This is a genomic window from Providencia sp. PROV255, from assembly GCF_028478065.1.
Classification (GTDB): Bacteria; Pseudomonadota; Gammaproteobacteria; order Enterobacterales; family Enterobacteriaceae; genus Providencia; species Providencia rettgeri.
In genome coordinates, this window is sequence record NZ_JAMPMI010000008.1 from 173,015 (window position 1) to 403,700 (window position 230,686).

Sequence of the window (230,686 nt, forward strand, 5' to 3'; positions counted from 1 at the left end):
TAGGTACGCATAAATACGCCCAATAGAAGGGGAATTGAGTTCTGGCGCAGCATCATATTTATTTAATGCCATCACCGCAATTTCTAAACGTGTTCTTGCTGTTTCATTTTTAACTGCAAGCACTTTCCCGCCAAAACGTGCCTCCTGCCCAATATACATTTCAGGAGCATTTTGTACGGATGTTAAGTTATCTGTTGGGTTTTGCACCGAACCTTGAATTGAAGCAGGTATCGAAACACACCCTGTCAGTGCTAATATGCTTGCAACAAAAAGGCCTTTAAGTGCATTACGGCAGTTTAATTCAATGTTCATAGACCACCTCCGATTAGCGACATTATAAATTCAGGTAATACAGTTTTAAATAGCATTTAGCAAACAAAACACGATATGTTAAAAGTAGCCATAAGAATTCTATTATACCCTAATAATATCCTAAATTATTGAATGATTCGATTCGTATTTTTATTATTCAATATTGGATTTATTTTCTGTTTAATATAAAAAATTGGCTATATCACGTGATATAGCCAATTCAAATCAATTAATTTCCCATGTATTATTCACGACCAGGCAATTTTTTCCATGTAACTTCATTACGTAGGTAAGTAGGTTCGACGTTTTGAACGGCAACCACTTTTCCCTGTTGCCATAATTGCGCAGCAATGGGTAACATATCTTGCGCATCAGGCAGCGTAATATGGCTATTCGACAATGAAGCTGAGTCATTCAGCAATGAAGGATACGCTTCCCATCCAGTTCCTGCATAACTCCAAGCCCCTGAAAGCCCAGTAAATTTATTTTTAAAATCATCGGGAAGTAGAACAGCTTCGGTTTCTTCACCTAACCAGTGACCTTCAGATGTTCGCTGATATTGGGCACAATAAATTTCTGACATCCGTGCATCAATAGCCACTAATACCTGTTTATGCCCCGCTATACGAAAGGCGCCTTCGGCAAGTGTCATTAAAGAGGAAACGCCAATCATGGGTAAATTAGCTCCTAATGCTAACCCTTGTGCGATACCAACACCAATACGAACCCCAGTGAAACTTCCTGGGCCTCGCCCGAAAGCTAATGCATCTAACTGATTTAACCCCATTCCGGCTTCCGCAAGAACGTCCTCAACCATGGGCAAGATTTTTTGCGTGTGCTCACGGGGAGAAACCGCAAAACGAGAAATAATATCACCTTCACACCAAAGTGCGACTGAACAGGCTTCTGTTGCTGTATCAACAGCAAGAATACGACTCGACATGCCTAAACTCCGGCAAATTAATAGTTTCTAATTGAAAGATGCCGATTATATTAACATAAACGGCCGTAGGAATAGCAGAAAAACAAGGTGGGATTTACCTCGTTCTATTAACTTCTTGTCTTTTCTCTTCAAGAAATGCAATTGCTTTTTGTATACTTCTTGTTCGCGGTGATGGTGGAAGGCTACGTAAAAAAACCTCACCATAAGGACGTGTCACTAAGCGGTTATCACAAATAACGATGACACCATAGTCACTGGTATCACGAATTAACCGCCCGACACCTTGTTTTAAAGTAATCACGGCATCTGGTAATTGAACATCAGAAAAAGGGTCTCCGCCTCGTAATTCACAATCTTCGATACGCGCTCTTAATAATGGGTCATCCGGCGCAGTAAATGGGAGTTTATCGATAATGACACAAGTCAGTTCATCACCTCGCACATCAACCCCTTCCCAAAAACTACTGGTAGCAACTAAAACGGCATTCCCTGCTGAAATGAATTGGGATAACAGTTTATTTTTACTGCTTTCCCCTTGCATTAAGACGGGTAATGTCAATGAGGATTTAAACTCTTCGGCCAATTCACGCATCATCAGGTGCGATGTACATAAAAAGAAACAGCGCCCCTGATTTTTTTCAATCATAGGTCGTAGCATTGTTGCTAATTTTTGTGCTAGACCTCGTTGATTGAGCTCGGGTAAAAAACGGGGAACACATAATAAGGTTTGGCTTTGATAATCAAATGGGCTGGCTAATAATAACGTTTTTGCACTGACTAAACCTAAACGGTCAGTGAAGTGACTTAATTTTTCATTTACCGACAAAGTTGCTGATGTGAAAACCCAACTGCCTGGCGTACTTGCAATCATTTCGCTGAATTTATCTGCAACCGTTAAGGGGGTTAGCGCCAGTAAAAAATGGCGACCATAACTTTCAAACCAATAACTGTAACCCGCAATCGTCACATCTTTTAAACGATTCAAACGATTTCGGTAAATAGTGACGCGCTCAAAAATTGAGTCTAAGCTCTGTGATCGGCCTAAAGTGGTTTTAATCACTTCGTAACAAAGTTCAAGAGAATCATCAAGTAATGTCAATGCTCTTTGCACTTCAGGGCGTTTTAGTAAATCACGTAAATTACCACGAAAACTGTTTTCCCCCAAATTGAGCCGGAAATCCAGTGTACTTTGCGTGAGCCTATCTGCACTTTTTTGTAGTTGCACTTGGTCTTTTAACTCAGTTCGATAGGCCATAATCATATCGCGTGCAAGATCAAGTAGTTGACGACTGCTAAGTTGCTGACCAAAATATTGGCTGGCGATATCTGGAATTTGGTGCGCTTCATCAAAAATCATGACTTCTGCTTGGGGAATTAGCTCACCAAAACCCGTGTCTTTCACGACTCTATCAGCCATAAATAAATGGTGATTTACAACAACAATATCCGCTTCTAAGGCTTTACGACGTGCTTTTAAGACAAAACAGTCTTGGTAACGTGGGCAGTCGCTGCCGAGACAATTATCATTGGTACTCGTCACTAACGGCCAAACTGGGCTGTCTTCAGCGATATCATGGCAGGTACTCGTATCACCTAACTCAGATTCAATTGACCAACTGCGTAGCCTCACTACCGCTGACAATATTTCAGGTTCAAGACTACCACCACCGAGGGACTGTTGGTCTAATCGCTCTAAGCATAAATAATTTGATCGCCCCTTTAACAAGGCTGTACGCCCAGTGTAACCCATGGCATCAATAATTGTCGGTAAGTCCCGGTGATACAGTTGATCTTGTAAGGCTTTTGACCCCGTAGAAACAATGACTTTTTTTCCACTACGCAATGCAGGAACTAAATAAGCATAAGTTTTTCCTGTTCCAGTACCGGCTTCCGCCACCAGCACATGCTGCTGCTCAATCGACCCAGTTACTGCGTTCGACATCGTAACTTGTGCTTCTCGAGGCTGAAAACCGGGAATTGTTCTGGCTAAAAAGCCATCCGCAGAAAAATCGTCGTGCACTACAAGACCTATTTATTAGTAATAATGAGGACACACTTTACCATGAGTTTATTAACCCTGCTGAGGTAATTATTATCCCCTTGAACAACTGATTTTCATCCAGCCTACAAACTGTTATTCTTGAGCCACATGTATAATAGGGAATAATTATGACTATCAAACGTATTGACCCGGATAATCGTTGGTCTGAAGCTGTTATTCACAATAATGTAATTTACTACACCAGTGTGCCTGAAAACCTTGACGCTGATATTGTTGCTCAAACAGCAAACACGCTCGCGGCAATTGATGTCATGCTTGAACGTGTTGGTTCAGACAAAAGTAAAATTCTTGATGCCACCATTTTTCTTGCTGATAAAGCCGATTTTGCTGGTATGAACCAAGCATGGGATGCTTGGGTTGTTGCTGGAAGTGCGCCTGTCCGCTGTACTGTCCAAGCATTGTTGATGAAGCCAGAATATAAAGTTGAAATTAAGATTGTTGCAGCAATTGATTGATTAGACAGGTTTTGCTTTGCATAAAAATGGGCGCCAATTATTAGCGCCCATCCATTCTCTAAATAGTTTGTGATGTCGCTAGGCGGCAAGTGAGTTAATCCCTTGGGGCATACAAAAGTATGTGACTAGGGTTAACGAATGCAGCCAACGACGCGACAACGCAAAATATGATGAGCATTATGACATCTTAATAAGTACCATCCCCAGCAACAGCAACACAATTCCCCCCCAGCCTTTATAATTTAGCCGTTGATTGAAAAGAATCCAACCTGCTGCTACTGTGGCGATAATACCGAATGCTCCCCATAATGCATAAGCAATTGAAAGTTCGATTCCTTTTACAGCTTGCGCTAATGCACTGAAGGCTCCGAGTACCGCAATTAGGGAGAGAATACCTATCCAATATCGTTTAAATCCATTCGACATTTTTAACAAAATGTTAGCTGCGATTTCTAATATTACGGCTAGGATCAAAAACGCAGCATGCCACCATTCAAAATGACTCGCCATATTACGCCTCCGACTTAGCTTCGCGTCCAACTAAAGCATTTGTTTTGGCAGCATTGACCGCGTTTTGTGTAACTTGTTTTACTTTCTGTGCAGATTGACGAACGGTGGCTTTTTTGGTGCCTGATTTAATCAACCCAATACCGGTGATCAGTAATACTAATCCACCTATTTTCATCGGTGATAGTGATTCTCCAAACCACATGACACTAAATGTTGTGATAAAAAGAATGCCAATACCTTCCCAGAGTGCATAGGCGACACCTAATGCCACTTTTTTAACTGCAATGGCAAGCAAAATGTATGATGTTGCTATCATGACATACATCACCACCATACCGGTGAAATCACCACTAACGCTGGCATGTTTCATTGATAATGTACCGATAACCTCGGCAACGATAGCTAATACTAAAAATATCCAGTAAATCATTATAATATCTCTCTATGTACAGCCACGTAATAGCCTGTTTTTTGTACAGAACAAATAGACAAATTACTATTGCGCGATTGTTGAAAATTCAAATAAATAACAAGGTGTTGCTGAGTTTATTCAGCGAAATGAATAATCGAGAGAGACGCTATAATGCACCACACCAGTAGTGTTCACTGGAAAGGATAGCTGAAAGGAAAAGCCTGTGTGTCGTTCTTTTTTGGGACTTGCTGATCTTGCCGCTAGTTGAGCTAAGCATGATATCTTATTCTTTTCATCAGGTAGACATCTACCCAATTTACTCCGAACCCTCATGTTGATAGTTAATTTCAGCTTATTTTTAGCATGCCAACTTTATTAAGTCAATGAATATAAACATTTTTTGCATTGAATAAAATATGAATAACTATTCATTTATATGCTAATCAACCCTTGAACTATCAACAATTATACGAATAAACAAGCGGCAACGATAAATTTTTCATTGGAATTATTTTATAAAAAAATCTCTTTATTCCACTTTTTATACTCTCATCACACCTAAAATATACTATTCGATTTTTAACATTGACAACCTGATTGAACAAGCTTCTTATAGTAGCCATATGATTGTAATATGCCGAAGAGAGTGCCATGAATACCTTTAGCCTTACCTCCAATAGTTTCCAAAATGCCGCAGATGCAACACCATTACCTTATGATGTCGTATCAATTCAGTCGCAAGTTATTTATGGCAGCGTTGGGAATAGCATTGCCGTTCCAGCGTTGACAAAACAAGGTTTACGAGTAGCTGCAGTCCCTACCGTAGTACTGAGTAATACTCCTCATTATACCACTTGCTATGGTGGGGAGTTACCTGGAGAGTGGTTTCGTGGTTATTTAAACGGTTTTGTTGAACGTGGTAGTTTAGATTCTGTAAGAGCTATTTTGACTGGTTATCTAGGCTCCCCAGAAAAAGCTCAAGACTTAGCTGACTGGTTAACCCTCGTCCGCAAAGAACGAGCCGCACTGCCGGTTATTGTTGACCCAGTCATGGGGGATGAGGACAGTGGTTTTTATATTCCCCCTGAAATTGCCGAGGTCTACCGTGATAAAGTCATACCTTTAGCAACAGGAATTATTCCAAACAAATTCGAGCTCATGACCTTAAGTGGCAAACAAGTTAATAATTTGGATGATGCAACAACTGCAGCCCGCAGCTTATTGAAAGGAAATACACAGTGGGTAATCATCACAAGTGCTTTCCAGCCTGATGATGATAATATCGAAGTGGTCTGTGTTACCAAAGATGACGTGGCCGTGATCCGCCACAAACGTTACCCTGTCACGCCAAAAGGAACGGGGGATTTATTTGGTGCAGAACTCACCGCACAATTATTAGCTGGGCTGTCCGTTCCTGATGCCGCTAAAATGGCGTGTTTACGCATTGAACAAGCGATTATTCACATGGCTGCTACAGGACGTAGTGAATTGATTCTTTAAACCACGATATAACACGATATAACACGATATAACAAGCATAGAGAAATGGCGGGATTATCCCGCCATTTTAGTCAATACACCGTCTAATATTTCAAGTATTGATAATTTTATTCGAACTCATTCCACGAACGACCATCACGAGCAATCATCGCTACAGATGCAATCGGCCCCCAAGTCCCTGCCTGGTATGGTTTAGGCGCTTCATTGTCCATTGCCCATGCATCTATAATAGAATCAACAAATTTCCATGCTTCTTCTACTTCATCACGGCGAACAAACAGTGCTTGAATGCCGCGCATTGCTTCAAGCAATAAACGTTCATAGGCGTCAGCAAGGTGAGTTTGGTTGAAAGTTTCGGAGAAACTTAAATCCAATTTAGTGGTTTGTAAACGGTGTTTATGATCAAGGCCTGGTGCCTTATTCATAATTTCAATATCAATCCCTTCGTCTGGCTGCAAACGAATAGTTAATTTATTCTGAGGTAGATCTTGATAACTTTCCGAGAAAATATTTAACGCGGGCTTTTTAAAATAAACCACAACTTCTGAACATTTAGCCGGTAGGCGTTTCCCTGTACGTAAATAGAAAGGCACGCCCGCCCAACGCCAGTCATCAATATCAACACGCAAAGCAACGAATGACTCAGTCATACTTTGCTTATTCGCCCCCTCTTCCTCTAGATATCCAGGGACTTTTTTGCCCTGAACAAAACCAGAGGTATATTGCCCACGTACAGCCTTTTCACGCACATTAGTATGGTCAATGCGACGTAAAGAACGTAAGACTTTCACTTTTTCATCACGAATACGGTCAGTAGTTAAATCTGCCGGTGGTGACATCGCAATCATCGTTAAGATTTGCAATAAGTGGTTTTGCACCATATCACGCATTTGGCCTGCTTGATCGAAATAACCCCAACGACCTTCGATTCCCACTTCTTCTGCAACTGTGATCTGGACATGATCGATAGTGCGGTTGTCCCAGTTATTGATAAATAACGAGTTTGCAAAACGCAGTGCGAGTAAATTTAAAACTGTTTCTTTACCAAGATAGTGGTCAATACGATAAACTTGGCTTTCATCAAAATACTTGGCCACTTCATTATTAATTTCTTGTGATGACGCTAAATCCGTTCCCAGTGGTTTTTCCATGACAACACGATTTGGCTTTTTATTTAATTTAGCATGACCCAGTCCTTGGCACATTGCACCAAAGGTGCTCGGTGGCATGGCAAAGTAATGGATAGCCGGTTGTGCATCTTGTTTTAACATTTCAGCTAAACGCACAAAACTTTCAGTCTGGTTAACGTCTAAGTTACAAAAATCCAAGCGAGAGCTCAATTTTTCCCACAATGCTGAATCGAGATCTTCTTTTAAGAACTTATCTAACGCTTCTTTGACAAAGTGGACATAATCATCTTGACTCCATTCAGCTCGACCGACACCAATAATACGCGTGTCTGGATGAATGTAACCTGCTTTCTCTAACTGATAAAGCGATGGCAACAGCTTACGACGAGCGAGGTCTCCCTTGGTGCCAAAAATAATTAAGTCACAAGCTTGAGCAGCATTATGTACCGCCATATTGGTTCTCCTCAATTTGCGGAATGTAAGACCTAACTAGGATAGGCCTTATTGTAATTTTGTTAAAATTAGCCCTAATTCCGCTAATGTACCCTGTTGCTAGTGCCCAGTAAATCTTCATGATACCGATCACAGTTTTTATGATGAAAAAAACAACATATTCCCTGTTTGCTCTTATGTTACACACTGAATAATTTTTAGTGTATTAAAAAGATGCGATTTAACTGAATGGAGACAGCTTCCGTAAAAAAATAACAAAATATGTAGGATGTTTACTAATCTGAAAATTAGATACGGGTCAAAGTTTCACAAAAAGCTGCTAGTTATCACCTGCATTCAGATAGCTTACATATCTTACATAGTATATTTTCAATCTCTATTACAGCATCACGACAAGAAATTAAAAATCAACAATAGGATAACGTGATGACTCACAAATTTCTCCTTTCGATGAAATAGGCGCTTTTGCTATATGAATATTTTAGAACAAATGAAAACAAGTCTCGATTTTTTAAGTAAATCAGAAAAAAAGGTGGCTGAGGTTATTTTAGGTATGCCACAAAATGCCATTCATCTTAGTATCGCCACTCTAGCGCAATTAGCAGATGTTAGCGAACCAACAGTAAACCGCTTTTGTCGGAAAATGGGCACGAAAGGATTCCCTGATTTTAAATTACGATTAGCACAAAACTTAGCCAATGGAACCCCTTACATCAATCGCCATATAGAAGAAACTGACACAGTAAATACCTATACTCACAAAATTTTCGAATCGGCTATGGCCGGGTTAGATAATGTGAAACACACGCTCGATATTAGTGCAATTAACCGTGCAGTTGATTTATTAACCCAAGCACGAAAAATCAGTTTTTTTGGCTTTGGTGCTTCTGCTGCCGTCGCCCACGACGCAATGAATAAATTTTTCCGCTTTAATATTCCTGTCATATACTTCGATGATATTGTCATGCAGCGTATGAGCTGTATCAATAGTACTGAAGGAGACGTTATTGTGCTCATTTCCCATACGGGAAGAACAAAAGCATTAGTTGATATGGCTCGTTTAGCAAGGGAAAACGATGCCACCGTCATAGCAATTACCTCAGAAAACTCTCCGCTATCCCAAGCCGCTACCCTACCTATCATTATTGATGTGCCTGAAGATACAGATATCTACATGCCGATGGTATCAAGAATGGCTCAGCTCGCAGTCATTGACGTATTAACAACGGGTTTTACGTTAAGAAGAGGTGAAAAATTTAGAGATAACTTGAAGCGCGTCAAAGAAGCATTACGTGATTCGCGGTTTGATAGCATCTAAAGGCAATAAACTGACAGTATAAATGCTTTTCTTTGCTTTTCAGGCTTTAATAGTTTTACAGACCTGATAGCATTAAGAAATTGGCTGTATATAATAGCTGTGCTCGTGTCAGCATCCCTATTTGCAGTAAACAGGTTTCGAAATGGGGTGAAATGGTTTCACTCTTTTATCAACACCATTACAGGTCAACGGAGTAATACATGTCTAGACGGCTTAGAAGAACTAAAATTGTTACAACTCTTGGTCCAGCTACCGATCGCGATAATAATCTTGAAAAAATTATCAATGCTGGCGCCAACGTTGTTCGCCTTAACTTCTCCCACGGAACTCCAGAAGACCATCTATTGCGTGCTAATAAAGTACGTGAGATTGCCGCTCGTTTAGGACGTCACGTTGCTATCCTCGGTGATTTACAAGGCCCTAAAATTCGTGTTTCTACGTTTAAAGATGGTAAAGTTTTCCTCAATATTGGTGATAAATTCATTCTTGATGCCAATTTAGGTAAAGGTGAAGGTTGCCAAGAAAAAGTGGGTATCGACTATAAAGGCTTACCTGCCGATGTCGTTCCAGGCGATATTTTACTTCTTGATGATGGGCGTGTTCAATTAAAAGTCCGAGAAGTCCAAGGATTACAAGTCCTTACAGAAGTTACTGTTGGTGGCCAATTATCTAACAATAAAGGTATTAATAAACTCGGTGGTGGTCTTTCTGCTGAAGCATTAACAGACAAAGACAAAGAAGATATAAAAACCGCAGCCAAAATTAATGTCGACTATTTAGCCGTTTCATTCCCTCGCTCTGGTGAAGATTTAGATTATGCGCGCCGACTAGCTCGTGATGCGGGTTGTGAATGTCAAATTGTTGCTAAAGTCGAGCGTGCTGAAGCCGTTGCCAATGATGAAGTCATGGATGAGGTTATTCTCGCTTCTGATGTCGTCATGGTTGCTCGTGGTGACCTCGGTGTAGAAATTGGCGATCCTGAGTTAGTTGCTGTTCAGAAAAAATTAATCCGTCGTTCACGTCAATTAAATCGCGTGGTTATCACTGCAACACAAATGATGGAATCGATGATCACTAACCCAATGCCAACGCGGGCCGAAGTCATGGACGTCGCGAATGCGGTGTTGGATGGTACCGATGCCGTTATGCTTTCCGCTGAAACTGCCGCAGGCCAGTACCCTGCAGAAACGGTAGCTGCAATGGCACAAGTTTGCTTTGGTGCAGAAAAAATGCCTGGCCTGAATGTATCTAAACACCGTTTAGATGCAGAATTTAGCAGCCCAGAAGAAGCAATTGCTATGTCAACAATGTATGCAGCTAACCACCTTAAAGGGGTTAAAGCTATCATTGCAATGACTGAGTCTGGTCGTACTGCTCGTATGATGTCTCGTATCAGTTCTGGCTTGCCTATTTTTGCAATGTCTCGTCATGAAAAAACGCTCAACCAATGTTCTCTATACCGTGGTGTTACCCCTGTTTTCTGTAGCACCCACACAGATGGTATTGCGGCTGCTAATGAAGCAGTGACGCGTTTACGTGATAACGGCTATTTAATGAGTGGTGACGTGGTTCTTGTCACTCAGGGTGACTTAATGGGCACCGTAGGTAGCACGAATACTTGTCGTATTCTAGAGGTCGAATAATCTTTTAGCCCTCGCCTATAGGTGGGGGCTGTCTTTTATATTAGTGCTCTATCTAACCTTGAGCTTGTTTCCATTTGGCATATGCTTCGCTAATTACAGGGGCAATTTTATCATAATTTTCCCATGAATTTTCTATATGGTAAGTTGTTGGTAAATGGCCTTTAAGGACACGTTCATAATCTTCAAAATAGCCCTTCTCTTCCGCTGCATAGTAAAACTGAGTAAAAGCATTACCTTCATCACTTAAATCTTCATCTATAAATTTTTCATCACACATTGTCATCAAAAATTCACGACCATCCAACTTTCGAGCTTTAACTAATGCGAGTTCTTCCCCTGATTCTTCAGTATGAAATTCTCCTACTAAATTATTATGAATAATCCATGTTAAATAAAAGCCAATATGGGTGCCTCCATTCTCATTTGGTAAGTCTGATGGATAATCACCACCGTAATGCCAATCCATACGATCAAATGCCATAGTCGTCCTCAACTTATTCATCAATAAAAGCTAACTATAACTTACTTCAGGTTAGTGATAAATTAAGATAAAGTGCAAAATGATGGCTAAATAATAAGTAATACAAAACAGTAAAACTCTGCAGTTCACTTCTGTTACGTGCAGAGCAAATAGAGCTTAGTGATATTGTAGATTAAATTGTAGCGTACCGTTTGCTTCCCCAGCAGTTGTTATAGATTGAGTTTGGATATAAGCAGCTTCCAACGGAATGTTATATTTGCCTACATTATTTTGTTCAACGATAGGCATTAACTGATTAAGCTTAATTGGTGCTCCGTTATATTTTACTTGGATTGCATAGCCCTTCGCTGTATTTTCATCAGTTAAATTATTGAGTGCAATTGCCCCCGGTGTTTGGCTTGTGTCTTGCGATCCAATAAACGTAATTTTTATCGGTGATATAGGGTCGCAGTCTAATTGAATTTGAAAGTTTCTTTTACTCACGGAGCTTGTTGAACCAACACCTGTAAACGACGATTTGCTGACTTTACCGAACGGCACATCTATTGACTTATTTTTAACTTCGCAACCACTCGAAATAATATTAATTGGCCCTATAGTCACTTTTGGTTCAATTCTTCCATATGAGTCTGAAGCAATAAAACTATTATTGAACAAAATTAACATCGCAGCATAAGTGGTTGGTAAAGTTTGGTTTTTAACATTATTACCAACTTTATAAAAATCTGCTCTTAACTTTACAGTATATCTTGCTGATGATGCATTAGAACCACAAATTAACCTATTACTAATATTTCCATCTTTCGTATTTACTCCATCAACATACGCAGAACCAGAGCAAGGGCTCATCACTGTTCCATGTAAAGCATAACCAACACCTGAACTATTAACTTCTCTCACATAGCCTACACCAGAAATGTACCTTGAATTCCCAGATACGTTTGGTAAATATATACCAACTTCTGTATTACCAGTTACATTCCACCACACCCAAGGGGAATGCGTACCTAAATCAACTGAACCAATAAAAGTACCTACCGGTAATGTGCGTGAGACATAAAGTGTTTTATTTGAATTAACAAGTTGGTTAGTAAATTCAGCCCTAAATTCTGCAACACCAAATTGTGAATATAAAAGTAACGGAATGCCGATTTTTAATCCTAAATTATTCATGACGACTCCTATTCACAAGTTCGTTCTATAAACTGAATTTTTTCATTTTCTAACGATAATGAAAGTGGAACTGTACATTGTTGATTATGACTATTACCCCATTTTACAATGACGATACTTTGCTCTGGAACACCACTTAAATACACTTCCCCATCATTTGCAACAATACCTCCAGTCACTTGCTCTTCATTTTCTATAACAGAAACTTGTGTGCCAAATGCAATTGGTTTGCCTGCATGCTGCAGTTTTAGTAATACTCTAGCGCCGCGTTTTGCTTGAAAATTAGCTAATACAATAGCTCCTTGAGTAGGAACGACAGTTGTTGTATTAATAGCAACATCATTATTACCACTTAATGTTGCAGTATCGACACTAATTTTATTTCGTTCATAGCGTGTAACCGTAGGAATTACAGCAAAGCCTGAAGAGTTAGTATAGAGCGACTGCGCATTATTCACTTTTAAATTATCAATATCTTCAGCTTTTACGAGCACTGCAGAATCATAAATAGTACGTGATGTCGTTAGCCCTCCAGAATGCAGTAATAATGCTCCTGTTGCACCTAGATAGACAGAATGATATTTAGGATCATAATTATAGCCTGCACTGTATTCCCCTGATGAAACTATATAGCTTGCACTAATGGAATTACTATATTCATCATGGCTATGGTGGTATCTTTGTGTGAGGTCATACTGCAAATTATTATCTTCTAATTGCGTACCATTAAAACTCAATGAGCTAATAGAGTCGCCTTTTTTACTGGTATTATAGCTATAATTGATCCAATTATTTCTCCACCCTAAATCAAAAGGAATACTTAAATTTAATGACAGCATTTCGTCATTGGTATTCGAATAATCTTGCTTTGTATAAGAATAAGCAACACTGTAATTCATCGAATTATAATTAGAACTAAAACTCATTGTTAGATTTTTATCTGAACCACTTTTATCCCAATAATATTGCTGGTAACCATTCACTGATAAATAACCTATTCCGTTAAGTGATTGGGATACTGATGCTTGAAACTGTTGTTTTTTCCGATCGATGTTATAAAAGTAATTATTCGAATCAGAGAAATCATAATAATTCTTTGTTGAATAGCGATATGATGCTAAAGAAAAAGAAGTGCCTGTATCTGGAATATATTTTGAATACTGAATTCGGTATGATTGCCCTTCTGCCTTCTTTTTATCAATCAATCGTGCCGATGCTTGTGTAATATCTGTCGATATCGCACCAATATTACCTAAGTTTACTCCAGTACCTATTGTGTAAGCTTGATAGCCTTGGGAAACTAAAAAACCTCCATAAGCGGATAAGTTATATGGTAACCCATAAATTGCTGATGCTTGCGCAAAATTTGGTTTACGCCGTGCACTATCAACATTATATTTACCAATATCTACACTATATTTTAATGCACCTGCCCTTTGCATCATTGGTACCGCTGAAAACGGCTGAATAAAAGATCGGATTGTTCCATTAGCTTCTTCAATGGAGACCTCAAGGTCACCACTGTATGAAGTTGGATATAAATCATTAATTGAAAACTCACCGGGGGGTACAGTTGTTTGATAAATCACATTACCATTTTGCCTAATAGTAACAATCGCATTTGATTGTGCAATTCCTGTGACTGTCGGTGCAAAACCTCTTTCACTTTGAGGCAACATACTTTCATCGGAAGCTAACCTTATCCCACGATAAGGGTTGCTTTCCATCACACCATTATCAGAGGATGTTTCACCAATCGTTAATCGACTTTTTAAACTTCTGATATCTCGCTCTATATAGGTTTGTAAGTTATTCCAATTTGTTTCATTGGTTGTATTACTATATGTGCTATAGCTACGCAAACGCCAAGCATTTATATTAATACCGCTTCTTAAACCTAAGAATGTATTATCTCTGTTATCTCTATTTTGGTACCAATGCTTATTAAATCTTGCAGTGTAATTAACAAATGCCACATTAATTCCATCGTCCCATTCTTTCGGTTCAACGTAACCTCGGCTAGTATTTTCTAAACCAATTTGAGGAATACTAACTTGTAGCTGTTGGATTTCGAATTTGTATTGATAATTAGCGCTAGGAATAATTTGAGCAATATCGTTCAAATATTCATCACTTTCAATTACTGAGAATTTTTCGCTTGCTGAGTTTTTTACCCCCCAATCTAGTAGCATTTTTTTTGTTATTTTAGGGAGTAGTTTTTTAGTTTTATCATCAAATAAAAATGTAATATTCTTATTGTCCACCCGTTGATCATTAATATAAATATCAACAAAATAGTCACCTGGTAATTGCCCACCTGTGGATGACAAGTAGCCCAAGCTATTCACATCGGCAACTTGACTTTCAATTCCAGTGTTGATGGCATTGATATCAAATATATCTTCAGCAATTGTATTATTGGCATACAATATCAAGCTGATCGTAGTAAAAACTTTAGAATACATAAGTCTATTTTTGGTATAGAGAATTGACATCTTAGATACTCTTACTTGGTTTTTTCTCTATGATAGCGCCATAATCATTAATAAACTGAACAACTATTGAATCACCATTATTTATTTTTTTCTTAAGAATGTAGTCATTTTTAAATGGGTATATTAAGCTAGCGCCATCAATAACCTTGTCATTGATAAGAATATTTTTGATTGATAAATGATATGGTGTTTGGTTATCAATCATAACTCCATCTGATTTTTCAACTAAATTAACCTTCTCAAAATCAAAAGGTTCAATATCTTTCGACCTTAAAAATAATTTAAATTGTGAGTTTATAATTATCTGTAGCTCATTTTCAATACTATTATTTTTCGGTGGTATTGATTTAATATTAAGCAAATAGATTTTTTCTTCATTTGAATTTATAGGTTCACCTATGTATGAAATTCTCGCTGAGCCATTTGTATCTGGTTCAATTCGGAATAATGGTGGCGTAGCAATAAATGGTGCTTTACCCTCACCATTAAATGGAGAAACCCAACTTTGGATTAAAAATGGTTTTTCTTTATCACTATTAAAAATCGGGATATCAATTTCACGTTTGTTTTCTTCATAGACAAAACGTGTTCCACCTACACTAATACCTGACGCTTGAGAGATGTTAGAAATAGAAAATAAACATATACAGATTGAAAAAAATATTTTTTTCATAAAACAGCCATGATATTGATGTGAGAAAGAGGGCAACCATTGTGCCCTCCAAATAATTAATGATATTGAATGCTATATACTGCACTACTATTAGCAGGACCTGCAGTTGCTGCGCCTGTAGCTTTATAACGAGCTACGTAATCTAAGTCTACAGTTGCACCATCGAATTCAATTTGTTTTGAGTCATCAAATAATTTGATTTGTGTTGTTGCGTCTTTTTCAAATAAAGCAATACCGACATTATTTGCAACACCTGCACCTTGGTTGATGGCAAGAATATCGCGGTCTGCAGTATCACGTGTACCACCAAAGCGTACAGTTACTTTCGAGTTTGCTGGACAATCAACAAGCTTAATCGTGAAGTCTTTCAATCCTGCAACTTCACCCTGTGCAGCTAAACTTTTAGCTGATACCTTTCCAAGATCAACATTTAAATTTTTTGAATTACTATCAACTGTACAAGCAATGTCAGTTATTTCCCCGGTAAAATTAATTGTACCTGAAGCAAAAACAGTTGGCGCAGATGTTACAGCTAAAGCAACCCCTATTACTGCTAGGGATTTTTTTAGAATACTCATAATAGTTCCTATAATAAAATTTTTAATTATTAATTACTATTATATGAATAAATAAATTACTCATATTAGATGTTCTAAAGGAATATACCATTTACCTTTAGTTAAGTTAACTAATGGATACATTGAATTTTTTAAAATGACATCTAAAATATTTATGTTTAATTTTGGTTATTCATTAATTGACTCATTAATTTAGCTTTTTCATTATCAATTAGGTGGTATCTTAAAATTTCATTAGCCATTGAATTTTTATTCAGATACATATAAAAATTATAGAATGATTTTTTATTTGCTGTTTTCAGCTCTTTTAATGAATTATTATTCAATTCCTTCTGGACTAAATTTTTTGGTAACCATAAATACCCAATCGAATTCTCTGTTAATTGAATTGCTAAATCCACATTAGGAACATGAATGGTTTGGATGCTTTTTATACTATCCATATCTGTAGTTCCCAAAGCAATCAATGTTGTTTTTTCCATTGATTTCAATACATTATCAGCCTGACAATGTTGAAGCTTATGATTTGGATTGGATACAAACACCGCCTCAACTTGCTCAAGAAATATAGGGTTTAGCGACTCAACATAATGGTGAGTAATTAATAAATCATAATTTTTAACTTCAAAAACATCTGTTTTTTTTAATAAAACACGTTTCAAATCAATATCATAATCCTTTCTAGAGCGACTTAACCCCCCAATTTTCTTCAGTATTTCATCACTTTGATATAGTGAATCAATAACAATATTAATTTTATTATTTCCTTCATAATTTAATGATTTAGCAACCTCTTCTAATGAAATTGCTTTATTTGTTACCTCTCTCGATAGCGCTAATAGCTGCTCTCCTTGTTTAGTTAATACTGCACGACGTTTTTCTAAAGAAAATATTTCAATTTCCAATGTTTGCTCTAATTTACTAATGGTGTAGCTAATTGATGATTGTGTCCTATGCAAAATTTCAGCTGCTTGAGCAAAACCACCGTAGTCAACCACTGCCTGTAGAGTTATCCATTGATCTAACGTTGTTCGAGTTTTTTCCATAGAGTCTCCAAGTATTAATCTGGGAGTCATTTTTATTATATAATTAAAATATAGCAATATATTTTATATATCGTTAATAAGTGATTATACATAATGCTTAGTATTTACTCATATGTTTAAAATTATTTATTCTCTTTTTTTTAGTATGTAAGGAATAATTTTTAATATAAAGATTGATTTTATATTTTAAATATAGCCTTACACTTATCATATAATTAACATAAATAACCAATAAATAACCAATAAATAATTTCAATTTTAAATTAAAAAAATAATAATTTCATAAAGATGAAAAAAATAATTTTAGAAGAAAAAACCAATACTCAATCATAATTATTGTAAAGCATACAAATAATAACCATAACTGGCTAGTCATTTAATGATAATTTTATAATGTTATCTACTACATGGTTGGCTTTACATTAGATAAATAAAAAGGAATATCACAATACAAACATTGAAATAAAGCTGCTTCAGTATATATACTAAGATCTAATTTCATGATTAATGTTACACTGGCTAATTACTGCCAGTGATAATATCATCAGCATAATAATTACTTAAAACGATACGGTTTGATATTTATTAGTTCTAGTTTATCTGATGTTAGGCAAGTAATAATATGAACCCTCGTTCATTCTATAAATACACACTTTTAAATAAAAAAAGCCATTACTTGAAAAGTAATGGCTTAAACACTATTCTGTAAAACTAAACACTAACGGTAGAGATCTTTACGCTGATAAGGTTCTATCTCCCCCTCTTTACGCGTTTTTAATAGCTTTAATATCCATGTGTATTGTTCTAAATTCGGAGAAACCAAATATTCCAGTTCCTCATTCATTCTTCGTGCGATGTACTTATCATCCTTACCATCGATATCATCCATTGGTTCACGGATATAAATATGCAATTGGTGCGTTTTATGGTCATAAACGGGAAATAGCGGTACAACTTTCGCTTTGCAAACTTTCATTAGCCTACCAATAGCAGGTAATGTCGCCTTATATGTACCAAAAAAATCAACAAATTCACTATGCTCTTCACCATGATCTTGGTCAGGAAGATAAAAGCCCCAATAACCTTGCCTAACAGAAGCGATAAAAGGCTTAATCCCCGCCTCTCTTGAGTGCAAACGCCCCCCAAAATGGTATCTCGCTTTATTCCATAAGTAATCGGCAACAGGGTTCTTTTGGTGATGAAACATTGCAGCCATTTGTTGGCCTTTTGCTGCTAATAACATGGCTGGCGCATCAACAGCCCAGCCATGAGGAACCATAAAAATAACATTACTTTGCTGCTGTTTTAAGCGCTCTATAATTTCTTGATTATGCCAATGTGTCCTCGCTAGCGTTTTACTCGCACCACGAAGACATAACTCTGCCAACATGACAAAAGACTGTGGTGCGGTTTCAAACATGCGATCAACTAACTCTTCTCGTTGATGTTCGGTCAATTCCGGAAAACAATAAAGTAAGTTAATTTTGGCACGACGACGGCCACTTTTAGCAAGCCGCCCAACCCATTTTCCTATTTTAGCAAGTAAAGGGTCACGGATCTTAACAGGAATGAAAGCCAATCCCGCTAAAACACCAGCCCCTAGCCACACCCCCCAATATTTAGGTAATAGGTAAGAACGGTGAAAAGTTGGCACATAGCCTTTTTTACTATCAGTGTCTTGATCTTTATTCATGCTGTACTCAAGTGAATAATAGCCATCTTTCTATAGCTTATAATAATAGTTTACGGGAGCATTACAAAGAAAACTGGCAGATACAAGTACCTGCCAGTGATAAAAATAGAAACTTAAATTACTGTAGCTTGAGTTGTGGTTTCGTTTCTTTCACAAGCGCTAAATATTCTTTACGCTCTTTTCCTGTTAAACCACCAGAACTCGGTAATTTTGCGGTGAGTGGATTTACCGCTTGTTGATTTACCCACATTTCAAAATGTAGATGAGGACCAGTCGAACGCCCTGTATTGCCTGATAACGCAATACGATCACCGCGCTTAACTTTCTGGCCTGGCTTAACTAATAATTGACGTAAGTGCATATAACGAGTTGTATATTGGCGGCCATGACGGATTGCAATAAAGTTACCTGCAGCGCCGCTGTATTTTGAAACAATCACTTCGCCATCGCCAACAGCAAGTACTGGTGTGCCAACAGGCATTGCGAAATCCACACCTTTATGCGGTGCTACGCGCCCAGTAACTGGGTTAACTCGCCGAGGGTTGAATTGTGAAGAGACTCTAAACTGCTTAGCAGTTGGAAAACGTAAAAAACCACGTTCTAAACCATTCCCTTCACTGTCATAATAACGCCCATCTTCAGCACGAAAAGCATAATAGCTTTTTCCATTCGTTTGTAGGCGAACACCAATAAGTTGGCTCTGTTCACTACGACCATTAAGCATTTCCCTGCTCATTAATACACTGAACTTATCGCCTTTTTTCAATTTTTTGAAATCAACCTGCCATTGTAAGGCTTTAATTACCTCGCGGCCTTCATTACGCGTTAAGCCCGCTTTATTTGTACTTTGCGCAAATGTGCCGTCAACCGTACCGTTTAAAACACTGTTAGTCCATTCACCTTCGCGAATCTGCTTAGCTTCTTCAAATTTGTTTGTCGTCCCAACACGGGTAAATACACGGGTCTCACGGCGAGAAACTTCCCATGTTAATGACTCTAACTCACCCTGATCAGTTAACGACCAATTTAATGACTGGCCTATCTTCAGATTTCTCAGTGATTTATGTTGGTTAGATAGTGTTGCAACGTCACCAGCTTCAATACCGAATTGAGTTAAAATAGTCGTTAAGTTATCACCACTTGCAACAACATATTCATGGACGAGAGGCGCAGCCACTCCTCCCGTCTCTACGGCTTCTGCTTCAGTATCAGCGAGGCCTTCATCTGGTAGCTGTTCACTACTGTCTTGAATTATATCGTCGGTAGCATCACTTGCAGGTAATAATGAAAGCGGAATGATGGTATCCGGTGTACCATCATATTCAGCTGTTGTTGGTACATGAACTGGCCGCCAAATTGCGACGGCCATAGTCGCTACAGTGAGCGTACTTAATACAATTTTGTGTGTTCTAGACAGGCTACCGTATACCTGAGCCAGACTTTTGGCCATTTGCTGCACTTAAACAATTCCTTCTATTTTTAATCCAGGCAGCTGGCGTATTGCTCTGATAATTGAGTCAAAAACTGCATGTAGCTATCCGGCCCTATTGCCAGCCCAATTCCTAGTGGGTCGAGAGTTCCCATTTTCACCCCCGTATTACGTGCTACACTTTCAATCACAGCAGGCCTGAATTGAGGCTCAGCAAAAACACATTGCGCTTTATGCTCAACCAATTGTGTTCGTATTTGATGTAATTTCTGCGCGCCAGGTTGTATTTCTGGGTTTATCGTAAAGTGCCCCAATGGAGCTAATTGATAGTGTTTTTCAAAGTAGCCATAAGCGTCGTGAAAAACAAAATAACCCTTGTTTTTAGCTGGCTGCAAAATACTAGCAATTTTCTGATCATTTTGCGTCATATTTTCTTTGAATTTACGAAGGTTTACGTCTAGCTTATCTTTTTGTTCAGGATAAAGCTCTACTAAACGCTCATAAATGTCTTGCGCAGCAAAATTTGCAATTTCTGGAGACAACCAGATGTGCATATTATACTCACCGTGGTGATGATGTTCGTGATCCTTGTCATGATTAGCTTCATCTCCATGTTCATGGTCGTGTTCATCTTCATGGGACTCTGCCATAAGAAGTGGCTTAATATTTTTCTGTTCAGCCAGTGCTAGGCGTTTATTCTGTGGTAATGTATTGATTGGCTTCTGTAAAAACATCTCCATATCAGGACCAACCCATACGAATAAATCAGCCTGTTTAATTTTTTTCAAATCAGAAGGTTTAAGTGCATAATCATGGGGCGAAGCACCGTCTGGTAATAAAACTTGTGTCTCAGTGACACCATCTGCAATTCCCGCGGCAATAAAGGCCAGTGGGCGTATTGAGGCCACAACATCAGCATTCGCAGCTGATACCATTGTTGCACTTAATACGGAGCTCGCCACTGCTCCAAAAAGAAATTTGCAGGCAATGTTTTTCGATTTATGTATCATAGCAGTCTTTTTCCGTGATTTTGATTTTGAAATGTTATAATATAACACAACATGAATTCTGCAAGATGTTTTTCACATGCAACCATTACTGACTTTAAATAAGATTTCTGTTTCATTTGGCGAAAAACAGGTTCTCAATGATGTTACCTTTGAACTGAATAAAGGTGATATCGTAACCCTTTTAGGCCCGAATGGAGCTGGAAAATCAACAATTGTACGTGTTGTACTCGGGCTACTTGCCCCTACATCAGGTACTATTACGCGTCCTTCTTCTCTCGCTATTGGCTATGTTCCACAAAAACTTCATTTGGATACGACGCTACCCCTTACTGTTAAACGTTTTATGTTATTAAAACTTGGTGTTCGTAAAGAGCATTTGTTACCTGCACTCGAAAGAGTCAAAGCAACGCATTTACTTGAACAACCGATGCAAAAGTTATCAGGCGGTGAAACACAACGTGTTTTACTGGCTCGTGCCCTACTCAATAAACCGGATCTCCTCGTACTTGATGAGCCAGCTCAAGGTGTTGATATCACAGGTCAAGTTGCACTATATGACTTAATCAACCAATTAAGAACTGAGCTTAACTGCGCTGTATTAATGGTTTCCCATGACTTGCATCTCGTGATGGCAAAAACAGATAAAGTACTTTGCATTAACGGCCATATTTGCTGTTCTGGTGCGCCCGATGTTGTTTCAAACCACCCAGAATTTGTCGCTATGTTTGGTTATCGCGGTGCACAACAACTTGGTGTATACCGCCATCAACATAATCATCAACATGATTTAGAAGGCAATATTATTGTTGGTCACCAGCACAGCAAGGACTGCAAACATGATTGAGTTACTATTACCTGGCTGGATAGCAGGCATGCTACTTGCCATTGCGGCAGGTCCTCTAGGCTCTTTTGTTGTATGGCGCCGAATGTCCTATTTTGGCGATACGCTAGCTCATGCTTCATTGTTAGGGGTCGCATTTGGGCTTCTATTAAATATCAACCCATTCTATGCCGTTATTGCTGTCACTTTACTATTAGCCTTAATTTTGGTTTGGCTAGAAAAACGCCCACAACTTGCTGTTGATACTTTACTGGGTATTATGGCACACAGTTCACTGTCTTTAGGTTTAGTCGTTGTTAGCTTAATGGCTAATGTCCGCGTTGACCTAATGGCTTACTTATTTGGTGACTTACTCTCAGTAAGCTATGAAGATATTATAACGATTTTTATTGGCGTTATTGTCGTTTGTGGGTTGCTTTTTTATCGTTGGCGGGCACTTTTGTCCATAACGGTTAGCCCTGAGCTTGCTTTTGTTGATGGGATTAATATTCAAAGACTGCGTTTATTACTGATGTTAGTTACCGCACTAACAATTGGTATCGCTATGAAATTTGTTGGGGCGTTAATTATTACGTCTTTATTGATTATACCTGCAGCAACGGCTCGGCGTTTTGCTCGAACACCTGAGCAAATGGCTTTCATCGCTGTCTTAATTGGTATGATTGCTGTAACCGGGGGGCTAACTTTCTCTGCTTTCTACGATACTCCTGCTGGGCCGTCAGTTGTGTTGGTGTCGGCTATACTATTTGTACTTAGCTTAGCAATAAAAGCGAAAAATTAATTTAAGCTTTAAGCTACATAATTTCAGTCATTACATACTATTTTTAATGCAAATGGCCCCAACATTGAAAACAATGTTGGGGCCATATTTATTCATTTAATATAATTAAATTTCTTTAGGCGTTAAGCCAAAGTGGTTATACGCATGAACCGTCGCCATTCGACCTCTAGGGGTACGCTGAATAAAACCTTGCTGGATAAGATAAGGCTCTAAAACATCCTCTATGGTTTCACGCTCCTCCCCAATGGCTGCTGCGAGGTTATCAACACCAACAGGACCACCCATAAATTTATCAATGATAGCAACTAGAAGCTTTCTATCTAAATAATCAAAACCTGCAGCATCGACATTTAACATGTCCAAAGCTTGGTTAGCAATTAGCCCATCAATCGAACCATCACCTTTCACTTGAGCAAAATCCCGCACACGACGTAACAAACGGTTAGTGATACGTGGAGTTCCCCTTGAACGCATCGCAACTTGTAGCGCACCTTCTTCGGTGATATCTAACCCCATATATTGGGCACTACGCTTGACAATATGTTGTAAATCATCAACTTGATAAAATTCTAGCCGTTGCACAATACCAAAGCGATCACGTAATGGTGATGTGAGCGACCCTGCCCGAGTCGTTGCACCAATTAATGTGAAAGGCGGGAGATCAATTTTAATCGAGCGCGCTGCAGGCCCTTCACCTATCATGATATCGAGTTGGTAATCTTCCATTGCGGGATAAAGTATTTCCTCAACAACTGGGGATAATCGATGGATTTCATCAATAAATAGGACATCATGGGGCTCTAAATTAGTTAGCATGGCAGCTAAATCGCCTGCTTTTTCTAATACGGGCCCTGAAGTTGTACGCAGATTAACACCGAGTTCATTTGCAACAATCCCTGCTAAAGTTGTTTTTCCTAACCCTGGAGGGCCAAAGATGAGCAGATGGTCAAGCGCATCGCCTCGCATTTTCGCTGCTTGAATAAATATTTCCATTTGGTCTTTAACCTGAGGCTGACCAATATACTCATTCAATAGCTTTGGCCTGATCGCACGGTCAATAGCTTCTTCATCTGACTGTAATACTTCAGCAGTTATTAGGCGATCAGCTTCAATCATATTAAAATTCTCTCAATCAAAGTGCGGCACGAAGGGCATCACGGATCAATGTTTCAGAATCGCTATCCGGTTTTGCAACTTTACTCACCATTCGACTTGCTTCTTGTGGTTTATACCCTAAAGCAATCAATGCGGCGGCAGCTTCTGCTTCGATATCCGCCATATTGGGAACTTTACTGTTTACATTTGGCAGATTAATGTCGCTATTTGGATTAAATAAATCCCCATTGAGGCCTTTGAAGCGGTCTTTCATTTCGACCACTAAACGTTCTGCGGTTTTCTTACCAATTCCAGGTAATTTAACCAGTGATGCAATAGCTTCTTGTTCGATAGCGGAAACAAATTGTTGAGCAGACATACCGGATAAAATCGCGAGGGCTAATTTGGGGCCAACACCATTTACTTTGATCAGCTCTTTAAATAATGCCCTTTCTTGCTTATCGTTAAAACCATAGAGTAACTGGGCATCTTCACGAACAACAAAGTGAGTAAAAACAATAGCTTCCTGACCAATATCGGGCAGTTCATAGAAACAAGTCATTGGCATATGGACTTCATAACCGACACCTTGTAGTTCTAATAATACGATTGGAGGTTGCTTTTCTAAAACAATACCACGTAAACGACCTATCACATTGAAGCCCTCTATTACTAACTAAACCTTGAGCAGGTTGGTTTATTATCATTAATACTGTTGTTTATACCACAAAAAATGCTGGATGCATATCCAGCCACACGCTATTTATTAATAAGCAATTCTGTTTAAGATAAACTCGCTATCTTAAACGTCCACGAGTTAAAACTAACCGTGGGTCGCCAACTTTTAAAAGATTTTGATTGAAATGGCAATGTGTAATCGCAATTGCCAAAGCATCTGCTGCGTCAGACTGTGGGCTCGCTGACAATTTTAGAATTGATTTAACCATATGCTGTACTTGGCTTTTTTCTGCGGCTCCCGTACCTACAACTGTTTGTTTGACCTGACGAGCTGCATATTCAAATACGGGTATATTCATGTTTGCAGCAGCAACAATGGCCACGCCTCTCGCTTGCCCAAGTTTTAATGCGGAGTCCGCATTCTTCGCCATAAAAACTTGTTCAATGGATAGTACATCCGGTTGATATTGTGTGATAATTTCCGAGACACCCGCGTAAATTCGTTGCAGACGACTTGGTAAATCATCAACTTGTGTACGAATACACCCACTACCTAAATACAGTAGTTGCCGGCCTTGCTGGCGAATAACACCGTATCCCGTAACACGAGAACCGGGGTCAATACCTAAAATAATCGCCATATAAATTTACTTATACCTCTTTATATTAATCATGTTGTTCTAATAAGCTTCATAATACTATCCATCTCATAATACTATCAATTTCAACTAAATAGCTATTTGAATAGCTGATAAAAACTAAAAGCGAGTTAGCTCGTTGATATAGAAGAAAGTATAGCGGATAAGGGAAAGGAAAGAGTAGAAGGCGTTAGAGAAAACAGACTGCGCCAGCCCGCTTTCTCTACGCGGATTATGCTAAATGACTATGCCGCCATTTAGTGCCTCACAAATTACAGTGTGGCAGCGACTTCGTCAGAAATATCACCATTGTGGTAAACTTCCTGTACATCGTCTGAATCTTCTAACATATCAATAAGACGTAACAATTTAGGCGCCGTTTCAGCATCCAGCTCTGCTTTGGTCGACGGGATCATTGATACTTCTGCAGCTTCACTGGTAAAACCCGCAGCATCTAATGCGTCTTTCACTTCACCAAAAGTTTCTGGCGTTGTGTAAACATCGATTGCACCATCATCATAAGTTTCAACATCATCAGCACCCGCTTCTAATGCCGCTTCCATTATGGCATCTTCATCAACGCCCGGTGCATAAGTGATCACGCCGCGTTTAGTAAATAAGTAAGAAACGGAGCCGTCTGTACCCAAGTTACCACCTGTTTTAGTGAATGCATGGCGCACTTCTGAAACAGTACGGTTACGGTTATCACTTAAGCATTCAACCATAACTGCTGTCCCGCCCGGGCCATAACCTTCATAAATGATGGTTTCCATATTATCGTTATCATCATTACCAACACCACGTGCGATAGCACGGTTTAAGGTGTCACGAGTCATGTTGTTCGATAATGCTTTATCCACCGCTGCACGTAAACGTGGGTTTGTTGCGGGATCACCACCACCTAAGCGGGCTGCTGTGACTAATTCACGGATAATTTTAGTGAAAATTTTACCGCGCTTAGCATCTTGTGCCGCTTTACGGTGTTTGGTGTTGGCCCATTTACTATGACCTGCCATGAAATATCTCCAAAAAACGTCAATAAATAATTAAACAGCAAATTCTAAAATAGCCTGACTATTGCTCCAGGATTTCGTTAAGCTCGCCGCTTCATCAGGGGCTAGCCAACGATATTCGCTGTGTTCCGTCAGTAATGGCATTTTTTCTTCACTTTGCACCATTTTAAACCAATGTTCTTTGCAATGCGTAACATCAGGTGCATAACGATGCCTGAAATGTGGGAAAATTTCAAAGATGATACTGTGCGACAAATCTTGCAGCTGGTTTTGTTCAACCTCAAAACCCGTTTCTTCTTTAATTTCACGACACGCCGTTTCATACGGCGTTTCATCAGGCTCCAAACTTCCGGTCACTGATTGCCAGAAGTCTGGGTCGTCTTTACGTCGTAACATAAGCACCCGTCCACTACTTTGAGCCACAATAATGACTAATATCGATTCCGGGCGCTTATATTTTTTCATTGAACTTACTCTTCGTCTTTCGCAACCACGGCGATAGCGAGCTCCGTCAATGCATCAGGATTCGCATGGCTTGGAGCATTCGTCATTAAACATGCTGCCGCTGTTGTTTTCGGGAAAGCAATAACATCACGAATATTATCGGTTCCTGTTAACAGCATCACTAAACGGTCAAGACCAAAGGCTAATCCTGCGTGTGGTGGCGTGCCATATTTCAATGCATCTAATAAGAAGCCAAATTTTTCGCGTTGGTCTTCTTCATTAATGCCTAAAATACTAAATACCGTTTGTTGCATTTCATTGCGGTGAATACGTACTGAACCACCGCCAACTTCGTAACCATTGATGACCATATCATACGCATTAGCAACGGCTTCTTCGGGTTTACTGGCCAATTCTTCAGGTGAGAAATCTTTAGGAGAAGTAAATGGATGGTGCATCGCAGTTAACCCGCCCTCACCATTATCTTCAAACATTGGGAAATCAATCACCCACAGTGGCTGCCAGCTATTTAAATCGGTTAATTCAAAGTCACGACCGACTTTCAAACGTAGCGCGCCCATTGAATCGGTTACGACATTTTTTGCACCCGCACCGAATAACAAGATATCGCCATCAACTGCGCCTGTGCGGTCTAGTAACTGGTTAATCACATCTTCATTCAAGAATTTTGCGACTGGGCTTTGAATACCTTCAAGGCCTTGAGCTCGTTCGTTAACTTTCATCCAAGCCAAGCCTTTCGCACCATAAATACCGACAAATTGACCATATTCGTCGATTTGCTTACGCGTCATAGCAGCGCCACCTGGGACTTTCAGAGCCGCAACACGGCCTTTCGGGTCGTTTGCTGGACCTGAGAACACCGCAAATTCAACACCTTTTACGATATCCGCGACGTCCACTAACTCCATTGGGTTACGTAGGTCTGGTTTATCTGAGCCATAACGACGCATAGCTTCTGCAAAGGTCATGATTGGGAAGTTACCTAAATCAACCCCTTTTACCTCTAACCATAAATTACGGATCATACGTTCCATAATTTCACGCACTTGCTCTGCGGTCATAAACGAGGTTTCAACATCGATTTGGGTAAATTCAGGTTGACGATCTGCTCGTAAGTCTTCATCACGGAAGCATTTTACGATTTGGTAATAACGGTCAATACCAGACATCATCAGCAATTGTTTAAACAACTGAGGTGATTGCGGTAATGCATAAAATTTACCTTTATGAACACGGCTTGGTACTAAATAGTCACGAGCACCTTCTGGTGTTGCTTTGGTTAACATTGGTGTCTCAACGTCCAAGAACCCTTCGTTATCCATAAAATTACGAACAAAGCTGGTGATTTTGGCGCGCGTGCGCAGACGCTCAGACATCTCTGGGCGGCGTAAATCTAAATAACGATATTTTAAACGACGCTCTTCTGTATTCGTTTGGTTGCTATCTAATGGCAACGGCTCTGACTTATTAAAAACATTCAGTTCTTCAGCAAATACTTCAATCTCGCCCGTTGCCATGTCTTTATTTTTTTGGCTATCTGGACGTGCGCGTACTGTCCCTGTGATTTGGATACAGAACTCATTACGCAGCTCTGACGCTTTTTCAAATATGTCTTTACGATCGGGATCGAAGAAAACTTGCACGATACCTTCACGGTCACGCATATCGATAAAAATCAAACCACCTAGATCGCGACGGCGGTTTACCCATCCACTAAGAGTGACCTTTTGGCCTTCGTGAGCGATGTTTAACTGCCCACAATAATTAGTACGCATACAATATCCTTTTACTCAGCTTGTTGTGCATTTGCTTGCTGCGGAAATTTGGCATTTTGCTGAACATTGAGCTGAAAATTCAGAATGTCAAAAAGGCAGACATTATACAGGAAATTCTGTTAGACAAATAGTTACGTATTCTACATAACACGTAAACCATTTTGTTTTTAATCATATTTTCATCAATTATTGTTGTGGCTAATCAACAATAACAAGATTGAATGGCGAGATAGACGCCTATCATGATGATCCTATCGATTTTAAGGGACTATCCGCACCATGTACATATTGCAGCAGAGGTTTATTTTGTTAGTTCGATGTCTTTTTGCGCAAAGTAACATCACTTAATGTTTTCCAATTCAACTATTGATTAATAAATACTTCTTTAATCATTAATCTTTCTATTTCAGAATCGTTACCTTTTTCAGTTTGCTATAATCACAACAGACAGATATAACGCTGAATTAATCACCATCTGCAGTTTAAGGATTGCCCATGAAAAAATTGTTACTTGCCACTTCCATGTTCGTACTACTCGCTGGATGCCAAAACATGAAACCCGCAGAGACTGATAATACAAAAACTTTTTACATCGATTCTTCACTTGCTGATTGTATGGGAGTTGCCCCAATGAAGTGCATGAAAGTGAAAGAAAATCCAAGTGATGACTGGCAACTTTTTTATAGTTCAATTCAAGGCTTCGAATACCAACCAGGCTTCTCTTATACCTTGCAAGTGAAGCAATTTGATGTGCCAAACCCACCCGCTGATGCGCCAAGTATCCGTTATGAATTGGTAAAAATCGTTGAGAAAAAATAATTTTTAAACAATATAATTTAAGTCATTAAGTAATTTTATCATTTTACTTAATGACTCACTTACAGCAATAATTCTCTTATCATCGTTAAATAACAGAGTGGCCATATTATGAGTGCTAAAATCATTGATAAGCTTGGGTTAATCACCTTATCAGATCACAAAATTGCGATGGTACGTTCCCATAATAAAAGTTTGTTTTACATCCCCGGCGGAAAACGCGAACAAGGCGAGACTGATGAACAAGCGCTCTGCCGTGAGATTAGCGAAGAATTAAAACTTGAGCTAGATGCCGCTTCTATCCGGTTTTATGGTGAGTTTATTGGCCCTGCTGATGGAAAAACAGATGGAACGCAAGTCCGTATTCGTTGCTACTTTGCAGACTATCAAGGCGAGCCACACCCTGCTGCTGAGATTGCTGAGCTAGATTGGTTCAGCATTGACGATTTACCGCGCTGCTCAACCACGGCGGTGACTATTTTAACTCGCTTAAAGAAAGAAGGTTTGATCAACTAGAGCATGAGGACTACCCAAAAAAAGTTGTGATTTCATTTGTCTAACGGCTTTTTAGGATTTACAATTCACAAAATATTGTTAATACCCATTACTATAACTTATATTTTTAGGTGTTTTCATAGTTTGATTCGTTTTATGGTGGAGTAAAAAATGGTCAGCTCTTTGTATGCTGTACTGGGTGCCTTACTGCTGCTTAGATTATCCTTAAATGTTGTGAAGCTGCGTAATCAATACCGTATAGCTTATGGTGATGGCGGTTTTTATGAGTTACAAACCGCAATCCGCGTTCATGGTAATGCCATCGAATACATTCCCATCTCATTAATTTTATTGCTTTTAATGGAAATGAATGGCGCACAAGTGTGGATGATTCATATTTGTGGCCTGATCTTAATTGCCGGTCGAATACTGCACTCTTATGGTTTGAAAAATCACGATTACTCATATCGCCGTTCAGGCATGGTAGCAACTTACCTTGCAATGGCACTGATGGTTATCGCCAATACTTATTACCTACCTTGGCTGCAAATCGTTTCATTTAATCTTTAGTTTTTACTCTCTGTAACGGCACAAGTTATTAATGTGCCGCTCATTATTTCATTGCTTATGGATTGATTTTCAGTAGACAGCCTTTCTGATACAATCCTTTACTACTTTTGTTTTTGCTTAATACAGAACTTATGTCAAACTCAGATCCAACCTCAAAAGATCGCCTTTTCTCTGCGCCTATCGCTAACCTTGGTGACTGGCAATTCGATGAAAAAGTGGCTGAAGTATTCCCTGATATGATTCAACGCTCCGTGCCAGGGTACTCTAATATTATTACGATGATTGGCATGCTTGCGGGTCGTTTTGTCAAACCCCACAGCCATGTTTACGATTTAGGCTGCTCTTTAGGTGCAGCAACCTTATCAATAAGGCGTAATATTACAGTAGAAAAAAGCAAAATTATTGCTGTTGATAACTCTCCGGCTATGGTTGAACGTTGCCGCCGCCATATTGATGCCTATCGAGCGGATACACCGGTTGACGTTATAGAAGGTGATATTCGTGATGTAAATATCGAAAATGCTTCCATGGTTGTGCTCAATTTTACTTTACAGTTTCTCAACCCAGAAGATCGCCAATTATTACTCAGTAAAATATATCAAGGGCTACAACCCGGCGGTATTTTAGTCCTTTCCGAGAAGTTTAACTTCGAAGACAAAGAAATCGGTGAGTTATTATTCAATATGCACCACGATTTCAAGCGGGCAAATGGCTATAGCGAATTAGAAATCAGCCAAAAACGTAGCATGCTAGAAAATGTGATGCTCACAGATTCTGTTGATGCACATAAAGCGCGTTTAAAAAATGCCGGTTTTACTCACTGTGAAGTTTGGTTCCAGTGCTTTAATTTTGGTTCACTGTTAGCCATCAAAGAGGTCTAGGCATGATTGATTTTGGTCGTTTTTACCAACAAATTGCCGTTGGCCCGCTAAGTCATTGGCTTGTAACGCTTCCAGCACAACTTTCAGAATGGAAAAAACAAGGGTTACACGGTGGTTTTTCTTCATGGGAAAAAATGCTAGATAACCTGCCAATCATGGTTCCTACTGATTTGGATTTACAGCATAGCGTGACAGCGACACGTGAACCCGAGCTCACTGCAGGCGAGACTCGCCGCCTAAATAATATTCTTCAACAATTAATGCCATGGCGCAAAGGCCCATTTTCTCTCTATGGTGTCAATATTGATACGGAATGGCGCTCCGATTGGAAATGGGATCGCGTATTACCCCATATTTCATCACTAAAAGACCGTTATGTCTTAGATGTCGGTTGCGGCAGCGGTTATCATATGTGGCGTATGTTAGGACAAGATGCCAAATTTGTCGTTGGGATTGACCCAACGGAATTATTTCTATGCCAATTTGAAGCAGTAAGAAAGCTATTAGGCGATGATCAACGCGCTCACTTGTTGCCTTTAGGTATTGAACAACTGCCTGAGTTGAAAGCATTTGATACTGTGTTCTCAATGGGTGTACTTTACCACCGCCGTTCACCACTCGACCATTTGTGGCAACTTAAGAATCAATTAGTCAGCGAAGGAGAGTTGGTTTTAGAGAGCCTGGTTATTGAGGGGGATGAGTTTCAGTGTTTAATCCCCGGTGAGCGCTATGCCCAAATGCGTAATGTCTATTTTATACCTTCCGCTAAAATGCTCAAAGTTTGGCTAGAGAAATGTGGTTTTGTCGATGTCCGAATTGTTGACCAAGAAGTAACCTCTTTGGAAGAGCAACGCCGCACACAATGGATGAAAACAGATTCACTGGCTGAATTTTTAGACCCCAATGATAAAACTAAAACTATCGAAGGTTACCCCGCACCACTACGTGCAATTTTAGTTGCCCGTAAGCCATAAAGATAAAATGCCTATGGCAATCAAGTCATAGGCATTTATTGTCATAGTGGTTAAGAAGCGATTACATTGTTATTTGCCATAGATTATAGAAGGCAATTCGGCCAGATAACTCTGCTAAAATAACCGCTAGCGCACATAGGCTTAATAGTACGGATGAATTTCTTCCGCGATATAACAGCGCCGGGTAAACAAATAACATCACCGCTAAGACGACTAACTGGAAGCTCCAAAAACCAGCTTGCTCGGCACTAATCTCTGGCCCTGTCTCGCCTAAAAATGACACATAAGCCGCGCGAGTAGCAAAAATAATAATTGAACCAATCAAAAATACCATCGCCCCTAACCGCTGAGCGCCAAATAGGATAGCTAACGCGCCACCAGCGACTAATAGTGTCATCCACATTTGTAATGTCGTGAAAACAGTAAACCAATTGGCTACTGTGGCAATATTATAAACTTGAGGAATTGACCATACGAATGCCAAACCAAAAATAACCGTGGCAATATTACACAGTTCACTTAGCGCTTTATTTTTAATCAATAAGGTGAATAATAAAGTTGCGGCCCCAAAAGCGACAAAAATACCACTGAGTAAAGCTTCATTACTCATTGGTGAGCGGCCTACGCCTAAAAGCATATTAAAGAAGCATAGAGGCTGCCCAACGTGTAATCCTCCAATGACTAGCGCAATGATCATGATGACAAATGCCGCTATATTGGCATGACGTAATTGGTTTTCGCCCAACATCCCCAGTTTTCGGCTCGCATACGCCAATAAATATAAACCTGCTGCCGACTGCCCCAATACGGTGAAAAAAACGAGTGGAAGTTCGTGCATGTTATACCTCTGCTGGGTTTTGTAATTTCCCGCTTTTGTCACCACAAGGTTTAGCATCTTTATGCGGCTTAATGACAATATTAGGATTAGTAAGAGATGGGTTTGGCATGGGGGCTACCCCACTAATATTGCCATGTCGCTCGCGAAGGATGTTGATATCATCAAAGTCCAATGCGCGTTGTGGGCAAGATTCAACACAAACAGGCTTCATCCCTTTTTCGACGCGTTCATAGCATCCATCGCATTTACTCATCAATTTTTTCTTTTCATCATACTGTGGTGCGCCGTATGGGCAACGTAACTCGCAGTAGCGACATCCAACACAAATTGTTTGGTCGACCACCACTAGTCCGTCTTGCTCACGTTTGTGCATAGCGCCAGTTGGACATCCTGCAACACAGGTTGGGTTAGAACAATGATTACAGGATATTGATAGATAGTAGCTATAAACATTCTGTTGCCATATCCCCTCTTGTTGCTGCCATGTTCCACCACCAAACTCGTATACCCGACGAAATTTAGGCCCTAAATCAAGGTCTTTTTCATCCTTACAACTCACCTGACACGTTTTACACCCAGTGCATTTTGTTGAGTCAAAATAAAAACCATACTGTTTCATTCATCGCTCCTTATGCACGTTTCACGTCAACTAAGTTAGTATGTTGTGGATTCCCTTTAACAAGGGCGGAAGGTTGTTGTGTCGTTAGTGTATTGATACAACCGCCAATATCGACCCCCTCCTCATTGACTTCTCGCCAAGCACCTTGCGGGACTGCAATCACACCGGGTAATACGCGCTCCGTCACTTTTGCTTTAATATGCATACGTCCACGGTCATTGAAAATTTCAGTAATATCACCATCCTGAATACCACGAGCTGATGCATCAATTGGGTTAATCCAATACTGGTGAGGAACGGCTTCGCGTAACATCGCAATATTAAAATATGAAGAATGCGCATGGCCTTTATCGTGATAGCCTGTCATTTGCAGCGGATATTTTTGTTTAGCTTGCTTGTTTTCAACGCCTTCAGCATTTACACAATATTCAGGTACAGCAGGTATTCGCTGGTCAGTTGGGTATTCCCACTCTTTCGCTATCTTAGCGAGCCTTTCTGAATAAATTTCAATTTTACCCGATGGTGTAGGTAATGGCGCGGTTTCAGGTGAGTCTCTGAATGGTTTTAATGCAATATAATCTGCACTGTTTGCCAATTTTCTATCCACGATCCCCATATCATTCGTTTCTTCGAACGTTGGCAAGTGTGGATTTTTTTCTCGCATCAGGTTATAGCAATGTTCTATCCACTGCTCATGAGTACGACCTTCAGTAAATTGGTCTTTAATACCCAGTTTTTCAGCAATATCAGTTAAAACATCATAAGATTGGCGACACTCCCATAATGGGGTAATCGCATTTTGTAGGCGAATAGCGTAGTGATAAGCACCGCTGGCATACGAGTTATTAATTAAATCATTTGATTCAACGCTGGTCACATCGGGTAAAATTAAATCCGCATATTTAGTCGATGGCGTCATATGCGTATCCCACACCAAAATAAATTCGCATAAAGACTCATCTGTTAGAATTTTGTGGGTTTTGTTTAAGTCAGAATGTTGATTACCCGTGACATTACTCGCATAGTGCCATAAAAATTTCACATTCGTTTCAAGACGCTCTTTACCAAGCAGTGTTGAATTTGTCGCCGTCATTTCGGTTCCGCGCGCAATCGCATCTGTCCACATAAAACACGGGATCTTGGTTTTAACTGGATTTGGGATAGCAAAACCTGGCACCGAATACGCCACGTTTCCTCCCCATCCTCCGGCATTCGTTCCTGGACGCCCAATATGCCCCGTGACAATCGGTAACATCATCACAGCCCGTGCTGCTTGTTCACCCGATGCCGTTCTTTGCAATCCCCAGCCTTGAGAAATCCACGCGGCTTTCGCATTACCTAACTCACGAGCCAGTTGAATAATACGAACCGGTGAGACGCCTGTAATTTGGCTAGCCCACTGCGGTGTTTTTTCAATACCATCATCACCGAGCCCTAAAATATAATCCTTATATGAGCCATTTTGGGGTGCAGACTCAGGAAGTGTCTGGCTATCCCAACCCACACAATATTTCGCTAGAAAGTCTTCATCCGTTAATTGTTCTTTAATCAATGTATGGATAATCGCAGCCACAAGTGCACCATCTGTCCCCGGATAAATTGGGATCCATTCAGCGCCTAGCGTTGTCACGCTATCGGTACGGCGCGGGTCAATAATAATGACTTTAGCTTGGCTTTTTTCTAATGCTTTTAGGGTTTCGTAGAATTGGCCGCCACCGGACATCCGTGTTTCCGCAATATTATGACCAAACATCACAACTAAATCGCTATTGGCTATTTCAGACAACAGTGAATCATCCAACTTGCCATAAACATACGGAATAACGCCGTTTATTTGTGCAGTTGAGTAGGTTCCATGTTGATCAAGAAACCCACCGAGTTGGCTTAGTAACCGCTTACAGGCATTACGCCCTTGTAAATTAGCACCAGTAGATCCTGAACCATACTGATAGTAAATCGCTTCATTGCCATATGTATCAATGGTTGAGCGCAATTTTTGCGCCACAATCGTCGTTGCTTCATCCCAACTGATCCGTTTAAATTTTCCTTCTCCCCGTTTACCTGTACGCAATAACGGGTATTTCAAGCGGTCTGGGTTATAGGTTTTCCAGCGAACAGAACGCCCTCTCAAGCAAGGACGTATTTGATGTAAACCAAATTGCATGTCGTCATACATGGTTTCATTCGATATACGAGTAATGACGTCATCTTTTACATGTACTTTGAGTGGGCAGCGACTGCCACAATTGACTAAGCATGCGCTGTATTTGATTTTTTCGCTGACTTCATCGGGTTGGATTGTGATGGTTGGTGTTGCTTGAGCGGAAAAAGGGAGAGAGATGGAGCTGATAATAGACGTTGTCGTAGCGACAGAGGCAGAGGCTTGAATAAACTGTCGCCGGCTCAGCGCTTTTTCCCTGATTTTATTGATCATTACATTGCTACCTTATTAATTATTATAAATTGAATTACTTAGTATTCTTATAGTAATTAGATAGTAGCCTTATAAAAATAAGGGTTAATTGACATGCATCAACACAAGCAATAATTAATCCATTAATGATAAATAAATCATATTTTTAGTCTTCTTATTGACTATTTTAATGACATTAAACTAGTTGATGACTAAAAAACAATAAGGAAAACCAACGAATTGATTTTCCTTAAAGAATAACAAGCTATGTAAAATTTCTATATCAAAGCTGTGTATTGAGTCCGGCAGCAATTAAACAGAAACTTTTTCTGTAATAGAAATAAAGTCCTTCATCGCTTCGACCGTAGGACCATCCACACAATAATGAGTAAATTCATCTGATTCACTATTAGAGGCCATTGTCACGCCCACTTTGCGGTAACTCATGGTTGATGGTACCGTTTTCCCCGCGGAACTGTGCACCTCAGATAAGCCGATTTCCATAAATTTACTTAAATTGGCCAAACGTACGCCCGCACCTGCCATTATTTGTGGGCCATTAATTTGCTGGCTTTTTTCATGTAACTCTTTCAATAGCGGTAAACCTAGCTCCGCGCTTTGTTGCTGCCCAGAGGTTAAAATGCGAGCTACGCCGAGTTCCTTTAATTGTTCTAAAGCTAACAATGGGTTAATACACATATCAAATGCACGGTGGAAGGTAATATTCATCCCCTGTGCTATTTCCATCAACGTGTGCATCCTGTTGATATCAATGCGCCCTTCGCTATCCAATATACCAATAACAGCGCCTGAAAAACCCATTTCCTTAATCATAATTAAATCTTCACGGATCACGTCAAATTCACTGATGTTATAGCAAAAATCACCACCACGAGGACGAATAATAGGATGAACTGGAATATGCAATTTTTCTTTTGCCAGTTTCAGGTAGCCATAACTGGGTGTTAAGCCACCATCAGCGGCGCCAGAGCAAAGCTCGATACGATCTGCACCATACTCTTGAGCCACTTGGGCGCATTCAATTCCAAAACAACAGATTTCCAGTTTTGCCATCACAACCTCCGAAATAGAGCAATAAAACACCTGCTTTATGTGCCCCAAAAATAATGAAAAGATTTAATGTTAAACGTTAACAATTCGGCTAATAATGCCATTTATTAAAAAATGTTATCGGATGGATATCACACCGCCAAAAGTTAATGAGAATTATTGATCAATAACGTTAATTACATCACTTATTTTTCACTTTCAATTATCTTTTTTAGCGGAAATGGATGGTATTTAACGGTTACTTCACCATTTGACACTGCTAATGTTGGATTTGGCAACCTTTCTTGCTGCCCTTTAGGCTGGCTCATCTTCATTCGGTACCCTTGGGGCAAAGGGTCAGGTAGCAACTGGAATGCCGAAGTTTCTAGCTCACTTGGCTCAACATCAATTACCATTTCAATATGTTCCCAGCTTTCTTTCGGGTAAATTTTGTCTTTTGGGAAAGGTAATTCAATCATAAATACATCTTGGCCTACGATGTTTAATGGCTCGCTTAGCTCATATAAACGAATCGGCCGACCATTAATTACATTGTCAGATAAAAGTTGCGCACATTGCAGTAACCCTTGGTGCCAACGTTCTGCAGTTGCAAGATGATGACAACGCACTGAAATGTGGTCTATCGGAAAGGATGACAATGATAGGTTTATCTCCTGCGCCATCTGTTGTAATTTACTAATAAATACAGGTAGGTCATCCCATAAATCTTGTAATTGCGAAATTTTGCTAAACTGTGGCACTTAAAGCCCCCCTTTACAAAAACTTATCTGCTAAACAATGGCGCAGACTGTAGCATGAGAGCCCCAAAATGTGGTATAAAACCTGCCGATTTTTCTCTTCCACCTTTTAGTTATGCGCATGTGATGGCACAATGCGGTAACTATGTTCGTAATTTAAGGTAATTCGGTGAATATTCAGGCGATTCTTTCAGATAAAATTAGTGCTGCGATGTTAGCAGCGGGTGCTCCAGAAGGCAGTGATGCACTTGTGCGTAAGTCCGCTAAAGCTCAGTTTGGTGACTACCAAGCTAATGGAGTGATGGGCGCGGCTAAAAAGATGGGGATGGCTCCGCGACAACTGGCTGAACAGCTTGTTAATCACTTAGATTTGGAAGGGATTGCCAGCAAAGTTGAAATTGCAGGTCCTGGCTTTATTAATATCTTCCTTGAGCCAACTTGGGTTGAAAAGCATGTTGAAGAAGCATTAGCTTCACAGCGCTTAGGTATCGCACCAGTCAAGTCTGAAACGATTGTTATTGACTATTCAGCGCCTAATGTCGCAAAACAGATGCACGTGGGTCACTTGCGTTCAACCATCATTGGTGATGCTGCGGCACGTACCCAGGAATTTATTGGTCATAAAGTCATTCGAGCCAATCACGTCGGTGATTGGGGTACGCAATTTGGTATGTTAATTGCCTATCTTGAAAAAGTACAAAATGAAGATGCCACGGATATGGCACTTGCAGACCTCGAAGAATTTTACCGTGAAGCCAAAAAGCACTACGACGAAGATGAAGAGTTCGCGGTACGCGCACGTGGTTATGTTGTGAAATTGCAATCCGGTGATGAGTATTGCCGCCAAATGTGGCGTAAATTGGTTGATATCACCATGCAACAAAACCAAGAAACCTACCGCCGCTTAAACGTCACCTTAACTGAAGATGACGTGATGGGTGAAAGCTTATATAACAGCATGCTACCGGGTATTGTTGCAGATTTAAAAGCTAAAGGTTTAGCGGTTGAGAGTGAAGGCGCAACGGTTGTTTTCCTTGATGAATTTAAAAATAAAGAAGGCGAACCTATGGGCGTGATCGTCCAGAAAAAAGATGGTGGCTTCTTGTATACAACAACCGATATTGCCTGTGCTAAATACCGTTATGAAACCCTGCATGCTGACCGCTCACTTTACTATATTGACTCACGCCAACATCAACATTTGATGCAAGCATGGACCATCGTCCGTAAAGCAGGTTATATCCCTGAATCAATGGCGCTTGAGCACCATATGTTCGGTATGATGCTAGGTAAAGATGGCAAACCGTTTAAGACTCGTACCGGTGGTACTGTTCGTTTATCAGACTTGCTTGATGAAGCGGTTGAACGCGCTCAAGCATTGATCCGTGAGAAAAACCCGGATATGCCTGAAGATGAATTACTTAACGTCGCAAATGTGGTCGGTATTGGTGCGGTTAAGTACGCTGATTTATCCAAAAACAGAACGACGGATTATATTTTTGATTGGGACAACATGTTAGCTTTCGAAGGAAATACCGCTCCGTATATGCAATATGCGTATACTCGTGTGGTTTCTATTTTCAAGAAAGCCAATTTAACCCATGCAGACTTAACTCTGCCTATTTCATTACAAGACCCTCGTGAAATTGCACTTGCGACACGTTTATTACAGTTTGAAGAAACCATTCTAACTGTCGCTCGTGATGGTACACCTCATGTTATGTGTGCTTATTTATATGAATTAGCAGGTTTGTTCTCTGGTTTCTATGAGCACTGCCCTATCTTGTCAGCTGATGACGAAGCCCAGCGCCAAAGCCGCTTGAAATTGGCTGCATTAACCCAAAGAACGTTAAAAACCGGCTTAGACACACTGGGTATTGAAACCGTTGAAAGAATGTAATTCAAATCTATAGGTTGTCTATTAACGGTTCACTTCGGTGAGCCGTTTTTGTTTGCGTTGTTTCGCTAGCTTTGTTGTTAGTTTTTGCAATTCATCGATATATTCATTCGCGCAATTACGGAGTACTAAGTTCCATTTACAAAGTATTTTTGCTTGTTCATAAAGTTCAGGGTTATGCGACAACCGGTTATTCTGTTGTAGCCAATCAGCAACACTCGCCCAGTCCCATAACGGAGATGCCCCTCTCAAACGTTGTACGGGCGCAGGGAAATGACCTTTACCTCGAGCCCCATCTTTCAGCAAAGCCACTGCTTGACGGGTTAGTCCTGTCAATTCTGCAATATCACTTAGCCCAACCAAAGCGGAATCAATAGATTCCACTTTTATACTCATTGATGTACTTTCAATATCTGTAATCGCAGTTTCAATTGCACGATCAAAAGATTCCGCTTCCCTATCAAATTCTAAATAAACCGATTTACCATAGAAGCACACCAATGCATCGCCACAGCCTGCGGCAAATATGGTATCAACTAAGCCTTCCGTATCAGCAGTCACACCCGATAGTGTTAATGTGAAAGTAAATACCGCCATAATTTCCCCATCTTACATAAATAAGCGGCCTAAGCCGCTTGGATTAACCTAAAAGAGCAATACAGTGGTTCACTTTACGTATTATCTGTTTAGCATGCACTTCCATAACTTTTGGCGTTGACCAGACACTCATCATATGTGTTTTGTGTTCACCCACTGCGTTACCACAACGTAACTTGCAAAAAGTATGTGATGAGTTTCCTGCTGTAACCCAGACCCAGCCATTTTCTATCGCATATTCAATAGCAGCCTGAACATGCTTATTTGGGTGTTTTTTCATCGACCTCCGTGATACATAACATAGCCATTGCGTTGACAATAGTCAACAAACAATATCCAATAAATTGAATATTTCCCTGAAATTAGTTGTTGTCACAACAACCCAGTAAATATACTCCAAAAATAGAGTTGGCTATTGCTTTTATCAATGAAAACAATTAATTGAAATTTCATGAAATGATTTTGAAATTAATAATTCAGTTATAAAGAGAATAAATTTGCGTAGATAATTAGAAATTGAAGGGAAAGAATCTATGCCTGCTGGCACCTTAACTACATAGATTGCAGAGATAAAAAAGCCCAATTTTATGAGATTTCCTCATTAAAATTGGGCTTTTAAGGTCATTGACCTTCTTATTAATTAGGCAATACTACGTTTCATAAAGTCACGAGGGCGGAACCCAAGCACGTATAAAGCAACGAAATAACTTCCCGCTCCAACAATTACGACGCCTATCAAACGTAGCATACGCATCAGCATATTACCTTCTTGCCAAGATGGCATGAAATGTAAGACACCAAATAGCACGGCTCCCATTACAATTAAGGCTATCAATAATTTAAATATAAACCCTTTCCAACCCGCTAAAGGCTGAAAAATATCTTGCTTGCGCAATTGCCAATAGAGAACCCCTGCATTAAAACAAGCTGCTAACCCAATGGATAAGGCTAAGCCTGCATGTTGCAATGGGCCAATAAAGGCTAAGTTCATCAATTGTGTTAATATTAAAGTGACAATCGCAATTTTTACTGGCGTACGAATATCTTGGCGTGAATAAAAGCCCGGTGCCAAAATTTTCACCAAAATCATCCCCGTTAAACCGACACAATAGGCAATTAAAGCATATTGCGTCATTAATGAGTCATGCGCGGTAAAATTACCGTATTGGAATAAAGACACCGTTAATGCTTCAGAGAGTATTGCCAACCCTAACGCACATGGCAAGGCTAATAACAAACAAAGGCGCAACCCCCAGTCCATCAATTGGCGATACTCATTTTGATTACCGCTCGTGAAGCTTTTCGCGAGAGAAGGCAATAAAATCGTTCCGAGAGCCACACCAAGTACTCCAGATGGCAATTCCATTAGCCTATCGGCGTAATACATCCATGACACTGAACCAGATTGCAAAAAAGAGGCAAATATCGTATTGATAATTAAAGAAATTTGAGCGACAGACACCCCAATAATGGCGGGTCCCATCATTTTCATTACACGCCAAACCCCGCTATCACGAAATGACAAGCGTGGTAACACTAACATGCCCACCTTTTTAAGATATGGGAGCTGATAGACTAGCTGTAAGACACCACCAACCAGCACCGCCCATGCCAATGACATAATGGGTGGATTAAAGTATGGGGCTGCGAAAGCGGCAAAAATGATCATACTGACATTGAGCAATGTCGGCGCGAATGCCGGAACCGAAAAACGGTTCCAAGTATTGAGAATTGCCCCAGCGAGGGAGACCAGTGAAATCAGAAAAATATAAGGGAATGTGACCCGTAAAAGGTCAGTAGTCAGCGCAAATTTATCAGCGTCATCGGTAAACCCAGGAGCGGTGACATAAATGATCCAAGGAGCGGCTATCATGCCAAGGATAGTCACAATCGCCAAAGCAAGGGTTAGCATCCCGGCAATATAAGCGACAAATGTACGAGTGGCTTCTTCTCCCTGTTGGTTTTTATATTCCGCCAGTATGGGAACAAACGCTTGTGAAAATGCCCCCTCGGCAAAAATTCGGCGTAAAAGATTCGGTAATTTAAATGCGACAAAAAAGGCGTCTGCAGCCGCTCCTGCACCAAAAACTCGAGCGATAATGGCGTCACGAATAAAGCCAAGCACACGAGACATCATGGTCATGGAGCTTACTGCCGCCAATGATTTTAATAAATTCATGATTGATAGACTAAAAGAATACAATCGCATCAGTTTAACAGTGTGCACTGCAACTGACTACGATTGAAAAGTAAATTAGGAATTTAGGCTTTATTCAGCGCCCAAGTGTTATCGGTCAGTGCCGTTAATACATGGTCACGCCACTCACCGTTGATTTGTAAGTATTGCTTTGCATAACCTTCCCGTTCAAAGCCAAGCTTAGTCAATAAATTACCACTACGCATATTATGAGGCATATAATTTGCCATAATTCGGTGCATTTTTTGGTGTTGCTGCATATAACGGATTGCTTGGGTTAACGCCTCATGCATTAGGCCTTGGCCTTGCCATTTTTGACCCAATGAATAACCTAGATAGCATGCATGAAATGAGCCACGTAATACATTACTAAAGTTCGCTACCCCCATGACTTCATTTTCTTCTTTGTCTAATAGTAAGAAATGGAAAGCGCTTCCTTCTCGATGCATTTCATTCATGACTTGTAACCGATTCTGCCAACCCGCAGGCTGGTAATGTGAGTTATCCCTGATGGGTTCCCACGGAATTAAAAAGTCTTTATTCAGGCTGTAATAATCAGCTAGTCGATAATTATCACGCTCATAAGTCAAACGAATAACCATTCTATCAGTGACAAGGCGCACTTTCGGTACATTTGAACGATAACCAAACATCGTTAACCCTTAATTAATAAAAAGCCAGATATTTTCTCTAGTTCCAAGCCAATAACTTAGAAAGTTAAAGTGTAGCTTACAATGCGCTGACGAAAAATATGTTCTGAAAATTAAAATACATCGTTAAGGCCAGCAAGCACAATCAACACCGTCACAGAGTGAAGTATGACCTCTATCAATTATCAATATTCTAAATAATTCGCGCTGTGACTAGGCGACCAGCGAGGATAGCTTGGGGAGCATACACTCGTATGTGACCCAATTAGCCGAACGCAGTCAACACCGTCACAGAGTGAAGTATGACGAATATTTATTGATAAAAATAAATCATCGATACCTCACGTTACTATGATAAAAAAATATCATCTATTGAACCCTATTATACTGATATTATTGGTAACTGATTTTAAGAAACTTTCCCCCTTTGCTATTTTTCTAATGGTGTCTCTCATGGCGCAAGTGTCACGGGCAAGAAGCCTTGGCAAGTATTTCCTTTTGCTTGACAACATGTTGGTTGTCCTAGGCTTTTTTGTCGTTTTTCCGCTTATTTCTATTCGTTTTGTTGATCAACTGGGCTGGGCCGCCGTGGTGGTTGGTTTTGCCTTAGGGCTTCGTCAGTTTGTTCAACAAGGTTTAGGTATCTTTGGCGGTGCTATCGCTGACCGGTTTGGCGCGAAGCCCATGATTGTCATTGGAATGCTATTACGTGCCAGTGGTTTTGCAGTCATGGCGGTGGCCCATGACCCTTGGGTTTTATGGCTATCTTGCATACTTTCTGCTCTGGGTGGAACCTTGTTTGATCCCCCACGAACCGCATTAGTTATTAAATTAACTCGCCCATATGAACGTGGCCGTTTTTATTCTTTGCTGTTAATGCAGGACAGTGCTGGTGCAGTTATCGGTGCTTTGATTGGTAGTTGGCTACTACAGTATGACTTCCATTATGTCTGCTGGGTTGGCGCTGCTGTGTTTATTATTGCTGCTATCTGCAATGCTTGGTTATTACCTGCTTATCGAATCTCAACAGTCAGAACCCCCATTAAAGAAGGCATGGGACGCGTACTGAAAGATAAACGCTTTGTAACTTATGTGGTCACATTGGCAGGTTATTTTATGTTGTCAGTTCAAGTAATGCTTATGTTTCCTATTGTTGTCAATGAATTAGCTGGCACACCCACTGCCGTCAAATGGATGTATGCGATTGAAGCAGCGATATCTTTAACATTGCTTTATCCCATTGCGCGTTGGAGCGAAAAACATTTTCGCCTTGAACAACGGCTCATGGCCGGGCTATTTTTAATGAGTCTCAGCATGTTTCCGATTGGCATGACAACCTCACTCAATACGCTATTCGCCCTTATTTGCCTATTTTATTTAGGTACGGTAACTGCAGACCCAGCGAGAGAAACATTAAGTGCATCTCTTGCTGACCCTCGAGCACGAGGCAGCTATATGGGTTTTAGTCGCTTAGGCCTTGCTTTAGGTGGAGCAGTCGGTTATACCGGTGGCGGCTGGATGTACGATATTGGTCACCAATGGAACCTGCCTCAACTTCCTTGGTTCTTATTAGGACTCATCGGTTTTATCACTTTATGGGCGCTGCATAAGCAATTTAACCGTAAAAAAATTGAAACAGTCATGTTGAGTGGGCAGTAATGCGCTAAACTAGCGGTATTACTGTAAAAGGAGTCTCTATGAAGAAGTTTTTAATCGCCGCTATGGTAGGCTTTCTCACTCTCTTATCGGGTTGTAATCAATTATCTGAGTTTAGTATTAGTGAGTCACAAATTAATAATTACCTTGCTAATAAAGTAAAATATGACCATAAGGTCGGTATTACGGGTTTTGCTGATGCGGATATTCAGCTCGCTAATTTAAAATCAGAAATTGGCCGCAGTGAACCAGGAAAAGTTGCTTTAACGGGGGATGCAACCGTTAAATTAGACTCGTTGATTGGTAAAGCAGAAGCGCAAATTAACCTGACACTCACTGCTCGCCCTTATTTTGATGCCAAAACAGGTTCAATTTACTTAAAAGAATTGAATATTAGCAGTTACAAAGTGATGCCAGAAAATATGGATACAGCGATGTCAGCGGTTATTCCTTACTTGAATAGTTCCCTTGAAACTTTCTTTGAAACCCAACCTGTTTATGTGTTAAATCCTGATAATGGCGCGGCTGAAGCAACCGCAAAAAAACTCGCTAAAGGGCTTGAAATCAAACCGGGTAAACTGGTCATTCCATTAGTTGATTAATTTTAACCATAAATAATTTCGATTGATAAAAGCATTAAAGGCAACAAGAAAATCTGTTGCCTTTTTTATTCAATCAAAATTATTAATCAATACCGCTAACTAAAACATCAGTAACATCACCACAAAAAAGTGACAACGTCACAATTATTCAGTTTCTGAGTCAAGTTCATCACGCAGAGCAATGACTGCATCACGCGTAATTTGGGCTAAAGTCCGGTAAAAGGTAGTGGTTGCATGCGCTTCAACTTTACCTAAAAAGCTGCCATACCAACTAAGGATATAGCTATCAAATAATTCTTCTTGAGCGGCAGTTTCATCTTCTGCCGCTTGGTCTTCTAACCAAGAAGCCGCGAGTAGCAATGCGCCAAAAGCGTCAGCAGACGCATTCGTCAGGGTCATTCCTCTAACGGTTAAAAATTCGCGAACTTCTGCTTCTGTAATTTCAGAATCGTAATCATTCGCTAACATTGAAACTGAAGGAGATTCCCCTGCAAATAGGGCTTGGTAATCCGCATTAACTGCATTGACGTCGAGGTCTTTTGCCATGCGTGACCACAACTCATCTTGTTCTAATGGCCATGATGCTTTTAATTTATCTTGAGCAATCATATCAATAAGCGGTTTTACGAGGCTATCAGAGGGACTACGTTGAAATAGTGTCCCTAAAATACGGCAGACGATTGAAAATTCGTTCATATATTATCCTATTTTACAGATTCAGTAGTCACACCTCGTGACTGAAGCAGTTACTTTCAGTATATCGAAAAAATAGGAAAGATATTAGGGGGAGATAATTACAAGTGGTCATAAAGACCACTTGCAACAAAGAAGTGACTAATAACCGCGTTGCATATCAACGACACCAACAGGCGCTTGCCCTGCTTCGATGCGTTGGATATTACTGACAATCATATCCATCGCCTCTTTCGGTTTTGTAAAGGCGGCAACATGGGGTGTGATAGCGATGCGGGGATGCGTCCAGAACGGGTGCATTTGCGACAACGGCTCACTCGCAAATACATCAAGTGCAGCACCTGTAACTTGTCCTGATTCAAGGGCTAAAAGCAAATCCTGTTCAATCAGATGGGCGCCACGTGCTAAGTTGATAACATATGCCCCTTGCTCTAACTGGCTAAATAGTTGCTGGTTTAAAATTCCCACCGTTTCTGGAGTACTTGGTAACAGATTAATAATTACACGAGTACCAGAAAGGAAATTAGCTAGTTGGTCATGGCCAAAATAACTTTTTACGTTATCAAGTTGTTTTTCAGAGCGACTCCATGTTCTTACATGAAAACCGAAACTTACTAAGCGCTTTGCAACTGCTTGTCCTAATGCCCCTGCGCCCATCACACCAATGACAAAATCTTCGTGTTGGTAGGCCGGTAACTGTTTCCATTGGCGCTGTGATTGTAATTGGCGATATTCATCCATACGACGAAAGTAACTTAACACTTTTGCACAAGCGTATTCTTCCATTTGAATCGCCATGCCCGTGTCTTCCAGACGCATTACGGGAACCCCTGCAGGCAGGGTCCCAGGTTTATCTTGTTCCTGTTTTAAAATAGCATCCACACCTGCGCCTAAAGCGAAAATTCCCTTTAAATCACTGCGACCAGCGAGACATTCATAAGGAGGTAACCAAACCATGGCGTAATCCGCACTTTGGTTATCCCCTTTTTCCCATTGGCGAATATTCACTTGTGGTAAGCGTGCTTTCATGCCGTCAATCCACTGTTTCGAATCAAAAAATGGATGGTAAAATAAAATATTCATGGCAACTCCTCTTTGGTTTCTAACAGAGTGTGCCGAATGGGATTTCTTTTCAAGTTAATCAAGCCGATACACTGTAAACAATCAGAATTTTGTTAACTAGCTAACGGTTTTTACTTCTGTTACTTGCCGTTTTAAATTAACATTAAAGGTATTATTTACCTTAGCCGATAACATTTGAGATTAGATAATAATCAAATTGTTTTTTATTTAGCTAAACAGCAACAAAAGTCGGAAAAAGGATAAATAGGGAGTTGACGTAAGACGCTATTTTCCCTATAGTAGCGCCCCGTTGCAGAGCAGGTTTTTATTCCCTACTCCACAACAGATTTAGAAAAACGGTGAGGTGTCCGAGAGGCTGAAGGAGCACGCCTGGAAAGTGTGTATACGGCAACGTATCGAGGGTTCGAATCCCTCCCTCACCGCCATTTTTCTTCTAGTTTTTACCTTCTTCTTCTTGATATACCATCCCTTTATTTTGTTTCTCTTTCGGTTCTATACCTATTCCTTGCGCATGGTATTCACGGCTAATATCTTCCCAAAGTTCTGCATTTTCTATTCCAGCCACTTTCGGGTCAAACACTGGATCAACACCTAATTTTTCCTGCCGTTCAAAGTCACGAAGTGCCCGTAGCGCCGGTTTTGATAAGAAGACAATGGCGATAAGATTAAGATAACTCATACTACCGAACCCAATATCGCCAAGGCTCCACATTAAACTGACAGACTGAACACTTCCCATAAAAACAATAATCAAAAATACAAACTTTAGTATCAGTTTTAGAATGGGGTAACGTAATTTTCTATCAAGGTAAACAATTGTGGTTTCTGCAATATAGTAATAGGCCATCAATGTTGTGAATGCGAATAAAAATACGGCGATTGAGACGAATCCCGACCCTGCGGAAGTAAAGACTGTTGATACCGCCATTTGTGTCCATGCGGTTCCCGCAGCAACCCCTGGAACGTACTCAACTAAGGCCGTTGCCGAACCGTCTGGAAAAACGTTATACATATTCGTGACAAGGATCATTAGACCTGATGCTGTACACACAACAACAGTATCAATGTAAATTGAAAATGCTTGAATTAACCCTTGTTTTACAGGATGGCTTACCTCGGCTGCCGCAGAGCTAAATGTAGCTTCACCCGCCCCTGCTACGTTGGAAAAAACCGCACGGCGTACACCCCATGAAACAGCCGTACCAACAATACCGCCGAATACGGCATCCATTCCCATCGCGCTGCGGAAAATTAAACTGAACATTCCCGGCACTTGTTCGTAATGGCTACCTAAGATGATCACCATCATGACGATATACGCTAACGCCATAATTGGCACGATTTTATCCGCAGCACTCGCAATACGTTTTACACCGCCAAAGATTAGCCATGCCATCAGCACTGTCACAATGCCGCCTGTCGCAATTGGGGGTAAGTTGAATGAAGTTTGAAAGGAGTCAGCTATGGTATTGGCTTGAATACCCGGAACTAGTACACCATAAGATAGGCAAATAACAGCAGCTACCATAATGGCAAATGGCTTCAATTTTAACCCTTTCTCGATATAGTAAGGCGAACCGCCACGGTATTGACCATCAGAGCGCTGCTTGTATATTTGAGCGAGTGTTGATTCGATAAACGCACTTGCTCCGCCTAATAACCCCATGACAACCATCCAGAAAATCGCCCCAGGACCACCCGCAGCAATGGCCGTCGCTACACCGGCGATATTACCCACCCCAACTCGCCCTGATAATGCTAAACAGAATGCTTGGAAGGAGGAAATTCCTTCTTTTGACGCTTTATTTTCCTTTAACAAACAGACCATTTTAATAAGATAGCGAAACTGCACACCACGAGTTGCTAATGTAAAATAGAGCCCAACACCTAGCGATAATACTACTAATGCATTACCCCAGATGTAACCAACGATTGTATTAACGATGGCTTCCATTTTGTACTCCTTCGTTATTGTAATTGTTTATTTGTATTTGCAGGGTAAAAAAAAAACCTGAGTCCACTAGGGGACTCAGGCCAACGTTTTACTGATGGATAAACCAGATAACCTTCGTTTGAGTATATTGTTCAAATGCCTCTAACCCGTTGTCTTTACCGCCAAAACCTGATTGACGAAAACCACCAAACGGCGTTGTAATATTGCCCTCACTAAAGCCATTGACTGAAACAGTACCCGCATTAATACGCTGTGCAATTTGCATGGCTCGGTGAATATTTTGGCTATAAAATGAAGCCGCTAAGCCATATTGAGTGTCATTAGCTAAAGCAACCGCTTCATCATCAGTTTTAAACGATGTGACGGCTAAAATAGGGCCAAAAACTTCATGCTTAAATAGCGACATTTCAGGCGTGACTTCATCAAAAATTGTCGGTTCGATATACCATCCCGCCCCCAATTCATGATGAATTTTTCCACCCGCAACTAATTTTCCTCCCTCTTTTAACGTGATATCTAAAAAGGATTTTACTTTCTCAAAATGAGCCTGTTCGACCATTGGCCCAATTGAAATATCTGCTTGCCTTGGGTCTCCGACTTTCCATTCTTTAATGGCGACGGCAAGCTTCTCTAATAGTATTTTTTTGATGCTTTCGTGCACAATTAAGCGAGAACCACAGCTACAGTTTTCACTCATATTCCAGAAAGCCGCCGCCATAATATGTGGAATTGCGGCTTCAATATTCGCATCTTCAAACACCACTTGCGGGCTTTTACCGCCACATTCGAGTACAATTTCTTTTAAGTTACTTTCGGCGGAATATTTTAAAAATAAGCGTCCGACATCTGTTGAGCCGGTAAATGACACCATATCAACATCATGATGGCGGCCAAGCGCTTCCCCGACTTTTTCACCTAATCCACAAACTAGACTTAATGCACCTTTAGGAATACCCGCCTCATAGGCCAGTTCCACCATACGATGCGCGCTTAATGAGGTTAGTTCGGCAGGTTTCACAATCACCGAATTGCCGACAGCAAGAGCTGGAGCTACTTTCCACGCAAACATTTGAGCAGGGAAATTCCACGGTAATACCGCCCCCACCACACCAATAGGCTCATGCACTATTAACCCCAACTCTTGATGACTGGTTGGTGCAATTTTGCCAAACAGTTTATCAATCGCTTCGGCATACCAATAAAAGGTGTCAATCGTTGCGGGCAAATCGGTATTTAAGCATTCGGTGATAGGCTTACCTGCATCAATACAGTCTAGCGCCGCAAGTTCTTCACTGTGTTTTTCAATCAGATTAGCCCATTTAAGCATGATAGCTTTACGTTCTTGCGGCGATAACCCGCGCCATTCACCTTGATTAAACGTGTCACGCGCCACCTGTACCGCGGCATTAATATCGCTCTCATCACCATCTGCAATAAAACCAATAATGCTGTTGTCGATTGGGGTCCGGTTTTCTAGTCTATTTTGCTGTTCTGGGTGCCCTGCAATTAAATTGCCCGCCCACAGTTTTCCTTGTTTTGCGCGTTCAAATACCTGCTGCTGGGTAAGAGTCATATTCCCCCCTAGCGCTTAATTAATTTAATAAAATCATCGCGTTCTTGAGACGCTAGATTTGACAAAGGCAAACGAACCGGGCCGACATGGAATGTGCCATTCAAGCAACCCGCTTTGGCTTTTTGGTTATAATCACCTGATTCCATTGAGTAAATCGCAGGGTAAATTTCATTCATAATCTGCTTGGCTTGTTGCCAGTCACCCGCTTGCGCGGCATTAAAAATAGCAACTTGCTCTGCTGGGTATACATTACCAGCTCCCGCAATCCAACTTTTGGACCCCCAAAAGAAGAAATCCACTGGTTGGTCATCACAACCACAAATGACCTCAAAATTTTTGAATGGTGTTTGTAATAAGTGCAGTGCTCGGCTAAAGTTTCCACTGCTTTCTTTGATAGCGACAATATTGTCAATTTCGGCTAGCTTAATAACCGTTTCAATGTCAATTTCAACGCCAATCCGAGCTGGAAAATTGTACATAATTATGGGTAATGATGTTGATTTTGCGACTTTTTCATAGTGGGCGAATACACCTTGCTGGTCCGGCAAACTATATGGCGGTGGAGACAGCATTAACCCTTCATAACCGAGTTCTTGAGCTTGTTTCGCACGTGCAATAGCCCCCTCAGTTGATAAATCATTAATACCCGCAATTAATGTCACTCGCCCTTTGGCAATTTTGCAAACGGTTGACAGCACGGTCTTACGTTCATCTTCGTTTAATGCGTAATACTCCCCAGTTGTCCCACAAACCACTAAACCCGTCACACCCCGCTCAATAAGTTTTTCAGTTAATTCAGCAAGCGCACTGACATTTAATGTTAAATCATCATGAAATGGGGTCACTAATGGAACAAGAATGCCATGGAAATTCATTTTGAATTCTCCTCAAAATTAAAGAAATCGTTCAATGGAAAAAGGGGCACAGTCGATACTTGTCGGCTGATGATGGATAAAACTATTCACAATATCTGCGGTGATCGCCGCTTGGGTTAGCCCCAAGTGTTGGTGACCGAATGCAAAAATATAGGGGCCTTTATGGTCTAAAATTGGTAATGAATCAGACGTAGATGGGCGAAACCCCATCCATGATGTAGATTGTTGGCTATTTAATGTTTCCTTTAGCATAGGTTGTGCTAACGGGAGAAAATGTTGAGCTCGCTGCATATTCGCAGGACGTTTTAACCCTGCGTATTCTACGGTTCCTGCGAGGCGTAGCCCTTGAGACATTGGCGTCATTATAAAACGCCTATCCATACTTGATACTGGTATCGATAATCGACCTAATTCATGGGGCAACATCAAATGATAACCACGCTCAGTTTCAAGTGGCACTTTGATACGACTCACCATTTTGACTAGCGATTTAGAGAATGCGCCCCCTGCAATCACTATTTTTTGTCCTGTAAACTGCCCTTGAGTGGTTGTCAATATCGCTTGTTGATTCGACGTTGATGTGATTTCTGTTACTTCACAGTGGGTTAATACCTGCCCACCCGCAGCGATAAAAGCTTCTGTCAGTTTTTGGTGTAATGCACATAAATTCACAACATGGCCTGTATCGGGATAAAAAATGCCACCGATTTGGCTTTCAGATAAAGCAGGTTCGCGCGTTAATAGCGTATCTTGATCAATCAATTGATTAGCCACACCAATACTTTGCAGGTACTCACTGTGCTGGCTTAGCTTATCGAGCGTCTCTTTTTTTTCTGCCACCAATAGTGAACCCTTCATTTTGACAAGGTCATTTAATTGCCATTTCTGAATAAATGCTTGCCATGAATCGAAAGCGGCACTATTTAGTGTCATCAATGTGTGATGAATATGGGTAAAAGGCTTATGGCGCATGTTACCCAATAATTTTATTAACCAAGGTGTTAGCGGTAATAAATAGCGCCAATCCAGACGCAAAGGGCCTAGTGGATCAAATAACATTTTCGGAATTGATTTTAAAACGCTCGGATCCGCAATCGGAAAAACTTGTTCTGTCGCTATATGCCCTGCGTTACCAAATGAAGCACCTTGACCAATTTCATGTTTATCAAGCAACAGCACTTGTGACCCATTAGCTTGCACTGTCAGTGCAATACTCAGACCAATAATGCCGCCACCCACTACAATCACTGGATATTTGCGTTCCATTTCATTCCCCTATGCCACTGAAATTCCAAAACGAAATGGATCTTGTTCATCTATCAATAAGGTATTTTTCCCACTGATATAGGCATGCCCGCGAATAGTCGGAATAATGCCGTTTTCATCAGCCTGTTGAAAACTGGCCTGAAATTGGCTGCCAATCACACTGGCTTGATGCCATATTTCACCAGCCGCCAGCATTTTATCCGCGGCTAAACAGGCAAGTTTGGCACTTGTTCCTGTTCCACAAGGGGAGCGGTCATAAGCGCCGCCTGGGCATAAAACAAAACTTTGGCTATTGGCTTCGGGGTGTGTACCGAATAATTCGATATGGTCAATTTCTTGGCCATCTTTACCATAAATACCTTGATCGGATAAGGCTTGTTTAATCTTTAAACTGACTTCTGTCAGTAATTTAATGTTTTCGTAATCAATAGCGACTGGTGACTTATCAACAAGAAAGAACCAATTTCCGCCCCAAGCAATATCCCCGGCAATGGTACCGAGTTCTGGAACATTAACTTGTACCGCTTTGCGATAACGATATGAATAAACATTCTGAATACTCACACTGCCATCTTGATGTAAATGAGCCGTGACATCCCCTACCGGGGTTTCGATAAGATGTTTACCGAAAGTGATATGACCGAGAAAATGCAATGAAGCCACTAAACCGATAGTGCCATGGCCACACATTCCCAAGTAACCTTGATTGTTAAAAAAAATCACACCGGCTGCTGCTGCTGGGTTTTGTGGTTTACACAATAGTGCCCCCACTAAAATATCATTACCTCGTGGCTCTAAAATGGTGGTTTTACGCCATACATCATGTTGATGGCGTAATATCTCCAGTCTTGATGCGATGCTTTGCTGCCCTAAATCAGGGAATCCGTCGATAACGAGCCGAGTTGGCTCACCTGCAGTATGGGAGTCGATAACTTCAATTTTAGTATATTGATATTGCATTGGTTAGCATCCTATCTATTATCATTGTTAATAGAATGCTTGATTTTTGTTAACAACTCTTGATATCTTTCTAACAAACTTATGCGCTTTTCTGCACAATCTAAAAATATTTAACAGAACTAGTAAAATTAATTTAATATTTCGGAGCGCAGCATGATCAATCTAAATAAATTGTTATTGATTAGTCAGGAAAATATGCTGTTTCCTGTTGATAATATTGATGTTCTATTAAATCATTTAGGCTTAGTGATGCCCCTCATTAATACCTTGCCGAATGTGACTTTCTTTGTGAAAGACCATAATGCAAAGTATGTGTTGGCCAATGATAATTTAGCCACCCGTTGTAAAATCGATAGCGTTAATCATCTGGTTGGTAAATGTGCTGAGGATATTTTTCATTCGGAACTAGGCCAAAGCTATAGTTCTCAAGATTATTTAGTGATGGAGAAGAAAATTAGCGTCATTAATAAACTTGAACTTCACCTGTATAAAGCGGGTTTGTTGGGATGGTGTTTAACAACTAAGGTTCCTATTTTTAATACACGTAACCAAGTTATTGGAGTTGCAGGTATTTCAGTGGATTTACAAGATGTTAAATCGGTCAGCCCTAAGCTAAACAACCAACTTAGCCGTATTGAACGCTATATTAGTGAGCATTTCGATACCGCAATAAAAATGACAACTCTTGCTGACATATCTGGCCTCTCGCTTTCTCAATTAAACCGCCAGTTTAAAGCTATTTTTTTGATAACCCCTCAACAATATATTCAAAAAATGCGCCTTGAACATGCGATTGAACTGCTCGAAGATGATTTTTCAATTACTGAAATTTCCAGTAAGTGTGCTTATGCTGATCACAGCGCTTTCTGCCGAAAATTCAAAGAAATGACCACCATGACACCTAGCCAATTTAAACGAATGCGTTCAAAAATCGATAAACAAAGGATATTGGCCTGACTGAGTATCATATTGGTTAACCCGTTTTTCCTTAATACCGATAAATTCATTCTCTTTAGATTTTATGAAGTGCTTTTTGGCCGTTTATTCAAATAATTACCGCAGTACCTTCGATATAATTACTAAATAACTTCCCTTGGTTATTTCCTAACTTAAGATAGCTCTTATTGCAGACATCCATCAATCGGGTATTGATATATCCCAATGCTGCATCTAAGTGCGGTGACGAGAAAGGAATACTCAATGACCATTTACGATCTGAAACCTAAATTTCAAGATCTTCTTCGTCCAATTGTTCGTAAGCTATTTAGTGCGGGTGTGACGGCTAATCAAGTCACTTTGGCAGCTTTACTTTTGTCTGTGATCTGCGGAATGCTATTACTGTTCATTCCAAACCCACACCTGTTTATTTTATTACCTTTCGTACTGTTTATTCGTATGGCACTCAATGCGATTGATGGCATGTTAGCAAGGGAGCACAACCAAAAAAGCCACCTTGGTGCAATCCTGAATGAGCTTGGTGATGTTATTTCAGATATCGCACTATACCTACCATTTGCGGTTATTTTCCCTCAAGTATTTTGGCTTATTTTATTCATTCTATTTCTTACGCTACTTACTGAATTTATTGGTGTTATCACTCAAGCAATTGGTGCGTCTCGTCGCTATGACGGCCCTATTGGTAAAAGTGATCGAGCCTTTATTTTCGGTGCGTTAGGGCTGCTTGTCAGTATTTTCCCGCAAATCATATTTTCTAGTTGGATAAGTTATCTGTTTATCCTTTTAACTTTGTTGCTGTTTTATACTTGCTATAACCGTATTCGTCGTGCACTTTGTGAATTATCTACATCGGCGAATAATAATTAAGGAAGAATTATGAACGCTCAGACAGATTATCTGACGCAACGTCCCGTTATTGAGTCCCAATTTACCACCAGTGACCATACTTCTCTTTTTTATCGACATTGGCCAACAGAGACTTCGACCAACAAAGCGATTATTTTATTTCATCGTGGCCATGAACATTCTGGCCGTGTCGCCCATTTAGTCGATGAACTCAATTTACCTGACTATGCGATGTTTGCATGGGATGCCCGTGGTCATGGTAAAAATGATGGCCCGCGAGGTTATAGCCCTTCACTAAGCACATCTGTCAATGATGTCGATGAATTCGTACGTCACATTTCCTCCCAATATAATATTCCCTTAGAAAATATCATTGTTATCGGACAAAGTGTTGGTGCCGTCCTTGTCTCCGCTTGGGTTCATGATTACGCCCCCAAAATTCGTGGGATGGTACTCGCCTCTCCTGCATTTAAGGTTAAATTGTATGTCCCATTTGCCCGGACAGGGCTTGCTTTAATGCAAAAGGCTCGCGGTTTGTTCTATGTGAATTCCTATGTCAAAGCTAAATTTCTGACTCATGATGAACAACGAATTGATTCGTTTAATCGCGATCCATTGATCACTCGCCCTATTGCCGTCAATATTTTACTTGAATTATATAAAACAGCTGAACGTGTAGTGGCTGATGCAGGTGCAATTACCTTACCAACTCAATTATTTATTTCAGGTAGTGACCACGTTGTCCACCATCGACCTCAACATCAGTTTTTTGAAAGATTAAATACCCCAATAAAAGAAAAACATATATTACCCGGTTTTTACCACGACACATTAGGTGAAAAAGAACGCCATATCCCAATTGAAAAAATTCGTGATTTTATTGGGAAATTATTCGCCTTACCGCGCTACCAACATAATTATCAATATGAAGATATCTGGAGTGTCAGTGCTGAAAAATATCGTTCGCTCATGACTCCTTTGCCTAAATGGTGCCCTAAAAATCTTGCTTATAAAATTATGAGCAAATCAATGAGTACACTAGGTAAAGCTTCTGAAGGTATTTGCATTGGTTATGACAAAGGGTTTGATTCAGGTTCAACTCTCGATTACGTATACCGCGACAAAGCCCAAGGTAAAGGCTTATTTGGCCGTGTGATTGATAGGCAGTATCTCAACAGCATAGGCTGGCAAGGAATACGCCAACGCAAAGTGAATATTGAAAATATTATTCGGCAAGCGATACGTGACCTCACGGAGACAGGTATCCCGGTTCGAATTATGGATATTGCCGCAGGCCAAGGTCGTTATATCTTTGATGCAATTAATGATTATAGCAAAGTTGAGTCTGTCCTATTAAGAGACTATAGCCCTATCAATGTTGAGCAAGGACAATTACATATTAAGGAACGTTACCTTGAAGATAAAATTCAATTTACTGAAGGTAATGCTTTTGACGCCGATGATTTAGCCGCGGTTTCACCCTCTCCAACAATTGGCATTGTCAGTGGTTTGTATGAACTGTTCCCCAGTAATGAAATGATAAACGCTTCATTAAATGGACTTTCTCGAGCTATCCCTCCTGGCGGGCTATTAATTTATACTTGCCAGCCATGGCACCCTCAAGTTGAAATGATTGCTCGGGTACTACCAAGCCACCAAGGTGGCCAAGCATGGGTTATGCGTTGTCGTAGCCAAGGCGAAATGGATACTTTAGTTGAAGAAGCGGGCTTTGAAAAACTAAACCAATTAATTGATAACTGGGGAATATTCAGCGTATCCATAGCTAGACGACGTTAGTCTATTTATCTCGCATTGTGATTGATGCCACATTGTTGGCATCAATCACTAACTTCAACTTTAGGTGATAGCCATTGTTTATTGCCCGCAAAGCACCTATGCTGCTTAGCGTTATTTGTTTCCCTAATCATTTACTGATATCACCGCCAGTTCGTTGCCATTTAAAGGAATAGGATAAAGGATGATAACCGCAACTCGCAAACCTCAACAGGCTGTATCTCGACGCCAAATAATACGCTCTGGTTTGCTATGGCTAGTTTTTCTAGCACCTTTTTTCTTCCTAACTTATGGCCAAGTCAATACGTATACCGCAACGTTAGGCCAGGTTCCTTCTATCGTTTTTTCTTGGGAAACCCATATTCCATTTCTCCCTTGGTCTATCATTCCCTATTGGAGCATTGACCTTTTTTATGGGTTATCTTTATTTATTTGCACAACCCGTAAAGAACAATCGATCCATGGCTTACGGCTCATCACGGCTTCGATTGTCGCTTGTATTGGTTTTTTACTATTTCCACTTAAGTTTAGTTTCCCTCGACCAAGCACTGATGGCCTATTTGGCTGGATGTTTGACAGCCTAGAATTATTTGATCTTCCCTTTAACCAAGCCCCTTCATTACATATTATTTTATTGTGGATCTTATGGTTACGTTTTCGAGCGCATACACCAACAAAATGGCGCTGGTTGCTTCATAGTTGGTCGATACTCATTCTCCTGTCCGTATTGACGACTTGGCAGCACCACTTTATTGATGTCGTCACCGGCTTTGCCGTTGGCATATTAATTAGTTATTTACTTCCTATACAAACTCACTGGCAATGGCATTACACTGGCTCACCTCGCAGTTTTAAAATGAGCAAAAACTATGGCATAGGCTCTCTTGCTTGCTTTATTCTTGCGTTTATCTTCCAAGGATTCGCTTGGTTACTATTATGGCCCGCTGTCGCCCTCTTTTTTATTACCCTTGGCTATTTAGGCGCTGGTGCTAGCGTTTTCCAAAAAACACCTGAAGGGAATATTTCCCCTTCTGCCGCTATTTTGTTACTACCATACCGGCTGATTGCTTGGGGAACCTATCATTACTTCGCTAAACACTGCGCACAACCCAGTATTGTTAATAAACACATTGTTTTGGGAGGGCGCCCACTTTACGCTTTGCAAACTCAAGCTGTGTTAGATATGACTTGCGAATGGCCTCGCAATTCTTACAGCAAAGAGCTGAAATATTGTAGCCAACCGCAAATTGATTTGTTACCACTAAGCGCGGAAGATATCGAAAAGTCAGTCCATACTATGGATACACTGGTAAAACATGGGGCGATATACATTCATTGCAAATTAGGTTATTCACGAAGTGCAACTGTTGCTGTTGCATGGTTGGTACATCATGGCGATGCAAAAAACATAGAAGAAGCCGTAGCATTAGTTGAACATGCTCGCCCACAAGTAATTTTAAATGCAGCAACGATACAACAACTGAATAATTGGTATGCCGATTACCATATAAGTCGAGTGAATAATGAATACATTGATGAATAAACAACAAGGTGACGTTATCACTATTTTAACGCATAGTTGGCGTTATTTTGCTACTGGGTCTGTATTGGCATTATTTTGTCAATTTGCTTTGTATTTCTATTCTAATTACCCTAAATATATTTTATTCACCAATATAATTATATTTATAGTTTGCCAGTATTATATATATCGCCTGTGGCTAGATAACCATTTTTTTAAAATTATCTACACACATAATGAAACAGAACATTTTGATAATGCATTAAATTTTTTATTTCCGAACAAAATCAAACACCGCACGATGCAGCAAAGGTGGTTTGGGACTAAACGTCTTTTCACCCATGCACTTGGGTTAGTACTACTGCAATGGATAGGGTTATTAGTCGCAATAATAACTAGTTAATTAATTAAGCATTAACCAGTACTATTATTTATATTTACAGTTCAAAAAATAAGATTGCTATTGCATATATGTATACCTAAAACTAAAAAGTAGCCATATAAAATGTATTCTAACTGTTTTTCTTTATAATATAACGGTTTTTTACTTTTGTTACTGAAAACGTTATGATAATTGCAGATTCATTGATACATAACAGATTTTTTTCAAGTTACTAAGCGTATCCTTATAGGTACATATTTCGTTTATTTTTCACCCTGTTATTTGGTAGGGTATAATGAGTACAAAAAAAATTAATAGGTTGCGCCCTTTTAGTGCGCTAATAGATTCTTGTTGGAAAGAAAAATATACGGCTACTCGCTTTATTAAGGATTTAATCGCGGGTATTACCGTGGGTATTATCGCTATTCCGCTCGCAATGGCTTTAGCTATTGCAAGTGGCGTTCCCCCCCAATATGGGCTATATACCGCGGCTATTGCAGGTATCGTCATTGCGATAACAGGTGGGTCTCGTTATAGCGTTTCTGGCCCCACCGCAGCTTTTGTGGTGATCCTCTACCCTGTTTCACAGCAATTTGGGTTGAGTGGGTTATTAGTCGCTACCCTAATGTCCGGTGTCATACTCCTTGCCATGGGGTTTGCCCGCTTTGGTAAGTTTATTGAATATATCCCTGTTTCAGTCACATTAGGCTTTACTTCGGGGATAGCTATTACCATTGCCACAATGCAAATTAAAGATTTTTTTGGCTTGCAAATGGTGCATGTCCCAGAAAACTATGTTGATAAGCTAATTGCTATTGGTAATACATTCCCCACGTTTCAATACAGCGACACACTAATTGGGCTTTCAACTCTTTTGGTGCTTATCTTCTGGCCTAAATTAAAATTAAGATTTCCCGGCCATTTACCAGCCCTTATTGTCGGGACTTTCGTCATGTGGGTGCTTTCATTATTTGGCATGGAAGTCGCGACTATTGGATCTGAATTTAGCTATTTATTGCCTGATGGCACTGAAGGTAATGGTATTCCCCCTATCCTACCGCAGTTTATTTTGCCATGGGAACTCCCTGGAAGTGCGCCAATTAATTGGGCGATGATCACCGCATTAATGCCCGCTGCATTTTCTATGGCAGTGCTTGGTGCGATTGAATCACTACTATGTGCCGTAGTATTGGACAACATGACAGGAACCAAACACCATTCCAATAGTGAACTTATTGGCCAAGGTGTGGGGAACATTGCGGCGCCTTTTTTTGGTGGGATCACAGCAACCGCTGCAATAGCCCGCTCTGCAGCTAACGTTCGCGCAGGTGCAACATCCCCCATTTCTGCGATTATTCACTCAATATTGGTGATACTTACATTATTAGTTCTTGCTCCAATGCTCTCTTATTTGCCATTAGCCGCCATGTCTGCATTATTATTGATTGTAGCTTGGAACATGAGTGCGGCGGGTAAAGTCGTTTACCTGATTAAACGCGCGCCAAAAGATGACATTATTGTATTAGTGCTATGTATGTCTCTAACTGTTCTATTTGATATGGTTATTGCTATTACTGTCGGGATTGTTCTCGCGTCATTATTGTTTATGCGACGTATTGCCAATATGACCCGTTCAACACAATTAGCAGAAACAGATGAAGAGCGAAGCCGTTTAGTCGTAAGAATAAACGGCCCATTATTTTTCGCTGCTGCCGAGCGTATTTTTGATGAATTACGTGTCAAAAGCGCAGGTTATGAAACCATCATTATGCAATGGGACGCTGTACCGGTCTTAGATGCGGGTGGCTTAGAAGCTTTCGAAAAATTCATCGATGCCGTACGCAAAGATACCCATGTCTTAGTTTGTGACATTCCGTTCCAGCCATTAAAAACTTTGGCAAGAGCGAAAGTGACACCGATTGAAGGCGTGTTAAGTTTTTATAATTCAATAGATCATGCACTTGAAGCTGTTAAGGCTATCGAACAGGCGAGTTCTATCGACACAGAAAAGGCAACAACAGCGTCTTAATTTAAGTCCCTTAACTAAACCGCCATGTTATTTTACATGGCGGTTTAACTGTTACTCATTGAAGCAAAACATTTCATTCCCTGCTTCTTTCCCTTTTTCGCAAGCTATTACCCTTAATTTTTTTGCTTTTGCTGGGTCGATAGCCACCGTTCCTGTGTTATCTTCAGAAAATCTAAATGCTGCCATCCATTCTGCATACCCTGGATAAGTCATCTCATTAGCCTTATCAAACCATTGTTGTGCTTGCTTTTCATCTTTTGCGACACCTTGGCCATCTAGGTAGATAACGCCAAGCAAAATTGGAGCAATAAAATAGTCTGGGTTATTTAGCGCGTTAACTTCATTGAGAAGTTCTATAGACTGTTGATAGTCCGTTTTACCTGCAATTGGGTTTATCAATGACTCTGCTAAACTGATTTTTCCACGTGTACTACCCATTTCAACCGCTTTAATCGCGTATTTACGTGCATCAACTAATTCCTGTGAAAAGTAACTATCACTTAATAGATTAATATCCGCTAATAACGCATAAGCATCTGCATTACCATTTTTTGCGGCTTCGTTTGCCCATAAACGCGCACTATTAAGATTTTGTAGAACACCTAAACCGGAAAAATACATTTGAGCCAGCTGATACTGAGCAAGGGTATCTTTCTTCGTTGCTTTTTGATGAGTTTGTACAAATTTTTGTTTATCTTCAGGGGTAATATCAAGTTGAGCGGTAGCTTGAAAAGAAAACGTAATGAGGGATGAAACGATAATAGCTTTATAAAAGTTTGATTTCATAATTATTCTCATTAAAGAAGTCAAAGCGCAGAGCCTTGGCCACCCCATTTTAAGAAGTATTGATATAAGTTATTCATTCCTACCCAATGGTTTTCACACCAGCTCGGGGCGAGTAACGTAGGTTTTCTTGCACTGGCACTAATACGGTGGTAGACAATGTCAGTTGGTGTATGACGCACCATTTCACCGGCAATTTGGGTATATTCATCAAGAGAAAGTGTTGCCAAGCGCCCTGCTCGCCAACTTTTTGCCATTACACTACCTTCAACAATATGTAACGGGTGAAGTTTGATGCCATCCGTTCCACACTCAAGTACTTTATCCAATGTTTGCATATTCATTTGGGCATTTTCACCGGGTAGCCCACAAATCAAATGCGTACAAACTTTTAATCCAAGACTACGCGCTTTTTGCGTTGTTTGTTGGTATGCATCAAAACCATGGCCGCGATTAATACGATGTAGCGTTTTATCATGAGCACTTTGTAAACCTAGCTCAAGCCATATTTCATAACCTTGTTGCTGATAACAACTCAATAAAGATAATACCGCGTCAGGAACACAATCAGGGCGCGTTCCAACACATAAACCAATAATATCAGCCTGTTGTAAAGCATCTTCATAGAGCTGTTTTAGCAGACTCACTTCTGCGTAAGTACTGGTATAGGCTTGGAAATAAGCTAAATAACGTTTTGCGCGGGAAATTCGGGTAATCTGTTGGTGAATTTGTTCACTGATGGTTTTAGAAGATTGGCTTTCATCGGCAAAAGAGGCCACATTACAAAAGGTGCAGCCGCCTCGCCCAAGGGTGCCATCACGGTTTGGGCAATTAAAACCACCATGTAAGGTAATTTTATAAATTTTTTCACCATATCGGCGCTGTAAATCAGCGCCGAACATAGAAACGACTTCGGTGAGCTGCATAAACCGTCTAACTTAGCGACTTGTATCTAACTCAGGGAAGCTTTTTACTACCTCGTCGATTGCTTTCATTTGCTTTAAGAATGGTTCTAGCTTATCTAATGGTAATGCTGATGGGCCATCGCAACGCGCGTTGTCTGGGTCTGGATGGGCTTCAAGAAATAACCCTGCGATCCCAACCGCCATTCCCGCTCTTGCCAGCTCAGCAACTTGACCACGACGGCCACCAGATGCGGCACCAAATGGGTCGCGGCATTGCAATGCGTGGGTTACGTCGAAAATGACAGGACAGCCTTTTGATGCTTGAACCATGACATTAAAGCCAAGCATATCAACAACTAGGTTGTCATAACCAAAGTTTGCGCCACGGTCGCAAAGAATAATTTTATCGTTACCACCTTCGATAAATTTCTCAACGATATTTCCCATTTGTCCTGGGCTGATAAACTGAGGTTTTTTGATATTAATTACCGCATCTGTTTTAGCCATTGCTGCAACTAAGTCCGTTTGACGGGCTAAGAACGCTGGTAATTGAATGACATCAACGACTTCGGCAACAGGGGCTGCTTGTGCTGGCTCATGAACATCCGTAATGATTTTTACGCCAAATGTTTGTTTCAACTCTTGGAATATTTTCATTCCTTCTTCAAGACCTGGACCACGGTAAGAGTGAATTGATGAGCGGTTAGCTTTATCAAATGACGCTTTAAATACGTAAGGAATCCCCAACTTTTGTGTCACTGTGACATAATGCTCACACACTTTCATCGCCATATCGCGAGATTCTAATACATTCATCCCACCAAATAACACAAACGGCAAGTCGTTCGCGACATTGATATCACCAATATTGACTACTTTCTGTTGCATACTCTTACCTTTAATATTGAAACAGGAAAATCGGCCTGTATGTTAATTAATGTAATACGACTGGATGGTTATCCAGCGAATAAATTTGTATTTTAATCATTTCAGAGACAGGGTCTTCTGGGCAATGTTCAATAAAATAATTGAGATCGCTCAATGCCACATGATTACAATCTAAGTGTGCAAGAATTAACCCTCTGTCACGAATTTCGTAAGGGTCTTCAGGATCAAGAGTCAAAAGCGTTTCACAAACCCGTAACGCTAACTCCATCTTTTTTTCTTCCATTAATGCAGCTTTGAGTGTGTCAAAAATTTTACGAATAACAATGCTGTTTTCTGCTGTCTCAAGTTGGTCGTAGTAAAATTCAGAAAAAGGATCAACGGTTCCTTTGAGCCACAAATTTAACGTGTGTAATGATAAAGACTCGCCATTTACAGGGTTAATAACCCATTGGCTGCCATCATTTCTTTCACTAATAAATAATAATTGAGTAGGGAAAATAGCGGGATAAATCGCAATATCAAGGCGTTCGGCAATATATAAAAAAATAGCACCGAGTGTCACTGGCGTACCTTGCTTAGATGACAATACTTTGTCTAGCCACAGCATATCCGATAACAAATAGATCCCTTCAGCTGGGCCAAATGACCACTCTTGGTAAAAAAGTGAGGCCAATTGCTGAATTTTTGTTTCGTTATCAGCGGTTAAATCGATACGAGACTTGGCTGATGAGACTAAGCTATCTAACTGAGCTTGCACTTTCATCAGCGGGAAATCATGACGGATACATTGTGAAACAGTCATGATCCCTTCACTTAAAGGGAGTTGATTAAATTCTATATTCGCTATGGTTTTCATTACATTCCCACTGCTATGCCACTTAACCATTCCATTGACCGAGTGAAATTCGCTCTCTTCCACCATAATCAAGACAGGTCTCAATTTTGGTGTACCCATGTACTTCAAATAAATCACGCACTGCAAGACCTTGTGTCCAGCCATGCTCAAGAAGCAACCACCCTTGATTTTTAAGATATTTTTTAGATTCTTGAATGATATGCATTAAATCAGCTAAGCCTTCATTCTTAGCCACTAGAGCGGTTAATGGCTCAAATCGCACATCACCTTCGCTGAGATGCGTATCATTTTCATCAATATAGGGTGGATTACTGATAATCATATCAAATTGTTGAATTGATAGTGAAGCAAACCAATTACTTTGTATAAAATTGACATTTGAAATATTCAAGCGCTGCTGATTTCGTTGTGCTAAAACAACTGCATCAGGGTTAAAATCAACACCGATAACCTGGCTTTGCGGCATTTCAGATGCCAAGGCTAGTGCAATTGCCCCAGTCCCAGTACCTAAATCTAAAATTTGATTTTTTTGCTCTGTTAACCTGGATAAGGCTTGTTCAACAATGCATTCGGTATCTGGCCGAGGTATTAATGTCGCAGGAGAGACGTAAAGAGGAAGGGACCAGAACTCACGTTCACCGATAATATAGGCAATAGGCTCACCTTTCTCACGGCGTTGCAAAAGACATTCAGCTTGTTGGCATTCTTCAGCGTTGAGTTCTGTCTCACCAAATGCAAAAAGATAGGTACGGCTGCGACCTGTGACATGCTCCAGTAAAATTTCAGCATCTCGCTTCGCGCTGTCACTTGCAGACAGCCGATTGACTGCCTGCTTGACCCATTCGATATACTGCATTATTCCTGCTCAGACAACGCAGAAAGTTGGTCTGCCTGGTATTCATTGATGATAGGTTGGATAAGTGAATCCAATTTTCCTTCCATCACTTCATCCAAACGGTATAACGTTAAGTTAATACGGTGGTCAGTCACTCGGCCTTGCGGAAAATTATAGGTACGAATACGGTCAGAACGGTCACCAGAACCTAGCAGATTACGACGTTCAGATGCTTCTGCAGCTTGGCGTTTATCCATTTCGGCTTGGCGAATACGCGCACCTAATACAGACATCGCTTTCGCTTTGTTTTTATGCTGTGAACGTTCATCTTGGCACTCAACAACAATGCCTGTCGGAATATGGGTAATACGTATTGCGGAATCGGTGGTGTTAACGTGCTGCCCACCCGCACCCGATGAGCGGAAAGTATCAATACGTAAATCCGCAGGGCTGATTTCAGGTAATTCAGCTTCTGGCAGCTCAGGTAAAATCGCTACAGTACAAGCGGATGTATGAATACGGCCTTGAGATTCCGTTTCGGGAACACGTTGAACACGATGACCACCTGACTCAAATTTTAAGCGACCATAAACGCTATCACCGGAAATTTTCGCGATGACTTCTTTAAAACCGCCATGTTCGCCATCGCTCGTGCTCATTAATTCAACGCGCCAGCGGTTGTTTTCTGCATAACGGCTATACATACGGAATAAATCACCCGCAAAAATTGCCGCTTCGTCTCCCCCAGCACCCGCACGGATTTCAACGAAACAGTTATATTCATCATCAGGATCTTTCGGAAGCAGCAACAATTGTAATTGCTGTTCGAGCTCTTCATTGCGCCCTTTGGCTTCTTTAAGCTCTTCTTGAGCCATTTCTTTCATTTCAGGATCGTCTAACAACATTTCAGCTGTTTCTATGTCATCCTGTACTGTGCGCCATGCACTAAAGCATTTAGCGACATCAGATAATTGGGCATATTCTTTTGATAAAGCACGAAAACGGTCTTGATCGGCAATTACACCTGCATCAGCAAGGTGCGCTTCAATTTCTTCGTAGCGTTCTTGTAATGCTTCTAGTTTTGCGACAATAGAAGGCTTCATTCGTTATATAAGACCTATGATTAAAATGTGGTTATTGATGGTCCAGCCCTAGGCTGTCCCTAAGTAGATTTAGACGCTCGACATCCCCATTACCTGCAGCTTGCTGCAAAGATTTGGTTGGAGCGTGAATAAGGCGGTTGGTTAATTGTTGCGATAATTGCATGATCACTTGCTCAGGGTCTGCGCCTTGACGGATAGCGGTCAACGCTTTTTCAGTCATGTTTGCCCGAATGGCCTCAGCTTGTTCTCTATAATCGCAAATTGTAGACACTGCCGCTTGTGAGCGCAACCAATCCATAAAGTGGCTACTTTCTTGCTCAACAATATATTCAGCTTCAACGGCTGCGGCTTTTCGCTGAGCAAGGTTCTGTGCAATGATAGATTCCAAATCATCCACAGTATAGAGATAAACATCTCTTAATTTTTCAACATCTTGTTCGATATCTCGAGGAACGGCAATATCAATTAATAACATCGGCTTACTACGACGTATTTTCATTGCACGTTCGACCATCCCTTTCCCTATAATAGGTAAAGGACTCGCCGTTGAACTAATGACAATATCAGCTTCCGCTAAGCGGTTATCAATATCTGATAACGAAATGACTTGTGCATTGACCTCATTGGCCAATAACTCCGCCCGTTCACGTGTTCGGTTAGCTATCATCATTTTTTGTACGCCATGTTCACGTAAATGACGCGCCACAAGTTCAATTGTTTCCCCTGCACCCACTAACAAGATGTTTAAATGTTTGAGTGATTCAAATATTTGGCGGGCAAGTGTACAAGCTGCAAATGCGACAGAAACTGCATTCGCGCCAATATCGGTTTCTGTGCGCACACGTTTTGCAACAGAAAACGATTTCTGGAAAAGACGCTCAAGTTCGCTCGATAACGAGTGGTTACCTTGTGAAAGCGCAAACGCCTTTTTTACTTGCCCTAATATTTGTGGTTCACCCAAAACAAGTGAGTCCAAGCCACTAGCGACACGCATTAGGTGACTCACCGCGCGGTCGTCTTGGTGCCAATAGAGACTCGGTTGTAAATCTTTTTGGGTTATACCATGAAAATCACACAGCCATTTTACTAGCTGTTCTTGAGCTTGTTCTTGCGATTCAAGGCTCAAATAAAGCTCAGTTCTATTACAGGTAGACAGCACAACACCACCATTCACTTGAGGCTGTTTGAGAAGTTCCTCAAGTGCATGGTCAATTTTTTCAGGACCAAACGTTACCCGCTCACGCAGGGCTACTGGTGCTGTTTTATGGTTGATACCTAAGGCTAATAAGGTCATTGTGCTTTACGACTTGCTCACATTGCTTACAGTGCTAATTATTTTCAGTTATGCTCGATGGGTATTTCCTACCAATTTAGCAATACTGTTATTTATATTGTTCTATTGTAGATGATCCGCGTCTCTCTTTCTACGGTTTGCATAAGCCTATCCTTCAGAAAGATGACCCATGCCAAAAAATAAACCGAAATAACAGACGTAATGGCGATTTTATCAGTCAAAACTGATCGTAATTTTATCGTTTATTTATACTATATAAAACTGATTATCAGCCATATCATTATTAACAATGATAAATTAACTGCGATAAGATGCATAGAGGATGCAATTATTTCGCACAGAAAGCAAATGGTGACAAGTTAGATTGGTCTAATAATCACTTTAGAAAACCATTCCCGCTGTCAATGCACTATGTTATTTGTATACAAACAGTAAATCACTTACAGATTTTTATCGGTTAGGTATATCATCGAGTGCAATAGATGACTCAGATAGCCATATCGCGCTAAACTAAACCTCTTTAAATGCAAGTAACTCAATAGAGACTGCTATCAGCGCCCAATACAACTTTGAGATTTGATATGCAATTAACTCAAGCTTTACCGTTTATGCACATAAATAAGCACTTTTTTCGCCTCTTACCACTTTCATGCGTCTTGCTAACTGCTTGCGTGACAACGTCACAAACAACCACGAAAGGAACCAGCTCCGCATCGGATGCTAAGTGGAAAGCACATCAACAAGAATTAAGTCAGTTACGTGACTACCAAACACGGGGCTCCTTTGCCTATAACGGAGGAGAAACAAAAACGTACGCTAAGTTTTTCTGGCAACAATATACACCGGAAAAATACCGTTTATTGTTAACCAACCCATTAGGTAGCCGCGAACTTGAACTTACCGTTGAACCTGATTTAGCTCGATTAACTACCAAAGATGGTCAAACCCATATGAGTGACGTGCCGAGCGAGTTAATTTATCAGCTCACTGGTATGGAAATCCCAATTGATGACCTAACCGCTTGGTTAACTGGCTCGCCCGGACGTGCAACAGATTTCACCTTAGATGAAAACCACTTGCTAAAAAGTGTTACGTTTAAAAGCAATGGTGAAACATGGCAGCTCAACTATATTTCCTATGACAGCAAAACAACACCAATGCTGCCAAACTATCTCGAGTTACGCCAAGGGGATAGACTTATCAAATTGAAAATGGATAGTTGGACACTGAAAAAATGACGTTAACATGGCCTTCTCCGGCAAAATTAAATCTTTTTTTGTACATCACCGGCCAACGCCCTGATGGCTATCACGAGTTACAAACTCTATTTCAATTTGTCGATTATGGCGATGAAATCACTATCACAACACGTGATGACGACCAGTTGAATTTATTGACGGATATGCAAGGGGTTCCCCCCGAAAAAAACCTAATTTTACGGGCTGCTAGATTATTACAATCCTATTGCCGCGATACGTTGCAACACAGTGGCCCACTAGGTGCCGATGTCCGTATTCATAAAATATTACCAATGGGCGGTGGTATTGGTGGAGGCTCATCAAACGCAGCAACTACCTTAATTGCGCTTAACGAACACTGGAAAACACAGATTTCTGATGAAGTCCTTGCGCAATTAGGCGCATCATTAGGAGCAGATGTTCCTGTGTTTGTTCGTGGGCATGCAGCTTTTGCCGAAGGGGTTGGTGATATTTTAACCAAAGCTTCCCCTAAAGAGAAATGGTATTTGGTGGCTCATCCCGGAATTGAAATATCAACCCCGATGATCTTCACAGATCCACAATTAAATCGAAATTCTCCAAAACGCTCCCTAGCCGCATTATTACTGGCTCCGTACGCAAATGACTGCGAACCAATCGCAAGAAAACGTTTTCGTGAGGTTGAACAGCTTGTTTCTTGGCTGTTAGAATATGCTCCGTCTCGCCTTACAGGAACAGGCGCATGTGTTTTTTCTGAATTTGAAACACAAGCGGATGCCCTGCAGGTGTTAAATAAAGCCCCATCGTGGGTGCAAGGGTTCGTCGCTCAAGGCGTTAACGTTTCCCCACTGCACAAGTTCCGCGCTGGGATAACCCGTGTATTGCACCAATAAGCCTTGTCGCTGTTGGTCAACAATATCTCTCTGGACGCAAGCCTGAGGTTTTTCTCGTGCCCGATATGAAGCTTTTTGCTGGTAACGCTACACCGGAACTAGCACAACGTGTTGCTAACCGCCTTTACACTAATCTTGGAGACGCGGCTGTTGGTCGTTTTAGCGACGGCGAAGTCAGTGTTCAAATTAATGAAAATGTTCGCGGTGGTGATATTTTTATCATCCAGTCAACTTGTGCACCAACCAACGATAACCTGATGGAACTGGTTGTTATGGTCGATGCCCTACGCCGTGCATCTGCTGGTCGTATTACCGCTGTTATCCCTTACTTCGGTTATGCAAGACAGGATCGTCGCGTACGTTCTGCCCGTGTACCAATCACCGCTAAAGTTGTTGCCGATTTTCTGTCAAGTGTAGGTGTAGACCGTGTGCTCACTGTCGATTTACACGCAGAGCAGATCCAGGGCTTCTTTGATGTTCCTGTGGATAATGTATTTGGTAGCCCTATTCTTCTGGAAGATATGTTACAGAAGAATTTGGAAAACCCAATCGTTGTATCTCCAGACATCGGCGGCGTGGTACGTGCTAGAGCTATCGCAAAACTCCTGAATGACACCGATATGGCCATTATTGACAAACGCCGCCCACGTGCGAACGTTTCTCAAGTCATGCATATCATTGGTGATGTTTCAGGTCGTGATTGCATCTTAGTGGACGATATGATTGATACCGGTGGTACGCTGTGTAAAGCAGCAGAAGCACTGAAAGAACGTGGTGCGAAGCGTGTATTTGCATACGCTACACACCCGATTTTCTCAGGTAATGCTGTAGACAACATCAAAAATTCAGTCATTGATGAAGTCATTGTTTGTGACACTATTCCTCTTTCTCCTGAAATCAAAGCGCTGAGCAATGTTCGCACCTTAACGCTTTCAGGTATGTTAGCTGAAGCTATCCGTCGTATTAGCAACGAAGAGTCAATTTCAGCAATGTTTGAACACTAATTCTCCAATATTGGATTTTAGCGTTCAACCGTGATGAAAAAGTCACAAAAAAATATAAGCCCCTGCAATGTCATTTGCAGGGGCTTTATGATTTTGGCAGAAAAAGCCACTGGGGCTCATTTTTATATTTTATCACCGATCATAGTGGTGATTTCACATTATGAAACGACAAAAATAGCCATCTAAAATAACTAACAATATTCACGACAAAAGAGCAAAATTCTTTGGGATTTCACTCTTCTTAATGCCTAATTATCAAACTCGTTCACCATTATCAGCAATTAATTGCTCTAGACTATTTATGTTATGGATAGCGGTGATTATCTCTGCGTGAATGATATTGTTGTTTCAATTGCCAGTAACGGTCTGCAACTTTTTCACGGCCGCCGATCCTAGCACCGACTAACCATACCATCGCACCGATAAAAATGCCGAATAAGGAACCGTTCGTGATAAGTTCTGAAAGGCCTAAGTTAACGATATGAGAGAATAAGTTGACACCGATACTCCCGATCATCAACACCATTCCGATTCCCATGAAGACATTACCAAGAAGATGAGCGCTTTTCCGTTTCATATATACCTCCAGTACCAGTAAACTGATAAGCAAGCATGTGTAAATAAATTCGGTCATACTTTATATTTATGTAATGATTATAGTGCATTAAGTAAAATTTTTTGCGATAGACATCACAAGGAAGGAAGTTAGCAAGAATATCTGTACAAAAAATGCTTTTCATCAAAAAATCAGAAAACCCGAATAGTTTATTAAGCAATTATAATCATAGTTACTTTATCCATCACAATTTTGTACATCCTGCATTTCACAAGGTAAACTAGGGCATTATTTTCATAACTGATAGTGAAATCACCACCGTGAGCAAAATTAAGTTAATTGTTGGACTTGCCAATCCGGGTGCTGAATATGCACAAACGCGCCATAATGCAGGTGCATGGTATGTTGATTTACTGGCTGAGCGCCATAATCAGCCATTGAAAGAAGAAGCAAAGTTTTTTGGTTATACCGCACGTATTAATATGGGCGGTAATGACATCCGTCTGCTGGTTCCAACCACATTTATGAACCTAAGTGGTAAGTCGGTTGCCGCTATAGCCAATTTTTATCGCATCAATCTCGATGAAATTTTAGTCGCCCATGATGAACTCGATTTACCACCCGGTGTAGCTAAAATGAAATTAGGGGGCAGCAATGGCGGCCACAATGGGTTGAAAGATATTCAAAGTAAATTCGCCAATAACCCGAATTTTTATCGTTTACGCATAGGTATTGGCCACCCGGGTGATAAAAACAAAGTGGTTGGCTTTGTTTTGGGTAAGCCACCGTTATCTGAGCAAAAACTCATTGATGATGCAATTGATGAAGCGGCTAGGTGTACAGATATTCTGCTAGCAGACGGAATGGACAAAGCCATCAATCGTCTACATGGCTTCAAAGCAACTGCATAAGAGTTCATTTCATCCGAATCGACTTTTTGTGTATAATCAGCGCCAATTTCTAAACATTGGGTGCAGCGTATGTCTGCCCCTCGCTATTAAGGTGAGAAACATATGGGTTTTAAATGCGGTATCGTTGGTCTGCCTAACGTGGGTAAATCCACTCTGTTTAATGCATTGACCAAAGCCGGCATCGAAGCAGCCAACTTCCCTTTCTGTACAATTGAACCAAACACGGGTGTTGTGCCAATGCCAGACCCACGTCTTGATCAATTAGCTGAAATTGTGAAGCCACAGCGTATTTTACCAACTACGATGGAGTTCGTGGATATCGCGGGCTTAGTCAAAGGGGCATCTAAAGGTGAAGGCCTAGGTAACCAATTTTTAACGAATATCCGTGAAACCGAAGCCATTGGCCACGTTGTTCGTTGTTTTGAAAATGACAATATCATCCACGTTGCAGGCCAAGTTGACCCTGCCGCAGATATTGAAGTCATTAATACTGAATTAGCACTTGCTGACCTTGATACCTGTGAGCGCGCTATCCATCGTGTCCAAAAACGCGCAAAAGGTGGCGATAAAGACGCAAAAGCAGAATTAGAAGCATTAGAAAAATGTTTGCCGCACCTAGAGCAAGCAGGTATGTTGCGTACATTAGAGTTATCTAATGAAGATAAAGCCGCTATCCGCTACTTGAGCTTCTTAACATTAAAGCCAACGATGTACATTGCTAACGTTAATGAAGATGGTTTTGAAAATAATCCCTTCTTAGATGTGGTGTATAAAATTGCAGAAGCCGAAGGCTCTGTAGTTGTTCCCGTCTGTGCAGCGATTGAGTCTGATATTGCAGAACTTGAAGACGAAGAGCGCGATGAGTTTATGGCTGATTTAGGTATTGAAGAACCGGGTCTTAACCGTGTTATTCGTGCCGGCTATCAGTTATTAAACCTGCAAACTTATTTTACTGCTGGGGTGAAAGAAGTGCGTGCATGGACTATCCCTGTCGGTGCAACGGCACCACAAGCCGCAGGTAAAATCCATACTGACTTTGAAAAAGGCTTTATCCGTGCGCAAACTATCGCATTTGATGATTTTATCCAGTACCGTGGTGAGCAAGGCGCAAAAGAAGCCGGTAAAATGCGCGCAGAAGGTAAAGACTATATCGTTAAAGACGGCGATGTGCTGAACTTCTTGTTTAATGTGTAGTACCACAATTGGTCTATAACGTACCTTAAGTTTATTGAAACAGCATAAAGCTCAGGTGTTACCTTGGTTTTATGCTGTTTTTTCTATATCAGCCTATCACAAGGTTAATTTGCGTTCCTATCTTCTATAATCATCGCTGCGGCGCGTTCTGCAATCATTATCGTTGGTGCGTTGGTATTGCCACTTGGAATTTCAGGCATCACAGAACAGTCCACGACACGTAAGTTTTCAATACCATGTACACGTAACCACAAATCAGTCACTGATGTTGTGGTATCCGTTCCCATACGACAAGTTCCCACAGGATGGTAAACCGTTTTACAAAAATTTCGGACAAACTCTTCAAGTTGAGCGTCATCATGACGTACAGAAGCAGGTGGCATTAGAACCTCTTTGCTTAGCACTTGTAATGAAGGGGAGTCCAATACATCTAAGCCAAACTTAACCGCACGTTTGCAACCTTCCATATCTTCGGGTGAGGCAAGATAATTAGCGTGAATTTTTAGTGGGGCTTGTGGGTCTGTGCTGCGCAATAAAACTTCACCACGGGACTTAGGTTGTAAGTACCCGACCTTTAATGAAAAGCCGTGGGCTGCGGGCAGAGGCTCACCAGGAACATCATCCCAGCTATCTAAAATAGGTAAAAAGTGAATTTGTACATCAGGACGGCCTTGGTTGCAGCTGTCTTTAAATGCAGCGCCTTCTAAAACGTTAGAGGTGAGCAGTCCACTGCGAAATGCCATCCACTCGACCCCGTGTTTAATCGCATTTAAACCTTGGTCTGCGCCGAATAAACTTATTGGCTGCTTAGTCGTGACGTTAATTGACATATGTAGGTGGTCATGAAAATTTTTACCAACAGGTAGATTCGCATGAGTATGGATCCCCAACGAAGACAAGTGCTCCTCTGGCCCGATACCTGATAGCATCAATAATTTTGCAGAGCCCATCGCACCCGAACAGACCAATACTTCGCAACTGGCAAATGCCTCAACTTCATGGCCATTTTTCCCTTGATAGGCAACACCAATCGCGCGGCCATCGCGAATGATGATACGGTTCACTTGAGTGCCAAGCTTTAATGTCAACTTATCACTCTTTTCCACTGATTTTAAATAGGTTCTTGATGTACTGGCTCTTTCTCCATTATGCGTTGTCGTCTGGTAAAAGCTTGTTCCTTGCTGGCTTTCCCCATTAAGGTCATTGACATAAGAAAGACCATGCTCTTGCGCTGCACGAATAAATGCCATTGATAATGGGTGCCGGTATCTATTTTCACTGACAGGAAGTGGGCCTTCTGTTCCATGGTATTCTCCTGTCAGGCTTTCATTACTCTCTGCCTTTTTAAACCATGGCAATACATCCGAGTATCCCCAGCCTTCACAGCCGTAATTTAGAGCCCAATTATCATAATCTTGTTTCTGGCCTCGGATATAAATCATTCCATTGACAGAACTACTTCCCCCCAACACTTTCCCTTGGGCAATTTGCATTTTACGGTTATTCGCGTGAGGCTCTGGCTCAGTTTCATAAGGCCAACTTTTTTGGGCAATAATTTTCGCCACACCAGCTGGCATACGAATAAACAAGTGGTTATCGCTACCACCCGCTTCAATAAGTAATACTTTGGATTGCGTCTCTTGGATCAACCGAGCAGCAAGAACACAACCGGCAGAACCCGCACCTACAATAATATAATCATATTTTACTGCGCTCATTTGTCACTCCGTCAAATAAAACAAACAATCTATTTTCATTTTTTTAACAATAGCGCTTTTAATTCATTAATGTATGAACAATATTCCACATATGTGATTAAAATCAAAAATAATTTCTTATGTAATTATTATTGGCCCTTAATAAACATTGTTTATTCAAGAAAAATTTTAAGCAAAGTCAATACTTAAACCTAATCCAATCTTTATTAATAAATGAATGTTTATAGCTAGCTAATAAGTAATCTGTCATATAGAAATATCTTATTTTATCGTGTTTAAGCGAGTCACAATCCCCTTCGATGTTATCAGCGCGACTATAAAGCTTATTTCCATGCAGGAGTTGCAAGATAATAGATGAATGCTATAGTAATGACCGATTAATATTCTTTCGGCTTGAGGACGACCTCAAGTGCGTATCAGCAACAGGGACGGCCCTTTCTTCTAAAGGAAAACAATATGGGGCGCTTCTGTTTCAATAGTCCACTCATCCCGTTAACAACTTGGAGCCGGTTAATCGGCTCTTGGTTAGTCGTCATTTTCTTTATTTTAAGTGGCGAAACATTACTTAATGACAGTCTTTCTGCATTTAGTGCAACTTGGATTTTTTTACTGCTGTTCATTACAATTCTCACCGCTTCCTTTGGTGTCGTTAAAGAGGCTGACCATCTTGCTGAACAATTGGGTGAGCCATACGGAACGCTGATCCTGACTTTATCTATTGTCTTAATTGAAGTCATTCTTATTGCCTCGGTTCTACTAGGTCCCGGTGATTTTCCAACTATTGGGCGTGATTCCATATTCGCCGTGATGATGATTATCATGAACCTCGTCGTAGGTATCTGCTTACTCGCAGGTTCAGCTAGAAATGGTGAACAAGAATATAATACGCAAGGAACCAACAGTTATCTTTCAATGATCGTATTACTGACTGGTTTAGCGTTAATCCTACCAAATTATACCTCTAGCCAAGGGGAGTATTCCCATACGCAAGCCATTGGTATTTCAGGTATTACTATACTTATCTATGGTGCTTTCTTGTGGATGCAGATGCGAGGTCACCGACGATTTTTTATCCAGCCGCCTAAAGGGCTGATGAATGTCCCAGAACAATACATTTCAGCTAGCGATGCTTTGGCAGACAATAATGTCGAAAAGAAAGATAACCACGCTGAGTCAAACAAAAAAACGATTATTATTCGTTCTTGTGTGTTAATTGGGCTGATACTCCCTATTGTGTTACTTGCGCATTATTTAGCCATCGTGACTGATTACGGAATTGAAGCCTTAGGAGCACCAGCAGCAGTCGGTGGTGTCCTGATCGCCATTATCGTATTTACACCTGAATCAATCACAGCAGTAAAAGCGGCAATGAATAATGAAATGCAACGAGCGATAAACCTTTGCCAAGGCGCATTTGTCTCAACGGTAGGTTTAACTGTGCCAGCAGTATTAATTATCGGCATTATTACCGGTAAACAAGTCATTATGGGGATTTCTAACGCGGAAATTGTTTTATTCGCAATCACCATGTTACTGACTATGCTTTCATTTAATGGTCAGAAAACATCTCCCATTCAAGGTTGGATACACCTTGCCATCTTTGCTGTATTTGGGCTTATTCTATTTTATCCGTAGTGGCTGACAAAACGTGAAGGCTGCATAAGAAAATACTCGATTGGGTATCAAATTTTATGTTAGCCTCGCTCACACTTTCCTTATTCTTAACATATCCAAAGCCAAATCATGCCATGCTTGTGCACGACGGCTTTGATGGTGATTTTTTACTGTCGCTAAAGCAATGTCGTAAGCCAATATTGGCTCAATAACTGGAATAACGGATACCCCTACTGAACTGGTGTTCTGCCACATACTGTCCGGAAGTAGCGTTATCCCTACCCCAGCTCTTACCATGGCTGTCACCAAATCTAAATGACTACTACGCCCAGAAATAGTGGGTTTTTTACCATAAACACCGCAAGCACTAACAACAAGTTCATTAATTAGAAAATCATCAGAAAAGAAAATAAAAGGCTCATCGGCTATTTCACTAAATTTAACAAATTCACGTATTGCAAGTGGATGTTGGTTGCTAACCAATAGCATTAATCGGTCGGTTGAAAAAGGGTGTACTTCAAAGCGGTCATCAGCAAAAGGTAACATCACGGCGGCAGTTTCAACTTCACCATTTAGCATTGCCTCTCGCATTTTGCGTGTACCCAACTCAAGAATTTTCAGTTCCACCTGTGGATAACGTCGGCTAAAAGCCATAATAATATCAGCAAAATAGGTCGATGCTATCACGGGTGGTAGCCCCACGGGTAGTACTCCAGATATAGGGCCTGACCTTTCCAGTAACGCTTTTTTCATACTGCCAAATTGTGAAAGAATTTGTCTAGCATGAGCCAATAAAATATCCCCTTCCTCCGTTAATTTAACGCCATCGACTTCCCTAATCAGCAAAGTATAACCAAGTTCATCTTCTAATTTTTTAATACTACGGCTAACCGCTGGTTGCGTTACAAATAAACTTTCTGCCGCGCGGCTAAAACCATTGAGCTGCACAACTTCAACAAAATAACGTAATGAACGAATGTCCATTTCGCCCCCTATAATTTTTAGTTATAGATAGAATGAGTTTAAGTGATTTCCTTTAAAGCATAATAAACGATAAAAATAATTCAACTTAGAACTATAAGCTAGGCGATTAATGGAGATCAGCATGATGAATAAGACGGTTATCGAATACGTATTAGATAGACTTTACCAAATCGGTATTCACGATATTTTTGGTGTTGCTGGCGACTACGCATTCCCTATTGAAGATGCAGTATGTGAAAGTGAAAATATGCGCTGGATTGGCAACTGCAATGAACTCAATGCCTCATATGCTGCGGATGGCTATGCCCGTGTGAAAGGTGCCGCAGCGTTATCAACCACTTTTGGTGTCGGCGAACTCAGTGCCTTAAATGGTATTGCTGGCGCTTATGCCGAACATCTTCCCGTTTTTCATCTTGTTGGTATGCCAGCAAGCGGAGTTCAAAAAAACCACCGTTTAGTTCACCATACCCTAGGAAATGGTGATTTCGATGTGTTTTATCAAATGAGCCAACATTTAAGCTGTGCTCACGCTATTTTAACGCCTGAAAATTGTATTGCCGAAACAGAACGTTTAATTACAACCGCTTTACAAGAATCTCGACCCGTTTATTTAGGTTTCCCTTCTGACTATGCTGTTATGCCAATTAAAGCAGATGAAACACCTGAAACTATCACTATAAATAAAAGTCATAGCAAGTCATTATCAGCTGCGGTTACCGCTATTGTCGAAAAGCTCATATCGAGTACAAAAGCCTGCATTATTCCTGGGATTTTAACGGCTCGTTTCGGCTTAACGACTGATGTTGAGGCTATTATTCAGAAAACTGGCCTACCTTATGCCACCATGTTTATGGATAAAGGGGTATTAAGCGAATCTAACGCTCAATATATGGGGATTTATAATGGAAAACTAATGAACCCTGATGTGCGAGAATTCGTCGAGAGCTGTGACTGTGTTATGTGGATCGGTGCAGTATTAACGGACTTCAACACCGGCAGCTTTACCGCAACGATTGCCCCTGAAAGCTGTATTAACATTCTTTCTGACCATGTGAAAGTGGGTTCCGCTATCTACCCGAATGTATTGATGAAAGATGTGTTAGATAAATTAAAAGAACTTGCGCCCTCACTTAACCATGCCGGGCTCAAAGCTCAAGGATTAGGATCACCGCAGCAAGGTGAAAATGGCCAAATTACCGCCTCATATTTGTACCCTCGCCTAGAAAAAATGTTCCGTAAGGACGACATTATTATTGCAGAAACGGGAACAGCATCTATGGGGTTAGGTTTTGCTTTATTACCTGAAAATGCACAATTTCACAACCAAACATTATGGGGATCTATCGGCTGGGCCACTCCCGCAGCCTTTGGTGCAGCAATTGCAGAGCCACAGAAGCGAGTTATTTTAGTGACTGGGGAAGGTTCTCACCAACTCACGGCCCAAGAGATTAGCCAGTTTGCCCGCTTTGGTTTAAAACCGATTATTTTCGTCCTAAATAATGATGGCTATTTAATTGAACGACTTCTGTGTAAAAATCCTGAAGCCTATTACAACGACTTACCCCAATGGAATTATGCACAGCTCCCCGCCGCATTAGGTTGTAATGATTGGTATTGTCAGCGTGTAACCAACTGCAATGAATTAGACAATGCGATTAAGCAGGCCGAATTATCGAACCATGCGGCCTATATTGAGGTAGTTATGGATAGATATGCCGCATCTGAGCTTGCAGAAAAACTTGGTAAATCAGTAGCATCTTTATATTCATTTTAAATTGACAAATTATGGCAGCCATTGCGCTGCCAATGTCTTTATGATGTAAATACCAGCCCTACATCGTTTCGTGATTGGTGCAATATTTTTGAGACAATTAATGCTAATTCAAGCAATTCATCGCATTTAGCATGGTTTTTACTAGCAATTTGCTCACGAAAGAATGCAAACTCATAGACCATATGATTGATTGTTGCATCCCGAGATACGTTGGATATTTCCCCATCAATACAAACCTCGACTGACTGGCAAAGGCTTGGGGCTCCAGTGATACGAATATGCCCTTTGGTGCCTTGAATAATAAAGTAACCGGGGCTCGCCGAATCTTTCGCTCCCACACAAGATGCAACTGAACGCTCAAAATGGGCCGTTAGTACCCCTGATGTATCAATTCCATTAAATCCTTTATTACAAATATAGTGGCTACTATTGGGTGCTCCCATCAAGGCTGATAACAAATAAATGTTATATAAATTAATATCATAGAGCGCACCGCCTGCTTGCTGTGGGTCAAAAGCAGCATGAATACGGCCTTGCAAATAGTCATTGTATCGACTTGAATATTGGGAATAATTACCGTGAATCACTTTGATTTCACCTATTTTATCAATGTGTTGCTTGATAAAGTGAAATTCAGGGGTATGAATAGACGTAATGGCTTCAAACAAAAAAAGCCCCCTAGTCTGTGAAATGGAAATTAACGCCTGTAACTGTTGCCAATTTGGTGTAAACGGTTTTTCGCATACCACATGTTTGTCAGCCATCAATGCATCAAAGGTATACTGATAATGTAAATGATTTGGCAAACCTATGTATATCACCTCAACATCAGGGTCTTGTAACAACTTTTGATAATCAGTATACAACTTTGCTATACCAAATTGTTGGCAAATAACCTGCCCCTTTTCAATACTTTCCGCCCGAACACACAGTGCGACTAGCTCTATTCCTTGCACCTGTATTAAAGCATCAAGAGCCGACATGATTATTTTTCCAGAACCGACCAGCGCTAGTTTCATCTCTGTTATCCATTAAGAAAAGTGAATTTCATTTTGCCATAAGGCTCATTATTTAAGAAATATCTTCGATGCTTTTTGATAATCTCTGCCATTCCCGTATTTTCTCCTTAAAAATTCAATAAAAATGACACATTTTTTCACTGGAGGTTCTTTTATTTATTACTGATGTACGAGCCAATTTCACTAGATGAACCAAATAACCGCCATAAATGACGATTAGCTTCCCATTTACAATAATTTCTATTCACGTTGTCAGCAAAACTCTCTCATTTTACGTTTTATATAACCAATTGTTTTATCTTATAAATATTTCATTTCTCTTTTTTTTCACTGACATAAACCTTTTTAAAACCCTAACTCACATCACAATTTATTAACAACTCTCTTGAATCATTTTTTATTATTCTCCATGCTAATTTTACCAAATAAACCAATGGTTTACTGTATAAACCAACCGAGGTTAAGATGAAAGAGAATATTGTCACTGCCGTTGATGATGCTTTATTGTTATTGATGCTATTAGGTGAAAAAAACAATCTTGGATTAAGTGAACTTGCACGCTTATCTGGCATGAATAAATCCAAGGTATACCGTTTATTATGCACGTTAGAAAACCGTCATTTCGTGCAAAAAAATGAAAACCCAGTGACCTATCATTTAGGCCATCAATTATTAAGCTTGGGGAATTGCGCTCGCCAGCAAATAAACTATATCCAAGTCGCAGAAGTTGAAGCAGAGCAACTCCGTCAACGTTTTGATGAAAACATTCAAATGCGTATACGTGACAACGGTGAAATTTTACAAGTTCTTCATAAGCCATCAGGGCAATCACTTCAAGTACGCAGTGAAGCTGGCAATCGCCGGCCGTTAGGATCTGGAGCGTCAGGTAGAGTACTATTGGCTTACTCCCCTAAAGATGTTCAAGCACATTTTATTGAAAAGAATCCCTCAATTGAAAAATCAATTGCCACCATACGCTCACAAGGTTTTGCCATTACCCGAGGCGAATTAACCGCAGGTATCGGTGCTATTGCCGCACCTATCTTTTCACAACACGGGGAATGCATTGCTTCACTGAGCATTAGCTTACCACTAAGCCGTTTTTCTGATGAAAAAGAACAAGATATGACTGAACAACTGCTTCTGTCTGCTTTACGCATATCAAGGCAGCTCGGTTACGACTCATAATTAATACAATAAAAGAGACAACACCATGCAACGAACAAACAACACTATACAAACTCCATCGTCACCACCAGGCTGGCAAATGAATCCAGTTTTAGTAATGTTAACTATTGTTATCATTGCCTTTTTAATGACTTATTTTGTTAATTCAGGCCAATATGAGCGCGATGGTAAAAAAGTCATTCCGGACTCTTACCAAACTATCACTAAAGACATCACGTTAGAGCAATTATTAGGTACTGAAAAATCAGCAGAAGGTACTGCCGCTCCCGTCAGTTTACCTCAACTGTTTAAAGCGATCCCCGAAGGAATTGTTAAACAATCACCGCTTATTTATATGGTTCTATTCATCGGAGGAATGTTTGGAATTCTCAATAAAACAGGGGCAATAGAATCAGGGTTAGAACGGTTGCTTCACGTCACCCGAGGCAATATCTATTTGTTGATCCCTTTCTTAATGATTGTATTTTCCATGGGAAGTACCTTTATGGGGTTAGCCAAAGAGTATCTTTTGGTTATTCCCATGGTTATTGCCTTAGTGAAACGCGTTGGGTTGAATGAACTTATTGGGCTTGCCATTGTAGCGATTGCGGTTAAGGTAGGATACCTCGCCTCCATCACCAATCCATATGCACTTTCTATCGCACAACCGCTTGTTGGTCTACCGGTTTTTAGTGGTTTAAGTATGCGGATTGCAGCGTACCTTATTTTTATTACACTCGGTATTTTATTTATTTTCTATAGTATTCGTAAAACGACACTCACAAGCTATGTGGTTGAAGAACATAATCAAACCACACAATTAACCCATCGTCATAAACTTATGTTAATTGTCTTAGCTATCGGTGTTGCATTTTTAGTCTATGCATCTAATCGCTGGCATTGGAAAAATAATGATTTATCTGCTTACTATTTATTCTTAAGTGTCATTTTAACTTTTTTTAGTGGTTTAACCGCAAGTGCTGCTGCTAACGCATTTGTCAGTGGAATGAAAAAAGTCCTTATCGCAGGAGTGTTAATTGGGTTAGCGACTGCGGTCGAAATTATTCTTTCTCAAGGTAAAATTCTCGATACCATTATTCATCAATTAGTTGGACTAGTCGGTAATCACGGTCCTTATGTTTCATCATATAGCATGTTTATTTCTCAACTATTATTAGACATTGCCATTCCATCAACGTCTGGGCAAGCCGCTGTCACAATGCCAATTTTAGGCCCCGTTGGTGAAATTTCTGGTGTTTCTCCTCAAACAACCGTTTTTGCATTTTTAATGGGTAATGGGCTGACTAACATGATCACACCAACATCCAGTGGGTTATTAATCTTCTTAGCTACGGCAGGCGTAAGTTGGACTACTTGGGCGAAGTATATTTTACCGCTATTTTTAATTTTTATGGCAATCAGTATCGGCTTACTGACTATCGCCGTGACCATAGGGTATTAATAAAATGGATATGAAGAATTACCGGATAAAAATGCGTGATGGAATAATGCTATCTACCGATGTTTACTTTCCACAAACTCAATCAGCTACGTCTTTTCCCGTTATTATAGAGCGAACCCCCTATGATAAAAGCGCACCTTCTCGTTCGGAAAAAACGGTATCAGGCCAGCAAATAACACGCCAAGAAATGGCGAAATACTTCAATGAGTATGGTTTTATTGTTGTGTATCAGGATTGCCGTGGACGCTATGAGTCCGAAGGAAAGTTCACAAAATATATTAATGAAGCCGAGGATGGTTTTGATACATTACAATGGATTATGGAAAAACCCTGGTGTAATGGCAAAATAGGTTCAATGGGCCTCTCTTATGCCGCTCATACACAATTAGCAATGGCGTGTCTAAACCCACCAGGCTTACACACGATGGTGCTGGATTCCGGTGGATTTGCCAACGCCTATCAATGTGGGATCCGTCAAGGAGGCGCTTTTGAACTCAAACAAGCAACTTGGGCATTTAAACAAGCTAAACTAAGCCCACTCGCCCAGCAATCTCCTGATATTTTAGCTGCACTCGAACAAGAAAATATCCATGAGTGGTTCACAACAATGCCATGGTATCAAGGACAAACATTGCTTAAACACGTCCCTGAATATGAATCGTATTTATTTGAACAATGGGAAGAAGAGTGTTTTTCCGATTATTGGCAGAAAATCGGCATCTATGCTGAAGGCTATTATGATCAAATACCTGATATCCCAGTATTATTCATGTCCAGTTGGTATGATGCCTATGTCAGTTCAACATTAGATAACTATCATGCATTTGTTACTAAAAAACAATCACCTCAAAAATTAATCATGGGCCCTTGGCTCCATGGTGACCGCAATATCACGCATAGCGGTGACGCAGAGTTCGGTGATATCGCCGCATTTGATAACAATGTCAGTGAAAGTTGGCTTTCTTGCCGGTTGAACTGGTTTGAAGCCCACTTAAAAAATGAAAATTCCAAAAACAATCATGAAGATGTAACGATATTTATGATGGGTGGTGGAAGCGGTAAACGTAACCGACAAGGGCGTATAGAGCATGGTGGAAAATGGCTTAACTGCCATCAATGGCCTTTAGCAAATACTGAAAAAACTGCATATTATTTGTGGCCAGATAACAAATTATCTCTTCACCCCTACACTAAAACAGCCTCAATATCCTATTGTTATGACCCTAAGCACCCAGTCCCTACCATTGGCGGCGCCTTAACTTCAGGCCAACCGATATTTTGGGGAGGAGCTTTTAACCAACGTGAATTACCGCAATTTTTTGGTAGTAAACAAAATAACCTACCTCTTTCTGCCCGTTGTGATGTCTTAGTTTTCGAAACCGAAGAATTACAAACAGATGTCTGTTTAGCTGGTGAAATAGAGGTGTCGCTTTGGATCAGTAGTGATGCTTTAGATACGGATTTTACTGCAAAGCTTATTGATGTTTACCCACCTAGTGCCGATTACCCACAAGGTTATGCCATGAATATTACAGATGGCATTATTCGCTGCCGTTTTCGGCATGGATATGAGAAAAAGGAATTATTAACACCCAATGAAATTGTCGAAGTGAAAATTAAGCCCTTTGCCTGTGCAAATCGTTTCGCAAAAGGGCACCGTATCCGATTAGATATTTCTAGTAGCAACTTCCCTAAGTATGACTTCAATACAAATACAGGTAAAACTATCGCAGGTGACAGAACGTGGAAAATAGCCTGTAATAGCCTACATTTTTCTAGTGAGCACCCGTCAAAAATTATTTTGCCGGTGATCAACGAGGCTTAAACTATTATTAGCTAATAAACTATTTGCCCACTTTAGCTGCCAACAGCGCTAAAGCGGGCTACATGAGAAGATAATTATTCCGCTTGAACCCAAAACACACCATCACCTTCTAAGGCAGTGAACGTTTTATGTAAGTAATCGCTATCTGCTTGCGGATCAAGGTCTGCAAACAGCTCAGGGTGGATGAATTTTGCAATTGCTTCCACCGCAATAATATTAAATGGCGTATCATAATATTGCTGATAGAGTGCCAATACTTGTTTGTTTTTGAAGGCAGATAATGAACGAAATTTAGGGCGATCCATTAGCTTATTCAGCCTAGCCAAAGAAGTTTGTTTATTTCCGGTATATCCTAATGGCACAGAAGCACTACCTTTACGAGTGTTATCCCAATCTGCTGCCGTCATTAAATAGTAGTCCGGGTTGCTGTGAATCAGTTGTTCTTCACTGATTTCTCCCCCCATTCCAATACTGAACCATTGGGAACCTAGGTTATTTCCACCAGCTGCTTCAACAAATTCACCAAAATTGCCATTACCAAACGTTTTACAGCAATAATCTTCACCTTGGATACCAGCGGCTCGTTCAATAAATACGCTTGGACGTTGCTCTTGACTAAGTTTAGCCACTCTTGAACGGATTAAGTCTAACTTTTGCTGGTAAAACTGATTAAATGCTTGCGCTTGTTGTTCCTCACCAAATACTTGGCCCAATAACGTCATACTCGGCAGGGTGTTTTTCAGTGGATATTGTCTAAAATCGATAAAAATCACAGGTAAGCCACTTTTTTCCAATAATGATAGAGTGCCACTTTCTGTGAGCTTACTCTTTAAGCCAATATCAAAAATGAGCAAATCTGGCTGTGCAACCAACGCTTTCTCAACGCTAAAGTCCGTTGTATACGGGTTTGGGAAAACAGAGATCTTGCTTAATTCTGGGAATTTTTTACTATAAGCCACACTCAGGTCAGGCGCTTTTTTTATTAACGCATCATCCCAAGCAATAATCCCTTTTAGTGGATTTTGTGGATGTAATATATTCAGCGCAACCAAAACGCGGCTATCTGCCAGCATCACTCGAGATACCGGCGCATTGACGGTTACGTCCCTACCCGCTATATCCGTCACCGTGATAGGTGCGGATAAGCTACTAGTCGAAAATAGTAGGCTAACTACGCCAAGAATCAGCACGAATATATTGATAATTTTTCTCATTATCATTGTTTTGCCTTGTATTTATTAAAATTTTACGGATGCTTGAACATAGTAAGTTCTTGGCTGCCCCACATAGATACCATAATTATTATCCGTAGAACGTGTAAAATAGGTTTGATCAAAAAGATTTTTAATACCAGCAGATAACGTTAAATCAGATAAACTTTTACCAAAATGGTACTCACCTCGTGCATCCCATACCATATAACCGGGGATTGTTCCGTATCGACCATCCGCACTGGGTTTTGTTACATAATGGCTTGATGTTCCTGGCGATTCTTGGGTAGATTGCGCATAGGTATTTAAGTTCCATACCCAATTTCCCGTTTCATAACGGCCACCTGCGGTAAAGACCTGTCGTGAATAAAACGGTAAATCTTTATGGGCAAAGTCACCTTTTTTACTAACCGCTTTCGTGTAGGTATAGGTGCTGTATACACTGATACCATCCAATTTATCGCTCAGGTCAGACAGGTTATACCTTGCCGCCAATTCCACACCTTGGTGAGTTGTGGCACCTAAATTTGTCCAACCCGTTGTATTTTCAACATAAAGCAGTTGGTCATCAAAATCGATATAGAATAAGGTCGCCTCAAGGGATAGCGCGGTATTATCGTATTTAGTCCCCACTTCGTAGTTATGGGCTTTTTCTGCACTTAACCCATTCGCAGGGGAATTCCCAACCCCTTTAGTATTCAATTGAAAGTACTGTAAACTGCCGAATGACGTACTCGCATTGGCAAATAGCTTCCATTCATCATCAATATGATAGATCACGGCCAGCGCAGGAAGTGGTTCGCTATAGCGCTTACTTCTATTTTGGTTTTTAAAACTATCATTTAAATGAATATTAATGTTCTCATAGCGGATCCCGGGGATCACTGTCCAGTTGCCAACATCAATAGTGTCATCAAGATAAATCGCATGGGCTTCTGTTCCACCCGATGTGTGTTGATAATAATCATTGGTACTCGGCCGCGAACTTTGAGTACCCGTTTGGTACCAATTTGAACGGTAAGCTTTTTCGTCTGCGGTCTCATTTAAATAGCGATACCCCACTGTCACTTCGTGTGAAATATCATTAAAACGGAATAATTGCGAATAACTCGGTTCAATGGCATAAGCGGTATAGTGGCGAGGGTAAGAAACTAAACGCCTTTCATTCGCTTTATCTTTATGCTCACTTTCTATGTAACTACCCCGATAACTTTTACTAAACCATGTCATTAACTCAAATTGCTTGTCATCTTCTTCATGTTTGTATTTCAATGACATATCTTGTCGATTGCCTTCAAAACGGTCATAAGGCCGTGTTGATTGGAAAGGGTCCGCATTATATTGCGCTTGAGTCAACCCTCCAGGCATACCTGACATCGCATGATAGTAATGAAAATTAGCCAGTAGTTCGTCGTTATCTGTTATGGCATAACGGGTTTTTAAAATCAGGTCATCAATATCAGTATTATCGTTGCTTTTACGGTAGCCTTGCCCGTGTAACCCTGAGTACAGCAATAGCGCTCCCGCTGAATCATCCGCTTTTGAGCCCCCCACGGACGCATCCACCAGTGTCTTTAGCCCTCCCGTTTTAGCTCCTTGAGTTTGAAGTGAAACACCCCCAGAAAAGTCTTTCGGGATAGGTTTAGTCACAAAGTTAATTACGCCACCCACATTTTGCGGCCCATAACGCACAGAAGCCCCTCCACGGATCACATCAATAGATTCAATACTACCTAGTGATAATGGTGACATCGACAACTGAGGTTGACCATAAGGCGCAGCGGCTAATGGCATACCATCGAGTAAAATCGTTGAGCGCGGTGAAAGACGTGAGGTTAACCCTCGTACCCCTACATTTAAGGAAACATCGCTCCCCCCTGTCCCATTACTTTCGCGTACCTGCACCCCTGGGATCCCTTTTAAAGCATCCCCGATGGTTTCACTGCCCGATTCTTTAATTTGCTGTTGAGATCTTACTGTTCGAGCACCTGGGTGATTAAATACCACCTCACCATCTTCAGTATTTTCAAGCCAATTACCTGTAACTGTAATTTGATCATTTCTTGAATTATCAACAGCGAAAACATAATAAGGCGCTAATGTAGCTGAAATTGCTAATGGTATGAGTAGTTTGCTAGTTTTTAAATTCATAAGGAATACGTAACAAAGGAGATTAAGAGCAATAATGATAATTAGAATTATTACAGATAATCAACTTAATTTACTATTTATTTTGAAATTACTCTAGCTTAATTCCTTATTATATAAAGGGTTATTGTTTTTGATTTAGAATGAAAAGAACTGAAGAAAACTAAAAAATCCGAGGGAAAATTTCCCCTCGGAGCATATTACTTAACGACATCATATGGTTAAAAGCAAAACAGATAATATTTCGCTTCTATAAGAACTAACCGCCTAGTGAGAAAAATACCAGCCGACCAACTCCCTCGCCAACAAAAATACAGAGTGTTGCCAGTGACATCACAAATGTTGCATTCACATTGTGCCCATTTTTTTGACACAGTAAACGACCAACAAACAATACCCCTAATGCAATAAGTATGATTCTAACAATACTTAAATTCACTAAACCATCAGGAAGTTCACGTGGCGTCATTCCCATATAAATCGGCTCTCCCATATTCCCTAGCAGAGATAATGCGCCCAGTAACATGAGTAAAATTCCTATAACACCCATACCTAGCGCAATTTTGACCACACGTTTTAATTGCGCTTCTTTGCCATGACGACGTAAAGAACCTACCAGTAATAATGCCGCAACTACACCACCAAGCAATAACACCGCGCCAAAGAAACTGGCGTAGGTAAATAAACCATTCCAGAGGTTAAACAAGGTGTTAGCGTATAATGCTGACATTGCATACATATAGATAATACCGGCTAACGCACTCAGCGACAGTAACAACGCATTCGCATTTTGTTTAAGCAATAACAGTGCAATACTGAAAAACAAGAGCGCCATATAAATTGCCGTCGCCCACACTTCACGGCTCATCCATGAGGTCGACACATGCAACATGGTGTAAAACATGTGTAGCGGGTTCCCCATATGAAATAGTGAGCCTAACAACCCAACACAGCCCAGAATAAAACTTGCTAAAATAGGCAGTTTAATAAACTGGACGCTTTGTCGGTTATTTCCGCCTTCAAGTACACGAAAATAGCACACCAATGAAACTAACAAGCACCCTACAGAAGCTTGCATAAATAAGGTGAAAACCACCAATGGAAATTCATGCATGATAATTCTCCTTATCCTTTTGTACCGACAACCAGGTTCGGTTTAGTAATACTTGAGCTAGGTAACCCTGCAATATCTGCATTCGAGCCATATTTTTTACGTAACTCACTAATTAGACCGAATTCAATCGCACGCATAGGACAAGAATCAACACACATTGGATTCCCGCCCTTTTCACGAAGATCAAGACAAGTGTCGCACTTAGTCATCATTCCAATACTGGCATCGAACTGAGGTGCCTCGTATGGACAAGCCCATGTGCAATAGCGGCACCCCACACATTTATCATGGTCGACTAATACAACGCCATCTTCCTCTCGTTTGTGCATTGCGGTAGTAGGGCAATGGCTGACGCATTGCGGGTCATCACAATGGTTACAGGCAATAGACAAATGCCAAGTCCGAGGACGTGGATATTCACCTACTTCAATATCATACACACGACGAAAGTTGCGCCCGACCTCAAGATCATTTTTGTCTTTACACGCAACAACACAGGTTTTACAACCAATGCAAGTGGCAACATTAATATAAAATCCAACTTGTTTATCCATTTCTTATTGCCCCCTAAAAAATAATACGCTGTGGAATTGCAGCATCTGGAACTAGCTGGTCTCCATGCCATTTTTCAATATTACATAGCATCGTGTTCCACCCTGACGTCCCAAGCCCTGTAGGGACCTGAATAGTTAGCGTATTGTCGGCTCCCGCCATATCTATCCCTGTTTTTTCATCAACATTTGTCCAACTTCCATGTGGTAATGCCACCACACCCGGCTTCATCGTTTGTGTCACCAATGCGGGACGCACAATTTTTCCCTGTGGGCTCGTTATCAACACCGTTTCACCGTGTTTAATACCTAAACGTTTAGCATCAGACGCATTGATATAAATTGGACTTGGCCACTGTTCACGCAACCAAGGCACGTTATCAAGCGTGCTGTGAGAGCGACGTAAGTAGTGTGGGTTATAGATTTGGAATGGATAATCCCCTTTTTCCTTCTTCGAGAAGTCGCTAAAACTTGCCTCATAACCGCTCGCGGATGGGATATATTCAGGAATTGGAGGTAATTTCGTCCAACCACATTCATCGGCTTTTTCGACTAATGTTTGGCAGTAAATTTCGAACTTACCACTCGGTGTTGGTCGTGGATTGGCTTGAGGGTCGCGAATAAAATCTTCATAGGCAATATAACCATAGTTATCACCAGAAGTACGCTTGACTTGGTATTTCCCAACAGTAAGAAATTCGTTGAGGGTAATTCGGCCTTGCTGTGGCTTACCTGTTACTTGCCATTCATCAATATCCGCTTGGGTAATGGTGATTAATGGCTCTGTGGTCTTACCATCTTCACCAATAATCGTTGCGCCATTGAGTTTATTAAAAAATTGTTGTTTTTCCGAAACAGGAAAAACCTCATCGACATCAATCCTCAGACGTTTACCTATTTCTTTGGCAATCCACTGGTCACTTCTCGCCTCATAAAGTGGCGGAGTTACATTCACTGCAGCTATAATAACTTCGCGGTTACTTGGATTTAATATGGTTCCTTCTCGTTCCCACTCTGTCGTCACGGGTAAGACGATATCCGAATATTTAGCACAAGTATGTGGAACATATGCTGCAGTTACAATCAGTTCCACATCTTTACGATAAGCTTCAACACTTTGCGAAATATTAGCTCGTGTTTGCAGTGTCGCATTAAACGGGTGAATTATCATTTGGATATTTGCATCGACATCCCCTACACCACGTTGGCGGAATCTTTTCTCTAATAATGCACGGTTAAGCTCATTGTGATTAATTTTCAAGCTAACCGGGTTTGGGATTGAAGGTAACCCACTTGCTCCGGCCATTACGAGCCGCGTGCCATTATTTCCAGCTGCGAAGTGGCAGCTGACCCCAGTCATGCGACCAGGCCTTCCCATATGGCCAGTCATAAAGCCTAATGTTGAGAATGCTTGCACCCATCCTTCACCGTTATGGATTCGAGCAGGCGCCCAACCGGTAAGCAATGCGACTCGGTTAGTGCCGCCGATTTCACGCGCTAACTTGCGAATATCGCTAGCTGACAGACCACAAATATTAGAGGCCCACTCTGGTGTTTTAGGCTCTCCCGTGTAGGTGCCTAACAGATAATCTTTGAAGTTACCTTTTGGGTCAGCGCCTGCTGGCATATTATTTTCATCAAAACCAACCGTACAACGGCGTAAGAAATCCCAATCAATCAATGGGTTGTCAGGGCTATCCATTTCTAATAACGCAGACATGATACCCAGAGCTAAAGCATGGTCAGTACCGGGGTTGATAGGGTACCAGTCTGCATCCATTAACTCTGCCGTGGTCGTATAACTTGGGTCAATACTAATAAAGCGCGCTCCCGCTTTTTTCGCTTGATAGTAATTATAAGTTGGGCTACCAGGGCTGCTCCACGCTGGGTTTGCTCCCCACATCACGATTAACTGGGAGTTACGCATATCAAAGCGGTCATTGGTACCAAAAGTATAAAACCCTTCAAGTAACCCTAAATGCGCCGGTGTTTCAAACCATGCCCCCCATGAGGTTGTTCCCCAATCGCCAACAAATCCCCCGGCTTTCGCATAAACGTTTTGGATATCAACACCATTACCGCCAGTGATCCAAATCGATTCATTCCCATATTTTTCTTTAATACGTTTCGATTCTGATGCCACAATATCTAATGCTTCATCCCAACTGATGCGCACCCATTGGTCTCGGCCTCGCAAGCTTTTATCTCCACCACCGGGAGCCCAGCCTTTACGCTTCATTGGATATTTTAAGCGATCTGCGCCAAAGACTTGTTTACGTTGTGAACGGCCACGTAAACAACCTCGTTGTTGTGGGAAATCAGGTGAGTCCGCAACTACATCATCGGTTTTTTGCCTAACAACTACGCCATCAACCACCAATGCTTTATTAACACAGCGGCCACCACAGTTATGCCAGCAGGCCACGGGCTTCCATTTCCCTTGAGTGACCGCATCAGTTGCTTGCTCAACCGCTTTTTCTTCCTCTGGTGTTGCCGCATATAATTGCTTACTCAGCGGTAACGTAGCCATCACTGATGCCGCCGATGTCCAAGCTATAAATGAACGGCGACTCAAGGCTATTTTCTGTCTTTCTGACATTGCTCTTACCTCTTCATTTTGTTTATTATTATAAATTGACTAATTCATTGATTTTTTTAATATCATTGCGTAAGAAAAGCTCAACTAATGAACTTAATTGACGATAGAATAATGTGTCTGCATGGTTATGCATTGAGCGGCAAAATGGCGTAATAAACGCCAATAGATGGGTATTTAAAAATGTGGCAGACCCGAGCAACAACGCGTTTACGTTAACCCAATCAACGGTTTCATTTTCGCTATCAATAAGTTCAGTAATACGCAGGCTTAAATGCCACATAAAATCTAACTCATAACCAATATGGTCAGCGGCTTCCCTATCCCCTTCCGGTAAATGAACGCCATACTGTTCATAAAAGGATTTCACTGCTGAGGTACTTTCTTGAAATAACAGTTTGTCACGGGAAACATAAGTTGACTCCCATGGCGCTGCTGGCGGGGCTTCTGGGCCAATAAATAAGCGAGTAAAATCCCAATGCAAGTTTTCAAAACCCTCAGTATTGGCTTTTAGCTGCCTATTGTTTAAGTCTTTATGCATGTCATTTATGGCATTTCTCATCGCGGGTAATGCTTCATCACAGGGAAATAACAGCAATCCTGAATCTCTCAAATAACTTAATAACTCTGGCGTTGGTTCTTCCATAAACAAACGCCGCAATACGTCATAAGCAAATTGACGCGCATACAGAAAATCTAAAATTTGGTTGTCATTAGTCATAAATGTATCCCTACAGGTCAGTCAGTAAAAATTCAGCGGGTGTAGTGAGTTCAATTTGCACTTCTTTAATTAAAGGATTGCCCTGTTCATCGGGCTCAACAATGTGAGAGGTCAACGCAATAGGTAGTTTGTCTAGCGAGGTTAATAAGTAAATTGCTTCAGGGTTAAATTGCAAAAAACCATGTAACAAATCTTGATAATAAGAAACGCCTGTTTGTTTCAGTAAAACCGCCACCTTTTCACAATCATCACCAAAAACTTTGGCGCTTTTAAAAAAATAATCTTGAGAAGAGAAGAAGTAATGTTTTCCTAATATTTTTTCATTGTGTTCAAAAAAAGCATTACTTTGGTACACTTGCCCCGTATGTTTATTTTCTAAAGAGCAATAATGTACCCCAAGCGATAATTTATTTTCGAGTGCAAAATTAAGCACTCGAAGGCAAGCTAATTCACTCTGTGCAACCGCCAATCCACCAGCATACCAATAGTTGTAATACACCTCATAAGGTGGATTTTTAAGTTCGAAGCCTCGAGCTTGATACGCTTCACTATTTGTTAGTGGGAAACAAAACTCTAATAAATTGATACCATCAATACCAATGTCATCAAGCTGAGTTAATAGCTGATACATTTGCTGTTCTGTACCGGGGATCACCGGCATTTCCACCATAACCGCTGGAAAAATTTCACGAGCTAACGCGATGCGGTACAAAACTTTGGTGATGCGTTCTTTTGAATCATCAATTTTGATGCTAAAACGGATTTCTTGTAGGCCTGCCTTCGCTAAAGCTAATGCGGTATTACGGTCTAATGGGTCACCAGCGGTATATAAACGGCTATGAGCCTGAGGTAATTTCTGTTGGACGGCTTGGAAAAATTCGATACTTTCTTGGCGAAAAAGTAGAGGCTCCCCGCCTGTTAGTGCGATATGGGTCAGAGGGTAACCTTGCTCGGCAATTGCATCAATTTCCCCAAGCGCATCACGCATTTCCTGTTGATAACCCTGATAATTTTCTTGGTTTGGGTTAAAACAAAAATAACAATCGCGGTGGCATTTTAATGACAAAAATGTCGTATAACTCCCTTCTCCCGTACGACATTGCACGCAAGCACTCGAGAGCCAATTACAATGTATACTCTTCCCATTATTGGCAAAAGTTGCGCCATGATTCTTTATAGTTAGTTTGAGTTTCTCAATTTCATGTTGCTGTGCAAAAGGGGCTTCAAAATTAAGGCCATATTCTATGATTGCCTGCTGTGTTTGCTGTTCGATATCCAAATAGCGAATAGCGTAGCGCTTAAATTTTTGATTATTTACTGTCGATATTGTTCTATCAGTAATAGGATAGATCATAAATTTCCCTTCAATTTATGAGCAAACAGTTCCTATTATTCAGTGAATTTTCAATTAGGTTCAGAATGTAAATAATCAATTAATAGACTGTCATTATAATGCCAATAACAATTAGAAATATGCTTATAAATACTCACATCATTACCGAGCAAATTGAAAATAATTTTAAATAAGAAACATTCGCATTATATTATTTTGATTTTTAATTAATATCAGTATAGGTAAGTGACGTAATATGGTGTTGCGCAGGATCAAAAAAACTTTCCTTTCATTATTTATATATCAAATGATTAGCTATCGCTGTCGTTATGGCTAGGTTATTACTCAATCATGTTCTCATTATATGAGAATTATCTCTTTAAAAATCGCCATATAAAATTCAAATACCTCATTTAATAGCATTCTAAAATAATATTAAACTAACCTTTCAACATTAAAAGAGAGGAAATAATATTTCAATTTGTAAAATTAAACTTCAAAAAATGTTCAGCTATTCATATTTATCATATTTAATTTCTTTTATTTTATAAACCTCTCTAATAAATACAGCATAGTTATTATTTATCTTTTTATCATAATTAAAGATATAATTATAATTCATCGTTAGACACTCCCAACTCGTCACTATCACGCGGTTGGTCATTATCGTCAAAGTGGTAAAGCATAAGTCACCTTAACCGTTTCCATTGGCACCTCCGTCTTTATACTCTGAATGCTGCTAATTTGCGTTAAATGATCTGCATGAAATCGACGATAAGAGGCTAAGTCTTGCGTTACAATACGGATCAAAGCATCACATTCCCCTGCCATTAGATGGCATTCAACGACTTCAGGCATCTGTTTAATGTCTTCAACGAATTGGTTGATGGTCTTGGCATCTTGTGTTTTAAACCAAATACGTGCAAATAAAGAAAGACCGGCTCCAATTTTACTGCCATCCAATACGGCCACATAACGTTTGATTACCCCGGCTTCTTCAAGCAATTTCACACGACGCAGACAAGGGGACGGGGAAAGCCCCACTTCTTTAGCTAATTCAATATTCTGAATTTTTCCATCTCTTTGTAAAATCTGTAAGATGCGTCTATCAATGGCATCCAATTTTAGCCTATTTTCTTTCATTGGTACTCAACCTCAATTTAATATTAATTTTTGATATTAAATACCAATTATTGTTTATTTTAAAGCAATAAAAAAATCCAATATCACTGGATTATCGCTATAATTTTATTGCTACTGGCCAGTTGCGTGAATTAACAATAAACAATAATGAGGAATTGAAATGGAGTTACAGACCTTGCTCTTATTTAGCGCAACCGTAGTCCCTTTAGTCTGCACACCAGGCCCAGATATTCTTTTTATTTCCGCACAAGGATTATCAGGAGGCACCTCTGCTGCCTTGAAAGCTAATTTAGGTATTATACTGGGCTATATAGCGCATGCGATTCTGGCTGCACTTGGTTTAGCGGCAATTGTTGCGGCTTCCCCTATGATTTTCCACACCATTAAATGGGTTGGAGTGACTTATGTCACTTATCTTGCTATCCGCATGGTATTATCTGCGATGAAAGCGGGAGACTTAAAAATTCAAACGGTGTCAACAAAGGCAGTAATAGCTAAAGCATTTCTGACGAGCTTTCTTAACCCTAAAGGGTTATTGGTGTATTTCGCTATTTTGCCGAATTTCATTAAGCTGACAGAAAGTGTGGCAGTTCAGTCTTTGATACTTTCAGCTGCTTTTATACTTTCGTGTGTCGTAATCTATGGTGTGATAGGTGCATTATTTGCTTCCATGCATAATAAGCGAGCTTATAATGATAAAAAACGCCGTATAACCGAGGGGGTTGCAGGCGGTATGCTAACACTCGCTGCTATCGGTTTAGCTACTAGTTAGCGAGGCAATAATTCAATCCAGATTAACTTGCTATCGGTGCTAAGTGGTTTTATCACCCCTTCACCGATATCAGGTAGCCACCAGGCTCCTTGTCCTTGCGCCATAAGATGACAATTTGCGCCAGAAATTTCCCATTCGCCATTGAGTACATAGACTAACCCTGCTTGGTTAGCTGGTAATTTACACTCTTCAGTGATGAAGTAGTTTTTAACCGCCCACCTATCATCTAGAAAAATAAAATTCATTAACTTAACTGATGGCTTTGGGACTTTTACCATACAAAATTGCTGGGCTGAAAATTGGACATGATCACCTGCATGCTCTAATCGGCACTCAAATGCTTTGGTATCGGTTAACAGAAGCGGCTGGTCATTCAACAATATTGCCAACCTTTCTCCATCCGCATAACGTTTTAAATAGCTCTCTTGCTTAATGGTTGCAATACTTGCGCGTAGTGAATAGTCCGATGCCACTGGCCAGCAAAATACTTCTTGGCTGGCCCCCCCGCCATCATGCCAATCCAGGATAGGTAACTCCATTGTGTCAAAACATTTTATTTTCACATTACCTCCCATTTATTGCTGCTAACACATTTAGATTTATACTTAGATTGGCAAAGTTAATCTTTCAAGGCAATGAATTAACAATGATAATGTGACTAATCACGCCTCTCATTGATTAAAAAGTGACATAAACGGCCTAAAGTTTTCATTGCTTCTTCCACCCTTTCACTCCATGTAAACGATGCATTCAGACGAAATGCATGATTAAACTGATCACTAGTGGAAAACATACTTCCCGGTGCGATGCTGATCCCCTCTTTTAGTGCGAGTTGGTACAAACGAATAGCATTAAATGGCGGTTCAAATTCTAGCCATAAAAAATACCCACCTTTTGGTGTATTAACTTTTACTGACTGAGGCATGTATTTTGCTATTGCACTCAACATTTGGTGCTGACGTTGTTCCATCGTTAAACGCAGTTTACGAAGGTGGTTGTCATATCCCCCTAATGATAAGTACTCCGCAATAGCTAATTGCGTGGGAACGCTAGCAGAAACGGTGCTCATCATTTGTAAATGTTGAATTTTTGTCGCGTGTTGACCCGCGGCAACCCAACCCACTCGATACCCCGGCGCTAAACATTTCGAAAACGAAGAACAATGAAAGAAATTTCCTTTAGTATCTAGTGCCTTTGCGGGTATTGGCTGTTTGTTACCAAAATAAAGTTCCCCATAGACATCGTCTTCAATTAATGCAATTTGCTGCTTATTCAGGATATCGACCAATCGTTTTTTGTTCGTTTGCGGCATCGTACCGCCTAATGGATTTTGATAATGTGTCATCAGCCAACAGGCTTTAATTGGATATTTGCTTGCAATATCCTCTAACGCGTCAAGATCAATACCAAATAGCGGGTCTGTTTTAATAGCAATTGCCTTGAGTTTTAACCGCTCAATTGCCTGAAGTGAACCATAGAATGCAGGTGATTCGATAACGACCCAATCCCCGGGCTGAGTGACTGATTGTAAGCTCAGAACTAAAGATTCCATGGCTCCTGCTGTAATCACGATTTCATCAGGAGCAACATGGATCCCTTGAGTTGCATAACGCTGAGCAATGTTTCGACGCAGTTGTTCATTACCAGGCGGCAAATTAGCTGGTGTATTAAATTTCGATAAGCGCCTAGCGACAGACGCGAGTGATTTCGCGAGTTTTGGGTCATCTAATAAGGCGGGCTCTGGAAATGCGGAGCCAAATGGGATAATATTCGGGTCCTTACAAGCTTGTAAGACACCAAAAATAGAGGCGTTAATCTCTACATTTTCATTCAAATGTAGCCCTTTACCTCCTTTTGCGGCAGCAAATGCGTTATTGCGGTTTGCCACGTAATACCCTGATTGCGGGCGAGCAACGACCCATCCTTGGCTTTCAAGCAACTGATATGCTTGCACAACAGTCATTAAACTTAAACCAGACTGTTTAACACTTTCCCTCAATGAAGGTAATCTGTCGCCCACTTGCCAGATATTGTCTTCAATTTGCTGACGAATTTGCGCTGCTAATTGTTCGTATCTCGTCATAGCCGCCTCAACTGTTATAGTTAATATCTCAATAATTGTTACTATTATAGTTTATCGTCTCATGTTCTACTTATCCACACATTCACCTGACTTTTTTTTAACTATAAGCACAAAACATTTTTCGTTGGATGGCGATTATTTTGCACTCAGGTGTGAGCAATCTCTTTTGCTAAGGATTAGCGCCTCAATTGCTCTCATCAAAACGTTGAATGTTGCGTGTCATTAACATATCCACTCAGGGGTCAATATGTTTGGACTAACTGCGCTGGAACTTGCCCGTATACAATTTGCGTTTACGGTCTCGTTTCATATTATTTTTCCAGCCATTACGATTGGGCTCGCAAGTTACCTTGCGGTGCTACAAGGTTTATGGCTTAAAACTCGTGATCAAGACTATATAAAACTGTTCCATTTTTGGTCGAAAGTTTTTGCGGTTAATTTCGGAATGGGTGTTGTTTCTGGCTTGGTTATGGCATACCAATTCGGCACTAACTGGAGCTTTTTCTCAGATTTTGCGGGAGGTATTACAGGGCCATTACTCACTTATGAGGTTCTTACGGCCTTCTTCTTAGAAGCTGGTTTCCTCGGTGTTATGTTGTTTGGGATGAACCGTGTAGGTGAAAAATTGCATTTCTTCGCTACTTGCATGGTTGCGCTAGGAACGATTATTTCCACATTCTGGATTTTGGCCTCCAACAGCTTTATGCAAACACCACAAGGCTTTGAAATTATTGATGGGCGCATTGTTCCCGTTGATTGGTTTGCCGTTATTTTCAACCCCTCTTTCCCTTATCGATTACTGCATATGACTACAGCAGCTTTCCTTGCTGCAGCATTTTTTATTGGGGCTTCCGCCGCTTGGCACTTGCTCAAAGGCAACAAGTCCAGTGCCATGAAAAAAATGTTTTCCATGTCCCTGTGGTTGATTTTAGTTTTAGCCCCTGTTCAAGCTTTAATCGGGGATGCTCATGGCCTAAACACACTTAAACATCAACCGGTTAAAGTGGCTGCAATGGAAGGTCACTGGGAAAACAAACCCGGAGAAGCCACTCCGCTGATCTTGTTTGGTATTCCAAACCAAGAAAAGGAAAAAACAGAATTCGCTATCGAAATCCCTTATTTAGCAAGCCTGATTTTAACACACAGTATTGATAAACAAGTCCCCGCGCTAAAAGAATATGCCCCAGAAGATAGGCCTAACGTGTTTATGGTGTTTTGGTCATTCCGCGTAATGGTCGGGCTTGGCTTATTAATGATAGCGGCAGGAGTTTGGGGTTTATGGCTTCGCTACCGTAAAAACCTTTATGAGTCGAAAACATTCTTACGTTTTATGTTTTTAATGGCACCTTCTGGGCTGATAGCCATCCTTGCAGGTTGGTTTACAACAGAAATTGGCCGCCAGCCATGGGTTGTTTATGGGCTACAACGAACCTCTGATGCGGTCAGTGCACATGGTGAAATGCACATGAGCATCAGTTTAATCGCCTTTTTTGTCGTTTATGGCGGTGTTTTCGGGATTGGCTATATGTACATGATGAAATTAATTCGTAAAGGTATCGCGGAGGACGCAGCTCATGGGCATTGATTTACCTCTCATTTGGTTTGTCATCATCGTATTTAGTATGTTGATGTATATTGTCATGGATGGGTTCGATTTAGGCATTGGGATCCTTTACCCTGCGCTGAAAGACAGCCAAGACCGTGATCTGATGATGAACAGCGTTGCCCCAGTGTGGGATGGCAATGAAACTTGGTTGGTTTTAGGTGGAGCCGCTTTATTTGGTGCTTTTCCTCTCGCTTATGCGATTGTCCTTGATGCCCTGTCAATTCCATTAACTTTCATGTTATTGGCCTTGATTTTCCGTGGTGTTGCCTTTGAGTTTCGCTTTAGAGCGGATGAATCACACCGCCGCCATTGGGATCACGCCTTTATTTGGGGTTCAATTTTTGCCACCTTTGTTCAAGGAGTGGTCGTTGGTGCCTTTATCCAAGGCTTCCATGTAGAAAACCGTGTTTACATGGGGGGGTATTTCGATTGGTTCGCGCCTTTCCCACTATTTTGCGGATTTGGCCTTGTTGTGGCTTATGCACTATTAGCTTGTGGGTGGTTGATCATGAAAACTGAGGGCCACTTACGTAGCACGATGTATCGTGTTCTACGGCCATTAACATTACTGATGTTAGCGGTAATTACGGTGATCAGTCTCTGGACTCCGATGTTAAATGAGGCCGTTTTTGAGCGTTGGTTCTCTCTGCCAAACCTGTTCTTCTTTTTACCTGTTCCGTTACTGGTATTAGGCTGTACTTGGTTGATCCTAAAAAGTGCTAAGCGACAACGATTCGATAGCGTGCCATTCTTAGCGGCTTTAATGTTGATTTTCCTTGGGTTTACTGGCCTAGGTATCAGTATCTGGCCAACGCTCATTCCACCCGCAGTCAGTTTCCGTGATGCCGCTGGCCCATCCGAAAGTTTAGGCTTTATGTTAGTCGGTGCGTTATTCATTATTCCTGTTATTTTGGTTTATACCTATTGGAGTTACTATGTCTTCAGAGGAAAAATTACCCCAGAACAAGGTTACCACTGATAACGTGGCAGCCTCCCCTTGGTGGAAAAAACTCGGTTGGATGGCCATTATCTGGTTCGGAAGTGTATTGGCGCTATTTGCCTTCTCTTCCGTGTTTAAATTGATGATGACCGCAGCCGGAATGAAAGTGAAGTAATCTACCTTTCGATATGCCGTATGCTAAAAATCATACGGCATTTTTATTAAAATCAACAATTCATCACTGTAAATTGCCTCCCTACTGTTGAAAATCTCTCTTTATAAATATCCTCTTCCAATCACTCACTAGCGGTTGCAACTTACAAAGTTATTCATGATAATGATAATAATTACCATATAATAAAATTATCATTAATAAAGGAGATTGTCCGTGGCCACTGAACAACCCGTTGAAAAAAACATCTACCGCCCGGCTCCACCACAGCTCATTCAAGTCAAATCCATTACCGATATCACCCCATCTATTCGCAGCATTACTTTCACCGGTGAAAGACTCAATACATACCCAACTGATTGTGAAGGTGGGCACCTGAAAATATTTTTAGCCCCTGATTTAATCAGCCAGCCCGCACTCCCTATCCTAAGTAAAGAAGGCCGTAGCTGGCCAGAAGACAAACCTCGTCCATTTGTTCGTACCTATACCGTCAGAGCCATCCGCCCTGAAGTTAGCGAGATAGATATTGAATTTGCTATGCATGATGGCGCAACTGGCCCTGCATACCTATTTGCACGTGATGCAAAACCAGGAAATTGGATGGGGATTACCAATCCGGGTGGCCCAGACCCATTATTGCCTGCCAGACAACATTACTTCATGGCCGGTGATTCAAGTTCTCTACCCGCTATTGCCGCATTATTAGAAAAAATGCCAGCAAATGCCCAAGGTAAAGTCGTACTACGGTTAGATAGCCCAAAAGACGTGCGAGAACTGAAAAAACCTGAACACGTTGACGTAATTTGGATCTGTGGTGATATCACCAAAACAGCTGAATTAATTAGCACGTTTAAGTCTTGGGACATTCCAAACAATGATTGCGCTTTTTGGATTGCGGGTGAAGACCAAATTATTCGTGATTTGCGTCGTTATATTCGTCGAGAAAAAGGTTTTGGTCGTGATGATATCTATGCAATTCCTTACTGGCGATATGGTTATGATGAGGAAGGTTATCACCATGAACGCCATGCTGTAATGGACAACCCTGACGACTAACTTCGGTTCAAATAGTTAGCTCGCTTATTGATTATAAACTCTACTAAGCGAGCTCATATCCTGCTCCTATCTGCCTTCATCACGTTTTTAGTCATTATATTCCTCATCAATAAACTAGCTAAAATACTTTTCATTCTTACATTTGTTATGTTATAACATAATGGTTTTTATGGTCGTTATATTCACTACAAAAATAGGAAAACCACTGTGTACAAAATGGCAATTTTAAAAACCAGTCTTTATGTCGCATTAGCTCTCACTAGCTATACAGCAGCTGCTCATGGCTCACATAGTCACTCTCATCCACAATCAGAGAAAGCACTCCAAGCTTCAAAAGGGATTTTTGAAGATGCTGACGTCAAAGATAGGTCTCTTAGCGATTGGCAAGGCATCTGGGAATCGGTTAATCCATTACTATTAAATGGAAAGCTCGATGAAGTTTTAGAAAGTAAAGCAAAGAAAAATAAAGATAAAACGGTTGAAGAGTATCGTGAATATTATAAAAAAGGCTATGCCACCGATGTTGACAGCATTGGAATTGAAAATGATGTTATTGAGTTTACCCAAAACGGTGCCGTAAGCAGCTGTAAATATGACTACGCCGGTTACAAAATTCTTCATTACACTTCAGGGAAAAAAGGCGTCCGTTACTTGTTTGAATGCAAAGATGCTAACTCAAAAGCGCCCAAATTTATCCAGTTTAGCGACCATATTATTGAGCCACAGGCCTCGGGGCATTTCCACCTGTATATGGGAAACGAATCTCAGGAAAAATTATTAAGCCAACTAGAAAATTGGCCAACCTATTACCCATATACCCTCACAGATGAGCAAATCGTACATGAAATGCTCTACCACTAATCAATTGCCTCTATAAAGATTTAACCTATACCCCGCGAACAAATCGCGGGGTATATAATTAATAACAAAACTAATTAATAGTTATAAGCCAATAAGGCTTTATGGCACAATTGTGATCTCACACAATCCTCAATAGTAAAATTCACCATCGAAACCATTTCATCAGTACTAAAACGTTGTAATGCATCGGTTAACCCTGAGGACACACCTTCAGGCAAATCACACTGGGTCACATCACCATTGACAATCACCGTCACATTTTCACCAAGCCGAGTTAAAAACATTTTCATTTGCGTGACAGTGACATTCTGCGCTTCATCTAATATCACGACGGCATTTTCAAATGTTCGACCTCGCATATAAGCAAATGGCGCGATTTCCACTTTAGCAATTTCGGGGCGCAAACAATATTGCAAAAAGGATGCGCCGAGCCTTTTCACCAATACGTCATAGACAGGACGAAAGTAAGGCGCAAACTTTTCTGACATATCACCCGGTAAAAAACCGAGATCTTCCTCCGCTTGAAGAACGGGCCTTGTCACAATAATCTTATTGATATCTTTATGAATTAACGCATCAGCTGCAAGTGCAGTGCTGATATAGGTTTTACCACATCCCGCTTCGCCATTCGCAAAAATTAATTGCTTATGTTTAATGGAATTAATATAGAGTTTTTGAGCTTCATTTCTGGGCAATATAGGGGATTCATCACGACGTTCTTTTGCCATACCGATAGCTTCAATGCCAGTAAATTCAGCAAATGATGCGACGTTATTGATATCAAAACGACCTGAGCGATCTTTGCGTGATGAACGTTTCATTTCACGACGTGCCTTTGTTGCAGCTTTCTGTCTACTCATAGTATTAACCCTTCCAGGTATCAGTGATGTCAATTCAAATGACGGACTATTCAAAACAGAGGTGAGCTCCCTTCAAGCTCAAAGTTAATATCAAACATCTATTATGTGGCTGTAACTCCATGCAATAACTCGGCTAATAAAAAAACCGGTTACCAATCTCACCATGAAAATTTCATGATGGAGTGGTAACCGGTTTTGTACTCGCGTGTATAAACACTTATTTCCCATTAGTTTCTCCTGTAACAGCGATACTTTTAAACTAATGAATCTATATGACAGTAATATGACAAGCAGCAATATTTTTAGTGCATCAATGAGTCCATGTTTTTATTGCAGTTTTCATCTGCTTTAAATATAGCGTCATTTTTTTTGATAAAGCAACATTTTTCTAACAAAATTTTGGGCGTTTATTAAAATTTTTCGTTATCACACATAAATATAAAAAAATAAAACCGCAATAATCAGTTAGTTAACTATTGCGGTTTTAAAGGATAATTAGCGTATTTTACAATTTCCCGCTAACTCAAAACCTGCGGCTTTAGCCGATTGTTCGTCAGTGAAGATGACGGCATTTTTATCAGCGATGGTATTGAAGCTAGCACAATGTGAAAAATGATATTTTTTAGAATTGCGATTACCTTTAATTTCAACCGTATTTGGTACAATAGATTTATTTTCTATTACTTGAGGCTGATTTAAAGGTGAGACTGGTGAAATATTAACACCCTCTGCGCTATTTTTATGATTTAAACTCCATTTTTTCTCCCCTGTCACAAATGGGTTATGATGGCCCATCACCTTAGCGACTCGATTATCACGCTGGATTTCCCAAGGGGTTGGAGGATATTTATTATCCCAAGCCATCAGTAACTGTTGTTGTTGACGTGACATAGATAAGTTATAGCGGTCATGCATATAGAAATATACTCGGGCTACTTGCCCTTTGGCCTCATCTCTTGGTTCAAAGACTTTTTGTTTAAAATCAACTCGACTGCGGCACATTCCGTATGGATATGGCGTATTAGCGGGTAATTGCCCAAAACTAAAATTGCTTCTATCACCATTCACCTCACCAATAGAAGGCGCTAAATTATGCAGATCGGCTTCCATTTGGCCAAAAATAGGGTCACTAGACACACAGTTTTTTCGCCCACCTTGTTGCCAACATTGTCTTTGATGACCAAACACCCATGTCGGAACAATATGCTCCCATTCAATGCGTTCGGCTCGGTTCTGTTGTTTACGCACTTGATAACCACAAGAGGCTAAATCGACTTTTCCTCCGCTTTTTCCTGCCCATTCCCACTGGCACCCACAGTATATTGTTCCCTCACCTTGGTGATTTTGATCTGCATAAACCTGAGTTTTACTCAGTGCTTTGGCTTCAGTAAATGAACTTGGTGCAGAAAATGAAAAAGCAGAAAAAATAAATAATAGAATCGAAAAAACGAATTGATAATATTTGGACAAGCTAAATTGTTTCAAAATAACACCACTAATAAGAATATATGCGAAGAATTGAAATGAATACGTTAGTTTTTCCTCTAACACATTAATGCATAAGAAGAAATATCACATATTCTAATCAAATAGTAGCATTAATGATATCAGCGATGACTCAATTTTATGGTTAACACCCACATCAGAATTTATGCAGCTTTAATAGAATATCTAACTCTTATTAGTAAAAGAAAAAAGTATGGCTTACGGATATAGCAAGAATACCAGCAAGCCATCCCTTAAAAATTACACGCTTGGTCTTTTGCGATATAACCATAAACCAGGTAAAGAAATACCAATAGACAAGGCTCCAACAATGAAAGACGCTTTTAAGAAATTAGTCACTAGAACCTCAACTAATTCAGGATCATAGCCAAATTGCGATATTTTAACGACTGAAATCATTGCAATATAGGCACTAATACCTGGAAACATTGGGATCACGGCAGCAACAGTAAACACTTTAGGATGAGCTAACCACCAGCGCGACCACTGAATACCGATAATACCGATTAAAATTGCTGCAAGAAAACTTGCCCACTCGATTTGCAGCCCTAGTGTCATCAATATCATTCTAAAGCCATAGCCAATAGCACCTAATAAAGCGCAATATTTCAATGCTCTAACAGGCACATTAAATACCATAGCAAACCCAACTGCTGGTATAGCCGCTAGTAGCATTTTCTCACATAAGGAGAACAGAAATTCTATGCCCATTCTTTTAAACCCCAGATTGTCATTGCTAATACAACCCCAATACAGGTAGCCAAAGTAAGGAGACTCGCCATTGTCCAACGCGCTAAACCTGTATTAACATGCCCTTTAAACATATCAGCGACTGCATTAATTAATGGAAAGCCCGGAACTAAAAGCAATACGCTGGCAGCCATAGAAATCGTTTCAGTGACTGCTAAATACGGTATTTTCAGTAATAATCCAGAGACCGTTGTCGCAACAAACGCAGTGATACAAAAATTAATCAATGGGTTCATTTGATGAGAAGTTAACACTTGTCGCACATACATTGCACAGCCACTGGCTAAAAATGTAATTAATGCACTTTCCCATCCCCCTCCATTCAACTTGCTGAAACAAGCACAAGATAAAGCCACCATCAAAACCATTAACCATCGAGGATATCGCAACGGTTTAATCGATGATAATTTCTTGTGTAATTGTTTTCGGTCTAGTAAATGATGTTCGACGAGAATGACCGCATGCTGGACTTCGGTGACAACATGCATATTAATACCACGGTCAATAATACGCCGTGTTGACGTTAGGCAGCGGCCATCAATTATGGTGGTTAAAACTAATGAGTTAGATGAGATTGCACTATCAACTTGATTTGCTCCAAGTGCAATGCCCAAACGGGTTGTCAATTGTTCAACGAGCATACTTTCAGCGCCATGTTGCAATAACAATAAGCCACACTCAATACATAGCCGAGTTACCTCACGTTGCTGATCAACAGGATCATTTTGGTCTATTTTTTGTTCATTCAATGCATGCTCTGCCATCTTGCCCCCAATATTGTGACAACCATTCAGATATCATCCTAAACATGTTAATCTTTATAAATATCATAAAGACAAATATCAGCTTAAATGATGATCTCTTTCAGGTAAATCTGTGATTGAGGTAACGTGATTTAAACTATTTGGTAAAATTTGTTATGTTATTTTCTTATTTGAAGACAAAGAGTAGGATTAGCCATTCATGAGTAGCACGCTTACAGCTAAAACCCCAAAAGGCCGACGTCGTCATCAGGCTTTGATCACTGCCGCAACTGAAATTTTTCTGCAATATGGGTTTGAAGGTGCAACTCTGGATATGATTATTGAACGTGCTGGAGGCTCTCGAACGACTTTATATAAAAATTTTGGTGATAAAGAAGGGTTATTTGCCGCTGTTATTGCATCTATGATTGATGATATTTTTCAAGAACCTAACGAAAAAACACCCTCACTAAATACGATTGAGTCCATACTTTCTTTTTATGGTTCTCGATTTTTATTGAATGTTCTTAAACCTGAATCCATCGGGTTATATCGGTTAATTTTAGGTGAATACAACCGTTTCCCTGAAATAACCCATGCATTTTTTGAGCAAGGCCCTGTAAAAAGCTATCGCTTGTTAACACAGAAATTGGCTTTACTTCCTGATGTTAAAGTAAATGAAACAACATTATTAAGTATTTCTTCACGCTACCTAGAAATGCTAAAAGCGGATGTGTTTATCACCACTTTTTGTGTTGCCGATTTCAAGCCCAGCGATGAATTTATTCAACAGCAAATTGCTATGTCCGTCGATATCATCGCCAGTTATATCCGTAAAATCAGTAAAACCACAATCGACTAAGCTAAAACTGATTGGGCTTGCTCTTTTGCAGCTATTGCATCCGTTGCGATTAAAACTTGAGGACCATACAACGCAGACAACATGGGAGCCATGCGTTCCATCTCCTCTTTATCTCGGCCATCAGGTTGTAGCGTAACAACTAGAGCGCGACAATGCTGTTCCATTGCTTCTTTTGCATCTTTCAACCAACGACGCACATATTTCATACTTTGCATATCTTCTGATGATGGTTTTTCTTTTTTAACCACTGGAGGATATATCAATACAAATTCATTTCTTCTCGCCAATAACATATCCATTTCCTCTAACCATAAACGTGTTTCATCCATAGTTGATGGAAATATATTCATCTCGCAGATTGGCCAATTTTCTGTTTTTATCATATTTTTACTCATCACAATCATCTCTGTTGTCATCATTAATTAAAGTGTACTTGAATGTACACTTTTCTATCATCCATAGTCAAGAATGATTATCATTTGTATTTTGCAAATTATGCTATTTCTGACAGTGACTAACAGGAATATTCTCAATATGCAGAAAAAGTTTATTAGTTAAAAACATTCACGTGTTCGAGTGGTGCGTTTTTGAATATGGAATGTTATTCTGACGATATTATGAATTTTAAAAGCGAAAATACGATGAAAAAAACTCTTCCAATTGCGTTTAGCCTTTTAATGGCTTTCACTGCATTTAATGCAAATGCAGGTGCAACCTGTGATACTTATTTCAAAGAAATGAATGACCTTGTTAAGCAAGCTGAAGAACAATATAAAGATGAAGCCAATGCAGGTGAACAAATTGCATTAATGAAGTCACAATTAGAGGAAGCGAAAAAAGCCCTTGCTAGCTACCCAGATGATGCACAAGAGCAAGCTTGCAGCCAAGCACTTAAAGCAATTGAGCAAGCCAAAGAAGCGGTAAAAACACCCTAGAATTGTTCGCTTTTAATAGATAAAAAAATAGCCTGCTCAGCAGGCTATTTTATTTACCGAACCACGAGAACCGAGATCTTCGCATAGGAAACAATCCCAGAAGCATTTGAACCTAATAAATGGGTTGAAATACTTGGATTGCGTGAGCCGATAACAATAAGGTCAGCATCAATAGCCTCAGCTTCTGATAAAACTTTATCTCTTGGTGAACCAAACTCCACCTTATAAGAGATTTTATCTGACGGATAATCAATCTTTTCAATAATTTCTTTTAGCTGCTCTTCAGAGCGCTCAAGTGCTTTTTTAGCAAATGAAGACAGTAAATCATAATGATAACTATAACTCATTGAAAATCTTGAAACATCTGGAACTGAGTGAAATAAGTGAATTTTCGCATCTGAAATTTTTGCTAAATAAATAGCATGTTTTAATGCGTTATCTGTTAGTACATCTTCAGATATATCCACGGGAACCAAAATTGTTTGATACATATGATGCCCCTTATTAATTATGTTGACGTTTTTATTCAAGTTATATTGTTGCGTATTTTTACAACTTGGTTATTAGGCGTAGCGGGTGAATATTTTCCTTTTTAGTCTTTAGAAGTATAGCCTTACTGCACTAAAAAAGCTGTGAAGCCCCTTACTATTACAACAAAAAATTATTCTTCTAAATGCCATTTATGCAAAATACGATGAATAAAAGGAGTTACAATTAATCCAATACTGATAATAAAAACACTTTGTAAAAATAAACCATAAATAGCGATAAAGAAACGGCCTCCCCGTGTAATTGGAGCCGGCTCAATAGCTTGCCCACTCAACATAGACAACGCATTAAGCATTGACTCAACAGCTGAATGGCCTTCAATAAAATAAAAACCGATTATACCGGGTAATAACCCAAGAAAAAAAATCAAAAGCCCGAGTAAATAAAAACGTAAAACTCTCAGAACAAAGTGTTCAACACGCAGTAATTCTTGTGAAAACTTTTCCATACTGACTCAAATTCACCTTGTTATAAGTAAGATCAATTAACTTGAGTGCTAAAACTGATTGAATTGGCAATACAAATAATGAAATAAAAAAGAACCTACCCATTGAGCAGGCTCTTCTCTAATTATTAACGTACAACCAGCACTGATGTTTCAGCGTAACGTACTATACCCGCCGCTGTTGACCCTAAAAGATGAGTTGTAATATTTGGGCGACGAGAGCCAATGACAATAATATCGGCATTAATGTCTTTTGCTGTATTAATCACTTCATCTCGTGGAGAACCAAACGTTATAGTATAACTAACGTCATCATGAGGTAAATCAATTGAATCCATTAACATTTTCATGTCTTCTTCCGCTTTCACCGTCGCACGGTCTTTTATTTCCATGTAACCTAAAGCATACGCATTAATAATTGCTGAAGAAATTGGCAAAACATGAATAAGATGAATTTTAGCACTAGATTGCTTTGCAAGATTAACAGCATGACGAACGGCTTTGCTGGTTAATTCATCTTCTGTTAAATCGATAGGGACCAGAATCGTTTTATACATAACCCCTCCTAAAATAGTTAAAATGAAGTTCTACAACAAAATTATAAACAATTACTAATAAATGTCTCTTATCCACAAAGATAAATGAGATCTCTAACTACAAATAAAGGCAGGCTATTCTCTTAGCCATGGCGTCACAGTTAAACCAATTAACATGCCTTCAGGGCTTAATAACCTTGTTACGGTTTGCCCCCAAGGCTCCATGCGATTATTAACTAATAAGACATAGCCTTCTTTCAGACAAATATCCGTGATCTTCTCGATGTCTGAAACCTCAAACTCCATCCAACTTTGCGGAGTGAGTATATTTTCAGGCCACTCATTTTGACTAAAACACGATTGGGCAGCTTGCTCTATAGGCCAAAGTGCAAAATGTTTAACACCTTCTAGCCCATCTTGCTCACAAGTTAAATATTGGCTTCCTTCTTCTATTGGCTTCAAAGGTAACTTTAACAACTCAAGATAAAAAGAATGACTTTTTTTGTAATCTGTCACTATCGGCCCAAACCCTGCAACAAATAATACATCAGAGCTATCTTGGAAAGGTATCATCCTGTGTTCCTATAACGTGATGAGCTACTAAAATTTTACCGTTTAATAAAATCGATAATTACTTTTACAAAATAAGATAATTAACCACTGACTTTATTCATTGTAGAGATCATTTTTTCAACCATTCTTTGAGCCTTCAAGCCCTCTTCTCCACTGATCAAAGGTTGAGTTTGGTTTGAAACAGAATCAATAAAATGCCGAATTGCACCATCAAAACCGCGTTGAACCAAAATGGAGTCCCAATTAGCCGGTTTTTTCTCGCTGATCCCAACGGCATTTTCACTCCACCAATGGTTCATATTGGTTATTTGATGAATACTGTCCTCAGCAATGACAACAAGTTGCTCTTGTTGGCTTCCGGCTTTGCGATGCATCGATGTTGTTAACCAACATTGGCCAGCTTGCATATGGTGCTCGGCATAAAACAATTCATCAGTATTTGTTTTGTGAATGCTACCACTGATCAGTTTTGCATTACTTTGTGCAATCCACATTATAGTATCAATGACATGCAAATAATCATCTAATAACGTAAACCTGAAGTCATTCGGCCCTACGCTATCCATACGGTGTTTATCCATACGAATAGACGCTATATTTTTAATATCTTGTTTAATTGCCAAATAAAACGGCGAGAAACGGCGGTTAAATCCAACCATTAACATTTTTTGACGTCGCGCTGCTAACTGAATTAATTGCTCCGATTGTTCAATTAACTCAGTCAATGGCTTATCAACATAGACATGAACGTCAGCCTCTAATAGCAGCTTGATTACCTCAAAATGGCTTTTGGTCGCACTGTGAACAAAAATAGCATCACATTGCTGTGCTAGTGCGTTAATACTGCTAAACAGGGGCATTCGATAACTATCACACACCAATTTTGCCTTTGATTGATTTGGAGAAAAAGCACCAACCAACTCCCAGTTTTCCTCTTTAGTTAAAATTGGTAAATACGCTTTTTGTGCAATAGAACCTAAACCAACTACACCCACCTTTAATTTTCGCATCGTAAACACGCCTGTTAATGGTTAATCTCTGCAAGAATAATCTCATTAATATCAATTAAAAAAATTTTTTTTTTGTTAAAAAAACAATTTTGATGAGAAATAAATACACAATAGATTGTTTTATATAAACAAAAAATGAAAATAAACAGGGAGAGTGAATAAGTAACTGCATAAAAAAAAGGGTTGATTTCTTAAATGAGAATGGTTATCTTTTACCTCGTGAATACTTGAGTAAATCACTCAAGTTTATCACAAACGACATTGCTCACATTGCTTCCAGTTTAGCAGGCCAACTTCATATGTTGGCCTTTTTTTTATTTAAAATAATCTATTATTTTCTGCGTATTGCACTACTAAAACTCCATGATTTCAAATGCCCAACATATGCTAGGCGTTGAGTGGGCATGAAAGTCGGCACATCACCGGTTCGCATATGCAATATATCCGCAGGTGTTATCCACGATGAATTACCTTCAAATAAGGGAATACCCGCATACTTATAAGCATCTAGGACAAACTGCGAACAAAAGAAACCATTAGCTTGGTCCACATTATCGCCTAACTGAACTTTAGCTAAGGTTTTTAAGCAAAAATTACGTATCGTTTCACCAATTAACGGAAGTTCACATACTCTTTTAGTGATCATCCAAGGAGCAATCATCACAATGCCTTTATAGTTATACTTGTTTCCATTATTTTGAACTGAAAATTCGCGTAATTTTTCTGCATGTAATGATGTTAAGCCTGCTTGTCTCAATACCACCATGTTATTAGAATCTTTCACTGCTTGGTCTAAGGTAATGATCCTAACGCCACTTCCCACAGATTCAGCAACTTCGCCCAAGCCTAGATAAATAGATGCATGGCTTACTCCGCTAATACTAAATAACCGAATTCCCCATGAATTTAACCCTGTAGCAGACGATAAAAGAATATCTCCGGGCAACATATCAGAAACTGCCAACGGTTCAACGGAATCCTCAATAGGAACCGTATTTGCGTGTTGAATATTAAATTTTAAGCGATTAGTTTCTTCATCTGATTTAAATTGAGTAGAACACCCTGAAAGAGAAAAACAAAATAAAAATAGTAGGCAACAATAAAATTTCATTCTACAACACCCAATAGTGATCTTTCTTTTTAGTTTTTAATTAATGCAGATAATATCCTTTAATCTATTTTATGACTACCGTTTATTTTTATAATAAGAGGCTCTGAATGTTACGCGTAGGAATGGTGTATATTGAAGTGAGTTAATGTAAGTTAATAAGAAAAATCCAATTTTAATTAAATAGCATCAACCCCCTAGTGAATACTAGAGGGTTACATTCATTCAATTAACTAATAACATATTCTGGGTAAAAAACAGTTACTGAATGATATGTTTTCTTTTCTGTCGCTTTATTCTTTTGTACTGCAACTGCGGCATTATCTTTAGAACTTAGCGAAACACGTATGTTTTTCTTAGAACGACTTAATTTATAAGGCATACCTAACAAACGACGTGCATTATTATTACTAACCATTATCGACTCCTTAAACTACTAAATTAAAAATTCATTAAAAAAATGAACATCAAAAAACATAGTCATCGTTGACCACAAAGGCTTTTTTGTTTCATAATAATAACAAAACAAAGTGTAACTTAATCAGTATAACACTAAACTAGTAATATATAATCCAGTTTTATTTATTAGTTCCCAATGGTTACTATATATTTTACGTTAAAATTATATTCGGTTTGCTTGAAAGGCTATTTTAATAAAAAACATGTTATTGGGTTATTTCATACGACTAAGCAGAGGTGTAAATGTTAAAAATATTAGGCCGCACTTCGTCAATTAATGTCCGAAAAGTATTATGGACTGCACATGAGCTTGATCTTAAATTTATTCATGAAGATCACTGGGGAAATCATGAGAATTTAATTCAAGTCGATTTTTTAAAATTAAACCCCAATGCGCTTATTCCAGTCCTTGTTCATGAACAAGGCTCATTATGGGAGAGCAACACAATTTGTCGGTATCTAGTGGCAAAATCCCAACGGACGGATTTATTACCCGAAGAGCCACTTGCTAGGGCTGAAATAGAAAAATGGATGGATTGGCAAATCTCAGAGCTCAACCCAGCATGGCGAGCTGCATTTATGGCACTAGTAAGACAGGATTCTTTTTTTCTACAACAACCTGAAATCGTGGAAAAAAGCATCCATTTATGGAATGAAAAAATGCAAATAATTGAATCTGTGTTATCAAAAAATCAGCCCCAAAAAAATCATCAGAACTATCTCTATGGAAACCATTTTTCTCTAGCGGATATCGTTATCACATTATCAATCCAACGTTGGCTATTAACCCCGATAAAACGCCCTAACACACCATTTTTACTTGACTATTATAAAAAAATGATAAATCGCCCTGCAGCATTAAAATGTATAAACCAACAGACCGCATAACAAATAACCTAAAAGCGTGTGCTACAAAATTTTAGCACACGTAGTTCCTTATTCGAGCGGTGAAGCAGGACTTGAGCACTTATCTTTCCAAATTTGGTTAACCTGTTCAGGCAATAATATTTCATGTCCTCCGTCAATAAACGGAATAGAAATATCCATGCGGCCTTCATCATTGGTATAAGATTTAACAATAAAACGCTTAAATCCATCAGGCTTATCATTTTTATATCGATACACCTCCCCACAAACATAACCAACCTTACCATTATCCGCAGTGTAGCGAGAAAAATGATATTCAATATTTCTAAATTTTGCTGCTTGTGGGTACGCTAAAACATCATAAACATTCTTTTTTACTTGCTCAACTAAACTCAATTGAGTTGGTTTCATATATAGTGCCCCTAACAGAAATGCAGCACCAAAAATAAGTATCGCAATGATTACTTTAAAAAAATTCATTTTTATTCTCGCCATATATGACCAAATTTATTGAAATAATGTTCATTATGATGATAACCAGATATCAATTAAAATCCATCTTTAAAACGTAAATATTCTTATATTTATCATTTTGTTATTTAAATAAGTTCAACATTAAAACCTTATTGTGTGTAATGTTAAGTTGAGTTTAATATTACAACTGTTTTTTACTCTTAATCCCCTAGAAAATTTCTCGTTTCTATTGTGATCCTCTGTAAACAATCAGTATAGTAAGAAAAATAATAACACTGCATGATAATAGGAAGTTGAAAAATGAAAACAATAGGCCTCATTGGTGGTATGAGCTGGGAATCTACATTACTATACTACCAACAACTTAATGAAGGAGTGAAACAGCAGTTAGGTGGCCTACATTCTGCTAAAATTGTTTTATATAGCGTCGATTTCGCTGAGATAGAACAGTATCAGTCCAATGGGCAATGGGATTTGGCAGCACAATGTTTAGCAGATGCAGGAGAGCGTTTAAAGCTTGCAGGCGCTGATTTTCTGGTTCTTTGCACCAATACTATGCATAAAGTAGCACCACTAATTGAATCTCAAACCGGTCTTCCATTATTACATATAGCTGATGCAACAGGTGAACGGATAACACAGTCAGGTATAAAAACAATTGGACTCTTAGGAACTGCGTTTACGATGGAGCAGCCCTTCTATAAACAAAGGTTGATTGATAAGTTTAATTTGGATGTTCTAGTACCTAGCGCTCAAGATAGAAAAATAATTCATGATATTATTTATAATGAACTATGCTTAGGAAAAATAAACAAAGAATCTAAACAGGAATATCAACGTATAATGACATCTCTGGTAGAAAAAGGTGCTGAAGGTATCATTTTAGGATGCACTGAAATAACATTACTTGTTAATCAACATGATACTACAGTAAACATATTTGATACCACCGCCATTCATGCACAAAAAACAATTGAAGTTGCGCTATCTGCTTAATCATTATTATCTAATAACAGACGCTGTCTTCAATAATTATTGTTAAGATAGTTTCTGTTAAATAATGGTAGCAAAATTGACATATCATCTAGTTAAAAATCACATTTTGCACTATTAAATAGAATTTAATATTAGCCAATTCTCACCTTTTGATTATAAAATACAATAATGCTATTTTTTATCGTTTATTGCACTAACTCTATTCTTATAAGAGTTAGTTTAACTTAACCACCTTAGATTTGTTTTTTATTAAATTTACAGATTATTACCCATTGAATATTAATTCTCATCTAAGATAATAAAAAATTAAGATTAAATTTTTGACAGGTTATTATGTATAAAAATAATGTTGGTAATGTTGTATTAGGCGGATTTATTAAACAAAAACGTATAGAACGTCAAATTACGACAAGAAAAATGGCTGAACTAATATCTATTTCTGAAAAATCATACATAAAATATGAAGATGGAACTCTTTCAATATTTATTGACCACCTTGTAATGCTATCTAAAATACTCAATATAGATGTCAAAACATTATTTGATATCTACGTCAACGCACAACCATGAGCCTGAATATATTGTACTATCACAAAAATTTTGCTTTATATTGAAAGGGTTAAATATAGTACTTAGACAAGAGTTATCACCAGCAATTAACGTTGTATAAAGATAATCTCAGTTTGCATCCTCAATCACAGCAAATTGAGAATGTATTGTATGTGTCATCTTTACCTTGGGTTTCATTTGACAGTTTTAATCTAAATATTGCAGATATTACTAATGTCTTTACCCCTATATTTACTATGGGAAAATACTATAATGACAACAATAAAACATGGTTGCCTCTAGCAGTACAGGTACATCATGCTTGTTTGCGATGGCTTCTATGTTGGTAAATTTTTAACTGAATTACAAAAATTATGTGATAAGCTAGCTCATTAGTACCATAAATTACTCACCGTTATGAAGGAAACTAGCCCTTCCTTCATTTGTCGTGGGTTAATCTCGTTATAATGGCACTCTCAGTATTTTTAATTCAAAAATAATAAGCTCATATAAATGGCATCCCCAATAGTACCACTTTGAAAAAAATATTCCGTTGGCGTAATTACCATTTTAATAGTGCTGGTGAGTAAAGACGAAACCAATTCAATAGGGTCAGTTGCAGGCATAGTTCCTCCATATTTTGTCATACACTACGTTCTAAGTAGTGCTTATACAATGAGATAAAGGCTATAAAGAAGACGCCATACCCCAACAGATTTTCACCTCTTTTAACGAACTGGTATCACTCCCCCCCCAGCTTCTGCTATTATGAGCCTCTTTTTATAGATCTCGCTGATTAGGCTTTAAGCACAGAACAATAATAATTTAACAGCTGAAAGTACAATTAACCATCAGCAACATAAACCCCAGTAGCAGAACAATATAGAATGACAACCAATAAAGAACAGTACAACTTAAATAAGTTGCAAAAAAGAATTCGCCGTGATGTTGGCCAAGCAATCGCTGACTTTAACATGATAGAAGACGGTGACCGGATAATGGTTTGCTTGTCTGGAGGTAAAGATAGTTACACACTGCTTTCCATCCTGCAAAGTTTGCAAAAAAGTGCCCCTATCCAATTTTCATTAGTTGCGGTTAATTTGGACCAAAAACAACCTGGCTTCCCTGAGCATATTTTACCTGCATACCTTGATAACCTTGGTGTGGAGTACAAAATTGTTGAAGAAAATACCTATGGGATCGTAAAGGAAAAAATTCCTGAAGGGAAAACAACTTGCTCATTGTGCTCTCGTTTACGACGTGGAATTCTGTATCGTACAGCAACTGAATTAGGTGCAACTAAAATTGCACTTGGTCACCACCGTGATGATATTTTACAGACCATGTTCCTAAATATGTTTTATGGCGGTAAGTTAAAAGGCATGCCTCCTAAATTAATGAGCGATGACGGAAAACACATTGTTATCCGACCACTCGCTTACTGCCGAGAAAAAGATATTGAGCGCTTTGCACAGGCTAAAGAATTTCCAATTATCCCTTGTAATCTATGTGGCTCTCAACCAAATCTGCAACGTCAAGTTATTAAAGAGATGCTACGTGATTGGGATAAGCGTTATCCTGGCCGTATCGAAACAATGTTCCGCGCCACTCAAAACATTGTGCCGTCTCATTTATGTGATACCGAATTATTTGATTTCAAGAATATTTCTCATGGAGATGAAGTTATCAATGGCGGTGACCTTGCGTTTGACAAAGAAGAGCTGCCTCTCCAACCTTTTATAGAGGAAGATGATAAGCCCGACTTTGCAGCTGAACGCCTTGATATTATTGAAGTTAAATAATATTTATTATAACCTCCTTGTTTGGAGGTTATTTTTTGCTCGGATTTAATGCAAAAAAAAGCCGATGTAAATTACATCGGCATTACAGTGGTCAATTATTCTGTATAAGAACTCAATATGAGAAAAACTACAATTATGGAGCACAACGTTCATCGCTCAACGTTGCATTCACCTGCAGGACTAATACTGCACTAAAACCTCAGTAGTTTTATTGATTTATCTCAAACTAGGTCCGGTTATAGGAAATAAGTCATCAATATTAGAGCCATCGGCTTTTTCTTAGCCACCATAAGACGGTTGCGATTAAAACGGCTAATAAAACGCAAAAGACACTAAAGGCAAAGCGGAATTCATTACCGGGGATCCCTCCTAAATTCACACCAAACAAACCCGTTAAAAACGTTGTTGGTAAGAATATCATGGCCATTAATGACATCGTATAAATACGCCGGTTCATCATTTCAGTCATCATATTCGTTATCTCATCAGAAATAATCGCTGTACGTGCTATAAATCCATCGAGATCTTCAATGCAACGCCCTAACCGGTCAGAAATCTCTTGAATTCGACGACGATTAGTTTCATCTAACCAAAGTAATTTTTCCGTTGTTAAGCGAGAAAACATATCTCGTTGTGGAGCCATATAACGGCGGATTACAATAATTTGCTTACGGAGTAATGCAAATTCTCCTCTATCAGGAATTTGGCCATTTAATATGGAGTCTTCCATATCAATTAAACGCTCATGCAAAGAATCTGTAAAATCACTTATTTCATCTGTAATAGAATCAGCAACCTCTACTAGCCAATCACCTGTGCTTTGCGCACCTACTCCCTGTTTTAAGTCATCAATAACAGAGTCTAAAGAGTTTACTTTTCGGTGACGGCTAGAAATAATTACCCGGTTATTAATAAATACTCGAAATGCAACTAATTGCTCAGGACGCTGGCCAGTATTGGTATTTAAAGTTTGCAATGTTAATAAAATGCCATCACCAACACGTATCAAACGCCAACGCCCTGAATGCCCTGATAGCGCAGACTTAACTTGGTCATTAAAGAGGTCTGATTGCTGAATCCAATTAAAACTTTGAGGATCTTTATAATCATAATGAAGCCAGAACGGAGACTGCTGGCTCGCACTCGCATTCACATCAATGGGAAGTAATCCACCGTCTCCATTTAACTGAAATGCATGTACAGGATTTGAATTTTGGAATAAAGAACCATAAATCAGCCCCATGCAATATCTCCCTTTTATAATCAATACGGTATTTGTAGTCGAATAAATAATTCTTTGCAATTATTTCAAGAATCACTTCCACAATACATGAATAAAACAACAAAGAAAAAAGAATGAGATTAACATCTTATAAAAACAGACAATTCCTCATAAATCACAAAATATCGCCATTTTTGCTAAATAAAACCACATAATTGACACAAATGAGCAATAAAATTTACGATGAGTTTTTTATTATAAAAAGGTAGTGTTTATTCCTTTTTTTGGTCCTCCTTCCCATTCTCCAGAGGAAGGAGCTTTTTTCTTTTTGTCAGAAAAACAGCCCACAACATGTGCAGGCTGAGATCTTTTTTAATGTTTAATAATATAAAAGCTATGGCTATATGCGACATCTTCAGGGTTGTTAATCGGGTAACCTTTTAGCCAAGGCTTAATTAGGCGTGCATTGGTATATTGATAAATAGGTGCGATTGGCGCTTCTTTTGCAATGATAGCTTCTGCATTATTATAATAACGGTTGCGTAATTGCGCATTTGTTTCAATACTCGCCGATGCGATAACCTCATCATATATAGGGTTGTTGAATTTTGGTATATTACCACTATGCTGAGAAGTGAGCAGAGACAAGAAGGTTGAAGGCTCATTAAAATCCCCTATCCATGATGCGCGTATAACATCAAAATTTCCTGTATTACGGCTATCTATATAGGTTTTCCATTCTTGATTAACTAGTTTGACCTCAGCACCTAGCTTTTTCTTCCACATAGAAGCAATTGCTATAGCAATTTTTTGATGGTTTTCTGAACTATTGTATAATAACGTTAATTCTAATGGGTGATTTGGACCAAAACCAGCTTGTTGTAATAACACTTTTGCTTGCTGGTCTAACTCTTTTTGTGAATAGCTATTATAAAGCCCTTTTTCAGGCTTAAAGCCATCAGTGACATCAGGAGTAAAATAATTTGCGGGCTTCTCCCCTGTACCTAATACCTTATTCGCAATTAATTGGCGGTCAATCGCCATGGATAATGCTTTTCTAACACGAACGTCATCCGTTGGTGCACGTTGAGTATTAAAAGCATAGTAATATGTCCCTAATTGGTCTGGTGTAAAGACTTCATTAGGAATATCTTTTAACAATTTTTGATAGCGTTGTTTTGGAAATGATTCGGTAATATCTAGATCACCCGCTAAATAACGATTAGTTGCATGAGACTCTTGGTTAATCGGGACAAAAGTGACTTTAGTGATGACTGTATTTTGATGATCCCAATAATTTTTATTTGGTACCAAAACAATTTTTTCATTAACCACTCTGTCTGATAAAACAAAAGCGCCATTTCCAACTAAATTTCCGGCTTTTATCCAGTCATTACCAAACTTTTCAACGGTTTTTTGGTGAACAGGAAATAAACTAAAGTTAGCCGTTAACGAAGGAAAATAAGGTACCGGCTTATTTAGAGTAATCTTTAGTGTGTGCGTATCAACCGCTTCAACACCTAGTTGCTCAACTGGCAATTTACCATCAATAATATCTTGCGCATTGTTAATGCCTGCTAGTGCTGCAAACCAAGCAAATGGTGATATTGTTCCAGGTGAAACAAGTCGCTGCCAGCTATAAACAAAATCTTGAGCCGTGACAGGGTCACCGTTTGACCAATGTGCGTCAGATCTCAGTGTAAATGTCCAAATACGATTATCAGCCGTATCCCAGCGTTGAGCTACTCCAGGGATCGGCTTTCCATGATCATCTTGGTTAACCAGCCCTTCAAATAAGTCACGCATGACTTGTGCTTCTGTTAACCCCACTGATTTTACTGGATCCAAAGATGCGGGTTCGTCTTTTAAATGCCGTGTAACTTCTTGGTTTTCAGCTAAAACTGTACCTGTAGGTATCACGGCACTAATAGCTGGTGTAGTAACAAAAACTGAAGAAATCAAAATCGCTAAAGATGTAAATGAATGTTTATGCATTATATTTTCTATCTTGTTAATATAAATAAAGGTAACTAAAAGCCTAGTTAAATGATTTCAAATGAAGATGCTATTATTAACAACGTTACTGCATTTACTGATTAAGTTTCATTTCGGTAATTTGAATGTTGGAAAAACCCACTATACCAATAAAAACATAAATTTATGATGTAAAAAACCATATCTATCATAGGTAATATCAAGTCATAATTACTCTGTAGTTTATCTTAATTTATCATATGCTTTCATATTTTAAATATCCACATTTCTCGTGTAATTAATTGATTTCCTAACTCAAATATACATAAATTAATACTCATATTATAGAACCATAACCCTATCTCTATCATTTTTCAGGTAATTAAATAATGACTCAAGAAACCAATACAGATCGATTTCCTTTTGTTACACTTCATAGGTCAGTTTAAAAAGTGCATAACAAAAAACGCAAGCATTGATAAAGCTTAGTAGTTATATAATGATGATGCACCATACTGTAATAAAAAGTAGGTAAAATTATCTTGTTTTGCCCCATATAGGACTCAAGGTAAGAGATAAAGTTTCCGTATAAAATTTGGTCATTAGTACAATGTAAAACTCAGCACTGCGTAACTGCACATTAAAAAACCTTTAATCGCAAAGATTTTTTATTAGAAGATAGATTAAGTTATCAGTGACTCACTTTATGAATGGGAGAAAAATTCATGTCGCAGACAGTTAAGTTAAAAGGTAATGACATCACAGTTAACGGTGTCTTTTTACAAGCGGGCTCAAAAGCTAAACCTTTTACCCTAGTCACCAAAGATCTCAGCGAAGCAACGCTGGAAACCTATGAAGGTAAACGAAAAGTTTTAAATATCTTCCCAAGTGTCGACACTGGCGTATGCGCAGCGTCAGTTCGCAAGTTTAATAAGCTCGCAAACGATTTGGATAACACTGTTGTATTATGCATTTCTGCTGATCTACCTTTCGCACAAGCGCGTTTTTGTGGTGCAGAAGGTTTAGATAATGTTGTTACGCTATCTTCTTTCCGTAGCGGCTCGTTTGCGAATGACTATGGTGTTGATATTGCTAGTGGCCCATTAAAAGGCCTGAACGCTCGTTCCGTTGTTGTCCTAGATGAAAACAATAACGTTATTTATAGCCAATTAGTTCCTGAAATAACTGAAGAACCTGATTACGACAGCGCATTAAATAGTTTGAAATAAGCTTTTGTCATATTTAGTTCACTGTAGTTAACAATAAAGCGGGAATTTCCCGCTTTATTGAATAATATAAACACCACTCTAATCTACGTGAGCCCAATACAATGGTTGGTGGTTCTTTGCATTAACAACATTCGCAAATAACTTGTTGTCACTCATTATAGAAATCAAAGTATGAGAGAGCGTACTCAATACTTTTAAGGCTTGGTCCTGGGTAACAGGGCAGCAAGATGTCAAAATATCAATAATGAGGTCTCGAGGCTTATGGCCATTTTTTACCAGCGCCTCCCACGTAAAACGATTTTTCTTCGCTAAATATTTTACTGCAGCTTTATTCATCAGATAAAGTTCGGCGGCTGAGGCGGCAGACTCAAACATATCATTTTTATAATGACTCTGGCTCATGTATTCGCGTAGCTTACGATTTACAACGAAATTAATAGTGAATTGATCCATGGCAACTCCTTGTAGGCTGAAACCCATCAGATGAGATTACGATACCCTAAAACAGCAGCTGTCTTTGTTATATAGCAGGAAAATTCACCAATTAGCAATAGTATTAGCAGGGTTTTGCCATATCAAACACAAGATAAAAAAGATACGTCTTTAAAATAAGATTGAGTCAATGCCCCATTTTCATAGACTTCATCCATTGTTCGCACTACATATTGGCAATACTTATTCAAACCGTCTTCCGGTATTGTTGTTGCTTTGCCAGAGCCACTTAAAACCAGCCCTATTATTGCGAATACGTAAGTTATTCTTTTATACATTTAATTTAATTTTGCTCTTTTTTCGTATTAAGGCCATATTCTCTCAATTTATTGGCAATTGCCGTATGAGAAATATCCAAACGTTTAGCTAATTTACGGGTACTCGGATAATCGCGATACAAACGTGCTAATACCGATGCTTCATAACGTTTAGTGATTTCATCTAGCGAGCCATTGAGTGAATCTAAAGCGAGTGCGGGGGTATTAACTACATCAGGTAATTGGATATTATCTGCATCTAATATATTGCCATTAAGTTGCGTTAACCCTTGATAAAGAGCATTTCTCAGTTGCCTTACATTACCCGGCCAATAATAACTACTTAAATATTCTATCAACGAAGGTGCCAATTTAGGTTCAGCAATATGAAGCTCTTTGGAAAAACTGGCGACAAATGTTTTGGTCAGCGGTTGAATATCTTCTTTACGTTCACGCAATGGAGGAATAGTTAATGTCAGTACATTCAAACGATAGTAAAGATCCTCTCTGAATTTCTTTTCGGCAACCAATTCAGGTAAATTTTTCTGTGTTGCACAAATCACACGAACGTTCACCTTAACTTCTTTTTCTTCCCCAACACGCCTAAATGTTCCATCATTTAAAAAACGTAATAACTTAATTTGCATTTGTGGCGACATTTCAGCAATTTCATCAAGCAACACCGTTCCGCCATTGGCTTGTTCAAAAAAACCCTTTTTGCCTTCAACCGCATTTGGATAAGCACCCGCTGCATAACCAAATAATTCACTTTCTACGACATCATCCGGCATCGAAGCACAATTTAAGCCTAAAAACGGTTCTTTTCCTCTCGCACTATGCAAATGACAAGCTTTCGCTAAGATATCTTTCCCAGTCCCCGTTTCACCGACAAGTAATAATGGCTCATCCAGCATAGCAATACGTTTGGCTCGTTCAACCACATTTGCCATGACAGGGCTAACAGCAATAATTTGTTCAAAACCGCTGCCATCTACCTCAATAACTTGTTGGCGTTGCTTATCTAAAATTGCAGCCGATTTCAACAGTAATACCGCACCAGTACAATGGGATTTACCATTTTCATCAGCCAAAATAATAGGTGTTACTTGCATCAAATAGTCTTGGCCTTTAATGACAACTTTCTCGGTGTACGCCTCTGGTGACTCCCGTTCAAACCAACGTACTAGCCCTTGACTACCAACTAACTGTGAAAAGGTTTTTTCTCGAATTTTAGCCTCATCATAACCAAATAACTGCAATGTCATTGGGTTAATCAACTCGATATTTAGCTTGTTGTCGATGGATAAAACAGGTTCTGGAAATGAGTTTAAGAGCGCCCAAACGGCTTTATGTTCTCTTTCTGAAGGCATAAAATAAATTCGGCGAACATCAATAACACCATTAATACGGCGTATTTCTGCCATCAATGTGCTGAATACCTGAAAATCTACAGGTGTAAAGTTGAGGTAAATCCTACGTTGAGGAGAGATTTCAATACCTTTTAAATCAATATTTTGTAGAACTAAAAGGTCAAGTAATTCACGCGTTAAACCGATACGGTCTTGGCAGGTCACTTCGAGGCGCATAGGTAAGAACCTTCATCAAAAAAGCCGAGAGAATAAAGGTATTTTAGCCTTAAACATTAAGGGAATACAGTGTTTGTGTCACAAATTGTTGACAGCTTGTAAGCTTTATAATCATCAACAAATAAAATCACGGTTTTCCTTTATTTTTTAAGGCTTGAAATAAGAATAAACACATTAATCAATAAATGATGCTGCAGAGTGAGCAAAAACTGTCAACTCACCCTGCCAATGCGATTGTTTTACGCTTTTTCTTTTTTGCTGGGAATGACATTTTTTAACTGGCCAATTAACTGATGGCGAAAATCGGCTAAACGTGGCTTGTTTTCTATCCAAGGTAGTGGTCGACATAATTCCATCGCCTTAATACCTAAACGCGCAGTTAACAAGCCTGCTCCAATACCTTGTGCTGCTCGTGTTGATAACCGTGCGGTAATGTCTTGAGATAGCCAATCCATCCCCACTTCACGAATTAATTCAGACGCTCCCGCAAAGGCAATATTAATGAGCACCATGCGAAATAGCCGAATTCGGCTATAGTAACCGAGTTCAATACCATAGATTGCCGCGATCCGATTAATTAGACGAATATTTCGCCAAGCAATAAATGCCATATCCACCAGTGCTAGCGGGCTCACCGCAATCATGATGGCCGATTCTGCGGAACAACGACTAATTTCTTTACGAGCTTGTTCATCAAGGATAGGCTGAACCATTCGACTATACAATTCAACAACTTCCCTATCATTATGAGAGTCATGAAGAGTGGCTTGCCAATTAGCAATTGCAGGATGTTGCATCGATAACGCAGATTGTTTAGCCAGTTTTTCACAAAAAGCCTTTCCTTGCCCCATACCATGACTGTGCAATAATTCGCGAGCAAAGTCCCGTTCCTCCGCACGTTCTCTCAGGCGATACAACCGCCGCCATTCGCCAACAACAGACCCAACACCCGCCACAACGATTAAACCACCCGCGGCAGCGACACCTAACGCAGTCCAATCTTGTGTTACCCATGATTGGTGGATCCAAACGCCGAGCTGAGCAACGACACTGACCCCAAAAATTCCCGCAGCCGCGCCAACTAATTTACGCCAAAAACTCCGTTTTGGTTTTAACGCTTCGTTAATCAGGCTTTCAACCTCACCTTCTTGGTTGTCCTGCTCTGTTTCCAAAGACACTGGTGTAAATTTTTCAAGTTCACGTTCATCAAAAACTTGGGCTTTTTTTAGCGATTCTTTCGTCTTATTTTCACTATGTTCAGCAAAATCTAAACGCTGTTTTAAGGGTTCATTCATTTCAGTTTATCTCCCAACAAAAATTCAAGCGCACTGTCCATACGAATGTGTGGCAATGGTTGATCCATTGGCGTTGGCCTTGGTCTGAAATCTTCAAATTGAAAACCTTGAGTTTGCCAGAATTGTTCATTCGGCAAGCGTTTTGGCACTTCCCCTGGGTAAAACATTAACGGTTGACCATCACTTAGCCGATTCCCTTTTAACGCAGGTAATTTTTCACCTTTATAGTCTACCAGACCACTTTCGGTAGCTTGTATTGATGCTAGACCCACACAATCCATGCTGATCCCCTCAAACGCAGCATGCTGCCATGCCTCTTGCACTAGCTGTTGCAACAAAGCCACTAAATTTGCATGTTGGTCTGGTGTTACGTGATCTGACTTACTTGCGGCAAAGAGTAATTTATCAATACAAGGTGAAAATAAACGCCTCAGTAGTGTGCGCTTTCCATAATGAAAACTACGCATTAATTGCGTTAATGCCATTCTCATATCATTAAAAGCATCAACACCACTATTTAGCGGTTGTAAGCAATCAACTAACACAATTTGTCGGTCAAAACGTTGGAAATAATCACGATAAAAGCCCTTTACAACATGCTCACAATAATATTGATAACGTTGCTGTAACGCGCCAATATTGGTGTTTTTACCTGTCTGTGCGAGCTTTTTGTCGCCATATTTGGCCACACTCGGCCATGGGAAAAATTGCAGAGCCGGCGCTCCTGCTAATTCAGCGGGTAAAACGAAACGTCCCGGTTGAATAAAGTGCTGCCCTTGGGCCTTGCATTCCACTAAATACTGAGTGTAGGCAGCGGCAATTTCAGCAAGCAAATTTTCATCAACTGGCGCTAAAGGGTCACATTTTTCACACAATGCCAGCCAAGGTTGGGCTAAATGTGCGCGTTCCCCCTTGATTAAGGTATTCATTTGTTCAGACCACGCTAAATAATTTAAATCTAGCATGGGTAAATCCAACAACCATTCACCGGGGTAATCGACAATCTCTAAATATAATGATGAGTTATCAACAAAATGACGCAAAAAAGAGTCTTCTGAGCGGTAATGTAATTTAAGGCGTATTTCACTGACTCCCCTTGTTGGTGTTGGCCATTGCGGGGGCTCCCCATAAAGAGAAGCAATACCTTCATCATACGCAAAACGTGGTACTGACAAATCACGGTGAGGTATCCGTTTAACACCTAGTAACCGCTTATCTCGCGCAGCAGAAAATAAAGGCAGCCGTGCCCCGGCATTCACATTCAATAGTTGATTCACCAGTGAAGTAATAAATGCGGTTTTTCCACTACGGCTAAGCCCTGTTACTGCGAGCCTAACATGACGATCAACACTTCTATTCATCAAATCCGTTAATTCACTGTGCAGTCGTTTCATGCTCCTCCCAAGACTTATCCTTTCAATTTAAACCCATTTTACGTCATATTGCGTACTATAATTTAGCATAAAACAAATTGTATTAGGTTAACCGTTTAATTAGTACATTGAGCAACCATTTACTCGTCAATAATTTAATGATTTTACCTACGACTCCGGCTGGGCCATATGTCATAAGTAATACCGCAGCGATTCGAATACTTTTTTGTAGAATAAGTTTCTTTACAAATTTTTTGATTCGATAACGAACGTTATTTGCCATATGTCACTCACTTATTGATAAAAAACAAAAGGGATTTGGTTTTGAAACCTAATCCCTTATCATGTGATGGCGATACGATTTGCTATAGATTTCGAAATTTACTGTTCACTGTATAAGTATCTGAAGTAACGTATCTTTCAATCTGGCGTAACTTCATTTCACCGGATTTTAATTGTGTATCAATTTGGTTAATAAGACTACTCACTTCTGGGCCAATATCTTTCTGTGAACGGTAGCCACTTGGTGCCGCTTCGACAACAAAGCACATCACGATGTACAAAATCAAAGTAATACCAAAGCTTACAAATAAGGCTAATACGGCTAATGCTCTGACCAAAGCAACCGGAAGTTCTAAGTACTCAGCAATACCCGAACACACACCACCGAACACACGTCTATCCGTTAAACGATAAAGTTTGCGGTTGCGAAATTGAGTCATTATTTTTGCCTCCAATTTGGGTGTTCTGCATCCAAAATATCTTCAAGCGTTTTAATGCGTTGCTGCATCTGTGATGCTTGCTCTGCTAATTGCATCAAACGTTGTACTTCATTTTCAGTTAGCTGACTCCTCTGCCCATTATTTTTTTTGCTGTAATGTAGCCACAGCCAAATAGGCAGAATAAAAATGAGAAAAATAATTAATACGAGAGACAGAAAAACGTAGCCCATCACATATCCTTATACATATGGTTAACCTATCTATGGCACTGATACGATATTGCTAACGTACCAGTGCATCAAAATAACTGTTACTGATCTTTATTGATTTTAGCTTTAAGCGCCGCTAATTGCGCGCTTATTTCATCGTCTGCTTTTAACTCTGCAAACTGTTGATCCAGTGATTTTTGTTTACCAATACCATAACTTTGAGCTTCACCTTCCATATGGTCTATACGGCGCTCAAACTGTTCAAAACGAGCCATTGCTTCATCCAGTTTGCCGCTATCCAGTTGGCGACGAACATTACGACTAGATTGTGCTGCTTCCATACGAACAACCATTGATTGCTGTTTCGCACGCGTTTCTTGCAGTTTGTTTTCTAATTCAGTGATTTCACCTTTTAAACGGGTCAAGGTTTCATCAACAATAATCAGCTCGTGTTTTAAGGTATCAACCATTGCACTCACTTTTTGCTTTTCAATCAGTGCTGCACGCGCTAAATCTTCTTTATCTTTCACCAGTGCTAATTCTGCTTTTTCTTGCCAATCAGCAACTTGTTTTTCGCCCATTTCAATACGGCGCTCTAAGCCTTTCTTTTCAGCTAAAGTGCGTGCTGATGTAGAACGGATTTCAACTAGCATGTCTTCCATTTCTTGAATCATCAGACGGATCATTTTTTGCGGATCTTCTGCTTTGTCTAACAAAGAAGCGATGTTTGCATTAATGATATCGGCAAAACGTGAAAAAATACCCATTATTTATATCCCCTTGATGGATTTAATCATTCTGTAGCGCCTCGACCTGATTTGGCTTCCAACCCATACCTGACGCTCCGTTAGTCAAACAACAAATAGCATGTTGTATTTAGCTATTACAATTCACATATTGCAACTCACGTGCCAACTTTAAACAAAAATTCATATCACAATGATTTTAAATAAAATAATTATAAACTTTCTCTAAAATTCATTTTAGTTTATAGTTAAAGCATCGGTATTTCCAACCAACTATTGGTAAAAAAAACCATGAAAGAAACCAACGAACCTATTCTTGGCGTTTCAAGTAATTTTCTCGATGTACTCGAACAAGCTTCTGAACTTGCTCAGCTCAATAAACCTGTTTTGGTTATCGGCGAACGCGGTACGGGTAAAGAACTTATTGCAGATAGACTTCATTACCTCTCCCCACGCTGGCAAGAAGCTTTTATCTCTCTCAATTGCAGTGGACTCAATGAGAATTTACTGGATTCTGAATTATTTGGACATGAAGCCGGTTCTTTTACAGGTGCCCAAAAACGCCATCAAGGGCGTTTTGAACGAGCAGACAAAGGCTCTCTTTTTCTTGACGAGCTCGCTACCGCACCGATGTCCGTTCAAGAAAAATTGCTGCGAGTCATTGAATATGGTGAACTTGAACGAGTCGGTGGAAGCCAAGCATTACACGTCGATGTTCGTTTAATCTGTGCTACAAATGCCAATTTACCTGAACTTGCCAAACAGGGCCGTTTTCGAGCTGACCTCTTAGATAGGCTGGCTTTTGATGTTATTCGCCTCCCCCCACTGCGTGAACGGCAGCCTGATATCTTATTATTAGCAGAACATTTTGCCATTTTAATGTGTGGTGAATTAAAACGTTCACACTTTACAGGTTTTACATTACATGCCCAACAAGCTCTGCAACACTACCCATGGCCAGGTAATGTACGCGAATTAAAAAATGTTATTGAGCGCTCAATATACCGCCATGGAAACTGTGCTGATCCCGTTGATAATATTATTTTTGACCCATTTGGCGAAAAACTTGCTGAGCTACATGAATCACCAAGTTCACTCCCCATGCCACATACCCAACAACAGAATACAATTTTGCCTTCATTACCATGTGATTTACGTCAATGGCAACAACAATCCGAAAAAGCGCTATTAGAACAAGCACTAACAGATAGTCATTTTAATCAACGTAAAGCTGCACAACGGTTATCATTAAGTTATGACCAACTACGAGGCTTAATAAAAAAACATCAAATAAACATTGAGAATTAATAATACGTAGTTCAAATAATTTGAATTTATTGTTTGAACTACTGTATTATACTTAAACATCAAAAATTCAGGATTAAAGAATTTGGGTTATTACTTATTACTAAACATTTCCAATTTTATATTTTGGTTTCAAAAATCATTTATTCATCTCACTAAAAAAAACATATTTTCAATAGGGGAAATCAAAACAAAAATATTCAAGATAAATAAATTTATAAGCAAAAACAACAAGTAAGACAATATCACCTTTTCCAAAAACATACAGAATTTAAATAAAAATAATTATATCTAGTAACTTATACTAATTAGCATGCATAAATAATGATTTATTTTAGCACATTTAGTTAATTATATAATCATAACTATGTTTATTTTAATCATGTTAATGTCAACCAATTAAATTATTTTTACACCTTGTCATATTTAACTACTGTGCGAAATATATTTATATGATATCTCTATTAATATGATATTTATTATATGAGGAGCCTATCATGAAGAATATAAATATACTTGCTATGACCTTTTTTCTTCTCGGCTTATCTCCTACAGTCAGCGCAGAATCATTAATGAGAACATTCTCTTACTGTGATGCGACTTTTTTCGAGAAAATGAAAGAGTATCCCGCTTTAAATGATGCATCTAATGCATTGAAAAACATGAAATTAGATGATGGTGAACAAGTTTCTGTTAATCTCAATTTTTCACCTACCGGAATTGTGACTTTTAATCGTTTTTTTGTTAGTCATAGTAATTTCGATAAATATGATGACTTCACCTATTTAGGCTTACGTGGCCAATACTATTTTTGGGGATTTGAAACCACTCAAAGCTTTGAAGAGGTTATCCGTTATACTTCATCAAGAATTGCTATTCTAAAGGTGGGAAATACTTATATCTACTCACCCATGATCCGCCACAATTTGCAAGGCCAATGGGTGTTTAACGAATACGCAACGCAAGACTATAACTTGGCCCCAAATGCAGCTGAAAAAATGCTGATTATTGAAAAGGATGAACAAAGAGGAGTGGTTCGTTTCTTATGTACACTCCAAGGTAAAGTGACCGATGAAGACCTACACTATGTGGGTTTAGAGTAATAACGAGAAATGAAGCTAAACGAGCTTGTTGATACAAAAAAAAAGCCAGCACCCAAGCTGGCTATTAAATAAAACACTGGAAGCAATGTGAGCAATGTCATGCCTTGTCTACATAAGCACTTGGCTTAAGTGACAAAACGAATGATAATCGTTATCAGTGTCATTTGTAAAGCTTTTTAATGAGATATTTTCTCATTAAGACATACTTCAATGATTAATTTAATAATTTAAGTTAAGCATTATATTAATAACTTCCTTTTTAGCTTAATTTTCATGCTTTTTTGGGCTAAATTTTGCTTATACCCTGTCCCCCCATTTTTAGGCTACAATAGGTCAATTCTAGTTAACGATGTCAGTGGTATGCGCCTATTAACTCTTTGGTTTTTATTTCTCATTTCTGTGTCTGCACAAGCGCTTAATAACCAAGAGCGCTTTACCGATATTGTGGCTAACGAGGTTCCTGCAGATATACGCCAAAAAGGTTTTATTTACTGTGTAAATGGGATCGTAACGACATTTAATCCACAACTAGTCAGTAGCGGGTTAATTGTCGACCCTCTCGGTGCTCAAATTTATGATCGCCTATTAGATGTTGATCCATTTACCTATCGTTTGGTTCCAGAACTGGCTGCTAGCTGGGAAGTTCTCGATAACGGCGCAACCTACCGCTTATACCTGCGTAAAGATGTAAAGTTTCAAAACACAGCTTGGTATACACCAACGCGCAATATGAATGCTGATGATGTCGTGTTTAGCTTTTCTCGCATGTTTGAGGTAAACCATCCTTATCATTATATCAATGGGGGACGTTACCCTTATTTCGATAGTTTACAATTTGCCAATAGTGTCCAAAGTATACGTAAAATTAATAACCATACGGTGGAGTTCCGCTTAAATTCACCTGATGCGTCTTTTTTATGGCACCTAGCAACACACTATGCTCCTGTCCTTTCATCCGAGTACGCTGATTACCTTTCAAGTATCAATCGCCAAGAGCTAATTGATTGGCGACCTGTGGGTACGGGGCCATTTCATTTAGATGACTACCAAGCCGGGCAATTCGTTAGACTTCTCAGAAATGACAATTACTGGAAGGGTTTACCGCGTATGGAAGAAGTGGTTGTTGATATGGGGGCCGGAGGAACTGGTCGCATTTCGAAATTACTCACCGGGGAATGTGATGTTTTAGCCTACCCTGCAGCAAGCCAATTAAAAGTATTACGAGATGACCAACGTTTGCGGATTTCTATGCGTTCTGGGATGAATATTGCCTATCTCGCATTTAATACCAGTAAACCACCATTAGATAAACTAAAAGTACGTCAAGCAATTGCTTATGCAATTAATAATGAACGTCTAATGCAATCAATTTATTACGGTACAGCAGAAACAGCTGCATCTATTTTACCTAGAGCCTCATGGGCTTATGATAATCAAGCAAAGATCACTGACTATAACCCCGAACGTTCCAAAAAAATGCTCAAAGAGATGGGGTTAGAAAATCTAAAACTGGATTTATGGGTGCCGATCGCTTCGCAATCATATAACCCTAGCCCACTAAAAATGGCTGAGCTTATCCAAGCAGACTTGGCACAGGTTGGTATTGTTATGAATATCCGTTCTGTTGAAGGCCGCTTCCAAGAAAACCAATTAATGGATAGAACCCATGATATGACATTAGCAGGTTGGACAACTGACAGTAATGACCCTGACAGTTTTTTCCGCCCGCTACTAAGCTGTGCGGCGATTGGTTCCCAAACCAATTTAAGCCATTGGTGTAACCCCGCTTTTGATGAAATCTTACATAAGGCACTATTGACACAGCAATTAGCCGCACGTATAGATTATTACCATCAGGCACAACAAATTTTAGGGGAAGATTTACCTGTCTTACCCCTTGCCTACTCTTTACGTTTACAGGCCTATCGCTATGATATAAAAGGGCTAATGATCAGTGCGTTTGGTAATACCTCATTTGCCGGTGTGTATCGGGAAATGGAACAGGCTGAAAAAGTTTCTCCGAAAAAACAGAGGCAGCAACCATGATAATTTATTCACTGCGTCGTTTTTTGCTTTTATTAGTCACGGTATTCTTTCTATCACTAGTCAGCTTTAGCTTAAGCTATTTTACGCCTAATGCACCACTGAGTGGCGCATCACTTATCGATGCCTATATTTTTTATTTTGAAGGCTTACTTCATTTTGATTTTGGCGTTTCAAGTATTAACGGGGAACCCATCACCGAACAATTAAAAGACACATTCCCTGCCACCATGGAGTTATGCATTTTAGCGTTTATTTTTGCTTTAACGACAGGTATTCCACTTGGGATTATCGCTGCTTTTTGGCGTAATAAACCAGCGGATATTGCTATCAGTGTTTTTGCTTTATTAGGATTTTCTGTCCCTGTATTTGTACTCGCACTCGTTTTAACCCTCTTTTTCTCATTACATTTAGGGTGGCTACCTGTATCGGGTCGAATTGACCTATTATACAATTTAAAAACAGTAACTGGCTTTGCCTTGGTAGATGCATGGCTTTCGGATTCACCCTATCGTAAAGATATGATCATCAATGTACTTGAACACATGGTGTTACCGGTTCTGACTTTGGCACTCGCACCAACAACCGAGGTTATTCGGTTGGTACGTAATAGCACCGAAGAAGTCGCCAGTGAAAATTATATCAAAGCAGCCGCTATTCGAGGGTTGTCACGAATTAAAATCATCCGCCGCCATATTTTTCATAATGCTATCCCCCCCATTATTCCTAAGCTTGGGCTACAGTTTTCTACTATGCTGACACTGACCATGGTAACTGAACTCGTTTTTAACTGGCCAGGGCTTGGCCGTTGGTTAGTTACTGCTATCCGCCAAGAAGATTACTCCGCAATATCCGCTGGCGTGATGCTAATTGGCGCACTAGTGATTACTGTAAATGTGTTGTCTGATATTTTAGGCGCCATGATGGACCCATTAAAACATAAGGATTGGTATGTCCTCAGATAATTTTTATCGTGAACAAAAAATGCCATCCCCAACACGAGTGGTATGGAATATCTTCTCATCAGATGTAGTTTCTATGGTGGGATTTTTTGGTGTGCTAGTTTTATTAATTTTATGCTTTGTTGGCTCTTATCTAGCACCTTATGCACTAGACCAACAATTTTTAGGTTACCAATTAACACCACCGTCTTGGTCACATTATGGTGATGTTGCCTTCTTCTTTGGGACTGACGACCTTGGCCGCGATATTCTGAGTCGGCTATTAATTGGCACTAAATCAACGTTTGGTGCAGCTATTTTAGTCACACTGATTGCAACACTAATTGGATTAGTTCTCGGCTGCCTAGCGGGAATGACTCGCGGGTTAAAATCTGCAGTTTTTAACCATATACTCGATACCTTGCTATCAATTCCATCCTTATTACTCGCTATTATTGTCGTCGCTTTTATGGGAGCTAGTTTAGAAAATGCGATGCTCGCTATTTGCCTTGCATTAATTCCGCGAATGGTAAGAACCATCTATGTTGCTGTACATGATGAGTTAGATAAAGAATACATCGTTGCCGCACGCCTAGATGGCGCTTCAAACATTTTTATTTTATGGTATACCGTACTGCCAAACATTACTCCTATTCTCGTCACTGAACTAACTCGGGCACTTTCAATTGCCATTTTAGATATTGCCGCTTTAGGTTTTCTTGATTTAGGTGCACAACTTCCATCTTCTGAATGGGGTGCCATGCTAGGAGATACTTTAGAGCTTATCTACGTTGCTCCCTGGACGGTTATCTTACCCGGTGTTGCTATCATGATAAGCGTGCTTTTTGTTAACCTTTTAGGTGATGGGCTACACCGTGCCATCAATGCGGGAGTTGAATAATGCCACTACTAGACATCCGCAATTTAACTATCGAATTTATGACTGCCAATGGCCCAGTCAAAGCTGTTGATCGCGTATCAATGACATTATCTGAAGGGGAAATTCGAGGTTTAGTCGGCGAATCAGGTTCCGGTAAAAGCCTTATTGCAAAAGCTATCTGTGGCGTAACGAAAGACAACATTCGTGTGAAAGCCGACCGTTTTCGCTTTCAAGACATTGACTTACTAAAACTCAGCCCACGTAAACGTCGTAAGTTAATTGGTCATAATATCTCCATGATATTTCAAGAACCACAATCTTGTCTCGATCCAGCCGCTGATATAGGCAAACAGCTTATCCAATCGATTCCTGGATGGACATATAAAGGCCGCTGGTGGCAACGTTTTAATTGGCGTAAACGCCGTGCAATAGAACTGTTACACCGTGTGGGGATAAAAGATCATAAAGATATCATGCGCAGTTACCCTTATGAACTCACCGATGGTGAATGTCAAAAAGTCATGATAGCGATTGCGATAGCTAACCAACCACGGTTATTAATCGCCGACGAACCCACCAATGCGATGGAGTCTACCACTCAAGCACAAATTTTCCGTTTACTGGATAAATTAAACCAAAACAATAATATGGGAATTTTGCTCATTAGCCATGATATGGAAATGATGTCAAAACTTGTTGACCGCATCAACGTACTCTATTGTGGGCAAACGGTTGAGAGCGCAACACCAGAAGATATCCTACAGCGACCACGCCACCCTTATACCCAAGCGTTAATCCGTTCAATCCCAGATTTTGAAAGCCCTCTTCCCCATAAAGGGCGGTTAAATACGTTACCCGGTGCAATTCCTTCTCTTGAACATTTGCCGATTGGTTGCCGTCTTGGCCCCCGTTGCCCTTATGCACAACGTACTTGCATCAATGCACCTCAACTGCGCAATATTAAAGGCCACCTCGTTGCTTGCCATTATCCGCTAAACACCGAGGAACAATCTTAAATGGAAACCTTACTTGAAGTCCGTAATCTCACCAAAACTTTCCGTTTTCGTGAGGGCCTATTTCATCGGCACGAATTGCAAGCTGTTAAGCCTGTTAGCTTTAACTTACAGGCAGGCCAAACATTAGCCATTATTGGTGCCAATGGCTCAGGAAAATCAACTCTTGCGCGAATGTTATCCGGCGTTGTAGAACCCACCAGCGGCGATATTTTTATACACGGACAACCACTTAATTTTGGTGATTATAGCTACCGTTGCCAGCGTATTCGTATGATTTTTCAAGATCCAAGTACGTCCCTAAATCCAAGGCAGCGTATTGGTCAAACGCTTGAACTCCCTTTAAAATTAAACACTGACTTAACTGGCATAGAACGTGAAAGGCGCATTATTCAAACGCTTCGCCAAGTCGGGTTACTTGCTGACCACGCTGAATATTACCCACATATGTTAGCATCGGGGCAAAAACAACGTATTGCACTGGCAAGAGCGCTTATTCTACAACCCGAAATTATCATTGCTGATGAAGCACTAGCTTCGTTAGACATGTCCATGCGGTCACAGATCATCAACTTAATGTTAGATTTGCAAGCAAAACAAGATATTGCATTTATCTATGTTACCCAGCACTTAGGGATGATGAAACACGTCAGCGATAAAATGCTTGTGATGGATAAAGGTGAAGTTGTCGAACGTGGTAATACAGCAGAAGTTTTAGCCGCCCCTCTTCATGACGTTACCCGACGACTAATTGAAAGCCACTTTGGTGAGCCTCTGTCAATAGATGCCTGGCGACAAGACTTATAATGGCTTTTCCATTGTCTGTGATGAATTTTACTCACAGACAATGAACTAAACTCGTTATTTAGCGTGATATCGTGACATTAGCCTTAATATGTTTAAGGTGAACGACTATCGTAAATGTGACAATCACCAATAGTGACCATGCTCCCCATTTGCCTGCATGTACCATTGACCAAGCTCCAATCTGGTTTGGATATTGCCAAACACCAAAAAATGTCCCAAAATTCTCAGCCAACCAAATAAAAAAGCCAATTAGCATAAATGCGAGCAATAATGGCATTTTTCGTTCTTTATCTAGCGGAGTATAAAAAACCACACTACGGGCATACAACCCCATAATAAATGCAGCTAAATACCAGCGATAATCATCAATATAATGATGGCTAAAAAAATTAATATAAATAGCTAATGCAACTAATGTTGCCATCCAATAGGGTGGATAGTGTTCAATTCTTACTTTAAAAAATCGCCAAGATTGAATGATATAGCTCCCTACAGCGGCATACATAAAGCCAGTAAATAAAGGAACTCCCCAAAGCTTAGTGTAAGCTTCATCTGGATATTGCCATGATCCAATCGTTGCTGACGTTTTAAACAACTCCATCATAAAACCAACTAAATGGAAAACACAAATAGCCTTTAACTCATCCCAGGTTTCCAGTTTTGACCACACTAACAAGGCTTGAAAGGCAACTGCAAAAATCAATAACAAGTCATAGCGAGGGATGCCAATTAGCCCTTTAGCTGGTACCAAAAATAGCGCCAGAAAGAAAAAACCAGCGAATAAACAAGAACGAGCATTAATTAAACCGAAAAACCAAAACTCTAATAGAAAACGTTTAATGCCATGGCTATTATTCGGTTGATGTGCCATTAAAATTTGGTCTAATTTCCCTAACACATTCAATTTTTGACACAAACTGGTCATTTATTTACTCACCTAATTTTTTATTATTTTGTATGTTTTTTTTCATAAGACAAGGCGAGGAGTTTAACAAAATAGTTATCCCCTACATAAGGTAACTATCTTAGATTTATGCATTTTTATTTTTTATAGTTTTAAGCGCTGGGTTTACACTACCTATTAATATTAACGATACTTTCCATCCGATTTTAGGTTTTATTTTTTAACTCGCACCTGATGGCAATTCGTTAACAAAAAGTAATGATATACTTAAATGATATGTGTTTATTTGCTATATGAATGCCAATCCAACAATTTAGGAGTTTTATGATGAAATTATATTACGCTCCCGGTGCTTGCTCACTTTCTCCCCACATCATTCTGCGTGAAACTGGTTTAGATTTCAGTATTGAGCGAGTGAATATAAAAGAAAAAAAGACTGAGAAAGGTGAAGACTTTTTAGCAATAAACCCAAAAGGACAGGTACCAACCTTAGTGCTAGATAATGGCGAACAACTCACTGAAGGTGCTGTTATTGTTCAATATATTGCGGATCAAAAACCGGATCGTAACCTGATCGCACTTCCAGGTTCGATGAAGCGTTATCACCAACTAGAAGCCTTGAATTTTATTTCAACAGAGCTACATAAAACGTTCTCACCTTTATTCACTCCAGGGACACCAGAAGAGTATAAAGATACTGTCCGTAAGGTATTGTTTAATAAGTTTGAGTATGTTGATAGCGTGCTCGCTAAACAAGCTTTCTTTGCTGGAGATACTTTTAGTGTCGCTGATGCCTATTTATTTACGGTTAGTAATTGGGCAAAACACGTTGGGCTTGATTTGACTAGCTTAAACCACCTGCAAGATTACAGTGCTAAAATAGCTAAACGCCCTAATGTTCAAGACGCATTAAAAGCGGAAGGCCTAATCTAATCTGTAAAATAGCGCTCTTTCAGTAGAGCGCTATCTTTGATAATACAAATCAATTTAATCTAATTGTGTTGCACAGAAATTATGTTTTGGGTTAACCATTTTGTCTTGAGCAGCAACGAGTTGTAATTCGTATTCTTCCATTTCTTTGGTTTTTATCATCACTTCATATACCGCAGCTGCGACGTGCTCTAATCCCTTATCTAAAGGCTCACCTTTCAATAAGTTAACCAACATTAAACCACTGGTCAAATCACCAACACCAACAGGTTGTTTTTCACCAAAATCAACTAATGGACGACTAACATGCCAGCTATGTTCCGCAGTAACCAAAATCATCTCAAAACGATCAGCACGATATCCCGCACGACTTAAATGCTTAACAAGCACTATTTTAGGGCCTTTGTGGCACAATTCACGGGCAGCTTGCGCGGCCTCGTCGACATTTTTAATGGTTCTACCCGTTAAGGTTTCTAGTTCTAGTAAATTTGGTGTGATGACATCACTAGCAGCCAGTGCGCGCTCACAAAGGAATTCAGCAACCCCAGGAGCAACAATGCAACCCTTCTCAGGATGCCCCATGACTGGATCACAAAAATACAGGGCTCGGGGGTTTGCTGCTTTTACTCTTTGCACGATAGCAAGAATATCATTCCCTTGCTCTGCAGACCCAATATAGCCACTTAATACAGCATCACAAATTTCTAATTTATGGATTTTAGCTAAACCATCAACGATATCGGTTAAGTGCTGCGCTGGAAAGACACTTCCAGTCCATTGTGAGTACTGTGTATGATTCGAAAATTGTACGGTATTGAGTGGCCACACATCTACGCCCATTCGGCACATAGGAAATGCAGCAGCACTGTTTCCTGCATGGCCGAAAACAACATGGGATTGAATTGATAATACGCTTTTCATTGAGAACCCAAAAAATTGTTATGTCGAATGAAGAGAAATCAGTGATTACCCATTGCAAATATGAATACACTCCAAATAATCCAAGTCATATATAGGTGACATAAGAAAATAAGCCGAGGACATACATCAGTATGCAATTCAGAGAGCCTAGCGAAGTCAACACCAATACAGTTTGAATTATGACGAGTATAGCCCGGAAGATTCCGGGCTGATATTACAAAGGTTAGTCAGAGCTATTTCCAATTAATTAAACAGTCGTTTTTCTTACCGCGACGGATCAATGTATAACGCCCAAACAGGCGGTCTGCATCAGAGAAGACATACATTGGCTCAGTTTGTTTCTGGCCATTAATAGATACCGCGTTAGAACTAATTGCCGTTCTTGCTTGCCCACGAGAAGGCGTTAACTCTGAATCTACTAAAGCTTGCTGTAAATCAGCACCTGCTTCTAAGGTAATACAAGGAATACCATCTTGAGCTAATTGTTCAAAATCAGCTTCAGTTAAATCAGATACTGCACCAGAGAATAAGCTTTCAGTAATACGTTTTGCAGCAGCAAGCCCTTCTTCACCATGTACCAGTTTAGTGACTAATTCTGCCAATACATATTGAGCCCGAGGCGCTTTTCCGCTGTTTTTATCTTCTTCTTCCAGTGCATTAATTTCATCTATTTCCATAAATGTGAAGAATTTTAAGAAGCGATAAACATCGGCATCTGCAGTGTTGATCCAGAACTGGTAGAATTTATATTGACTAGTTTTCTTGGAGTCTAACCAAACTGCACCACCCTCAGTTTTACCGAATTTAGTACCGTCTGCTTTGGTAATCAAAGGTACCGTCATGCCAAATACTTGGTTTTGGTGTAGACGGCGAGTTAAATCGATACCAGAAGTGATGTTACCCCATTGGTCAGAACCACCAATTTGCAGTTCCACACCCATCTCTTTGTTCAAATTTGCAAAGTCATAACCTTGTAAAAGGTTATAAGCAAACTCAGTAAAAGAGATACCAACGTCATCACGATTTAAGCGTTGCTTAACAGACTCACGGTTAATCATTTGGTTAACAGAAAAGTGCTTACCAATATCACGCAAGAAAGTCAGTACATCCATTTTGCCAAACCAATCATAGTTGTTAGCAAGGCGTGCACTGTTATCACCGCAATCAAAACTTAGAAATGGTGAAACTTGGTTACGAATTTTCTCTACCCACTCTTGAACGGTTTCTGTGGTGTTTAATTTACGTTCAGTAGCTTTAAAGCTCGGATCTCCAATAAGGCCCGTTGCGCCACCGACCAACGCCACAGGCTTGTGCCCGGCTAGTTGGAATCGTTTTAAACACAGCAAAGGAACCAGATGTCCCAAATGCAAGCTATCAGCGGTAGGATCGAAGCCACAATAGAGAGAGATAGGGCCCTGCGCCAGTCTCTCTGCTAACGCATCCTCATCCGTTACCTGGGCAACGAGGCCCCGCTCTTGCAATTGTTTAATCAGGTTATTGCTAGACATCAATGACTCCATCAGTTGTATTTTGTCTATCTATTTTGGTTTAAATGACCAGTAAGTTTGAGAGGTTTGTCAAAAACTCACCAGTGTAATTTGTCAGTTTTCTTAAATGAAGCTATAGCATAAAGCGCATATCAATTAAGTGCCAGCTAAAAAACATGATCCTAAGGGGCTAATCTGTCAATTTTCCAGCCACTCTCTTCTCGCTGGTATAAAAAACGGTCATGCAAACGGTGAGCACCACCTTGCCAAAATTCAACACTATCAAATACCACTCGATATCCCCCCCAAAAACTGGGTAGTGGGACGTCACCATTCTTAAACTTTTGTTTTAGCTCTAAGAATTTCCCTTCTAAAATACCACGCGCAGAAATTTTAGAAGATTGCGCTGATGCCCATGCTGCAATTTGGCTATCTTTTGGCCGACTATGAAAATATTTAATTACTTCAATAGGGTTTAAACGTTCGGCAACGCCTATGAAATTAACTTGGCGCTCTAATGGATACCATGGAAAATGCAGGCTAATTTTATTGTTTTTTTCTAAATGCTGCGCTTTTCGGCTACCTAAATTGGTATAAAATACAAGGCCTTTATCATCAAAATGTTTTAATAGTACGATACGCTGGTAGGGTTGCCCGGTTTCATCCACCGTAGCAACACACATGGCTGTTGGATCACTCAAACGAGCTTCACATGCCTGCTTCATCCATAGTTCGAAAAGGGTCAATGGGTTTGGTGTTAAATCATGGCGTCTTAACCCACCTTTTGTGTATTCTCGACGTACTGCTGCGAGATCAATCTCACCTAGTTCGTTCATTTTTGCATCCTTAACCACAATTATTTTTTATTGCTATTTTTAGGGTATATCGCCCCAAGCACAGTTTCTTGGCTTGCACCAGTTACAGAAGCCAAATTCCCTGAAAGCCCAGAAATGGTTCGAGCAGCTAACCATGCAAATGCCAAAGCTTCCATATCATCCCCACTCAGACCAAATTTATCACTTGGCGCCACTTCAATCCCAGGCAGTAAGGCTGCCATCCGCTGCATTAAAAAGATATTTTTTGCTCCGCCACCGCAGACTATCAAACGCTCACAACCGCCACATAGTAACACTTGCTCTGCAATAGAGGCTGCTGTCAATTCGCACAACGTTGCTTGCACATCATCGACTGAAATTGAAGGAAAATGAGCCAAATGCTGTTCTAACCATTGTGTGTTGAAATACTCTCGCCCCGTACTTTTCGGTGATGAACGCCTAAAGTATGGGTCACTTAGCATCGCTTTTAGTAATGCATGGTCAACTTGACCACGACTGGCCCATTCACCATCTTTATCGAATGCCTTTTGCTTAATACGCCAACTCCAGGTATCCATTAACATATTGCCAGGTCCAGTGTCATAGCCTTTGACATAAGCACCAGGTAACAAAGCTGTCACATTAGCTATTCCACCAATATTTAGTACAATTCGTTTTTCTGTAGAATGCCCTAAAACAGCTAAATGAAATGCAGGAACTAAAGGTGCCCCCTGCCCCCCATAAGCCATATCTCTTCGCCGGAAATCACCTACCGTTGTGATCCCCGTTAAAGCCGCAATACGGTTATTATCACCTAACTGCATAGTAAAAGGTTGCTCGCCATCAGGCTCATGCCAAACAGTTTGACCATGGCAACCAATGGCAATGATATCTTCGGATGTTAGCCCTGTTTGAGTAAGAAGCTGGTTTATTGCATCTGCATATAAAGAGCCTAGCTCTCTATCAATTTTACCAACCTCTGATAGCGTTGTTACTTGTCCTTGGCATATATCTAAAATTCTTTTTTTTAATCCAATAGGAAATGCAACACTCAAACTGGATTGCTCTGCGACAAATTTGTCACTAATTGCAGCAAGAACGACATCAACACCATCTAGGCTAGTTCCTGACATAACCCCTATGTAACGACCTGATTTCATCATTATTCTTGTTCCTTCAGAGTGCACATTGACTTTACAACGCTCGACTACAAAAGATTGTGCTTTGATGACAAATTTTGTCAACAATTCGATGCAATTTCTCGGCGCGCTTCGCAGGAATAATAAATAAATGCTTTAAAACTCAAAATTGCTAGACAACCCAAATAAAAAAGACGTTTTGTAATACCTGAAATTTTCATTTCCAATATAATGGTACATAATATATTTATCAGCTCGGCATTACGGTTCTGTACCTCAGCTAAAGTTTTAACACCTTATTTCTGTTTGGCAACGGGTGCGAAAAGATGCTCATAAGCTGACTACCCTATTGAATATTTAACAAAGAGTGCCTTATTGAATGAAATAATCGCGAATTTGAGATATTTTACCTAGTGTTTACACTTTATTTAAATCAATATCGGTAATCTAACCATCGCTTTTTAATACCATTATTTTGATACTTGTTGTGTTTATGGTGAAAACAAATATACGATGCTATGTTAGTGCCACAGACAGCAAATCTCATAGGAGTTCTTATGCTTAAGAAAGTTTTTGTAGGTGTTGTAGCAGTTGCAGCTTTATCAGGCTGTGTCAATACCAGTACGCTTTCTGGTGATACTATTTCAGCCAAGGATGCGAAACAGGTACAGACTGTGACTTATGGTACTGTTCTGAATGCTCGCCCTGTGACTATTCAAGCTGGTGAAGACGGCAACGTAATTGGCGCCATTGGTGGTGCAGTACTTGGTGGGTTATTAGGTAACACTATCGGTGGTGGGACAGGTAACACATTAGCAACTGCTGCGGGTGCTATCGCTGGTGGCTTAGCTGGCCAAGAAGCTCAAGGCGCATTAAATAGAAGCCAAGGTGTTCAATTAGAAATCCGCCTCGATAGCGGCAAAAACATTGTTGTAGTTCAAAAACAAGACCCAAACACCTTCCGTAATGGTCAACGCGTTATGATTGCGAATAGCGGAAATACCGTTACTGTATCTCCTCGATAATCTTACGGTTACTAAATTAGGTATGCTCACCGGCTATTGCCGGTGAGCATTTCTTATAAAAATATTGCTGAATAATATAATAACTTTATGTTTGATAATCATATTTTATATTTATCATGCATGGCTTTTAAGTAATGTAAATTCTTGTTTACACATAAATGCCTTGCTTTCAAACCAATAAACTTATTTTAGCCTATCCCCTCTAATCAATTGTTTGTTATTAATTAATACACACCAATGAATTAGCTAATAAAAAAAACAAAAGCAACGTCAAGACATACAATTTACAACTTTAATTATATTTCACAGCAATCATTCAACAAGAACAATAACCGAGTGTGATTGCTCATCCTATTATTACCCTATAAAAATTGCATGATCCAATTATTTTTATTACCAATTTAATAATTAGCATATCATTTATTAGCTAGTCATATTATTTTCACATCAAGAATCATTTTGCAGTCTTAAAATATTCTTTTCAAGCTTCAGAAGTAATTGTGACAACTGATAAAGCTCATCTTGGCTAATGTTATTCAATATTTCTAGACGCGTATTATTTATGACTTGATCTACAGTTTTAATAAAAGGTTCAGATTCTTCAGTTAATTTTATTCTTTTAGCTCTCCTATCATTTGTGCAAGTATGCCTAGAAATAAGTTTTTTTTCCTCCAACTGATCTAGAGTTCTTACTAATGAAGGCTGTTCAATACCAATCGCTTTCGCTAACTGTATTTGTGATTGTTCAGGTGGTAGTTGACTTATATTATGTAATGTAACCCAATGTGTCTGTGTGAGTTTAAGAGGCTTCAAACGATAGTCGATTAATGCTCTCCACATGCGAACAACACGTGATAACTCTGTCCCAATTTGTGATTCCAATTTACCCTCCTTTATATAATTATAATGTCTAAAAAACATACCGTCTTCATATTATTTTTTGAATTATATATTAATTTCCTTTTATATTTACAACTTTTTATTTATACATTAGCTATTAAATACCTATTTCTAGTTATAATGACTGGTTTATTATGTGGTATAACTCCCATTAATACTTCGCAAACTCATCCATTATCTCAATCCAGGCTTAATAAGATAACCTATCAATTATCTTATTAATAAGAATAGCCGCACTCTCCTTTTTGATCTATCTATTTTACCTCTTATAGTAGTCATGAATAACAATAAAAAAAACAACGACAAATAAACCTTTAAAAAACAAATGAATATAGTTAATCTTAAAATCATGTTAATTACAGTCATTTTGATTTAACCTATACTAATTTTTAATAAATAAAATTTCATTGAAATATAAACCAAGAAATAAATAGCTTATCATTAATTCCAGTTGAATTAATTCACATTAGGAATAAAACATTTGTTTTATTCCTAATGAAATTTAAGAAGCTGGGGATTAAAAGAGTCGTTGTTGCTTATCGATGATTTTTTCTTGATCTGGTTTTTTATTTAATATTCTTAAATAGCGTTGGCGACATAAACGAAGTACATTTCGTTTTTCAGTATCCGAGAATTTTAGCCAATTAAAGCGTTCATCACGAGTGCGGTAACAACCTCGACAATAACCTTGCTCATTACTTTGACAAATACCACGGCAAGGGCTGGGGATCTCAAAAAATTCAAGTTGTTCGGCCATAAGTTTCCCCTTCAAAAGAAAAAATCACATTAAATCTGTGATATACTCCTAAAAATGAGTATTACCATTATTTGTTCAAAAAACAAACTGTAATCATTGTATTTATTAATTTAAGCACGTTATATTAATAGGTAAATCGATTCAGGCTGATTCTAAGAGGTTTAAAATGCGCTTACTCCATACTATGTTACGTGTTACTGATATGCAGCGTTCTATTGATTTTTACACAAAAGTGTTAGGCATGCGCTTATTAAGAACGAGTGAAAACACAGAGTATAAATACTCTCTCGCGTTTGTTGGTTACAGCGATGAAAGTGAAGGCGCCGTCATAGAGTTGACCTATAACTGGGGTGTTGACCAATACGATATGGGTAATGCATATGGTCATATCGCTCTAGGCGTCGATGATGTTGCAAAAACGTGCGATGATATCCGTAACGCAGGTGGAAACGTCACACGTGAAGCGGGCCCTGTTAAGGGCGGAACCACTGTGATTGCATTTGTGGAAGATCCTGATGGTTATAAAATTGAACTGATCGAAAATAAAAGCGCAAGTAAAGGCTTAGGCCATTAATTCGCGATATGATTTAGAAGTTTAGGTACCTAACTTAGCACCTAAACTTCTATCACCGTTTACCTGCAAATTTTTACTGGTTTTGGCATAATGTCATCCAACTAGAAAACTAAAATCGAAAGTCCTAATGTCTGAAAAAAACAATCCAAACGCCCTAGTGAACCGCTTTAGGGGATACTATCCTGTCGTTATTGATGTTGAAACTGGTGGGTTTAATGCAAAAACTGACGGCCTGTTAGAAATTGCTGCCATCACCTTAAAAATGGATAAAGACGGCTGGCTCTCCATGGATGAAACATTGCATTTTCATGTAGAACCTTTTGAAGGGGCGAATCTTGAACCGTCCGCTCTTGCCTTCACCGGAATTGATCCAACAAACCCTCTACGCGGTGCTGTTAGCGAATATGACGCCCTTCATGCGATATTTAAAGTCATTCGCAAAGGAATGAAAAACACAGATTGTAATCGCGCAATTATTGTCGCTCATAATGCTAATTTTGATCACAGCTTTGTCATGAATGCGGCCGAGCGAGCAGGTTTAAAACGTAATCCTTTCCATCCATTTGCGACCTTCGATACTGCAGCACTGAGTGGCCTTGTATTTGGTCAAACAATTCTGGCAAAAGCTTGTGTTTCTGCGGGTATCCCATTCGATGGTAAACAAGCTCATGGCGCACTGTATGATACGAATCGCACGGCTTTGCTATTTTGTGAAATCGTTAATAAGTGGAAAAAAATGGGTGGTTGGCCAATTATTGAAGACAGTCAATAATCTTTTAGTAAATCACCATGACAGAAAAAACCGTATTTGATGTAAAGCAAAAATGCCTTCGTCAAATACGGTTTTTACGTCTTTTATTTGTGGCTTAATTTAGTCTGCGCTAGCTTCATCTGCTGGACGATATTTATCCGCAGTTTCTTTGATTAGAGACTGGAGCTCACCACGCTGGAACATTTCCATGATGATATCACAGCCACCGACCAGCTCACCATCCACCCATAATTGTGGAAAAGTCGGCCAGTTTGCGTATTTTGGCAATTCAGCGCGAATATCTGGGTTTTGTAAGATATCAACATAAGCAAAACGCTCACCACAAGAAGACAGAGCTTGTACTGCTTGAGCAGAAAAACCACAGCTCGGAAGTTTAGGAGAGCCTTTCATATATAATAAAATTGGGTTTTCTTTAATTTGGCGCTCAATTCTTTCAATAGTTGTCATTTTTAACTTCCTTAAAACAAAGATGCAGGTTTGCAGTCAGCCGGTAACTGAGAGTCTACCGCAACTTAACAGAATACATTGACTGATATAATAAGAAACTGAATTGTTTCATACAATATGCCAGTTTTATAGGGGCATTACTATAGCATTCCAAAAAGCAAAAAGGCATCTTTTCTATCTTCTCTTTACCTAAGTCAAACAAGCAGCTATTTCTAGTTAAAAATGCATATTTGATATATTCAGGTCATCTATTCGGAATATCCATATGATTTCTATGTGTAACTCCCCTATTTATTTGTTAACATTTGAGTAACGCTATTACCTTTACCTTTGTAAGGTTTAACGTGTTATCATTAATATATTAAATATCATATCGCCGATAGGCGAAACTCTAATGATAAGCAGTAACCGACTATTTCGCTCATTTTAAGAGCAAACACCCTAAGTTTTTTGATATAAAAGCAATCAAGGAGTACGAAATGTCATTTGAACTACCCGCTTTACCGTATGCAAAAGATGCTTTAGAACCTTATATCTCAGCTGAAACCTTAGAATATCACTATGGTAAGCACCATAACACGTACGTTGTTAACTTAAATAACCTAATCAAAGGCACTGACTTTGAAGGAAAATCTTTAGAAGAAATTATCAAAACTTCTGAAGCCGGAGTTTTTAACAACGCAGCACAAGTTTGGAATCACACTTTCTATTGGAATTGCTTAGCGCCAAATGCAGGTGGTGAACCAACAGGTAAAGTAGCTGATGCAATCAATAAATCATTCGGTTCTTTCGCTGAATTTAAAGCTCAATTTACTGATGCAGCAACCAAAAATTTTGGTGCAGGTTGGACATGGCTGGTGAAAAAAGCAGATGGTAGCCTTGCTATAGTGAATACATCTAACGCTGCAACACCTATTTCTGGTGATGATAAGCCCGTGTTAACTGTTGATATTTGGGAGCACGCTTACTATATCGATTACCGTAACGCTCGCCCTAAATATTTAGAAAACTTCTGGGCACTGGTTAACTGGAAATTTGTGGAAGAAAATTTAGCATAACAATTTCTGCTTGTTGCTAAGTTTAGATACTGCAAGGGCGAGATATACTCGCCCTTTTAAATTCACCCTACTCAAGGCTGAAATAAAATCAGAAAATATGCGCAGCAAGAAAGATAATTAATGCTAATGAGCCCAGCGCAGCAAGCAATCCATATTTAACATCTGTATCCATGAGTTCCTCTCATTCTAATGTAATTGAATTAATAAATAACCATGAAACAATAAAGGTTATTAAGTATACATATCCAAAAAAGTAAAACTAGTGTCTATATCACATGTTATAACATCAATTATTTCTTTCGTTTTTGCGCTAGATCAGACAAAATCGACAACAAATCGCTAAATTATTGCCAGCAAAGGATCAATGCATCAATATGCAGGTAATTTTTTAACAAGAATTCTTATAGAGACCGGTTATTGGTCAGGAGTTTTTTTCCCCCATGGCAACGATTAAAGATGTGGCGAAGCGCGCTGGCGTATCTACCACAACCGTATCCCATGTTATTAATAAAACGCGCTTTGTAGCTGATGACACTAAGGCTGCGGTTTGGGCTGCAATTAAAGAGCTCAATTATTCGCCAAGTGCGGTTGCCCGTAGTTTAAAAGTTAACCACACAAAGTCGATTGGGTTGTTAGCAACTTCCAGTGAAGCGCCTTACTTCGCTGAGGTGATCGAATCTGTTGAAAATAGCTGTTATGAAAAAGGCTATACGCTGATTCTTTGTAATTCTCATAACAATTTGGGAAAACAAAAAGCGTATTTACAGATGCTAGCACAAAAGCGCGTTGATGGCTTACTTGTGATGTGTTCCGAGTACCCTGATACCTTAATTGGTATGCTAGAAGATTACCGCAATATCCCAATGGTAGTCATGGACTGGGGAACTTCTCGTGGCGATTTTACAGATAGCATTATTGATAACTCGTTCCATGGTGGATACCTAGCAGGTCGCTATTTAATTGACCGTGGGCATCGCGATATTGGAGTGATCCCTGGTTCACTTGAAAGAAATACAGGTATTGGACGTTTAACTGGCTTCAAAAAAGCAATGGAAGAGGCCAAAATTACACTAAAAGAAGAATGGATAGTTCAGGGGGATTTCGAACCTGAGTCTGGCTATAAAGCAATGACGCAAATTTTAAGCCATAAACAGCGCCCTACCGCTGTATTTTGTGGTGGTGATATCATGGCAATGGGAGCAATTTGTGCCGCTGATGAAATGGGATTACGTGTTCCACAAGATATTTCAATCATTGGCTATGATAATGTGCGAAATGCGCGCTATTTTACACCGGCATTGACCACAATCCACCAACCCAAAGAGCGTTTAGGGCAAATGGCCTTCACAATGCTGCTCGATCGTATCGTCAATAAGCGCGAAGATGCTCAAACAATCGAAGTCCACCCTCGCCTTGTAGAACGTCGTTCTGTTGCAGATGGTCCATTTATCGATTACCGCCGATAGTACGAATAACTAGGTTGAAAGCCACTCTGCGTTAAGCGTTTCGTTATCGCCAAGGTAATCTAACAACCAGCTGAGCGCTGGTGATGTATTATTTTCCACCCAAGTTAAACAGCAAGGACTGGGTGGAAAAGGCTGCGCTAATGATAGTTCAACTAATTGGCCGTTTTCACAAAGCGGAGCCGCTCGATGCTCAGGTACCATCCCAACACATAACCCATTAACTAAACAAGCTAAGCCATTTTCCCAGTAAGGCACAACAAGCCGACGCTGGTTATCAAGAGCCCAAGTATCACGTTTGGGTAGGTTACGTGAAGTATCTTCAAGGCACAAACTAGGGTACTCTCTCATTTGATCATCGGTCAGTTTTTCACCTATTCTGGCTAATGGGTGCTCTGGGCTTGCAACACACATCCACGACATAAAACCCATATCACGGAAACTATACCTTTCACCAATTGGAGATGCTCGAGTCGCACCAATCGCAACATCTACACGCCCATCAGCAAGTGCATCCCACACCCCATTAAACACCTCTGGATGAATAAAGAGTTCGATATCAGGAAAATGACGATAAAAATCAAGAATTAGCTGTTCTGTCCGCTGTGGTTTGACAATACAATCAACGGCAATACTAAATTGACCACGCCAACCATTCGCAACTTGCTGACACTGGTGACGAGTATCTGTCATTTTTTTGATAACAGAACGGCTCTCCTTAATAAATATCGCCCCAGCTTCCGTTAGCACAACATCACGATGTCGACGCTCAAACAGAGGAACCGCAAGCCATTCTTCAACTTGCTTAACGGTATAGCTGATTGCAGAAGGTACACGGTGCAATTCTTCAGCAGCACCACTAAAGCTTCCAGTTCGAGCAACTGCATCAATCACTTCGAGTGCATGCGCAGACCACATAACTTCTCCTTTCAAAAATTTTGATAGCAAGATCCAAATATTACCGTTTCACAACCTAAAAAAATAGCCTATACAATGGCGTCATCATTAACATTTTTTTAAATATCAGATAAGTAATAATTATGTCGAATACTGTGAAAAAAAACGCCCCTGGATTTATGGTGTACCTTGCAGGACTTAGCATGCTGGGGTTTTTAGCCATTGATATGTATTTACCTGCATTTGGTGCTATGCAAGACACCCTGCATACATCCGAAGGCGCGATCAGTGCTTCTCTCAGTATCTTTTTAGCTGGTTTTGCCTTCGCTCAGCTATTATGGGGGCCATTATCAGACAAACTTGGCCGTAAGCCTGTTCTCATTGTGGGCTTAACTATTTTCATTTTAAGTAGCTTAGCTATTTATTGGGTGGAAACCGCAACACAGCTATTAACACTACGTTTTTTACAGGCGGTTGGAGTCTGCTCCGCGGCTGTTTTGTGGCAAGCACTAGTTATCGACCGCTATGATGAAGCAAATACCCAAAAAGTTTTTGCTTCTATTATGCCGCTAGTCGCGCTATCCCCTGCTTTAGCGCCATTATTAGGTGCATGGGTTCTTGAGCACCAAACATGGGAAGCAATTTTCCTGATCCTAATGGCGGTGGGTATATTACTTTTATTACCAACGCTCTTTTTGAAAAATGTTTCAGTTAAAACAATAACTGATGACAACCAACCACAAGCTAAGATTTCTTTCTCAAATTTGCTCAGTTCCCCTGTTTTCAGCGGCAACGTACTAGTTTATGCATCCTGTAGTGCAGGTTTCTTCGCTTGGCTAACAGGTTCTCCCTTTATTTTACGCAATATGGGCTTCAATCCTGCTGATATTGGTTTGAGTTATATTCCACAAACTCTAGCCTTCATTATTGGTGGATATGGCTGCCGTATTTTATTAGCAAAAATCCGAGCAGAAACAATATTTCCATTGTTACTTCTTGGTTACGCGCTAAGCATGTCCATTTTATTTATCATGGCTATCTATACCACACCATCATTAACCATGATCTTGATCCCATTCTGCTTTATGGCAGCAATGAATGGAGCCTCTTACCCAATTGCAGTATCTAAAGCACTAAATACATTTCCTAGTGCGAGTGGTAAAGCAGCTGCGTTACAAAATGCCTTACAATTAGGGCTATGTTTTTTAGCAAGCCTACTTGTTTCTGCCTTGACCTTCGATCCATTGTTGGCAACAACCGGGGTCATGGCAGTCACAATTATTCCAATGGCCATTGGCTATTTTATGCAACGTTGTGCCAGCAAAAACAATCAAACTCTTAAGCAAGTCGATTACCAAGCGAATTCATAAAGTGTAGTTTACTGAATCAACCATGCCGATAAGACTCGGCATGGTTTTTATTTTAGTGAATTCAAGAAAATGTTCCTTCAGTGTATAGCACTTGTGAGGATACGGTAATATTTATTAAGTATGTTGCTATATAACCCATTATTCTTAACTTACAACCCCTAATATTCTCTCATCAATTTTCTTTATTCAAAGCGGATTTCACTAAAAAATAAGGCTTTTATTTTGTCATCTACTAAGATATAGATATTTCTTGGTTAATTTTCTTGTTAAAAAACGTTATCATTGCGACATTAAATAATGAGTGCTCAAAAATGATGTTAAAACAGTATTATCCACCAGATGAATTAAAATCCTTTGTTAGTTCTATTTTGATAATCAAAGAGTTTACAGAGGCAATTAAAATTTTCCCTGGAACTGGTGCTGAAATCTGGGTTTCATCAGATGCTTTTTGCATGACAACAGAGAGCGACTCAGTCGCAGACTCATACCAACTTATTATTCCTAGGGTTAATACGTTTACTGCTAGCCCCAATCATTCTAAAGTCATGGTATTACGTATTCGTCATGATGCCTTACGTTTTTTACTACCTCAAAGCACACTAAATTATACGGATAAACCCATCGCATTGAGTGGCATATGGGAAGACCGCTGGTTTGAAGCTTTAGCTAATTCTTCATTTAAAGAGCTGTTAGAGTGTTTTAATAAGACAAAAGCCAAGAAAAAACCTCATTTCATAGATGAAATCTTAGAGTTGCTATATCGTAACCCAACTAAAAAAATCACTGAAATTGCCGAAGAGACCGGCTTACATGTCCGTATCATTCAAAAAGAGTTTCTAAAAGAATATGGTATTACGCCAAAAAGGTACCAGATCAATTGTCGCTTAGAACATGTTTTAAAAAGTATGGTAGTAGAACAAGACACCTACCGCTGGTTTGAAACAGGCTATTATGATCAATCCCACTTTTACCGTGATTTTAAAAGATACTTTACTATGACGCCGTCGGCATTTTTAAAATCGAGTTATTCGCTTTTTTACAATACAAAAACTAAGTACCCATTAAGATAGTTCTTAATACATAAGGAGAACGGAATGAGTATTGTTGTGTATGCCCAAATTACAACAGAAAGGACGGATGGGTATTTAACGAAAGAAATCGTTCGTGACTTAGCAAAACTAAGCCGCCGAGAGAAAGGATGCATTCAATATGATCTTATGGCTAAAGAGAATGGTTACATTGTTTTCGAGGAATGGGAAGACACTCAGGCATTAGAGATGCATAAAAATAGCCCTCATTTCAGGCGATTAGTTGAAGCAATTGAACGTGATAACGCCAGCTTTTCTGTCAATTTTAGTGAAAGATGATCTATTAATAATGAAAGCTAGAGCTAGTTGTCATTTTTGAGAATTTTAATCATCTTTATTTAATAGAACTTCATAACCTACATTCAAGAAACAAAGATTGAACGTGTTTCATTCAGGCTATAGCATAAACCATTATTGCTATAGCCTACCTGACTGTTTATGCCGCTATTTATCTTTCAAGCACGAAACACGGTTATTACTTTGCATGCCTATTTACTCTGTTTTTGCTGCGTCAGCCAATTCTTCTGCTTGTTGTAATAATCTTTCTTGTTCTTTTTGATTTAAAACACGCTCAACAGTATCAACAATCGCCTGAGTTTGTGGATCTATCTCAATATTTATTTTATCACCCAAACGTTTTTTACCTAATGTTGTTCTCTCTAATGTTTCAGGAATGAGATGCACACAAAAACGATTATTGATCACGTCACCGACAGTTAAACTAATACCATCAATCGCTACAAATCCTTTATGTAAAATGTATTTCATTAATGGTTTATCATGAATTGACAACCAAATTTGATGGTTATCTTCAGATGTGAAGATTTTACTAATTTCAGCGGTTGTCATAATATGACCAGAAACAACATGCCCACCTATTTCGTCACCGTATTTTGCGGCACGTTCGATATTAACAACATCACCTTCTTGCAATTCCCCCAAATTAGTTAATCTCAGGGTTTCTTTAATTAGATCAAAACTGACTCTTTCGCCATCAATTTTTGTTACCGTCAAACAACAACCATTATGCGCAACGGAGGCCCCTGTTTCTAAACCTTTCAGCAATTCTGGGGTAAACTTCATTACATGAGTTCTAAAGTTGGCTCTTTCTGTAATTTCAATAATAGGAGCAGTCGCTTGAACAATGCCTGTAAACATAATGATTCTCAGTGTAGTGGATTAATAGACTCAGTTTACATCAGAATTTTTAGAGATCTATCCTATTTGAGTGGTAAACAACACGATAATAAACCTTATATTCAGTAATATATTAGGCTTGAAAATGCTCTTTTATAGTTTGTTACCATATCATTATTGGAATCTATTTAGAAACGGGATAGAATGAGCGGTTTTTAATAATCAATGAGTTTTAAGTAACTAACTTATTTTTCTAATTTTTTTCCTCTTACTTGCTTTTATTACAAAGGTGTATGCGTGCAGAAATATTTTACAGAAGCGCGTAGCTTGTTGGCACTTGGTATTCCTATCGTTTTAGCTCAATTTTCACAAACTGCGATGGGGTTTGTGGATACAGTTATGGCTGGAAGCGTTAGTGAAATTGAGATGTCCGCAGTTGCAGTTGGTTTTTCCATCTGGCTGCCAGCTATTCTTTTTGGCCAAGGGATTTTAATGGCATTAACCCCAATCGTTGCACAAATGAATGGGTCAGGTCGTCGTAACTTAATTGGTGACCAAATTCAGCAGGGCCTGTGGTTAGCGCTACTTTTAGCCTTAGGTATTATGTGCCTTCTTTATAATAGTCAGCTAATTATTAGTAATATGCCCCATATTGATAAAGAATTGGCGGATAAATCTGTCCGTTTTTTACATGCTATTATGTGGGGTGCGCCAGGCTACTTATTTTATCAAGTATATCGTAGCCAATGTGAAGGGCTTTCAAAAACCAAGCCGGGGATGGTGATTGGTTTTCTCGGCTTAATGATTAATATTCCCATTAACTATATCTTTATCTATGGTCACTTTGGTGCCCCCGCTTTAGGTGGTGTTGGTTGCGGTGTCGCCACCGCATCAGTGTATTGGGCTATGTGTCTGATGATGAGATGGTATGTGAAACGTGCTACTGCGCAGCGTGATATTCGCCCTACACTCTCTTTCACATCGCCAAATCCATTAATCTTGAAGCGAATTATTGTGTTAGGTACACCAATTGGTCTGGCACTTTTCTTTGAAGTCACTTTATTTGCTGTCGTTGCACTGCTAGTCGCTCCATTAGGTGTTGTCGCAGTAGCTGGTCACCAAGTTGCGTTGAATTTCAGCTCTGTGATGTTTATGTTCCCATTATCATTAGGAATAGCTGCAACCATTCGCGTAGGTTACAACTTGGGACAGAAATCAACTGAAGCGGCTAAAGTTTCATCTTATACTGGCATTGCTGTTGGCTTAATGGTCGCTTGTTTTACCGCGGTTCTCACAGCCGTCTTCCGTGAGCCGATTGCAATGATGTATAACAAAAACCCCGAGGTGGTTGTTTTAGCTAGTAGTTTAATGCTATACGCCGCTATTTATCAGTTGTCAGACTCTGTGCAAGTTATTGGTGCGGGCATTTTACGTGGCTATAAAGATACGCGTTCTATTTTCTTTATTACCTTCACTGCATATTGGTTACTTGGCTTACCTTCCGGCTATATCTTAGCGTTAACTGATATCATTGCACCGGCGATGGGGCCTAAAGGCTTCTGGATTGGCTTTATTATTGGTTTGAGTGCGGCTGCAATAGGAATGGCGACACGAATTATGTGGATCCATAAGCAGACAGAGGATGTTGTTTTACTTCGTTCAGCGCGCTAATCGACGGTTTTTTAAGCTTTTTATTATGGGAGAAGATGTATTTCGCACCAGATAGTTTTAAATACGAGCAAACTATCACGAAAATACATTTTCCCCTTGCCAGATGAACTTCATAACGTTAATATTCATCCCCGTTGTCACCTAGATAACTTTTAGATGCGTCCGTAGCTCAGTTGGTTAGAGCACCACCTTGACATGGTGGGGGTCGGTAGTTCGAGTCTACTCGGACGCACCATTTCTAGTGAACACAATGTTAATTTTCAGCGCGTCCGTAGCTCAGTTGGTTAGAGCACCACCTTGACATGGTGGGGGTCGGTAGTTCGAGTCTACTCGGACGCACCATTTCAAATTAACACAAATCAAGTCTCTCAGTGCGTCCGTAGCTCAGTTGGTTAGAGCACCACCTTGACATGGTGGGGGTCGGTAGTTCGAGTCTACTCGGACGCACCATTTAATTTATCTTCCTACCCCACTAAAATTTCTCTTGATTGTCTATTATTATTCCCTTATTTTGTTGCGCAACAAATTAACAGCCTAATATCAACTGAATTTTTGATCTGAACGCCTTCTTCTTTTAATTTAATAAAATTTGATTTGTCTCACAGTTTTTTGTTGTCTATAATACTCACATTGGCTGAAAGGTTTCAACAGTAATAAATCAATACGTTAGCTTTAATTGAATTTGTCATCTACACTATAATAAGAATCAAAATGTGACAAATTTAAGTGTAAAAATGCATTAAACACCAGACTGTCGCCTATTCTTATAAATGAGTTGCGCAACAAAATTTACCCTGCGCACGACTTATTAAATGTACTAAGCATCGGCGGCAATACCGATTTCCTTTATAACATTAGATAGACTGCCATGAAAAAAACCAAAATTGTTTGTACTATCGGTCCAAAAACCGAATCAGAAGAAAAACTGACCCAACTCCTTGATGCAGGCATGAACGTCATGCGTCTCAATTTCTCTCACGGTGACTACGAAGAACACGGTCAACGTATCAAAAACCTTCGCGCTGTTTGTGCAAAAACAGGTAAACAAGCTGCTATTTTGCTAGATACTAAAGGGCCTGAAATCCGCACCATGAAATTGGAAGGTGGTAACGACGTTTCTCTAGTTGCTGGCCAAACTTTTACATTTACTACCGATACCTCTGTGGTAGGTAATAAAGATAAAGTTGCGGTGACCTATGCGGGTTTAACTTCAGATTTGAAAGTTGGCAATACCGTATTAGTTGATGATGGCTTAATTGGTATGAAAGTAACTAATGTCACTGCAACTGAAGTTGTTTGTGAAGTTTTAAATAACGGTGACCTCGGTGAGAAAAAAGGGGTTAACCTGCCAGGCGTTTCAATTGGCCTTCCAGCATTAGCAGAAAAAGATAAAGAAGACTTAGTCTTTGGTTGCCAGCAAGGTGTTGATTTTGTTGCTGCTTCATTTATTCGTAAGCGCTCAGATGTTGAAGAAATTCGAGCTCACCTGAAAAAACACGGTGGCGAGAACATCCAAATTATTTCTAAAATTGAAAACCAAGAAGGTTTAAATAACTTTGATGAGATTTTAGAAGCCTCTGACGGCATCATGGTCGCTCGTGGTGATTTAGGCGTTGAAATCCCAGTTGAAGAAGTTATTTTTGCACAAAAAATGATGATTGAAAAATGTGTTGCAGCACGCAAAGTCGTGATCACAGCAACCCAGATGCTTGATTCAATGATCAAAAACCCACGCCCTACTCGCGCAGAAGCGGGTGACGTTGCCAATGCTATTTTAGATGGCACTGATGCGGTTATGTTGTCTGGTGAAAGTGCTAAAGGTAAATACCCGGTAGAAGCTGTTACTATTATGGCAACTATCTGTGAGCGTACAGACCGTGTAATGCAAACTCGCATCGATAACCAAAAACCAAGCCAACGCCTACGTGTCACTGAGGCTGTATGTCGTGGTGCGGTGGAAATGTCTGAAAAATTAGATGTCCCATTAATCGTTGTTGCAACTTATGGCGGTAAATCGGCTAAGTCTGTCCGTAAGTATTTCCCTACTGCACCAATCTTAGCGTTAACTACCAATGAAGAAACTGCACGCCAGTTACTGTTAGTTAAAGGTGTGATCCCAATGATAGTTGGTGGTTTTACTTCTACAGATGACTTTTATCGTGAAGGTAAACGCGCAGCTCTAGAAAGTGGTTTAGCTGTTTCTGGTGATGCGGTTGTAATGGTCTCTGGCGCATTAGTACAAAGCGGAACAACCAATACATCTTCAGTTCACGTACTTTAATTAGTCTTTAATTGTCTTCTAAAAGGCCGATAGTGATTATTTTAGCTATCGGCCTTTTTATTTAGATTTAACATTTAGTGCTGCCTTGATGTAACTATCCCTTTATTTACTTTTCTCTAGTAAATATCTTATTGCATTTTAAGTGTAATATCATAAACCCCACTTAAATTGGTCAAATAACAACCTTCATTGATCTTAATTTAAATTTTTCTTCTTTTTCCTAGTACTAAATATAAAGTATTTCTAGCAAAACTTCATATTTAGTACTAGCATAAGACATAGTAAGTGCCATACCCTAATTTTCATTAGGTTGTTTTAAAGGGATATAGCAAGCTTTAAGATAACAAGCTTAGCTCTATTGTTTGGTGACTTGCTTTTTTATATTTTCAAGATAAATCAATCTAGAGGGTAAAATAATGATTCGTACTAAAATTGTACTGGGCTCTATCGTATTAGCTTCAGCATTACTAGCGGGTTGTTCTAACAGCACTGAAGTGCAAAAACTCTCTTCAGATGTGCAAACTCTGAATGGTAAAGTTGATCAACTGAGCAACGACGTTCAGTCTCTGCGCTCTGACGTACAGACAGCTCAAGAAGAAGCAGCACGTGCTAACCAACGTCTGGATAACCAAGTTCGTACTTACAAAAAATAAGTTCGATTTGGCGATAATCTAGTCTTAAAGATCCTTCTTTGAAGCTAGTAGCATTTATGAGGGCCTATGAAAATAGGCCCTTATTATTTGGTCAGGGTTATTGAGTTACAACAGAAGAGCGGTATTTCGCAGGTAGCAAGGCCCCAACTTTACCGTCATAGATGGGTTCTGGCTGTGAAATCGAGAATGGCTCAATAGGTACTAAACCTTGGTGTTGTGTTTCATCTTCAGGGATACCATTACTCTGATCATTATTTACACGCACAGGCATACCAGAACGCCTTGCTAGCTCTTTTTCCACTAAAGCCTTATCAATCCCTTCATTTTCTAGAAAACGCTTGAAATCGTCAGACAGCTTGATTGGCATGGTTTGTGGGTCATCACCGCTTGTTCGTGACAATGGCTGATGCACCTCAATGTAATAACTGCCATCAGTTTCTTTGGAGTATTTGACAGGCTGATCAATAACTTGGACACGAGTTCCTTTTGGTACTGTTTTAAATAATGCTTCGATATCATCAGGACGTAAACGAATACAACCGGAGCTCACTCGCATACCAATACCAAAATCCGCATTAGTGCCGTGTATCAGATATTCACCACGCCCATACGCTAGGCGTAATGCATACAAGCCCATTGGATTTTCAGGCCCTGCTGGAACGACGGCTGGAAGAGTTATACCTTCTTTAGCGTAATTTTTACGGATATTCGCCGTTGGTGTCCATGTAGGATCTTTAATTGACTGACTTACTGAAGTCACCATTTCAGGTGTGTCGCGACCTAACTGGCCGATACCGATAGGATAAACAATCACTTCCTCACTGTTCGCAGGGTAATAATATAAACGCAGCTCCGCCAGGTTAATCACAATTCCCGTTCTTGGTGTTGATGGTAACAACATTTGTGCTGGAATGATGAGTTCTTTACCCGCTTCAGGAAGGTACGGGTCTGTTCCTGGGTTTGCTTCAAGCATACCGAGTAGACCGATTTGGTGCTCACTTGCAATGGCCTCCAATGGTCGCCCATCATTGGGGACGATATACGTGTAATTTTCCCCGATAAGACGAGTGTTACTGTCAGGTAATGGATATTCTTTTGCTTGAGCTGGAGCCAATAAGGCACTCATGACAAATAAACTTGCCACCGTCAAAACTCTTTTCATACCTACTCCAAGGAAAATAGTGTTCTTACAATAATTCAATGATTATTGTTCATAATAGCAACTATCCTTCATATCTTTAATACTAATTAAATATTTTTATTAAGTATTAATAAGGTAGTAGTCTTTTTATGATAGCCAAATACAATCACTTTAATGGACTGGTCGAATAAAAATAATAACCAAGAAGTAAAATAAGTAAGGGAGCATAAAGCTCCCTGCAGACTTGCTGCCAAACATATTATGTTTGGCAGCAAGTCTAATAGGTTATTGAAAATAAATTAGGAAAATCAATTTATTGATTTTCGACTGATAACACAAAGCGGGAAAAACCACGCTTTTATCCCGCTTTGTCAACAACCTCAAGGGAGCATAACGCTCCCTCGGTAGGATCATACTAATTGTGCCGCACGCGATAAAATTGTACGGATCATCGCATTTAAACCTTGAGTTCGCGAAGGTGTTAAATGTTGCTCCAATGCAAGTTGTTCAAAAAATGACTTCACATCGAGTGCGAGTATTTGTTGCGCCGTTTTGCCTTGAAAAAGGATAATCACAATAGCAACTAACCCTTTAACGATTGCTGCATCGCTATCACCTGCAAACGTAATTGTCCCGTCTGCTTGTTTTTGCATATCAATCCACACTTGGCTTTGGCACCCTGCGATTAAATTATTATCGCTTCTTTGTACCTCTGAGAGTTCAGGTAAACGTCCCCCTAGCTCTATCATATAGAGATAGCGTTCCTCCCAGTCCTGACAACGGGAGAAATTACGTAATAACTTATTTTCATCGGGTAATGCGGGCATGCTCAGTTCCTTTACCATATATTTCTTATGTGCTTAGCCTAACAATTTTTTAATGCGCTGTAACGCATTGTATAAAGAATCGATTTCTTCTTTCGTGGTGTATATCCCCACAGAAGCACGGCACATAGCAGGAACGTGATAATGTTCCATTAATGGTAAAGCACAGTGATGGCCAGTACGGATAGCAATACCATATCTATCTAGAAAAGAACCCACATCATAGGCATGGTGCTGGCCTAGATTAAACGCCAAAACGCCTTCCCGTTGGTCATTGCCATATAATATAACTGATGGTATTTCTTGCAATTTTTTAGAAGCATATGCCATTACTTCAGCTTCATGAGCAAATACATCAGGTAAATTAAGTGCGTTTAAATAATCGAATGCCGCCCCTAACCCAATAATTGCGCTAACGTTCGGTGTTCCTGCTTCAAAGCGCCATGGCGCATCAGCAAAAGTGATCCCTTTGGTCAGGCTGACTTGACGGATCATTGCCCCACCGCCCTCCCATGGTGGCATCATATCCAAAATAGCTTTTTTGCCATAAAGGATACCAATACCTGTCGGGCCATATAACTTATGCCCTGAAAACACATAGAAATCACAGTCTAAGGCTTGCACATCAACCTGCTGATGCATTGCACCTTGCGCGCCATCGACCAATATCGCGATCTCTCCACCTTTTGAAGCCGCAATCGCTCGGGCTTGTTTAATGATATCCTGTACGGGATTAACTGTTCCCAATACATTAGAGATATGTGTAAAGCTCAATAATCGCGTACGTGAATCAATGACATCATTTAATACATCTAATTGCAGTCTACCATCGTCAGAAATTGGGATAATTCGAATTTCAAAGCCAATTTCCTCAGCTAACATATACCAAGGTACAATATTCGCATGGTGCTCCATTTCAGTGATGACAATATTGTCCCCTTCATGGAAATACTTTCGACCAAGACTATTTGCAACAAGGTTAATACCTTCCGTTGTGCCTTTAACAAACACGATTTCTTCATTTGAAGCTGCGTGAATGAAAGCGGCGGCTTTTTGACGAACCTCCTCCATCATTGTCGTCGCATTTGCACTGAGAGTATGTATACCGCGGTGAACCGCGGCATACTGATGTAACGTAAACTCACTTTCTTTTTCAATAACTTGCAAAGGCTTTTGTGCACTTGCGGCGCTATCTAAATAAACCAGCGGATGATTATTGACTGACTGTGATAAGGCAGGAAAATCCTGCCTTACTGAAGCGACATTGAATAGCATGGATATTAAACCTCCGCTAAGCGCTGGCGGATGTTTGCCATCACAGCGTGTTTTAACTCTTCCGATTCAATAGATTCTGTAAGTTCCGCAGCAAATGCGATAATAATCATATGTTTTGCTGCCTTACCCTCAATTCCTCTTGAGCGCAGATAAAACAGTTGTTCGTCATCAATACGACCGACCGTTGCACCGTGACCACACTTTACGTCATCTGCATAAATTTCAAGCTGAGGTTTAGTATCAATTTCTGCTTTTTCACCTAACAACAATGTGTTGTTAGTCATTTGACCATCTGTTTTTAATGCGTTGGGTGCGACTTTGATCATGCCATTAAAGACAGCTTTACTGCTATCCATCGCAATCACTTTATGTAATTGACGGCTATTGCAGTAACCTTTATTGTGCTCTAAATACGTACGAGTATCAGCAATTTCATTGCCTTTAGGCAGCAGTATACTGTTGAGTTCAAACTCAGTATTTTCACCGTCAAGGCGAGCACTTGTATGGTTTCGTGTTAATAATGCGCCAAGTAAAAAACTGGTACTTTTCACACGGCTATCGCGCCCAATAACAATATCATTGTGAGCAAAATGCTGAGCTTGGCCATTTTCAACATTTAACTTAAAGTGACTAAAGTCTGCGTTATCACCGACTTCAACTGTTAAACGACTACCAGTCATGTGCCTTTGCTCATTCAAACTAACATAATGCTCAATAACTTGGGCTTTGCTGTTTGCATCTAACGTTAAATGGTACCGATACTGGCTAATATTGGTGGCCTGTTTATCGCCACTACCTGTTGAAATATTAAGCAAGTATAATGGCTTTTCTGCTATTTTATTTGCTGCAAGGTGGACGACTAAAGGTTGTACCGCCAAGCTTTCGGTTAAATGCAAAAAAATCTCGCTATTTACAGGCGAAGGAAGCAAGTCTTGGTTATCAAGCAAAGCCACTTGGAATGGCCCCATATCAATAGAGCTCAATGCAGAACTATAACACCCATCAATTAAAACAAGGCGATATGCATCAATTGGCAGAGCCAGTGCTTCGCAGTCTTGTGCTACAACATCACCATCACTAAAACGATACTGAGTCTCAAGTACAGTATTTAGTGGAGTATAGTGCCAATCTTCATGGCGAAACACAGGTAAACCAACTTGTTTTGCTATTTCCCAATGGGTTTTAGCATGTTGAGAATTCGCACCATGTCGTAGTTCAAATAATTCAGAAAAACGTGACATTGCTTGCTCGTTAAGCTTCGCAACTTCCGCACGTTTTTGTGCTCTTTCACTGTTGGTCAATAAGCCAGCCATAACCCTGCTCCTCCAGTTTTTTCGCTAAACTGAAATCACCTGATTTGATGATTTTCCCTTGATATAACACGTGGACAAAGTCAGGCTTCACATAATCTAAAATACGCTGATAGTGGGTTACGATGATAAAAGAACGCTCAGGCGAACGTAATGAATTCACGCCATTAGCCACAATTTTCAACGCGTCAATATCTAAACCAGAGTCAGTTTCATCGAGAATACACAATTGAGGCTCTAGAGCTGCCATCTGCAAGATATCATTACGTTTTTTCTCACCACCGGAGAAACCTACGTTGACAGAACGCGCAAGTAAATCTTCTGGCATTTCTAATAATTTGATTTTGTCTTCAATAAAATCTTGAAAATCGAAACGATCTAATGCTTCTTGCTGACGATATTCTCTAACCGCATTGACTGCCGTTTGTAAGAAAAATTGGTTACTGACCCCTGGAATTTCAACAGGGTATTGGAATGCAAGGAAAACACCTTCCCCTGCACGCTCTTCTGGATCTAGTGCAAATAGGTCTTTACCTTTAAACGTCACTTCACCGCTATCAATTTCATACTCTTCGCGGCCAGCAAGTGTGGCGGATAATGTACTTTTACCAGAGCCATTTGGCCCCATAATGGCGTGAACTTCCCCTGGTTTTACCTCCAGAGATAACCCTTTTAAAATCTCATTACCTTCTACACTCACGTGTAAATCTTTAACACTTAACATATTTACATGCCTTTAGCGCTTTAGCGCAAATAAACTCGATTAGGATCAGCCAACGCTGTGCTCTAAGCTGATCGCCAGTAATTTTTGTGCTTCTACGGCAAATTCTAATGGAAGCTCCGAGAACACATCTTTGCAGAAACCATTTACAATCATTGAAATTGCATCGTCTTCGCTGATACCACGTTGTAAACAGTAAAATAACTGGTCTTCCCCAATACGTGAGGTTGTCGCTTCATGTTCAAGTTGTGCCGTATTATTCTTAACTTCCACATATGGGAATGTATGTGCACCACATTGGGTGCCAATTAACATAGAGTCACATTGGGTAAAGTTACGAGCGTTATGTGCACTCGGTAGAATTTTCACTAAACCGCGATAACTGTTTTGGCTTTTACCTGCAGAAATACCCTTAGAAATGATCGTTGAACGGGTATTTTTCCCGATATGGATCATTTTCGTTCCTGTATCCGCTTGTTGATTGCCGTTCGTTAATGCAACGGAGTAAAATTCACCGACAGAGTTGTCTCCTTTAAGGATAACGCTTGGGTATTTCCATGTGATGGCAGAGCCAGTTTCTGACTGTGTCCATGACATTTTTGAATTATCACCTTCACACAATGCACGCTTAGTCACAAAGTTTAGGATCCCACCGGCTTCGCTATCTCCACCGGAGAACCAGTTTTGGACAGTCGAATATTTAACTTCGGCATCTTTATGAATAATAACTTCAACAACCGCCGCATGGAGCTGATAACTATCACGAACAGGTGCAGAACACCCTTCGATATAGCTCACATAGCTACCTTCATCAGCAATTAAAATCGTGCGCTCAAACTGGCCGGTTTTGGCTGCGTTGATCCTAAAATACGTTGATAGCTCCATTGGGCAGTGTACGCCTTTTGGTACATACACAAAGGTACCATCTGAAGCCACTGCCGCATTTAATGCAGCAAAAAAGTTATCATGGCTCGAAACGACTGACCCGAGATATTTCTGTACCAGTTCAGGGTATTCTTGAATAGCCTCACTAAACGAACAAAAAATAACACCATGTTTCGCTAAGTCATCACGGTAAGTTGTAGATACTGAGACCGAGTCAAAAATGGCGTCAACCGCAACGGCCTTCCCTTCACGTACAGGAACGCCTAATTGGTTAAAGGCTTCTTCAACTTCAGCCGTTAAATAATTATTGGTTTCCGCCACACCTGTGCCTTGTGTAGCACCAGATTGCGAACCACAGGTATCATCACATGAGCCACAAGATGGCGCAGAGTAATAGCTATAGTCTTGGTAATCGAGATTTGGGTAATTTGCTTTAAGCCAATGAGGTTCTTCCATGCCTTTCCAGTGATTAAAGGCATCAAGACGGAATTGGAGCATCCACTCAGGCTCATTGCGTTTAGCTGAAATTGCACGAATAACATCTTCGTTAATGCCTTTCGCCATTTCATCCGTTGCGACTTCGGTAAAGAAGCCTTCTTTATAACGCTGGTCATCAAGCCAGCTTTGAACATCATCGCCAACTTCTACATTGCTCTGTGACATAATCTGACTTCACATGTTAAACGCCGAAGCTTTCACCACACCCACAGGCATGTTGGGCTTTCGGGTTATTAAATTTGAAAATTTGATTCAGCCCTTCTTGGACAAAATCAACGACTGTGCCATCAATAAATGGCATTGCTTCTTTTGGCACATAAAGATGTGCGCCATCGAGTTCAAATAACAGGTGTTGGTCTGTTGGGTTTTCGATCATTTCAAACACATAACCGAAACCTGCGCAGCCAGACTGTTTTACGCCGAGTGAAAGCCCTTTTGTATTTGGGTTTTGCACCATCAATTTTTTGATTTGTTTTGCAGCGCTTTGTGTCAGGCTAACTCCCTGCCAATTGTTTTCATCAAATGAAAATGTCTCTACACCGTCAGTCATATTGACCCCACATTTCTTATGGCTTTTCAGCCTGTTATCAGGAGATTAACTCTGCCTACCCTATGGTAATGATTAGCTAATTGACTTCAACCATTTGTTTTAAGAGGTTATAGCTATTATAGCTCTTTTTTTGTTCATTTTCAGATTATAAAACAAACAAAATTACAAAAAAACAAGCTTAACCCATTGATAAACAATAAATAAGTAGAGTTGTGTTTTTTATTTAAATTTGTACTAAATAATACACTTAATGACACAAATTAATAAAGGTGCATTTATTATACAACTTAATTAACTTGATAAAAAATGAATTTATAGAAAGAATGGGCATAAAACCATACAAAATAAAGGGTTTTATCGGGTTTTCTGACCTTTCCTTAGCCAAAAAACCCTGCAATTAAAATGGTTATTATTCAAATAATACGGCGGTTGTCAGGCGAGAAGTACAACACAATTTGCCTTGCTCATTGAAAACCTCAATATTCCATACCTGCTGACGGCGCCCTAAATAGATAGGTTTACAAATACCCTTAACAACCCCTGAGCGAGCAGCACGAACATGATTGGCATTGATTTCCAACCCGACCACCTTTTGTTCTCCTTCCGAGCACATATAACCCGCAATTGAACCTAAGGATTCAGCTAATACAACAGAAGCACCGCCATGCAATAACCCAAAAGGCTGTTTGGTGCGATGATCAACAGGCATTATCCCCTCTAAATAATCATCGCCAATTGCCGTGATTTCAATACCGAGATGCCCTAACATGCAGGTTTTTGACATTTCAGCGAGTTGCTGCAAATTAAATTGACGTTTCCAAATCATTAAACTATCTCCAGCAGCGCTTGAATCGGATGTTTTATCGATACATTTTCCATGCGTTTAACTTGGCTACGACAGGAATAACCTGAACTTAAACAACGTTCTTTTGGCAAAGAAGACATCGCCTCCTTCCACGATAAGTTATATATTCCTTTTGAATTTTCAAGATTGGCCACTTCGTGCCCATAAGTCCCAGCCATGCCACAACAGCCAACACTAACATTATTTAATGTTTGCCCAAAGCGTGCAAATAACACCGCCCATTGATTCGCACTATTAGGTAAAGCCGTTGATTCAGTACAATGACCGAAAAAATACCACGGCTGGGTCGATGTGGTTTGCAAATTGTGTGGTTCAGGCAATGTCATTAACCATTCATGCGCTAACATCACCGTAAATTGGCAGTGGTCTTTGCCTAAAATTTCATGATATTCATCGCGATAACAAAGTACTAGTGCGGGGTCAACACCGACCATTGGCAACTGCAATCTTGCCACTCGATTTAAAAAATCTGCCGTCTTACGAGCCGTTTTAGCAAACTTCGCTAAAAAGCCTTTGATGTGTTGTGCTTTTCCATTCGGCGAGAACGGTAGCAACACAGGCTTAAGACCTAATTTCTCAATTAAATGGACAAAATCTGCCACCACTTTGGCATCGTAATAACTAGTGAAAGGGTCTTGAACCACCAGCACATGTTTTTCACGTTGTGAATCCGTCATACTTTCAAGTTGTTCAAGCGTGACAGAAACCGCTGCATGACCTGAAAGTTCTTGTTTTAATGTTGGTTGAGAGAACAACGGCAAATCCACCATACCGATAGTATGTTGACTCAGTTTTTGCACCACCGGTTGACGCAAAAAGAAATTAAATACGCCGGGCACTTTGGAAAATAAAGGTGCACTCGCTTCAACATTTGCAACAATATAATCGCGAATAGGACGCAAATAACGCCCATGATACAACGCTAAAAACTTAGCTCTAAATGATGGGACATCAATTTTAATTGGGCATTGCGTTGAGCAGGCTTTACAGGCAAGACATCCTGCCATTGAGGCTTTCACTTCATGAGAGAAGTCATAATCACCTTGTTTAGCGCGCCAAGTGTTACGTGTTTTTTCTATCAGCCCACGCAATGACGGTTGGTCTTGTGTAATGCCCTTTTCAAGGTGTTCTGGTGTAACACCTTGTTCAGCTAATAGCCTTAGCCACTCACGAACAAGTGTCGCACGGCCTTTTGGAGAATGAATTCGTTGACCACTCACCTTCATGGATGGACACATCGGGCTCTTCACATCAAAATTAAAACACAGCCCATTACCATTACACTCCATTGCACCACGGAATTCTTGGCGCATTTGGACTGGTATCTGTCGGTCATACGTTCCTCGTTTGATGCCATCAACCTGCTTCATCGGTGCATCCAACCCCGCAGGTGGGCAAATTTTACCCGGATTTAAGCGGTTATCGGGGTCAAATGCCGCTTTGATATTGCGCAACTCACCGTATAGCTCATCACCAAAAAATTCAGGACTATATTGTGCACGAAAACCTTTCCCATGTTCCCCCCACAACAACCCACCGTATTTAGCAGTTAATGCAACAATTTCATCAGAAATTTGTTTCATCAATACTTCTTGTTGTGGATCGCACATATCCAGCGCTGGACGAACATGTAATACTCCTGCATCCACATGACCAAACATGCCATAATTTAAGTTATGACTGTCTAATAACGCACGAAATTCCACTATATAATCAGCAAGATGCTCAGGAGGAACGCAGGTATCTTCAACAAATGGAATTGGCTTCGCCGCACCTTTACTGTTACCCAACAGCCCCACGGCTTTTTTACGCATGTTATAAATACGCGTAATATCTTCAAGATCATGGCAAGTTTGATAGCCAATCACCCCAGCTTGATTATTCGCCATTAATTCATCTAAGCGTTGGCACAAGCTTTCAGTCAATTGATTGATTTCATCTTCATCATCGCCGCTAAATTCAACGATGTTTAACCCTAACATTTCTTTGTTTGGCACATCCGTAATTAAGGCTTTAACAGAATGCCAAACGATGTCTTCTTTCGCTAGGTTAAGCACTTTTGAATCTACAGTTTCAACTGATAGCGCTTTGGCTTGTACCATAAAGGGGGCATTACGCAGTGCAGACTCAAATGAGTCATATTTCACATTCACTAAACGACGTACTTTAGGAAGTGGCGTAATATCCAATGTTGCTTCAGTGATAAAAGCAAGAGAGCCTTCTGAGCCAGTGAGAATGCGAGTAAGGTCAAATTCAGTTAACTCATCATTAAACACATGACGTAAATCATACCCTGTCAGGAAACGATTTAATTTGGGAAATTTTTCTTCAATTAGAGAACGTTGCTCTAAACAGCGCTCTAACACCGTTTTATAAATACGCCCCACTGTAGAATCTTCTGACGCAATCGTTTGGGCGAGTTCGATAGGCATAGCGCGCGTATCTAAGCATTCTCCCCCTAAAACCATGGCTTTAACGCCTAACACGTGATCAGAGGTTTTACCATAGACTAATGAACCTTGGCCTGATGCGTCAGTGTTGATCATTCCACCTAGCGTTGCTCGGTTACTGGTAGATAGCTCCGGTGAAAAGAAATAGCCATAAGGCTTGAGATATTGATTTAATTGGTCCTTGATGACCCCTGCTTCAACCTTAACCCAACCTTGCTCTGGGTTTATTTCTAAAATTCGATTCATATAACGGGACATATCCACAACAATCCCTTCGGTTAAGGATTGCCCATTAGTTCCCGTTCCCCCTCCCCGAGGGGTAAAGCTAAGCTCACGAAATTTCGCTTGCCCCGCAAGCCGAGTGATTATTTGTACATCTGCACTCGAACGCGGAAACACAACCGCTTGGGGTAATAGTTGGTAAATACTATTATCTGTCGCCATGGATAAACGCTCAGCATAGCTGGTGCCGTTATCCCCAGTAAAACCGTGTTCTTGTAGCTCATGCAAGAACTCAATAACTAAATGACTAAGATGAGGAGCTTCTGATATACGCGGGATCATTATTAACGATGACTCTTGTTGTTTAGTGTTCGCATTACTCGTTATGTACTATCTTTATTTTAAGTTGCACAATAGTGTCTGAGGTCTATGATGAGTTATCTTCACAGCCTGTAAAGACAGCACAGCCGCTGATGACATTGTCATCATGAACCATATCACAATATTGTTTTTTTTAACCGTGAAAAATAATTACGTTATTTTCACCTAAAAATTTGCTAGACACGCAGAATTTTCATTTGCAAAGGATCAATCATTAATGGAAAAATCTCAAAAACGCTTGGATCTTCCCAAACTTATTTTCGGCCTATTATCCATCGTTTTAATGATAGCAGCCTGTTTTTGGGTACTTAATCCATTTATTCTTGGCTTTGTATGGGCGGGAATGATGGTAATTGCAACTTGGCCACTATTATTAAGACTCGAAGCTCGCTTATGGCGCAAGCGCTGGTTAGCTGCATTAGTGATGGTTCTTCTTATATTACTATTATTCGTTATCCCATTAGGTATCCTAATTGGCAGTATTATTGAAAATAGTACTCCACTTATTGATTTAGCTAAATCACCATCAAGCCTAACGCTGCCTGATTTAGAATGGCTAAATACTATCCCGATGGTAGGTGAAAAAATTTACTATGCATGGCATAGCTTAGTTGCCAGTGGGGGTAATGCTTTACTTGCCAAAATTCAACCCTACTTTGGCCAAGCCGCAGGTTGGTTTGCCACACAAGCTATTAGCGCAGGAAGATTTGTTTTTCACTTGATGTTAATGCTGCTGTTTAGTGGTTTACTCTATCTTAAAGGCGAATCAGTCATGGTTGGTATCCGCCACTTTGCTGTGCGTCTTGCAGGGATCCGTGGAGATGCAGCTGTCGTATTAGCCGCACAATCTATTCGAGCCGTTGCGTTAGGTGTTGTTGTGACTGCACTCATTCAAGCCATTGTCGGTGGCATTGGCCTCGCTCTTTCTGGTATCGGTTACGCAGCAATCTTGACTGTTCTATTGTTTATTTGCTGTGTGGCTCAATTAGGGCCTTTATTAATCATGATCCCCTCCGTGTTATGGCTATTTTGGACAGGTGATACGACCTGGGGGATCATCTTGGCTATTTGGGCTGCCGTTGTCGCTACTATGGATGGCGTTCTTCGCCCATGGTTAATTAAAATGGGCGCAGACTTACCCATGGTTCTAATCCTTGTTGGTGTTATTGGGGGAATTTTATCATTTGGTATGATTGGTTTGTTTATCGGCCCGGTTGTATTAGCAGTTTCTTACAGCTTATTAAAAGCTTGGATGAACGAAGTCGCTGTTCCGAATGAAGACTTAACAGAAACTGAAAAGTTTCTAGAGGAAGAGTTTTCGATTAAAAAGTAGTATACCGCCAATTAGTCGCAGGTATGTTTAAGCTATACATGCTTGCGAACTTAATAAATCTAGTTCCATTAATATTTAGAAACAATATTTAACATTCTAACGTTAGTATTTAGTCTAATTTATGTTAACATAAATCTATTGAATTAATTCTCTTTAAGTAACAATGAGTAATATTAATATTGAGAGTGTTCTTAATGATTGTATAATATGAATAGTTTAATATTCAATTATTGAATCATATGAATCTAAGAAGCCGCGCCCTTCCCCCTTTAGGCGTTGCTTTATTAACTGAATTGCTGTGTGTAGTCTTTGCCTGTCAGCCCATGATAGGCTTTTTTTTTATCTTTATTTAATATGAATACTATTCATGTCATAATCAGAACATCACTTTATAATTATTGATTAACATCAATTTTTGTCATTATTATCCGTTATAATACTCCTTTGGCGTTATATAATTAATTAACTTACGTTACTCTTATTTAGCATATACTTGCCTGTTAAATTTAATACGCATAATAAGGGTAATTATATTTAGCTTATTGTTTGTTTATGCCTAAAAAGCATTACACAACCACTTATTCAAAACTATTTAATATCAAACTACCTATTATAGAAGTTATCAATTTCTATAATAGGTAGCTTTGATTAAGTAAACACAAAGGCTGAATGCTATTCACATTCAGCCTTGATAATTAAAAAACTAAATAGTTATTGATTTTCAGCTATCGTTAGCCATGTTTGCACAACGGTGTCAGGGTTTAAAGATAAACTATCAATACCTTCATCAACCAACCATTGAGCGAAATCTTGATGGTCGGATGGCCCTTGCCCACAAATGCCTACATATTTATTTTGGCGTTTTGCAGCCTGTATTGCCATGGATAACATCGCTTTCACGGCATCATTTCGTTCATCGAATAATTCAGAAACAACACCCGAGTCCCTATCAAGACCTAATGTTAACTGAGTCATATCATTCGAACCGATAGAGAAACCGTCAAAATGTTCGAGGAATTGATCAGCCAGTAAAGCATTTGATGGGATTTCGCACATCATAATAACTTTTAAGCCATTTTCACCACGTTTCAAATCATGTTTAGCCAATTCTGCAACTACGGCTTCCGCCTGTGCAACCGTGCGAACGAATGGGATCATGATTTCAACATTTGTTAGGCCCATGGTATTACGAACACGTTTAACCGCTTCACATTCCAATGCAAAACAGGCACGGAAGCTATCAGACACATAGCGCCCTGCACCACGGAAACCTAACATTGGGTTTTCTTCTTCAGGTTCATAAATATCCCCACCGACTAAGTTGGCATATTCGTTTGACTTGAAGTCAGATAAACGGACAATAACGCGTTTTGGCCAGAAGGCTGCGGCTAAAGTCGAAATTCCTTCGGTTAATTTACCGACATAAAATTCAATCGGGTCATCATAACCTGCCATCATTTGGCGAATTTCTGCTTGTAGCTCAGGAGATTGCTTATCAAATTCCAGCAACGCTCTTGGGTGAACACCAATCATACGATTGATGATAAATTCAAGCCTAGCTAAGCCCACGCCTTCATTAGGTAAACAAGCAAAATCAAATGCACGGTCAGGGTTACCGACGTTCATCATAATTTTGACATCTAGACTTGGCATATCACTCACTTCAGAGCTGTGAATTTCAAATGCAAGTTTACCTTCATATACAAAGCCTGTATCGCCTTCAGAACAAGAGACAGTCACCTCTTGGCCTTCTTGCAAACGGTCAGTCGCATCACCGCAACCGACAACGGCTGGAATACCTAACTCACGAGCGATAATCGCAGCATGGCAGGTGCGTCCACCACGATTGGTAACAATCGCAGCCGCTTTTTTCATGATTGGCTCCCAATCAGGGTCGGTCATATCGGTAACGAGTACATCCCCCGCCTGAATTCTATCCATTTCACTCAAGTTATGAATAACTTTAACCGCCCCTGAGCCAATACGATGACCAATTGCACGCCCTTCAACTAAAACTTGTCCTTGTTGTTTTAATTGGTAACGCTCCATCACTTGTTGATTAGAACGAACGGTTTCTGGCCTTGCTTGAACAATATACAAACGCCCATTATGACCATCTTTTGCCCACTCGATATCCATTGGGCGACCGTAGTGTTTTTCAATCTGTAAAGCTTGACGTGCAAGTTCTTCAACTTCGTGATCAGCCAAAGAGAAACGATTGCGTAGAGCCTCTGGCACATCTTCGATTTGTACTTGTTTACCGTGCTCTTTACTATTGGCATACACCATTTGTAATTTTTTTGAGCCCAGTGTACGACGTACAATCGCAGGGCGGTTGCTGGTTAACGTTGGTTTATGGACATAATACTCGTCAGGGTTCACGGCGCCTTGTACCACCATTTCACCTAAACCATACGCAGAAGTGATAAATACAACTTGGTCGAAACCTGATTCAGTATCAATCGTAAACATGACACCCGACGAGGCTAAATCTGAACGTACCATGCGTTGAACACCCGCAGAAAGTGCTACACCGCGGTGGTCATAACCTTGGTGAACGCGATATGAAATCGCACGGTCATTAAATAATGAAGCAAAAACGTGTTTAATCGCAACTAAGACTGCGTCTATCCCTTGAACGTTAAGGAATGTTTCCTGTTGCCCTGCAAACGAAGCGTCAGGCATATCCTCAGCCGTTGCCGATGAACGGACAGCAAATGAGGCTTCCGCTTCACCTTCTGACAGTTGCGCGAATGCATCACGAATATCTTGTTCCAACTCCTTCGTCAGCGGTGTATCAATCACCCATTGACGGATCTGAGCACCTGCTACAGCCAGTTGGTTCACATCATCAATATCCGTTTCATCTAGCAGGTTATAAATGCGCTGATTTACACCGCTCTGCTCCAGAAAATCATTAAACGCCTGTGCGGTTGTCGCGAAACCGTTAGGTACGGATACTCCCAGATCAGATAAGTTAGTGATCATTTCACCGAGAGAAGCATTTTTGCCCCCAACACGGTCAACATCATTCATCCCTAATTGGTTATACCAAAGTACATTACACGGAGTGAGGCCATTTGTGGACATTGAAAGCGATCCTTTTATAGCAATTTAGTGACAGAGTACAAATCGTAAAAAATCTCGTTGGCGAAAATTCGCCTCGTGAAATAGACTAGCACAGACGCTAAGAGAAGATGGACTGGTGAATCGTTCCATCACTGAAGAAAACTTTTTTGTTCTAAAAATCGTTCAAAAAATGGCTATAGTTCCCCCTATAAACTAATTTTTAAACTTTAAACAAAGATAATATCTCCCAATATCCAGTGATAAATACAATAAGAGACAAATAATGATGACCGAATTAGGAGCAATGAATAATATGGCAAGCCAAGTTCAACGCACTGTTTTTTTTATTTCTGATGGAACAGCGATCACCGCTGAAACTTTGGGGCATGCCGTACTTTCTCAATTTCCGCTGTCATTTATTTCTTATACTCTGCCGTTTGTCACAAGCGAAGCTCGCGCGCAGGAAATTAAACAAAAAATTGATATTATCTTCCAAGAAACGCAATTGCGCCCTTTGGTGTTCTATTCGATTATCTCCCCCGAAGTAAAGCAAATCATCACTCAAAGTGCCGGGTTCTGCCAAGATATCGTTCAGAGCTTAGTCGCCCCGATTCAAAAAGAAGTCGGCCTAGAACCTGAACCCAAACTTAACCGAACCCATGGTTTATCTATGCAGAATATGAATCAATATGATGCACGTATCGCTGCCATTGAATATACACTGGCTCACGACGATGGGATTTCGTTACGAAACCTGGATCAAGCCCAAGTGATACTGATAGGGGTTTCACGTTGTGGCAAAACACCAACAAGTCTCTATTTAGCGATGCAATTTGGTATCCAAGCTGCAAACTACCCATTTACGGCTGACGATATGGATAACTTACAGTTACCAGCCGCATTACGCCCATATACGCATAAATTGTTCGGTTTAACTATCAGCCCTGAACGGTTAGCTGCCATCCGTGAAGAGCGCCGTGAAAATAGCCGCTATGCTTCCATAAGGCAATGTCGTATTGAGATAGCTGAAGTTGAAGCTTTATTTAGACAAAATAAAATCAATTATTTAAATACAACTAACTACTCTGTTGAAGAAATTTCCGCAAAAGTGATTGATACCATGGGCTTACAAAGACGAATCTTTTAATGAATACAAATAAAAAAAATATTCATTCCAGCTAAGTTGGAGGTTGAAATTACGCCACATTCGTTTATTGTGATCTTAATCACTTATAGGGCATACGCCTATTAAAGTTCTTTGAGAAAGAAAATGCACAAAACTGATGAATTACGTACTGCGAGAGTGGATAGCTTAATTACCCCACAAACTCTCGCTGATGAGTTTCCTATTTCCCAAAAAGTCGCTGAAAACGTGACAGCGTCACGCAAACGCATAGAACAAATATTATCCGGTCAAGACCCGCGTTTACTGGTTATTGTTGGCCCTTGTTCGATTCATGACATCGATGCGGCTATTGAATACGCTAAAAAATTAAACGCATTAAGAGAGCATCATCAAGACCGTTTAGAAATCGTCATGCGAACTTACTTTGAGAAACCACGTACTGTCGTGGGTTGGAAAGGGTTAATTTCTGACCCAAACCTTGATAATTCTTGCCAAGTTAATACCGGTATCCGGTTAGCTCGTAAATTATTAATTGAAGTTAACCAATTAGGGTTAGCCACGGCAACCGAATTCCTTGATATGGTCACCGGGCAATATATTGCAGATCTGATTAGTTGGGGAGCAATAGGTGCTCGCACAACAGAAAGCCAAATTCACCGTGAAATGGCATCCGCATTATCTTGTCCTGTTGGTTTCAAAAATGGCACAGACGGTAATATTAATATTGCCATTGATGCAATAAGAGCTGCAAAGGCACAGCATATGTTTTTATCACCAGATAAAAATGGGCAAATGACCATTTACCAAACTAGTGGTAATCCACATGGTCATATCATTATGCGTGGGGGTAAACAACCTAATTACACTGCCGGTGACTTAGCCGCAGCTTGTGACAAACTACGTAAATTTGAATTACCAGAGCATTTAGTGGTCGATTTCAGCCATGGTAATTGCCAAAAAATTCACCGTCGACAACTCGAAGTTGCTCGAGATATCGCTGAACAAATAAAAGATGGTTCTACCGCTATCAGTGGTGTAATGGCAGAAAGCTTCTTGGTTGAAGGCACGCAAAAAGTGGTTTCTGACCAACCTTTGGTTTATGGTCAATCAATTACCGACCCATGCCTTGGCTGGGAAGACACCGAGCAACTTATTGAAATTCTTGCTCAAGCTGTTGAATCACGCTTTAAATAAACCCAATAATTCCAAAATTCTTCTATTACAAGCCCTTTAGTTTCGTTCACTAAAGGGCTTCTTTATATTTAAATCAGAAATAATTATTATTTAAATATAATCAAGACGATATAATACTCCAATTAATCAAATAAAATAGAATTTTAATCCAAAAAAGTCTTGACCCACCCCACGCTAACGATAATAATTCTCACTACGAACTAATTTATGCGTTCGGTTTCCTGTAGCCCAGCCCGACTATCCGCTACAACATTACAGTGCTAAATAGTTCTAACAAATAAATACGCTACGCGAACACTTATTGCATGCCACCCAGAGATTTTATCCAGGCAGCCAGCAAATTTTGAAACCAAAGGAAAGGATTTCCTATGCTGTTTAAATCGATGCCTACATCAACTCATCAAGAACATAAAATACCACTCTCCGCTATTGCAGCTACCATTATAATGACAGGGTTTAACAACACAGCCTTAGCTGAAAATTTATTACCCGCAAAAGCAGTATCAACAACGGATACCCGCGACATTATTCACGTTTCTACCTCACCTTATGACTTAGAAAAAATTGCTGTTGCAGAGAATGTTGAGGTTATTGATGCCCAAGCCCCCGAACAGCAAGCCGCCACATCCGCCCTTGATTTATTAAAAGGCCAACCTGGGGTGTTTGTCTCTGGTTCCAATAGTACTTATGGGCAAAGTATTCAAATGCGGGGCTATGATCCCCGAGGCGTAAAAGTAACCGTTGATAATATCACTCAGGACTTTAATTCTGGCCTATATGATGCAACATTTATTGACCCAACTTTAGTAAAAAAGGTGTATATCCATAAAGGTTCCTCTTCGATACACCATGGCGGTGGCGCTTTGGCGGGGGTAGTCTCTTTCAAAACATTAAATGCTACTGATATTTTGAAACCCAATCAAAATCTAGGTGGCCGTATTTTCAGCGGTATAGATCACAATGAACATAGTTACTATGCAGGAGGAACACTATTCGGGCGTCTCAACACTCTTGATACATTAATCAGCTACAGTCAACGCAAGAAAAATTTGATTGGCTCACCTGATTTTGCACACATCGATAATCATGAAAATATTCATAATTGGATGCTAAAAACCACATGGGCAGCGACTCCCTCTTACCTTTTAGCAATTCAGTTAAAAGATTATCGCAATGAAAGCTTAGGGGTGAAACAACCCAGTAAACCAACAACCAAAGAGCGTTATCCGAATACACCACATGAAAGAAACAGTCGCCAATTTGATGTCGCGATAAGCCAATACTTTACCCCTAAAAATAGCGTTAACTGGCAGGCTGAGTGGGATATTTACTATAGTGATTTATCTCTAGACCAAACTGACACGGTCAAGATCACCACAAAACCCAAAGAGTACGGTACAGAAAGGCGAAATCAATACACCTATGGAACTAAATTCGCCAATAGCTTCACCATTCCAATGTATCGCTGGGCAAATCATCATATCCAAAGTGGAGTTGAGTATTACGCACAACAACAAAAATCAAACCAATATGCGATTAGCTACCCGGCAGCGTCATTAACTAATACTTCAGGTTGGCTAGTCAATGACATGACATTACAACACTTACCTATCACGTTCTCTGCGGGCACTCGTTTTACACGATATCAAACAGATAGCACGCGCATAGCTAAAAATGCTCATACTAATTGGTCGTCACGTTTTGCTGTCAGTGCCACCCCACAACACTGGGTAAATATTTTTTCTTCTTATTCGGAAAGTTACCGCACCCCACGCATGAGCGAGCTGTATAACAATTCAAATCATTTCACGATCCCTTTCATCGGAATGAAATCAGACTTCCGCCCTTCCCCGGAATTACTACCGGAAGTCAATAAAACTATAGAAGCAGGGGTAAAACTCAGTTTCGATGATCTGCTAATAGCGAGGGACTCTCTACATTTTGGTTCAACTTATTTCTATACAAAAGCCAAAGACCACATTGCTCTTGAAGGAGAATACGAAGAAATATTTAACATAAGAAAGTTTAGAACCGAACATTTTCCGAAAGAACTTTATTTTGTAAATATACCTTCTGCCACTATTCGCGGATTTGATAGTTTTATCCATTACAAAACACAATGGTTTGAGCTTAATCTCAGTCACAACCTAACCCAAGGTAATGAAGATGGCTCACATTATTCCCTTTCATCAATACGTCCTGAAACCCTAGTTGCTCGCTTCAATGCTCCCGTACTTGAGACAGGAGTCAATATCGGCTGGATCGGCGAATTTACGGGAAAAACTGCATTTGAAGGTAATGTAAAATACCAGTTATCACACCATAAATCGGATAAAGGCTTAGACCGCTACCACAAAGAGGTTATTCAACAGGCAGGTTATAGCCTGCATGATTTTTATCTCAACTATCAAGCCGACCAATTTATTAAAGGCCTCAGCTCAACACTAACGATGAAGAACGCATTCGATAAACAATATGTTTCTTCAATGGGTGTTCCTCAGGAAGGTCGAAATTTCCACCTTAACGTAAATTACTCATGGTAACGCATTAAAAATCGCATGTTATCAACTGGTTTGGCTAGTATTTAAAATAAAACAAATCAGTTGATGACTTTCTCCCGGCAATCTTAATTTTTCAAGGAAAAATTTGTGAACTCAAACCTCTACAATGATTACCAACAAATTCAAAAATCACATTCTAACTTATGCCCTCACAAAATCGCTGCCTTACTTCAGGTTTCAGAAGCACAACTAGTTCATTGCCGTGTAGGAAATGAGAAAGTTCTTCGATTATCAGGAAAACCGGCAGATATCTTGCAAAATTTAGTCTCTATCGGCCAAGCGAAGGGAATAACACGCAATAACTATGCCATCAGTATTCAAACCGGTGAGTATAGTAACCCGCGGTTTAGTCACCATGGCGGGCTATTTTTAAATCCTAAAGCACTCGATTTACGCATGTTTTTTGCACAATGGGATTCCACTTTTGCTCTTGTTGAAGAAACCTCAACAGGGCTACGCCATAGTATGCAATTTTTTGATAAGCATGGGGACGCATTACATCAGGTTTATGCTACAGATAAAACGGATATGGCTGAGTGGCAGGCTATTGTTGAACGCTATGCTTCGCTGGATAACTTACCTATTGTACCAAAAGAAATTCTCCCACCTTCAACACAAGAAATTAGTCAAGAACTAGCCACTGAGCTAGAACAACAATGGCGAGATATGACTAATGTGCACCAGTTTTTTGGAATTTTACAAAAACATAATTTAAGTCGTCAGCAAGTTTTCCGTGCGGTTAGCCAAGAATTAGCATGGCAAGTTCCTACCACCGCCTTATCTGATCTGCTTTCTCTTGCATACCAAGCACAAAATGAGGTGATGCTTTTTGTCGGAAATCGTGGCTGTGTTCAGATTTTTACTGGCAAAATAAAAGAGTTAACAAAAAATAATTCGCTCAATATTTCTGGTCATAACTTTCAATTGCATTTCATTGAAAATGGTATCTCCGAATGCTGGGTGACTCGAAAACCGACTAAAGATGGGTTTGTAACTAGTTTAGAGGTCTTTGATAAGCAAGGTAATCAACTTATTCAAATGTATGGGCAACGTATAGAAGGTACGCCAGAACAAATAGAATGGAGTGAACAAATTCTTTCTATATCTCGCTTATAATAAAAAGTATTAAAAAATTGTTGGGCTTCTAATGGTAAATTTCCGAATACTTTTTAAGCAAATATTGTGATTAAGTTAGAGATGAAATTTACCATAGAACCCTTTGCTTCATTAATTCACGACAGCGACATAAGCCACTTTTTGATATGGAAAGAGAATAATCCTCCATTATCCGCATAAAGTGTTTTACTTGTAGTTTATATTAGTTATTAACCCTGCAAATATTGTCATTACAGAGATTTCCAACCATGACAATTACCTCGGAATTTCCTGTTTATTGTTATATAAAAACGATTACAAATGGAACAATAATTTTTCAATTATTTACTTGGTTAATAATTTCGAATGGATTGAACAATTTTTTTGAACATAACAAAAAAAACGCCTTCAACTCACCTAGCAAAACAACAAAAATAACATAATTATTTGAATTAAAACATTTTTAAACATACAATAATGAATGTTTAAAATGTTAATTTTATCAACATCTATTGTACTAATAGCTATTCTCATTTAAAAACCGCACGTTTGGCCTATCGATATATCGGAAAAACAGGAAGAATAGACCCTAATTTCGTGAGTTATTATTAGTTATTAATGAACAATAGCCTACTTGAGTAGGAGGTAAATATGTCAGAAAGTGTAGTCAACGATATTGTTAAATGGCTTGAAAGTCAGTTGCAACGCAATGAAGGCATCAAAATCGACACAATTGCCGATAAAAGCGGTTATTCAAAATGGCATTTACAGCGTGTTTTCAAAGAAATGAAAGGTTGCACGCTTGGCGAATACGTCCGTAAACGTCGTTTATTAGAAGCAGCTAAATCATTACGTGAAGGTAACTTACCTATTCTTGACATCGCATTGCAATATGGCTTTAGCTCACAGGCGACATTTACCCGTATCTTTAAAAAGCACTTTGATACAACGCCTGCAAAATTTCGCCAATCAGGTGAATTGCCTGAATGCAAAAATTTTATGACCTGTAGTTGTCATAACTAATTATTTTAGAACATCCCTTCCTATTAGTTATTTGTAATTTTGAAGTCTATGTCTGAGCCGACTATGTCGGCTCAAGGTTGTTGGCAAAGCAAGATAAAAGTGTGATTTTTCTCGCTTTGTGTTATCAGTCGAAAATCAAAAAATTGATTTTCCTCTTTTATTTTCAATAACCTATTAGACCGCAGCTAAACATAAATGTTTATCCGCAGTCTGAGCCGACTATGTCGGCTCTTTTTTTAACTTAATTCATGGGCTAACCAGTTTTCCAAATCAGCCAACTGTTCCTGCAATTGCGGCCATTTCACAACCATCTCTTTGCTCAATGCACGTACTGTTTCTGCCTGATACGCTTTACCTGTCAATTGCTCACTCAGCCACTCTAAAGGAGATGGGTCTAAACTATCCGTAAAAAACTGACAGCGGTTTATCACACCTTTTTCGATATCAAAATGAAACTCAATTCCCCCCCAAGGAAAACGGGTATCTGAATAGTGAGAGAAAGCCGGGGCTTGCCCAAAATTCCATTCCCAACTACTTTGTTTTGCAAAGGTGTCTGTGAAATTTGGCAAATCAGGTAGTTTTTCAGGGGAAATATACTCAGCAGCGACCGTTTCACCGAAGTAATTAAAAAAGCTTTTAATTATTCCTTCGCAAACAATTTCATGAGAAATATTGGGGACAAGCTCAGATAAATTAGCCACACGAGAACGCACTGACGTAATTCCTTTTGCCTGTAATTTTTTCGGATCTGGATTCAGATAGTTTGCTAAGCGACTTAAATCTGCATTAATCAGCAAGGTTCCGTGGTGAAAACCTCTATCCTTCGTTTCTCGGTATGCAGAACCCGATATTTTTCGCGGACCACTTTCAGTCTCTAAAACTAAATCATTACGGCCAGAGATTTGTGCGTTAATACCGACAAGTGCCAATCCATCGACAATAATTTGTGTAGAAACTGTTTTGTCATATTCCGGTTTTCCTGCCATAAACGTAAAACAAGTATTACCTAAATCATGAAAAACAGCCCCACCACCGCTACTACGCCGTGCTAAACGAACATTATCTTCTTCCATCCTCCGAGTGTTACATTCTTTCCACGGGTTTTGTGCACGCCCTATAACCACCGTATCAGCATTTCGCCAAAGAAACATAACACGTTGGTCGGTTGGCATTTGTCGGAAAATGGTTTCTTCAACCGCAAGGTTAAACCAAGGATCGTAGGATTCAGAGATGAGTAAACGTACTGTTGACATTAGGCTATCCTTAAAACAAAACTTGCCCTTAAGATAGCATAATCACTAAAGAAAATAGCGAATTTAGATACGCCTTGCCTGCCAAAACACTTTTCGCCAATAAACGTTGTCCATTGATGAACGGATCACCCCTTTACTCGTTGATGCATGAATGAATGTATTATCGGTATCGTAAATACCCACATGCAATCCATTCTCTCCTGAACCTGTTTTAAAGAACACCAAATCCCCTGGCATCAAATCTGATTTATCAATCCGTGTGCCTAATTGAGTTTGATCTACCGTTGTACGAGGTAATTGAATGGCAAAGCGATCATTAAATGTGCGATAGACAAAACCGGAACAATCAACACCATTTTGATTCATGCCGCCATAATGATAAGGCGTACCATACCACTGCTCGAGTTGGTCTTTTAATTGCGCTATCGTCATAATTGGATCAGATAACTGTGTTTTTAGCGGCGGTGGTGGCGTTCTTTTAACGGATGTCGATGAACAACCAATTAAAACTAAACACAATAATAGTGGCAGGTGTTGTATTTTAATAACCATAAAGCACCTTATTTATCTATCTGATTACGATAACTTGCTTATATTATAGTGCGTGAAGACTATAATATAAGCAACTAAGAATTATTCTATTCTATCACTTGATGATTTATTAGGTCGGCTAATTAGCCATACCCCTAATAAAATAAAACAGATACCAATGGCCTTTAACCCTGTAGCAGGTTCATTAAACCAAGGTAAGAAAACTGCTAATAAATAAACGAAAACATAGCTTAAGCTAATAAGCGGATAAGCTTTATTCAATGCTATGTATTTTAATGCTAATAGCCAACATAACATCGATAACGCATAACAAACTAACCCTAAAAAAATAATTCCTAAACTAGTAATATTAGCGAGTAACCAATCCAATTGCAGCCAATGCCAGCCAAGTGCGAATGAGGGTAATTCAACTACCCCTGCTTTTAAGCTCAGTTGAGCGACTGTAACTAATAACGCACTGCCAATCACCCATAAATAACCCTTGTTCATGCGCTGATACTCATTAGCAAAATACCAAACATAATGGCAGCAACCCCTAACCAGTGGTTGAGCCCAGTTTGTTCTTTATAAACAAACTGGCCAATTAGCGTAATTAACACAAAATTAATACTTAGCATTGGATACGCGATACTTAGCGGCATGGTTTCCAATAATTTCAACCAAAACAACATGCCAAGCCCTAGCATGAAAACCGCCAGCACCAACCACCGAAGGGCTGATGCTGTTTTATTGGTTTTATTACTCTGCCAATTGACGACGGCTTGCTTTTGAGCCACTTGTCCAATACAGGTCAAAACGCTAACCAGCAATAACAGTAATAGTTGTGCAATCATTGTTGATGATAAACCACAATCGCCATACGAGAATTTTTAATAACTTCATCTGGCTTAGGAATATCTGGCAGACCTTCTTTACGGCCTAATAAAAAGACAACAGTTACCTGCCCTTCTTTACGTGCTTTTGTCAGCCATTGTGCAAACTGGTCCGGTTTTATTAAGCGATGTTGGCTATCTGGATATTCCAACCCATAACTTAACTCTCCACTACTATTGTATAAATAGATATTGGAATTTTGAGTTTCCCAAGCAAGGCCGGCTGCGACCCCAACATTACTTGCCATCAGATATTTGCTATTCATCAGTAAATCATGATTTTGATGAATAAAGTTTTGAGGTAATTTAGAATCGATGGTATTGTTCGGCAGAGCACTGCCAATACACAAACTCACGGCCAAAGAGCACGATGCGGCCCATAACCAATATTTCGCATTTAATACCGTACATAGGTAACCGATAATCGCCCAAATAGAAAAGGCAACGACACCTAACACCATTTTTGACCATTCATCAGGTTCGTATAACGGCTTTTTGATCACTGTGCTCACGACAATTACCGCTATAACCGCAGCGATCCCTAATACAACATTAATAATCCCATTAGCTTTCAATGCTTTCATTTTACCACTACGAACGCAGTCAACCCCATACTTTGCCATAAGCAATGCCAATGGCGCCATAAACGGCAACATATACGTTGGTAACTTACCGCGGGAAATACTGAAAAAGATGACGGGAACAACAAACCAGCACAGTAAGAAAAACATATCAGGACTAGATTTACGTTCTTTCCAACCTTTCATGATAGCACCGGGTAACAGCCCTGCCCATGGAATAGCGCCAAGAATAATAATCGGAATATAATACCAAAACGGTGCGATATGCTGAGCATCATCTGCCGTGAACCGCTTAATGTGCTCAATCCAAAAGAAATAATGCCAATAATCAGGCTCTTGTTTTGCAACCGCCAAAGCCCATGGCAAGCTGATAATAACCGCAGAAATTATTGCAAGCGGCCCATATTTGAGTAGCTCAAGAAACCGCTTTTGATAGATTGTGACAGGCAGCATGACAATCACTGGAATAGCAAGGGCTAAAAAGCCTTTGGTCATAAATGCCATGCCACAAGCTAGCCCAAGACAAAGCCACGCCGCTAATTTGGACTTTACTTCCCTCGATTTCATTGCCCACAAGCAACAAAACATACTTGCCGCTATCCATAAAGACAACATTGGGTCGAGTACACTGTAGGTCCCGATGGAAAACACTAAGAACATCGAGATATAAATGAGGCTTGCAACATAGGCAACGTGGTTATTACGCCACATCATCTTTGCCATACGATAGACAAGTAATGCACTGAGAAGAATACAAAAAACCGAACCAAAGCGAACAGCAAAATTAGTTTCACCAAAGATCATTTGGCTAATATTGTTTATCCAGTAACCTGCCACTGGTTTTTCAAAATAGCGTACATCCAGCATGTAAGGAACAATCCAATCGCCACGCTGTAACATTTCACGGCTAATTTCTGCGTATCGCGTTTCATCTGGTTGCCAAAGTAAACGACTATTCAACGGCAACAAATAGGTTAGGATAAAAAAAAGAGCCAGCAGAGAGGCTCCTACTTTGCTCGCTCGGTTATTCAACATAGGTTGCTTATTCCTCTTCTTGGCAGCCTAGCCAGCCTTCACGTCCGGGGAATGGTGCCCTCACCACACGCCCTTTGGGCAATGAATTCAAATTGTCTGGCAGTAATTCACTCAATGTACAGAATTGGATTTCTTCTTGTGTAATTCGTTCCAATAATTGTGAAAATTGTTCCGATTTGGACATTCCTTCCACTTCTGTATGGATAGTATAAACTGGAACGCCTTGATCTTCTTTAATTGCTTGAAGAATAAAATCATTAAATGCATCATCACTCACGACTGTCCCTACGACTTCATCGTAAGTCGGCAGTGTGACAGGGATTTGAACCGTCCCGAGTGAGCCATCGGCTAAAATTGGCCTAAATGGGTATTTACCACGACAATCACTGTTGTAGTCAAAGTTAAACGCTTGTTTAACTTCCAACACACGCTCATCACCTCGCCAACCAGCAACGGCAGAACAAGTCACTCGGTGTCCAATGGCTTGCTCCAGCGCATCCACCCCTAACTTAACTTGCTCTGTTAGTTGCGGTTTGCTCCATTTGGCAACTTTAGCCTGCCAACCTTGATGGTCCCATGCATGTAAGCCAACTTCATGACCAGCATCCAAAGTTTGTTTCATCAAATAACCTAAATCTTTAGCAATTTTTTTACCCGGCCATGCTGTGCCCGCTAATAAGATATCTAACCCATAAAGGGATGCAGCGTTCGACCTAAGCATTTTCCACAGAAATTTAGGACGCAAAAGGCGCCATAAATGGCGCCCCATGTTATCGGGTCCTACACTGAAGAAAAAGCTGGCCTGGATATTATGCTCTTTGAGCACTTTGAGTAGCTGTGGAACCCCTTTCAAGGTACCTTGGTAGGTATCCACATCAATTCTCAAGCCAACTTTTTTCATTAGTCTTTATTACCTAACTCTTCAACTGCACCTTGTAAGAAGAAATCTAATGTTTCTTCGATGGTATCTTTCATATCGATAGTTGGGACCCAATCCAGTAAACGACGTGCATTTTCAACACTTGGTTTACGGTGTTCAACATCTTGATACCCTTGGCCATAATAGCTGCTGCTTTCGATTTCACGGAAGCCTGCAAATGGAGGAAATTTCCCACGTTGAGGGTGTTTTTCGAAGCTTTCCAACAACATTTCTGCTAATTCACGAATACTCGCTTCGTTAGTTGGGTTACCGATATTGATGATCTGACCATCACATTTGCCATCTTTGTTTTCGATAATACGGAATAACGCTTCGATACCGTCTTTAATATCTGTAAAGCAACGTTTTTGTGCACCACCGTCAACCAGTTTAATTGGCGAACCTTCAACTAAGTTTAGAATTAACTGAGTAATCGCACGCGAACTACCAATACGTGCAGAATTCAAGCTATCTAAGCGAGGCCCCATCCAGTTGAATGGACGGAATAAGGTGAATTTTAAACCTTCTTTCGCACCGTATGCCCAAATCACTCGGTCAAGTAATTGTTTAGAAACTGAGTAAATCCAACGTTGTTTATTGATTGGGCCGACGATTAAGCGTGACTCGTCTTCATCAAACTCTTTATCATCACACATACCATAAACTTCAGACGTCGATGGGAAGATAATACGTTTGTTATATTTCACGCAGTAACGTACAACTTTCAAGTTTTCTTCAAAGTCTAATTCGAAAACGCGTAATGGATTACGGGTATATTCGATTGGCGTTGCAATCGCAACCAGAGGCAGAATAACGTCACATTTTTTGATGTGGTATTCAATCCATTCTGTATGGATGCTAACGTCACCTTCAATGAAGTGGAAGCGTGGGTTACCAATAAAACGCTCAATCGCAGAAGAACCGATATCCATACCATAAATATCGTAGTTACCGTCTTTTAATAGGCGCTCCGTTAAATGGTTACCAATAAACCCATTCACACCTAAAATAAGAACACGTGTGCGGCGTTTAACTTGTGCTGTTGGTTTTGCTCCAACACGGACATCAGTTACGATACCCATTTCGTTAGCAAGGCGGCTACCTTGCATATATAAACCAGTCTCGCTTTGGCCGCTAATCACTTCGATAGCGCCTTGCCCGCAAGCAATACGCAGTGGGTCACTCGAAAGTACCGTACCAGCTGCTTTACCTTGATTATCATCTAAAACGCGTGCGCGCCAGATAACCATTTTACGTGCGCCTAAATAAGTGAACGCACCTGGGTAAGGTTCAGTTACTGCACGAATTAAGCAGTTAACTTCTTTTGCGCTATTATTCCAATTAATCAAACCATCTTCAGCGGTACGACGACCAAAATATGTTGCTTGGCTTTCATCTTGTGCAACTGATTTGTAGCTACCAGCTTCAATTAATGGCAGTGTTTTATTCAATAAAACTTCCGCCGCTTCACGTACTTTCGCATGTAAAGTCAGGCTAGTGTCTGTATTGGTAATCGCCACTTTTTCTTGAGCAATAATATCGCCAGCGTCAGCTTTAGCTACCATTTTATGTAAGGTCACACCAGTTTCGCTTTCACCTTTTAATAATGCCCAATTAATAGGTGCTCGACCGCGGTATTTAGGTAGCAATGAGCCGTGTAAATTAAACGCACCTTTAGGCGCGATAGCTAACAGCTCTTCACTTAACATATCACGATAGTAGAAAGAGAAAATCACATCAGGTTTCATTTCGCGAATACGTTCAATCCATAATGGATGATTAACGTTTTCAGGCGCAAAAACAGGAAGCTCCATGTCAGCACTTAAACGCGCAACTGAGGAGTAAAAGTGGTTTTCATTTGGGTCATCAGTGTGTGTAAACACTGCTTGGATATCAAAACCTGCTTTTTCAAGCACTTTTAGCCCTACGCAGCCAATATCATGATAGGCAAAAACAATAGCTTTCATTAGTCTTCTTCCTGATTTTTGTCGGATTTCGCATCTGCTCCAACGACTTTTTGAATAAAATAACGAGGTCTTGCGCGCACATCATTGTAGATCCTACCGATGTATTCGCCCAGTAGCCCCATGGCAACAAATTGTGCACCAATAAACATAAAGAGTACTGCAAACAGAGTAAATACGCCATCTGCTGCCCACTCTGCGCCAAAAATTAAACGCAATGCAATTAACAATACCGCTAATAAAAAACCGCCAGCAGCAATAATACTTCCTACAACACTCAATAAACGTAGTGGCGCTGTAGTCAGGCATGTTAATAAGTCATACATTAAATTAATCAGCTTCATAAAGCTGTATTTAGAATCACCAAACTCGCGTTCTGCATGCGCTACATCAATTTCAATGGTTCTACGTGCAAATGTATTTGCCAAAATAGGAATAAATGTACTTCTTTCATGACATTGCAACATAGCTTGAATGATATGACGGCGGTATGCACGTAACATACAGCCGTAATCTCCCATTGAACGCCCTGTCGCTTTTGTGATCATCGCATTGATCATTTTAGAGGCTGTTTTGCGAAACCAAGAGTCTTGGCGATTCGCACGGCGCGTACCAACTACATCATAACCTTGCATAGCTGTTTGCACTAAACGTGGGATTTCCTCTGGTGGATTTTGTAAATCCGCATCCAAAGTAATCACTAAGTCGCCATCAGCTTGGTTAAAACCCGCCATAATAGCAGAATGCTGCCCATAGTTACGGTTTAAAATAATTGCAATAACGTGGTTATCTGGATTTTCTGCGGCTTCTGTAAGCATTTGTGCTGAACGATCGCTACTACCATCATCAACTAGAATTAATTCATAGGATTGAGTTAATTGTTTACATGACTTGATAGTACGTTCTAACAATTGCGGTAAACTCTGCTCTTCATTATAGACAGGGATAACCACTGAGACTTTTTTAATCTCATCAAATTCATCTGCGTGTGACACTATTTTGACTCCAAAAGAACTGCTTCTACAGCTTTAACGACCCGTTCAACATCTGCATCAGTCATATCGGGAAATAAAGGTAACGAACACAATGTGGCGCTATTCCATGTTGATTCAGGTAAAACTAACTTAGGGTATTTTTCGCGATAATATTTTTGTGTATGCGCGGCGCGAAAGTGCAACCCTGTTCCAATATCATGCTCTTTCAATTTTTCCATGAATGTATCGCGATCAATACCGCATGCTGCTTTATCGACACGTACCATAAATAAATGATTTGCATGTAAATGTGAGTAACTAGGGACACTCAACATTTGTAAAGGAGAATTTTTCAGCAACTCACGATAACGAGCTGTAAGTTCCGCACGACGCTGATTTAATTGCTCAACTCGTGATAACTGCACCACTGCAATCGCGGCGTGAATGTCCGATAAATTATATTTAAAACCGGGCTCAACAACCTCGGCTTGCGGCTTACGGCCTTGCATTTGTCTATCAAACGCATCAACCCCTAGACCGTGAAACTTGAGTGTACGTACACGCTGAGCAAGTTCATCGTCATCTGTTGCGACTAATCCCCCTTCCGCACAGGTGACATTTTTGATGGCATGAAAAGAAAAAATAGACGTTCCCTTTTCGCCAATCCACTCATCTTTATAACGAGTACCCACGGCATGTGCCGCATCTTCGATTAATGCTACACCGGCTTTTTGAGCAATCAAACGCAATGCGTCAAGATCACAAGGAGCTCCCGCATAGTGTACTGGGATAATAGCCTTTGTTTTTTCTGTTAACGCTTTTTCTACGGCATCAGGTTGGATCATTAATGTATCACGATCAACATCAATCATGACCGGTGTTGCCCCAAGCAACTCAATCATATTGATTGTAGATACCCATGTTTGAGAAGGCGTGATGACTTCATCACCAGGACCAATACCCAATGCCATTAATACAACATGCATGCCTGCAGTAGCTGATGACAATGCAATTGCATGTTTACAGCCATAACGCTTACAAAAATCGTTTTCTAGCTGATGATTCTGTGGGCCTGTTGTTATCCAGCCTGAACGCAGAACGTTTTCTACTGCCTTGACCTCTTCATCACCAATTGCTGGTTTTGAAAATGGTAAGAAATTGCTCATATTGTTAATAGCCTAGTTTTCATTGTGAATAGAATATTCTAGTTAATTATACTTTAACCGAACCTCAACACCTGCAAACATTGCGGGATTATCATGTAAAAATGTGTGATAAAAACAACTTATTGCTTATCCGCTAAATTTATAACCTGCCACACTTGATGAGATGTACTGTGACTTAACTTAATTTCAGACATAAATATGTCAGATAAATTATTTTCTGTCATTATGCACTCTGGTTTCCCTATTGCGACTAACTGTCCTTGTTTCATCATCCAAATACAAGATGCATTTTTATATGAATGACTAAGGTCATGACCACTCATTATAACGGTTCCTAAGCAATCACAAAAATATTTAATCCATTTATCAAGCATCGATTGCTGAATAATATCTAAATTATTGGTCGGCTCATCCAATAATATGAATTTTCCCTTGCATTGCTGTTTATCCCAAACCTGCAAAAATGCGGCTGTAATTCGAACCCTCTGCCATTCTCCACCCGAGAGTTGGCTAATAGGTTTACTTAATAATGATGTCAGTTGAAAATCTGAACATAAGCGCTCAAAAATATCATTGGAAAACAAGGTGTCAGGTGAAAAAAGGCCAAAGTATTGAAAAACTTTGAGTATAGGAACGTAACTAACTAATTGTGAAAGATAAGCACGCTGTTGGCTTAATTGTGCAATACGATATTGCCGTATACTTCGGCCATCAATTAAAATATCGCCGCCTACAGGTAAATAACCGCTTATCGCAGCTAATAATGTACTTTTCCCCGCCCCATTCGCACCCAATAGATGAATTTGTTCTCCAGCCCGCACTTGAGCTGAAACATTAATCAATCGAGTATCGACGGTAATATTTTTAATATCAATAATTAATTTGTTATCCATCACTTCTACCGCCATTGTTGGTGACGAATTAACAAGAAAATAAATATCGGTGCCCCTAAGGTGGCCGTAATAACACCAATAGGAACTTCAGCATTGTCGATTAATAACCGAGACAGTATATCTGCAATTAATAACCCTAATGCCCCTGCTACAGCAGAACCAACTAATAATACTCGGTTATCTGTTAAACCACTTAATCGCAATATATGAGGAATAACCAAACCAATAAAACTAATCGCACCCGCAATAGCGACGCTGAGGCCAATTAATACACCACTAATAATAATTAATATCACGCGCCATTTATGGACTGAGATTCCTAATTGATAAGCTTGTACTGTACCTAATGAAAGATAATTCAGTATATTACCTTGGAAGAGCACCCAAATTAAAAACGGTAAACAGCCAATAACAAGGCCAATTTGACGCCAATCAACCCCACTAAAACTCCCCATCATCCAATACAGTAACTGCCGCAAATCAAGGTTACTGCTCATATACACCATCCATGTCATACAAGCCCCACTAATCACACCAAGTGCAACCCCAACAAGCAATAAACTCGAATTATTCAAATTCTTACGACGAGCAAAGTAAAGCAATATGGAGGTAAATAATAAAGCCCCTATAATCGCGCTAACACTTAATAGCCAATAATGCGTCACACCAGATGATAATAATACAGTCAGCACCACCGCGACACCCGCACCATTACTAACCCCTAATAAGCCTGGTTCTGCTAAAGGGTTTTCAAATAAAGCTTGCATTATAGCCCCTGTGACTGCAAGAGCTGCGCCAATGACAATGACCGCTAGTGTGCGGGGAAAGCGAATTTGCCAGACAAACAACTGCGCGGGATCATCCATCCATTGGCTAGGCCAATACCAAATCTCCCCTGCACTGAGCGACAATATTGCAATGATAAAAAGGGAGAAAAACAAAAATACGATTAAACGTATGTCTGATTTATTTTGTTGTTTTTGTAATCCAAGCAAAGAATAAGTCATATATATATTTACTTATTTATTATTGAGTTAGAAAATTACCGTTTTTTATGCAAGATATATTATCACCATAGATTTAAATTAATTTTTAATTTTAACATAATCTCTATGGAAACCTATGAAAGCTAGAAACAATGCACTCAAATCATCACTGATAACAAATCCTCACGAAAATATGCGCCCCTCTAGTGAGAAGAAGAAAGGATTTATAAATTCAATTAGAAAAATTAATGTTCTGTCTAGTATAAAAAACTATATCTTACGCAAGTTTCAATCAAATACGGTCAAACACTATCCCACCTTCTCTACTGAAATGCCCCCAACCTCACCAATTTGTGAAAAAGACAAATTAGCTGCGAAAAAGATAGAGCAAGAAAACATAAAGGCTATCGATTACTGTAAAGAACTCACTGGCGATGAAAAAATGAATTATCTTCAGCTTAATAAACTGGGTAGCGCCATTTTAACTCACCCAAATTACAGGGAAACAATTGGTCTTTTTCGCACATCAGCAAATGCGCTTGAGCGTGATAAATTAGTCTCACACCTACTCGCAGCCAAGCCACTTAAAGAATATCTTTTAAACAAAGATATTGTTGATATTAAAATTCTTACTTCAGCTTACAAAAAGATTGCTGCTAATCTAATAGAAAAAAATATTCATTCATTAGAAACCTCTCCAAAATCCATTCATAAATTAGCCGATGTAGTACAACAAAAATCTGCGTTATTAAAGGAAATTTTCGCTCAAAACTCAATCAATCAAGACAAAAGAGAGCTACTGAAAGAACTAGATAAAAATGCTCAACATGCATTTTTATCTCTTGAAAAAACACCGTTAACACTACAATTAGTCATTCCTCTATTCGCTGAAATCACAAAAAATCAGCAAACAAATAAAATGGATGCTTACAACTTAGCAACTTGCTTTGCACCAAGTTTAGTCACTAGCTCAGGCCTACCTTTTGCTTCTCAGATTAAATTAAATAGTGACGCACAAATTTACATAGAAGCTCTAATTAATCACGATTTAAAATTGCAATCCTATGATGTCTAATCAACTCTCGACTACTATCACAGTTTCCAAAAACAAAAGACCGCCTAGGCGGTCTTTTTCTATATCAAACGATATAATTACTCTTTCGGTGTTGCTTTTTCTACACGGCTTTTTAATTTTTGGCCTGGGCGGAAAGTAACAACACGGCGTGCAGTAATTGGAATATCTTCCCCAGTTTTTGGGTTACGTCCGGGACGTTGATTTTTATCACGTAAATCAAAGTTACCGAATCCAGATAATTTTACTTGCTCACCATTTTCTAAGGAAAGGCGAACCTCTTCAAAGAAAGTTTCGACAAGGTCTTTAGCATCACGTTTGCTAACACCCAGTTTTTCAAACAAATTTTCTGACATTTCAGCTTTAGTAAGCGCCATAGGTTTAGTCCCTCAAGGAGGCTTGGAATCGCTGTTTTAACGCAGCAATACACAGATCAACGGTAGCAGTGATCTCTTCTTCTTCCATGGTACGTTGGGTATCTTGGAAGACAAGACTGATAGCAAGGCTCTTGTAGCCATCTGCTATTCCTTCACCACAGTACACATCAAATAAGTTTATGCCAACTATATGATTTATGCCAACTTTTTTACACTCTGCTAAAACTTCAGCAGCGGCCACATCTTCTGGCACGACTACAGCGATGTCACGGCGGTTCGATGGATAGCGCGAAATCGCCTTAGCTTCAGGGATGACACGTTGTGCTATCGCATCACTACGAACCTCAAACACCACCGTACGACCATTTAAATCGAGTTTGCGTTCTAATTCTGGGTGGACCACACCAATAAAGCCAATGTGTTCATTTTCCAGATAAATCCCAGCACTTTGACCTGGATGCAATGCAGGGTGTGCCTCAGATTTAAATGTAATTTGATTTAGTTTCCCAGTCAATTCAAAAACAGCTTCAAGATCACCTTTTAAGTCAAAGAAGTCAACAACTTGTTTATCTAATGACCAATGTTCTTCAAATCTATTGCCTGTGATGACCCCTGCAAGCATTGGTTCCTGACGGATTCCATATTCTGCTTGATTATCAGGAATAAAGCGCAGACCTGTCTCAAATAAACGAATTCTATTTTGTTGACGATTCTGATTATAGACAACCGTTCCTAATAAACCAGTCAACAGCGATAAACGCATCGCTGACATATCGACAGAAATCGGGTTAGGTAAAATCAATGCGTCTTGTTGTGGGTGCAGTAAAGCTTGAACTTTAGGATCAACAAAACTATATGTAATTGCTTCTTGATAACCACGGTCAACTAACATCGCTTTAATACGTTTTAAAGGTAAGTTAGCTTCTTTATGATTAGTCATGACCAGGTCGGCACGCAGTGGCACATCAGGAATACTGTTATAGCCATAAACACGCGCGACTTCTTCCACTAAATCTTCTTCGATTTGCATATCGAAGCGCCAACTTGGAGCAACAACATCCCATGTGTTAGCCGAAACCGTGACTTTACATCCTAAACGCGTCAAAATATCAGTGACTAACTCATCTTCAATAAAGTGGCCGATCAAACGGTCTAATTTATTGCGCGTCAGCTTAATATTGGCTGCTTTCGGTAAATGCTGTTCACTGGTGACATCAATGATTTCACCCACTTCACCACCGCAAATATCCACAATCAGTGAGGTTGCACGTTCAATCGCTTTAAACTGCAATTGTGGGTCAACACCGCGTTCAAAACGGTGTGAAGCATCGGTATGTAAACCGTAGTTACGTGCGCGGCCTGTAATCGATAATGGGTCAAAAAACGCACACTCTAATAAAATATTTTTGGTTTCGTTATTAACGCCTGAGTGCTCACCACCAAAAATACCCGCGATCCCGAGTGCTTTAGACTCATCAGCGATTACTAAGGTGTCTGATTTCAATGTTGCTTCGCTACCGTCAAGAAGAACCAGTTTCTCACCATCTTTAGCCATACGAGCAACAATAGCACCGTCTAAACGGTCTAGATCGTAGGCATGTTGAGGTTGGCCCAATTCCAATAAAACGTAGTTGGTAATATCCACAACAGCGTCAATAGAACGGACTCCACCACGACGTAGCTTTTCTTTCATCCACATTGGTGTCGGTGCTGAAACATCAATATCTTTGATCACTCGCCCTAAAAAACGTGGGCACGCATTTGGCGCTTCGACTCGAATTGGGAATGTATCTTTTGTTGTCGCAGATACAGCATTAATAACTGGTTCATTTAACGCTAATTTATTAATAACTGCGACATCACGTGCAACCCCAAGAATACTTAAGCAATCTGCACGGTTAGGTGTAATGCTGATTTCAATCGCATTATCATCAAGTTTTAGATATTCACGAATATCGGTACCGATAGTGGCATCCTGCGGCAATTCAATAATTCCGCTATGATCATCGGAAATACCCAGCTCAGAATAAGAACACAGCATACCTTCAGAAGGCTCGCCACGTAATTTTGCTGCTTTAATTTTAAAATCACCGGGCAATACCGCACCCACGGTAGCAACAGCAACTTTCAAACCTTGACGGCAGTTTGGTGCACCACAGACGATATCTAATAAACGCTCACCACCCACGTTAACTTTTGTGACACGCAGTTTGTCTGCATTTGGGTGTTGACCACACTCAACCACTTCACCGACAACAACGCCGTGAAATTGGCCAGCAACCGCATCTACACCGTCAACTTCCAAACCTGCCATCGTGATTTGTTCTGATAATGCTTCACTACTGATCGCCGGGTTCACCCATTCGCGTAACCATAGTTCACTGAATTTCATGAGATAGACCCGCCTTATTTAAACTGTTTGAGGAAACGAAGATCATTTTCGAAGAATGCACGTAGGTCAGAAACACCGTAACGCAGCATTGTTAAGCGCTCCATTCCCATACCAAATGCAAAACCTGAATAGACTTCTGGGTCAATACCTACATTGCGTAATACATTTGGATGCACCATTCCGCAACCTAATACTTCTAACCACTTACCATTTTTACCCATAACGTCAACTTCTGCTGAAGGTTCTGTGAATGGGAAATAAGATGGGCGGAAACGTACTTGGACTTCTTCTTCAAAGAAGTTATTCAAAAAATCATGTAATGTGCCTTTTAGATTGGTAAAGCTGATATCTTTATCAACAATCAGGCCTTCTGTTTGATGGAACATAGGTGTATGCGTTTGGTCGTAGTCATTACGATATACACGACCTGGGGCAATGATACGAATTGGTGGTTGTTGGCCATTCATTGTACGGATTTGCACACCCGATGTTTGCGTACGCAGTAAGCGTTTTGCATCGAACCAAAAAGTATCGTGGTCCGCACGCGCGGGGTGGTGAGCAGGTATATTTAGCGCATCAAAATTATGGTAGTCATCTTCGATTTCTGGACCTGTTTCTACAGAGAAACCCAATTCGCCAAAAAACTCTTCAATTCGCTGAATTGTACGGGTGACTGGGTGTAACCCACCATTTTCCATACGACGCCCTGGTAATGACACATCAATTTTTTCTGACACTAGACGTGCATTAAGAATTTCAGCTTGCATCGCGTCCTTACGGGCGTTCAGTGCATCTTGAACCTGTACTTTAGCTTCATTTATCACAGCCCCTGCTGCTGGACGTTCCTCAGCAGGCAGATCACGCAACGTTTTCATCTGTAGTGTGAAATGGCCGCTCTTGCCTAAATATTCAACACGCACTGACTCCAACGTAGCAACATCTTGGGCCTGTTCAATGGCTGCTTTTGCCTGTGCAACCAACTCAGCGAGATGTGGCATTGTTTCCCCTTTATGACCGCTTGGTCTTTTTGCTAGTTATTCACTATATATTTTAAGCTTCACATTCTATTTGGTAATGAATGAATACTTAACTGATTTTACTGCACTTAATTTAAAACTAGAAACAAAAAAGCCTCCCTAAGGAGGCTTTAGCGTAATTTTTCATTTCTTCTTTCTATTTACGCGCAAAAGCCCCCGAAATTCAGGTGCTAAAGTAAAAAAAGAAACGAAAAATCACAAAATGCATAGAATAAATTCCTAATAACTATCTGAGTCTAAAGTATTAACACAAATAGCTATAAATGAAAAGAGGAAGTTACCCTCCTCTTTTCAAGCAAACAATTAAGCTAAAGCGCCTTTCGCTTTTTCAACTAAAGCAGTGAATGCTGCTTTATCGAAAACTGCGATGTCTGCTAAGATCTTACGGTCGATTTCAATTGAAGCTTTTTTCAAGCCATTGATGAAACGGCTGTAAGACAGACCATTCTGACGAGCCGCAGCGTTGATACGTGCGATCCACAGTTGACGGAACTGACGTTTACGTTGACGGCGGTCACGGTAAGCGTATTGACCAGCTTTGATTACCGCTTGAAATGCTACGCGGTAAACACGTGAACGTGCACCATAGTAACCTTTCGCCTGCTTCAGAATTTTTTTGTGACGTGCACGTGCGATTACACCACGTTTTGCGCGAGCCATAGCTATCTCCTATCGTCTTTTATCTTAATTAACTAAATTGTTTACTTATGCGTAAGGCAGGCAAGCTACTACCAGACCCAGATCGCCCTTAGATACCATTCCTTTCGGACGTAAATGGCGTTTACGCTTAGTTGACTTTTTAGTCAGGATATGACGAAGGTTTGCATGCTTACGCTTAAAGCCACCGCCTGCAGTTTTTTTAAAGCGCTTTGCTGCGCCACGTACAGTTTTAATCTTTGGCATTTCTTTTATTTCCAACTTCGCATTGTGATTAACTACGAATTAACTAGGCGAATAACATCTATATTGCTATAAATGAATATTACTTGCAGGCCTAATTATTTCTTCTTCGGTGCTAGCACCATGATCATCTGACGCCCTTCAATTCTTGAAGGGAAAGACTCTACGGATGCCAGCTCTTCCAGATCAGCTTTGATGCGATTAAGCATTTCCAGACCAATCTGCTGGTGAGCCATTTCACGACCACGGAAACGTAGTGTAACTTTAGCTTTATCACCATCTTCCAGAAAGCGAGTCAGGTTGCGTAGTTTGACCTGATAATCACCTTCATCTGTACCAGGGCGGAATTTAATTTCCTTCACCTGAACAACTTTTTGTTTCTTTTTTTGCTCTTTTTGAGATTTGCTCTTCTCATAAAGGAATTTGCCGTAATCCATAATACGACAAACTGGCGGTTCAGCATTTGGGCTAATTTCAACTAGGTCTACACCTGCTTCTTCAGCTTTTTCAAGCGCTTCGCGTGCGCTCATGATGCCTAACTGTTCACCGTCTAAACCCGTTAAACGGACCTCTGGAACACGAATTTCATCATTAATACGATTTGGACGTGTTGTTGGGATTCTTTTTCCGCCTTTAATACTTCATTCCTCCAATTGGATAAAGAGATTTGCTTCTCTCAAGCAAATACACTCGTCACTCAATAGTTAATACCTGACGTGTGTACGATATTCTGTGTTTGTCTTCATGCGCTATGCACTGACAAAGTGATTCGACCGCGGATTTTAATGCTTATTGCCGGATTACTCAAGTAAATCTTGCAATAAATCACACTGAACTGTTTGAAAACTTGGCTATTGAGGCCAAATATTGCTTTGACGTAATTATCTTTATTCATTAATGAAGCAAATAACAAGACATAAAATACACCCGTATCTTAGCTACTATGAGATTACTTTCATCATTAATAAAAAGAAAACTCGGATAAAACAGAGAAGCAGCGCCCAAAATGAGCGCTGCTAGACTCTAGCAATTACTTCGCTATAACCATACTGGCTTAATTATTTTTTCTTTGGTGCCAATACCATGATCATCTGGCGTCCTTCAATCCTTGATGGGAATGATTCAACAGATGCCAGTTCATCCAGATCGGTTTTGATGCGGTTAAGCACTTCCAAGCCAATCTGTTGGTGAGCCATTTCGCGACCACGAAAACGCAGTGTCACTTTAGCTTTGTCACCATCTTCCAAAAAGCGAATTAGACTACGTAATTTAACTTGGTAGTCGCCTTCGTCTGTTCCTGGACGGAATTTAATTTCCTTCACTTGAACAACTTTTTGTTTTTTCTTTTGTTCTTTCTGAGATTTGCTTTTCTCATAAAGATATTTACCGTAATCCATGATACGACAAACCGGTGGTTCAGCATTTGGGCTGATCTCGACTAAGTCAACACCAGCTTCTTCTGCTTTAAAGAGGGCTTCACGCACACTCATAACACCAAGTTGCTCACCGTCTAAACCAGTGACACGGATTTCTGTTGCGCGAATTTCATCGTTAATACGATTTGGACGCGCTGTTGGGAGTTTTTTTCCGCCTTTAATACCTTATTCCTCCATCTGATTGAGTTGACGACTGCGGATCTCTTCAAGCAGTTTTGTCATGAATTCGTTGACATCAAGGCTGCCTAAGTCTTTACCACGACGGGTACGAACAGCGACTTTACCTGATTCAACTTCTTTATCACCACATACTAACATGTAAGGGACGCGACGCAGTGTGTGCTCACGGATCTTAAAGCCGATTTTCTCGTTACGTAAGTCCGCTTTCGCACGAATGCCAACACTTTGCAGCTTGCTTACTAATTCTTGAACATAGTCTGCTTGACTATCAGTAATGTTCATTACAACCACTTGTTGTGGTGCTAACCATGTTGGGAAAAAGCCTGCATACTCTTCTGTTAAGATACCAATGAAGCGTTCTAGTGAACCTAACACTGCACGGTGGATCATAACAGGAACGATACGTTCGTTGTTTTCACCTACATAGGAAGCTGTCAAACGACCCGGTAAGAAGAAGTCTAACTGGACAGTACCACATTGCCATGCACGGTCAAGGCAGTCATACAGTGTAAACTCAATTTTCGGGCCATAAAATGCGCCTTCACCTGGTTGGTATTCAAACTCAATACCTTTTGATTTCAGGGCGTTGGCTAAGTCTTCTTCCGCTCTGTCCCACATCTCGTCAGTACCGATACGTTTTTCAGGACGGGTTGATAGTTTTACAACAATTTTTTCGAAACCAAAAGTTGCGTAAACATCATAAATCATTTCAATACAGCTAGTGACTTCACTTAAGATTTGCTCTTCAGTACAGAAGATATGTGCATCATCCTGAGTAAAGCCACGCACACGCATTAAGCCGTGCAATGCACCTGATGGCTCATTACGGTGACAGCTGCCAAATTCTGCCATACGCAATGGTAAGTCACGGTATGATTTCAAACCTTGGTTAAAAATTTGTACGTGACCTGGGCAGTTCATTGGTTTTACACAATATTCACGGTTTTCAGATGACGTCGTGAACATAGCGTCTTTATAGTTATCCCAGTGACCTGTTTTTTCCCATAATACGCGGTCCATCATAAATGGCCCTTTCACTTCTTGATAATTATAAGCTTTCAGTTTAGTGCGTACGAAGGTTTCCAGTTCACGGAAAATTGTCCAACCGTCATTATGCCAGAATGCCATTCCCGGCGCTTCTTCTTGCATATGGTATAAATCTAACTGTTTACCAATTTTACGGTGGTCGCGTTTAGCTGCTTCTTCTAAACGTAATAAATAGGCTGCCAATTGTTTTTTATCAGCCCATGCGGTGCCGTAAATACGTTGCAGCATTTTGTTATCGCTGTTACCACGCCAGTATGCACCAGCCACTTTTTGTAGTTTAAAATGGTGGCAAAAACGCATATTCGGTACGTGTGGACCGCGACACATATCAACATATTCTTCGTGATGATATAAACCAGGGCGGTCATCTTGACTAATATTTTGATCTAATATTTCAACTTTATAGTCTTCGCCTCGAGCCACAAATGTTTCACGAGCTTCGCTCCAAGAAACACGTTTTTTCACCACATCATAATCTGTTTTGGCAAGCTCAAGCATGCGCTTTTCAAGCTTTTCCAAGTCTTCCTGGGTCAGCATGTGGTCTAAATCAACATCATAGTAAAAACCATTGTCGATAGTCGGCCCAATCGCCATTTTAGTGTTTGGCCATAATTGTTTGATTGCATGGCCTAACAGGTGAGCACAAGAGTGACGAATAATTTCGAGTCCGTCTTCATCTTTGCTCGTAATAATGGATACATTTGCATCATGTTCAATTATTTCACATGCATCAACGCGTTCGCCATTAATTCGACCCGCGATACAGGCTTTAGCTAAACCCGCTCCGATGTCTCGAGCAACATCCATCACAGAAACGGGATGGTCAAACTGACGCTGACTTCCATCAGGAAGAGTAATAACAGGCATTAAAAAATCCTTATCAGCAGTGGTGACCCACACGAAAGATCACTTGCTTGATTATTCCAAAGTTATAAATCAATACGTTACTAACGATTTCTCACTTCACTATGCAAGATATGTACACAAATATGGGAAACTTAAACGCCCTATTTCGTTACATCGTGAGCAACTCAACTGCTAATGATAACACAGACCTATTTTATGGTGATAGCGTAATACCGTGAATTGTTCTTCTTCATATGAAAAATCAACACCTTCCCGATTAAATGATGAATAAGTTATCCAATGCAGGAAATAGTTTTTCTTTTTGCTTGAAAAACACACGATACCAACGGGATCCACTAGGTGCGATTAACTCTTCACTGATTATCTTATTTTGTTGAAGAATGATAACCGATTGAATTGATTGCCATAATGAATAAACGATGTAGGACGTGGCAATTAACCCGAATAATAGTACAAAAATGTTATCTAATTTCTCTATTTGCCAAAATAAATAGACACAAAAGATAATTTGAATTAGCGCCCGAATAATAAAGGCAATACTAAAGAATGACTTCGCATGCTGTATCGTTGCAAAACAGGGATTGGACAGAGTTTGTCTTCTTTCTTGGACTGGAATACCATTCACATATACCATCCAATCAGAAACATCGCTATTTTTTAAGATTATTCCTTTTTCTTTCATTCCATGAATTTTAAATGAGACTACGACAGCCCAAACAATCCCAACGGTAAATAAATAAAGCATAAAACCACTTACCGAAAAAAAAGCAAAAAATACGCTAATCACTATAAAACACGCGAGCTTACCCGAATATATCCAAAATGGCGCAACCTGATAGTTCATTATTATCCTTAATATATTTTGTATAAATTTTGTAGTATACAAAACAGATTAAATGATAAAGCGTCTCATTTCTACTAATCTATAACCAACGTCTCGTTTGCTTACTGTAATCTTCCCACTCATTTTTAAATGATGCAGATAAAAAACGCTCTTCCTGTGGGATCGTATATAAATCAGTAATCAGCCAAAATACTAGCCCTGCGACCAAAAAGTAAGAAGAGTGCGAGAAAAAAGCTAAAGCCAAGCTCATTGATGTAAAAGCTAAATACATCGGATTACGTGAAAATCGATAAGGCCCATTAGTGACTAAATGCGTTGCCTTAACCGTAGGGTTTGGTGATGTTTTATGTTTATAAAAGTAGTAAAGACTCGTCGCGACCCAACTCACACTCTCCAGCGCAACTAATATACCTAAAATTCCCATCCAACCAGAAAATGTCCAGTCTAAAAGACCTTGCCTGAAAAGAAAATAAACCGCAATGCCATTAGCCACTAACCAATTCAATAATGGCAATTTAAATATATTCATTACATTACCCTTAAGCCAACATGATGTTATTAGCATAACATATATGAATATATAAATTTGAGCGGAAGAATAGATAGAGGGGTAATATTAACTGCAAAAAGATTAGTTACTGGAACCTAATGAAAACACACTTTTTAAACCTTCTAATTTACTGTATTCCTGCTGGCAAACTAAATTTCGGACATCACTTGGCATAGAATCAATTCTGGTTTGAATATTAGCCAGTTGTTCATCTAAGCTATTCATTCCTTTTACATCAACGATATCCTGATTCACTTTAAGATAGTTAGCAAAACTTTGCAGGTTATCCTCTAAGCTATTACAAATATCATTACTGGCTAAACTCTGCGGTAAAATAGCACTGAGTGAAGTTGGTAAGACTTGAGATATATTCGGATAAATACTTTGCTTCCACTGCTGAGGAAAAACGATTAGTACCATGGCGGCTGCCAAAACTAATAGCATAGACGCTCCGGCTAATGTCGCTATAAGTTTTTTCATTCTTTTTCCTATTACTCAAAATTAACTGAAAATAGGATATACAACTCTGCGTAAAGCTATTTTTAAAACTAAAAATCCTTTGTAAAGAAATCCATAACTCTTTTTAATAAAATTTCATTTCTTCATACGGTTTTTCTTGGCAGCTCTTTAAGCGTTGTAATAAACCGCCTACATGTAATTCTAATTTGTGGCCATCCGGATCAAGAAAATAAAAAGAATCTCCTTCACTTTTATTTTCTTTCCAGACAATGACATTCGCTTGCATTAGCCTATCAACAACGATAAGAAAGTCTTTCGCATCAACGTTAAAGGCATAGTGTGTATAATCCGTTTTTTCTGGGGACAAAAATTGGCGAGTTGTATCTAATGATAAACATAACCATAAATCGCCACAGGAAATATAGGCGCCCTTTTTCCAACTCGCATGTAACTTCATACCAAGTAGTGATTGATAAAAACTAATACTTTTATCTAAGTCAGTTACCGCTAAAGTTAAATGGTTGATTCCGTTTAACATATTTTTTTACTCTTGGGTTGTCTGTTACATTGAATTCTTTTAATGAATTTACATAAATTATCAGTAAATAACATTGCAGCAGATATACTACATTCCATATCAACTTAATGACAACCTGTTACGAAATGCCCTTAACCTTTTTATCCCCCTATAAAAAGGTTTTTTTTTGCCTATAAAAATTGAATACTTTTACCACAACAACTCATCCAATTGTTATTTAACAAAAAAAACAAGTTACTCACAGTTCAAGGCCACGGTTATCCACAGTTAATGTGAACAACTCCAATTATCTACAAATTAATAATACTGACTTTTACTCATCAGTACTGTCGCAGTACTCCTACCACAAAACACCTTACTAGATATAAATGCTAACCTACAGATCTATAAGAAATTTTGCTATCATTTGGGATAAGGTGTTTTATTCACATTAATCAGGAGCTTGAATCTAACTTCCATGACAAACTTTTTTGAGCTATTTCAAGCCGTTGGTATTGGCCTGGTACTGTTACTTCCTCTTGCCAACCCTTTAACTGCAATTGCGGTCATGCTAAGCATCTCTGCTAATATGACAAAAGAACAGCGTGATCATCAATCGCTGTTGGCCTCTATTTATGTATTTGCAATCATGACAATCGCTTTTTATGCAGGCCAATTAGTCATGAACACATTTGGAATATCAATCCCAGGGCTGCGAATTGCCGGAGGATTAATTGTGGCATTTATTGGCTTTGGCATGCTATTCCCTAGTAGTGATGTAGGAGAAGACCAGACCACCAATGCGCTTGATGACCCAAATGTCCCCAAAAAACGCCAAGAATCACCGAGTATTGCCTTTGTTCCCCTTGCAATGCCAAGTACTGCGGGCCCGGGAACTATTGCGATGATCATCAGCTCCACTGCATCATTACAAGGTAATGTGAGTTTTGCTCCATGGGTCTTAAAAGTTGCCCCCGTGATTACTTTTTTTATTGCAAGTCTTATCGTTTGGATTGGTTTAAGAGGCGCAACTTCTATCATGAGGTGGCTTGGAAACAGTGGTATTGATGCTATCGCGCGGGTGATGGGGTTCTTATTAATCTGTATGGGAGTGCAGTTTGTTATCAACGGCATTGTTGAAATTGTCGCGCAACTCCCACACTTAATGAGAGAATATCAATAAGACATCGCTAGTGCATTGTAAGCATTTTTGACTTTCCACAAATAGCGTGGAGCTTGCGGTGCAGGGTGCTTTGTTTGTACATGCTGATAAAACTCTTCCGGTGATAAGCGATTAATCATCGCTATCGCCCGACCTTTATCATTATCAAACGTTCTTAATAACGCTCCAGCCCCATTCACATAAGCAACAACCGTTGCATAATATAATGTCTGAGGATGGCTTATTCCCGCAAGGTGCTGTTCCCTTAAAATACGAATATAAGCTGTACCAATATCGATATTTTTTTGTGGATCTTTTAGGTCACGAGAACTCGGCTCCCCCGATTTCCCTTGGTAACGATAGGCGTCACGTCCTGCTGTCGAAGCTTTAATCTGCATCAAACCTATTGCATTGGATTTACTGACAACTTCAGGTCTAAAGTTAGATTCGACCTCAATAATCGCTCTAATTAAAGTTTCATCAACACTGTAACGAGCCGCAGAGTCACGAATAAATTCATCAAAAGGCGTTCTTGGAAATACCGTATTTTGTGCTGTTATTGGCCCGGTAGGCTCTAACATTCGCTGTTTTGTTATAGGCCTATCTGGTTCGCTTGAACAACCTGCAAGTAGCAGTAACACAAAAGTACCGCCAATTATTTTTTTCACTGTCGAATCCTCTGCGATGAAAGCCGATGGCAGAATAACTAATCCTAAGAAAAATAAAATAATTTTTACTTAACTTTTACTTCAGGACGTGTTTTAGTCATACAAATAACCATGGGACTTAGAAGCCTATAATGACAAATAATGCTATTCCACACTTTTTATATTTATTTTTCTCAATTGATATTGATAATCATTATCAATTGAGATATAAAATATAATTGTTATAAACCTTAACAACTGTATGTTAATAAACGCTAAACCAATAATGTCAGGGTCAACTTTTATGAAGAAGAACGTATCTCGGTTATCTGCACCTTTACTAACTAGTATGTTTGCTTTGATAGCAATCATCTTTTTTAGTCAGCCTGCTTTTGCTAAAAAGTTTAAAGTCGTAACCACTTTTACTATTATTCAAGATATCGCTCAAAATGTAGCTGGAGACGCGGCAATTGTCGAGTCTATAACAAAGCCTGGAGCAGAAATTCACGGTTATCAACCGACACCTAAAGATATCATGAAAGCCTATGACGCAGATTTAATCTTATGGAATGGGATGAATTTGGAAGTGTGGTTCCAACGTTTCTTTGAAAACTTTAAAAATGTCCCTGCTGTCGTGGTCACTGAAGGTATTGAGCCAATGCCAATCCGTGAAGGTGAGTATAAAGACAACCCGAACCCACATGCATGGATGTCTCCTGCTAATGCTAAGATTTATATTGAAAATATTCGTCAAGCTCTGGTCAAATATGACCCTGAAAATGCTGAAACATATAATGCCAATGCAAAAAAATATGCGCAACAAATTGCTGAGCTTGACGCCCCTTTGCGTGAACGCTTAAATCGCATTCCTGAAAATGAACGTTGGTTAGTCTCAAGTGAAGGCGCATTTAGCTATTTAACTAATGATTACGGCTTTAAAGAAGTCTACTTATGGCCAATCAATGCGGAAGAGCAAGGCTCTCCTCAACAAGTAAAAAAGGTAATTGATACTGTCCGTAAATACAACATCCCTGTAGTATTCAGTGAAAGTACAATTTCTGACAAACCGGCTCGCCAAGTCAGTAAAGAAACAGGGGCAAAATACGGTGGCGTATTATATGTAGACTCACTTTCAACTGCTGATGGCCCAGTACCAACATATATTGACCTTTTAAATACGACTGTAGACACGATAGCGAAAGGATTTTCACAGTAATATGAATCACTCAAGTCAATTCGAACACCCGAATCTTATCGTCGATGATGCGACTGTGACATATAATAATGGTCACACCGCTATCTATGACGCAAGCTTTACTATCTCTGGTGGCTCTATTTGTGCCTTAGTTGGCGTAAATGGTAGTGGTAAGTCAACGCTATTTAAAACTATTATGGGGCTTGTCACCCCATCTTCTGGCAGTGTGACATTAAATGATCAACCGATAAAAACCGCGCTTAAAGAAAACGTGATTGCGTACGTCCCACAGACAGAAGAAGTAGATTGGAATTTTCCCGTTCTCGTTTCTGATGTCGTGATGATGGGTCGTTACGGCAAAATGGGTTTTTTTCGCATCCCTAAACAAGCCGATAAAGACGCTGTCAAAATGGCATTAGAGCGAGTTGACCTTGCAGGGCTTGAGCATCGACAAATAGGCGAGCTCTCAGGAGGCCAGAAAAAACGAGTTTTTTTAGCGCGGGCGCTCGCACAAGAAGGTAAAGTTTTACTCCTCGATGAACCCTTCACTGGGGTTGATGTTAAAACCGAAAATGCCATTATTGACCTGCTACGTAGTTTGCGTGACGAAGGCCATCTCATTCTCGTTTCAACTCATAACTTGGGCAGTGTGCCTGAGTTCTGCGACCATGTTATCTTAATCAATCGCACTGTTTTAGCGAGCGGGCCTACTGAAACGACATTTACGCAACGAAACCTGCAACAAGCTTTCGGTGGTGTATTGCGTCATATTAACCTGTCTGGTCAAGAGCTTCATGACGATGATGACCCGCGCTCTGTCACCGTCATTACCGATGATGAAAGAGCGGCTGTATTCTATGGTCATGACCATGATGCACCCGTTCGAAAAAACCAAGCTAAGGGTTCCGAATGATTGAGATGTTATTACAGCCCTTTGAATATGATTTTATGATAAAAGCCATTTGGGTCAGCGCCATTGTTGGTGCTGTCTGTGCATTCTTATCGGCGTATTTGATGTTGAAAGGCTGGTCATTGATGGGAGATGCCCTCTCCCACTCCGTTGTTCCTGGGGTGGCGGGTGCTTATGCTTTAGGTTTACCCTATGCGGCAGGCGCCTTTTTTACCGGGATCCTTGCGGCACTTGCCATGACATTAATAAAGCATCTAACTCGTTTACGTGAAGATGCTGTTATTGGCTTTATCTTTTCTACTTTTTTCGCGGCAGGTTTGTTGATTGTTTCATTGAATCCAACATCTGTTAATGTACAAAGTATTATTTTTGGTAATATTTTAGGTATTGCGGATTCTGACGTATTACAAGTAGAAATTATTATCGGCGTTTCATTTATTATCCTGTTGTGCTTATGGAAAGATTTATTAGCCGTTTTTTTCGATGAAAGCCATGCACGCTCAATAGGTTTGAATCCTCTACGCCTAAAAATTATTTTCTTCACATTATTAAGTGCGTGTACTGTTGCTGCTTTACAAACAGTTGGCGCAATCCTTGTGATTGCGATGGTCGTCACACCAGGTGCGACTGCCTATTTATTAACCGACCAATTTAAACGCTTACTCATTATTTCAGTCACGATTGGTACCGTAACCAGTGCTGTTGGTGCTTATATCAGTTATTTCCTTAATGGTGCTACAGGTGGGTTAATAGTCACCTTACAAACCATTATTTTCCTACTGGCATTTTTCTTTGCACCTAAGCACGGTATTTTTGCCTCAAAACGTAAAGCCAAACAGGAAGTCGCCCGGCTGCACCAATCACACCAACAAGGAGCATCTCATGAGTGATTTCATTGACTTACTGATGGCTCCGTTTGCATTTCCCTTTATGCAAAAAGCATTGATTACAGCCATTGTCAGCGGAACGGTATGCGCTATCCTCTCTTGCTTTTTAGTATTGAAAGGTTGGTCATTGATGGGCGATGCAATTTCCCATGCCGTTTTACCGGGGATCATTATTGCTTCTTTACTCGGTATCCCATTAGCGATAGGGGCATTTGCATCTGGCTTGTTTTGTGCTGTGGCTACAGGTTATTTAAAGGAAAATAGCCGTATAAAAGAAGATACGGTGATGGGTATCGTCTTCTCAGGCATGTTTGCTATCGGCTTGGTTATGTTTGCTAAAATAGATACCGAACAGCACCTTACGCATATTCTATTTGGTGATATTTTAGGGATAACCGATAGCGAGTTTAAACAAATATTACTATTTGCAGGGGTAACCATTGCAATTATCCTACTGAAACGTAAGGATTTCATGTTGTATTGCTTTGATCCTAACCAAGCACGAGTCATTGGCTTGCCTGTGAAGTTAATCCATTATGGCTTGCTATCGCTACTCGCTCTCACCATTGTTGCTTCATTGCAAGCAGTTGGTATTATTTTGGTGATTGCAATGCTAATTTCCCCAGGCATCATTGCTTTTGTGTTATGCCGTAGTTTTGGGAAAATGCTCATCGTCGCTATCATTGCTTCGGTAACATCGAGCGTTATTGGGACTATCCTGAGTTTTCACATCAACGCAACAACCGGACCAACTATCGTTGTTACACAGGCTGTGTATTTTGTGATTGCATTACTGTATAGCAAAATCGTATTAGCCCGCAAAAAAGGGCAAGCTAACCCACAAAGTATGCATACAGCCTGATAATTGAATGCTCTAAAAGTAAAAAGCTGAACTCACAAATTCGTAAGTTCAGCTTTTTATTAAAACAATCAATACTTACTACCAGCCTAATGTTTTAACGCATTTTCGTCGTACAACGTTAATCCCGCCCCTACTTATCCCTCATAAACTTTCATTGCTAGGCTTCTCGCTGATAATGTGAGTTCTGTAGCTATTTATTTCCCATTATTTGAACATTCTCATTTGGGTCGTCACACGTTAAATTTGAGTCACTCTCTGATTATAGTTATCAACCTAATAATTAATTAACTATTTCGTGATAGCGGCTTCTTTTTAAGCAATTATCACTGTTAATTCCTAAACTGCCGCTATAGTATTATATTAATGAAGACCAAAGCAGAGCGAGGTGAGTCATGTGGCAAGCAATGTGTCGTTTATTAAGTGAACACTTAGGTGAGGCGGAGCTACGTAACAAAGTCATTCTCTCTGGTGGTGATATTCACCATACGTTAAGAATTGACTATGGCGAACACACCGTGTTCATTAAACAAAATCGGCGTGAGTTTTTGCCTTTATTTAAACAAGAGGCTGAACAACTTGAAATGCTCGCTAAAAGCCAAACTATAACCGTTCCTAAAGTTTACGGTGTTGGCAGTAATAAGCACCATAGTTTTCTTCTGCTCGAATATTTCCCTCTAAAACCTTTCGATAACACCAATGCATGGCATTTTGGTCAACAACTAGCACGTCTACATCAATGGGAAGAGCAGCCTAGTTACGGGTTTGATTTTGATACAATGCTAAGCACAATTGTACAGCCTAATGGCTGGGAAAAGCGTTGGAATTCATTTTTTGCAGAAAAGCGTATTGGCTTACAATTACAACTCGCCTCCGAAAAAGGAATGGTATTTAGCGATATTCAGCAAATTGTCGATATTGTTAAGGACAAACTTGCAGGACATCAACCACAACCTTCTTTATTACATGGTGATTTATGGCCAGCAAACTGTGCTATCACTCAAAATATTGAAGGAGTACTGTATGACCCCGCCTGTTATTGGGGCGATAGAGAATGTGATATTGCGATGTTACCGTTATATCAAGAACTTCCGATCCAAATTATCGATGGCTACCAAAGTGTTTGGCCATTGCCAAATGGATTTTTAGATAGGCAACCAATCTATCAGTTATATTATTTACTCAATCAAGCCCATATCTTTGGTAATGAACAAAGCTACCACCAAGCACAAACAATTATTGATAACCTACTCAACGAAAAATAAGCTCCTGTTTTTTAATATTAAGTACGACGAATAGTTAATTTTCTAAATAATTCGCGTTATGAGTAGGCGGCAAGTGCAGATATCTCTGGGAGCATACATAAGTATGTGACCCGAGTAGCTAAACGCAGCCAACCCCCTCATAACGTGACGTATGACGAAAATTACCAGTTAAGGAAGCGTAGAAGAAAATACAAGCCAACCCCCAATACAATTGGCCAAAAATAAAGAAGAAAAAATTGAGAGAAAATGGTGTGACGTGGAATAGTTACCTTAGCTTCTAGTTCTTCTTTTGAGATGTCTATGCCTTTTGCTTTTTCTATAATCACGTGGTCTTCTAAGCTTTCACGGATAAACTTAATTTGTCGGTACATGCGCAAACCTGATGCACTTAATGCAAGCCCAACAAAAATAAAAATAAAAATGATGATAAAGCCGATATTGCTGCCAGAAAACCCATTAGCAACTTGAGGTACTGGTGAGTTATTCCAAAAGAAATTTAGGAAAGGCGTAGTTTGACGGGCCATTTCCGCCATTAATTTAATAAAATCATTAGCGACTGCATTGATCCCTTCACCTGCAAGCCCCTTCATGCCAGCCAGTTTAATTAAAGACGCCAATGTCGAAATTAATGCTAACAGAAAAACAACCCAACCCAGAATACGTTTGCCGATTGCGACATAATTGGCATTATGGTAATTCATTACTGCTTTTCCTCAGCGTTATTATTTTTGATAAATTTTTACAATGATTTTTCAACGCTAATCATAGCTGAAAAAAGTCATCGTCTCCAAATTTCAATTCATAATTGATAACAATATTTAGACTTTCAGACTAATCAAAATAGTATGGTTATTAATTATCATTATATTTTTACTTCATGCTGTCCGATAATTCTTCAATATTGCCCTAATACTGACCTCAAGTAATACGCTTGAAGCCTGTTTACTGATATCATTGCTCCTTCGTTAATAGATACGACATGAATGGAGTTTTGACATGTACCATAATCTTCCCATCCAATCGGTCATTTTTGATATGGATGGTTTACTGATCGACTCGGAACCTTTTTGGGCACAGGCTGAACTTGAGATTTTTTCACAATTGGGTGTCGACGTTTCAATTGCTGATACCCTGCCTGATACCTTAGGTTTACGTATTGACCATGTGGTGGAGCTTTGGTACCACGCTTCCCCTTGGCAAGGATGCAGCCAAGAAGAAGCCACACAACGCATCATTGACCGTGTTGTTGGCTTAGTTGAAGAAACTCGCCCTATTCTACCCGGTGTGCAACATGCCATGGAACTTTGCCGTTCAATGGATTTAAAAATTGCCCTGGCTTCTGCTTCTCCTTTATACATGTTGGAAAAAGTTTTAAATCTTCTGGATATTCGTGATTATTTCTCTGCGGTTATTTCTGCGGCTAATTTACCCTTGAGTAAACCTCATCCTGAAGTTTATCTTAAAGCAGCAGCTGAGTTATCAACTAAACCGGTCAATTGCGCATCATTAGAAGATTCATTTAACGGTATGATTTCTGCAAAAGCGGCCAGAATGCGTTCAATTGTGGTACCTGACAGCAAGCATTTTAATGATCCGCGCTTTGGTTTAGCCGATATCAAACTAGCCTCACTGAATGACTTAAAGGCTGAACATTTACGTTAAGAATACTTTGTGTGTCTAAGAAGTGTTCTCCCCTATCTAACTTAGGTAGGGGAATTGTGTTAATTTATAAAATCCTTTCCTTATCTGCTAATAAATAAGAGTTTTTTTACCTTTCTAGTACTATCATATTCTTTTCAAACACTTTATACTGCCAATCAACTGTATAGATAAACAGATGGTATTTTATCCACCATGACAGCTGAAGGGCATCTGCTTTTTTCCGTCGCCTCTTTAATAATGGCTCATAAACTTCAAATCACCCCAGAGATTGCTCATGGTGATTGGCTGCACATGGTTCCAGGAGCCTTATTAGGCGCATTATTGCCCGATATTGACCACCCCTCCTCAATTCCTGGTCGATTACTGCGGATTTTCTCATTACCCATTTCCAAGCTTTGTGGGCACCGTGGGTTTACTCATAGCCTAGTTGCATGGTTTCTATTGATGATTTCTTGTTATCAATGGGTACCTACAGAATGGGCAATCCCAAATGATATTATCCAAGCCTTTTTATTGGGTTATATCAGCCATCTAGTCGCCGATATGCTCACGCCTTCGGGGGTACCGTTACTATGGCCACTCCCCCAACGTTTTTGTTTTCCCATGATCCGCGGTAAAAATAGCCAACGTGGAGAACGCTTTGTTGCCATTATTTTGACCGTTTGTGCCTGCTTATTACCCGCAGGTTACCAATTCGATTTTTATAATCACGTTGATGTGATTATAAAATACATTCATAATCAAATAGATACATACTTCCCTACATAATTTATAGTTTTGTCATATAATGTAAGTATGAATAATACTATCTTATTACTTTTTGGTATAAGAAATGTGTTTTATCAGCTGATAACATATAACCAGTTGTTTGAAGTAACTAAATCCTTATAACAAATAAGGATTAAAGGGCAAGTAACACACCTTATAAAAATATGATTTGGAGTTCGGAATGAATATTCCTCTAATTATTAATGTGCTCGGCTTTGTAGCACTACTAATACTGTTGGCAAAACTAGGGGCTAAAGGCTGGAGCCTATCTAAAAAAGTTTTAGTCGGTCTGGTTTTCGGTGTTGCCTATGGGGTAATACTGCACCTCGTGTACGGTAGTGGCCACCAAACGGTAAAAGACTCCATTCTGTGGTTTAATATTGTCGGAAATGGGTATGTGCAGCTATTACAAATGGTGATTATGCCATTGGTATTTGCTTCAATTCTAAGTGCGGTGGCAAGATTACATAAAGCCTCTTCACTGGGTAAAATTAGCTTTTTAACAATTGGCACTTTGTTATTTACCACTGCTATTGCTGCGTTAGTTGGTATTTTAATTGCCAATGTATTCGGCCTGACCGCAGAAGGTTTAGTTCAAGGTCAATCTGAAACTGCTCGCTTATCTGCAATAGAAAGCAATTATATTGGGAAAGTTTCTGACTTAACCGTACCTCAATTAATTTTATCATTTATTCCAAAAAATCCATTTGCGGATTTAACTGGAGCAAATCCAACATCGATTATTAGTGTCGTTATTTTTGCTGCCTTCCTCGGCGTTGCCGCACTACAATTGTTTAAAGATGATAAAGAGCGTGGTGAAAAAGCCTTAGCTGCAATTGATGTTATGCAAGCTTGGGCAATGAAATTAGTTCGCTTAGTAATGCGTTTAACGCCGTATGGTGTGATGGCGCTGATGATTAAAGTTGTAGCAAGTTCAAACTTACATGACATCATCAACTTAGGAACCTTTGTTATTGCCTCTTATGTTGCATTAGGCATTATGTTTGTCATACACGGTATTTTAGTTGCGACAACAGGCTTAAACCCGATTAAATTCTTTAAAAAAGCTGGGCCAGTGTTAACCTTTGCATTCACGAGTCGTTCAAGTGCAGCAAGTATTCCACTGAATATTGAAACACAAACACGTCGTTTCGGTATCCCTGAGTCCATTGCTAGTTTCTCAGCATCTTTTGGTGCAACGATTGGGCAAAATGGTTGTGCCGGTATCTACCCTGCAATGTTAGCGGTAATGGTGGCACCGACAATGGGAATCAACCCATTCGATCCACTGTGGATTGCGACATTAGTCGGTATTGTTACTATCAGTTCAGCAGGGGTTGCTGGTGTTGGTGGCGGTGCAACTTTTGCAGCGTTAATTGTACTACCCGCAATGGGCTTACCTGTCACATTAGTTGCTCTGTTAATCTCAGTTGAGCCATTAATTGATATGGGCCGTACTGCGTTGAATGTCAGTGGTTCAATGACAGCAGGTACTGTGACTAGCCAATTGATGGGTGAAACCGATAAAGCGATATTCAACCAAAATGATGACGCAGATTTAAAACACGTTTAATTTGTCATCATAGTTCAAACAAAAACCTGCCTTCTGGCAGGTTTTTTTATGGTTATCACAAATACGTCAATTTTATTAATCTTGGTGAACATTAAAAAAACCAGTTTTTTGTGCTAAATAATATTGCAATAAACTGGAATTACGTAAGATAATAAAGCCTGAGCAACGTTTTCTTGAGCTTCCTGCTTGTGTTGCGTCAACCCATTTCCTATGGGTATTTTATCAACATCATTTATGGTTTTTTAATATGACTAATAATGTCCATATCCTAAAAACTGCGTCTTCTGAAAACCCTTGTGTAAGCTGCGGTGCATGTTGTGCCTATTTTCGTGTCTCTTTTTATTGGGCTGAGGCAGAAAGTGGCGGTGGTGTTGTACCACAACATTTAACTGAGCAAATTACCCCATTTATGAGTTGTATGCATGGCACCAATCAAAAACAAAATACCCGCTGTACTGCTTTAGAGGGCACTATTGGTGAGTGTGTGTCTTGTTCGATTTATGCACAAAGACCCACACCGTGTCGTGAGTTCGAACAATCTTGGCAGGACGGTGTTTACAACGAAGCCTGCGATAGAGCGCGTGCTGCTCACGGTTTACCCCCCTTAGAGCCTCATCAACCACAAATAGCTTGCTAGCCGTCAATGACCCAGATTTTTCTGGGTTATCTCTTTTTTGCATCAAGTCTGAAAAATGCGTCCTTGCACTGGTGTTAACCGCTCAGCTATATACATTACATAATTTCGTTCATTACCTGCATCGCTAACTCAAAAGAGTGCAAACGAGCTTGATGATCAAAAATTTGGCCATTAACCATAATTTCATCCGCTTGAGTTTGCCTCAATATCGTTTCCAACCCATGGCGTACCTTGGTTTTATCCCCTACCAGTGACATCCCTAATGCTTGTTGAACACCAAATTCCTCGGCAGGTGACCAAATGTTTTCCATGCTCTCGACTGGTGCAGGAAGTTGAGAGGGTTGGCCACGACGTAGCATGACAAAGGCTTGCTGCATCGATGTAAATAAAAATTCCGCTTCACGTTGAGTCTCTGCGGCAATGATATTGATGCAAACCATTGCATACGGCTTAGGTAGTCTCTGCGATGGCTGGAAATTAGCACGATAAACATCCAACGCTTGTAATAGCAAATCAGGTGCAAAATGAGAGGCAAAAGCAAAAGGGAGCCCCATCTGCGCAGCTAACCTTGCACTGTATAAACTCGACCCTAGCAACCAAACTGGAATTTTTTCGCCAAACCCCGGTACTGGACGCACTGCTGGATCTGGGTTTATGGCATCAAACCAATTAATAATTTGCGCTACATCTTGCGGGAAATTATCGATATCCGTGTTCATATGGCGACGTAAAGCTTGCATCGTCCGTTGGTCACTTCCTGGTGCACGCCCTATGCCTAAATCGATACGTTCAGGGTAAAGTGTATTTAGCGTGCCAAATTGCTCTGCAATCACCAACGGTGAATGATTCGGTAACATGACACCACCAGAACCTAAACGTAAAGTGCGCGTATTAGCAGCAAGATAGCCGATTAATACCGAGGTGGCCGCACTTGCAATCCCTGTCATATTATGGTGTTCCGCAAGCCAATAACGATGATAACCGAGTTTTTCGGCTAGTTGGGCAATATCAAGAGAATGAGCAAAGGCCTCTTTCGCTGTCGAACCCTGAATGATTGGTGCAAGGTCGAGCAACGAAAGGGGAATTTTTTTATCTGACATACACACTCACTTTGTTAGAGTTTTGTTGAACCTAACTTACCATCCTAGACTATCCCCTTTGATGTCTCCAGCACTGAAATTTGCATTAGCACAAGTGGTCTAAAAATGTAAATTATCGTCTACTAACCTACTGTTTTATAAAAATTATGGAATAAGCTTGAATAAAAAGTGCAGTAATTATGGAGCTTCCGTCAGGGGAGGTAAAAGCAATTGCGAGACGAAATGAATTGGTCAATGATTTGCTCATCACCAATACAGAGGAAACTGAAATGAAAAAATTAAATACAAGCTTATTAGCCTTAGCATTATTAACCGTCGGTTTTACTGCGGCAGCAAATGGTGTGAACCAAAAAATGCCTCGTCAGCACATGGGTAACCATCACAATATGGTATACAGCGTTGCAGAACAAACGACGACACCGAATGAAACTGTAAAAAAACTGGCCAATAGTGCGCCTAAAATTGAAGATGGCAAACGCTATATTGTCAAAGTTACAGTGATGGAAGTCCCTGAATTTAAAACAATGAATACCATGCCAACACCAGAACCAATTGGTGCTCCAACTGCAAAGTAACAGTTAGTATCAATGAGGATTAATGAAGTTATCGGCAAAACCTTTTATATCGATAAGTACAACCAGATAGCTGTTACAAGAAAAAGCCGATATTTTAGTCAGATAATAAAGAGTTCTATATATCCTACGATTGCCTCTGCTTCCCAGAGGCTTTTTTTTAAAAAAAGTTTATCCGAATTGAATCTTTTCCCCTAGTAATAACACCTAATAGCGACTAATCTTAATTCAAGCAGATTGTTAATATCAGCTACCTATTAACACTTTGTTTGACATCCTTTCAATAGAAAATCAGGAGCTTAACATGGGGTATTTTGAATTAAAAAAATCCACTAAAGACGTTGCTCAGCCTTACTATTTCGTTTTAAAAGCAGCAAATCATGAAGTGATTGCTAAAAGTGAAATGTATGCTTCCAAGCAATCTGCGCTAAAAGGGATTGCCTCTGTCCAAAAAAATGGCTCTTCTGAAACAATAAAAGATCTCACTGAGTAAATTTCAGTGCCCCCAACTCTCTTCAAGTCGGGGTCACTTTTTTATCTGCTCTAGCTTATATAAGCTATATAAATATGCGCTATTCAGATTAACTCTAATTAGAATAACCTTATTTAGAATAACCTTATTTAGAATAACCTAAGTAACGCAGTCACAATCGCAGCTGACAAAACAATGATAATAAATGGCTTTTTAAACCACGTTAGTACCCCTGCTACCAGCACGCCTACAATTTTAGGCCAATCAGAAATCTCATCACCGGAAAATAATGTCGACGTCGCTGCCACTGAGAATAAAATGACAATGGCTGCTGCTGAAAATAACATTTTACTATTTTCAGAAAGTACCACTCGGCCGCGCAACAAAGCACCTGACGCTCGCATTAAATAAGTACCTGCCGCCAACAACAAAATACCGCTAATAATTAACCATGGGTTATTTGTCATTATTATTTCCTTATATAAATAACCAAGCTCAATAATGCCAGTAATACAGGGATCCCCGCGGGTAATACTGGTGTGGTTGCAACCGCAATAACTGCACCAATAATGGCAGCTAACCGCAGGCGTTTATCCGATAACGCAGGCAATGAAAGCGCTAAAATAATTGCAGGAAACATCGCATCCATCCCATATATATGCGTATCACTAATAAAGCTACCCAAGACTTCACCTATCACGACCCCTATTGGCCAACACAATAGAATACCGATCCCACACAACCAAAAAGCTGCGCGTTTTTCTGATTCAGTTTCTTGTGCTAAACCAAATACAACACTCTCATCGTTCATAATATGGTAGCCCAGTAATGACTTCGCTCCTTTCCCCGTTAATTCGTTAGTTGCAAAACTAAAAGGGATATGTCGTGAATTGACTAACAACCCCGCAAGTGCAGCAGAAAGCGGGCTACCTCCTGCAAAAATAACACCAATAAACAAAAACTCAGACGCCCCTGCGAGCACTAAAATAGATAAAGTAAGTGGTACCCACCAATCAAAACCTTGCGAAAGCGCTAAAGCGCCATAAGAAATGCCGACAATTAAGTCAGCAAAACAGACAAGAGCTATATTTTTCACTGTGCTATGATTTAATGTTGAGCTTATTGAAGTTAGCATCCCTAGACCGTTCGATATATAATACATTCGTTCATTATGTCGATAGATAGTATAAAGTGCAATCTAAATAGGAAAATTAAAATTGAATCTACCTTCCCCGCCCATTGAGTTGATTTCGAAAGCCCTTAGTCGTGAAAGACAAAAAAGCGGGCTATCCCTATCAGAACTATCTCGCAAAGCCGGTATCGCTAAATCTACACTTTCTCAATTGGAATCTGGTAGCGGTAACCCAAGCATTGAAACTTTATGGGCACTTTGTGTGGCTTTAGACATTCCTTTTGCGCGATTAATTGAAGAAAAACAAGAGGCTGTCACTGTGATCCGTCATGGGGAGGCGATACCGGTCAGCGCTGAACACGCGAACTATTTGGCCTTTTTGCTCTCATCAGCCCCTGCTGATTCGCGACGTGATATTTATACTGTGGTTGCCCAGCCCGGTCGTGACCGTATTTCAGAGCCTCATATGCATGGTGTCAGCGAGCACATCATTATTATGTCCGGCAGAGCGTTAGTCGGCCCATTGGATAACCCTGTTGAGTTACAGGTTGGGGACTATATTCACTACCCCGGAGATGAGCCGCATATAATGCGAGCCTTAGAACCCAATACGATGGCAGTTATGGTGATCGATAAACAGAATTAATCACCTATCTAACCCATTAAATTTTGCGTTATGATAACTTTAGTGAATATTAATTGGAGCCTGCTTTATGTCCTACTATGATGAAATTGTTGAAAAAATAAATCAACTGATTGAAGAAAGCTCAGTTCATAATATGAATGAAATGCTAATGCAGCTATCCCATGATCAGCAAATCAACCAAGAACAACGTTTTGAACAACAACAGCGTTTAAGAGAAGCTATTTTTATTCATCACGACAAATAGCAGCCATACAATAGGCCGCTATTCGCAGTTTTAACCAATCTTAATAGGCAAAATAAATAGGCAGTAGGGCTAGTGGTAACCCCGGTATTGGCAAAATAACTAGCCCTAATAGCATTAACATACTCAATTAAAATTCCTGTTGCTGTAAATAACTCCACGCATATTGCGCATGAAGTTCAGCCCCTGTCGCCATCGTGTCTTCATCAATATTAAAGCAGCCATGATGATGCGCCCATTGAGTGTCTTTTTCGGCATTTCCTGTGCCTAACAAAGCAAAGCACCCTGGGATATTTTCAATGTAGAAGCTGAAGTCTTCACCGCCCGGTGTCGGTCTTTCATTAATCAGAGCTTGTTCACCAAAAGCTTGTGAAATCACTGACTGAGCCAGTAGCGCACTACGCTCCTCATTAATAACAGGCAATGTCCCATAGATATAATCAACATGCGCAGTCGCCCCATAAATAGCCGCTGTATGCTCTGCATAACGACGGATCGCAGCTTCGATACGGTTACGAGTTTCGATATCAAAACAACGTACCGTGCCGTCCAATACTGCATTTTCAGCGATAACATTGAAACGTGTCCCGACATCCATTTTACCTATCGTGACCACGGCTGAGTCTAAAGAAGACGTTTCACGGGAAACAATCGCTTGTAAATTCATGACAAATGCAGAAGCAACAACCGCAGCGTCAATGGTGGCCTCTGGCATAGAACCATGACCACCACGGCCTTTAAAGGTGACTTTTAGTAAATCTGCGGAAGCAAAAGAGCCTCCCACATTACAAGATACTTTTCCTGATGGTGTGGTTGTCCAAATGTGCATACCAAAAACGTTATCCACATTTTCGATTGCGCCTTGTTTGATCATGGCTAATGCGCCTTGAGCAATTTCTTCTGCGGGTTGGAAAATCAAACGCACATTACCGGCTAATTCTTCACGTACTTCATACAACGCTTTAGCTGCGGTTAATAGCATTGCCGTATGCGCATCATGGCCACAAGCATGCATTTTACCTTCAATAGTCGATTTATATTCTAATGAATCGTTCAATTCCAAAACGGGTAATGCGTCTATATCTGCACGCAGAGCAACTGTTTTACCTGGCTTACCGCCTTTAATTTCAGCAATAACACCTGTCGGTTCGGTTAATCGATACGCTATTCCAATTTTGTCTAATTCTTCTGCAATACGTTTTGTAGTACGTATTTCTTCAAACGGTAGTTCAGGGTGAGCGTGTAGATCACGACGAAAAGCAATCATTTCCGATGTGTGTTTTTTGATTGCCGCTGTAATTGTTTTGTTGATCATTTTTCTACCTTTTTACCCTATTACACAACCAGATGATTTACCTGGTTTATTTATTAATTAGCATTCTATTAATGACTTAACAGTAGCAAACATCACATCTGCACCTCTTGCAATTTGTGCATAATCCGTCCATTCATCTGGATGATGGCTTAACCCATTACGACTTGGCACAAATATCAATCCTGTTTGAGTAATACCTGCAAAAATCATAGTGTCATGCCCTGCGCCACTGACCATTGAACGAAAACGTAAGTTTTGGTCGCTAGCATGTTGTTGCATCAGTTGATGAATATCACTATTGAGCTCCGTTGGCTGAACATATAACGGCTGAACAATATCGCTTGAAATAGCTAATGAATTGCTAACTTGCTCAGTTAACTCAATAACTTGCTCAATAACCTTACGTAACGCAATATCATTTTTGGAACGAATATCAACGCTAAAAGTGACTTCACTTGGGATGACATTAGCCCCATTCGGCAATACCGCTAACCGCCCCACAGTCGCCACCGTATTATCCCCCACTGCCGTTGCTAGCGCAGGGATTTGGCTAATGATTTGGCTAGCGCACACTAATGCATCGGCTCGCATATTCATCGGTGTGGTACCTGCATGGCCTGCTTTACCTGTCAATTTAATTTCTAACTGACTGATGCCTACGATAGTTTCTACGATCCCTACATCTTCATTGGCCTGTTCTAACACTGGGCCTTGTTCGATATGTAGCTCTAAGAACGCTTTGACATTTTTAGGATTAAGAACCGCTTGCGCTGCATTGTCTGCATTGAACCCAGCCGCGGCCATGCGTGCAGCAGCACTCACGCCTTGCCTATCTTTAAGTTGGTATAATTCTTTCGTACCAATCAGGCCGGTTATTACACTCGAAGCCATCAAACCACGACCAAAACTGGTACCTTCTTCTTCAACCAACGCAATCACTTCTAAGGGATATTTCGGTGTTAAATTTTGTTCGCGAATACGCGCCACAACATCCAAACCGGCGACAATTCCCGCAGGACCATCAAATGCCCCACCGTGAGGGACCGAATCAAAATGTGAACCGACTATGACTGCAGGCAAATCCGGTTGTTGGCCTTCTAAGCGCCCATAAATATTGCCGATAGCATCTTCACGAACGTGTAATCCTAAGGCGCGCATTTCTTGTTTTAGATAATCACGCGCTTGTTTATCTTGTTCGCTATAGCTCATCCGCGTAGTACCCTGACCCGGCGTTGCGGTGTATTCTGCCAATTGTTCTAAATGGCGCTGAATTCTTGAAGTACTTGTTTCCATTATTTTTACCCTGCAATTGGAACAATATAAGCCACCATAATACCTGCTAATACGACAGAAACCATGGTCACAGAAATAAAGCCACCAACTAGCATTGGCCCTAACATATGGCCAGTTAATACTTGGCGTTCTTTTTCGTCTTTCGTTAACGCGTTGATCGCTTCATTAGTAATAATGTAGTCAGCTGGAAAGCCATATAACGCAGTTAGCGCAACAGCAAATGCCATTTCTTTGGTGACGCCTAATATTTTACCAACCACCCAAGATGCAAGGTACATCCCAATAACCGCTGCACTAATTAACACCACCATCGGATAAACTAGGCGTAATAACATATCGGGGGTTGCGTGGTTTAATGTATCAAAAATAAACAACATTAAGGCCATAATTGCGAACCCAAAGCCATTAGCTTTTTGTAACGGCTGTCTTTCTAAGAAACCCAATGAAGAAGCAATAACACCAAATAATAAGCACAATACAAATGGGCTAATACTGACATAAGGGGCAGCATAAGATGAGGCCAAATAAGCCAAATAGCCTACCGCAGCTAAGCGTAAGAACTTAAAATAGCTCGTGTTATAGTGATTAGGGATTTTTTTAAACATACGTGGCATTTCATCTTCAGGTACCACCGTTTTAACTTCGACCTCTTTTGCCCCGTCTACCGTTAAGGTTTCTTGCCATTGGCCATTGCGATATTTTTCTAAAACTCGGCGTCCTTCTTTTTTTAGCATCACCGCAGTTAATGGATAACCTGCAAACCCCTGCATGACGTAAATTAAAATTGCGAAAACCGAAAGGTCAACAAGACCTGCCTCCGCAGCACCTTTTGACATAATTAACGAAGAAACAATACCACCAACCAACGGAGGAACTGCAACTAATACCGTATTTAAATCAAATAAAGTTATACCAACAATAAAGGTTAATAAAATGATGCCTAGAATCCCAGCTAAAGAGATAAGAATGGTTTTCCATTGGCGCAATAATTCTTTTAGCGATAATAAGGTCCCCATATTTGTAATTAACAAATACATCAAGGTAACCGCAACCACCTGAGGAATACCCGCAATACTCACAATATCTTTCGGGAAAATAGTCCAATAACCTAAAAGGAAGAGCACTGCACATACAAATACAGATGGGATCCACGCCTTAGTTCTAACGGCTATAGCATCCCCTATATATAATATCCCTACTATCAGAAACAGAGCTAACATCTGTGACATAACTTTTTCCCCGCAATTATCTTTTTTTATTAGATTATTTTTTAGTATTACAAACTATTAATTTTAATTAAGATTGGATTATAAATTTTATTTGGCGCAATAAAACACCAATATAGAGAGTATTTCGCTGCAAACACACGAATTTGCAACAAAATTCATCATAACACCGAAAATTCAGATGTATAGAGAGTAAAACCGGATTTAAACAGCTTGGAATAATGGGAAGCTATGAATTAAATAGTCAGATATAACATTGAAATGGGACAAGCACCTTAATATTCTCTAAATGCAGGTTTAGAAGTTAATATTTTATGTCATTTAAGTAATTATTTATAAACAAATCGACTATAGTTGTTTTTTTAATCTATGAAATTATATTCTATTGTCCAGCGCTGTATTTTCAATAATTATCGCAATAAGATGAAAAATCACCTTATAAATATGACTCAGATTTCTATTTATAGGAAATATTCTACTTTATTTTATTTTTAAACCGTTTCTCTTTATATTACCTTTGAAAAGGACGATATCCCTTCATGTCCAATTTAGTTTGTCTCAATAATAGAGGTGAATTAAATAAAGAAAAAACCCCATAGATAATTCACTATCTACAGGGCTTGATGATATTAGGTAAAGTAAATTAATGACTGGTTTGTTGTTCAGTCGCCACCTTAGCTGGTTTTATTTTACGATTATTTTCAAAACCGGGTTGTGGCACTTTAATAAAGAATGTCAGTATCCCTGCAAAGATATACAAACCTGTATAGGCCCACACTACACCCACAATATCAAAGAAAGGCAATACTAAACTGGCAATTGCTGGTGCGGCAAAATTACTTAACCCCGCAGAAAGGTTATAAATCGAAACTGCAGCACCTTTATGATGTGGCTCAATACTTGGGAATACCGCAGTCATTGGAACAAAAGCAGCCACAAAGATACCCAATAAAATGGCAGGTATTAATGCGATGGCAAAATTATGACCAAAATAAACGGGTAAGTAGTAAAACATTAAGCTGGATATTGCCATTCCTAAACAACCAAACCATCTGACCTGGCGAACCCAACCAATATGTTCACCAGCAATTCCCCAAAAAATATTCGTAAAAATAGTCACAAAGAAGAAAACGGCCCAAATCTGTAACCATTCAGAGATGGTGAACCCTAAGCGGTCAACAAATAATAATGGCATGATAATCGCAAAACCAAACAATGAAATTGTGTTGATAATCCGGATCAGGCTCGCCATAAAGATATCTTTATTCGTGAATAAAATAGTCGCAGCTCGGGATAACTCGGCCATTTTATCTTTCATTGGTAAATTAACTTTAGAGCGATCAACTGGAATATGACGCAGGCTAAAATAAGCAATTGCGCCACCAATAGCGACCCAACCAATTGCCATCCATAATGTTCCCGTTTCCCCCATCATTGGGATTGAAAAGCTAGGTAAATAGCTACCAATGACACCAATTCCGACAGAATACATCGCCCAGAACCAACCGGTAGCGGCAGCAAGATGTGCTCGAGGAATGACTTGCACCAACATCATCATAAATGAATAAATAAACAATGGATAAGCTAATCCACGAATGCCGTAAAATAGTAGCATCAAGGTATAGCTTTTCATGCCCAGACCGAACGCCATAAACAATGCATGCATGACAATCCAGAGAATGAACCCGATCATCATGGCTTTTAGGGGGGTGATAATTTCAGCCACAACACCAGATGCCCACGCCGCAACAGCGGCCATTAAGCCATAGACAGTAAATACCATCGCTGATTGTGCCGGTGTAAACCCTAAATCAGTAATATGTTTTGATAGAAAAGCCATTTCAAAGCCATCACCACTCATAAAAATAGCGATAGCAATAAAACCCCAGAACAAATGCTTAGGTAGACCAAGCCAATACTGCTTCTGTTCCATTGCAGTTTCCTCATTTTAATTTTGTTATTTTAATCAATCGCGAAGAGATAGCTGTGGCGGTGATGTGTAGGGAAACACCGCCACACTCGCCTACTGTGGCAATAATTCCCTTGCTTGTTTTTGCTGTTGGTATAATAAACGGAAAGCATCAAGCCGTTGATTTAACCAAGTTTGGTACTGTTTCTGCGGTAAATAGGTACTTAACACCTCTGGTTTTTGGCACACGGTTTCTGTATTACCGCCGTCTGCCAGCCATGCCAAACGAGCCGCACCTAAAGCTCCCGATGAACTCGCTGGGTGGGTCACAATTGGTATATCGATAACATCAGCAATCAGCTGCGCCCAAACAGGACTACGTGCTCCTCCCCCCGTTAAGCTACACCGACTAATTTGCGTTCCTGTTTGCGTTAAAACCTGCATGCCATCCGCCAAGGCGAAGGTCACACCTTCAATCACCGCATAACCAAGCTGAGCACGCGTTGTTTCATTTCTTAACGCAAAAAATGAGCCCATTGCGTAGGGGTCATTATGAGGCGTTCTTTCCCCTGAGAGGTAAGGCAAAAATACAGGCGCTAGCTTCTTCTGGTCATCGGTCAATTTCCCCACTTCCTCCATTAGCTGATTTTCAGTTGTAGAAAGAAGTTGGCAAAGCCACCGTAAACAGTTGGCGGCACTTAACATCACACTCATTTGGTGCCAGCGATTTGGTAATGCATGAGCAAAAGCATGGACACCCTGATGTGGTGCTGCTTGTAGTTGATTATTAACCACAAAAATAACACCAGATGTCCCCAAAGAAATCAGAGCATCGCCATCATTAATTGCGCCAACGCCCACTGCAGAGGCTGCATTGTCCCCCCCTCCACCAGCAATAATCACATCTGCACTTAAACCCCATTGCGAAGCTAAATCGGCCCGTAACACACCACTTTTTTCAGCTCCTTCAACTAAAGCCGGCATTTGTTCACGCGTTAGATTAGTTGCCGCTAATAATTCATCTGACCAATCACGCTTAGCCACATCCAGCCACAATGTGCCTGAAGCATCAGACATATCACTGATAAATTGACCGGTCATTTTCCAACGTAAATAATCTTTAGGAAGCAACACTTTGGCAACTTGTTTGAATATTTCAGGCTCATGACGTGCAACCCACAATAATTTAGGTGCTGTGAAACCTGGCATCACTAAATTAGCGCCAATCGTTAGAAACTCAGGGTGATTTTCCATGAGCCATTCACATTCCTTCGCACTGCGGGTGTCATTCCATAAAATACAGTCGCGAAGTACTTGGTGCTGGCTGTCTAATAATACCGCACCGTGCATTTGGCCCGATAAGCCAATCGCTTTTACTGCCGCCCATGCTTCTGGGGCTTTTTGGCGCAAGGTAGCGGCAACCGCATTGGTGGCTTCCCACCAACTATCTGGCGATTGCTCGGCCCACTGAGAATGTGGCCTTTGTACTGTTAATGCCATATGGCTTGAGGCAACAATTTCACCCTGAGCATTAATTAATACAGCCTTAAGTTCTGAAGTGCCTAAGTCAATTCCGAGGTACATCGCCTTTCTCCTTACAGAGGTTGTTGAGGTGACTTGAGCCAATTTTCAACTTTTTCAACGGTGTTGCTCATCAATTCGTGGAATTCGGTAGCATGAGCAAGTGAACCGAATAGCATTTCACTGGAGACAAATTGCGACAATGCATCACTGCTATTCATCATTTTTTGATATAGCTCGACATCCAGCACACCATCCTGATACTCATAAGGTAATTCACCACGAGCCCAACGCTGTAAAAACACGAAAAATAAAGCGGGTAGTACAGCCGTCGCCGCCGGAGTCTGCTGGCGCTGATAGCATTCTTGTAAAGTTGGCGTGATAAAACCCGGAATTTTTGATAAACCATCGGCAGCAACACGTTGATTAGTATCCTGAATATACGGGTTACTAAAGCGCGCGAGTACTACATCACGGTATTGTTCTAAATCAAGGGGGCTTGGTGACAATGACGGGATCACATCCTGCGTCACATAATTCCATGCCATTTGTTTGATAGCAGATTGGCGGGTGCTTTCATCAATAAAGCTCAAACCGATTAAGGTTCCTGCCCAAGCAATGCAACTGTGGCTTGCATTCAGAATACGAATTTTCGCTTCTTCCCACGGTAAAACGGACTCAACCATTTCTACATCGACATTTTCTAATGCAGGACGTCCATTAATAAAGTCATCTTCAATCACCCACTGAATGAATGCTTCTCCCATGATAGGTGCTTTATCATCCCAACCCGTTTGCTGTTTAACACGCTCAGCAACATCTGGTGTTGGGCGAGGCGTGATCCTATCAACCATAGTGTTCGGCGAACGCGTATTTTCTTTCACCCATTGGTATAGCTCAGTTTCACCTTTTAATTGTAGAAACGATAAAAAGCCGTGTCTAAACCGTTCGCCATTGTGGCGCAAATTATCACAGTTTAACAAAGTGACAGGTTCACCATGAGCCGCTAAACGTGCGCGTAAAATTTGTGTTAATGCACCGTATATTGTGCTCATTCTGCCCGTTAAATCGGCTTTAATGTCTGGCTGTTCTGCATCTAATTCATGCTGTGGGGTTAAATAATAGCCCGCCTCCGTGACCGTGAAAGCAATAACACGTGTTGCTTTATCACAGCCTTGTTCCACTAATTGGCTTAAATTCTCATCCCAATGTAATACTTTGCGCACTGAAGTAATTTTTTCATAATGACGCTCACCTTCAGGTGAGACTGTTTCAAGGGTATATTCCCCATTTTGCTTGGTTAAGTTATCAAGCAATGCATTCGCATCATTGCGAATATTCCCTAAGGCAATTGACCAACTATCATCCCCTTGTTGAATCAAACGGTGCAAATACCACGCTTGGTGAGCACGATGAAATGACCCAGCACCGATGTGCATCCACACTGATTTCTGCTTTAGCATTGTGACTCCTTAACCTAAAATTAAATAATTGCTATTTTTTTGGGCATATGCCCGTTTGTTATATTTTAGTTTCAATCTGATCACAATTACTGCGATAATGCTCACAGTATTGACTTTTGCCCTTTTAATAAACAATTGCCCAGAATTACAATAAGCGAAACCAGCAGGAGAATGTCCATGCAGAAAGAATTAAAAAAAATGGAACAGGCTGCACGTGCGGCATGGCTATATTTTGTGGCAGGCAAAACACAACAGGAAATTGCACATGAACTTGGGCTATCGAGACAAGTCGCCCAACGCCTTATTTCTCTAGCAAAAGAACAAGGTATGGTTCAGGTGCAAATCACGCACCCTATTACGGAGTGTTTAAGACTCGCTAATGAAATCCAGCAAAAGTATCACCTAACACATTGCTTTGTTGTCCCGTCAGGGCAACTTGATACAGAAGCGACGCTCGATATGATTTC

The 230,686-nt window shown here is 39.9% G+C and carries 222 protein-coding genes, 4 tRNA genes and 1 other annotated feature (2 of these 227 cut by a window edge); of the genes, 89 read left to right on the forward strand and 137 right to left on the reverse strand.

Annotated features, from left to right (window positions below):
• The 3 genes from PR725_RS07670 to PR725_RS07680 all read right to left on the reverse strand — a co-directional run.
• Positions 1-312: the 5' portion of a Slp family lipoprotein gene (locus PR725_RS07670; protein ID WP_004910718.1), read on the reverse strand. It extends 291 nt beyond the left edge of the window; the window shows 312 of its 603 coding nt (coding positions 1-312); its start codon is at positions 310-312; its stop codon lies beyond the left edge, outside the window.
• Between the two features lie 244 nt (positions 313-556).
• On the reverse strand, positions 557-1,255 hold the full coding sequence (gene tsaB, locus PR725_RS07675) for a tRNA (adenosine(37)-N6)-threonylcarbamoyltransferase complex dimerization subunit type 1 TsaB (RefSeq protein ID WP_123381997.1): 699 nt from the start codon (positions 1,253-1,255) through the stop codon (positions 557-559).
• Between the two features lie 94 nt (positions 1,256-1,349).
• On the reverse strand, positions 1,350-3,275 hold the full coding sequence (locus PR725_RS07680; RefSeq protein WP_004910714.1) for an ATP-dependent DNA helicase: 1,926 nt from the start codon (positions 3,273-3,275) through the stop codon (positions 1,350-1,352).
• A gap of 149 nt (positions 3,276-3,424) precedes the next feature.
• Here PR725_RS07680 and PR725_RS07685 point away from each other — a divergent pair, with 149 nt between their 5' ends.
• A complete protein-coding gene (locus PR725_RS07685; protein WP_004254978.1) occupies positions 3,425-3,772 on the forward strand; it encodes a RidA family protein in 348 nt (115 codons plus the stop codon).
• Between the two features lie 177 nt (positions 3,773-3,949).
• Here PR725_RS07685 and mdtI read toward each other — a convergent pair whose 3' ends face one another.
• A complete protein-coding gene (mdtI, locus tag PR725_RS07690; RefSeq protein WP_004254980.1) occupies positions 3,950-4,282 on the reverse strand; it encodes a multidrug/spermidine efflux SMR transporter subunit MdtI in 333 nt (110 codons plus the stop codon).
• 1 nt (position 4,283) lies between these two features.
• Positions 4,284-4,712: a multidrug/spermidine efflux SMR transporter subunit MdtJ gene (gene mdtJ, locus PR725_RS07695; RefSeq protein WP_004910709.1), complete on the reverse strand. Its 429-nt coding sequence runs from the start codon at positions 4,710-4,712 to the stop codon at positions 4,284-4,286.
• Positions 4,713-5,345: 633 nt separating this feature from the next.
• Between mdtJ and pdxK the strand changes: the two genes are divergently transcribed.
• Positions 5,346-6,194, forward strand: coding sequence for a pyridoxine/pyridoxal/pyridoxamine kinase (gene pdxK, locus PR725_RS07700; RefSeq protein WP_004910707.1), 849 nt, complete (start codon positions 5,346-5,348; stop codon positions 6,192-6,194).
• Between the two features lie 107 nt (positions 6,195-6,301).
• Here pdxK and zwf read toward each other — a convergent pair whose 3' ends face one another.
• Positions 6,302-7,777: a glucose-6-phosphate dehydrogenase gene (gene zwf, locus PR725_RS07705; protein ID WP_004910705.1), complete on the reverse strand. Its 1,476-nt coding sequence runs from the start codon at positions 7,775-7,777 to the stop codon at positions 6,302-6,304.
• Positions 7,778-8,249: 472 nt separating this feature from the next.
• Between zwf and PR725_RS07710 the strand changes: the two genes are divergently transcribed.
• Together PR725_RS07710 and pyk are read left to right on the forward strand one after the other, a co-directional pair.
• A complete protein-coding gene (locus PR725_RS07710) occupies positions 8,250-9,095 on the forward strand; it encodes a MurR/RpiR family transcriptional regulator (RefSeq protein ID WP_004910703.1) in 846 nt (281 codons plus the stop codon).
• Between the two features lie 200 nt (positions 9,096-9,295).
• A complete protein-coding gene (gene pyk / locus PR725_RS07715; protein WP_272568390.1) occupies positions 9,296-10,738 on the forward strand; it encodes a pyruvate kinase in 1,443 nt (480 codons plus the stop codon).
• A gap of 52 nt (positions 10,739-10,790) precedes the next feature.
• On the opposite strand, the gene PR725_RS07720 is transcribed toward pyk, so the two are convergent.
• The 9 genes from PR725_RS07720 to znuA form a co-directional block, all read right to left on the reverse strand.
• Positions 10,791-11,219 carry a DUF7832 domain-containing protein gene (locus PR725_RS07720; RefSeq protein ID WP_004910701.1) on the reverse strand — a complete coding sequence of 143 codons (429 nt, stop codon included), beginning with the start codon at positions 11,217-11,219 and terminating at the stop codon, positions 10,791-10,793.
• A 156-nt stretch (positions 11,220-11,375) separates the two neighbouring features.
• The gene (locus tag PR725_RS07725) at positions 11,376-12,392 is read right to left on the reverse strand and encodes a fimbrial protein (protein ID WP_109913284.1); all 1,017 of its coding nucleotides are present in this window, start codon (positions 12,390-12,392) and stop codon (positions 11,376-11,378) included.
• Between the two features lie 8 nt (positions 12,393-12,400).
• Positions 12,401-14,887, reverse strand: coding sequence for a fimbria/pilus outer membrane usher protein (locus tag PR725_RS07730; protein ID WP_272568393.1), 2,487 nt, complete (start codon positions 14,885-14,887; stop codon positions 12,401-12,403).
• A gap of 1 nt (position 14,888) precedes the next feature.
• The gene (locus tag PR725_RS07735; protein ID WP_109913286.1) at positions 14,889-15,560 is read right to left on the reverse strand and encodes a fimbrial biogenesis chaperone; all 672 of its coding nucleotides are present in this window, start codon (positions 15,558-15,560) and stop codon (positions 14,889-14,891) included.
• A gap of 56 nt (positions 15,561-15,616) precedes the next feature.
• The gene (locus PR725_RS07740) at positions 15,617-16,138 is read right to left on the reverse strand and encodes a fimbrial protein (RefSeq protein WP_110731910.1); all 522 of its coding nucleotides are present in this window, start codon (positions 16,136-16,138) and stop codon (positions 15,617-15,619) included.
• A gap of 158 nt (positions 16,139-16,296) precedes the next feature.
• The gene (locus PR725_RS07745) at positions 16,297-17,184 is read right to left on the reverse strand and encodes a LysR family transcriptional regulator (protein ID WP_123382001.1); all 888 of its coding nucleotides are present in this window, start codon (positions 17,182-17,184) and stop codon (positions 16,297-16,299) included.
• A gap of 718 nt (positions 17,185-17,902) precedes the next feature.
• A complete protein-coding gene (gene lpxM, locus PR725_RS07750; protein WP_004910694.1) occupies positions 17,903-18,877 on the reverse strand; it encodes a lauroyl-Kdo(2)-lipid IV(A) myristoyltransferase in 975 nt (324 codons plus the stop codon).
• A 118-nt stretch (positions 18,878-18,995) separates the two neighbouring features.
• Positions 18,996-20,336 (reverse strand): murein DD-endopeptidase MepM, encoded by a 1,341-nt coding sequence (gene mepM / locus PR725_RS07755; RefSeq protein ID WP_004910692.1) that lies wholly within the window; start codon positions 20,334-20,336, stop codon positions 18,996-18,998.
• Between the two features lie 20 nt (positions 20,337-20,356).
• Positions 20,357-21,316, reverse strand: coding sequence for a zinc ABC transporter substrate-binding protein ZnuA (gene znuA / locus PR725_RS07760; RefSeq protein WP_004910690.1), 960 nt, complete (start codon positions 21,314-21,316; stop codon positions 20,357-20,359).
• Between the two features lie 76 nt (positions 21,317-21,392).
• On the opposite strand from znuA, the gene znuC reads away from it, so the two are divergent.
• Both znuC and znuB read left to right on the forward strand, forming a co-directional pair.
• Positions 21,393-22,160 carry a zinc ABC transporter ATP-binding protein ZnuC gene (znuC, locus tag PR725_RS07765; RefSeq protein WP_004910688.1) on the forward strand — a complete coding sequence of 256 codons (768 nt, stop codon included), beginning with the start codon at positions 21,393-21,395 and terminating at the stop codon, positions 22,158-22,160.
• Positions 22,153-22,938: a zinc ABC transporter permease subunit ZnuB gene (znuB, locus tag PR725_RS07770; RefSeq protein ID WP_109911322.1), complete on the forward strand. Its 786-nt coding sequence runs from the start codon at positions 22,153-22,155 to the stop codon at positions 22,936-22,938. Before znuC ends, znuB begins: the two co-directional genes overlap by 8 nt.
• Before the next feature lie 105 nt (positions 22,939-23,043).
• Here znuB and ruvB read toward each other — a convergent pair whose 3' ends face one another.
• The 6 genes from ruvB to aspS all read right to left on the reverse strand — a co-directional run bounded on the left by ruvB (position 23,044) and on the right by aspS (position 28,602).
• Positions 23,044-24,054: a Holliday junction branch migration DNA helicase RuvB gene (gene ruvB / locus PR725_RS07775; RefSeq protein WP_004255021.1), complete on the reverse strand. Its 1,011-nt coding sequence runs from the start codon at positions 24,052-24,054 to the stop codon at positions 23,044-23,046.
• Positions 24,055-24,070: 16 nt separating this feature from the next.
• A complete protein-coding gene (gene ruvA / locus PR725_RS07780; RefSeq protein WP_004910685.1) occupies positions 24,071-24,688 on the reverse strand; it encodes a Holliday junction branch migration protein RuvA in 618 nt (205 codons plus the stop codon).
• Positions 24,689-24,830: 142 nt separating this feature from the next.
• Positions 24,831-25,352: a crossover junction endodeoxyribonuclease RuvC gene (ruvC, locus tag PR725_RS07785; RefSeq protein ID WP_004910683.1), complete on the reverse strand. Its 522-nt coding sequence runs from the start codon at positions 25,350-25,352 to the stop codon at positions 24,831-24,833.
• Positions 25,353-25,621: 269 nt separating this feature from the next.
• Positions 25,622-26,365: a YebC/PmpR family DNA-binding transcriptional regulator gene (locus PR725_RS07790; protein WP_004255032.1), complete on the reverse strand. Its 744-nt coding sequence runs from the start codon at positions 26,363-26,365 to the stop codon at positions 25,622-25,624.
• A 30-nt stretch (positions 26,366-26,395) separates the two neighbouring features.
• A complete protein-coding gene (gene nudB / locus PR725_RS07795) occupies positions 26,396-26,827 on the reverse strand; it encodes a dihydroneopterin triphosphate diphosphatase (RefSeq protein ID WP_004910680.1) in 432 nt (143 codons plus the stop codon).
• Between the two features lie 5 nt (positions 26,828-26,832).
• Positions 26,833-28,602, reverse strand: a complete 1,770-nt coding sequence (aspS, locus tag PR725_RS07800; RefSeq protein WP_123382002.1) for an aspartate--tRNA ligase — start codon at positions 28,600-28,602, stop codon at positions 26,833-26,835.
• 495 nt (positions 28,603-29,097) lie between these two features.
• Here aspS and PR725_RS07805 point away from each other — a divergent pair, with 495 nt between their 5' ends.
• From PR725_RS07805 to cmoB, 5 genes are all read left to right on the forward strand, one after another.
• A complete protein-coding gene (locus tag PR725_RS07805; RefSeq protein ID WP_109911319.1) occupies positions 29,098-29,421 on the forward strand; it encodes a DUF4377 domain-containing protein in 324 nt (107 codons plus the stop codon).
• Positions 29,422-29,529: 108 nt separating this feature from the next.
• Entirely contained in the window at positions 29,530-29,934 is a 405-nt protein-coding gene (locus PR725_RS07810) for an NUDIX hydrolase (RefSeq protein ID WP_004910675.1), read from the forward strand.
• Between the two features lie 150 nt (positions 29,935-30,084).
• Positions 30,085-30,483, forward strand: a complete 399-nt coding sequence (locus tag PR725_RS07815) for an MAPEG family protein (protein WP_004255048.1) — start codon at positions 30,085-30,087, stop codon at positions 30,481-30,483.
• A gap of 131 nt (positions 30,484-30,614) precedes the next feature.
• Positions 30,615-31,364 carry a carboxy-S-adenosyl-L-methionine synthase CmoA gene (gene cmoA / locus PR725_RS07820; RefSeq protein WP_004910674.1) on the forward strand — a complete coding sequence of 250 codons (750 nt, stop codon included), beginning with the start codon at positions 30,615-30,617 and terminating at the stop codon, positions 31,362-31,364.
• A 2-nt stretch (positions 31,365-31,366) separates the two neighbouring features.
• Positions 31,367-32,338, forward strand: a complete 972-nt coding sequence (gene cmoB / locus PR725_RS07825) for a tRNA 5-methoxyuridine(34)/uridine 5-oxyacetic acid(34) synthase CmoB (protein ID WP_004910673.1) — start codon at positions 31,367-31,369, stop codon at positions 32,336-32,338.
• Positions 32,339-32,399: 61 nt separating this feature from the next.
• Here cmoB and PR725_RS07830 read toward each other — a convergent pair whose 3' ends face one another.
• The 5 genes from PR725_RS07830 to PR725_RS07850 all read right to left on the reverse strand — a co-directional run bounded on the left by PR725_RS07830 (position 32,400) and on the right by PR725_RS07850 (position 38,019).
• The gene (locus tag PR725_RS07830; RefSeq protein WP_272568412.1) at positions 32,400-33,176 is read right to left on the reverse strand and encodes a dimethyl sulfoxide reductase anchor subunit family protein; all 777 of its coding nucleotides are present in this window, start codon (positions 33,174-33,176) and stop codon (positions 32,400-32,402) included.
• Position 33,177: 1 nt separating this feature from the next.
• Positions 33,178-33,795: a DMSO/selenate family reductase complex B subunit gene (locus PR725_RS07835; protein ID WP_004910671.1), complete on the reverse strand. Its 618-nt coding sequence runs from the start codon at positions 33,793-33,795 to the stop codon at positions 33,178-33,180.
• Positions 33,796-33,805: 10 nt separating this feature from the next.
• Complete coding sequence (locus PR725_RS07840; RefSeq protein WP_196723375.1) at positions 33,806-36,229, reverse strand: DMSO/selenate family reductase complex A subunit; 2,424 nt, start codon at positions 36,227-36,229, stop codon at positions 33,806-33,808.
• 291 nt (positions 36,230-36,520) lie between these two features.
• Positions 36,521-37,282 (reverse strand): copper homeostasis protein CutC, encoded by a 762-nt coding sequence (cutC, locus tag PR725_RS07845; protein ID WP_109911317.1) that lies wholly within the window; start codon positions 37,280-37,282, stop codon positions 36,521-36,523.
• 182 nt (positions 37,283-37,464) lie between these two features.
• Entirely contained in the window at positions 37,465-38,019 is a 555-nt protein-coding gene (locus PR725_RS07850; RefSeq protein WP_004910664.1) for a VOC family protein, read from the reverse strand.
• A gap of 166 nt (positions 38,020-38,185) precedes the next feature.
• Here PR725_RS07850 and argS point away from each other — a divergent pair, with 166 nt between their 5' ends.
• A complete protein-coding gene (gene argS, locus PR725_RS07855) occupies positions 38,186-39,916 on the forward strand; it encodes an arginine--tRNA ligase (RefSeq protein WP_272568418.1) in 1,731 nt (576 codons plus the stop codon).
• 21 nt (positions 39,917-39,937) lie between these two features.
• Here the strand turns inward: argS and PR725_RS07860 are convergent, their stop codons facing one another.
• The 4 genes from PR725_RS07860 to rimJ all read right to left on the reverse strand — a co-directional run bounded on the left by PR725_RS07860 (position 39,938) and on the right by rimJ (position 43,360).
• Entirely contained in the window at positions 39,938-40,510 is a 573-nt protein-coding gene (locus tag PR725_RS07860; protein WP_109911316.1) for a helix-turn-helix transcriptional regulator, read from the reverse strand.
• Positions 40,511-40,553: 43 nt separating this feature from the next.
• Positions 40,554-40,790 (reverse strand): hypothetical protein, encoded by a 237-nt coding sequence (locus PR725_RS07865; protein WP_004255083.1) that lies wholly within the window; start codon positions 40,788-40,790, stop codon positions 40,554-40,556.
• 360 nt (positions 40,791-41,150) lie between these two features.
• Positions 41,151-42,689 (reverse strand): murein biosynthesis integral membrane protein MurJ, encoded by a 1,539-nt coding sequence (murJ, locus tag PR725_RS07870; protein WP_004910657.1) that lies wholly within the window; start codon positions 42,687-42,689, stop codon positions 41,151-41,153.
• Between the two features lie 83 nt (positions 42,690-42,772).
• Positions 42,773-43,360: a ribosomal protein S5-alanine N-acetyltransferase gene (rimJ, locus tag PR725_RS07875; protein ID WP_109911314.1), complete on the reverse strand. Its 588-nt coding sequence runs from the start codon at positions 43,358-43,360 to the stop codon at positions 42,773-42,775.
• Positions 43,361-43,810: 450 nt separating this feature from the next.
• On the opposite strand from rimJ, the gene mdtH reads away from it, so the two are divergent.
• Together mdtH and PR725_RS07885 are read left to right on the forward strand one after the other, a co-directional pair.
• Positions 43,811-45,016 carry a multidrug efflux MFS transporter MdtH gene (gene mdtH / locus PR725_RS07880; RefSeq protein WP_004910648.1) on the forward strand — a complete coding sequence of 402 codons (1,206 nt, stop codon included), beginning with the start codon at positions 43,811-43,813 and terminating at the stop codon, positions 45,014-45,016.
• A gap of 38 nt (positions 45,017-45,054) precedes the next feature.
• Positions 45,055-45,615, forward strand: coding sequence for a lipoprotein (locus tag PR725_RS07885; protein ID WP_004910646.1), 561 nt, complete (start codon positions 45,055-45,057; stop codon positions 45,613-45,615).
• Positions 45,616-45,759: 144 nt separating this feature from the next.
• On the opposite strand, the gene PR725_RS07890 is transcribed toward PR725_RS07885, so the two are convergent.
• Together PR725_RS07890 and ghrA are read right to left on the reverse strand one after the other, a co-directional pair.
• Positions 45,760-46,311, reverse strand: a complete 552-nt coding sequence (locus PR725_RS07890; protein ID WP_004910645.1) for a TorD/DmsD family molecular chaperone — start codon at positions 46,309-46,311, stop codon at positions 45,760-45,762.
• A gap of 138 nt (positions 46,312-46,449) precedes the next feature.
• A complete protein-coding gene (ghrA, locus tag PR725_RS07895; RefSeq protein ID WP_004910644.1) occupies positions 46,450-47,391 on the reverse strand; it encodes a glyoxylate/hydroxypyruvate reductase GhrA in 942 nt (313 codons plus the stop codon).
• A 337-nt stretch (positions 47,392-47,728) separates the two neighbouring features.
• Between ghrA and PR725_RS07900 the strand changes: the two genes are divergently transcribed.
• Positions 47,729-47,816: transfer RNA gene (locus PR725_RS07900), tRNA-Ser, on the forward strand.
• Positions 47,817-47,824: 8 nt separating this feature from the next.
• On the opposite strand, the gene PR725_RS07905 is transcribed toward PR725_RS07900, so the two are convergent.
• The 5 genes from PR725_RS07905 to PR725_RS07925 all read right to left on the reverse strand — a co-directional run bounded on the left by PR725_RS07905 (position 47,825) and on the right by PR725_RS07925 (position 54,019).
• Positions 47,825-49,345: an alanine/glycine:cation symporter family protein gene (locus PR725_RS07905; protein WP_109911311.1), complete on the reverse strand. Its 1,521-nt coding sequence runs from the start codon at positions 49,343-49,345 to the stop codon at positions 47,825-47,827.
• An 88-nt stretch (positions 49,346-49,433) separates the two neighbouring features.
• Positions 49,434-50,918 carry an aldehyde dehydrogenase gene (locus PR725_RS07910; RefSeq protein ID WP_109911310.1) on the reverse strand — a complete coding sequence of 495 codons (1,485 nt, stop codon included), beginning with the start codon at positions 50,916-50,918 and terminating at the stop codon, positions 49,434-49,436.
• A gap of 8 nt (positions 50,919-50,926) precedes the next feature.
• Positions 50,927-51,793, reverse strand: coding sequence for a 4-hydroxy-tetrahydrodipicolinate synthase (dapA, locus tag PR725_RS07915; RefSeq protein WP_110731901.1), 867 nt, complete (start codon positions 51,791-51,793; stop codon positions 50,927-50,929).
• 18 nt (positions 51,794-51,811) lie between these two features.
• The gene (locus PR725_RS07920; RefSeq protein ID WP_211888813.1) at positions 51,812-53,059 is read right to left on the reverse strand and encodes an NAD(P)/FAD-dependent oxidoreductase; all 1,248 of its coding nucleotides are present in this window, start codon (positions 53,057-53,059) and stop codon (positions 51,812-51,814) included.
• A 9-nt stretch (positions 53,060-53,068) separates the two neighbouring features.
• The gene (locus PR725_RS07925; RefSeq protein ID WP_210844987.1) at positions 53,069-54,019 is read right to left on the reverse strand and encodes a 4-hydroxyproline epimerase; all 951 of its coding nucleotides are present in this window, start codon (positions 54,017-54,019) and stop codon (positions 53,069-53,071) included.
• Positions 54,020-54,172: 153 nt separating this feature from the next.
• On the opposite strand from PR725_RS07925, the gene PR725_RS07930 reads away from it, so the two are divergent.
• The 6 genes from PR725_RS07930 (at position 54,173) to dauA (ending at position 61,549) form a co-directional block, all read left to right on the forward strand.
• Positions 54,173-54,976 (forward strand): helix-turn-helix domain-containing protein, encoded by an 804-nt coding sequence (locus PR725_RS07930; RefSeq protein WP_272568430.1) that lies wholly within the window; start codon positions 54,173-54,175, stop codon positions 54,974-54,976.
• Between the two features lie 243 nt (positions 54,977-55,219).
• Complete coding sequence (locus PR725_RS07935) at positions 55,220-55,843, forward strand: CDP-alcohol phosphatidyltransferase family protein (protein WP_110731898.1); 624 nt, start codon at positions 55,220-55,222, stop codon at positions 55,841-55,843.
• Positions 55,844-55,852: 9 nt separating this feature from the next.
• Positions 55,853-57,619 carry a bifunctional alpha/beta hydrolase/class I SAM-dependent methyltransferase gene (locus tag PR725_RS07940; RefSeq protein ID WP_109911305.1) on the forward strand — a complete coding sequence of 589 codons (1,767 nt, stop codon included), beginning with the start codon at positions 55,853-55,855 and terminating at the stop codon, positions 57,617-57,619.
• Between the two features lie 181 nt (positions 57,620-57,800).
• The gene (locus PR725_RS07945) at positions 57,801-59,159 is read left to right on the forward strand and encodes a phosphatase PAP2/dual specificity phosphatase family protein (protein ID WP_272568433.1); all 1,359 of its coding nucleotides are present in this window, start codon (positions 57,801-57,803) and stop codon (positions 59,157-59,159) included.
• On the forward strand, positions 59,152-59,541 hold the full coding sequence (locus PR725_RS07950; protein WP_226537840.1) for a hypothetical protein: 390 nt from the start codon (positions 59,152-59,154) through the stop codon (positions 59,539-59,541). The genes PR725_RS07945 and PR725_RS07950 overlap by 8 nt, the downstream gene beginning before the upstream one ends.
• A gap of 274 nt (positions 59,542-59,815) precedes the next feature.
• A complete protein-coding gene (gene dauA / locus PR725_RS07955) occupies positions 59,816-61,549 on the forward strand; it encodes a C4-dicarboxylic acid transporter DauA (protein WP_109911302.1) in 1,734 nt (577 codons plus the stop codon).
• Between the two features lie 51 nt (positions 61,550-61,600).
• On the opposite strand, the gene PR725_RS07960 is transcribed toward dauA, so the two are convergent.
• From PR725_RS07960 to hemA, 7 genes are read right to left on the reverse strand one after another with little or no spacing between them, the layout of a single operon-like run.
• A complete protein-coding gene (locus PR725_RS07960; protein WP_109911301.1) occupies positions 61,601-62,335 on the reverse strand; it encodes a tetratricopeptide repeat protein in 735 nt (244 codons plus the stop codon).
• A gap of 20 nt (positions 62,336-62,355) precedes the next feature.
• Positions 62,356-63,258, reverse strand: coding sequence for a TIGR01212 family radical SAM protein (locus tag PR725_RS07965; RefSeq protein WP_004910623.1), 903 nt, complete (start codon positions 63,256-63,258; stop codon positions 62,356-62,358).
• A gap of 12 nt (positions 63,259-63,270) precedes the next feature.
• Positions 63,271-64,125: a 3-deoxy-8-phosphooctulonate synthase gene (gene kdsA / locus PR725_RS07970; protein ID WP_004255137.1), complete on the reverse strand. Its 855-nt coding sequence runs from the start codon at positions 64,123-64,125 to the stop codon at positions 63,271-63,273.
• A gap of 46 nt (positions 64,126-64,171) precedes the next feature.
• Entirely contained in the window at positions 64,172-64,981 is an 810-nt protein-coding gene (sirB1, locus tag PR725_RS07975; protein WP_109911300.1) for an invasion regulator SirB1, read from the reverse strand.
• A gap of 22 nt (positions 64,982-65,003) precedes the next feature.
• Positions 65,004-65,837, reverse strand: a complete 834-nt coding sequence (prmC, locus tag PR725_RS07980) for a peptide chain release factor N(5)-glutamine methyltransferase (RefSeq protein ID WP_004910612.1) — start codon at positions 65,835-65,837, stop codon at positions 65,004-65,006.
• On the reverse strand, positions 65,837-66,919 hold the full coding sequence (prfA, locus tag PR725_RS07985) for a peptide chain release factor 1 (RefSeq protein ID WP_004910610.1): 1,083 nt from the start codon (positions 66,917-66,919) through the stop codon (positions 65,837-65,839). Before prfA ends, prmC begins: the two co-directional genes overlap by 1 nt.
• A 31-nt stretch (positions 66,920-66,950) precedes the next feature.
• On the reverse strand, positions 66,951-68,213 hold the full coding sequence (gene hemA / locus PR725_RS07990) for a glutamyl-tRNA reductase (RefSeq protein ID WP_272568441.1): 1,263 nt from the start codon (positions 68,211-68,213) through the stop codon (positions 66,951-66,953).
• Positions 68,214-68,794: 581 nt separating this feature from the next.
• Between hemA and lolB the strand changes: the two genes are divergently transcribed.
• The 3 genes from lolB to prs are packed head-to-tail and all read left to right on the forward strand — an operon-like array spanning position 68,795 to position 71,327.
• Positions 68,795-69,451: a lipoprotein insertase outer membrane protein LolB gene (gene lolB, locus PR725_RS07995; RefSeq protein WP_004910605.1), complete on the forward strand. Its 657-nt coding sequence runs from the start codon at positions 68,795-68,797 to the stop codon at positions 69,449-69,451.
• The gene (ispE, locus tag PR725_RS08000; protein WP_109911298.1) at positions 69,448-70,323 is read left to right on the forward strand and encodes a 4-(cytidine 5'-diphospho)-2-C-methyl-D-erythritol kinase; all 876 of its coding nucleotides are present in this window, start codon (positions 69,448-69,450) and stop codon (positions 70,321-70,323) included. The genes lolB and ispE overlap by 4 nt, the downstream gene beginning before the upstream one ends.
• A gap of 56 nt (positions 70,324-70,379) precedes the next feature.
• A complete protein-coding gene (gene prs, locus PR725_RS08005) occupies positions 70,380-71,327 on the forward strand; it encodes a ribose-phosphate diphosphokinase (RefSeq protein ID WP_004910604.1) in 948 nt (315 codons plus the stop codon).
• Between the two features lie 304 nt (positions 71,328-71,631).
• On the opposite strand, the gene ychH is transcribed toward prs, so the two are convergent.
• Positions 71,632-71,904 (reverse strand): stress-induced protein YchH, encoded by a 273-nt coding sequence (gene ychH / locus PR725_RS08010; protein ID WP_004910602.1) that lies wholly within the window; start codon positions 71,902-71,904, stop codon positions 71,632-71,634.
• A 299-nt stretch (positions 71,905-72,203) separates the two neighbouring features.
• On the opposite strand from ychH, the gene pth reads away from it, so the two are divergent.
• Complete coding sequence (pth, locus tag PR725_RS08015) at positions 72,204-72,794, forward strand: aminoacyl-tRNA hydrolase (protein WP_004910601.1); 591 nt, start codon at positions 72,204-72,206, stop codon at positions 72,792-72,794.
• Positions 72,795-72,896: 102 nt separating this feature from the next.
• Positions 72,897-73,988, forward strand: a complete 1,092-nt coding sequence (gene ychF / locus PR725_RS08020) for a redox-regulated ATPase YchF (RefSeq protein WP_004910600.1) — start codon at positions 72,897-72,899, stop codon at positions 73,986-73,988.
• Between the two features lie 104 nt (positions 73,989-74,092).
• Here ychF and PR725_RS08025 read toward each other — a convergent pair whose 3' ends face one another.
• Positions 74,093-75,706: a GMC family oxidoreductase gene (locus PR725_RS08025; protein ID WP_272568447.1), complete on the reverse strand. Its 1,614-nt coding sequence runs from the start codon at positions 75,704-75,706 to the stop codon at positions 74,093-74,095.
• Between the two features lie 456 nt (positions 75,707-76,162).
• Here PR725_RS08025 and PR725_RS08030 point away from each other — a divergent pair, with 456 nt between their 5' ends.
• Complete coding sequence (locus PR725_RS08030) at positions 76,163-77,341, forward strand: calcium:proton antiporter (protein ID WP_110731894.1); 1,179 nt, start codon at positions 76,163-76,165, stop codon at positions 77,339-77,341.
• A 69-nt stretch (positions 77,342-77,410) separates the two neighbouring features.
• On the opposite strand, the gene PR725_RS08035 is transcribed toward PR725_RS08030, so the two are convergent.
• Positions 77,411-78,304: a LysR family transcriptional regulator gene (locus tag PR725_RS08035; RefSeq protein WP_110731893.1), complete on the reverse strand. Its 894-nt coding sequence runs from the start codon at positions 78,302-78,304 to the stop codon at positions 77,411-77,413.
• Positions 78,305-78,428: 124 nt separating this feature from the next.
• Between PR725_RS08035 and PR725_RS08040 the strand changes: the two genes are divergently transcribed.
• Positions 78,429-80,078: an alpha-keto acid decarboxylase family protein gene (locus PR725_RS08040; protein ID WP_272568670.1), complete on the forward strand. Its 1,650-nt coding sequence runs from the start codon at positions 78,429-78,431 to the stop codon at positions 80,076-80,078.
• Positions 80,079-80,116: 38 nt separating this feature from the next.
• Here the strand turns inward: PR725_RS08040 and PR725_RS08045 are convergent, their stop codons facing one another.
• On the reverse strand, positions 80,117-81,097 hold the full coding sequence (locus tag PR725_RS08045; RefSeq protein WP_109911295.1) for a Gfo/Idh/MocA family protein: 981 nt from the start codon (positions 81,095-81,097) through the stop codon (positions 80,117-80,119).
• Positions 81,098-81,562: 465 nt separating this feature from the next.
• Here PR725_RS08045 and PR725_RS08050 point away from each other — a divergent pair, with 465 nt between their 5' ends.
• Genes PR725_RS08050 through PR725_RS08060 form a run of 3 tightly spaced genes read left to right on the forward strand, consistent with a single transcriptional unit; the run spans position 81,563 to position 85,551 of the window.
• Complete coding sequence (locus tag PR725_RS08050; protein WP_004910559.1) at positions 81,563-82,285, forward strand: IclR family transcriptional regulator; 723 nt, start codon at positions 81,563-81,565, stop codon at positions 82,283-82,285.
• 25 nt (positions 82,286-82,310) lie between these two features.
• Positions 82,311-83,726, forward strand: a complete 1,416-nt coding sequence (locus PR725_RS08055; RefSeq protein ID WP_272568453.1) for a YfcC family protein — start codon at positions 82,311-82,313, stop codon at positions 83,724-83,726.
• Between the two features lie 4 nt (positions 83,727-83,730).
• Entirely contained in the window at positions 83,731-85,551 is a 1,821-nt protein-coding gene (locus PR725_RS08060; protein WP_272568456.1) for a CocE/NonD family hydrolase, read from the forward strand.
• Positions 85,552-85,625: 74 nt separating this feature from the next.
• Here PR725_RS08060 and PR725_RS08065 read toward each other — a convergent pair whose 3' ends face one another.
• From PR725_RS08065 to PR725_RS08100, 8 genes are all read right to left on the reverse strand, one after another.
• Positions 85,626-86,771: an ABC transporter substrate-binding protein gene (locus PR725_RS08065; protein ID WP_109911294.1), complete on the reverse strand. Its 1,146-nt coding sequence runs from the start codon at positions 86,769-86,771 to the stop codon at positions 85,626-85,628.
• A gap of 18 nt (positions 86,772-86,789) precedes the next feature.
• Positions 86,790-88,913, reverse strand: a complete 2,124-nt coding sequence (locus PR725_RS08070) for a TonB-dependent receptor family protein (protein ID WP_109911293.1) — start codon at positions 88,911-88,913, stop codon at positions 86,790-86,792.
• 256 nt (positions 88,914-89,169) lie between these two features.
• Positions 89,170-90,024 carry a dimethyl sulfoxide reductase anchor subunit family protein gene (locus tag PR725_RS08075; protein WP_109911292.1) on the reverse strand — a complete coding sequence of 285 codons (855 nt, stop codon included), beginning with the start codon at positions 90,022-90,024 and terminating at the stop codon, positions 89,170-89,172.
• Between the two features lie 11 nt (positions 90,025-90,035).
• Positions 90,036-90,578: a DMSO/selenate family reductase complex B subunit gene (locus PR725_RS08080; RefSeq protein ID WP_004264054.1), complete on the reverse strand. Its 543-nt coding sequence runs from the start codon at positions 90,576-90,578 to the stop codon at positions 90,036-90,038.
• A gap of 13 nt (positions 90,579-90,591) precedes the next feature.
• Positions 90,592-93,174, reverse strand: coding sequence for a molybdopterin-dependent oxidoreductase (locus tag PR725_RS08085; RefSeq protein ID WP_109911291.1), 2,583 nt, complete (start codon positions 93,172-93,174; stop codon positions 90,592-90,594).
• 28 nt (positions 93,175-93,202) lie between these two features.
• Complete coding sequence (locus tag PR725_RS08090; RefSeq protein ID WP_123382019.1) at positions 93,203-93,892, reverse strand: TorD/DmsD family molecular chaperone; 690 nt, start codon at positions 93,890-93,892, stop codon at positions 93,203-93,205.
• Positions 93,893-93,902: 10 nt separating this feature from the next.
• Positions 93,903-95,246: a radical SAM protein gene (locus tag PR725_RS08095; RefSeq protein ID WP_272537926.1), complete on the reverse strand. Its 1,344-nt coding sequence runs from the start codon at positions 95,244-95,246 to the stop codon at positions 93,903-93,905.
• A gap of 648 nt (positions 95,247-95,894) precedes the next feature.
• On the reverse strand, positions 95,895-96,368 hold the full coding sequence (locus PR725_RS08100) for an Lrp/AsnC family transcriptional regulator (protein ID WP_115167334.1): 474 nt from the start codon (positions 96,366-96,368) through the stop codon (positions 95,895-95,897).
• A 160-nt stretch (positions 96,369-96,528) separates the two neighbouring features.
• On the opposite strand from PR725_RS08100, the gene PR725_RS08105 reads away from it, so the two are divergent.
• On the forward strand, positions 96,529-97,140 hold the full coding sequence (locus tag PR725_RS08105) for a LysE family translocator (protein ID WP_117161969.1): 612 nt from the start codon (positions 96,529-96,531) through the stop codon (positions 97,138-97,140).
• On the opposite strand, the gene PR725_RS08110 is transcribed toward PR725_RS08105, so the two are convergent.
• Both PR725_RS08110 and PR725_RS08115 read right to left on the reverse strand, forming a co-directional pair.
• Complete coding sequence (locus PR725_RS08110) at positions 97,137-97,703, reverse strand: HutD/Ves family protein (RefSeq protein WP_228367030.1); 567 nt, start codon at positions 97,701-97,703, stop codon at positions 97,137-97,139. The two genes, PR725_RS08105 and PR725_RS08110, sit on opposite strands and share 4 nt — an antisense overlap.
• Before the next feature lie 95 nt (positions 97,704-97,798).
• Positions 97,799-99,223: an aminotransferase-like domain-containing protein gene (locus tag PR725_RS08115; RefSeq protein ID WP_004910542.1), complete on the reverse strand. Its 1,425-nt coding sequence runs from the start codon at positions 99,221-99,223 to the stop codon at positions 97,799-97,801.
• 247 nt (positions 99,224-99,470) lie between these two features.
• Here PR725_RS08115 and PR725_RS08120 point away from each other — a divergent pair, with 247 nt between their 5' ends.
• The 5 genes from PR725_RS08120 to zinT all read left to right on the forward strand — a co-directional run bounded on the left by PR725_RS08120 (position 99,471) and on the right by zinT (position 103,858).
• The gene (locus PR725_RS08120; protein WP_109911286.1) at positions 99,471-100,808 is read left to right on the forward strand and encodes a cytochrome ubiquinol oxidase subunit I; all 1,338 of its coding nucleotides are present in this window, start codon (positions 99,471-99,473) and stop codon (positions 100,806-100,808) included.
• On the forward strand, positions 100,798-101,808 hold the full coding sequence (gene cydB, locus PR725_RS08125) for a cytochrome d ubiquinol oxidase subunit II (protein WP_004910537.1): 1,011 nt from the start codon (positions 100,798-100,800) through the stop codon (positions 101,806-101,808). Before PR725_RS08120 ends, cydB begins: the two co-directional genes overlap by 11 nt.
• 4 nt (positions 101,809-101,812) lie before the next feature.
• The gene (locus tag PR725_RS08130) at positions 101,813-101,944 is read left to right on the forward strand and encodes a DUF2474 domain-containing protein (protein WP_004264009.1); all 132 of its coding nucleotides are present in this window, start codon (positions 101,813-101,815) and stop codon (positions 101,942-101,944) included.
• A 213-nt stretch (positions 101,945-102,157) separates the two neighbouring features.
• Positions 102,158-102,997: a siderophore-interacting protein gene (locus tag PR725_RS08135; protein WP_004910533.1), complete on the forward strand. Its 840-nt coding sequence runs from the start codon at positions 102,158-102,160 to the stop codon at positions 102,995-102,997.
• Between the two features lie 216 nt (positions 102,998-103,213).
• Complete coding sequence (gene zinT / locus PR725_RS08140; protein WP_109911338.1) at positions 103,214-103,858, forward strand: metal-binding protein ZinT; 645 nt, start codon at positions 103,214-103,216, stop codon at positions 103,856-103,858.
• A gap of 74 nt (positions 103,859-103,932) precedes the next feature.
• Here the strand turns inward: zinT and phoH are convergent, their stop codons facing one another.
• From phoH to PR725_RS08160, 4 genes are all read right to left on the reverse strand, one after another.
• Positions 103,933-104,718, reverse strand: a complete 786-nt coding sequence (gene phoH / locus PR725_RS08145; protein WP_004910528.1) for a phosphate starvation-inducible protein PhoH — start codon at positions 104,716-104,718, stop codon at positions 103,933-103,935.
• Positions 104,719-105,213: 495 nt separating this feature from the next.
• Positions 105,214-106,188 carry an endonuclease gene (locus PR725_RS08150; protein ID WP_442959429.1) on the reverse strand — a complete coding sequence of 325 codons (975 nt, stop codon included), beginning with the start codon at positions 106,186-106,188 and terminating at the stop codon, positions 105,214-105,216.
• Positions 106,189-106,464: 276 nt separating this feature from the next.
• On the reverse strand, positions 106,465-106,935 hold the full coding sequence (locus tag PR725_RS08155) for a threonine/serine exporter (RefSeq protein ID WP_004910523.1): 471 nt from the start codon (positions 106,933-106,935) through the stop codon (positions 106,465-106,467).
• Positions 106,926-107,738: a threonine/serine ThrE exporter family protein gene (locus PR725_RS08160; RefSeq protein WP_004910522.1), complete on the reverse strand. Its 813-nt coding sequence runs from the start codon at positions 107,736-107,738 to the stop codon at positions 106,926-106,928. The genes PR725_RS08155 and PR725_RS08160 overlap by 10 nt, the downstream gene beginning before the upstream one ends.
• Before the next feature lie 199 nt (positions 107,739-107,937).
• Here PR725_RS08160 and PR725_RS08165 point away from each other — a divergent pair, with 199 nt between their 5' ends.
• Positions 107,938-108,579, forward strand: a complete 642-nt coding sequence (locus tag PR725_RS08165) for a TetR/AcrR family transcriptional regulator (protein WP_004910519.1) — start codon at positions 107,938-107,940, stop codon at positions 108,577-108,579.
• Here the strand turns inward: PR725_RS08165 and PR725_RS08170 are convergent.
• Complete coding sequence (locus tag PR725_RS08170) at positions 108,576-108,974, reverse strand: hypothetical protein (protein WP_231136489.1); 399 nt, start codon at positions 108,972-108,974, stop codon at positions 108,576-108,578. The two genes, PR725_RS08165 and PR725_RS08170, sit on opposite strands and share 4 nt — an antisense overlap.
• A 246-nt stretch (positions 108,975-109,220) precedes the next feature.
• On the opposite strand from PR725_RS08170, the gene PR725_RS08175 reads away from it, so the two are divergent.
• The gene (locus PR725_RS08175) at positions 109,221-109,514 is read left to right on the forward strand and encodes a DUF5339 family protein (RefSeq protein ID WP_036958707.1); all 294 of its coding nucleotides are present in this window, start codon (positions 109,221-109,223) and stop codon (positions 109,512-109,514) included.
• Between the two features lie 53 nt (positions 109,515-109,567).
• Here the strand turns inward: PR725_RS08175 and PR725_RS08180 are convergent, their stop codons facing one another.
• The 7 genes from PR725_RS08180 to sra form a co-directional block, all read right to left on the reverse strand.
• Positions 109,568-110,005, reverse strand: coding sequence for a universal stress protein (locus PR725_RS08180; RefSeq protein ID WP_004910514.1), 438 nt, complete (start codon positions 110,003-110,005; stop codon positions 109,568-109,570).
• Between the two features lie 170 nt (positions 110,006-110,175).
• Complete coding sequence (locus PR725_RS08185) at positions 110,176-110,511, reverse strand: hypothetical protein (protein ID WP_004910512.1); 336 nt, start codon at positions 110,509-110,511, stop codon at positions 110,176-110,178.
• 125 nt (positions 110,512-110,636) lie between these two features.
• A complete protein-coding gene (locus tag PR725_RS08190; RefSeq protein WP_004910510.1) occupies positions 110,637-111,065 on the reverse strand; it encodes a universal stress protein in 429 nt (142 codons plus the stop codon).
• 114 nt (positions 111,066-111,179) lie between these two features.
• The gene (locus PR725_RS08195; protein WP_004910509.1) at positions 111,180-111,617 is read right to left on the reverse strand and encodes a hypothetical protein; all 438 of its coding nucleotides are present in this window, start codon (positions 111,615-111,617) and stop codon (positions 111,180-111,182) included.
• Between the two features lie 80 nt (positions 111,618-111,697).
• On the reverse strand, positions 111,698-112,627 hold the full coding sequence (locus PR725_RS08200) for a Gfo/Idh/MocA family protein (protein ID WP_109911283.1): 930 nt from the start codon (positions 112,625-112,627) through the stop codon (positions 111,698-111,700).
• 331 nt (positions 112,628-112,958) lie between these two features.
• Positions 112,959-113,738 carry a YaeF family permuted papain-like enzyme gene (locus PR725_RS08205; RefSeq protein ID WP_196718502.1) on the reverse strand — a complete coding sequence of 260 codons (780 nt, stop codon included), beginning with the start codon at positions 113,736-113,738 and terminating at the stop codon, positions 112,959-112,961.
• 226 nt (positions 113,739-113,964) lie between these two features.
• Positions 113,965-114,153, reverse strand: a complete 189-nt coding sequence (gene sra / locus PR725_RS08210) for a stationary-phase-induced ribosome-associated protein (protein WP_004910503.1) — start codon at positions 114,151-114,153, stop codon at positions 113,965-113,967.
• A gap of 284 nt (positions 114,154-114,437) precedes the next feature.
• Between sra and PR725_RS08215 the strand changes: the two genes are divergently transcribed.
• Positions 114,438-115,082, forward strand: coding sequence for a glutathione S-transferase family protein (locus PR725_RS08215; protein WP_004910501.1), 645 nt, complete (start codon positions 114,438-114,440; stop codon positions 115,080-115,082).
• Between the two features lie 48 nt (positions 115,083-115,130).
• Here PR725_RS08215 and PR725_RS08220 read toward each other — a convergent pair whose 3' ends face one another.
• Entirely contained in the window at positions 115,131-115,472 is a 342-nt protein-coding gene (locus tag PR725_RS08220) for a hypothetical protein (RefSeq protein ID WP_181937006.1), read from the reverse strand.
• 363 nt (positions 115,473-115,835) lie between these two features.
• On the opposite strand from PR725_RS08220, the gene PR725_RS08225 reads away from it, so the two are divergent.
• The 3 genes from PR725_RS08225 to PR725_RS21855 all read left to right on the forward strand — a co-directional run bounded on the left by PR725_RS08225 (position 115,836) and on the right by PR725_RS21855 (position 117,430).
• Entirely contained in the window at positions 115,836-116,531 is a 696-nt protein-coding gene (locus tag PR725_RS08225; RefSeq protein WP_110731887.1) for an aspartate/glutamate racemase family protein, read from the forward strand.
• 333 nt (positions 116,532-116,864) lie between these two features.
• Positions 116,865-117,101 (forward strand): helix-turn-helix domain-containing protein, encoded by a 237-nt coding sequence (locus tag PR725_RS08230; protein WP_117161971.1) that lies wholly within the window; start codon positions 116,865-116,867, stop codon positions 117,099-117,101.
• 113 nt (positions 117,102-117,214) lie between these two features.
• Complete coding sequence (locus PR725_RS21855) at positions 117,215-117,430, forward strand: CatA-like O-acetyltransferase (protein WP_350025291.1); 216 nt, start codon at positions 117,215-117,217, stop codon at positions 117,428-117,430.
• A gap of 135 nt (positions 117,431-117,565) precedes the next feature.
• Here the strand turns inward: PR725_RS21855 and PR725_RS08235 are convergent, their stop codons facing one another.
• Positions 117,566-117,727: a hypothetical protein gene (locus tag PR725_RS08235; protein WP_155242205.1), complete on the reverse strand. Its 162-nt coding sequence runs from the start codon at positions 117,725-117,727 to the stop codon at positions 117,566-117,568.
• A 240-nt stretch (positions 117,728-117,967) separates the two neighbouring features.
• Between PR725_RS08235 and ttcA the strand changes: the two genes are divergently transcribed.
• Positions 117,968-118,882 carry a tRNA 2-thiocytidine(32) synthetase TtcA gene (ttcA, locus tag PR725_RS08240; RefSeq protein ID WP_004910491.1) on the forward strand — a complete coding sequence of 305 codons (915 nt, stop codon included), beginning with the start codon at positions 117,968-117,970 and terminating at the stop codon, positions 118,880-118,882.
• Positions 118,883-119,141: 259 nt separating this feature from the next.
• Here ttcA and zntB read toward each other — a convergent pair whose 3' ends face one another.
• A complete protein-coding gene (gene zntB, locus PR725_RS08245; protein ID WP_004910490.1) occupies positions 119,142-120,125 on the reverse strand; it encodes a zinc transporter ZntB in 984 nt (327 codons plus the stop codon).
• Between the two features lie 351 nt (positions 120,126-120,476).
• Entirely contained in the window at positions 120,477-122,099 is a 1,623-nt protein-coding gene (locus tag PR725_RS08250; RefSeq protein WP_248445257.1) for a peptide ABC transporter substrate-binding protein, read from the reverse strand.
• Between the two features lie 704 nt (positions 122,100-122,803).
• Between PR725_RS08250 and tpx the strand changes: the two genes are divergently transcribed.
• Positions 122,804-123,307 (forward strand): thiol peroxidase, encoded by a 504-nt coding sequence (gene tpx, locus PR725_RS08255; protein ID WP_004910486.1) that lies wholly within the window; start codon positions 122,804-122,806, stop codon positions 123,305-123,307.
• A gap of 78 nt (positions 123,308-123,385) precedes the next feature.
• Here tpx and PR725_RS08260 read toward each other — a convergent pair whose 3' ends face one another.
• The 8 genes from PR725_RS08260 to pspA all read right to left on the reverse strand — a co-directional run bounded on the left by PR725_RS08260 (position 123,386) and on the right by pspA (position 130,008).
• The gene (locus tag PR725_RS08260; protein ID WP_042851578.1) at positions 123,386-123,760 is read right to left on the reverse strand and encodes a hypothetical protein; all 375 of its coding nucleotides are present in this window, start codon (positions 123,758-123,760) and stop codon (positions 123,386-123,388) included.
• Positions 123,761-124,082: 322 nt separating this feature from the next.
• Positions 124,083-125,642 (reverse strand): transcriptional regulator TyrR, encoded by a 1,560-nt coding sequence (gene tyrR / locus PR725_RS08265; protein ID WP_004910482.1) that lies wholly within the window; start codon positions 125,640-125,642, stop codon positions 124,083-124,085.
• Positions 125,643-125,881: 239 nt separating this feature from the next.
• Positions 125,882-126,937 (reverse strand): YcjF family protein, encoded by a 1,056-nt coding sequence (locus PR725_RS08270; protein WP_109911277.1) that lies wholly within the window; start codon positions 126,935-126,937, stop codon positions 125,882-125,884.
• Positions 126,934-128,331, reverse strand: coding sequence for a YcjX family protein (locus PR725_RS08275; RefSeq protein ID WP_109911276.1), 1,398 nt, complete (start codon positions 128,329-128,331; stop codon positions 126,934-126,936). Before PR725_RS08275 ends, PR725_RS08270 begins: the two co-directional genes overlap by 4 nt.
• 82 nt (positions 128,332-128,413) lie before the next feature.
• Positions 128,414-128,593 (reverse strand): hypothetical protein, encoded by a 180-nt coding sequence (locus tag PR725_RS08280; protein WP_109911275.1) that lies wholly within the window; start codon positions 128,591-128,593, stop codon positions 128,414-128,416.
• An 82-nt stretch (positions 128,594-128,675) separates the two neighbouring features.
• Complete coding sequence (gene pspC / locus PR725_RS08285; protein ID WP_109911274.1) at positions 128,676-129,032, reverse strand: envelope stress response membrane protein PspC; 357 nt, start codon at positions 129,030-129,032, stop codon at positions 128,676-128,678.
• On the reverse strand, positions 129,032-129,262 hold the full coding sequence (pspB, locus tag PR725_RS08290) for an envelope stress response membrane protein PspB (RefSeq protein ID WP_272568497.1): 231 nt from the start codon (positions 129,260-129,262) through the stop codon (positions 129,032-129,034). The genes pspC and pspB overlap by 1 nt, the downstream gene beginning before the upstream one ends.
• A gap of 80 nt (positions 129,263-129,342) precedes the next feature.
• A complete protein-coding gene (gene pspA / locus PR725_RS08295) occupies positions 129,343-130,008 on the reverse strand; it encodes a phage shock protein PspA (RefSeq protein WP_004263893.1) in 666 nt (221 codons plus the stop codon).
• Between the two features lie 270 nt (positions 130,009-130,278).
• On the opposite strand from pspA, the gene pspF reads away from it, so the two are divergent.
• The 7 genes from pspF (at position 130,279) to sapF (ending at position 138,079) form a co-directional block, all read left to right on the forward strand.
• Positions 130,279-131,295, forward strand: a complete 1,017-nt coding sequence (gene pspF / locus PR725_RS08300; protein WP_164528912.1) for a phage shock protein operon transcriptional activator — start codon at positions 130,279-130,281, stop codon at positions 131,293-131,295.
• Between the two features lie 494 nt (positions 131,296-131,789).
• Entirely contained in the window at positions 131,790-132,395 is a 606-nt protein-coding gene (locus tag PR725_RS08305) for a hypothetical protein (protein WP_004910472.1), read from the forward strand.
• A 360-nt stretch (positions 132,396-132,755) separates the two neighbouring features.
• Entirely contained in the window at positions 132,756-134,441 is a 1,686-nt protein-coding gene (sapA, locus tag PR725_RS08310; RefSeq protein WP_272517359.1) for an ABC transporter substrate-binding protein SapA, read from the forward strand.
• Positions 134,438-135,403 carry a putrescine export ABC transporter permease SapB gene (gene sapB / locus PR725_RS08315; protein WP_004910469.1) on the forward strand — a complete coding sequence of 322 codons (966 nt, stop codon included), beginning with the start codon at positions 134,438-134,440 and terminating at the stop codon, positions 135,401-135,403. Before sapA ends, sapB begins: the two co-directional genes overlap by 4 nt.
• Complete coding sequence (sapC, locus tag PR725_RS08320; protein ID WP_004910466.1) at positions 135,390-136,280, forward strand: putrescine export ABC transporter permease SapC; 891 nt, start codon at positions 135,390-135,392, stop codon at positions 136,278-136,280. Before sapB ends, sapC begins: the two co-directional genes overlap by 14 nt.
• Positions 136,280-137,275 (forward strand): putrescine export ABC transporter ATP-binding protein SapD, encoded by a 996-nt coding sequence (gene sapD, locus PR725_RS08325; RefSeq protein ID WP_004910464.1) that lies wholly within the window; start codon positions 136,280-136,282, stop codon positions 137,273-137,275. The genes sapC and sapD overlap by 1 nt, the downstream gene beginning before the upstream one ends.
• The gene (sapF, locus tag PR725_RS08330) at positions 137,276-138,079 is read left to right on the forward strand and encodes a putrescine export ABC transporter ATP-binding protein SapF (RefSeq protein WP_004910462.1); all 804 of its coding nucleotides are present in this window, start codon (positions 137,276-137,278) and stop codon (positions 138,077-138,079) included.
• 58 nt (positions 138,080-138,137) lie between these two features.
• Here sapF and PR725_RS08335 read toward each other — a convergent pair whose 3' ends face one another.
• A complete protein-coding gene (locus PR725_RS08335; RefSeq protein ID WP_042851575.1) occupies positions 138,138-139,004 on the reverse strand; it encodes a DUF817 domain-containing protein in 867 nt (288 codons plus the stop codon).
• Positions 139,005-139,310: 306 nt separating this feature from the next.
• Between PR725_RS08335 and gstA the strand changes: the two genes are divergently transcribed.
• Positions 139,311-139,916 carry a glutathione transferase GstA gene (gstA, locus tag PR725_RS08340; RefSeq protein WP_004910457.1) on the forward strand — a complete coding sequence of 202 codons (606 nt, stop codon included), beginning with the start codon at positions 139,311-139,313 and terminating at the stop codon, positions 139,914-139,916.
• Between the two features lie 54 nt (positions 139,917-139,970).
• Here the strand turns inward: gstA and pdxY are convergent, their stop codons facing one another.
• The 4 genes from pdxY to anmK form a co-directional block, all read right to left on the reverse strand.
• A complete protein-coding gene (pdxY, locus tag PR725_RS08345) occupies positions 139,971-140,834 on the reverse strand; it encodes a pyridoxal kinase PdxY (RefSeq protein ID WP_272568504.1) in 864 nt (287 codons plus the stop codon).
• Between the two features lie 233 nt (positions 140,835-141,067).
• A complete protein-coding gene (gene tyrS, locus PR725_RS08350) occupies positions 141,068-142,342 on the reverse strand; it encodes a tyrosine--tRNA ligase (protein ID WP_109911271.1) in 1,275 nt (424 codons plus the stop codon).
• A gap of 161 nt (positions 142,343-142,503) precedes the next feature.
• A complete protein-coding gene (pdxH, locus tag PR725_RS08355) occupies positions 142,504-143,157 on the reverse strand; it encodes a pyridoxamine 5'-phosphate oxidase (RefSeq protein WP_004910451.1) in 654 nt (217 codons plus the stop codon).
• 20 nt (positions 143,158-143,177) lie between these two features.
• Positions 143,178-144,299: an anhydro-N-acetylmuramic acid kinase gene (gene anmK, locus PR725_RS08360; RefSeq protein ID WP_109911270.1), complete on the reverse strand. Its 1,122-nt coding sequence runs from the start codon at positions 144,297-144,299 to the stop codon at positions 143,178-143,180.
• A 533-nt stretch (positions 144,300-144,832) separates the two neighbouring features.
• On the opposite strand from anmK, the gene PR725_RS08365 reads away from it, so the two are divergent.
• Positions 144,833-145,300, forward strand: a complete 468-nt coding sequence (locus PR725_RS08365) for a glycine zipper 2TM domain-containing protein (RefSeq protein ID WP_004910448.1) — start codon at positions 144,833-144,835, stop codon at positions 145,298-145,300.
• Between the two features lie 447 nt (positions 145,301-145,747).
• On the opposite strand, the gene slyA is transcribed toward PR725_RS08365, so the two are convergent.
• Complete coding sequence (gene slyA / locus PR725_RS08370; protein ID WP_109911336.1) at positions 145,748-146,182, reverse strand: transcriptional regulator SlyA; 435 nt, start codon at positions 146,180-146,182, stop codon at positions 145,748-145,750.
• Positions 146,183-146,717: 535 nt separating this feature from the next.
• Positions 146,718-146,957 carry a DUF1289 domain-containing protein gene (locus tag PR725_RS08375; protein WP_004910445.1) on the reverse strand — a complete coding sequence of 80 codons (240 nt, stop codon included), beginning with the start codon at positions 146,955-146,957 and terminating at the stop codon, positions 146,718-146,720.
• Between the two features lie 166 nt (positions 146,958-147,123).
• Between PR725_RS08375 and gloA the strand changes: the two genes are divergently transcribed.
• Positions 147,124-147,531 (forward strand): lactoylglutathione lyase, encoded by a 408-nt coding sequence (gloA, locus tag PR725_RS08380; protein WP_004910442.1) that lies wholly within the window; start codon positions 147,124-147,126, stop codon positions 147,529-147,531.
• A gap of 127 nt (positions 147,532-147,658) precedes the next feature.
• Positions 147,659-148,303 (forward strand): ribonuclease T, encoded by a 645-nt coding sequence (rnt, locus tag PR725_RS08385; protein ID WP_110731883.1) that lies wholly within the window; start codon positions 147,659-147,661, stop codon positions 148,301-148,303.
• A gap of 99 nt (positions 148,304-148,402) precedes the next feature.
• Here the strand turns inward: rnt and PR725_RS08390 are convergent, their stop codons facing one another.
• Complete coding sequence (locus tag PR725_RS08390) at positions 148,403-148,750, reverse strand: Grx4 family monothiol glutaredoxin (RefSeq protein ID WP_004910439.1); 348 nt, start codon at positions 148,748-148,750, stop codon at positions 148,403-148,405.
• A gap of 479 nt (positions 148,751-149,229) precedes the next feature.
• Here PR725_RS08390 and sodB point away from each other — a divergent pair, with 479 nt between their 5' ends.
• Together sodB and purR are read left to right on the forward strand one after the other, a co-directional pair.
• Positions 149,230-149,808 carry a superoxide dismutase [Fe] gene (sodB, locus tag PR725_RS08395; protein ID WP_110731882.1) on the forward strand — a complete coding sequence of 193 codons (579 nt, stop codon included), beginning with the start codon at positions 149,230-149,232 and terminating at the stop codon, positions 149,806-149,808.
• A gap of 440 nt (positions 149,809-150,248) precedes the next feature.
• Entirely contained in the window at positions 150,249-151,274 is a 1,026-nt protein-coding gene (gene purR, locus PR725_RS08400; protein WP_004910435.1) for an HTH-type transcriptional repressor PurR, read from the forward strand.
• A gap of 9 nt (positions 151,275-151,283) precedes the next feature.
• On the opposite strand, the gene punR is transcribed toward purR, so the two are convergent.
• Positions 151,284-152,189 (reverse strand): DNA-binding transcriptional activator PunR, encoded by a 906-nt coding sequence (gene punR / locus PR725_RS08405; RefSeq protein ID WP_004910433.1) that lies wholly within the window; start codon positions 152,187-152,189, stop codon positions 151,284-151,286.
• 122 nt (positions 152,190-152,311) lie between these two features.
• Here punR and punC point away from each other — a divergent pair, with 122 nt between their 5' ends.
• The 3 genes from punC to PR725_RS08420 all read left to right on the forward strand — a co-directional run bounded on the left by punC (position 152,312) and on the right by PR725_RS08420 (position 154,905).
• Complete coding sequence (gene punC / locus PR725_RS08410; protein ID WP_110731881.1) at positions 152,312-153,538, forward strand: purine nucleoside transporter PunC; 1,227 nt, start codon at positions 152,312-152,314, stop codon at positions 153,536-153,538.
• A gap of 311 nt (positions 153,539-153,849) precedes the next feature.
• Positions 153,850-154,608: a helix-turn-helix transcriptional regulator gene (locus PR725_RS08415; RefSeq protein WP_272568516.1), complete on the forward strand. Its 759-nt coding sequence runs from the start codon at positions 153,850-153,852 to the stop codon at positions 154,606-154,608.
• Positions 154,609-154,632: 24 nt separating this feature from the next.
• The gene (locus PR725_RS08420; RefSeq protein WP_004910428.1) at positions 154,633-154,905 is read left to right on the forward strand and encodes a putative quinol monooxygenase; all 273 of its coding nucleotides are present in this window, start codon (positions 154,633-154,635) and stop codon (positions 154,903-154,905) included.
• A gap of 213 nt (positions 154,906-155,118) precedes the next feature.
• Here the strand turns inward: PR725_RS08420 and PR725_RS08425 are convergent, their stop codons facing one another.
• The gene (locus tag PR725_RS08425; RefSeq protein WP_004910425.1) at positions 155,119-155,784 is read right to left on the reverse strand and encodes a riboflavin synthase; all 666 of its coding nucleotides are present in this window, start codon (positions 155,782-155,784) and stop codon (positions 155,119-155,121) included.
• A 276-nt stretch (positions 155,785-156,060) separates the two neighbouring features.
• Between PR725_RS08425 and PR725_RS08430 the strand changes: the two genes are divergently transcribed.
• From PR725_RS08430 to PR725_RS08455, 6 genes are all read left to right on the forward strand, one after another.
• Entirely contained in the window at positions 156,061-157,434 is a 1,374-nt protein-coding gene (locus PR725_RS08430) for an MATE family efflux transporter (RefSeq protein WP_004910423.1), read from the forward strand.
• A 158-nt stretch (positions 157,435-157,592) separates the two neighbouring features.
• Positions 157,593-157,669: transfer RNA gene (locus tag PR725_RS08435), tRNA-Val, on the forward strand.
• A 30-nt stretch (positions 157,670-157,699) separates the two neighbouring features.
• Positions 157,700-157,776, forward strand: a tRNA-Val gene (locus tag PR725_RS08440).
• A 31-nt stretch (positions 157,777-157,807) separates the two neighbouring features.
• Positions 157,808-157,884 (forward strand) — tRNA-Val (locus tag PR725_RS08445).
• A gap of 418 nt (positions 157,885-158,302) precedes the next feature.
• Entirely contained in the window at positions 158,303-159,715 is a 1,413-nt protein-coding gene (gene pykF, locus PR725_RS08450) for a pyruvate kinase PykF (RefSeq protein WP_004910422.1), read from the forward strand.
• A gap of 416 nt (positions 159,716-160,131) precedes the next feature.
• Positions 160,132-160,368 (forward strand): major outer membrane lipoprotein, encoded by a 237-nt coding sequence (locus PR725_RS08455; protein WP_004263789.1) that lies wholly within the window; start codon positions 160,132-160,134, stop codon positions 160,366-160,368.
• A gap of 97 nt (positions 160,369-160,465) precedes the next feature.
• Here the strand turns inward: PR725_RS08455 and PR725_RS08460 are convergent, their stop codons facing one another.
• The 9 genes from PR725_RS08460 to ydiJ all read right to left on the reverse strand — a co-directional run bounded on the left by PR725_RS08460 (position 160,466) and on the right by ydiJ (position 171,451).
• A complete protein-coding gene (locus PR725_RS08460) occupies positions 160,466-161,530 on the reverse strand; it encodes a L,D-transpeptidase family protein (RefSeq protein WP_004910418.1) in 1,065 nt (354 codons plus the stop codon).
• Between the two features lie 389 nt (positions 161,531-161,919).
• On the reverse strand, positions 161,920-162,336 hold the full coding sequence (sufE, locus tag PR725_RS08465; protein ID WP_004910417.1) for a cysteine desulfuration protein SufE: 417 nt from the start codon (positions 162,334-162,336) through the stop codon (positions 161,920-161,922).
• Positions 162,337-162,369: 33 nt separating this feature from the next.
• Positions 162,370-163,608 (reverse strand): cysteine desulfurase SufS, encoded by a 1,239-nt coding sequence (sufS, locus tag PR725_RS08470; RefSeq protein ID WP_123382027.1) that lies wholly within the window; start codon positions 163,606-163,608, stop codon positions 162,370-162,372.
• A gap of 5 nt (positions 163,609-163,613) precedes the next feature.
• Entirely contained in the window at positions 163,614-164,921 is a 1,308-nt protein-coding gene (gene sufD, locus PR725_RS08475) for a Fe-S cluster assembly protein SufD (RefSeq protein WP_117161975.1), read from the reverse strand.
• Positions 164,896-165,642, reverse strand: a complete 747-nt coding sequence (sufC, locus tag PR725_RS08480) for a Fe-S cluster assembly ATPase SufC (RefSeq protein WP_109911265.1) — start codon at positions 165,640-165,642, stop codon at positions 164,896-164,898. Before sufC ends, sufD begins: the two co-directional genes overlap by 26 nt.
• A gap of 45 nt (positions 165,643-165,687) precedes the next feature.
• Positions 165,688-167,187 (reverse strand): Fe-S cluster assembly protein SufB, encoded by a 1,500-nt coding sequence (gene sufB / locus PR725_RS08485; RefSeq protein ID WP_109911264.1) that lies wholly within the window; start codon positions 167,185-167,187, stop codon positions 165,688-165,690.
• A gap of 16 nt (positions 167,188-167,203) precedes the next feature.
• Complete coding sequence (sufA, locus tag PR725_RS08490) at positions 167,204-167,572, reverse strand: Fe-S cluster assembly scaffold SufA (RefSeq protein WP_004910405.1); 369 nt, start codon at positions 167,570-167,572, stop codon at positions 167,204-167,206.
• A gap of 409 nt (positions 167,573-167,981) precedes the next feature.
• Positions 167,982-168,398, reverse strand: coding sequence for a hotdog fold thioesterase (locus PR725_RS08495; RefSeq protein ID WP_109911263.1), 417 nt, complete (start codon positions 168,396-168,398; stop codon positions 167,982-167,984).
• Entirely contained in the window at positions 168,398-171,451 is a 3,054-nt protein-coding gene (gene ydiJ / locus PR725_RS08500; protein WP_272568527.1) for a D-2-hydroxyglutarate dehydrogenase YdiJ, read from the reverse strand. The genes PR725_RS08495 and ydiJ overlap by 1 nt, the downstream gene beginning before the upstream one ends.
• A gap of 256 nt (positions 171,452-171,707) precedes the next feature.
• On the opposite strand from ydiJ, the gene ydiK reads away from it, so the two are divergent.
• A complete protein-coding gene (gene ydiK, locus PR725_RS08505) occupies positions 171,708-172,823 on the forward strand; it encodes an AI-2E family transporter YdiK (RefSeq protein ID WP_109911261.1) in 1,116 nt (371 codons plus the stop codon).
• A 711-nt stretch (positions 172,824-173,534) separates the two neighbouring features.
• On the opposite strand, the gene ppsA is transcribed toward ydiK, so the two are convergent.
• Positions 173,535-175,913: a phosphoenolpyruvate synthase gene (gene ppsA, locus PR725_RS08510; RefSeq protein ID WP_109911260.1), complete on the reverse strand. Its 2,379-nt coding sequence runs from the start codon at positions 175,911-175,913 to the stop codon at positions 173,535-173,537.
• A 262-nt stretch (positions 175,914-176,175) separates the two neighbouring features.
• On the opposite strand from ppsA, the gene ppsR reads away from it, so the two are divergent.
• From ppsR to PR725_RS08535, 5 genes are all read left to right on the forward strand, one after another.
• Positions 176,176-177,039: a posphoenolpyruvate synthetase regulatory kinase/phosphorylase PpsR gene (gene ppsR, locus PR725_RS08515; protein WP_110731880.1), complete on the forward strand. Its 864-nt coding sequence runs from the start codon at positions 176,176-176,178 to the stop codon at positions 177,037-177,039.
• 123 nt (positions 177,040-177,162) lie between these two features.
• Positions 177,163-178,212, forward strand: coding sequence for a 3-deoxy-7-phosphoheptulonate synthase (locus tag PR725_RS08520; RefSeq protein ID WP_110731879.1), 1,050 nt, complete (start codon positions 177,163-177,165; stop codon positions 178,210-178,212).
• 368 nt (positions 178,213-178,580) lie between these two features.
• A complete protein-coding gene (locus PR725_RS08525; protein WP_272568531.1) occupies positions 178,581-180,755 on the forward strand; it encodes a TonB-dependent receptor domain-containing protein in 2,175 nt (724 codons plus the stop codon).
• Positions 180,756-180,860: 105 nt separating this feature from the next.
• Positions 180,861-181,889 (forward strand): hemin-degrading factor, encoded by a 1,029-nt coding sequence (locus tag PR725_RS08530; protein ID WP_109911256.1) that lies wholly within the window; start codon positions 180,861-180,863, stop codon positions 181,887-181,889.
• 630 nt (positions 181,890-182,519) lie between these two features.
• Entirely contained in the window at positions 182,520-182,891 is a 372-nt protein-coding gene (locus PR725_RS08535; protein WP_004910390.1) for a helix-turn-helix domain-containing protein, read from the forward strand.
• A gap of 236 nt (positions 182,892-183,127) precedes the next feature.
• Here PR725_RS08535 and PR725_RS08540 read toward each other — a convergent pair whose 3' ends face one another.
• From PR725_RS08540 to btuC, 11 genes are all read right to left on the reverse strand, one after another.
• Positions 183,128-184,144: a lipoate--protein ligase A gene (locus PR725_RS08540; RefSeq protein WP_109911255.1), complete on the reverse strand. Its 1,017-nt coding sequence runs from the start codon at positions 184,142-184,144 to the stop codon at positions 183,128-183,130.
• 63 nt (positions 184,145-184,207) lie between these two features.
• Positions 184,208-184,696: a C40 family peptidase gene (locus tag PR725_RS08545; RefSeq protein WP_004910384.1), complete on the reverse strand. Its 489-nt coding sequence runs from the start codon at positions 184,694-184,696 to the stop codon at positions 184,208-184,210.
• Positions 184,697-184,777: 81 nt separating this feature from the next.
• Positions 184,778-185,185 carry a 4-amino-4-deoxy-L-arabinose-phosphoundecaprenol flippase subunit ArnF gene (arnF, locus tag PR725_RS08550; protein ID WP_004910382.1) on the reverse strand — a complete coding sequence of 136 codons (408 nt, stop codon included), beginning with the start codon at positions 185,183-185,185 and terminating at the stop codon, positions 184,778-184,780.
• Positions 185,182-185,529, reverse strand: a complete 348-nt coding sequence (gene arnE / locus PR725_RS08555; protein WP_209101390.1) for a 4-amino-4-deoxy-L-arabinose-phosphoundecaprenol flippase subunit ArnE — start codon at positions 185,527-185,529, stop codon at positions 185,182-185,184. Before arnE ends, arnF begins: the two co-directional genes overlap by 4 nt.
• Positions 185,526-187,184: a lipid IV(A) 4-amino-4-deoxy-L-arabinosyltransferase gene (gene arnT / locus PR725_RS08560; RefSeq protein ID WP_109911254.1), complete on the reverse strand. Its 1,659-nt coding sequence runs from the start codon at positions 187,182-187,184 to the stop codon at positions 185,526-185,528. Before arnT ends, arnE begins: the two co-directional genes overlap by 4 nt.
• 7 nt (positions 187,185-187,191) lie before the next feature.
• Positions 187,192-188,085, reverse strand: coding sequence for a 4-deoxy-4-formamido-L-arabinose-phosphoundecaprenol deformylase (gene arnD / locus PR725_RS08565; RefSeq protein WP_115167380.1), 894 nt, complete (start codon positions 188,083-188,085; stop codon positions 187,192-187,194).
• A complete protein-coding gene (gene arnA, locus PR725_RS08570; RefSeq protein WP_272568549.1) occupies positions 188,085-190,070 on the reverse strand; it encodes a bifunctional UDP-4-amino-4-deoxy-L-arabinose formyltransferase/UDP-glucuronic acid oxidase ArnA in 1,986 nt (661 codons plus the stop codon). Before arnA ends, arnD begins: the two co-directional genes overlap by 1 nt.
• Positions 190,070-191,062 (reverse strand): undecaprenyl-phosphate 4-deoxy-4-formamido-L-arabinose transferase, encoded by a 993-nt coding sequence (gene arnC, locus PR725_RS08575; RefSeq protein WP_004910377.1) that lies wholly within the window; start codon positions 191,060-191,062, stop codon positions 190,070-190,072. The genes arnA and arnC overlap by 1 nt, the downstream gene beginning before the upstream one ends.
• Entirely contained in the window at positions 191,062-192,207 is a 1,146-nt protein-coding gene (arnB, locus tag PR725_RS08580; protein ID WP_272568550.1) for a UDP-4-amino-4-deoxy-L-arabinose aminotransferase, read from the reverse strand. Before arnB ends, arnC begins: the two co-directional genes overlap by 1 nt.
• A 119-nt stretch (positions 192,208-192,326) precedes the next feature.
• Complete coding sequence (gene btuD, locus PR725_RS08585) at positions 192,327-193,100, reverse strand: vitamin B12 ABC transporter ATP-binding protein BtuD (protein ID WP_227024177.1); 774 nt, start codon at positions 193,098-193,100, stop codon at positions 192,327-192,329.
• 5 nt (positions 193,101-193,105) lie between these two features.
• Complete coding sequence (btuC, locus tag PR725_RS08590; RefSeq protein ID WP_210845003.1) at positions 193,106-194,107, reverse strand: vitamin B12 ABC transporter permease BtuC; 1,002 nt, start codon at positions 194,105-194,107, stop codon at positions 193,106-193,108.
• A 115-nt stretch (positions 194,108-194,222) separates the two neighbouring features.
• On the opposite strand from btuC, the gene PR725_RS08595 reads away from it, so the two are divergent.
• Positions 194,223-195,161: a RhoGAP domain-containing protein gene (locus PR725_RS08595; protein WP_272568551.1), complete on the forward strand. Its 939-nt coding sequence runs from the start codon at positions 194,223-194,225 to the stop codon at positions 195,159-195,161.
• Between the two features lie 77 nt (positions 195,162-195,238).
• Here the strand turns inward: PR725_RS08595 and ihfA are convergent, their stop codons facing one another.
• The 13 genes from ihfA to fos all read right to left on the reverse strand — a co-directional run bounded on the left by ihfA (position 195,239) and on the right by fos (position 205,785).
• A complete protein-coding gene (gene ihfA / locus PR725_RS08600) occupies positions 195,239-195,535 on the reverse strand; it encodes an integration host factor subunit alpha (RefSeq protein ID WP_004263721.1) in 297 nt (98 codons plus the stop codon).
• A gap of 4 nt (positions 195,536-195,539) precedes the next feature.
• Positions 195,540-197,927, reverse strand: coding sequence for a phenylalanine--tRNA ligase subunit beta (pheT, locus tag PR725_RS08605; protein ID WP_272523840.1), 2,388 nt, complete (start codon positions 197,925-197,927; stop codon positions 195,540-195,542).
• Between the two features lie 14 nt (positions 197,928-197,941).
• Positions 197,942-198,925 carry a phenylalanine--tRNA ligase subunit alpha gene (gene pheS, locus PR725_RS08610; protein ID WP_004263717.1) on the reverse strand — a complete coding sequence of 328 codons (984 nt, stop codon included), beginning with the start codon at positions 198,923-198,925 and terminating at the stop codon, positions 197,942-197,944.
• A 123-nt stretch (positions 198,926-199,048) separates the two neighbouring features.
• Positions 199,049-199,178: a sequence feature (Phe leader region), on the reverse strand.
• Entirely contained in the window at positions 199,128-199,172 is a 45-nt protein-coding gene (gene pheM / locus PR725_RS21860; protein ID WP_123382177.1) for a pheST operon leader peptide PheM, read from the reverse strand. It overlaps the preceding feature by 45 nt.
• Before the next feature lie 89 nt (positions 199,179-199,267).
• A complete protein-coding gene (rplT, locus tag PR725_RS08615; protein ID WP_004263714.1) occupies positions 199,268-199,624 on the reverse strand; it encodes a 50S ribosomal protein L20 in 357 nt (118 codons plus the stop codon).
• 45 nt (positions 199,625-199,669) lie between these two features.
• A complete protein-coding gene (gene rpmI, locus PR725_RS08620) occupies positions 199,670-199,867 on the reverse strand; it encodes a 50S ribosomal protein L35 (RefSeq protein ID WP_004263702.1) in 198 nt (65 codons plus the stop codon).
• A gap of 95 nt (positions 199,868-199,962) precedes the next feature.
• Positions 199,963-200,502, reverse strand: coding sequence for a translation initiation factor IF-3 (gene infC, locus PR725_RS08625; protein ID WP_071524539.1), 540 nt, complete (start codon positions 200,500-200,502; stop codon positions 199,963-199,965).
• 420 nt (positions 200,503-200,922) lie between these two features.
• The gene (gene infC, locus PR725_RS08630; protein ID WP_071524538.1) at positions 200,923-201,462 is read right to left on the reverse strand and encodes a translation initiation factor IF-3; all 540 of its coding nucleotides are present in this window, start codon (positions 201,460-201,462) and stop codon (positions 200,923-200,925) included.
• Positions 201,463-201,465: 3 nt separating this feature from the next.
• Positions 201,466-203,394, reverse strand: a complete 1,929-nt coding sequence (gene thrS / locus PR725_RS08635; protein ID WP_004910357.1) for a threonine--tRNA ligase — start codon at positions 203,392-203,394, stop codon at positions 201,466-201,468.
• Between the two features lie 256 nt (positions 203,395-203,650).
• Positions 203,651-204,238: a hypothetical protein gene (locus PR725_RS08640; protein ID WP_109911245.1), complete on the reverse strand. Its 588-nt coding sequence runs from the start codon at positions 204,236-204,238 to the stop codon at positions 203,651-203,653.
• A gap of 79 nt (positions 204,239-204,317) precedes the next feature.
• Positions 204,318-204,767 (reverse strand): methyltransferase family protein, encoded by a 450-nt coding sequence (locus tag PR725_RS08645; protein ID WP_004910353.1) that lies wholly within the window; start codon positions 204,765-204,767, stop codon positions 204,318-204,320.
• Positions 204,768-204,869: 102 nt separating this feature from the next.
• On the reverse strand, positions 204,870-205,268 hold the full coding sequence (locus PR725_RS08650) for a hypothetical protein (RefSeq protein WP_004910352.1): 399 nt from the start codon (positions 205,266-205,268) through the stop codon (positions 204,870-204,872).
• 103 nt (positions 205,269-205,371) lie between these two features.
• Positions 205,372-205,785: a fosfomycin resistance glutathione transferase gene (fos, locus tag PR725_RS08655; RefSeq protein WP_109911244.1), complete on the reverse strand. Its 414-nt coding sequence runs from the start codon at positions 205,783-205,785 to the stop codon at positions 205,372-205,374.
• Positions 205,786-206,242: 457 nt separating this feature from the next.
• Between fos and PR725_RS08660 the strand changes: the two genes are divergently transcribed.
• Complete coding sequence (locus tag PR725_RS08660; protein ID WP_004910345.1) at positions 206,243-206,947, forward strand: MarC family NAAT transporter; 705 nt, start codon at positions 206,243-206,245, stop codon at positions 206,945-206,947.
• Here PR725_RS08660 and PR725_RS08665 read toward each other — a convergent pair.
• On the reverse strand, positions 206,941-207,594 hold the full coding sequence (locus PR725_RS08665; protein ID WP_109911243.1) for a transglycosylase SLT domain-containing protein: 654 nt from the start codon (positions 207,592-207,594) through the stop codon (positions 206,941-206,943). The genes PR725_RS08660 and PR725_RS08665 overlap by 7 nt on opposite strands.
• A 283-nt stretch (positions 207,595-207,877) precedes the next feature.
• On the opposite strand from PR725_RS08665, the gene PR725_RS08670 reads away from it, so the two are divergent.
• From PR725_RS08670 to PR725_RS08690, 5 genes are all read left to right on the forward strand, one after another.
• The gene (locus PR725_RS08670; RefSeq protein ID WP_004910339.1) at positions 207,878-208,789 is read left to right on the forward strand and encodes a metal ABC transporter substrate-binding protein; all 912 of its coding nucleotides are present in this window, start codon (positions 207,878-207,880) and stop codon (positions 208,787-208,789) included.
• A 1-nt stretch (position 208,790) separates the two neighbouring features.
• Positions 208,791-209,681, forward strand: coding sequence for a manganese/iron ABC transporter ATP-binding protein (locus tag PR725_RS08675; RefSeq protein WP_109911242.1), 891 nt, complete (start codon positions 208,791-208,793; stop codon positions 209,679-209,681).
• The gene (locus PR725_RS08680) at positions 209,678-210,568 is read left to right on the forward strand and encodes a metal ABC transporter permease (protein WP_109911241.1); all 891 of its coding nucleotides are present in this window, start codon (positions 209,678-209,680) and stop codon (positions 210,566-210,568) included. The genes PR725_RS08675 and PR725_RS08680 overlap by 4 nt, the downstream gene beginning before the upstream one ends.
• Positions 210,561-211,427 (forward strand): metal ABC transporter permease, encoded by an 867-nt coding sequence (locus tag PR725_RS08685; RefSeq protein WP_042851806.1) that lies wholly within the window; start codon positions 210,561-210,563, stop codon positions 211,425-211,427. The genes PR725_RS08680 and PR725_RS08685 overlap by 8 nt, the downstream gene beginning before the upstream one ends.
• A gap of 392 nt (positions 211,428-211,819) precedes the next feature.
• A complete protein-coding gene (locus tag PR725_RS08690; RefSeq protein WP_004910334.1) occupies positions 211,820-212,689 on the forward strand; it encodes a fructosamine kinase family protein in 870 nt (289 codons plus the stop codon).
• A gap of 161 nt (positions 212,690-212,850) precedes the next feature.
• On the opposite strand, the gene PR725_RS08695 is transcribed toward PR725_RS08690, so the two are convergent.
• Positions 212,851-213,390, reverse strand: a complete 540-nt coding sequence (locus tag PR725_RS08695; protein WP_004910331.1) for a YniB family protein — start codon at positions 213,388-213,390, stop codon at positions 212,851-212,853.
• Positions 213,391-213,685: 295 nt separating this feature from the next.
• Between PR725_RS08695 and hxpB the strand changes: the two genes are divergently transcribed.
• From hxpB to PR725_RS08715, 4 genes are all read left to right on the forward strand, one after another.
• A complete protein-coding gene (hxpB, locus tag PR725_RS08700) occupies positions 213,686-214,351 on the forward strand; it encodes a hexitol phosphatase HxpB (protein WP_123382036.1) in 666 nt (221 codons plus the stop codon).
• Positions 214,352-214,543: 192 nt separating this feature from the next.
• Positions 214,544-215,119 carry a metal-dependent hydrolase gene (locus PR725_RS08705; protein ID WP_004910326.1) on the forward strand — a complete coding sequence of 192 codons (576 nt, stop codon included), beginning with the start codon at positions 214,544-214,546 and terminating at the stop codon, positions 215,117-215,119.
• A 181-nt stretch (positions 215,120-215,300) separates the two neighbouring features.
• The gene (locus tag PR725_RS08710; RefSeq protein ID WP_004910323.1) at positions 215,301-216,692 is read left to right on the forward strand and encodes an L-cystine transporter; all 1,392 of its coding nucleotides are present in this window, start codon (positions 215,301-215,303) and stop codon (positions 216,690-216,692) included.
• A gap of 247 nt (positions 216,693-216,939) precedes the next feature.
• Complete coding sequence (locus PR725_RS08715) at positions 216,940-217,329, forward strand: YkgJ family cysteine cluster protein (RefSeq protein ID WP_004910319.1); 390 nt, start codon at positions 216,940-216,942, stop codon at positions 217,327-217,329.
• Positions 217,330-217,424: 95 nt separating this feature from the next.
• Here the strand turns inward: PR725_RS08715 and PR725_RS08720 are convergent, their stop codons facing one another.
• A complete protein-coding gene (locus PR725_RS08720; RefSeq protein WP_164528921.1) occupies positions 217,425-218,429 on the reverse strand; it encodes a luciferase-like monooxygenase in 1,005 nt (334 codons plus the stop codon).
• 269 nt (positions 218,430-218,698) lie between these two features.
• On the opposite strand from PR725_RS08720, the gene PR725_RS08725 reads away from it, so the two are divergent.
• Both PR725_RS08725 and PR725_RS08730 read left to right on the forward strand, forming a co-directional pair.
• Positions 218,699-219,004, forward strand: coding sequence for a hypothetical protein (locus tag PR725_RS08725; protein WP_272568553.1), 306 nt, complete (start codon positions 218,699-218,701; stop codon positions 219,002-219,004).
• A gap of 301 nt (positions 219,005-219,305) precedes the next feature.
• Positions 219,306-219,494 carry a YegP family protein gene (locus PR725_RS08730; protein WP_004263611.1) on the forward strand — a complete coding sequence of 63 codons (189 nt, stop codon included), beginning with the start codon at positions 219,306-219,308 and terminating at the stop codon, positions 219,492-219,494.
• Positions 219,495-219,622: 128 nt separating this feature from the next.
• Here PR725_RS08730 and PR725_RS08735 read toward each other — a convergent pair whose 3' ends face one another.
• Both PR725_RS08735 and PR725_RS08740 read right to left on the reverse strand, forming a co-directional pair.
• Complete coding sequence (locus PR725_RS08735; protein ID WP_004910308.1) at positions 219,623-219,940, reverse strand: AzlD domain-containing protein; 318 nt, start codon at positions 219,938-219,940, stop codon at positions 219,623-219,625.
• A gap of 2 nt (positions 219,941-219,942) precedes the next feature.
• Positions 219,943-220,608, reverse strand: coding sequence for an AzlC family ABC transporter permease (locus PR725_RS08740; protein WP_117162016.1), 666 nt, complete (start codon positions 220,606-220,608; stop codon positions 219,943-219,945).
• Between the two features lie 82 nt (positions 220,609-220,690).
• Between PR725_RS08740 and PR725_RS08745 the strand changes: the two genes are divergently transcribed.
• Positions 220,691-221,251 carry a helix-turn-helix domain-containing protein gene (locus PR725_RS08745; protein WP_004910302.1) on the forward strand — a complete coding sequence of 187 codons (561 nt, stop codon included), beginning with the start codon at positions 220,691-220,693 and terminating at the stop codon, positions 221,249-221,251.
• A gap of 67 nt (positions 221,252-221,318) precedes the next feature.
• Positions 221,319-221,495 (forward strand): DUF2526 family protein, encoded by a 177-nt coding sequence (locus tag PR725_RS08750; RefSeq protein WP_004910298.1) that lies wholly within the window; start codon positions 221,319-221,321, stop codon positions 221,493-221,495.
• A gap of 127 nt (positions 221,496-221,622) precedes the next feature.
• Here PR725_RS08750 and PR725_RS08755 read toward each other — a convergent pair whose 3' ends face one another.
• The 6 genes from PR725_RS08755 to dalD all read right to left on the reverse strand — a co-directional run bounded on the left by PR725_RS08755 (position 221,623) and on the right by dalD (position 230,219).
• On the reverse strand, positions 221,623-222,807 hold the full coding sequence (locus tag PR725_RS08755) for an amidohydrolase (RefSeq protein WP_272568555.1): 1,185 nt from the start codon (positions 222,805-222,807) through the stop codon (positions 221,623-221,625).
• A gap of 57 nt (positions 222,808-222,864) precedes the next feature.
• The gene (locus tag PR725_RS08760) at positions 222,865-224,100 is read right to left on the reverse strand and encodes a Zn-dependent hydrolase (RefSeq protein WP_109911235.1); all 1,236 of its coding nucleotides are present in this window, start codon (positions 224,098-224,100) and stop codon (positions 222,865-222,867) included.
• Between the two features lie 5 nt (positions 224,101-224,105).
• The gene (locus PR725_RS08765) at positions 224,106-225,329 is read right to left on the reverse strand and encodes a hypothetical protein (RefSeq protein ID WP_109911234.1); all 1,224 of its coding nucleotides are present in this window, start codon (positions 225,327-225,329) and stop codon (positions 224,106-224,108) included.
• A gap of 640 nt (positions 225,330-225,969) precedes the next feature.
• The gene (locus PR725_RS08770; RefSeq protein WP_196719694.1) at positions 225,970-227,259 is read right to left on the reverse strand and encodes an MFS transporter; all 1,290 of its coding nucleotides are present in this window, start codon (positions 227,257-227,259) and stop codon (positions 225,970-225,972) included.
• A 90-nt stretch (positions 227,260-227,349) separates the two neighbouring features.
• The gene (xylB, locus tag PR725_RS08775) at positions 227,350-228,819 is read right to left on the reverse strand and encodes a xylulokinase (protein ID WP_110731872.1); all 1,470 of its coding nucleotides are present in this window, start codon (positions 228,817-228,819) and stop codon (positions 227,350-227,352) included.
• Positions 228,820-228,830: 11 nt separating this feature from the next.
• The gene (dalD, locus tag PR725_RS08780; RefSeq protein ID WP_117162019.1) at positions 228,831-230,219 is read right to left on the reverse strand and encodes a D-arabinitol 4-dehydrogenase; all 1,389 of its coding nucleotides are present in this window, start codon (positions 230,217-230,219) and stop codon (positions 228,831-228,833) included.
• A gap of 177 nt (positions 230,220-230,396) precedes the next feature.
• Here dalD and PR725_RS08785 point away from each other — a divergent pair, with 177 nt between their 5' ends.
• Positions 230,397-230,686 carry the 5' portion of a sugar-binding transcriptional regulator gene (locus PR725_RS08785; RefSeq protein ID WP_004910281.1) on the forward strand. It continues 661 nt past the right edge of the window, so 290 of the gene's 951 nt are visible here — the first part of the coding sequence; it begins with the start codon at positions 230,397-230,399; its stop codon lies off the right edge, out of view.

Excerpts from the sequence above, each read along its gene's own strand:
- tsaB (WP_123381997.1), bottom strand. The coding sequence starts at position 1,255 with ATGTCGAGTCGTATTCTTGCTGTTGATACAGCAACAGAAGCCTGTTCA.
- PR725_RS07685 (WP_004254978.1), top strand. The coding sequence starts at position 3,425 with ATGACTATCAAACGTATTGACCCGGATAATCGTTGGTCTGAAGCTGTT.
- mdtI (WP_004254980.1), bottom strand. The coding sequence starts at position 4,282 with ATGGCGAGTCATTTTGAATGGTGGCATGCTGCGTTTTTGATCCTAGCC.
- mdtJ (WP_004910709.1), bottom strand. The coding sequence starts at position 4,712 with ATGATTTACTGGATATTTTTAGTATTAGCTATCGTTGCCGAGGTTATC.
- pdxK (WP_004910707.1), top strand. The coding sequence starts at position 5,346 with ATGAATACCTTTAGCCTTACCTCCAATAGTTTCCAAAATGCCGCAGAT.
- zwf (WP_004910705.1), bottom strand. The coding sequence starts at position 7,777 with ATGGCGGTACATAATGCTGCTCAAGCTTGTGACTTAATTATTTTTGGC.
- PR725_RS07710 (WP_004910703.1), top strand. The coding sequence starts at position 8,250 with ATGAATATTTTAGAACAAATGAAAACAAGTCTCGATTTTTTAAGTAAA.
- pyk (WP_272568390.1), top strand. The coding sequence starts at position 9,296 with ATGTCTAGACGGCTTAGAAGAACTAAAATTGTTACAACTCTTGGTCCA.
- PR725_RS07720 (WP_004910701.1), bottom strand. The coding sequence starts at position 11,219 with ATGGCATTTGATCGTATGGATTGGCATTACGGTGGTGATTATCCATCA.
- PR725_RS07725 (WP_109913284.1), bottom strand. The coding sequence starts at position 12,392 with ATGAATAATTTAGGATTAAAAATCGGCATTCCGTTACTTTTATATTCA.
- PR725_RS07730 (WP_272568393.1), bottom strand. The coding sequence starts at position 14,887 with ATGTCAATTCTCTATACCAAAAATAGACTTATGTATTCTAAAGTTTTT.
- PR725_RS07735 (WP_109913286.1), bottom strand. The coding sequence starts at position 15,560 with ATGAAAAAAATATTTTTTTCAATCTGTATATGTTTATTTTCTATTTCT.
- PR725_RS07740 (WP_110731910.1), bottom strand. The coding sequence starts at position 16,138 with ATGAGTATTCTAAAAAAATCCCTAGCAGTAATAGGGGTTGCTTTAGCT.
- PR725_RS07745 (WP_123382001.1), bottom strand. The coding sequence starts at position 17,184 with ATGGAAAAAACTCGAACAACGTTAGATCAATGGATAACTCTACAGGCA.
- lpxM (WP_004910694.1), bottom strand. The coding sequence starts at position 18,877 with ATGAATAAAGATCAAGACACTGATAGTAAAAAAGGCTATGTGCCAACT.
- znuA (WP_004910690.1), bottom strand. The coding sequence starts at position 21,316 with ATGATACATAAATCGAAAAACATTGCCTGCAAATTTCTTTTTGGAGCA.
- znuC (WP_004910688.1), top strand. The coding sequence starts at position 21,393 with ATGCAACCATTACTGACTTTAAATAAGATTTCTGTTTCATTTGGCGAA.
- znuB (WP_109911322.1), top strand. The coding sequence starts at position 22,153 with ATGATTGAGTTACTATTACCTGGCTGGATAGCAGGCATGCTACTTGCC.
- ruvB (WP_004255021.1), bottom strand. The coding sequence starts at position 24,054 with ATGATTGAAGCTGATCGCCTAATAACTGCTGAAGTATTACAGTCAGAT.
- ruvC (WP_004910683.1), bottom strand. The coding sequence starts at position 25,352 with ATGGCGATTATTTTAGGTATTGACCCCGGTTCTCGTGTTACGGGATAC.
- PR725_RS07790 (WP_004255032.1), bottom strand. The coding sequence starts at position 26,365 with ATGGCAGGTCATAGTAAATGGGCCAACACCAAACACCGTAAAGCGGCA.
- nudB (WP_004910680.1), bottom strand. The coding sequence starts at position 26,827 with ATGAAAAAATATAAGCGCCCGGAATCGATATTAGTCATTATTGTGGCT.
- aspS (WP_123382002.1), bottom strand. The coding sequence starts at position 28,602 with ATGCGTACTAATTATTGTGGGCAGTTAAACATCGCTCACGAAGGCCAA.
- PR725_RS07805 (WP_109911319.1), top strand. The coding sequence starts at position 29,098 with ATGAAAAAATTGTTACTTGCCACTTCCATGTTCGTACTACTCGCTGGA.
- PR725_RS07810 (WP_004910675.1), top strand. The coding sequence starts at position 29,530 with ATGAGTGCTAAAATCATTGATAAGCTTGGGTTAATCACCTTATCAGAT.
- PR725_RS07815 (WP_004255048.1), top strand. The coding sequence starts at position 30,085 with ATGGTCAGCTCTTTGTATGCTGTACTGGGTGCCTTACTGCTGCTTAGA.
- cmoA (WP_004910674.1), top strand. The coding sequence starts at position 30,615 with ATGTCAAACTCAGATCCAACCTCAAAAGATCGCCTTTTCTCTGCGCCT.
- cmoB (WP_004910673.1), top strand. The coding sequence starts at position 31,367 with ATGATTGATTTTGGTCGTTTTTACCAACAAATTGCCGTTGGCCCGCTA.
- PR725_RS07830 (WP_272568412.1), bottom strand. The coding sequence starts at position 33,176 with ATGCACGAACTTCCACTCGTTTTTTTCACCGTATTGGGGCAGTCGGCA.
- PR725_RS07835 (WP_004910671.1), bottom strand. The coding sequence starts at position 33,795 with ATGAAACAGTATGGTTTTTATTTTGACTCAACAAAATGCACTGGGTGT.
- PR725_RS07840 (WP_196723375.1), bottom strand. The coding sequence starts at position 36,229 with ATGATCAATAAAATCAGGGAAAAAGCGCTGAGCCGGCGACAGTTTATT.
- cutC (WP_109911317.1), bottom strand. The coding sequence starts at position 37,282 with ATGGCAAAACTGGAAATCTGTTGTTTTGGAATTGAATGCGCCCAAGTG.
- PR725_RS07860 (WP_109911316.1), bottom strand. The coding sequence starts at position 40,510 with ATGGCGGTATTTACTTTCACATTAACACTATCGGGTGTGACTGCTGAT.
- PR725_RS07865 (WP_004255083.1), bottom strand. The coding sequence starts at position 40,790 with ATGAAAAAACACCCAAATAAGCATGTTCAGGCTGCTATTGAATATGCG.
- murJ (WP_004910657.1), bottom strand. The coding sequence starts at position 42,689 with ATGAATTTATTAAAATCATTGGCGGCAGTAAGCTCCATGACCATGATG.
- rimJ (WP_109911314.1), bottom strand. The coding sequence starts at position 43,360 with ATGTTTGGTTATCGTTCAAATGTACCGAAAGTGCGCCTTGTCACTGAT.
- mdtH (WP_004910648.1), top strand. The coding sequence starts at position 43,811 with ATGGCGCAAGTGTCACGGGCAAGAAGCCTTGGCAAGTATTTCCTTTTG.
- PR725_RS07885 (WP_004910646.1), top strand. The coding sequence starts at position 45,055 with ATGAAGAAGTTTTTAATCGCCGCTATGGTAGGCTTTCTCACTCTCTTA.
- PR725_RS07890 (WP_004910645.1), bottom strand. The coding sequence starts at position 46,311 with ATGAACGAATTTTCAATCGTCTGCCGTATTTTAGGGACACTATTTCAA.
- ghrA (WP_004910644.1), bottom strand. The coding sequence starts at position 47,391 with ATGAATATTTTATTTTACCATCCATTTTTTGATTCGAAACAGTGGATT.
- PR725_RS07905 (WP_109911311.1), bottom strand. The coding sequence starts at position 49,345 with ATGGAAGCCATCGTTAATACAATCGTTGGTTACATCTGGGGTAATGCA.
- PR725_RS07910 (WP_109911310.1), bottom strand. The coding sequence starts at position 50,918 with ATGACTCTTACCCAGCAGCAGGTATTTGAACGCGCAAAACAAGGAAAA.
- dapA (WP_110731901.1), bottom strand. The coding sequence starts at position 51,793 with ATGAATTTCCATGGCATTCTTGTTCCATTAGTGACCCCATTTCATGAT.
- PR725_RS07920 (WP_211888813.1), bottom strand. The coding sequence starts at position 53,059 with ATGGAACGCAAATATCCAGTGATTGTAGTGGGTGGCGGCATTATTGGT.
- PR725_RS07925 (WP_210844987.1), bottom strand. The coding sequence starts at position 54,019 with ATGCAATATCAATATACTAAAATTGAAGTTATCGACTCCCATACTGCA.
- PR725_RS07930 (WP_272568430.1), top strand. The coding sequence starts at position 54,173 with ATGATCAATCTAAATAAATTGTTATTGATTAGTCAGGAAAATATGCTG.
- PR725_RS07935 (WP_110731898.1), top strand. The coding sequence starts at position 55,220 with ATGACCATTTACGATCTGAAACCTAAATTTCAAGATCTTCTTCGTCCA.
- PR725_RS07940 (WP_109911305.1), top strand. The coding sequence starts at position 55,853 with ATGAACGCTCAGACAGATTATCTGACGCAACGTCCCGTTATTGAGTCC.
- PR725_RS07945 (WP_272568433.1), top strand. The coding sequence starts at position 57,801 with ATGATAACCGCAACTCGCAAACCTCAACAGGCTGTATCTCGACGCCAA.
- PR725_RS07950 (WP_226537840.1), top strand. The coding sequence starts at position 59,152 with ATGAATAAACAACAAGGTGACGTTATCACTATTTTAACGCATAGTTGG.
- dauA (WP_109911302.1), top strand. The coding sequence starts at position 59,816 with ATGAGTACAAAAAAAATTAATAGGTTGCGCCCTTTTAGTGCGCTAATA.
- PR725_RS07960 (WP_109911301.1), bottom strand. The coding sequence starts at position 62,335 with ATGAAATCAAACTTTTATAAAGCTATTATCGTTTCATCCCTCATTACG.
- PR725_RS07965 (WP_004910623.1), bottom strand. The coding sequence starts at position 63,258 with ATGCAGCTCACCGAAGTCGTTTCTATGTTCGGCGCTGATTTACAGCGC.
- kdsA (WP_004255137.1), bottom strand. The coding sequence starts at position 64,125 with ATGCAACAGAAAGTAGTCAATATTGGTGATATCAATGTCGCGAACGAC.
- sirB1 (WP_109911300.1), bottom strand. The coding sequence starts at position 64,981 with ATGAAAACCATAGCGAATATAGAATTTAATCAACTCCCTTTAAGTGAA.
- prmC (WP_004910612.1), bottom strand. The coding sequence starts at position 65,837 with ATGCAGTATATCGAATGGGTCAAGCAGGCAGTCAATCGGCTGTCTGCA.
- prfA (WP_004910610.1), bottom strand. The coding sequence starts at position 66,919 with ATGAAGCCTTCTATTGTCGCAAAACTAGAAGCATTACAAGAACGCTAC.
- hemA (WP_272568441.1), bottom strand. The coding sequence starts at position 68,213 with ATGACCTTATTAGCCTTAGGTATCAACCATAAAACAGCACCAGTAGCC.
- lolB (WP_004910605.1), top strand. The coding sequence starts at position 68,795 with ATGCAATTAACTCAAGCTTTACCGTTTATGCACATAAATAAGCACTTT.
- ispE (WP_109911298.1), top strand. The coding sequence starts at position 69,448 with ATGACGTTAACATGGCCTTCTCCGGCAAAATTAAATCTTTTTTTGTAC.
- ychH (WP_004910602.1), bottom strand. The coding sequence starts at position 71,904 with ATGAAACGGAAAAGCGCTCATCTTCTTGGTAATGTCTTCATGGGAATC.
- ychF (WP_004910600.1), top strand. The coding sequence starts at position 72,897 with ATGGGTTTTAAATGCGGTATCGTTGGTCTGCCTAACGTGGGTAAATCC.
- PR725_RS08025 (WP_272568447.1), bottom strand. The coding sequence starts at position 75,706 with ATGAGCGCAGTAAAATATGATTATATTATTGTAGGTGCGGGTTCTGCC.
- PR725_RS08030 (WP_110731894.1), top strand. The coding sequence starts at position 76,163 with ATGGGGCGCTTCTGTTTCAATAGTCCACTCATCCCGTTAACAACTTGG.
- PR725_RS08035 (WP_110731893.1), bottom strand. The coding sequence starts at position 78,304 with ATGGACATTCGTTCATTACGTTATTTTGTTGAAGTTGTGCAGCTCAAT.
- PR725_RS08040 (WP_272568670.1), top strand. The coding sequence starts at position 78,429 with ATGAATAAGACGGTTATCGAATACGTATTAGATAGACTTTACCAAATC.
- PR725_RS08045 (WP_109911295.1), bottom strand. The coding sequence starts at position 81,097 with ATGAAACTAGCGCTGGTCGGTTCTGGAAAAATAATCATGTCGGCTCTT.
- PR725_RS08050 (WP_004910559.1), top strand. The coding sequence starts at position 81,563 with ATGAAAGAGAATATTGTCACTGCCGTTGATGATGCTTTATTGTTATTG.
- PR725_RS08055 (WP_272568453.1), top strand. The coding sequence starts at position 82,311 with ATGCAACGAACAAACAACACTATACAAACTCCATCGTCACCACCAGGC.
- PR725_RS08060 (WP_272568456.1), top strand. The coding sequence starts at position 83,731 with ATGGATATGAAGAATTACCGGATAAAAATGCGTGATGGAATAATGCTA.
- PR725_RS08065 (WP_109911294.1), bottom strand. The coding sequence starts at position 86,771 with ATGATAATGAGAAAAATTATCAATATATTCGTGCTGATTCTTGGCGTA.
- PR725_RS08070 (WP_109911293.1), bottom strand. The coding sequence starts at position 88,913 with ATGAATTTAAAAACTAGCAAACTACTCATACCATTAGCAATTTCAGCT.
- PR725_RS08075 (WP_109911292.1), bottom strand. The coding sequence starts at position 90,024 with ATGCATGAATTTCCATTGGTGGTTTTCACCTTATTTATGCAAGCTTCT.
- PR725_RS08080 (WP_004264054.1), bottom strand. The coding sequence starts at position 90,578 with ATGGATAAACAAGTTGGATTTTATATTAATGTTGCCACTTGCATTGGT.
- PR725_RS08085 (WP_109911291.1), bottom strand. The coding sequence starts at position 93,174 with ATGTCAGAAAGACAGAAAATAGCCTTGAGTCGCCGTTCATTTATAGCT.
- PR725_RS08090 (WP_123382019.1), bottom strand. The coding sequence starts at position 93,892 with ATGACTAATGACAACCAAATTTTAGATTTTCTGTATGCGCGTCAATTT.
- PR725_RS08095 (WP_272537926.1), bottom strand. The coding sequence starts at position 95,246 with ATGATCTATCCTATTACTGATAGAACAATATCGACAGTAAATAATCAA.
- PR725_RS08100 (WP_115167334.1), bottom strand. The coding sequence starts at position 96,368 with ATGAAAGAAAATAGGCTAAAATTGGATGCCATTGATAGACGCATCTTA.
- PR725_RS08105 (WP_117161969.1), top strand. The coding sequence starts at position 96,529 with ATGGAGTTACAGACCTTGCTCTTATTTAGCGCAACCGTAGTCCCTTTA.
- PR725_RS08115 (WP_004910542.1), bottom strand. The coding sequence starts at position 99,223 with ATGACGAGATACGAACAATTAGCAGCGCAAATTCGTCAGCAAATTGAA.
- PR725_RS08120 (WP_109911286.1), top strand. The coding sequence starts at position 99,471 with ATGTTTGGACTAACTGCGCTGGAACTTGCCCGTATACAATTTGCGTTT.
- cydB (WP_004910537.1), top strand. The coding sequence starts at position 100,798 with ATGGGCATTGATTTACCTCTCATTTGGTTTGTCATCATCGTATTTAGT.
- zinT (WP_109911338.1), top strand. The coding sequence starts at position 103,214 with ATGGCAATTTTAAAAACCAGTCTTTATGTCGCATTAGCTCTCACTAGC.
- phoH (WP_004910528.1), bottom strand. The coding sequence starts at position 104,718 with ATGAGTAGACAGAAAGCTGCAACAAAGGCACGTCGTGAAATGAAACGT.
- PR725_RS08155 (WP_004910523.1), bottom strand. The coding sequence starts at position 106,935 with ATGGGCATAGAATTTCTGTTCTCCTTATGTGAGAAAATGCTACTAGCG.
- PR725_RS08160 (WP_004910522.1), bottom strand. The coding sequence starts at position 107,738 with ATGGCAGAGCATGCATTGAATGAACAAAAAATAGACCAAAATGATCCT.
- PR725_RS08165 (WP_004910519.1), top strand. The coding sequence starts at position 107,938 with ATGAGTAGCACGCTTACAGCTAAAACCCCAAAAGGCCGACGTCGTCAT.
- PR725_RS08170 (WP_231136489.1), bottom strand. The coding sequence starts at position 108,974 with ATGAGTAAAAATATGATAAAAACAGAAAATTGGCCAATCTGCGAGATG.
- PR725_RS08175 (WP_036958707.1), top strand. The coding sequence starts at position 109,221 with ATGAAAAAAACTCTTCCAATTGCGTTTAGCCTTTTAATGGCTTTCACT.
- PR725_RS08180 (WP_004910514.1), bottom strand. The coding sequence starts at position 110,005 with ATGTATCAAACAATTTTGGTTCCCGTGGATATATCTGAAGATGTACTA.
- PR725_RS08185 (WP_004910512.1), bottom strand. The coding sequence starts at position 110,511 with ATGGAAAAGTTTTCACAAGAATTACTGCGTGTTGAACACTTTGTTCTG.
- PR725_RS08190 (WP_004910510.1), bottom strand. The coding sequence starts at position 111,065 with ATGTATAAAACGATTCTGGTCCCTATCGATTTAACAGAAGATGAATTA.
- PR725_RS08195 (WP_004910509.1), bottom strand. The coding sequence starts at position 111,617 with ATGATACCTTTCCAAGATAGCTCTGATGTATTATTTGTTGCAGGGTTT.
- PR725_RS08200 (WP_109911283.1), bottom strand. The coding sequence starts at position 112,627 with ATGCGAAAATTAAAGGTGGGTGTAGTTGGTTTAGGTTCTATTGCACAA.
- PR725_RS08205 (WP_196718502.1), bottom strand. The coding sequence starts at position 113,738 with ATGAAATTTTATTGTTGCCTACTATTTTTATTTTGTTTTTCTCTTTCA.
- sra (WP_004910503.1), bottom strand. The coding sequence starts at position 114,153 with ATGGTTAGTAATAATAATGCACGTCGTTTGTTAGGTATGCCTTATAAA.
- PR725_RS08215 (WP_004910501.1), top strand. The coding sequence starts at position 114,438 with ATGTTAAAAATATTAGGCCGCACTTCGTCAATTAATGTCCGAAAAGTA.
- PR725_RS08220 (WP_181937006.1), bottom strand. The coding sequence starts at position 115,472 with ATGAAACCAACTCAATTGAGTTTAGTTGAGCAAGTAAAAAAGAATGTT.
- PR725_RS08225 (WP_110731887.1), top strand. The coding sequence starts at position 115,836 with ATGAAAACAATAGGCCTCATTGGTGGTATGAGCTGGGAATCTACATTA.
- PR725_RS08230 (WP_117161971.1), top strand. The coding sequence starts at position 116,865 with ATGTATAAAAATAATGTTGGTAATGTTGTATTAGGCGGATTTATTAAA.
- PR725_RS08235 (WP_155242205.1), bottom strand. The coding sequence starts at position 117,727 with ATGACAAAATATGGAGGAACTATGCCTGCAACTGACCCTATTGAATTG.
- ttcA (WP_004910491.1), top strand. The coding sequence starts at position 117,968 with ATGACAACCAATAAAGAACAGTACAACTTAAATAAGTTGCAAAAAAGA.
- zntB (WP_004910490.1), bottom strand. The coding sequence starts at position 120,125 with ATGGGGCTGATTTATGGTTCTTTATTCCAAAATTCAAATCCTGTACAT.
- PR725_RS08250 (WP_248445257.1), bottom strand. The coding sequence starts at position 122,099 with ATGCATAAACATTCATTTACATCTTTAGCGATTTTGATTTCTTCAGTT.
- tpx (WP_004910486.1), top strand. The coding sequence starts at position 122,804 with ATGTCGCAGACAGTTAAGTTAAAAGGTAATGACATCACAGTTAACGGT.
- PR725_RS08260 (WP_042851578.1), bottom strand. The coding sequence starts at position 123,760 with ATGGATCAATTCACTATTAATTTCGTTGTAAATCGTAAGCTACGCGAA.
- tyrR (WP_004910482.1), bottom strand. The coding sequence starts at position 125,642 with ATGCGCCTCGAAGTGACCTGCCAAGACCGTATCGGTTTAACGCGTGAA.
- PR725_RS08270 (WP_109911277.1), bottom strand. The coding sequence starts at position 126,937 with ATGAATGAACCCTTAAAACAGCGTTTAGATTTTGCTGAACATAGTGAA.
- PR725_RS08275 (WP_109911276.1), bottom strand. The coding sequence starts at position 128,331 with ATGAAACGACTGCACAGTGAATTAACGGATTTGATGAATAGAAGTGTT.
- PR725_RS08280 (WP_109911275.1), bottom strand. The coding sequence starts at position 128,593 with ATGGCAAATAACGTTCGTTATCGAATCAAAAAATTTGTAAAGAAACTT.
- pspC (WP_109911274.1), bottom strand. The coding sequence starts at position 129,032 with ATGACTCAATTTCGCAACCGCAAACTTTATCGTTTAACGGATAGACGT.
- pspB (WP_272568497.1), bottom strand. The coding sequence starts at position 129,262 with ATGGGCTACGTTTTTCTGTCTCTCGTATTAATTATTTTTCTCATTTTT.
- pspA (WP_004263893.1), bottom strand. The coding sequence starts at position 130,008 with ATGGGTATTTTTTCACGTTTTGCCGATATCATTAATGCAAACATCGCT.
- pspF (WP_164528912.1), top strand. The coding sequence starts at position 130,279 with ATGAAAGAAACCAACGAACCTATTCTTGGCGTTTCAAGTAATTTTCTC.
- PR725_RS08305 (WP_004910472.1), top strand. The coding sequence starts at position 131,790 with ATGAAGAATATAAATATACTTGCTATGACCTTTTTTCTTCTCGGCTTA.
- sapA (WP_272517359.1), top strand. The coding sequence starts at position 132,756 with ATGCGCCTATTAACTCTTTGGTTTTTATTTCTCATTTCTGTGTCTGCA.
- sapB (WP_004910469.1), top strand. The coding sequence starts at position 134,438 with ATGATAATTTATTCACTGCGTCGTTTTTTGCTTTTATTAGTCACGGTA.
- sapC (WP_004910466.1), top strand. The coding sequence starts at position 135,390 with ATGTCCTCAGATAATTTTTATCGTGAACAAAAAATGCCATCCCCAACA.
- sapD (WP_004910464.1), top strand. The coding sequence starts at position 136,280 with ATGCCACTACTAGACATCCGCAATTTAACTATCGAATTTATGACTGCC.
- sapF (WP_004910462.1), top strand. The coding sequence starts at position 137,276 with ATGGAAACCTTACTTGAAGTCCGTAATCTCACCAAAACTTTCCGTTTT.
- PR725_RS08335 (WP_042851575.1), bottom strand. The coding sequence starts at position 139,004 with ATGACCAGTTTGTGTCAAAAATTGAATGTGTTAGGGAAATTAGACCAA.
- gstA (WP_004910457.1), top strand. The coding sequence starts at position 139,311 with ATGAAATTATATTACGCTCCCGGTGCTTGCTCACTTTCTCCCCACATC.
- pdxY (WP_272568504.1), bottom strand. The coding sequence starts at position 140,834 with ATGAAAAGCGTATTATCAATTCAATCCCATGTTGTTTTCGGCCATGCA.
- tyrS (WP_109911271.1), bottom strand. The coding sequence starts at position 142,342 with ATGTCTAGCAATAACCTGATTAAACAATTGCAAGAGCGGGGCCTCGTT.
- pdxH (WP_004910451.1), bottom strand. The coding sequence starts at position 143,157 with ATGAACGAACTAGGTGAGATTGATCTCGCAGCAGTACGTCGAGAATAC.
- anmK (WP_109911270.1), bottom strand. The coding sequence starts at position 144,299 with ATGATGAAATCAGGTCGTTACATAGGGGTTATGTCAGGAACTAGCCTA.
- PR725_RS08365 (WP_004910448.1), top strand. The coding sequence starts at position 144,833 with ATGCTTAAGAAAGTTTTTGTAGGTGTTGTAGCAGTTGCAGCTTTATCA.
- PR725_RS08375 (WP_004910445.1), bottom strand. The coding sequence starts at position 146,957 with ATGGCCGAACAACTTGAATTTTTTGAGATCCCCAGCCCTTGCCGTGGT.
- gloA (WP_004910442.1), top strand. The coding sequence starts at position 147,124 with ATGCGCTTACTCCATACTATGTTACGTGTTACTGATATGCAGCGTTCT.
- rnt (WP_110731883.1), top strand. The coding sequence starts at position 147,659 with ATGTCTGAAAAAAACAATCCAAACGCCCTAGTGAACCGCTTTAGGGGA.
- PR725_RS08390 (WP_004910439.1), bottom strand. The coding sequence starts at position 148,750 with ATGACAACTATTGAAAGAATTGAGCGCCAAATTAAAGAAAACCCAATT.
- sodB (WP_110731882.1), top strand. The coding sequence starts at position 149,230 with ATGTCATTTGAACTACCCGCTTTACCGTATGCAAAAGATGCTTTAGAA.
- purR (WP_004910435.1), top strand. The coding sequence starts at position 150,249 with ATGGCAACGATTAAAGATGTGGCGAAGCGCGCTGGCGTATCTACCACA.
- punR (WP_004910433.1), bottom strand. The coding sequence starts at position 152,189 with ATGTGGTCTGCGCATGCACTCGAAGTGATTGATGCAGTTGCTCGAACT.
- punC (WP_110731881.1), top strand. The coding sequence starts at position 152,312 with ATGTCGAATACTGTGAAAAAAAACGCCCCTGGATTTATGGTGTACCTT.
- PR725_RS08415 (WP_272568516.1), top strand. The coding sequence starts at position 153,850 with ATGATGTTAAAACAGTATTATCCACCAGATGAATTAAAATCCTTTGTT.
- PR725_RS08420 (WP_004910428.1), top strand. The coding sequence starts at position 154,633 with ATGAGTATTGTTGTGTATGCCCAAATTACAACAGAAAGGACGGATGGG.
- PR725_RS08425 (WP_004910425.1), bottom strand. The coding sequence starts at position 155,784 with ATGTTTACAGGCATTGTTCAAGCGACTGCTCCTATTATTGAAATTACA.
- pykF (WP_004910422.1), top strand. The coding sequence starts at position 158,303 with ATGAAAAAAACCAAAATTGTTTGTACTATCGGTCCAAAAACCGAATCA.
- PR725_RS08455 (WP_004263789.1), top strand. The coding sequence starts at position 160,132 with ATGATTCGTACTAAAATTGTACTGGGCTCTATCGTATTAGCTTCAGCA.
- PR725_RS08460 (WP_004910418.1), bottom strand. The coding sequence starts at position 161,530 with ATGAAAAGAGTTTTGACGGTGGCAAGTTTATTTGTCATGAGTGCCTTA.
- sufE (WP_004910417.1), bottom strand. The coding sequence starts at position 162,336 with ATGCCCGCATTACCCGATGAAAATAAGTTATTACGTAATTTCTCCCGT.
- sufS (WP_123382027.1), bottom strand. The coding sequence starts at position 163,608 with ATGCTATTCAATGTCGCTTCAGTAAGGCAGGATTTTCCTGCCTTATCA.
- sufD (WP_117161975.1), bottom strand. The coding sequence starts at position 164,921 with ATGGCTGGCTTATTGACCAACAGTGAAAGAGCACAAAAACGTGCGGAA.
- sufC (WP_109911265.1), bottom strand. The coding sequence starts at position 165,642 with ATGTTAAGTGTTAAAGATTTACACGTGAGTGTAGAAGGTAATGAGATT.
- sufB (WP_109911264.1), bottom strand. The coding sequence starts at position 167,187 with ATGTCACAGAGCAATGTAGAAGTTGGCGATGATGTTCAAAGCTGGCTT.
- sufA (WP_004910405.1), bottom strand. The coding sequence starts at position 167,572 with ATGACTGACGGTGTAGAGACATTTTCATTTGATGAAAACAATTGGCAG.
- PR725_RS08495 (WP_109911263.1), bottom strand. The coding sequence starts at position 168,398 with ATGATTTGGAAACGTCAATTTAATTTGCAGCAACTCGCTGAAATGTCA.
- ydiJ (WP_272568527.1), bottom strand. The coding sequence starts at position 171,451 with ATGATCCCGCGTATATCAGAAGCTCCTCATCTTAGTCATTTAGTTATT.
- ydiK (WP_109911261.1), top strand. The coding sequence starts at position 171,708 with ATGGAAAAATCTCAAAAACGCTTGGATCTTCCCAAACTTATTTTCGGC.
- ppsA (WP_109911260.1), bottom strand. The coding sequence starts at position 175,913 with ATGTCCACAAATGGCCTCACTCCGTGTAATGTACTTTGGTATAACCAA.
- ppsR (WP_110731880.1), top strand. The coding sequence starts at position 176,176 with ATGATGACCGAATTAGGAGCAATGAATAATATGGCAAGCCAAGTTCAA.
- PR725_RS08520 (WP_110731879.1), top strand. The coding sequence starts at position 177,163 with ATGCACAAAACTGATGAATTACGTACTGCGAGAGTGGATAGCTTAATT.
- PR725_RS08525 (WP_272568531.1), top strand. The coding sequence starts at position 178,581 with ATGCTGTTTAAATCGATGCCTACATCAACTCATCAAGAACATAAAATA.
- PR725_RS08535 (WP_004910390.1), top strand. The coding sequence starts at position 182,520 with ATGTCAGAAAGTGTAGTCAACGATATTGTTAAATGGCTTGAAAGTCAG.
- PR725_RS08540 (WP_109911255.1), bottom strand. The coding sequence starts at position 184,144 with ATGTCAACAGTACGTTTACTCATCTCTGAATCCTACGATCCTTGGTTT.
- PR725_RS08545 (WP_004910384.1), bottom strand. The coding sequence starts at position 184,696 with ATGGTTATTAAAATACAACACCTGCCACTATTATTGTGTTTAGTTTTA.
- arnF (WP_004910382.1), bottom strand. The coding sequence starts at position 185,185 with ATGAACAAGGGTTATTTATGGGTGATTGGCAGTGCGTTATTAGTTACA.
- arnE (WP_209101390.1), bottom strand. The coding sequence starts at position 185,529 with ATGATTGCACAACTATTACTGTTATTGCTGGTTAGCGTTTTGACCTGT.
- arnT (WP_109911254.1), bottom strand. The coding sequence starts at position 187,184 with ATGTTGAATAACCGAGCGAGCAAAGTAGGAGCCTCTCTGCTGGCTCTT.
- arnD (WP_115167380.1), bottom strand. The coding sequence starts at position 188,085 with ATGAAAAAAGTTGGCTTGAGAATTGATGTGGATACCTACCAAGGTACC.
- arnA (WP_272568549.1), bottom strand. The coding sequence starts at position 190,070 with ATGAAAGCTATTGTTTTTGCCTATCATGATATTGGCTGCGTAGGGCTA.
- arnB (WP_272568550.1), bottom strand. The coding sequence starts at position 192,207 with ATGAGCAATTTCTTACCATTTTCAAAACCAGCAATTGGTGATGAAGAG.
- btuD (WP_227024177.1), bottom strand. The coding sequence starts at position 193,100 with ATGGATAACAAATTAATTATTGATATTAAAAATATTACCGTCGATACT.
- btuC (WP_210845003.1), bottom strand. The coding sequence starts at position 194,107 with ATGACTTATTCTTTGCTTGGATTACAAAAACAACAAAATAAATCAGAC.
- PR725_RS08595 (WP_272568551.1), top strand. The coding sequence starts at position 194,223 with ATGAAAGCTAGAAACAATGCACTCAAATCATCACTGATAACAAATCCT.
- ihfA (WP_004263721.1), bottom strand. The coding sequence starts at position 195,535 with ATGGCGCTTACTAAAGCTGAAATGTCAGAAAATTTGTTTGAAAAACTG.
- pheT (WP_272523840.1), bottom strand. The coding sequence starts at position 197,927 with ATGAAATTCAGTGAACTATGGTTACGCGAATGGGTGAACCCGGCGATC.
- pheS (WP_004263717.1), bottom strand. The coding sequence starts at position 198,925 with ATGCCACATCTCGCTGAGTTGGTTGCACAGGCAAAAGCAGCCATTGAA.
- rplT (WP_004263714.1), bottom strand. The coding sequence starts at position 199,624 with ATGGCTCGCGCAAAACGTGGTGTAATCGCACGTGCACGTCACAAAAAA.
- rpmI (WP_004263702.1), bottom strand. The coding sequence starts at position 199,867 with ATGCCAAAGATTAAAACTGTACGTGGCGCAGCAAAGCGCTTTAAAAAA.
- thrS (WP_004910357.1), bottom strand. The coding sequence starts at position 203,394 with ATGCCTGTTATTACTCTTCCTGATGGAAGTCAGCGTCAGTTTGACCAT.
- PR725_RS08640 (WP_109911245.1), bottom strand. The coding sequence starts at position 204,238 with ATGAACTATCAGGTTGCGCCATTTTGGATATATTCGGGTAAGCTCGCG.
- PR725_RS08645 (WP_004910353.1), bottom strand. The coding sequence starts at position 204,767 with ATGAATATATTTAAATTGCCATTATTGAATTGGTTAGTGGCTAATGGC.
- PR725_RS08650 (WP_004910352.1), bottom strand. The coding sequence starts at position 205,268 with ATGAAAAAACTTATAGCGACATTAGCCGGAGCGTCTATGCTATTAGTT.
- fos (WP_109911244.1), bottom strand. The coding sequence starts at position 205,785 with ATGTTAAACGGAATCAACCATTTAACTTTAGCGGTAACTGACTTAGAT.
- PR725_RS08660 (WP_004910345.1), top strand. The coding sequence starts at position 206,243 with ATGACAAACTTTTTTGAGCTATTTCAAGCCGTTGGTATTGGCCTGGTA.
- PR725_RS08670 (WP_004910339.1), top strand. The coding sequence starts at position 207,878 with ATGAAGAAGAACGTATCTCGGTTATCTGCACCTTTACTAACTAGTATG.
- PR725_RS08675 (WP_109911242.1), top strand. The coding sequence starts at position 208,791 with ATGAATCACTCAAGTCAATTCGAACACCCGAATCTTATCGTCGATGAT.
- PR725_RS08680 (WP_109911241.1), top strand. The coding sequence starts at position 209,678 with ATGATTGAGATGTTATTACAGCCCTTTGAATATGATTTTATGATAAAA.
- PR725_RS08685 (WP_042851806.1), top strand. The coding sequence starts at position 210,561 with ATGAGTGATTTCATTGACTTACTGATGGCTCCGTTTGCATTTCCCTTT.
- PR725_RS08690 (WP_004910334.1), top strand. The coding sequence starts at position 211,820 with ATGTGGCAAGCAATGTGTCGTTTATTAAGTGAACACTTAGGTGAGGCG.
- PR725_RS08695 (WP_004910331.1), bottom strand. The coding sequence starts at position 213,390 with ATGAATTACCATAATGCCAATTATGTCGCAATCGGCAAACGTATTCTG.
- hxpB (WP_123382036.1), top strand. The coding sequence starts at position 213,686 with ATGTACCATAATCTTCCCATCCAATCGGTCATTTTTGATATGGATGGT.
- PR725_RS08705 (WP_004910326.1), top strand. The coding sequence starts at position 214,544 with ATGACAGCTGAAGGGCATCTGCTTTTTTCCGTCGCCTCTTTAATAATG.
- PR725_RS08710 (WP_004910323.1), top strand. The coding sequence starts at position 215,301 with ATGAATATTCCTCTAATTATTAATGTGCTCGGCTTTGTAGCACTACTA.
- PR725_RS08715 (WP_004910319.1), top strand. The coding sequence starts at position 216,940 with ATGACTAATAATGTCCATATCCTAAAAACTGCGTCTTCTGAAAACCCT.
- PR725_RS08720 (WP_164528921.1), bottom strand. The coding sequence starts at position 218,429 with ATGTCAGATAAAAAAATTCCCCTTTCGTTGCTCGACCTTGCACCAATC.
- PR725_RS08725 (WP_272568553.1), top strand. The coding sequence starts at position 218,699 with ATGAAAAAATTAAATACAAGCTTATTAGCCTTAGCATTATTAACCGTC.
- PR725_RS08730 (WP_004263611.1), top strand. The coding sequence starts at position 219,306 with ATGGGGTATTTTGAATTAAAAAAATCCACTAAAGACGTTGCTCAGCCT.
- PR725_RS08735 (WP_004910308.1), bottom strand. The coding sequence starts at position 219,940 with ATGACAAATAACCCATGGTTAATTATTAGCGGTATTTTGTTGTTGGCG.
- PR725_RS08740 (WP_117162016.1), bottom strand. The coding sequence starts at position 220,608 with ATGCTAACTTCAATAAGCTCAACATTAAATCATAGCACAGTGAAAAAT.
- PR725_RS08750 (WP_004910298.1), top strand. The coding sequence starts at position 221,319 with ATGTCCTACTATGATGAAATTGTTGAAAAAATAAATCAACTGATTGAA.
- PR725_RS08755 (WP_272568555.1), bottom strand. The coding sequence starts at position 222,807 with ATGATCAACAAAACAATTACAGCGGCAATCAAAAAACACACATCGGAA.
- PR725_RS08760 (WP_109911235.1), bottom strand. The coding sequence starts at position 224,100 with ATGGAAACAAGTACTTCAAGAATTCAGCGCCATTTAGAACAATTGGCA.
- PR725_RS08765 (WP_109911234.1), bottom strand. The coding sequence starts at position 225,329 with ATGTCACAGATGTTAGCTCTGTTTCTGATAGTAGGGATATTATATATA.
- PR725_RS08770 (WP_196719694.1), bottom strand. The coding sequence starts at position 227,259 with ATGGAACAGAAGCAGTATTGGCTTGGTCTACCTAAGCATTTGTTCTGG.
- xylB (WP_110731872.1), bottom strand. The coding sequence starts at position 228,819 with ATGTACCTCGGAATTGACTTAGGCACTTCAGAACTTAAGGCTGTATTA.
- dalD (WP_117162019.1), bottom strand. The coding sequence starts at position 230,219 with ATGCTAAAGCAGAAATCAGTGTGGATGCACATCGGTGCTGGGTCATTT.